We start from the raw sequence: 229800 nt of genomic DNA, 5'->3' as shown, positions 1-229800 counted from the left end.
TCCGGAGGAGTCAGCAGGAACGACGTCTGGTTCAGGTCCAACCGCGCGGCAGGTGCCAGCACCGCGTCCCGCGGCTCCTCCGCGCGGCCGTACTCCTCCTCGTACCGGCGGATCACCTCACCCACCGGCAGCGCGGGCCACAGCGTCGCCTCCCCGCTGTCCCGGGCGATGACCAGCCGCTGGCCGCCCGCGTCCGAACGCGGACCCTCCGCCCGGTCCTCGCCCCACACCACGAACCCCAGCTCGAACTCCCGCACCCGCACCTCACGGTGCTGGTACGCGGGCACGTCGCCGTTGATCCACTCCTCGGCGCGCTCCTGCGCCTGCGCGTACGTCACCATCGCTCGCAGCTCACTCCCCCACCGGGCCGGAAGACGCCGAGCCGGAAGACACCGGGACGACACGGGCGAAACCGCCGTCCACCATCAGACGGGCCACCGTCTCCAACTCCGGCGGACTACCGGCCAGCCGGGACAGGAACACGTCGAAGTCGTCGCCGCACGGCAGCAGCAGACGCTCCACCCGCTCCGCCGGCGACCACGACGGATCCACGTCCCGCACATCGTCGTACGCGCAGAACCACACCGAACCGACCCGCTCGCCCTTCACCTTCACCGCGAGCAACCCGCCCTGCACGAAGGTCACCCCGAGGTAGTCCTTCGTCAGATGGTCACGCAGGCACTTGTTCACGTACACCAGGTCATTGACCGCTGCCTCGTCCCGCACCGTGAAGAACGGCTGGTCCAGCAGCAGCCCCAACTCGGCGTCCAGCGCCGTGCCGACCGGCGCGCAACCGCCCGCCGCCTTCAGGAACGAGCGGTAGGCACCCGGCAACCGGTAGCCGAGATCCTCCTCGACGCCCTGCACCTGCGCCTCCGTCACCGCCACACCCGACTTCGGCAGCCCGAAGTGCGCCGGCCGCGACTCCTGCAACGGCCGCGTACCGCGCTTGCCATGGTCCACCGGCGCCGTCGCCACCCCGCCGTGATGCCGCAGCAGTGCCTTCACCTCGACCGGCACCAGCTCCAGCCGCCGCGTACCCGCCACGTGGTGCCACGTCCAGCCGTGCGGCGTCGCCACGTCCGGCACCGTGTCCCACAACTCATGCCCCGCCGCCGCCAACGCCGCGTTCGCCGACACGTAGTCCGTCAGCCGCAGTTCATCGACCCCGAAACCCTCCGGCGGCTCGGCGATCTCCACCGCCACGCGCGCGTACGGCGAGAAATCCGGGTAACCCCGCTCATCGACCCGTACCCCTCTCGGGTGACGTGCCGCCCGGACCGGATCCGGAAAGTGCACGACCTGCCCGGCGTAGGCCGCGTTCGGCGGCGCGGCTGGTCCACCGGCCTGGCCGCTGGGCGGTGCACCCAGCCCGAGCCGACCTGTCGTCATGGCGGTTGCCCCCTGCGGCGTTCTCTCTGGCCTGAACGGCGGTGTCGATCGCGGACGGCGACAGCCTATGCGGTACGCCAACCCCGGTCACCGGCCCACCGCATCCCCACCCCCGCACCCGTCGGCCCCCACCGGCACCCCCGCCCCGCACCGTCGTGACCAGCCGTCACCCCACCGTCACAGCCCGCCCGGACACGGGCGTGTCGCACCGCCCCAGCTTCCACACCAGCCACGGCATTTGGCACCCTGTGTCCTTCGGGGGGATGCCCGGGGAGGGAAGAACGATCATGAATGCTCTGCAGACCGGAGGTACCGACGTGCGGGCCGGCGACCCTCGCATCGACTGGAGCAGCACCGACACACCCCCCGCCCCCACCCTCCGGCACCGCCGCGACGGCATCCTGCCCACCGTCGCCGCCGCCCTCTCCGTCCGCGGCGCCACACTCACCGGCACCGCCGCCCGCAGCGACCAGCCCCCGGCCCTGCACCCCCTCGTCCAGGACTTCCTCGACACCCTCACCAGCGACCAACGCGACCGCTTCACCGGCCGCTGCGCCGAGACCATCCTCATCTCCCGGCACATCGCCGCCGCCGACGCCGCCCGCAGCAAACGCGCCGCCCGCAGACCCATGACCAACGGCGAAGCCCGCAAAGCCCTCAAACACGCCAAACTCACCGCCCGCCGCATACGCGAGGACGGCGACCCCCTCCACGGCAGCTTCGCCGCCCCCTGCCGCGCCTGCACCGCCCTCAGCGCCCACTTCGGCGTCCGCATCGTCGACCCCACCGCCACCGACGACTGACCCCCGGCGGCCGCCGGCACCACCTGAACCACCAGCACGCACGACGATCGAAGGGCAGATGCACCCCGACCGCACCTCGACCACGCGCTTCCCCGTACCCGTCGACGCCGCCCTGCGCGCCGCCGGCTGGCAACCCGGACGCTGGGACATAAAGCAGGCCGAGATCTGGGCCGACGCCCTGCGCGAACACACCTCACCCGCCGGACACCGGCACACCGTGTTCCCCGCCGCGGTCGAAGCCTGGGCCGAATTCGGCGGCCTGAGCATCACCCCCGCCGGCCCCGGCCGCCAGATCGCCCCCGCCGGCCTCCACGTCGACCCCCTCCACGGCCTCCACCACGCCCGCACCCTCGGCGACCTCGGCCGCGCCCTCGGCACCGAACTCAGCCCCCTCGGCGAGGAGACCGACAACGCCGCCCTCCTCGCCATCGACGCCGAAGGCCGCGTCTACACCATCGACCACACCGGCGACTGGTACCTCGGCCCCGACATCGACCACGCCCTGTCCACCCTCGTCACCGGCATCCAACCGGTCCGCCTCACGGCCGGCTGACACCCCGACACCCACCACCGCCGACCGACACCCGGCACACGGCACCGCCACGTCACCGCCCCGGCACGCCGCACCACCGAGCCGACGCCCCGCGGACACGCCCCATCGCCGACCGACACCCCGGCACACCCCACCACCGACCGACACCGCCCCGGCACGCCGCACCACCGACCGACACCGCCCCGGCACGCCGCACCACCGAGCCGACGCCCCGCGGCACCCGCGTCCCTACAGCCCGCCCAGCCCCGGCGGGTCGTCGTAGCCGGGGTCCGTGGACCCCGACGAAGGCCACCTCGTCGCGTCCTCCAGACGCCCCAGCTCGTCGTACATCCAGCCACGAGCCGCCTTCCCCAGACGCACGGCCGCCTCCCCCCGAAGCCCGTCGTTCCCCTCCGGCGCCCACACCCCACTCGGCAACCGGGCCTCATGCGCGGCAAGCGCCGCCCGCCCCGCCTCCGACAGCCACCCGGACCCCACACCCTCATGACGATGAGCCCGCGCACCGGCGACCATCACCACCACCACGACCGCCAGGACGACCCACACCGGCCCGTCCTGCGCCGCCGCGACAGCCACCGCCGCCACCCCCAGCAACCCCGACACCCAGTGAGCCACCCACAACAGGAAGTCGGCCGCATCGAACGCCCGCACCCGCGACGGACTGCCGTCGACCAGCCCCCACTGCGCCAGACGGTCACCAACCGCATCGATCGCCGGACGCCTCACCAACCGGTCCATCCGCCGCCACACCCGGCGCCGCGGCCGCACACCGAGCACCCCGATCACAGCCGCCTCCACCACGTCCCGCGGCACCGGATCAGTGATCGTGACCACCCGGTCCCGCACCGACAACCGCCCGCCCAGCAGCATCGACGCCATCGCCGTCCGCGCGACGTACTCACCCCGGCCCGAGAGGAACGCCACCTCGTACAGACCCAGCTCCACACCCTCCGGCCACGCACCCACCGGCGCCTCCGCACAGCGCCGGTACGCCCGGCGGAAGAACCAGCCGGCGACCCCCGTCACCACACAGCACAGACCGAGCAGAACCCCCCACGCCACCGCTCCCCCCTCGGCCCCGGACACGGAAACCCGGCGACCCGCCCCCTGTATGCCCCCGCCACGACAAGGTCACCCACCCCTACGCCGGAATCACCGCCGACACCCGGAAACCCCCCGCGTCCGTCGGACCCGACACGAACACCCCGCCCAGCGCCACGACCCGCTCCCGCATCCCCACCAGGCCGTTCCCACCCGACGGCAACCCCGCCGCCGACGCCGACGCCGGCTCCGGCGGCGGCTCGTTCTCCACCTGCATCGCGATCTCCGACACCCGGTGCGCCAACCGCACATGCGTCTTCGCACCCGCCGCGTGCTTGTGGACGTTCGTCAACGCCTCCTGCACCACCCGGTACGCCGTCTGCTCGACCTCCGCCGCATACGACCGCACCTCCCCCTCCACCGACAGATCCACCACCATCCCCGCCGCCGCCGACTGCCCGATCAACTCGTCCAGCTCCGACAGACACGGCCCCTCCACCGCCCCCTCCGCCTCGGCCACCCGGGAAGCCGCCGCCGCGGCCGCCTCCCCCACCGCCACCAACGGCGCCGACGCCGCACGCCGGCCCGCGTCCTCCCCCGCCCGCAGCACCCCCAGCATCTCCCGCAACTCGGTCAGCGCCTGCCGCCCCATGTCCCCCACCAACGCGGCATTGCGCACCGCCTTCTCCGGGTCCTTCCGCGCCACCGCCTGCAACGCCGCCGCATGCACCACCATCAGACTCACCCGGTGCGCGACCACGTCATGCATCTCCCGGGCGATCCGCGTCCGCTCCTCGTTACGCGCCCACTCCGCCCGCTCCTCCGCCCGCTCCGCGAGCAACTGCAGCTCCCGCTCCAGACTGTCCGCCCGCTCCCGCAAGCTCTCCATCAACCGCCGCCGCGCCCCCACGTACAGCCCCAGCAACACCGGCGGAGCCGTCAGCCCCAACGCCGTCGTCACCGCCGCGAACGGCACGAACCAGTCACCCAGCGTCAGATCCCCGCGCGACATGTCCTGCCGCACCCGCACGAACGTCACCACCGCCGTCCCCAGCAGCGACATCCCCGACAACGCCCCGATCACCCGCCGCGGCAGCTCACACGCGGCCAGCGTGTACAGACCGACCACGCCCATCAGGAAACCCATCTGCGCGGGCGTGATCGCGATCGCCACCAGCACCACCGCGATCGGCCACTTCCGGCGCACCAGCAGCACCGAACCGGCGACCAGACCGAACACGATCCCCACGGACGCCGGAATCCCCGCGTCCCGCGCGAACGGAACCCCCTCCGCCGCGCACTCCACGGCGGACACCAGCGCCAGCGCCCCGTCGAGCACCGCGCTGCGCCGCCTCACCCACCACCAAGGGCCGGTCAGCGCCCTCTCGTGGTCTTCCCCCGTCATGGTCATGCGTCCAGCCTACGGGCGAGCGGTGCGGCATTTCCGGTGACTTTCGCCTACCACCACACGCCACACTCCGTAACCGAACGACCTCGAAACCACCCGCTATCCCTCGAACTGGTGAACCTCCCCCGTTCGACCCCGGAACCCCACATTCCGTCCGGACGGTATGCGTATGGCACATTCACCAGGCAAATACGCCGACTTCGAGGGACTCAGGGAACAGGCGGTGGCACTCCGCCGGGCCGGCCGCAGCCTCCGGCAGATCCGCGACGAGCTGAAGATCTACAACAACGACGTCCTCAACCAGCTGGTGAAGGGCGAGCCCCCGCCGGCCTGGACGAGGCGCCCGAGGGCGAAGGACGACCTGCGAGCGCGGGCACGAGAGCTGAGGCTCCAGGGCTGGACCTACGACCAGATCGAGGCGGAGCTGGGCTGCTCACGGAGTTCGGTGTCGCTGTGGGTACGGGATCTGCCGAAGCCGGCACCCAGGTACACACCAGAGGAGCAACGGGCTCTGATGCAGGAGGGCCTGGCAAAGCGCCGCGCTGCCGACAGGGAGAAGCTGGAGCGGACGAAAGCAGCAGCCCTCGACGAGGTCGGTGAACTCACCGATCGCGAGCTCTTCATGGAGGGAATCGCCCTTTACTGGGCAGAGGGGGCAAAGAGCAAGCCGTACGACCGCCGGGAACGTGCGATCTTCGTCAACAGCGACCCGGGCGTGATCCGAACCTACCTGGCGTGGCTGGACCTGCTCGGCGTGGATCGCGAGCGCCTGACCTTCCGGGTGCTCATCCACGAGTCAGCGGACGTCGCGGCCGCCCATCGCCACTGGGCGGACATCGCCGATGTCGACCCGGGTGTCTTCGCCAAGCCGACATTGAAGCGGCACAACCCCAAGACGGTCCGCAAGAACATCGGCGACGACTACCACGGTTGCCTTGTCGTCGGCGTAGCCAGAAGTGCCCATCTGTACAACCGCATCGAAGGATGGTGGAACGGGATCGTGGCCCAGGCCCAGGCACGTCTCGGGTAAGGTCTGAATCGCTGTCCCCCGTGGTGTAACTGGCAGCACACTGGTTTTTGGTACCAGCAGGACAAGGTTCGAATCCTTGCGGGGGAGCCACAGCACACAAGACCCAGGTTCGGGCCCTGACACCACCGTCAGGGCCCGTACTCATGTCCCCCTCAACCCACCCCGGTATCCTGCGGCTGTCACCCCCACCCACCCACAGCCGAAGGGCAACCCCGTGAGCGCCATTCGCCCGGCCGCCGTCGTCGTTCTCGCAGCGGGTGAGGGCACCCGTATGAGGTCGGCCACACCGAAGGTCCTGCACGACATCTGCGGCCGTTCCCTGGTCGGACACGTACTGGCCGCCGCACGTGAGCTGGACCCGCAGCACCTCGTCGTCGTGGTGGGCCACGCCCGTGAGCAGGTCGGCGCGCACCTCGCCGAGATCGATCCGGCCACCAGGACCGCCGTGCAGGCGGAGCAGAACGGCACGGGGCACGCCGTGCGGATGGGGCTGGAGGAGCTGGGCGGGTCCGTCGAGGGGACGGTCGTGGTCGTGTGCGGGGACACCCCGCTGCTCACGGCCGAGACGCTTCGGCGGCTGACCGAGACGCACGGCGCGGACGGCAACGCCGTGACCGTGCTGACCGCCGAGGTCCCGGACGCGACCGGTTACGGCCGGATCGTGCGGGACGGGGCGACGGGTGCCGTCACCGCGATCGTGGAGCACAAGGACGCGTCCGAGGCGCAGCGGGAGATCCGGGAGATCAACAGCGGTGTGTTCGCGTTCGACGGGCAGTTGCTGGCCGAGGCGCTGAAGAAGGTGCGGACGGACAACAGTCAGGGTGAGGAGTACCTCACGGACGTGCTGGGGATCCTGCGGGAGGCCGGGCACCGGGTGGGGGCGTCGGTGGCGGCCGACCATCGTGAGATCGCCGGGATCAACAACCGGGTGCAGCTCGCGGAGGCGCGGCGGATCCTGAACGACCGGCTGTTGGAGCGGGCGATGCTGGAGGGGGTGACGATCGTCGATCCGGCGACCACGTGGGTGGATGTGACCGTCACCTTCGAGCGGGACGCGGTGGTGCATCCGGGGACGCAGCTGACGGGGTCGACGCGGCTGGGTGAGGGTGCCGAGGTGGGGCCGAACTGCCGGCTGAAGGACACGGAGGTGGGTCCGGGGGCGCGGGTGGACAACACGGTGTCCGACGGGGCGGTCGTGGGGGCGGGGGCGTCCGTGGGGCCGTACGCGTATCTGCGGCCGGGGACCCGGCTGGGTGCGAAGGGCAAGATCGGGACGTACGTCGAGACGAAGAACGCGTCGATCGGGGAGGGCACGAAGGTGCCGCACCTGTCGTACGTGGGGGACGCGCGGATCGGTGACTACACGAACATCGGCGCGGCGAGCGTGTTCGTGAACTACGACGGTCAGGACAAGCATCACACCACGGTGGGGTCGCATTGCCGGACCGGTGCGGACAACATGTTTGTGGCTCCTGTCACGGTCGGGGACGGTGCCTACACCGCGGCGGGGTCGGTGATCACGAAGGATGTGCCGCCGGGTTCGCTGGCCGTGGCCCGTGGTCAGCAGCGGAATATCGAGGGTTGGGTGGCTCGGAAGCGTCCTGGGAGCGCGGCGGCGAAGGCGGCCGAGGCGTCGTCCCGGCCGGGTGGGAACGAGGACTGACCGGAAACGCGTGCGCCGAACACGGCGTACCGTGATAAGTGCACTTTCGCACGTGTGCACCCTGCATCCTTACCAGCTGATACGGCCTCTCACGCCCAGCCGAGAGGTCGCCGAGCAGCCGGCTGGCTGAGACAACCTCTGAGGAGACTGTGCTGTGACCGGGATCAAGACGACCGGCGAGAAGAAGATGATGTTCTTCTCCGGCCGCGCCCACCCCGAGCTTGCCGAGGAGGTCGCCCAGCAGCTGGGTGTCGGGGTCGTCCCGACGAAGGCCTTCGACTTCGCGAATGGTGAGATCTACGTCCGTTATCAGGAGTCGGCTCGTGGTGCGGACTGTTTCCTGATCCAGAGCCACACGGCTCCGATCAACAAGTGGATCATGGAGCAGTTGATCATGATCGATGCGCTGAAGCGTGCTTCAGCGCGGTCGATCACCGTGATCGTGCCGTTCTACGGTTACGCGCGGCAGGACAAGAAGCACCGGGGTCGTGAACCGATCTCGGCGCGTCTGATCGCGGATCTGATGAAGACGGCGGGTGCGGACCGCATCCTGACCGTGGATCTGCACACGGATCAGATCCAGGGTTTCTTCGACGGTCCGGTGGACCACTTGTTCGCGCTGCCGCTGCTGGCGGACTACGTGGGTGCGAAGGTGGACCGGGAGAAGCTGACGGTGGTGTCGCCGGACGCGGGCCGGGTGCGGGTGGCGGACCGGTGGTGTGACCGGCTCGGTGCGCCGCTGGCGATCGTGCACAAGCGGCGTGACAAGGACGTGGCGAACCAGGTGACCGTCCACGAGGTCGTGGGTGAGGTCAAGGGTCGTGTGTGTGTCCTGGTGGACGACATGATCGACACGGGTGGCACGATCTGTGCGGCTGCGGACGCGTTGTTCGCGCACGGTGCGGAGGATGTCATCGTGACGGCGACGCATGGTGTGCTGTCGGGTCCGGCGGCCGATCGGTTGAAGAACTCGCGGGTGAGTGAGTTCGTGTTCACGAACACGCTGCCGACGCCGGGTGAGCTGGCGGCGGATCTGGACAAGATCAAGGTGCTGTCGATCGCTCCGACGATCGCGAGTGCGGTACGTGAGGTGTTCGAGGATGGCTCGGTGACCAGCCTCTTCGACGAGCAGTGAGGTTTCTGCACTCACTTCCGCACCTCCTCGCGCATCCCCTTGCGCACCGGTAGGTGATCGTTTTGGGTACGGCCTCCCCCTCCGAGTAGACTGCTGCAGTTGCTCGGCGAGGGAGGCCGTACTCGTGTACGGCGGTCCGTTATCGACGCGCTCTTCGTAGCAGGCCGTTCGTGGCCGGGTGACCACGTCCGTTCCGAGTTCCTACGAGGAGTGATCCACATGTCCGAGGTGAAGCTCAGCGCCGAGACCCGCACCGAGTTCGGCAAGGGTGCGGCCCGCCGCATCCGCCGTGACAACAAGGTGCCGGTCGTTCTGTACGGCCACGGCTCCGACCCGCTGCACCTGACCCTGCCGGGCCACGACCTGCTGCTGGCGCTGCGTACGCCGAACGTCCTGATCTCCCTGGACATCGACGGCAAGAGCAACGAGCTGGCGATCCCGAAGGCCGTGCAGCGCGACCCGCTGAAGGGCTTCCTGGAGCACGTCGACCTGCTGCTGGTCAAGCGTGGCGAGAAGGTCACGGTCGAGATCCCGGTGCACGTCGAGGGCGAGCTGGCCCCGGGCGGCAACCTGCTGGAGCACGTCCTGGACGCGCTGCCGGTCGAGGCCGAGGCCACGCACATCCCGGAGCAGGTCACCGTCTCCGTCGAGGGTCTGGCGGCCGGTGCCTCCATCCACGCGAAGGACATCACGCTGCCGAACGGCGTGTCCCTGGCCGTGGAGGAGGACGCCGTGGTGATCCAGGTCCTCCAGGCCCAGGCCGAGGAGACCGAGGGCGAGGCCGCCGAGGGCGAGGAGGCGGCGGAGGCCTGATCCTCCCCGTCGTCATCATCTGTTCAGCCGCCGCCTCCCTCGCCGGGGGCGGCGGCTGGCGCGTATCAAGGAGACATGGACGTGACCACCGCCGCCAGTGATCCCTGGCTCATCGTCGGGCTCGGCAATCCCGGGCCGGAGTACGCCATGAACCGGCACAACATCGGGTTCATGGTGGCCGACCTGCTCGCGGAGCGGATCGGGGGGAAGTTCAAGCGGGCGGGCAAGGCGCAGGCGCAGGTGCTGGAGGGGCGGATCGGTCCGGCGGGGCCGGGGAGCCGTCGGGTGGTGCTGGCGAAGCCGATGTCGTACATGAACCTGTCCGGTGGTCCGGTGAACGCGCTGCGGGACTTCTACAAGGTTCCGGTGGGGAACGTGGTCGCGGTCCATGACGAGCTGGACATCGACTACGCGACGCTGCGGCTGAAGCTGGGTGGCGGTGACAACGGGCACAACGGTCTGAAGTCGATGACGAAGGCGATGGGTGCGGACTACCACCGGGTGCGGTGCGGGATCGGCCGGCCGCCGGGCCGGATGCAGGTGGCGGACTTCGTGCTGAAGGACTTCTCGTCGGCGGAGCGCAAGGAGCTGGACTGGTTCGTGGACCGTGCGGCGGACGCGGTGGAGTGTCTGGTGACGGAGGGGCTGGAGCGGGCGCAGAGCGCGTACAACTCCTGACTTGTCCTGGCTTGGACCTGCGGGGAGTTGACCGGCCGTAGGGGTATGGCCAATGATCCCGGCCATGCCTGCCTCAGCCAGTACCGCTCGTCAGGCGTCCGTGTCCGCGTTGCGGTTCGGGCGGGTGGCGGCGATGGGTGCGCTCGCCGCGCTGATTCTGTTCGCCGGGGTGCGGGGGTCCTGGGGGACCGCCCAGCACGTGATGCTGGCGAAGGGGCGTGAGTCCGGCACGGTGACGGTGACGCGGTGTGTCGGGGACACCTGTGCGGGGCCGTTCACGCCGGCGTCGGCGGGGGCGCGGCCACGCGCGCGCGTGGAGATCGGGAAGTCGGTGGCGGTGCGTACGGGGGCGACGTACGCCGTGGTGCTCAAGCCCGGTACCGCGGAGGCCGTGCGGTCGGGCCCGGCGGGCATCCTGTACGCGTGGGTGCCGTTGGGCGGGGCGCTGCTGCTGGCCTCGGTGGTGGTGGCGGGCGGGATGCGGCTGGTCCGTGCGGCGTGGGTGCTGGGGCTGTCCGGCGCGGTGCTGTTGACGGCGGCGTTCGCGGCGGTGCAGTGAGACGAGCGAAGAGGGTGCCCCCGGGGTCGTACGACCTCGGGGGCACCCTCTTCCGCGAGCGGGTCAGCCGGTGTTGCGCAGGCCCGCCGCCACGCCGTTGACGGTGAGGAGCAGGGCGCGGGAGAGCAGCGGGTCGGGGTCGGTGCCGGCCGCGGCGGCGTCGCGCTGCCGCTTGAGCAGGGTGACCTGGAGGTAGGAGATGGGGTCCAGGTAGGCGTCGCGGATGGCGAAGGTCTGCTTGAGGACCGGCTGGGCGTCCAGGAGTTCCTGCTCGCCGGTGACCCGCAGGACTTCGCGGACGGTCAGCTCGTGTTCGGCCTTGATGGTGTCGAAGACGTGCTTGAGCTCGTCGGGGACGAGGGTGTCGACGTAGTGCTGGGCGATCCGCAGGTCCGTCTTGGCGAGGGTCATCTCGACGTTGGAGATGAAGTTGCGGAAGAAGTGCCACTGTTCGTGCATCTCGCCGAGCACGGTGTCCAGACCGGTTTCCCGCAGCGCCTTGAGGCCGGAGCCGACGCCGAACCAGCCGGGCACGATCTGCCGGGACTGGGTCCAGCCGAACACCCACGGGATGGCGCGCAGGCCGTCGAGCGAGACGCCCGAGCCGGGGCGGCGGGAGGGCCGCGAGCCCAGGTGCAGCTCGGCGAGCTGGTCGACGGGCGTGGAGGCGAGGAAGTACGCCGGGAGGTCGGGGTCCTCGACCAGGCGGCGGTAGGCGGCGTGGGCGGCGTCGGAGACGACGTCCATGGCCGCGTCCCAGCGGGCGAGGGCCTCGTCGGACTGGCGGGGGGCGGTGTGCAGGGCGGAGGCCTGGAGGGTGGCCGCGACGGTCAGTTCCAGGTTCTCCCGGGCGAGGGAGGGGATGAGGTACTTGTCGGAGATGACCTCGCCCTGCTCGGTGACCTTGATCTCGCCCTCCAGGGTGCCCCAGGGCTGGGCGAGGATGGCGTCGTGGGAGGGGCCGCCGCCGCGGCCGACGGTGCCGCCGCGGCCGTGGAAGAGGCGCAGGCGTACGCCGTAGCGGTGGGCGACGTCGCGCAGCCGGCGCTGGGCGCGGTGGATCTCCCACTGGCTGGTGGTGATGCCGCCGAACTTGGAGGAGTCGGAGTAGCCGAGCATGACCTCCTGGACGTCGCCGCGCAGCGCGACCAGGCGCCGGTAGGACGGGTCGGAGAGCATGTCCTCCAGGATGGTGTCGGCGGCCTTCAGTTCGTCGGTGGTCTCCAGGAGGGGGACGATGCCGATCTTGGCCCAGCCGGCGTGCAGGTCCAGCAGTCCGGCCTCGCGGGCGAGGACGGCGGCGGCGAAGACGTCGTCGGCGCCCTGGCACATGGAGATGATGTAGGACTCGACGACCTCGGGGCCGAAGACCTCCAGGGCCCTCTTGACGGTCTCGAAGACGCCGAGGGTCTTCTGCCCGGCGGCGTCGACGGGGGCCGGGGTGGGGGCGAGCGGCCTTCTGGAGCGCAGTTCCTTGGCGAGGAGCCTGGCGCGGTAGTCGCGGGGCATGTCGGCGTAGCGCCAGGACTCCTCGCCGAGCCGGTCGAAGAGCTGGCCGAGGGCGTGGTGGTGGGCGTCGGCGTGTTCGCGGACGTCCATGGTGGCGAGCTGGAGGCCGAAGGCGGCGAGGGTGCGGATGGTGCGGGCGAGGCGGCCGTCGGCGAACAGGCCGCCGCGGTGCTCGCGCAGGGAGGCCTGGATGATGCGCAGGTCCTTCAGCAGTTCGCCGGTGCCGAGGTAGTCGCGGCCTTCCTCGTGCGGGGTGCCCTTGGCGAGGCGCTGCTTGGTGTTCTCCAGCTTCTGCCGGATGCAGGTGGCCTTGAGCCGGTAGGGCTCCTCGGCGTTGAGGCGCTTGTAGCGGGGGCTGATCTCGGGGAGCAGCTCCAGGTCGGTCTTGAGGGAGTCGAGGAGTTCCTCGGTGGCGCCGGTGTAGCGGATGGAGTTGGAGAGCAGTCCGCGCAGCTCGTCGATCATCTCCAGGGCGTCGTTGATGCCGTGTTCGTGCTGGAGGATGAGGACGTCCCAGGTGACCTGGGGGGTGACGTTGGGGTTGCCGTCGCGGTCGCCGCCGATCCAGGTGCCGAAGGTGAGGGGGCGGGTGTCGTCGGGGAGCTTGACGCCGACGCGTTCCAGTTCGGCGGTCAGGTCCTCCAGGACGTCTCCGACGGCGTCGGCGTGCAGCTCGTCCAGGTAGTAGATCGCGTTGCGGGCCTCGTCGGCGGGTTCGGGGCGTACGACGCGCAGTTCGTCGGTCTGCCAGACGAGGTCGATGTTCTCGGCGAGGCGGACGTCGTGGCGGCGGCGGTCGGTGTCGAGGACGGGGGTGTCCAGGAGCGCGGCGATGCGCCTCAGCTTGTTGAGGACGGACCGGCGCGCGGCCTCGGTGGGGTGCGCGGTGAAGACCGGGCGGACGTTGAGGTTCTGGACGGTCTGCTTCAGGTGCTCGGGGTCGGCGTCCTTGAGCCGGTCGGCCGTGCGGGCGAGCAGGCCGCCCTCGGCGGCACGCCGGGCGCGCAGTTCGCGGCCGCGGTGCACCTGTTCGGTGATGTTGGCGAGGTGGAAGTAGGTGGAGAAGGCGCGGACCAGCTTGGCCGCGGTGTCCAGTTCGGTGCCGCGCAGCAGCTCGGCGGCGGCGTCACCGTCTTCGCGGGTGAGGCGGCGGACCTTCTCGACCAGGTCGAGGAGCTCGGGGCCTTCCTGCCGGACGAGGGTCTCCCCCAGGAGATCACCCAGCCGGCGGATGTCGGCGCGCAGCTCGCTGCTGGTCGTGGTGGTCTGGTCGTCGGCACTGCTCACAGGTGCGGCTCCTTGCAGTGTTGAAGCTCGTCTGGGAGGGAACCCGGCCGGCTGTCACACACGGCGGGTGCCGCATACGGGCCGGAGGGTCCGGGAAGGAAACTTCAGCGGACCGCGCTGTCCGACCGAGTCCAAGGATAGGTGGCCATGTGGACGCGCAGGCTCTGGGGCTCTTGCCGCCGCGCGACACGCTGCCATACTTACGATGCCGTAGGTTACGGAACCGTAGGGAAGCGCCGTCGACTTCCGTACGGTCGCCGCGGCCCGGCATCTGCCTCGACCATCGACCCCACAGGGGACGCGCATGACCTCAAGTTCCGATGTGATCGAAGAAGCCCGTAAGGCCACCGACACACCCCCTCCCTCCGCCACGCTGGGCGGCGAGCAGAAGCGTTCGATCGAGCAGATCACGCTGCTCCTGTTCATCACCGTGCCGTTCCTGGCACTGGTGGCGGCCGTGCCGCTGGCCTGGGGATGGGGGGTGAGCTGGCTCGATCTGGGCCTGCTGGTCTTCTTCTACTTCCTGGGGTGCCACGGCATCACGATCGGTTTCCACCGGTACTTCACCCACGGTTCGTTCAAGGCGAAGCGGCCGCTGCGGATCGCGCTCGCGATCATGGGTTCGCTGGCGGTCGAGGGTCCGCTGGTGCGCTGGGTGGCCGATCACCGCAAGCATCACAAGTTCTCCGACGCGGAGGGCGACCCGCACTCCCCGTGGCGGTTCGGCGAGACGCTTCCGGCGCTGATGAAGGGCCTGTGGTGGGCGCACATCGGCTGGATGTTCGACGAGGAGCAGACCCCGCAGGAGAAGTACGCGCCGGATCTGATCAAGGACCCGGCGATGCGGGCGATCTCCCGGCAGTTCGTGCTGTGGACGGCCGTGTCCCTGGGACTGCCGCCGCTGATCGGCGGTCTGGCGACGATGTCCTGGTGGGGCGCGTTCACCGGGTTCTTCTGGGGTTCACTCGTCCGGGTGGCGCTGCTGCACCACGTGACCTGGTCGATCAACTCGATCTGCCACGCGGTCGGCAAGCGGCCGTTCAAGTCGCGGGACCGTTCGGGCAACGTGTGGTGGCTGGCGGTGCTGTCCTGCGGCGAGTCCTGGCACAACCTGCACCACGCGGACCCGACGTCGGCGCGGCACGGTGTGATGCGCGGCCAGATCGACTCCTCGGCCCGGTTCATCCGCATCTTCGAGCTGCTCGGCTGGGCGTACGACGTGCGCTGGCCGTCACGCTCGCGTATCGATTCGCGCCGTGACACCGGGGAAGGCGGCTCCCGGCGCCGGGGGGAGACGGCCGAGGCGGCATGATTGACGCCGTGGCGACCGACTCCAGCAGCACCTCAGGCAACGACAAACCCCGGCGGACCCGCCGGACCCGTATGACCGGTGCCGAGCGCCGCCAGCAGCTGCTGGAGATCGGTCGCACCCTCTTCGCCGCCAAGGGCTTCGAGGGCACGTCGGTGGAGGAGATCGCGGCGAAGGCCGGGGTGTCCAAGCCGGTGGTGTACGAGCACTTCGGCGGCAAGGAGGGGCTGTACGCGGTGGTCGTGGACCGCGAGATGCGGCGGCTGCTGGACATGGTCACCAGCTCGCTGACGGCCGGCCATCCGCGTGAGCTGTGCGAGCAGGCCGCGTTCGCCCTCCTGGACTACATCGAGGAGTACACGGACGGGTTCCGCATCCTGGTCCGCGACTCCCCGATCCCCCAGTCCACGGGCTCATTCGCGTCCCTCATCTCGGACATCGCCACCCAGGTGGAGGACATCCTGGGCCGCGAGTTCAAGTCGCGCGGCTTCGACCCCAAGCTCGCCCCTCTGTACGCCCAGGCGCTGGTCGGCATGGTCGCGCTGACCGGGCAGTGGTGGCTGGACGTGCGCCGCCCGAAGAAGTCGGAGGTGGCGGCCCATCTGGTGAACCTGGCGTGGCACGGCCTGGACGGTCTGGAGCAGAAGCCGCGCCTGATAGGGCACCGCAAGAGCTGAGCGTCCTAGGGGGCCGGTTCCAGGAACTCCAGCCGGTTGCCGACGGGGTCCTCGGAGTAGAAGCGCCGGTGGCCGGGGAGGGCGTCGTCCCAGGTGACGGGCGCGCCGAGCGCGGTGAGCCGGGCCGCGTAGGCCTCGATGTCCCGCACCCGCAGCCCGGGGTGGGCCTTCTGCGCGGGCCGGAAGTCGCGCTGGATCCCCAGATGGAGCTGGACGAAGCCGGCCTCGAACCAGCAGCCGCCGCGTGCGGCGAGCGCCGGCGGCTTGGGGATCTCGGTCATGCCGAGGACACCGGTGTAGTAGGCGCGCAGCCGGTCCTCGGATCCGACGGGGGCGGCGAGCTGGACGTGGTCGAGGGCGACGAGCACGCTCAGGACTCCTTCACGGCCACGGCGAACAGTCTCCGGAACGGCAGGACCGTGCCGTACGGCGCGCTCGGGTACGCCTCTCGCAGCAGGTCCCGGTACTCGGTGAGGAATGTGTCGCGGGCCTGGGGATCGTCGGCGAGGGCGGTCAGGGCGGGGCGCAGGCCGGTGCCCTTCACCCAGTCGAGGACGGGGTCCTCGCCCTGGAGGACGTGGAAGTACGTCGTCTCCCACACGTCGGCCGCGCAGCCGAGGCGGGTGAGGCGGTCCAGGTAGGTGGCGGGGGTGTGCACGGAGTCCGTGCGGCGCAGGACGTCGGCGAGGCGGTCGCGCCAGCGGGGCGTGCCGGCGAGGTCGCGCATCAGGGCGTGCAGCGGGGCGTCGATGTTGTCCGGGACCTGGAAGGCGAGGGTGCCGCCGGGCGCGAGGGCGGCGATCCAGTCGGCGAAGCGGTCGGCGTGGCCCGGCACCCACTGGAGGGTGGCGTTGGAGACGATCAGGTCGTACGGCTCCGTGGGCGTCCAGGTCCGCACGTCGGCGTGGGCGAAGTCGAGCCGGCCGCCCCCGGCCGTGGGCCCCTCGTGGTCGACGTGGGCCTTGTCGAGCATCTCGGGCGAGTTGTCGTAGCCGGTGATGCGGGCGGTGGGCCAGCGGCCGGCGAGCAGGGCGGTGACGTTGCCGGGGCCGCAGCCGAGGTCGGCGATGCGGGGCCGGTCGCCGGGGAGGGCCGGGATCCGGGCGAGGAGGTCGGCGAAGGGCCGGGCCCGGTGCCCGGCGTGGCGGAGGTACTGGGCGGGGTCCCAGCTCGGCGTCGTCATGCCCCCACTGTTCCCGTCAGTTTCTCTCGATGTCAAGAGACTCGACTTCAAGAGACTTCACATCGACACAACCACTACACTGATCTCCATGGAGGACGAGGTCGATCGGCTGGTCGCAGCGTGGCGCCGGGAGCGTCCGGACCTCGACGTGGAGCCGCTGGAAGTGCTCAGCCGGGTGAGCCGACTCGCCCGGCACCTCGACCGCGCCCGCCGGCTGGCCTTCGCCGAGCACCAGCTGGAGCCCTGGGAGTTCGACGTGCTGACCGCGCTGCGGCGCGCGGGCACGCCGTACCAGCTCTCCCCCGGTCAGCTGCTCACACAGACGCTGGTCACCTCGGGCACGATGACCAACCGCATCGACCGGCTGGCGAAGAAGGGCCTGGTCGAGCGGCTGCCCGACCCCAGCGACCGGCGGGGCGTGCTGGTCCGGCTGACCGACGAGGGCCGCGACCGCGCGGACCAGGCGCTGGCGGGCCTGCTGGAGCAGGAGCGGGCGATCCTCGCCGAGCTGTCCCGCGCCCAGCGCGCCGAGCTGGCCGGCCTGCTACGCCAGCTGACCGCCCCGTTCGACAACATTCCCGGTTAGGTCCACCGGGCCCACCCCGGCCCGCCGGGCCAGCGCGACGGCGGCCAGCGTGGAGTGGACGCCCAGCTTGCCGAGGACGTTCTGCATATGGGTGCGGACGGTGTGCGGGGACAGGAACAGCCGCTCGGCGACGGCCTTGCGGCCGAGTCCCGCGACCATGCAGCGCAGCACCTCCCGCTCGCGCGGGGTGAGGGACTCCACCAACCGCTCGCTCTCGGTGCGGTGCTTGCGCGCCGCCGTCAGCTCCTTCAGCACGCCGGTGAGCAGCGCGGGCGGCAGATGCGTCTCCTCACGCAGCACCCCCCGGATCACCGTCAGCAGCCGGGACAGCGAGCAGTCCTTGGCGACCCAGCCGGACGCCCCCGCCTGGAGCGCGAGGGCCGCGCGGCGCGGGTCGTCCTTCTCGGCGAGGACGACGATCCGTACGGCCGGGTGGGCTGCCCGGACCCCGGTGACGAGCGAGATCCCGTCGACCAGGCCCTCCTCGTCGCCCTCCTGCACCGGCACGGCCGGGCGGACGCCGGGCAGCCGGCCGCCCAGGTCGGCGTCGACCAGCAGGACGTCGTAGCGCCGGCCCTCGCCGGCCGCGCGCTCCAGGCAGCGCAGCGCGGCCGGGCCGCTGCCGGCGGCGGAGACGTCGACGTCCGGCTCGGCGGCCAGGGCGGCGGCGAGCGACTCGGCGAAGATGCGGTGGTCGTCCACGACCAGGACTCGGATGCGAACCACGTAACCCCCTTCCCCAGGCTCCGCGTGGAGCAGGGGATACCCAAGGTCCGGAAAGCTCCGGAATTGGTTGGTCCGGAAAAGCCCGGAAAGGATCCGGAGAACGACGACCGGCGCGGGTACGACACCCGCGGACTGGGGACGCGCACCGCACGGCCGCCGCCGTTGCGGACACTGCTACCCCCACCGCGGGCGCCGTACCCGCCTGTCTCGCCCCCTGAGCGGCACCGGCCCCCACCGGTGCTGCTCCACAGAGTACGGATGGGAGCACGCAACGGAAGGCGAATTGCAGAACTGGCCGTCCGACGCGTTTATGGTGTGCCGCATGTTTCGTATTGAGGCGGAAGTCGACAAAGAGCGACGTGAACTGCTCCGCGCACGGCTGTGGGACACCAACACGGCGGCGTCCCCGGTCCTGGCCGCGCTGCGCGGCACGCCCGGCGAACGCGAGGTGCCCCTCCACCTCTGGGCACTGGACACCGCCGGCGACCTGGCGGGCGGCCTGGTCGGCCACACCTGGACGACCTGGCTGCACGTCACCTACCTGTGGGTGGACGCAGCACACCGCGGCGCGGGCCTGGGCACCCGCCTGCTGGCGGAGGCGGAACGCATCGCCACGACCGACCGCGGCTGCACGGGCTCCCGCCTGGAGACCTGGAACTTCCAGGCCCCGGAGTTCTACCGGAAACAGGGCTACGAGGTGGTGTCCGTGATCCCCGACTACCCGCCGGGGATCACGGAGTACACACTCACGAAGCGACTGGGCTGACGGAGGATCAGACGAGTCGCCGGGCTCCCGCCGAAGGGACCGCCTCGAAGACTCGTGGGGCTTTGAAGTCCGCCGCGGCGAAGGCCTCTTCGATCGCCTTGGTGAGGGTGTCGACGTCGGTCGCCTCCGCCAGGACGATCGCCGAGCCGCCGAAGCCGCCGCCGGTCATGCGGGCGCCCAGGGCGCCGGCGGCGAGGGCCGTGTCGACGACCAGGTCGAGCTCCGGGCAGGAGATGCGGAAGTCGTCGCGCAGGGAGGCGTGGCCCTCGGTGAGGACGGGGCCGATGGCGCGGGTGTCGCCGGCGCGCAGCAGGGCGACGGTGCGTTCGACGCGTTCGTCCTCCGTGACCACGTGGCGGACCAGGCGGATGACCTCCTCCTCGTCGCCGAGGCGGGCGAGGGCCGCGTCCAGGCCGTCGTAGGGGATGTCCCGCAGGGCGTCGACGCCGAGCAGGGCCGCGCCCTTCTCGCAGCCGGCCCGGCGCTTGCCGTACTCGCCGCCGCTGTGGGCGTGCTTGACCTGGGTGTCGACCACCAGCAGGCGCAGGCCCCCGGCCACGAGGTCGAAGGGGATCTGCTGCTGGGACAGGTCACGGGTGTCCAGGAACAGCGCGTGGCCCTGCTCGCAGCAGGCCGACGCCGTCTGGTCCATGATCCCGGTCGGCGCGCCGACGTAGACGTTCTCGGCGCGCTGGCACAGGCGGGCCAGCCGCCAGCGCTGCAGACCGAGGTCGTACAGGTCGTTCAGCGCCAGGGCGATCACGACCTCCAGCGCGGCCGACGAGGACAGGCCCGCGCCCGTCGGGACCGTGGAGGACAGGTGGATGTCGGCGCCGGTCACCTCGTGACCCGCCTCGCGCAGCGCCCAGACCACGCCCGCCGGGTACGCCGTCCACTCCCGGTCGGTCCCCGGGGCGAGGGCGTCCAGCCGCAGCTCCACGACCCCGCCCTCGACGTCCTGCGAGTGCAGGCGCAGGAGGCCGTCGTCGCGGCGGGAGACCCCGGCGACCGCCTGGTGCGGGAGCGCGAACGGCATGACGAAGCCGTCGTTGTAGTCGGTGTGCTCACCGATCAGGTTGACCCGGCCGGGCGCCGCCCACACACCCTCCGGCTCGGCCCCGTACAACTCGGCGAAGCGCTGCGCGACCTGCTGTGCACCCACTAGTGCTCCCTTGTGATGCTCTGCGCGAACTCCCACGCGTCCGCGACGATGCCCGCGAGATCCGCGCGGGTCGGGTTCCAGCCCAGTTTCTCGCGGGCGGTGTCCGCGGAGGCGACCAGGACCGCCGGATCGCCGCCCCGGCGCGGGGCCACCACCTCGGGGATCGGGTGACCGGTGACCTCGCGGACGGTCTCGATGACCTGGCGGACGGAGAAGCCGTTGCCGTTGCCGAGGTTGCAGATCAGGTGCTGGCCCGGGGTGGCGGCCCGGACGGCCAGGAGGTGGGCCTCGGCCAGGTCGGCGACGTGGATGTAGTCGCGGACGCAGGTGCCGTCGGCGGTCGGGTAGTCGTCGCCGAAGACCGAGATCGCCTCGCGGCGGCCCTGGGCGACCTGGAGGACCAGCGGGATCAGGTGTGACTCGGGGTCGTGCCGCTCGCCGTACGCGCCGTACGCACCCGCCACGTTGAAGTAGCGCAGGGAGACCGCCGCCAGGCCGTGCGCGTGCGCCTCGCCGGTGATCATGTGGTCGACGGCGAGCTTGGAGGCGCCGTAGGGGCTGGTGGGCCGCGTCGGGGCGCTCTCCGGGATCGGGGTCTGCTCCGGCTCGCCGTAGGTGGCGGCGGTGGAGGAGAAGACCAGCTTGCGGACGCCGGCCTCGCGCATCGCGGCGAGCAGGGCCATGCTGCCGCCGACGTTGTTGTCCCAGTACTTCTCCGGCTTCACCACCGACTCGCCGACCTGCGAGAACGCGGCGAAGTGCAGCACGCCGTCGAAGGAGGGGTCGAGCCACTTGGCGGCGTCGCGGATGTCGCCCTCGACGAAGGCCGCGCCGGCCGGGACGCCCGCGCGGAAGCCGGTGGAGAGGTTGTCGAGGACGGTGACCTCGTGGCCGGCCTCCAGCAGGTGCTGGGCCACGACACTGCCGACGTATCCCGCGCCACCCGTCACCAGGTACTTCATGAACTCGCTACCTCTCGCAGTCGCTCGGCCGCGCGCTCCGGCGGCACGTCGTTGATGAACACGCTCATGCCGGACTCGGAACCCGCGAGGAACTTCAGCTTGCCGGAAGTACGGCGGATGGTGAAAAGCTCAAGGTGGAGCGCGAAGTCGTCGCGCGTGACACCGTCGAACTCCTCCAGCGCGCCGAACGGGGCCTGGTGCCAGGCGGAGATGTACGGCGTCGGCGGCTCACCCTCGCCGAAGATCCGGTCGAAGCGCCTCAAGAGTTCCAGATAGACCTGGGGGAACTCTGTGCGTGCCGCCTCGTCCAGGGCGAGCAGGTCGGGCACGCGGCGCTTCGGGTACAGGTGGACCTCGTACGGCCAGTGCGCCGCGTACGGCACGAAGGCCGCCCAGTGTTCACCCTCAAGGACGACCCGTTCCCCGGCGAGTTCCTCTTCCAGGACCGTGTCGAACAGGTTCGCCCCGCCGGTGGCCTCCTTGTGGGCGGCGAGCGAGCGGAGCATCAGCGCGGTGCGCGGGGTGGTGAAGGGGTAGGCGTAGATCTGTCCGTGCGGGTGACCGAGGGTCACACCGATCTCGGCACCGCGGTTCTCGAAACAGAACACCTGCTCGACGGAGGGCAGATGCGACAGCTCCGACGTGCGGTCCGTCCACGCGTCCAGCACCAGCCGCGCCTGCTCGGCGCTCAGGTCCGCGAAGGAGGCGTCGTGGTCGGAGGTGAAGCAGACGACCTCGCAGCGCCCGGAGTCGCCGGCGAGGGAGGGGAACCGGTTCTCGAAGACGACGACGTCGTACGAAGAGTCCGGGATCTCGCTGAGCCGGTCGCCGCGGGTGGGGCACAGGGGGCACTCGTCGGCCGGCGGGTGGTAGGTGCGGCCCTGGCGGTGCGAGGCGACGGCGACGCAGTCGCCGAGCAGCGGGTCGCGGCGGATCTCGGACGTGGTGACCGTACGGTCCAGCGGGCGCCGGTCGACCGCGTCGCGCACGGTGTCGTCCCGCAGGTCGTAGTAGATCAGCTCACGACCGTCGGCCAGCCGGGTCGAGGTCTTCTTCACGCCGGACTCCTTGTTCGGGCCCTACGGGTGTGTCCGCACCCAATCACTCAACACAAACAAACATAACAGACCACAAGTCCACAACACCTCGGTCGATCACAATCAAACAAAGAACACCAGCTGGAGTGTTCAAATATCGAACACGGCGGCGTAGGTTCCGCTCTGGATCAGTTCGCGCAACGAAGCGAGTTCTCATGCAAACCCCCACATACGCCCCCACCTATCTGGCGGCGGAGCTACGACTCCCCACCAACTGGCTGGACTACACGATCCTGGCGATCTACTTCGTCGTCGTCCTGGGCATCGGCTTCGCGGCCCGGCGCTCGGTCAAGACGAGCCTCGACTTCTTCCTCTCCGGACGCTCGCTGCCCGCCTGGATCACCGGCCTCGCCTTCATCTCGGCGAACCTGGCGGCCACCGAGATCCTCGGCATGGCCGCGAACAGCGCCCAGTACGGCGCCTACACCGTCCACTGGTACTGGATCGGCGCCATCCCCGCCATGGTCTTCCTCGGCCTGGTGATGATGCCCTTCTACTACGGCAGCAAGGTCCGCTCGGTCCCCGAGTTCCTGCTGCTGCGCTTCGACCGGGCCGCCCACCTGCTCAGCTCGATCCTGTTCGCGTTCGCCGCCATCCTGATCGCGGGCGTCAACCTCTACGCCCTCGCGATCGTCGTCGAGGCCCTGCTCGGCTGGCCGCAGTGGGTCGCCATCGTCGTCGCCGGCGCGTTCGTCCTCGCGTACATCACCCTGGGCGGCCTGTCCTCGGCGATCTACAACGAGGTCCTCCAGTTCTTCGTGATCCTGGCCGCGCTCATCCCGATCACGATTCTCGGCCTGAAGAAGGTCGGCGGCTGGGGCGGCCTGACCGACAAGCTGACCGCAACCCACGGGGCCGACTTCACCACCGCGTGGGGCGGCACCGGCATCGGGCACGCCAACCCGCTCGGCGCCAACTGGCTGACCATCGTCCTCGGCCTCGGTTTCGTGCTCTCCTTCGGCTACTGGACCACCAACTTCGCCGAGGTGCAGCGCGCCCTGTCCGCGAAGAACCTCTCGGCGGGTCAGCGCACGCCGCTCATCGCGGCCTACCCCAAGATCTTCATCGTCTTCCTGGTGATGATCCCGGGCCTGGTCGCCGCCGCGATCGTGCCGAAGTTCGGCACCTCCGGCTCCGGCTACCAGTACAACGACGCCATCCCCTTCCTGATGCAGGAGCTGCTGCCCAACGGCGTGCTCGGCATCGCCGTCACCGGTCTGCTGGCCGCCTTCATGGCGGGCATGGCGGCGAACGTGTCGTCCTTCAACACCGTGTTCACCAACGACATCTGGGCCAAGTACGTGGTGCGGGGGCGTGAGGACGGCTACTACGTCCGCTTCGGCCGGCTGATCACCGCGATCGGCGTCTGCGCCTCCGTCGGCACGGCGTTCCTGGCGTCCTCGTTCTCGAACATCATGAGCTACCTCCAGACGCTGTTCTCCTTCTTCAACGTGCCGATGTTCGTCGTCTTCATCGTCGGCATGTTCTGGAAGCGGGCGTCCGCGAAATCCGGGTTCTGGGGCCTGCTCGCCGGCACCGTCACCGCGATGGTCAACTACTTCGTCCTCTACAAGAAGGACATCATCTCCATCCCGACCGACCAGGGCGCCAACTTCGTCTCCGCCATCGCGGGCTTCGTCGCCGGCGCGGTGGTGATGGTCGCGGTGTCGCTGTTCACCAAGCCGAAGCCGGCGGAGCAGTTGCAGGGCCTGGTGTACGGCACCCGCTCCCCCGGCATGTCCGAAGCGCCCGCCGAGGGCGACGACGCGTGGTACCGCAAGCCGGCCCTGCTGGGCTGGGGCGCGGTCGTGCTGGCCGCCGTCTGCTACATCCCGTTCTCGTTCTGACGCGGGAGGATCGAGGAACCATGACTGAGCATCCTGACCACTCCGAGCAGCCTCGTCGTCCGCTGCACTACACCGAGCAGGACGTCCTGCGGGAGGTCTCCGAGCTGGAGACCAAGTCGGCGACCGCGGCACGCATCTTCGACCTGCGGCGCATCATCGGCGGACTCTTCGTGGTCTACGGCGTCATCGTCACGATCACCGGGATCACCGACTCGCAGGCCGCGATCGACAAGGCCGAGGGCGTGAACATCAATCTCTGGACCGGGATCGGCATGCTGCTCCTGGGCATCTTCTTCCTGGCCTGGCTGAAGCTGCGGCCCACTCCCCCGCCGCTTCCTCCGGAGGGTCTGCCGGAAGAGAAGGAGTAAGTCCGGGGCCGACAGGCCGTGTCCCGACTGCGGGCGCGCGGGGGCTGGTCGCGCAGTTCCCCGCGCCCCTCCGGGGCGCTGCCCCAGCGCGGGGCGCCTAGTCGGCGGGCGCGTCCCGCAGGGGGCCCGCGCGGTCCAGGAGGCCCGTTCGGGCTGCCAGGGCCGCCGCCTCCAGGCGTGAGCCCACGCCCAGTTTCATCAGTACCCGCTGGACGTGCGTACGCGCCGTGCTCGGTGCGATGCCCATGCCCGCCGCGATCCGGCGCGTGTCCTCCCCGTCGGCCACCCGCACCAGCACCTCGACCTCCCGCGGCGTCAGCATCTCCAGGAGCCGCTGGGCCTCGTCATCGGGCTGTGCGGCGGGATTCAGCAGTTCGCTGAAGGCCCCCTGGAGCAGTTGCGGCGCCACCGCCGCCTCCCCGGCCCGGGCCTTCATGATGGCCCGCTCGACGCCCTCGATCCGCTCGTCGTGCCGCACGTACCCCGACGCCCCCGCGGCGAAGGCCGCCGCGATCCCGCGCGGTGACGGCACGGGGCCCAGCACCAGCACCGCCACCTGCGGACGTTCCCGCTTGATCTTGACCACCGGGTCGAAGATCCCCGCCTCGGCCGGTGCCGCCGTGCCCAGCAGGCACACCTCCGGCGCCCGCGCGATCACGAGGTCCGCCGCGCCCGCGGCCGGCGCCGCCGCGGCGAGCACCCGGTGCCCGCGCAGCTTGAGCGCGGACGCCAGCGCCTCCGCGAGCAGCCGATGGTCGTCCACGACCATGAGCCGCACTCCCATAGAGCAACCCCCCAGTCCCCCGGGCACCCCCGCCCTTCATGCCCCCGGAAGCTACACGCTTGTTCGACGTCGCGCTGCCCCTCTTCATGAGAAGTGCCCCGGATCGATGAAATCCGGGGCACTTCTCGGCAAGTCACTCATTCGGGTGAGGCCGCGGATCAGCCGTCCGTGCCGAACGCCATCACGAGGTACTCCTTGCTGTACGACGACATGTCCCGCTCCTTGGCGAACACGGCGGACATGTACAGCCGGCCCTTGCCGAAGCGGAGCTCCGCGTACTCCGGCAGCAGGTTGACCTCGGAGTCCCGCACGCTCTTCGTGGACGGGTTCTCCAGCAGCCTGGTCACCTTGAACGAGCCGCTGTCGATGCTGACGACCTGTCCGCCCTTGTTGTACGGCGGCGCGTCGTAGGCGATCAGGTTGCCGCCGTCCATGCGCAGCGGGGAGAGCGTGTAACCGTCGCCGGCCTCGGCGCGCTGGCCGGTCGGCTTGCCGGTCTTCAGGTCGAAGGCGACGATCTCGTTGGTCCGGGTGTACTCGCCCTTGCCGTCGTGCGCCTCGGTCATCAGGTAGAGCCTGCCGTTGCCCGCCACGACCTGCCGGCAGTCCTCGATGCGGTTGGTGCCGTCGCAGCGGCCCCCGTAGGTGTCGCCGGGCGCGGGGATGCGGGCGAGCAGCCTGCCGGTCTTGTCGTCGATGGAGAAGTAGTCCGAGACACCGCTGCCGTCGCCCGCGCTCTGGCCGACGTCGGCGGCGGCCACCAGCGGGTCGGTGGAGACGATGGACGCGTACAGGACGCCGTCCGGCATCCTGTACTCGGAGATCACCTTGCCGCTGACCGGGTCGATGGTCTGGATGTTGAGCTGCGGGTCGTCGTACTCGCCGCACTTGCGCACCGCGACCAGCCTGGCGCCGCCGCCGTACCCCTCGTCGTAGCAGGTGTCGTCGGGCTTCGGCTGCCACAGCGTCTTGCCGGACTCGATGTCGAACGCGGCGCCGCCGTCGGAGCCGCCGACCGCGACGGTGTGCTGGGCGACCGTCACATTGGCGAACATGACGGGGTAGTCACCGGACTTGACCGACTTCGTCCACAGCTTCTTCCCCGCGGTGAGGTCGATCGCAGCCACCTGGCTGCACCCCGCGGAGGAGCCCTTCTCCGGCATCTTCGGCTGGAAGGCGATCGCCGTCCGGCCGTCGTCGTCCACGTGCTCGCTGGCCGCGCACACCGGGCCGGGCAGCTTGATCGTCCACAGCTCGGTGCCCTTGACCGGGTCGTAGCCGACGACCTTCGCGATGCCGCTCTTGGCGTACACCGTGTCCGTCAGCCACGAGCCCTCCACGCTGACCGTGTCGTCCGCCTTGGGCAGCGGCACCCCGAAGAGCAGCCGGGAGGACGGGTCGGCGGGCGCCTTCTCCTTGCCGCCGCCTCCGGTCGTGCCCCCGGAGCCCTTGTCGTCCGAGCCGCCGGTGCCGCCACCGGAGGACGCGGTGTCGTGCCGCTTGCCGTCGTCCCCGGAGGACTTGGCGTACCAGATGCCGCCGCCGATGATCAGCGCGATGGCGACGACCGCCGCGACGACGATGAGCAGCACGGTGTTGTTCCGTCCGCCGCCGCCCGCCCCCGGCCGGGGCGCCATCGGCACGGTCGGCGGCTGACCCTGGCCCGGATGGCCCGGATAGCCGTAACCCGGCTGCATGCCTTGCATGGGCTGCGTGGGCTGGGCGTAGGGGTTGTGCGGCTGGGCGCCGTAGCCGGGAGACTGCGGGGCGGTGGGGGCGGGGGGCTGCTGGGCGTACGGGTTGTGCTGCGCGCCCGGGTAGCCGTAACCGGGCTGCGGGGGCGGACCGGCGGATAGCCGTAGCCCGGCTGCGGCGGCTGCGGCTGCGGCTGCGGCTGCGGCTGCGGACCCTGGGCCGGCGGCTGCGGAGGCTGCGTCGGCTGGGGAGGCTGGGCCGGGGGCTGCGGGGGCTGCGCCGGCGGCTGGTTCGGGGGTGGCGGGGGCGGCTGGGTCATGGCGCGGACACCTCGGTGACGCTCGGAAGGCCGTACGGCTGACGGGACTCGGGAAGGACGGGCCGCGACCGGCACGGGGGCCGGCCGCGGCGGTGCGCCCGGCTCAGTTGCCGAACGCCATCATGAGCTTCTCCTTCGAGTCGTCGTCGCCGGACAGCCGGCCCGAGGAGATGAAGAACCGCCCGTCGGCCCAGTCGACGACCCCGTCGTAGAAGGTGTCCTCGACCTCGGCGGCGCCCTGCGGGTTCTGCAGGAGCCTGGTCGTCCTGTGGGAGGAGCCGGTGACCGGCACCGACACCACCTGGCCGCCCGCGTCGTACGACGGCTGCACATACGCGATGAGCTTGCCGCCCTCGACCTTCACCGGCGCCATCGGCTGGTCCACCGGGGACTTGACCCGCCACTTCGCCTTGCCGTCGGAGAGGCTGATCGCGACGATCTCGTTGGCGCTGACCGTGGAGTCGGTGGGCAGGTAGAGCATGTCGGCGTCGACCGCCACGCCCTGGCAGCCCTGCAACTCGCGTTCCAGGACCGCCCAGCCGCAGCGGGGGGCGAACTTCTCGTTCACCTTCACCTCGGAGCGGAACTTGCCGTCCTTGGTGAACGTGGAGATGTTCCAGGCCTTCTTGTCCCGGTTGGTCAGGTAGACCACGAGCGGGTCGACCGAGTAGGTCCGGGTCACCTCCCAGCCCTTCTTGACCGTCTGGGTCCAGCGCACCTTGCCGGTGGCCGGGTCGAGTTCCTGGATCTCCTCGTGCTCCTTGGCGGTGCCGGCGCCGCAGGAGGCCACCTGGACCAGCCGGCCGGTGCCGCCCGCGAAGGCGGCCGGGAAGCAGGCCGCGCCGTACTTCTTCTTGTCGTACAGCTTCTTGCCGCTGTCGATGTCGTACGCCGTGCCCGACTGCGAACGGCCCACCATCAACGTCTTGCCGCTGACGGTCAGTTCGACGGTGAGCGCGCTGTCGAACAGCCCGCCGTCGGCGACCTCGGTGCTCCAGCCCTTCTCGCCGGTGCGCAGGTCGAGCTGCTGGAGCTGGTTGCACTTGGCGCGGTCGCCGCCGCCGCTCATGTACGCCACGACGATCTTGTCGTCGGCGGATTTCTGCGGGGTGACCGCGCAGATCTTCTGCGGGAGGGCGAGCGGCCCCCAGGCGGTGCCGCCGTCCCCGGTACGGAACGCGAAGACCTGCTTGTAGGCCGCCTTCACCGCCGTGTCGCCCGTGATCCACATGCCGGGCGCGTCGGCGCCGGAGGCCGGGGCGTCCGGCGCCGGCTTGTACCAGAGCACCTTCGCCTCGCCGGGCTGACGGCCGTCGTTGAGGTTCTCCGGGTCCTCACCGCCGCCGGACGTGGTCGGCGAGGCGGTGGCGGAGTTCTTGGGGTCGTCGCTCTGCTGGGCGACCGGCTTCTTCTCGCCGCCGCCGCTGCCGTCGCCGGTGAGCGCGAACACCGTGCCGCCGATGACGAGCAGCGCGGCCACCGCGGCCCCGATGATCAGCGCGGTCTTCTTCCGGGAGGCCGGCCTGCCGTCGGAGGGCCCGCCGGGCGCGGCGCCGGGCATGCCCGGGTACGGCGGCTGCTGCGGAGGGCCGTAGCCGGGCTGCGGGGTGCCGTACGGGCCGGGCTGCTGCGGGGGTTGCTGCGGATAGCCGTAGGGACCGGGGGCGGAGCCGTACGGGCCCGGCTGCTGGGGCTGCTGCGGATAGCCGTAACCCGGCGGGGGCTGCGGGGGCTGCTGCGGAGGACCGGCGGGCGGCTGGGGCGCGCCGAAACCGCCCTGGGCCGGTGGCGTCTGGGGAGCGGGACCGAAACCGCCCTGGGCCGGTGGCGCCTGGGGAGCGGGACCGAAACCGCCCTGCGCCGGCGGGTTCTGCGGGGCCGGGCCGAAACCGCCGGGCTGCACAGGCAGGTCCTGCGGAGGCTGGGCCCCCGGCGGCTGGGCCCCCGGCGGCTGGTCCTGCGACGGCTGGTCCTGCGACGGCTGGTCCTGCGGCGGTCCGAATCCGCCCTGCGGCGGCTGGTTGGGCGGCTGAGTCATCAGCGCTCTTCCCCCTCGTTCACTGATTTTTAGCCACGCCCTGAGGTTCGTGACGGACTCAAGGTCGTTCTCAGACAGTTCTCAGACGGCTCTTTCTATCACCCGGTGCAGACAGCACACGGGGCCGCGTCGTCCCCTGTTCCCAAGGGACGACCGGCCCGTGATGCCGCCGTTACGCGCCTTCACGCCCCCTTCACGCGGCGCTCGCGCCCCCTCCGTGAGCGGGCGTGAAGAATCAGGCGTCCTCCGCCAGTTCCAGCCAGCGCAGCTCCAGTTCCTCGCGCTCCCCGGCGAGATCCCGCAACTGGGCGTCGAGTTCGGCGACCTTCGCGAAGTCGGTGGCGTTGTCGGCGATCTGGGCGTGCAGCTTGGACTCCTTCTCGGAGATCTTGTCCAACTGACGCTCGATCTTCTGGAGTTCCTTCTTCGCCGCGCGCTGGTCGGCCGCGCTCTTCTCCTGTGTGACCGGCTTGGGCACCGCGGCGGCGGCCTGCGCGGCGACCGCCTCCTCCATCCGCTGCCGCCGCTCCAGGTACTCGTCGATCCCGCGCGGCAGCATCCGCAGCGTGCCGTCGCCGAGCAGGGCGAACACTCGGTCCGTCGTCCGCTCCACGAAGAACCGGTCGTGGGAGATGACGATCATCGAGCCGGGCCAGCCGTCGAGGAGGTCCTCCAGCTGGGTGAGCGTCTCGATGTCGAGGTCGTTGGTCGGCTCGTCCAGGAAGAGGACGTTGGGCTCGTCCATGAGGAGCCGCAGCAGCTGGAGCCGCCGCCGCTCACCACCGGAGAGGTCCCCGACCGGCGTCCACTGCTTCTCCTTGCTGAAGCCGAACGTCTCGCAGAGCTGCCCGGCCGTCATCTCACGGCCCTTGCCGAGGTCGACGCGCTCCCGGACCCGCTGCACGGCCTCCAGCACCCGCCACGTCGGGTCGAGTTCGGCGACCTCCTGGGAGAGGTAGGCCAGCCTGACGGTCTTCCCGACGGCGATGCGGCCACCGGCGGGCTGCTCCTCGCCCTCGGTCCGCGCGGCCTCGGCCATGGCCCGCAGCAGCGAGGTCTTCCCGGCGCCGTTGACCCCGACGAGGCCGATCCGGTCGCCCGGGCCGAGCTGCCAGGTGAGGTGCTTGAGCAGCACCTTGGGCCCGGCCTGCACGGTGACGTCCTCCAGGTCGAAGACCGTCCTGCCGAGCCGCGAGGAGGCGAACTTCATCAGCTCGCTGCTGTCCCGGGGCGGGGGCACGTCCGCGATCAGCTCGTTGGCGGCCTCCACCCGGAAGCGCGGCTTGGAGGTGCGGGCGGGGGCGCCCCGCCGCAGCCAGGCCAGCTCCTTGCGGATCAGGTTCTGCCGCTTCGCCTCCTCGGTCGCGGCGATCCGCTCGCGCTCGGCACGGGCGAAGACGTAGTCGGAGTAGCCGCCCTCGTACTCGTACACGTCACCGCGCTGCACGTCCCACATGCGCGTGCACACCTGGTCCAGGAACCACCGGTCGTGGGTCACGCACACCAGCGCCGAGCGCCGGTTCTGGAGGTGCTTCGCGAGCCAGGCGATGCCCTCGACGTCGAGGTGGTTGGTGGGCTCGTCCAGGACCAGCAGGTCCTGCTCCTCGATGAGCAGCTTGGCGAGCGCGATCCGGCGCCGCTCGCCACCGGACAGCGGGCCGATGACGGTGTCCAGCCCCTTCGGGAAGCCCGGCAGGTCCAGCCCGCCGAACAGCCCGGTCAGCACGTCCCTGACCTTCGCGTTCCCGGCCCACTCGTGGTCGGCCATGTCACCGATGACCTCGTGACGGACGGTGGCGTCGGGGTCGAGGGAGTCGTGCTGGGTGAGCACGCCGATCCGCAGCCCGCCGGAGTGCGTGACCCGTCCGGTGTCCGCCTCCTCCAGCTTGGCGAGCATCCGGATGAGGGTGGTCTTGCCGTCGCCGTTGCGTCCGACGACTCCGATCCGGTCCCCTTCCTGCACACCGAGCGAGACACCGTCCAGCAGGGCACGGGTGCCGTACACCTTGCTGACGTTCTCGACATTGACCAGGTTGACGGCCATTTCACTCCTGTGCGCGGGGCTGTTTCGACGCGCGGCTCCGCCGCGGGGGTCAGCCTTCTAGCGTAGGGCCTGCGGGGGTGAGGGCGGGGCGCGAGGGGGTTGTCGGCTCGCGAACGCGGCGAGGCCAGCGGTACCTACGCGTTGACAGGCACCTATCACGACCACGTCAAGGTGAGCGTCCCCACCTACGACATCCTCATCGACCTGACCACCTTCAACCAGTACTGAACCTGCTCAGAGCACCGTCGCCCCCGCCACCGGCCCCCCCGCGGTCCGCACCGCCCGGCACGTCCCCGACCCCCGCAGGGCCACGGCCACCTTCTCCGCCGACTCGGCGTCCCGCGTGAGGAACGCCGTCGTAGGACCGGAACCGGAGACCAGCGCGGCGAGCGCACCGGCCCCGCGCCCCGCCTCCAGCGTGTCCGCGAGCTCCGGGAAGAGGGACAGGGCCGCAGGCTGAAGGTCGTTGGAGACGGCCGCCGCCAGCCCCTCCACGTCCCCCTTCGCCAGTGCCTCCAGCAGCTCCGCCGACGCCACCGGCTCCGGGATCTCCCGTCCCTCGGCCAGCCGGTCGAACTCCCGGAAGACGGCGGGCGTCGACAGCCCCCGCCCGGCCATCGCGAAGACCCAGTGGAAGGTGCCGCCGGTCTCCAGCGAGGTCAGCCGCTCCCCGCGCCCCACTCCCAGCGCCGCCCCGCCGACCAGGCTGAACGGCACGTCACTGCCCAGCTCGGCGCAGATCGCGAGCAGCTCGGCGCGTGACGCCCCCGTACCCCACAGCCGGTCGCAGGCGAGCAGCGCGCCCGCGCCGTCCGCGCTGCCGCCCGCCATGCCACCGGCGACCGGGATGTCCTTGGCGATGTGGATGTGGACGTGGGGCTCGATGCCCCGGCGCCCGGCGAGGGCGATGGCGGCCCGCGCGGCGAGGTTGCTGCGGTCCAGCGGGACCTGGCCGGCGTCCGGGCCCTCGCAGGTGATCCGGAGTTCGTCGGCAGGGGTCACCGTCACCTCGTCGTACAGGCCGACGGCGAGGAAGACGTTGGCCAGGTCGTGGAAGCCGTCGGCGCGGGCCGCGCCCACCGCGAGCTGGACGTTGACCTTGGCGGGGACCCGGACCGTGACGCTCACTCGCCGCTCTCCTCGTTCGGTCGTGCGGGGGTCGCCCCCCGCGCTGACGCGGCCTCCGCGATCCGCGCGAACTCCTCGACGGTCAGCGACTCGCCGCGCGCCTGCGGCGAGACCCCGGCCGCGACCAGGGCCGCCTCGGCCGCCGCCGCGGACCCGGCCCAGCCGGCGAGCGCGGCCCGCAGGGTCTTGCGGCGCTGGGCGAAGGCCGCGTCGACGACGGCGAAGACCTCGGCCTTGGAGGCGGTGGTCCTGATCGGCTCGGCCCGCCGCACCAGAGACACCAGCCCGCTGTCGACGTTCGGCGCGGGCCAGAAGACGTTGCGCCCGATGGCTCCGGCCCGCTTCACGTCGGCGTACCAGTTGGCCTTCACGGACGGCACTCCGTACACCTTGTTGCCGGGCGCGGCGGCGAGCCGGTCGGCCACCTCGGACTGCACCATCACCAGCGTCCGCTCGATGCTCGGGAAGGTGTCGAGCATGTGCAGCAGCACGGGGACGGCGACGTTGTACGGCAGGTTCGCCACCAGGGCCGTCGGCGCGGGTCCGGGCAGCTCGGTGACGTGCATCGCGTCGGAGTGGACCAGCGCGAAGCGGTCGGCGCGGTCCGGCATGCGCGCGGCGATGGTGGCGGGGAGGGCGGCGGCGAGTACGTCGTCGATCTCCACGGCGGTGACGCGGTCGGCGGTCTCCAGCAGCGCGAGGGTGAGCGAGCCGAGCCCCGGGCCGACCTCGACGACCACGTCGTCGGGGCGGACCTCGGCGGTACGGACGATACGGCGGACCGTGTTGGCGTCGATCACGAAGTTCTGGCCGCGCTGCTTGGTGGGACGGACACCGAGCGCCGCCGCGAGCTCGCGGATGTCGGCGGGGCCGAGGAGGGAATCGGGGGAGGGGCTGCTCACGGGACAAGGGTACGGGGCCGTACCGGGCCGGATCGCCAGGTGCCCCGCGCCCCGGAGGGACGCGGGGAACTGCGCGAGCGACCACGACGGGCCCGCGGCCGGGTGACGGCCTGTGCCGCACGGGGCATCCGCACGGGGCATCCACACGGCGCGCCCGCTCGGCCCCGCTGCCCCCTACCCCCGCAGTCTCGTCCCGCAGTGCGGCCAAGGGCTCGCCCCCCGCCGGATGTACAGCTTCTTCGCCCGGGACGTCTGCTCCTCCGCCGAGGCGTCCTGGGGCCGGCCCTTGCCGCCGAGGCTCTGCCAGGTGCGGGTGTCGAACTGGTACAGCCCGCCGTACGTCCCGGATGGGTCGACCGCGTCGGGCCGGCCGCCGGACTCGCAGGCGGCGAGCGCGCGCCAGTTCAGGCGGTCGGCGTCCCGCACGGAGGGCGGCCGGGGCTTGGTGCCCACCTTGATCACCTGTGCGCGCGGCTCGCGCACCACCTCCGACCGCTCGGGGCGCGGCTTCTGCCGTACCCCGTTGACGGTGCGCACGTAGTAGGTGGTCCGGCGCAGTCCCGGCTGACCGGGCCGCGCGACGACCTCGGTGCCCTGGAAGACCGTGGGGTCCGAGGTCCGCTCGACCGCGAACGGGATCTGTTCCTCGTGGATCTCCCGGGTGCTGCTCACCCGCAGCACGGTCACCGTCTGCCCGTCGCGCGGGAAGCTGTCCGGCGGGACGGAGGTGGTGTCCTGGCCGCGCAGCGTGATCCCGGCCTCCTCGACGGCTTCCCGGACGGTGGCCGCGTTGGTGCGGATGGTGCGGGTCCGGCCGTCCGCCAGGACGGTGACCGCGCGTTCGGTGCGCACGTCGAGCGCGAGCCCGGCGCGTCCGATGGGCCGGGAGCGCGAGGTCGACAGATACGCGCCCTCGGCGCGCACCCCCAGCTCGTCCAGCGCGCCCTCCACCGTGCGCGCCGTCGTCCACACCTCGCGCCGGCGGCCGTCCAGGGTGAGCCGTACCGGGCGCCCGTACCGCACGGCGACGGCGTCGCCGCTGGCGAGCGCCGTGCCGCGGGCGGGCGCGATCATGTCGTGGGTCCCCACGCGCACGCCCTCCTCGGCGAGCAGTTCGCTCACGTCGTCGGCGAACGTGTGCAGGCTGCGCTGTCTGCCGTCGACGCTCAGCTCGACCGCCTTGTCGTTGGCGACGAAGGCGGTGGTGCCGCCGGCCAGGAAGGCCACGACCAGCGCCTGCGGCAGCAGGCGGCGCACGGTGGAGTCCGGGCGCTCGCCGTAGCGGGCCTTGCGCCGGCGCGGAGCGGGCCCACCGCTCTCCTCGGACGCCTCGGGAGCCGGCGTCTCGTGGGCCACCGTCCCGGGTGCGCTCGCCGTCCGCCGGGGCAGCGGCGGCGCCGGTTCGGTGACGAAGTACGCCTCTGCCTCGTAGGCGGGCCGGTAGGTGTCCTCATGGATGCCGTAGGGCAGCGTCTCCGCGGTATGGACGGAGGCGTCAGGTCCGTAGGGGTCGTACGTCTCGTACGGCGACGTGCTCACGCCGACACGCTCCAGGGGCCAGAGGGGTCCGGATCGGGCCCCCAGAACCTAGCGGAGCGTCGGTCACTCTCCAAAGCGACTCGACTACGCACCGTCGCGACACGGACGGTCGGTCAGCAGCGCGGGACGCACGGTCGCCCCTCTGACGGACGGTCAGTAGCCGAAGGCTCGCGCCGTGTTGGCGGCGAGGGCCGTCGCCAGCGCGTCCTCGTCGATCCCGCGCACGGCGGCCATCGCGCGGACCGTGACCGGAATGAGATACGGGGCGTTGGGCCGTCCGCGGTACGGCGCGGGGGTGAGGAAGGGTGCGTCGGTCTCCACGAGGACCAGCTCCAGCGGGGCGACCGCGACGGCGTCCCGCAGGTTCTGGGCGTTCTTGAAGGTGACGTTGCCGGCGAAGGACATGAAGTAGCCCTCGCGGGCGCAGATCCGGGCCATCTCGGCGTCGCCGGAGTAGCAGTGGAAGACGGTGCGCTCGGGGGCGCCCTCCTCCTTCAGGATCCTGAGGACGTCGGCGTGGGCGTCGCGGTCGTGGATGACGAGCGCCTTGCCGTGCCGCTTCGCGATCTCGATGTGGGCGCGGAAGGACCGTTCCTGGGCGGCCTTGCCCTCGGGGCCGGTGCGGAAGTGGTCCAGGCCCGTCTCACCGACGCCCTTCACCTGCGGTAGCCCGGCCAGCCGGTCGATCTCGGCGAGGGCCTCGTCCAGCGCCGCGTCGCCGCCGGGCTCCCGGGCGCCCTGCCTCGACCACCCGTCCGGGTCGCCGTGGACGATGCGCGGGGCCTCGTTGGGGTGGAGGGCGACGGTGGCGTGGACGTTCTCGTGTGCCGCCGCGGTCTCGGCGGCCCACTGCGAGCCCTTGAGGTCGCAGCCGACCTGGACGACCGTCGTGACGCCCACCGAGGCGGCCTTCGCCAGGCCCTCCTCCACCGTGCCGGACTGCATGTCGAGGTGGGTGTGGGAGTCGGCGACGGGCACCGCCAAGGGCTGGGGCAGCGGCGGTGCCGCGTTCTTGTCGGCGTCCTTGCTGCTCTGACCGGCGTTCGAAGGCATGCTCCGATCCTACGGAAGGTGCACGCCTCCGACGGCCGGCGATCCGCTCAGCCCGCCTTGCGGTGGAACGGGTGCAGCAGGTCGGACAGGTGCCAGTGGTGCGGCGCCCTGGCCTGTGCGGCCTGCGTGGGCACCTGCGGCGTCTCGACCGGGCCCGCCTGCGGCACGCGGTGGTGGTGCCGCCCGGCCGGGCCGCGCACCGCGGAGACCTGGCCCGCGCGCATGATCCGCACCACATGGCCGTCGCAGTTCTGGCAGGACGGCCGGCTCAGCGGCGACGGGACGACCTGGTCGTCGGCCACGTACAGCACGAACTCCTCCCCCTGCGCGTTCGTGTGGTGCTCTATCTCGTACGACTGCTCCCAGCCGTGCCCGCAGCGCATGCAGGCGAACGAGTACGACTCGTGAACGACGGCTGTGGCTGTGGCACGGAGGCCGGTCCGCCCTGCTATGTCACTCATGCCAGCTCCCTGTCGGACGGGTGCGTCCCTCTGGACGGGTGCGTCCCTTCGACCAGTGGACGCCTCCACCGGAGCGAATGCAGCAGGTCTGTCGAGTGTTGGAGGCGATTTGGACATCGCTTGCCAAACGGTCGCGAATGAGACGGCTGTGCTTTGCCATCGACGCCAGCCTTTTGCACCCCCATGGGGCGCACGGAGGCGCTCCCAGGGGGCGCGGAGGCCTACGTGACGACCCGCCTCACCCGGCGGAGCGCTTGGCCGCCACCACCGCGTCGAACACGACCCTCTTCGGCAGTCCCGCCTCCGCCGCCACCGCCGCGATGGCCTCCTTGCGGCGCTCGCCGGCCTCCTCCCGGACCCGGACCCGGCGCACCAGCTCCTCGGCGTCGAGTTCCTCGGGCCCGGTCTCGGGCGCGCCCTCGACCACCACGGTGATCTCACCGCGTACGCCCTCCGCGGCCCACCGCGCCAGCTCGGCCAGCGGACCGCGCCGCACCTCCTCGTACGTCTTGGTCAGCTCCCGGCAGACGGCGGCCCGCCGGTCGGCGCCGAAGACCTCGGCCATGGCGGCGAGGGTGTCGTCCAGCCGGTGCGGGGCCTCGAAGTAGACGAGGGTGCGCCGCTCGCCGGCGACCTCGCGCAGCCGGGACAGCCGTTCGCCGGCCTTGCGGGGCAGGAAGCCCTCGAAGCAGAAGCGGTCGACGGGCAGCCCGGACAGGGCGAGCGCGGTGAGCACGGCGGACGGCCCCGGCACGGCGGTGACCCGGACGTCCTGCTCGACGGCGGCGGCGACCAGCCGGTAGCCGGGGTCGGAGACGGAGGGCATGCCGGCGTCGGTCACCAGCAGCACGCGCGCGCCGCCGAGCAGCTCCTGCACCAGCTCCGGGGTGCGGGCGGACTCGTTGCCCTCGAAGTACGACACCACGCGGCCCTTGGGCGTGACGCCCAGCGCCTGGGTGAGCCGGCGCAGCCGCCGGGTGTCCTCGGCGGCGACCACGTCGGCGCCGGCCAGCTCCTCGGCGAGCCGGGGCGGCGCGTCCGCGATGTCGCCGATGGGGGTACCTGCCAGGACAAGGGTTCCAGTCACACCCCCATCCTCCCAGGAGATCCCGGGCCGCTTCCCCGGGATCCGGGGCCGGCTGCGGGGCGGCCGTGAGCGGGACGGAACCGACCGTGTCCGGACCGGTACCGCGCATGCACGGGACTCGCACAGGACGTTTCCCTACGATGGCGCGGTGACCAGTACCGCGTCCTCCATGGACCTCCGGCAGGACCAGGCACCGCACGACCGCCGGCCGCCGTGGCAGCGTCGGCTGCGCCGATTCGGGTACGCGCCGGCCACGGACGCGCCCTCGGGTGACGTACGCGACCGGCTGGTGCCGCCGTACGCCGAGCCGAGCCCCCGGCTGTGGCGGGGGCTCGGCGTGCCGCCGCTGCTCGCCGAGCGGCTCACGCGCTGGTCGGGCTGGGGCGGGCCGCTGCTGGTGACGCTGATGGCGGGCGTCATGCGGTTCTGGAACCTGGGCAGCCCGCGCGCGGTGATATTCGACGAGACGTACTACGCGAAGGACGCGTGGGCGCTCGTCCACCGCGGCTTCGAGGTGAGCTGGGACCGGTACGGCAAGACCGCCAACGACATGGTGCTCCAGCAGCACGGGAATCTGGCGATCCCCACGGACCCGGCGTACGTGGTGCACCCGCCGGTCGGCAAGTACGTCATCGGCCTGGGCGAACTGGTCTTCGGTTTCGACCCGTTCGGCTGGCGGTTCATGACGGCGCTGCTGGGCACGCTCTCCGTCCTGCTGCTGTGCCGGATCGGCCGCCGGATGTTCCGCTCGACGTTCCTCGGCTGTCTGGCGGGCGCGCTGATGGCCGTGGACGGCCTGCACTTCGTGATGAGCCGGACCTCGCTGCTCGACGGCGTGCTCATGTTCTTCGTGGTGGCCGCGTTCGGCTGTCTGGTCGTGGACCGGGACCGGGCCAGGGAGAGAGTGGCCGCCGCGCTGCCGGCCGGACCGGACGGGCGGGTACGGCCCGACGAGCGGGTCGCCGACGCCTTCCGCTTCGGGTGGCGCCCGTGGCGCTGGGGCGCCGGTGTCATGCTGGGCCTGGCCGTGGGCACCAAGTGGAACGGGCTGTACGTCCTGGCCGCGTTCTGCGTGATGACGGTCCTGTGGGACGTCGGCACCCGCAAGGTGGCGGGCGCGCGCCACCCGTACCTCGCCGTCCTCAAGTACGACACCGGTGCCGCCTTCGTGGCGACGGTCCCGGTGGCGCTGGTGGTCTACCTGGCCTCCTGGACGGGCTGGATCCTCTCGCCGGCCGACGGCACGGGCGGCTACTACCGCAACTGGGCGGCCACCGACGGCAAGGGCGGCACCTGGTCCTTCCTGCCGGACTGGCTGCGCAGCCTGTGGCACTACGAGCACGAGGTGTACAACTTCCACGTCCACCTGGACCAGCCGCACACCTACCAGTCCAACCCGTGGAGCTGGATCGTGCTGGGCCGCCCGGTGTCCTACTTCTACGAGTCCCCCTCCCCCGGCTCCGACGGCTGCCCGGTGGACGCGGGCCAGAAGTGCGCCCGGGAGGTGCTGGCGATCGGCACGCCGCTGCTGTGGTGGGCGGCCTGCTTCGCGATCCTCTACGTGCTGTGGCGCTGGGCGTTCCGCCGCGACTGGCGGGCCGGTGCCATCGCCTGTGGCATCGCGGCGGGATACCTGCCCTGGTTCCACTACCAGGAGCGGACGATCTTCCTCTTCTACGCGGTCGTCTTCCTGCCGTTCCTGTGTCTGGCGGTGGCGATGATGATCGGCGCGATCGTCGGCCCACGGGGTTCCACGGACACCCGCCGAGTGATCGGCGCCTCGGCGGCGGGCGTTCTGGTCCTGCTGATCGCCTGGAACTTCATCTACTTCTGGCCCCTGTACACCGGCCAGGCCATCCCGATCGACTCGTGGCGGTCGCGGATGTGGCTGGACACCTGGGTCTGAGTCACGGTTTCGACAACTCCGGTCACAGGGGCGGCGCAACCGCTTACAGTGCTCCCACGACCTGTTTTGAACATGTTCAACAGGCTGAACGGGAGGGGAAGCGCGCCATGCGCAACGGGGTCAAGGCGGCCGTCATAGGCGGCGTGTGCGTCACGCTGCTGGGCGGTGCCGGGTACGGGCTGTACAACGTCGCGTCCGCGCTGAACGGCGACGACGGTCCGGGGGGCTCGGCCGCCGTGCGGACCGGTCCGCCCAGCGGCTCCGAGGTGAAGGAGACGACCGGCGCGTTCTTCACCGCCTGGGAGAAGGGTGACGCGACCGCCGCGGCGTCGTACACGAACTTCCCGGAGGCGGCTCAGGAGTTGCTGTCGGCCTACGGCGGCACCGCGCACATCGGCAGGATACGGATCACTCCCGGCCGGGCCACCGGCGACACGGTGCCGTTCACGGTGCGGGCGACGGTGTCGTACGCCGGCGCCTCCCGGCCGCTCTCCTACCGCAGCGAGCTGACCGTCGTGCGCGGCGAGACCTCGCACCGCGCGCTGGTCGACTGGCAGCCCTCCGTCGTCCACCCGCGCCTGCGCAAGGGCGACACGCTCACCACCGGCGACTCGGCCGCCCCGGAGATCGAGGCCGTGGACCGCGACGGCAAGGTGCTCACCCGGGTGACGTACCCGTCCCTCGGTCCGATCCTGGACGAGCTGCGCCGGCGCTACGGCGACAAGACCGGTGGCCGGCCGGGCGTGGAGCTCGTGATCCGCCACCAGGCGGCGGCGGACGGCAGCCAGGCGGCGGACACCCCGCTGCTCACCCTGGCCAAGGGCAAGCCCGGCAGGCTCCCCACGACGCTCAGCGCGAGCGCCCAGGCGGCGGCCGAGAAGGCCGTGCTGAAGTACCCGAATTCCTCCGTCGTGGCCGTCAGGCCGAGCACCGGCGAGATACTCGCCGTCGCCAACAACCGCGACGACGGCTTCGACGCGGCCCTCCTCGGCGAACGCGCCCCGGGCTCCACCATGAAGATCATCAGCGCGGCGACGCTCATCGACAACGGCCTCACCACGGCGAACGGACCAGCGCCCTGCCCGCCGTCGGCCGTCTGGCAGAGCCAGACCTTCCAGAACCTCAAGGGCCTGGTGCCGGACGAGCACGCCACCCTCGCCGACAGCTTCGCCCGCTCCTGCAACACGGCGTTCGTGAAGTTCGCGGACGAGGTGAAGGTCGACTCCCTCACCCGGGAGGCCGAGGACCGTTTCGGGCTCGGGCGGAACAACTGGCAGGTCGGCGTGCCCACGTTCGACGGCCGGGTGCCGGCCTCCGGCGGCCCGGACACCGCGGCCAACCTGATCGGCCAGGGCCAGGTCCAGATGAGCCCGCTGAACATGGCCTCCGTGACGGCCACCGCGAAGACCGGCACCTTCCACCAGCCCCTGATCGTGCCGCTGAAGCTGGACGGCCGCGAACCGGCCCGCGCGCGCGGGCTGTCGCCGTCCACGGCCCAGCAGCTGCGCACCATGATGAACCGCACCGCGCGCAGCGGCACCGCGGCCGGTGTGATGGCCGGGATGGGCGGGGACGTCGGCGCGAAGACCGGTTCCGCCGAGGTCGACGGGGAGGCGAAGTCGGACAGCTGGTTCACCGGTTACCGCGACGACGTCGCCGCGGCGGCCATGGTCCAGGACGGCGGGCACGGCATCGACGCGGCCGGACCGATTGTCGCAAGCGTGCTACGGAACGCGGGCTGACGTCACCCGGGAAGACCGGGACTTTAAGGTGATTGCCGTCGTTGGGGAATGTGAGGGCTGCGGGGACCCTGGGAAAGGTGCGGAGGAACTGAGGCTGTGGGCAAGAGAAGGCGCGTCGCCGAGCGACGGAAGACCCGACCCGCCGTACTCGGCGGGATGATCGCCGTGGTGGTCGGCGGTGCCGGGTTCGGCGTCTACGCGCTGTACGACGGCGGTGCCGCGGCCGACGAGCGGTCCGCCGCCACGGCCGGCCACCGGACCGTCAGGACCGGCCCGCTCACCGCCACCGAGGTCCGCACCGCCTCCACCCGCTTCCTGACCGCCTGGCAGCAGGGCAGGACCGACCGGGCGGCGGACGCCACCGACGACCCCGCCGCCGCCGGGAAGGCCCTCACCGGCTACACCAAGGACGCCCACCTGAAGGACGTCACGCTCACGCCGGGAACGGCGAAGGGCGCCGAGGTGCCGTTCTCCGTGAAGGCGACGGTGGCCTACCGGGGCCTCAGCAAGCCGCTCGCCTACAGCAGTTCGCTCACCGTCGTGCGCCGGGCGAGCGACGGCGAGCCGCTGGTCGACTGGCACTCCGCCGTGGTCCACCCGGAGCTGCGGGACGGCGACACGCTCGTGACCGGCGCGTCCGGCACCCCGCCGGTCAAGGCGCTGGACCGCGACGGCGGCGAGATCGCGACCGCCAAGTATCCGTCCCTCGGCACGGTGCTGGACGGGCTGCGGGAGAAGTACGGCAAGAAGGCGGGCGGCACGGCGGGCGTCGAACTGCGCGTCGTGCGCGGCAAGGCGGCCAAGGACGCCAAGCTCTCCGACAAGACGCTGGTCGAGCTGAGCAAGGGCACCCCGGGCACCGTGAAGACGACACTCAGCCCCACCCTCCAGGCCGCCGCCGAGCAGCAGGTCGCGGGGCGCGCGCGTGCCTCGGTGGTCGCGCTGCGGCCCTCGACCGGTGAGATCCTCGCGGTCGCCAACAGCGGCCACGGCTTCAACACCGCCTTGCAGGGCTCGCTGGCGCCCGGCTCCACGATGAAGGTGATCACGTCGTCGCTGCTGATCGACAAGGGCCTGGCGTCGGTGGACAAGCCGCACCCCTGCCCCAAGACGTTCACCTACGGCGGCTGGAAGTTCCACAACGACGACGACTTCGAGATCAAGGGCGGCACGTTCAAGGCGAGCTTCGCCCGGTCCTGCAACACGGCCTTCATCAGCCAGGCGAAGAAGCTGAAGAACGACGACCTGACCAAGCAGGCCCAGCAGGTCTTCGGGCTGTCCATGAACAACTGGGCGATCGGCGTGCCCACCTTCGACGGCTCAGTGCCGGTGCAGTCGGCGGCGCAGATGGCGGCCTCGCTGATCGGGCAGGGCGGGGTGCGCATGAACCCGCTGAACATGGCGTCCGTGGCGGCGACCGTGAAGTCGGGCACCTTCCACCAGCCGTACCTGGTCTCGCCGTCCGTGGACCACCGCACGCTGGCCACCGCCTCACGCACCCTGTCGCCGAAGACGCTGTCCCAGCTCCGCGAGCTGATGCGGTACACGGCCGCGTACGGCACGGCCGCCGAGGCGATGTCGGGGCTCGGCCCGGACTACGGCGCGAAGACCGGCTCGGCGGAGGTCGACGGGCAGAAGAAGCCGAACGGCTGGTTCACCGCCTACCGGGGCGACCTCGCCGCCGCCGGCGTGGTCCAGGCGGGCGGGCACGGCGGTGACACGGCCGGCCCGATCGTGGCGAAGCTGCTGAAGCTCGGGAGCTGACCGGCCCCGCCCGGCCCCGATCAGCTCCGTACGGGCTCGACGGTGTAGGTGCGGCGCAGGAACCGCACCAGGGTCTTCGACTCGAACTGCACCACTTCGACCCCGTCGTCGGTGTGGAACTCGACCACCGCCTGGACGCGCCCGCAGGGCCACACGCGGACGTCGCCGCTCTCGGCGGGCGCCCGCAGTCCCCGTTCGAGGAGCGCGCGGGAGAAGGTCCACTCGTGCGGTCCGGGAAGCCCGACCCGGACGGAGCGGGGATCGGTGTCCGGGTCGTACCGCAGCACGACGGGTACGGCCCCCGGGTCCTCCTCGTCCGTGACGATATGAGCGCGCGCGTACTGTTCGACCACAGACATCGGACCGCCCTCTCACGCACCGTGACGTATGCGAAAGCCGTGCATCCGCTTTCCCTCAAGAGTCGCACATTTTCCGGATTGCGCCTCGGTGAGAGACGAGACTCGGTCTCTCTTGCAAAAGGTTCGCAACAAGGGCCTAAAATCGTACGGTGCATGTACCTGACGGATTCATCGACGCCCCGACCTCCGCGGTCACCGGAGTGGTCGCCGCGGGCGCCCTCGCGGTGAGCCTGCGCGGCGCCCGCCGCGAACTCGAAGAGCGGACCGCCCCGCTGGCGGGTCTGGTGGCGGCGTTCATCTTCGCCGTGCAGATGCTCAACTTCCCGGTCGCCGCGGGGACCAGCGGCCACCTCCTCGGCGGAGCGCTGGCCGCGATACTCGTCGGGCCCTACACGGCGGTCCTGTGCGTGTCGGTCGTGCTGCTGATGCAGGGCGTGCTGTTCGCCGACGGCGGGCTGACCGCGCTCGGCGTGAACATCACCGACATGGCGATCGTCACCACGGTCGTCTCCTACGCCGTCTTCCGCGGCCTGCTCGCCGTGCTGCCCCGCAAGCGGCGCTCGGTGACCGTGGCCTCCTTCGTCGCCGCGCTGGTCTCCGTGCCGGCCGCCGCGGTCGCCTTCACCCTGATCTACGCGGTGGGTGGCACCACCGACGTCTCCATCGGCAAGGTCGCCACCGCGATGATCGGCGTCCATGTGCTGATCGGCATCGGCGAGGCGGTCATCACCGCGCTGACGGTCGGCGCGGTCATCGCCGTGCGCCCGGACCTGGTGTACGGCGCGCGCGGCCTGCGGCAGCGGCTCCAGTTGCGAGTGAACGGCGCGCTGGTGGACGCGCCCGCCCCCACGGCGCCCGTGGCGGCGCGCACCTCGCGGCGCACGCTGTGGGTGACCGGTCTCGTCACCTCCCTCGTCCTCGCCGGCTTCGTCAGCTTCTACGCCTCCGCGAACCCCGACGGCCTGGAGAAGGTCGCGCACGACAAGGGGATCGACAAGAAGGCGAAGGAGCACGCCACGGCCGACTCCCCGCTCGCCGACTACGGCGTCAAGGACATCTCCGACGCCCGGCTGTCCGGCGGCCTCGCGGGCGTGATCGGCGTCGGCGTCACGGTCGTCGCCGGCAGCGCGGTGTTCTGGGGGCTGCGCAGGCGGCGCGCCGACGACGTGTCCCCCGCGAGCACCGGCGTCTGACGTGGGAGCGGGACACACACATCGGCTCTACCGGCACGGGCACTCGCCCGTGCACGGTCTGCCGCCGCACACCAAACTGGCCGCCGCGTTCCTGTTCGTGGTGGTCGTCGTGTCGACCCCGCGCGAGGCGATGTGGGCGTTCGCGGTGTACGCCGTGCTGCTCGCGGTCGTCGCGTACCAGGCGCGCGTGCCCGCCCGTTTCCTGCTCGGACGGCTGCTGATCGAGGTGCCGTTCGTCGCGTTCGCCGTGCTCATGCCGTTCGTGGCGGAGGGCGAGCGGGTGCACGTGCTCGGGCTCTCGCTCAGCGTGAACGGGCTGTGGGGCGCCTGGAACGTGCTTGCCAAGGGCACCCTCGGTGTCGCCGCCTCCGTGCTGCTGGCGGCCACCACCGAGCTGCGCGAACTCCTGCTCGGGCTGCAACGGCTGAAGCTGCCGCCGCTGCTCGTCCAGATCGCCTCCTTCATGATCCGCTACGGCGACGTCATCACCGACGAGATGCGCCGGATGCGGATCGCCCGTGAGTCGCGCGGCTTCGAGGCGAAGGGCGTCCGGCACTGGGGGGTGCTCGCCAAGTCCGCCGGCTCGCTGTTCATCCGTTCCTACGAGCGCGGGGAGCGCGTGCACCTCGCCATGGTGAGCCGGGGGTACGCCGGTTCCATGCCGGTCATCGACGAGGTGACCGCGTCCGGCGCGCAGTGGCGGCACGCCCTGGCACTGCCCTGCGCCGCCCTCGTCGTCTGCCTGCTGGGATGGATGCTGTGATGGTTCCTGTGACTGCTTCTCTGGAGGTCTCCGGCCTCGCCTTCGCCTACCCGGACGGACACCAGGCCCTGTTCGGGGTGGACTTCTCGATCGCGCGCGGCGAGCGGGTCGCCCTCCTCGGCCCGAACGGCGCAGGCAAGACGACCCTGGTACTGCACCTCAACGGCATCCTGGGGGGCGGCACCGGCACGGTGACCGTGGCCGGGCTTCCGGTGTCCAAGCAGCACATGGCCGCGATCCGGCAGAAGGTCGGCATCGTCTTCCAGGACCCGGACGACCAGCTGTTCATGCCGACCGTGCGGGAGGACGTGGCGTTCGGTCCGGCCGCCGCCGGGATCAAGGGGGCCGCGCTGGAGGAACGGGTGCACACCGCGCTGGAGCGGGTCGGGATGCGGGAGTTCGCCGACCGGCCACCGCACCACCTCTCCTTCGGGCAGCGCCGCCGGGTCGCGGTGGCCACCGTGCTCGCCATGGAGCCGGAGATCCTGGTCCTGGACGAGCCCTCCTCCAACCTGGACCCGGCCTCGCGCCGCGAACTCGCCGACATCCTGCGCTCCCTGGACGTCACGGTCCTCATGGTCACGCACGACCTGCCGTACGCCCTGGAGCTGTGCCCGCGCTCCCTCATCCTCAGCGACGGCGTGATCGCTGCGGACGGCCCGACCGGCGCGCTGCTGTCCGACGAGGAGCTGATGCGGGCGCACCGGCTGGAGCTGCCGTTCGGCTTCGATCCGAAGTCCGTGACAATGGGCGCGTGACGAACGAGGACCCGGCCGTCGACGGCTCGCTGCTGCTCGACGACCAGTTGTGCTTCGCGCTGTACGCCGCCCAGCGGGCCGTGACCGCCGCGTACCGCCCGCTGCTGGACGACCTCGGGCTCACCTATCCGCAGTATCTGGTGCTGCTGGTGCTGTGGGAGCGTGGCGAGACCAGCGTGAAGGAGCTGGCGCACGCCCTCCGGCTGGACTACGGCACCGTCTCGCCGTTGCTGAAGCGGCTGGAGGGGGCGGGCCTGGTGCGCAGGGAGCGCGCGGCGGAGGACGAGCGCTCGGTGCTGGTCGCGTGCACCGGGCGCGGCGAGGAACTCCGGGAGCGCGCGGCGCGCGTACCCGGTGCGCTGCTCACGACCACCGGGCTCGGCCCCCAGGAGATCGCGCGGTTGCGCGAGGAGTTGTGGAGACTGACCGAGCGCGCCGACGCGGCGGCGGACCGGTACTGATTCCGCGGCGGACCGGTACTGATCCCGCGACGGGCCGGCACTGGTCCGGCACCGAGCGGCGTTACCCGCGGTTGCGCACCCCTGCCGGACCTCCCTGACCTACCGGGATGTACTTGCGCGCCACTTGTTCCGGGGGAGGCCGGCCATGACCGAGGGCACCGCTGTCGACACGCGTCCGACGAAGATCATGTACGTCGCCGAGGCCACCGCCCACGGCGGCCGGGAGGGCTATGTCACCAGCCAGGACGGGCAGATCGAGCTGAGGGTCGCGATGCCTCCGGCGCTGGGCGGCGACGGCAACGGCACCAACCCGGAGCAGCTGTTCGCGGCCGGATACAGCTCCTGCTTCCACAACGCGCTGATCATGGTGGGCAACCGCGAGGGCTACGACCTGACCGGCTCCACCGTGGCGGCGAAGGTCGGCATCGGCCCGAACAAGCACCGCGGCTACGGCCTCGCGGTCGCCCTCAGCGTCTCCCTGCCGGTGCTGGACGCCCAGGTGGCGACCCGGCTGGTGGACGCCGCGCACGAGGTGTGCCCCTACTCGAACGCGACGCGCGGCAACATCGACGTAACGATTCTGTTGGGCTGATCCCACCGAGGAATCGCAGGCGTCCACCCCGTGTTCCACCCACTGTCGCAGGAGACGGACGAGCGGAAGGGGCGGCGGGCGTGGACGTGAACGGCACTGTGGCCGAGGGCTTCGAGCCGGTCAGGGAGGCGTTCGCAGCGAACTTCACGCTGCTCGGCGAGCGCGGGGCGGCCGTCGCCGTCTACCGGGACGGACACCGGGTGGTGAACCTGTGGGCCGGCACCCGGGACGTGGACGGGACGGCTCCCTGGCAGCCCGGGACCGCGCAGATCGTGCGCTCCGCCACCAAGGGCGTCGCCGCGGCCGCGCTGCTGCTTCTGCACCAGCGCGGCGAACTGGACCTGGACGCCCCGGTCGGCACGTACTGGCCGGAGTACAAGGCCGCCGGCAAGGAGCACACGCGTGTGCGGGACCTGCTCGCGCACCGCGCGGGCGTGCCCGTGCTGGACCGGCCGCTGACCCCCGCCGAGGCCACCGACCCCGACCTGGGCGCCGCCGCCGTCGCCGCGCAGGCGCCGGTGTGGGAGCCGGGCACGGACCACGGCTACCACGCCCAGACCTACAGCTGGCTCACCGGCGAACTGCTCCGCCGGGTCACCGGCCGCCCGGCCGGCGACTGGATCGCGGACGAGATCGCCCGGCCGGTCGGCGCGGACCTCTGGCTCGGCCTGCCGGAATCGGAGCACGCGCGCGTGGGCCGCGTCGGCCCGGTGGACGCGCCCGAGACCGCGGGTGGCCTGAAGACCCGCCCCAAGCGGGCGGTGGCCGAGGCCTACGCCGACCCGGACTCGCTGACCCGCCGCGCGTTCGCCGCGATCACCCCGCTCCCCGACGAGAACGACCCCGGCTACCGCGCCGCCGCCCTGCCCGCCTCCAACGGCATCGCCACGGCCGACGGACTGGCCCGCTTCTACGCCTCGCTCATCGGCGAGGTCGACGGCGGGACCCGGCTGTTCACCCCGCAGACCACGGAACTGGCCCGCACGGAGCAGTCCGCCGGACCGGACCGGGTCCTGGTGGTGGGCACCCGTTTCGGCCTTGGCCACATGCTGCACGGCGCCGCGTCCCCGCTGCTCACCCCGGGCTCCTTCGGCCATCCCGGACGCGGCGGCGCGCTCGGTTTCGCCGACCCGGACACCGGCATCGCCTTCGGCTACGTCACCAACGGTTTCCGGCAGAGCGTGACGGCGGACCCGAGGGCGCAGGCGCTGGTACGAGCGGTCCGCACGGCACTCGCCTGAGCCGCGCGCCCTCGGCGCACGCCGGCGCGCGTCACACGTGGATCGGGTGCGAGGTCCGTCCGGACGCCTGGTCGATCTCCTCGTGAGCCTTGGTCAGCAGTTGCATGGCGAGTTCGTTGAGGGCGCGGGCACCGGCGATCTCCTCGCCGACCCGGGGCTGGTTCGCGTCGACGTTGTGCCGGCTGGCACGGCCGTGGGCCCGCACCTCGGAACCGTCGGGCAAGCGCACCAGCGCCGCCGCGCGCGTGTGCTGATCGTCCTCCATGAACTCCATCTCGATGTGCCATCCCACAGCGGTGTGCATCATGACGACCACCTCCGAAAACCGCTGCTTCCAGGGTGCGCCACGGCACCCCGGCCCGTCATGTCGGCGCCGTGCGCCACGCTAACCGGCCCGCAGCATCAGCCCGATCCCCACGACCACCAGGCCCGCCGCCGCGATCCGGGGCGCCCCGAAGCGCTCCTTGAAGAACAGCGCACCGATGGCCGCGCCGACGATGATGGACGACTCGCGCAGGGCGGCGACAGGGGCGAGCGCGGCCCGGGTCTGGGCCCACAGCACCAGGCCGTACGCGGCGACGGACAGGGCGGCGCCGAGGAACCCCAGGGCGGCGTACGGCCGGAGCAGCCGGACCGTGCCGGCACGCGCGCGTGCGTACAGGAAGGCGGGCAGTACCGCCCCCTGGACGGCCATGAGCCAGGCGATGTAGCCGAGGGACGTGCCCGAGGCCCGTACGCCCATGCCGTCGATGACGGTGTACGCGGCGATGGTCAGGCCGGTCGCGAGGGCCGCGCCGATCGCCGCCCAGTCGGGCCGCTTCCCGCGCAGCCCCCACAGCCCGACCCCGCTGAGCCCCAGGCAGGACACGGCGATGCCGGCGCTCGCCCAGGCGCCGGGCACCTCGTGCGCGAAGACGGCGGCGAGCACGGTGACCACGAGCGGGGCGCTGCCGCGCGCGATGGGGTACGCCTGCCCGAAGTCGCCCAGCCGGAACGAGGTCATCAGCAGCGCGTAGTAGGCGATGTGCACGGCGGCCGAGGCGAACAGGTACGGCCAGGCGGGGCCCGCCGGGAACGCCGTGAACGGTGTCGCCGCGAGCCCGATCAGCAACCCGCCGCCGGAGATCAGGGCGAAGCCGACGAGCTTGTCGGCGATGCGGTGCGCGATGGCGTTCCAGCTGGCGTGCGTGACGGCGGCGAGCAGCACGGCCGTCGCGACCAGTGGCGTCACGCGCGCTGCTCGCGCACGTCCACCAGGGTGGCGCCCGCGTGGGCGACGAGTTCCTTCGGCTCGATCGGGAAGACTGTGTACGGCGTGCCGGCCGCCGCCCAGACCACATCGTGCGCGAGCAGGGAACGGTCGGCGAGGACACGCGTGCGCGTGCGGTGTCCGAAGGGCGGCACCCCGCCGATGGCGTACCCGGTGGTCTCGCGCACAAGCCCGGCGTCGGCCCGGGTGACCTTCCCGGCCCCCAGCTCCTGCCGCACCCGCTCGACGTCCACCCGCGAGGCCCCGTCCATGAGCACCAGCACAGGCACCCCGTCGGCGGCGAAGACCAGCGACTTGCAGATCTGGCTCAGCTCGCACCCGATGGCGGCGGCGGCCTCGGCGGCGGTCCGGGTCGCCTCGGGGAAGCTCCGGACCCGGGGCAGCAACTCCCCCAGTCCCGACTCCTCCACGGCGGCGGCGAAACGAGGATGAGCGGTCGTCGTCATACGCGCACGCTAGCGGCTCTCCGCGTGACGGACGAAACGCATTCCGGCCGGGCGGGCGCCGGGCGGTGACAGCAGAAAGCCGGTGAGGGTGCAGCCCCGTCCCCACGGGCACCCTCACCGGCGGCTCTGTGTCAGGAGCGGTGCGTCAGGCGCGTACCAGCTCCTTCTCCTCCTCGGGGTCGGCGTGGGCGCGCAGGCCCTCGCCCTCCACGTCCACGTTGGGCAGCGCGCGGTCCAGCCACTTCGGCAGCCACCAGGCCCGCTTGCCGAGCAGGGCGAGGACCGCCGGGACGATGGCCATGCGGACGAGGAACGCGTCGAAGAAGACGGCGATGGCGAGGCCGAAACCGATCATCTTGACCATCGACTCGCTGGAGCCGATGAAGCCGGAGAAGACGGCCATCATGATGACGGCGGCGGCGGTCACGACCCGTGCGCCGTGCTTGAAGCCCGTCACCACCGCCTGGCTGGGCTTCTCTCCGTGGACGTACGCCTCCCGCATGCGGGTCACGAGGAACACCTCGTAGTCCATCGCGAGGCCGAAGACGACGCCCACCATGAAGATCGGCATCATCGACATGACCGGGCCGGTCTCCTCGACGTTCATCAGGCCCGACAGCCAGCCCCACTGGAAGACCGCGACCACGGCGCCGAGGGCCGCCATCACGCTGAGCAGGAAGCCGAGCGCCGCCTTCAGCGGGACCAGAATCGAGCGGAAGACCACGATCAGCAGGAGGAAGGCCAGGCCGACCACCAGGGCCAGGTAGGGCAGGAGCGCGTCGTTCAGCTTCTGCGAGACGTCGATGTTCATCGCCGTCGAGCCGGTGACCAGGACCTTGGAGTCGGTCTCCCGGGCGATGTCCGCGCCCTTGTCGCGGATGGCGTGCACCAGGTCCTCGGTGGTGGTCGAGGACGGCTTGGAGTCGGGGACGACCGTGATCGTCGCGGTGTCGCCGGCCTTGTTGGGCGTGGCCGGGGTGACGGTGACGACGTCCTTCAGGCCCTTGATCTCGTCGCCGACCTCGGCGAACGCGGCCTTGCGGTCGGCGCTGTCCTTGGCGTCGACGACGATCATCAGCGGACCGTTGAAGCCGGGCCCGAAGCCCTCGGAGAGCAGGTCGTAGGCGCGGCGCTGGGTGGTGGAGGTCGGCTGGGAGCCGTCGTCGGGCAGGCCCAGTTCCAGGGAGGCGGCCGGGATCGCCGCCGCGCCGAGGCCGAGCACACCGAGCAGCAGGACGGCGACCGGACGGCGGACGACGAAGCTCGCCCAGCGGGTGCCCATGTTGGGGCGGCCCGGCCTCTTCGGCGTACGTCCGCCGCCGAGCAGCTTGCTCTTCTGGCCGGCCGGCTTGATCCTGCGGCCGGCGTAGCCGAGCAGTGCCGGGATCATGGTCAGCGCGATGAGGACGGCGATGGCGACCGTGCCCGCCGCGGCGATGCCCATCTTCGTCAGCATCGGGATGTTGACGACGGACAGGCCGACCAGGGCGATGACGACGGTGAGGCCGGCGAAGACGACCGCCGAGCCCGCCGTGCCGACGGCGCGTCCGGCCGCGTCCTCGCGCTCGCGGCCCTCGGCGAGTTCGGCGCGGTAGCGGGAGACGATGAAGAGGGCGTAGTCGATGCCGACTGCGAGGCCGATCATCGAGGCGAGGGTGGAGGTGGTGGAGCCCAGGTCCAGGGCGCTGGCGAGCGCGGTGATCGCACTGACGCCGATGCCGACCCCGATGATGGCGGTGAGCAGCGGGAACCCGGCCGCGAGCAGCGAGCCGAAGGTGATGACCAGGACGACCGCGGCGACCGCGATGCCGATGATCTCGCTGGAGCCGGTCTCGGGGGTCGCGCTCAGCGCGTCACCGCCGATCTCGACGGTGAGGCCGGCGTCCCGCGCGTCCTGAGCCGCGTCCTTCAGGGCGTCCTTGGAGGAGTCCTCCAGCTCCATGCCAGAGACCTCGTACTTCACCGAGGCGTAGGCGATGGTGCCGTTCTTGCTGACGGCGTGCCCGGTGTAGGGGTCGGCGACGGAGGCGACCTCGGAGCCGCTGCGCAGCTCCTTGACGGTCTTCTCGACGGTCGCCTTGTTGACGGCGTCCGTCATCTTCTCGCCCTTGGGGGCCTTGAAGACGACCCGGGCGGTGGCGCCGTCGGCGCTCATCCCGGGGAAGCGCTGTTCCAGCAGGTCGAAGGCCTTCTGGGCCTCGGTACCGGGGATGGAGAAGGACGTGTTGCCGGCGGCCGGCGCGGAGGCGGCGCCCACCCCGGCGAGGGTGAGCAGCGCGACCCATATGAGGGCGACGAAGTGCCGTCGCCGGAAGGCGAGGCGGCCGAGTTTGTAGAGGAACGTGGCCACGGAGGCGTACTCCCGGTCAGGTCGTTGGGTTCAGCTGGGCAGGGGTGATCAGCCCGACGACGTGAGCGGTGACGTCAGGTGGTGGGCTTGCTGGGGAGGAGCGTCAGTGCGCGGTGACGCCGAAGGCGGGGAGGACCACGGCGTCGATGTACGAGAGGAGGAAGTCCTGCGTCGGCGGCTGCTCGTCGATCATGGTGCGGGCGGCGAACGCGCCGATCATCATGTGCATCGCGAATCTGATCGCGGGGTTGTCCGCACGGATCTCGCCCCGGTCGACCGCCCGCTGCAGCACGCGGCGGAACTCCGCCATCTCCGGCTCGATGAGGTGCTCCCGGAACGCCTTGAGCAGGTCCGGGTTGCCGTGCACCGCCATGGCCAGGCCCCGCATCAGCGCGGAGCTCTGTTCCATCTCGCAGTCGTCCGCGCGCAGGGTGAGCGCGTGCAGATCGCCCTTGAGGGAGCCGGTGTCGATGTCGCCGGCCCGGCCCGGCTTGTTGTGCCGCACGGCCTTGGCCACCAGTTCGGCCTTGCCGCCCCACTGGCGGTAGAGCGTGGCCTTGCTGGACCGGGTGCGGGCGGCCACGGCGTCCATGGTGAGGGCGTCGTAGCCGACCTCGCGGAGCAGGTCGAGCACGGCCTCGTACAGCTCGGCCTCTCGCTCGGGCGTGATCCGGCTACGACGTGTCGCCGCTACAGCTTCGGTCATGCCCGTCACCTTCCCGCTCCGGAGCTTCTTCTTCGTACATCCATGAAGATACCCCGTGCATCAGCGAAACGAAACCGTTTCGTACGTGCGTTGGGTCACGAAGGTGAAGGGCCTGTAAGGAGCGGGGCGGCGCGGACCCCATAAGTTGCTGGCGCCGTGTGACCGGAAAAGCATGGGGAGGTGAGCTATCTGCGCCTTCCCCACCTCAGCGGTGACCTGCTGTGCTTCGTCGCGGAGGACGACCTCTGGCTGGCCCCCCTCGACGCCCCGGGCCGCGCCTGGCGGCTCACCGCGGACCGCACCAAGACCGGCCACCCGCGCTTCTCTCCCGACGGCCGCCGGATCGCCTACACGACCTGGCACAGCCTCGTCCCCGAGATCCACCTCGTCGACGTCGACGGCGGCCCCGGACGCCAGCTGACGTACTGGGGCAGCGCCGACACCCAGGTGTGCGGCTGGACCCCGGACGGCGACATCCTGGCCGTGGCCTCCCACGGCCAGCCCTTCTCCCACTTCACCTGGGCCTACAAGGTCCCCCCCGACGGCGACCCGGGCGGGCGGCTGCCCTGGGGCCCGGTCGCCGACATCCAGTGCGCCGACCTCGCCGGCGAGCACAAGACCCTGCTGCTCACCGGCACCCCGCCGCACGAACCGGCCTCCTGGAAGCGGTACCGCGGCGGCGCCATGGGCCGCCTGTGGCTGCACGGGCAGCGCCTGCTGCCGGACCTCGAAGGCCATCTGGCCTGCCCCATGTTCGTCGCCGGCCGGATCGCCTTCCTCTCCGACCACGAGGGCGTCGGCAACCTCTACTCCTGCGCCTACGACGGCACCGACCTGCGCCGGCACACCGACCACGACGCCTTCTACGCCCGGCACGCCGCCGGCGACGGCGACCGGGTGGTCTACCAGTGCGCGGGCGACCTGTGGCTGGTGGACGACTTCTCGCCGGGCGGCGTGCCGCGCAAGCTCGACATCCGGCTCGCCGGACCGCGCACCGGCCGCCGCCGCTACCAGGTGCCGGCCGCACAGAACATCGACGGCATCTCCGTGGACGAGACCGGCCGCGCCAGCGCGGTCGTCGTCCGCGGCAGCCTGTACTGGCTCACCCACCGCGACGGCCCCGCCCGTACGATCACCGACACGCCCGGCGTCCGGGTACGGCTGCCGGAGATGCTGGGCTCCACCGGGCAGGTCGCGTACGTCACCGACGCCGAGGGCGAGGACGCCGTCGAGATCGCCCGCCTGCCCCGCGCCACCGGCGACCGCGCGCCCCGGCGGCTGGCCTCCGGCGCGCTGGGCCGGGTCCTGGAGATGGCCTGCGACCCCCAGGGCGAACGCCTGGCCGTGGCGTCGCACGACGGGCGGCTGCTGCTGATCGACGTCCCGGAGGAGGGGGCGGCAGAGCCGGAGGAAGGGGCGGCGGAGCCGGAGGAAGGGCACACCGGGGCGGGCACCGGGATCACCGAGCTGATCCGGTCCGTCAACGGCCCCGTCCGCGATCTCGCCTTCTCCCCCGACGGCTCCTGGCTCACCTGGTCGCACCCCGGCGTCGGCCGCTCCCTGCGCAAGATCAAGCTGGGCCGCATCAAGGACCGGCTGATCGTGGACGTGACCAACGGCCGCTTCGAGGACGAGAACCCGGTCTTCACCCGCGACGGCCGCTACCTCGCCTTCCTGTCCTGGCGCGGCTTCGACCCGGTCTACGACGTGCACACCGGCGACCTGTCCTTCCCGCTCGGCTGCCGCCCGTACCTGGTCCCGCTCTCCTCGGCGACCCCCTCCCCGTTCGCCCTGAACCCCGAGGGCCGCCCGGCCGCCGGCGGGCTCGACCCGCTGGAGGACGAGGAGACCGGCGAGGCCGGCACGGTGACGGTCGAGGTGGAGGGGCTGGCGGACCGGGTCACCCCGTTCCCGGTGATCGCCTCCAAGTACTCCGGGCTGTACCCGGTCGCGGGCGGCGGCCTCGTCTGGCTGCGCTGGCCGATCTCCGGCGCGCTCGGCGAGACCTTCGTCAATCCCGCCGACATCAGCGGACGCCCGACGCTGGAGTACTTCAACATCGCCAAGGCGAAGAAGTCCGAACTGGTCGACCACCTCGACTGGTTCACGGTGAGCGGCGACGGCACCCGGCTGGTCGTCGTGGACGAGGGCGACCTGCGGGCGGTGCCGTCGACGGAGGTCGGCGACGCGGACTCGACCGTCTGGATCGACGTACGCCGCATCCTGCACCAGGCCGACCCGCCCGCCGAGTGGCGCCAGGCCTACGACGAGGCGGGCCGTCTGATCCGCGCCTACTTCTGGGAGCCGGGCATGTGCGGCATCGACTGGGGCGCGGTGCTCGACCAGTACCGTCCCCTGGTCGAACGGGTGGCGTCCCCGGACGAGTTCGCCGACCTGCTCCGCGAGGTCCTCGGCGAGCTGGGCACCTCGCACGCCTACGTCACCGCCGCCCGCCGCAACGAGGGCCCGCCGCACTACCAGCGCTGGCAGGGCCTCCTCGGCGCCAACTTCGTCCGCCGGGACGGCCGCTGGGTGGTCAAACGCATCCTGTCCGGCGACTCCTCCGACTCCAAGGCCCGCTCACCGCTGGCCGGCACGGGCATCCGCGAGGGCGCCGTGCTCACCCATGTCGACGGCCGCCCGGTCCACCCGGTGACGGGCCCCTATCCGCTGCTGGCCGGCTCGGGCGGTACGACGGTGGAGCTGACGTTCACCCCGTCCGACGACGAGACCGGGCACGCCCGCCGGGTCGCGGTCGTCCCGCTCGTCGACGAGCGGCCGCTGCGCTACCAGGACTGGGTGGCCAAACGCCGCGAGGTCGTCCGCGAGTTGAGCGGCGGCAAGTGCGGCTACCTGCACATCCCCGACATGGGCGGCTCCGGCTGGGCCCAGTTCAACCGCGACCTGCGCATGGAGGTGTCGCGGCCCGCGCTGATCGTGGACGTGCGCGGCAACGCGGGCGGGCACATCAGCGAACTCGTCATCGAGAAGCTGACCCGGACGATCCTGGGCTGGGACCTGACCCGGGACGCGCAACCGGTGTCGTACACCTCGAACGCCCCGCGCGGGCCCGTGGTCGCCCTGGCCGACGAGGCGACGTCCTCCGACGGCGACATGATCACCGCCGCCTTCAAGCTGCTGAAGCTCGGCCCGGTCGTCGGCCAACGCACCTGGGGCGGAGTGGTCGGCATGACCGGCCGGCACCGCCTCGGCGACGGCACGGTCATCACCGTGCCGATGAACGCGGCCTGGTTCGACGCCTACGGCTGGTCCGTGGAGAACCACGGCGTCGCCCCCGACCTGGAGATCCTGCGCACCCCCCTGGACTGGGCGGAGGGCCGCCACGCCCAGCTCGCCGACGCGGTCGAACTCGCCCTGGAACTCCTGGAGTCCAACCCGGCGGCGATCCCCCCGACCTACAGCGACGTCCCGAACAGATCCCGCCCGAAACTGCCTCCGAGGGCGACCTGACGCCAAGGAATGCGCTTCTCGGGGCGCGGGGAACTGCGTGACAAGCCGCAACGCACCGGCAGCCGACGCAACCACCGAACCACCCCGGAACCGGCGCAGGGTGCCCTCCCGGAAGGAAGGGCACCCCACGTCAACCGGCCGAGGCCGAGCGCAGGTCAGGCGTCGTAGTCCCGGTCGAACCGGTCCTCCATCTGCTGCTCCGTGTCCTCGATGTCACGGTGGTTCTGGCCGCCCCGCTCCGGCGGCTGCTGGCCCTGACGGCCCTGCTGCTGGCCCTGGCGGCCCTGCTGCGGACCGCGCTGGCCGGCCTTCTCGCGGCCCTGGTCCATCTTCTCCTTGGCCTGGCGCGACTTCTCCTGGAACTGGTCCTTCATACCCATGTGGGTTCACTCCCGTGATGAGTGGGGGTCCGGCCCCGTCGGTGGGGCCTCGACCAGATTCACACGGGCGAACACGCCCTGCATGTCGATCAGTTACGGTGCGTAGCGCGGGCCGCCTCATCGGCCGCCCCACCTGCGCCGACGAGCCCGGAACGCATGCCCTTCAGGCGGGGCGCGAACCGCCTCATCTCGCGCTGCCCGACCGTCCCGATGAGCCCCGGCAGATATCCGCGCACGCCCTGCATGCCGCGCAGCCACCACTGCCCGTACACGTGCGCCGAGCGCCGCTCGATGCCTTCCACGAGCCGGTCCACGGCGGGACCCAGCGGGTAGGTCTTGTTGGACGGCCACGGCAGCCGCTGCCGCAGCTCCCGCATGACGTCGTCCTGGTCGGCGCCGCGCACCATGTCGGTGTCGGTCCAGGACAGATACCCGACGCCGACACGGACGCCCTGGTAGCCGACCTCGGCGCGCAGACTGTGCGCGTACGCCTCCACGCCCGACTTGGACGCGCAGTACGCCGTCATCATCGGCGCGGGTGTGATCGCCGCCAGCGAGGCGATCTGGAGCAGATAGCCGCGGCTCTCCACCAGCACCGGCAGGAACGCCCGCGCGGTCACCGCCGAACCGATGAGGTTCACCTCGATCACCCGCCGCCACGCCTGCGGATCGGAGTCGGCGAACGGACCGCCCGTCGCCACACCGGCGTTGGCGACCACGATGTCGACCTTCCCGAACCGCGCCTTCACCTCCTCGGCGACCCGGCTCATCGTCTCGTGGTCGGTGACGTCGGCGTACCAGTGGGCGCTGTCGCTGTGCAGCCGCCCGGAGACCTCCTTCAGCGCCTCCTCCTCCAGCCCGACCAGCGCCACCTTCGCGCCGCGCGCGGACAGTTTGCGCGCCAGCAGCTCACCGACGCCGCGCGCCGCTCCCGTGACGACCGCGACCTGCCCTTCGAGGCTGACCCTGCTCATGCGCCCTCCTTGATCTGCGCGGGGGTGGAACCGTGCTCGGGGACAGCCCCCGTGACATACGTGCCGACGAGTTCCCGGATGCGCGCCGTCACCGGCTCCGGGGCCTCGACCGGGGTCATGTGGCCGACGCCGGGCAGCTCGGTGAGACCGACGCAGTGCGGCAGCGCGGCGACCAGCGACCGGGCGTGCACCGGAGGCGTGAGCCGGTCGGACGCGCCGTGCAGCACCGCGGTGGGCGCGCTCAACCGCCGTACGCCGTGGTCGAGATCGAGCGCGGCGAGGACGGCCGACCACGCGTGGCGCGCGGCGCGCGGGCAGGCGTGCACGATCCGCGCACACGCCTCCACCATGTGCGGGGACGAACCGGCGCCCATCGTGGCGTACTTGAGGATGCTCCGCGCGACCGGCGTGACCGGCCCGAGGGGCGCGCGGGAACCGAGCACGCGCCCGGTGATCCAGGTGCGCACGCGCCCGGCGCGCAACGGCACCACGCGCGCTTCAGCGACCAGCCGCGAACTCCCCGTGCTGCACAGCAGGACGGCGGCGGCGTGTTCCCGGAAGCGGGGGCGCTCGGCCGCGGCCATGACCGTCATCCCGCCCATGGAGTGACCGACGACGAGCGCCTTCTCCCCGGGCTTCAGCGTCTGTGCGAGCACCGCTTCGAGATCGTCCGCCAGCGCCTCGGTGGTACAGGCGGGGTTCGCGGGACTGCGCCCGTGCCCCCTCTGGTCGTAGGCGATCACCCGGTGGTCGGCGGCCAGGTCCCGTATCTGGGCCGCCCAGAACGCCGTCGAGCAGGTCCAGCCGTGGGCGAGGACGACCGGTGGCGCGTCCTCGGGGCCGTGCACCTCGACGTGCAGCCGTGCGCCGTCGGCGGAGACGGCGGTGAGGGTACGGGCCGGGGCGGGCGGGGCGTAGGGGCCGGAGGTGACGTGGGCGCTCCGGCTCATGCGGCGGCCCCGCTCTTCCGGCCGGCCGGCCCGGCGCCGGGGCCGGTCACCGCCGCGGGCCTGCGCAGGACGTCGTACTCCGCGAGGTCCACCCGCCGGGTGGCGCGCCGGAACTCGGTCGTCGTACCGGGCCAGATGGTGGTGTTGCGGCCGCTCGCGTCCAGGTACCAGCTGGTGCAGCCGCCGGTGTTCCACACGGTCCGCTTCATGCGCTCCTGCACCCTGTCGTTCCAGGCGTCGACGGCGGCGGGCCGGGCGTCGAGGGCGGTACGGCCGCCCAGGACGTCGAGCTGGCGCAGATAGTCCGCCATGTAGTTGAGCTGGGACTCGATCATGAGGATCATGGAGGAGTTCCCGAGGCCGGTGTTGGGGCCGATGATCGTCATCCAGTTCGGGAACCCGGCCGCCGAGGCGCCGCGCAGCGCCCGCATCCCGTTCTTCCAGGACTCCGCGAGCGTGATGCCCTCCGCGCCGACCACGCGCTCGGCGATGGGCATGTCCGTGACGTGGAAGCCGGTACTGAAGACGATCGCGTCGACCTCGGCCTCGGTGCCGTCGGCCGCGACGAGCGTGGACCCGCGGATCTCGCTCAGCCCGCCGGCGACGACGTCCACGTTCGGCCTGGCCAGCGCCGGGTAGTACGCGCTGGACAGCAGGATCCGCTTGCAGCCGATGCGGTAGTCCGGGGTGAGCTTGGCGCGCAGGGCCGGGTCCTTGATCGCGCGGGCCATGTTCCGCTTGGCGAGCTGTTCGACCAGGCCGAGCTCGTCCGGGCGCTTGGTGAACGCCTGCACCTGCAGCTCCCGGATGCCCCACAGCAGCCCGCGCCGGACCTGGGCGGTGACGGGCAGCCGGCGGTGCAGCCAGCGCTCGGCGCCGCTGATGGCGCGGTCGACGCGGGGCAGCACCCAGGGCGGGGTGCGCTGGAAGAGGGTGAGGCGGCCGACCTGCGGCTGGATGGCGGGGACGATCTGGATGGCGGAGGCACCGGTGCCGACCACGGCGACCCGCTTGCCGCGCAGGTCGTAGTCGTGGTCCCAGCGGGCGGAGTGGAACACCTTGCCCGGGAAGGATTCGAGGCCGGGGACGTCGGGGATCTTCGGGTCGGACAGCGGACCGGTGGCGGAGACGACGACGTCGGCGGTCAGCGTGCCGCGCGTGGTCTCGATGGTCCACCGCAGGTGCTCGTCGTCCCAGGTCATCAGCTTGACCTCGGAGTCGAGACGGAGGTGCGGGCGCAGCCCGAAGAGGTCGGTGACGTGCTCCAGATAGGCGCGGATGTGCCGCTGCCCGGAGAAGGTGCGCGGCCAGTCCGGGTGGGGCGCGAAGGAGAAGGAGTAGAGGTGCGAGGGCACGTCACAGGCGCACCCCGGGTAACTGTTGTCCCGCCAGGCACCGCCGACGCTGTCGGCCCGCTCCAGGACGACGAAGTCGGTGATTCCCTCGCGGCGCAGCCGCACGGCGGCCCCCAGCCCGCCGAACCCGGACCCGATCACCGCCACCCGTACATGCTCGTGCTCGGCCATCCCGAAGCCTCCACGCATCACCTAGGAACTCTGCCAGTGAACACTGGCGCAATGGGACTGTAGAGCAGCCGCCTACTGAGCGGTAGGGGGCGGGCGAAGGAAAGTTACCGTCGGTACGCCATAGGCTGCGGTCGTGGCAGAGGACGCGGAACACCCCACGGTCAGGCGCGAGTACCGCATGGAGGAGCTGGCCCGGCAGGCGGGCATCACCGTGCGCACCCTGCGCTTCTACCGCGAACGCAAGCTCATAGGGCCGCCCCGCCGCGAGGGCCGTATCGCCTGGTACGACGACCACCACCTGGCCCGGCTGCGCACCATCGCGGCACTCCTGGAGCGCGGCCACACCCTGAACGGCATCGCGGAACTCGCGGACGCCCTCGACCAGGGCCGCGATGTCGCCGACCTGCTCGGCGTCGGCACCCCCACCGAGGAGGAGCCGGTCCGCCTCACGCCCGAGGAACTCGCCGCCCGCTTCGAGGGCGAGGTCACCCCCGAGAACCTGGCCGCCGCCCTGGAGCTGGGCTACCTCGGCACCGACGGCGACGAGATCGTCCACATCAGCCGGCGCCTGCTGGACGTCTCCTCCGCGCTGGTCCGCGAGGGCATCCCGCTCGCCGAGGTCCTGACGGCCGGCGCCCGCGTCCGCGAGCACGCCGACGCACTGGCCGAGCTCTTCGCCGACCTGATCCTGCGCCACGGCCCCGAGGAGAACCTCCGCCGCCTGCGCCCGCTGGCCCGCAGCGTGGTGGAGGCGGAACTCTCCCTGGCGCTGGACCGCCGGCTCAACAAGCGGGACTGACCGGACGAGCGGCGCCGACCGGACGAGCGGGCCTACAGGTCGTAGACGACCGTGACCGGCGCGTGGTCCGACCAGCGCTCGGCGTGCGTGGCCGCGCGCTCGACGAAGCCCTTGACCGCCTTGCCGGCGAGGCCGGGCGTGGCGGCGTGGTAGTCGATGCGCCAACCAGAATCGTTGTCGAAAGCCCGCCCCCGGTACGACCACCAGGTGTACGGACCCTCCGCGTCCGGGTGCAGGGCGCGGACGACGTCGACGTAGCCGCCGTCCTGGGGGGCGAAGACACGGTCGAGCCAGTCCCGTTCCTCGGGCAGGAAGCCGGAGTTCTTGGTGTTGCCGCGCCAGTTCCTGAGGTCGGCCTGGCGGTGGGCGATGTTCCAGTCGCCGCAGACCAGGACCTCGCGCCCGTCGGCGGCGGCCCGTTCGCGCAGTTCCTTCAGATGGGCCAGGAACTCGCCCATGAAGCGGACCTTCTCGTCCTGCCGCTCGGTGCCGACCTCGCCGGAGGGCAGGTAGAGGGAGGCGACGGTGACACCGGGCAGCTCGGCCTCGACGTACCGCCCGCTGCCGTCGAACTCGGCGGAGCCGAAGCCGATCCGCACCCGGTCCGGCTCGCGCCGGGTGTAGAGGGAGACGCCCGCACGGCCCTTGGCGGCGGCCGGGGCGTGCACGACGTGCCAGCCGTCGGGCCGGCCTGCCTCCTCGGGCAACTGGTGCGGCTCGGCGCGCACCTCCTGGAGGCAGACGACATCCGCGTCCGTCCCGGCGAGCCATTCCACGAAGCCCTTCTTCGCGGCGGCTCGCAGCCCGTTCACGTTCACCGAGGTCACAGTCAGCACCCGGGCACGATACCGGCACACTGGTCCGGGTCCGCAAAATCCGGGGGACCTCCGCCGACTGCATAGAAGTACGATGCCCAGCATGAATATCCGCCGCGTTCGTTTCGATCACCCCGACGCCGTCAAGCTCAATGACGAGGTCCAGGAGGAGTACCACCAGCGCTACGGCGACGGGGGCGATGCCACGGTCCTGGACGCCGCCGACTTCGATCCGCCCCGGGGCGTGTACCTGATCGCGTACGACGAGCGGGACCGGCCCGTGGCGACCGGCGGCTGGCGCAGCCAGGACCGCAACGAGGAGGGCAACGAGGACGGCGACGCGGAACTGAAGCGGATGTTCGTCGTCGCGGAGATGCGCGGCCGGGGCCTGGCCCGCCGCATGCTCGCGGCCCTGGAGGAGGACGCCCGCATGGCCGGCCGGGTCCGCATGGTCCTGGAGACGGGCACCAAGCAGCCGGAGGCCATCGCCCTGTACACCTCCAGCGGCTACGAGCCGTGCGCGAAGTTCGGCTACTACCGGCACCACGAGGAGAGCCTCTGCTACGCCAAGCGGCTCTGACTCCGGGCCGGTGAAGTCGCTGCCCCACGCCGCTGAGTCGGCTGTTCACGTCACTTGAGCGGCTACCTTGTCGCCGGTGAGCAGCGAGCGCGTACACGCCGACCGCTTCCTGGGCGACTTCCGGGAGCTGGACCACGGCCGCCCGGGTGGGCCTTCCTTGCACGCCTCGCTGCGGAGTGAAGGTGATCCGCACGAGGAGGACCTCGTGGGCTGCCTACGTGCCGGCTCGCTGCTCGCCGCGAGCGGAGCAGCCGTCCACGACGTTCTCAGCCCGACGGACGAGCTGACAGGCGGCCTTCACCTGCTCACGGATGGCGAGTGCTTCTGGCACACGGACCTCGCCCATCGGAGCCTGGCGTCAGAGAGTGAGAGCAGGGGGACCAGGATCACTCGCGCCGGAGCGGCTCCCGCCTGCCGTGCCGAAGCAGCTCCCGCTTCTCGGGCGGGAGCGGAGCGACGACGGGTGCAGCTGCTGTACTTCGGTGCCGCCCGACACGTCAAAGCCCCGGCGGGATATCCCGACCGGGGCTTTGAGCTGCGTGGACCTGAGGGGATTTGAACCCCTGGCCCCCTCGATGCGAACGAGGTGCGCTACCGGACTGCGCCACAGGCCCTTGCAACGAGTGAAACTTTAGCATCCCGATCGGGGTGCTTGGAAATCCGCTCCCTGACTGGTCAGGACGGGGGTTTCCGGGGTGACCCGGGTCACTCGTTGGCCGCGCGCGGGCGGTCGCCTTCCTCGTACTGGTCGAAGAGCGGCGTGCGTCCGCGTTCCCGTGCCCGGCGGGCGGCGGCCGCGGCGGAGGCCCCGCCGCGCGAGCGGGTCCGGGCGTGGGGGCGGCCGTCCGCGGCCTTGTCCCCCTTCTTCTCCCCGGCCGCCGCCTCCGGATCGCGCGCCCCGCTCTCCGGCGCGCGACCCGCCTCCTGCTCCGGCACGACCGCGCTGGACCGCGCCGAGCTCCAGGTGTCGGGCGCGCCGAGATCCACGTCGGAGGTGGCGCGCGGGGCGACGGGCGCGGTCACGTACGTCGGCAGCGGGACCGGCACCGGGTCCCAACTGTCCCCGTGGCCGGGCCGCCGCTGCCGCTCGCGCTGCTGGTCGACCCACTCGGCGTGGTCGGTCTGCTCGACGAGGGCGCGCCGGTCGGCGGCGAGCGCGGACAGGCCGGTGTCGGTCTCGGTGGCCTGGCCCTGCTCCGGTTCCTCGGCGCCCGGTTCGGTGTCGAGGGACGCGCGCCGGCGTGGCTGGCGCTCGCGCAGGCGCTGGGCGGCGGCCTCGGCGCGGCGCCGGTCCATCTGGTAGGCGAACCGGCGGCGCTCCTGCGCCCGCAGATAGGCGATGTACGCGCTGAGCAGCACGGCGGGCGCGCCGGGCACCCAGAGGAAGGCGAGGCCGCCGACGGCGGCGACGATCGCGCCGAGTGTGAAGGCGAGGAAGAGCACCACGGTGGTGCGCCGGCGGCGCGCGAGCACCTTCGTGCGCCGGGCGCGTGCCGCGGCGGACTGCGCCGAGGGCACGCTCCGTGCTGCCGGTTCACGCTGCTGGGCCGGTGGGGTGCCGGACGCGGGCACGGGCTCGGGGGCGGGCCGGGACGCCGGAACGGAGACGTGGTCGCTCGCCGCTTCGGTGCCGCCGGGTGCCTCGGGCTCGTCCTCCGCGGCCACCTGACGGCGGGTCGGAGGCACGGCGAAGGCCCGGACGTCCACCGAGTCGGTGACGGCGTCCGGATCGACGGCGTCCGGCTCCCCCTCCTGGGCGGAGCGCGCCCGCAGGTCCCTGGCGTACCGGCGCTCCATACCCGCCCGTCCGGACAGCAGCCGGATGGCGGTGCTGAAGCGTTCCGTCGGACGGGCCTCGTTCAGCTCGTCCTGCCTACGGAGCCACATCGGCACCAAGTAGGCGGCCCAGGCCCCGACAATGACTGCGTAGATGAGGCCGCTGCTGCTCACGCTCACACCGTAGAGGGGTTTGCGTGAGGCCATCCGCCAATTGGGCCGGTGTGTCGCACGATCTGGCTCATATTTCCAGCATTTTTTGCGACCCTTGCGATCAGAGGACCACCGCAGCCGGGAATTCGGCGCCCCGAGACGGTCAACAGCCGATCATTTTCGAACACATATTCAATTCACTGGCTCTCGGTGCGCTGGCTCCCGCGAGAGCGCGCCCGTTTCCACCGCGTGAGCAACCCGTCGGGCACCTCTTCCGCGGTGAGCGCGAAGACGAGATGGTCGCGCCAGGCGCCGTCGATGTGCAGATAACGCGGCCGGAGCCCCTCCTCGCGGAATCCGAGTTTCTCCACGACCCGCCGGCTCGGCCGGTTCTCGGGGCGAATGCAGACCTCGACGCGGTGCAGGCCGACGGTGCGGAAACAGTGGTCCACCACGAGCGCGACGGCCGTCGGCATCACCCCGCGCCCGGCCACCGCCTCGTCCACCCAGTAGCCGACGTGCCCCGAGCACATCGAGCCCCAGGTGATCCCGGCGACCGTCAACTGCCCGACGAGCTGCCCCTGGTACTCGATGACGAACGGCAGCATCCTGCCCGCGTTCGCCTCGGAGCGCAGATGCCGGACCATCTGGCGGTAGGTCGGCCGGTGCGCTATCGGTCCGCTCGGCGTGGGCGGCGGGATGGTCGCCTCCCACGGGCGCAGCCAGTCGCGGTTGCGCCGGTTCACCTCGCGCCAGACCCGCTGGTCGCGCAGCTTTATCGGCCGGAGGACGACATCGCCGTCCGCCAGTACGACGGGCCAGGAAGGGCTGTTCAGCTCGCACCCCCCGTACCGCCGGGTCTCGGGTGGTCACCGCCGCGGATCTGGTCGACGGCATGGATCAGCAGGGGCTCCAGCACGGCGAGGCCGTCACGCACCCCGCCGGTCGACCCGGGCAGGTTGACGATCAGCGTGTGCCCGGCCACTCCGGCCAGACCCCGGGACAGCGCGGCGGTCGGCACCTTCTCCCGGCCGTACGCGCGGACGGCCTCCGCGATGCCCGGCACCTCGTGGTCGATCACCGCGCGGGTCGCCTCGGGGGTGCGGTCGGTGGGCGACAGGCCGGTGCCGCCGGTGGTGACGACGACGTCGTACCCGGAGGCGACGCCCGCGCGCAGGGCCGCTTCCACGGGGTCGCCGTCGGGGACGACCCGCGGGCCGTCGACGTCGAACCCGAGGCTTCTGAGGCCGTCGGCGACCAGCGGGCCGCCCTTGTCCGCGTAGACGCCCGCGGCGGCCCGGTTGGAAGCGGTGATCACCAGAGCTCGGTAGGTCATGCCCTGCTCCAGTCGCCCGACTTGCCGCCCGTCTTCTCCTCCACCCGTACGTCCGTGATGACCGCCCCCTTGTCGACCGCCTTGACCATGTCGATCACGGTGAGCGCGGCGACCGTCACGGCGGTGAGGGCCTCCATCTCGACACCCGTGCGGTCCGTGGTCTTCACGGTGGCCCGGATCTCCACGGCGTCGTCCGCGACCGACAGGTCCAGTGTCACACCGGACACCGACAACGGGTGGCACAGGGGGATCAGATCCGGGGTGCGCTTGGCGCCCATGATCCCGGCGATCCGCGCGGTGGCCAGGGCGTCCCCCTTGGGCACGCCCTCGCCGCGCAGCAGCTCGACCACGCGTGGTGCGACGAGGACCCGGCCGCTGGCGCGGGCGGTGCGCGCGGTCACGTCCTTCCCGGACACGTCGACCATGCGGGCCGCGCCCGCCTCGTCGATGTGCGTCAGTCGGTCCTGCACAGGGGCTCCGGGGGTCTCCCCCCGGGAAGGCTGGGTCATGGCTGTGGCGCTCCCGGTCCGGGCCCGGCGCGGTGCGGCGCGCGGGCCTGCTGTGCGCGACACGGTACCGCCAACCAGCGGGACTCAGCCGAGCAGGACCACCTCGACCTCGCTGCCGGGCTCGACGGACTCCGTGTCCTCGGGCACGACGATCAGCGCGTCGGCCTGCGCCAGCGCGGCGATCAGGTGGGACCCGGCACCGCCCACGGGGACCACCTCGCCGTCGGCGTACGTGCCGCGCAGGAACTGGCGGCGGCCCTTCGGCGAGCGCAGCGCCCCGTCGGCCTTGAGGACGGCCCGCGCGCGGGGCCGGTGGAGGTCCGTGACGCCCATCAGCGCGCGGATGGCGGGCCGGACGAACAGCTCGAAGGAGACGTACGACGACACGGGGTTGCCGGGCAGTGCCAGCAGCGGAGTGTGGTCGGGGCCGATGGAACCGAAGCCCTGGGGCTTGCCGGGCTGCATGGCGAGCTTGCGGAACTCCACGCCGCTGCCCGCCTCGTCCGCGTCCCCGGCGTACGACAGCGCCTCCTTGACGACGTCGTACGCCCCGACGCTCACCCCGCCCGTGGTCACCAGCAGGTCGGCGCGGATGAGCTGGTCCTCGATGGTGGAGCGGAGGGTCTCGGCGTCGTCGGCGACGGCGCCCACCCGGTAGGCGATGGCGCCCGCGTCCCGCGCGGCGGCGGTGAGGGCGAAGCTGTTGGAGTCGTAGATCTGCCCGCCGGCCAGTTGCTCGCCGGGCTGGACGAGTTCGCTGCCGGTGGAGACCACGACCACGCGCGGGCGGGGGCGCACGCGTACCGTGCCGCGGCCGATCGCGGCGAGCAGTGCGATCTGCGGCGGGCCGAGGACCGTCCCGGCCTCCAGGGCGAGGTCCCCGGCCTTCACGTCGCTGCCCTTGGCCCGCACGTGCGCGCGTGCCTCGGCGGGGCGGTACACGTGCACATGGCCCTCGGCGCCCTCGGGGGCCAGGCTGCGCGCCCGCATGCCGCTGACCGGGCCCTCGCCGAGCCCGCCGTCGGTCCACTCGACGGGGACGACGGCCTCGGCGCCGGGCGGCAGCGGCGCGCCGGTCATGATGCGCGCGGCCTGTCCGGGGCCGACCCGCACCGGGTCGGCCGCGCCGGCCGCGACGTCCCCGACGACCTCCAGGACGGCCGGGAACTCCTCCCCGGCGCCCGCCACGTCCGCGACCCGCACCGCGTACCCGTCCATGGAGCTGTTGTCGAACGGCGGCAGGGACAGTGGCACCGTGACGTCCTCCACCAGGACGCAGCCCTGGGCGTCGAGCAGCTGCAGCTCGATGGGTTCGAGGGGGCGGACGGTCGAGAGGATGTCCTCCAGATGCTCGTCCACCGACCACAGGTCGTCCGGGCCGGCGGGGCGGGTCGCGGCGCTGCTCAAGATTGCTGCATCTCCTCGGCTACGTAACTGCGAAGCCAGGTCCGGAAGTCCGGGCCCAGGTCTTCACGTTCGCACGCGAGTCTGACAATGGCACGCAGGTAGTCGCCACGGTCACCGGTGTCATAGCGGCGGCCCTTGAAGACGACGCCGTGCACCGGGCCGCCGACCTTCTCGTCCTGCGCGAGCTGCTGGAGGGCGTCGGTGAGCTGGATCTCGCCGCCGCGGCCCGGCTCGGTCTTGCGCAGTATGTCGAAGACGTGCGGGTCGAGGACGTAGCGGCCGATGATCGCGTAGTTCGAGGGCGCGTCCGCCGGGTCCGGCTTCTCGACCAGTCCGGTCACCTTGACCACGTCAGCGTCGGCGGTGGCCTCCACGGCCGCGCAGCCGTAGAGGTGGATCTGCTCGGGCGCGACCTCCATCAGGGCGACGACGCTGCCGCCGTGCTGCTCCTGGATCTCGATCATGCGCGCGAGCAGCGGGTCCCGCGGGTCGATCAGGTCGTCACCGAGGAGGACGGCGAAGGGCTCGTGGCCGACGTGCGGGGCGGCGCACAGCACGGCGTGCCCGAGGCCCCTGGGGTCGCCCTGGCGCACGTAGTGCATGGTGGCCAGGTCGCTGGACTCCTGCACCTTCGCGAGCCGTTCGGCGTCGCCCTTCTTCTCCAGCGCCGATTCCAGCTCGTAGTTGCGGTCGAAGTGGTCCTCAAGGGGACGCTTGTTGCGCCCAGTGATCATCAGGACGTCGTCGAGCCCCGCCGACACGGCCTCCTCGACCACGTACTGGATCGCCGGCTTGTCTACGACCGGCAGCATCTCCTTGGGAGTGGCTTTGGTGGCCGGCAGGAACCGGGTGCCGAGGCCGGCTGCGGGAATGACAGCCTTGCTGATCCTGGGGTGGGACTGAGTCATGCCCGCAACCATATCCGGTGCCTTTGTGGGCAATCTGTGGCTCAGGTTGCTTGACCCTTATATGGCCTGCATCGAGAAGGGCGCGAGGACGACCAGTGGCACACGACGGACGTACGGGCGAGCCTGACAAGCGCGCCTTTCGGCGAGAGTTCCTCGGAGTGAGGAACAGGTTGACGGCGGATGACGTCCGCGTGGCGGGCCTCGCGCTGGCGGAGCGCGCCGTGGAGCTGCCCGAGCTGGCGCGTGGCCGCACGGTGGCGGCGTACGTCTCGGTGGGCGGCGAACCCGGCACGCTCGCCCTGATGGACGCACTCCGCGCGCGGGGCGTGCGCGTCCTGCTCCCCGCGCTGCTGCCCGACAACGACCTGGACTGGGGCGAGTACGCCGGCCCGGACTCCCTCACCCGGGTGCAACACGGCGGCAGGATGGCTCTTTTCGAACCCTCCGGTCCGCGTCTCGGCCCGGACGCCGTGACGGACGCGGACGTGGTCCTGCTGCCCGGGCTCGCGGTGGACGCGCGCGGGATGCGTCTGGGGCGCGGCGGCGGGTCGTACGACCGGGTGCTGGCCCGGCTGGAGCGGGCGGGTGCGCGTCCCCTGCTCGTGGTGCTGCTGTACGACACTGAGGTCGTCGCGCGCGTCCCGGCGGAGGCGCACGACAAGCCGGTGCACGCGGTGGTGACGCCGTCGGGAGTGCGCCGCTTCCCACTCGGCTGACCTCCTCCCTGACGCGGAACGGCCCTCCACGCGCGCGTGGAGGGCCGTTCCGTGCTCTGTGCCGGTGGTCAGGGCTTGAGGACCAGGGTGTCGCTCGTGCTCTTGTCGACCGCCTTGCCGGAGAACGACCAGGGCAGCAGCTCGCCCTTGGCCCACTTGCTCGTCTGGTCCGTGTAGTGCGCGCTGAAAGCGTGCCCGGAGGCTCCGGTCAGGTTGATCCACTTGGACTTGTCGAGGTCGGCGAGGTTGACGACCATCCGCATGGACGGCACCCAGACCACGTTGTAGCCGCCGGCGGCGTTCCAGCCGGACGCGTTCACCGTCGCCTCGCCGCCGCCGATCTTCCAGGGGCCGCGGTTGAGGAGGTACTGCAGGGCCTTGGGGCCCTCGGTGCCGAGCGTCTGGTTCTTCAGGAACAGCCGGTGCAGACGGCCCCAGCTCCAGGTGTCGATGTCCTTGCCGAGCTTGGCGGTCAGCTCCCAGCGGGCGTCGATCATGGCGCGGGCGAAGAGCTGGTCACGGTTCTCGGCGGCGGGGCGGGTGCCCGACTTGGGCGTCTTCCACCAGTCGCTGTCCGGCTTGTCCATCAGGGTGCGCACGACCTCGAACCAGCGGTCGCCGCCGTCCGGCTGCGCCTGGTCGGCGTCGCGCTGGCCGCACTCGCGCACCTTCGTGTCGTCGTCCACCGGGCCGGTGCTGTCGATCTTGTCGACCCACAGGCACTGCCCCTTGACGCGCAGCTCCTTGGGGAGCTTGTTGCCGAAGGCGAGCTTGAGGATGTTGCGCCAGACGGCGTTGAAGTACGCGGCCGCCGCGGAGTCGGCGTCCTGGGTGTAGTCCCAGCCCTCCAGCAGCTTCTGCGCCTGGCGGACCTCGGGGTCGTCCAGGTTGATCTTCAGCAGCTTGGGCACCAGGAGCTTGGCGATCTCGCTGCTGTTGTCCAGCTGCATCTGCCGCATGTCGTCGGTGGAGATCTTGCCGCCGTCCTTGATCTTGGACTCGATCAGGTCGGTGATGCGCTGGCTGCGGGTGCCGTAGCCCCAGTCGGTGGTGAGGGTGTAGGGGTACGTGTCCGGGTCGACCACGGCCTGGTTGGCGGTGACGATGTAGCCGCGCTCCGGGTCGTACTCGTAGGGCAGTTCGTCCTGCTTGATGAAGCCCTTCCAGCGGTACTTCGAGTCCCAGCCCGGCACCGGGACGGCGCCGGAGTCCTTGGCGGTGCGGGTGGGGATCCTGCCCGGCAGCGTGTAGCCGATGTGGTTGTCCGTGCTGGCGTAGATCAGGTTCTGCGAGGGCACGTCGAACAGGGCCGCAGCCGCGCGGAAGTCGCTCCAGTCCCCGGCCTTGTCGAGGGCGAACACGGCGTCCATGGTCGTGCCCGGGTCGAGCGCGGTCCACCGTAGGGCGATGCCGTAGCCGTCGCCGCGGTCGGGCGCGGCGGTGTTCACGGTGGCCTTCTTGCCGACCTGGACGAGTTCGTCGTCACGGTCGGACAGCAGCGGCATCCCGTCCTGGGTCTGCCGGACGACGATCGTCTTGGCCGCGCCCCCGGCGACCTTGATGGTCTCCTCGCGGGTCTTGAACGGCCGGATCTTGCCGTCGTACAGGTAACCGTTCGCGCTCACCTTCTCCAGGTAGAGGTCGGTGACGTCGACGCCGGAGTTGGTCAGGCCCCAGGCGATCTTCCCGTTGTGGCCGATGATCACACCGGGCATGCCGGCGAACGTGTAGCCGCTGACGTCGTACTGGCACTTGCTGGAGACGGTGCGGCAGTGCAGGCCCATCTGGTACCAGACGGACGGCAGGGACGCCGACAGGTGCGGGTCGTTGGCGAGCAGCGGCTTGCCGGTGATGGTGTACTTCCCGGCCACCACCCAGGAGTTGGAGCCGATGCCCTGGCCGTTCACGCCGACGGCCGTGGGCAGGTCGTCCAGGGCGCTGTAGAGGCCGTCCAGCTGGCTCGTGAGCCCCGAACCGGTACCGGCCGAGGTGGAGGAGCCGGTCGTGCCGGTCGTGCCCTGAGAAGAGCCGGTGGCGCCGCCGGTCGTGCCGGCCGTGCCCTGGGTGCCGGTCGTGCCGGTCGTGCCCGTCGCGCCGGTCGTGCCCTGGGTGCCGCCGGTCGTCCCCTGGGCGGAGCCCGTGGCGCCGCTCTGCTGGAAGGCCTGGGTCACCGCGTCGTACTGGCCCTCCTGGACGATCGGCTTGTTGCGGCCGTAGGGGTACGCCGGGTACAGGTCCTGGATCTGCTGCGGGCCGAGGCGGCTCGTCATGAGGGCGCGGTCGATCTCGTCCTGCATGTTGCCGCGCAGGTCCCAGGCCATCGCCTTCAGCCACGAGACGGAGTCGACCGGGGTCCACTTCTCCGGCTTGTAGTCGTTGGTGAAGCCCAGGGCCGCGTACTCCAGGGAGATGTCCTTGCCGTCCTTGCCCTGGAGGTAGGCGTTGACGCCCTTGGCGTAGGCCTGGAGGTACTTCTTGGTGGACGCCGACAGCTTGGTGTCGTACTCCTGCCGGGCGATCCGGTCCCAGCCGAGGGTGCGCAGGAACTCGTCGTTCTTGACCTGGCTCTTGCCGAACATCTCCGACAGGCGCCCGGAGGTCATGTGCCGGCGCACGTCCATCTCGTAGAACCGGTCCTGCGCCTGGACGTAGCCCTGCGCCATGAACAGGTCCTCGTCCGAGGACGCGTAGATCTGCGGAATGCCGTAGCCGTCCCGCTTGACGTCGACCGGCCCGGACAGGCCGTCGAGCTTGATCGAACCGGTGGTCTGCGGGAAGGAGGCGCGCACGGTGCTGATCGACCAGTACGCCCCGTAGGCGATGCCTCCGATGATGGCCAGGACCAGCACCAGCACGATGAGTCGGGCTTTGCGCCCCTTCTTCCTGCCGGACTTGACGGACGTGGCACCCGCGGTGGCGGTGTCACCCGTGGTGGCGGTGGTGTTGGGGGGCATCGCTGTCCTTGCTGTCCTAACGCGAGCGGCAGGTCGGGCTGTGACTTTGAATGAGCGCTGGAGCAACCATAGGCGCAGGGCCCTGTCCCGCTTGACGCGGAGTCGGGAACCAGCGCGTACGAGCGTTCGATCTTGCCTCGCGAACGTCAAGAAATCGTCAAGAGTTAGGTAAGGTAACGAAGTAACCGGAGATCCGTGGGCCAGATCTCGGAGGAGGAACGCCCCCTGACTGTTCACCACCTCAACCAGCTCCTGCTCGTCTGCTCCGTCGTCCTGCTCGTCGCCGTCGCGGCCGTCCGGATCTCCTCCCGCAGCGGGCTCCCCAGCCTGCTCGTGTACCTGGGGATCGGCGTCGTCATGGGCCAGGACGGCATCGCGCACATCCGGTTCGACAGCGCCGCGATGACCCAGGTCATGGGGTACGCCGCCCTGGTCGTGATCCTCGCCGAGGGCGGTCTGGGCACGAAGTGGAAGGAGATCCGGCCGGTCCTGCCGTCCGCCTCCGTGCTGGCGACGGTGGGAGTCGCGGTCAGCGTGGGCGTCACCGCGGCGGGCGCGCACTACCTGGTCGGGCTGGAGTGGCGGCAGGCGCTCATCATCGGGGCGGTGGTGTCGTCGACGGACGCGGCGGCGGTCTTCTCGGTCCTGCGGAGAATCCCCCTCCCCGCGCGCGTGACGGGCACGCTGGAGGCCGAGTCCGGATTCAACGACGCCCCGGTGGTCATCCTGGTCGTCGCCTTCTCCACGGCCGGCCCGGTCGAGCACTGGTACCTGCTGTTCGGCGAGATAGTCCTGGAGCTGGCCATCGGCGCGGCCGTGGGCCTCGCGGTGGGCTGGTTCGGCTCCTGGGGGCTGCGGCACGTGGCGCTGCCCGCCTCCGGTCTCTACCCGATCGCCGTGATGGCCATCGCCGTCACGGCGTACGCCGCCGGTGCCCTGGCGCACGGCAGCGGCTTCCTCGCCGTCTACCTGGCCTCCATGATCCTCGGCAACGCCAGGCTCCCCCACTGGCCCGCCACCCGCGGCTTCGCCGAGGGGCTCGGCTGGATCGCCCAGATCGGCATGTTCGTCGTGCTCGGCCTGCTGGTCACCCCGCACGAGCTGGGCGACGACATCGTACCGGCGCTGGTCATCGGGCTGGTGCTGACCATGGTGGCCCGCCCGCTGAGCGTGGTGGTCAGCCTGGCGCCGTTCCGGGTGCCGCGGCCGGAGCAGATCCTGATGTCGTGGGCCGGGCTGCGCGGCGCCGTGCCCGTCATCCTGGCGACCATCCCCATGGTGAACGGCGTCGCCGGCAGCCGCCGCATCTTCAACATCGTCTTCGTCCTGGTCGTCGTCTACACCCTGGTCCAGGGGCCGACCCTGCCCTGGCTGGCCCGCACGCTGCGGCTGGGCGAGAAGGGCGAGGCCGCCGACCTCGGCATCGAGTCGGCGCCCCTGGAGCGGCTTCAGGGCCACCTGCTGTCCGTCACCGTCCCCGAGGGCTCCCGGATGCACGGCGTGGAGGTCAGCGAGCTGCGGCTGCCGCCCGGCGCGGCCGTCACCCTCGTCGTGCGCGAGGAGAAGTCGTTCGTGCCGCTGCCCTCGACCGTGCTGCGGCACGGCGACGAACTGCTGGTCGTCGCCACCGATCCGGTCCGTGACGCGGCGGAACGGCGACTGCGCGCGGTCGCCCACGGCGGCAAGCTGGCGGGCTGGCTGGGCACGGACGGCGACCGCGGCTGAGCCCTGCGGCAATCACAGGCGCCCGCCGCGACGGTGCTCGGTTTCACAGGGGCACAGGCCATGATCCCTGTAGTATGAAGGCACCCTGATCGAACCAACTCTGCCTGATGCAGAGCTGGCGCGACCGTATGGCGGCCGGAACATCCTCCGCGGAGGCACCGGTATCTACCGCAGTTCCGCGCAAGAGGACAGCTCTCGGCGCCCCCCGCACGGGCGCGCTACCAGGCGGAAGAAAGGCACGGGCCGTGGAGTCCACGGTCACCACCGAGCCGGCGGAGAACCCGTCGACGTCGTCCCGCCCCGGATACGGACAGCTGCTGCGCACCCGCGGCGCCTGGACGTTCCTGCTCCCCGGCTTCGCCGCACGCCAGCCGTTCGCGATGCTCACCCTCTCGATCGTGCTGCTCGTCCAGCACACCACCGGCTCGTACGGCGCCGCGGGCGCCGCCGCCGCGGCCACCGGCGTCTCCATGGCGCTGTTCGCGCCGTACAGCGGCCGCCTCGCCGACCGCTACGGCCAGCGGGCCGTACTGATCCCCGGCGTCCTGGTGCACGCGGTCTCCGGCCTGTCCCTGACGGCGCTCGCGCTTGCGCACGCGCCCCTGTGGGCGCTGTTCCTGGCCGCCGTCCCGACCGGCGCCTCCGTACCGCAGGTCGGCCCCATGGTGCGGGCGCGCTGGGGTGTGAAGCTCCAGGGCTCGCCCCTGATGACCACGGCGGCGGCGTTCGAGTCGGTCACGGACGAGCTGACCTTCGTCGTCGGCCCCCTGCTGGCGACCGCGCTGTGCACGGCCGTCACACCGGCCGCGGGCCTGGTCGCGGAGGCCGGGCTGACCCTCGTCGGCGGTCTGCTGTTCGCCGCGCGGAAGAGCACGCAGCCGCCCGTGTCCCGGGAGAGCGGGCACGCGCGCGTGCGGCACGCCTCCGCCCTGCGGGTCCCGGGCGTGCGCGTGCTGGCCGTCACCTTCCTCGGCATCGGCTCGGTCTTCGGCGGTATGCAGGTGTCGCTCGCGGCCTTCACCGAGTCGATCGGCGAGCCCGGCCTGAACGGCGTCCTGTACGGCGTCTTCGCCGCCGGGAACATGCTGTCCGGCATCGTCTGCGGCGCGGTCGCCTGGAAGACGGCTCCGCAGAAGCGTCTCGTGATCGGTTACACGGCGCTCGCGGTGGCGGCGTCCGCCCTGTGGACGGCGCACTCGGTGGTGCTGCTCGCCGCGCTCGGCCTGCTGGTCGGCATGTGTATCGCCCCGGCGCTGATCACCGGCTACACGCTGGTCGAGGGCCTGGTCCCGGCCGGCGCCCGGACCGAGGCCTTCACCTGGCTGACCGGCGCCGTCGCGCTCGGCCAGGCCGCCGCCGTCACGGTCGCGGGACAACTGGAGGACCGGCTGTGGGACGGCGCCGGGTTCCTGGTCCCGATGGGCGGCACCGTGCTCGCGCTGGTGACCCTGGTGACGCTGCGGTCCCGGCTGGCCCCACGGCACGGGAACCGCACGGTCGCGCGTGGCGTCGGTCACCGCGTGCCGGTCACGGTGGACTGATCCCCGGGAATGCGTCACTATGGACCGTCGTTAGCACTCATCGAGTGAGAGTGCCAGGAGGAAGACAGTGCCGACCTACCAGTACCAGTGCACCGAGTGCGGCGAGGGCCTTGAGGCGGTGCAGAAGTTCACCGACGACGCCCTGACCGTGTGCCCCAACTGCAACGGCCGCCTGAAGAAGGTGTTCTCCGCGGTCGGCATCGTCTTCAAGGGCTCGGGCTTCTACCGCAACGACTCCCGCGGCTCCACGTCGAGCAGCACCCCGGCGTCGAAGCCGGCCGGCTCGTCGTCCGACGCGAAGGCGTCCTCCTCGACGTCCTCGTCCTCTTCGAGCTCCGGCTCCGCCAGCAGCTCCGCCGCCTGACACCTCTCGTCCGGACCCTGCCGTCGCACGACGGCTGGGTCTTCGGCCTTCCCCGGCACCGGCTCCCCCGCGTCGTCACGGCCCGCTAGTGTGCTGGTCATGGCCAAAGCAGAGATCGGCGTAATCGGCGGTTCGGGTTTCTACTCCTTCCTGGACGACGTGACCGAGGTCCAGGTGGACACCCCCTACGGGGCGCCCAGCGACTCGCTCTTCCTCGGGGAGATCGCCGGCCGGAAGGTCGCCTTCCTGCCCCGGCACGGCCGTGGCCACCATCTGCCCCCGCACCGCATCAACTTCCGCGCCAACCTGTGGGCCCTGCGCTCGGTCGGAGTACGGCAGGTGCTCGGTCCGTGCGCGGTGGGCGGCCTGCGTCCGGAGTACGGGCCAGGCACCCTGCTCGTGCCCGACCAGTTCGTGGACCGTACGAAGTCCCGGGCACAGACCTACTTCGACGGGCTGCCGCTGCCCGACGGCACCGTGCCGAACGTCGTGCACGTGTCCATGGCCGACCCCTACTGCCCCACCGGGCGCGCCGCCGCGCTGAAGGCCGCCCGCGGCCGGGACTGGGAGCCGGTGGACGGCGGCACGCTGGTCGTGGTCGAGGGCCCGCGCTTCTCGACGCGCGCGGAATCGCTGTGGCACCAGGCCCAGGGCTGGTCGGTGGTGGGCATGACCGGCCATCCCGAGGCGGCGCTCGCCCGGGAGCTGGAGCTGTGCTACACCTCGCTGACCCTGGTCACCGACCTCGACGCGGGCGCCGAGACCGGTGAGGGCGTCTCGCACGAGGAGGTGCTGCGAGTGTTCGCGGCCAACGTGGACCGGCTGCGCGGCGTGCTCTTCGACGCGGTGGCGGCCCTGCCGGAGACCGGGCAGCGGGACTGCCTGTGCGTGAACGCGCTGGGCGGGATGGACCCGGGGTTCGCGTTGCCGTAGCGCGGGGCGCTTGGGGGGAGGCGTGGCGGAGCAGCCTGGCGGGGGAGGCCGGGCGGGGGAGGTCGGGCTGGGAGGCTGGGTGACGCGGGGGTGACGCGCGGCTCAGCGGGGGCGCGGCCCAGCGAGGGACGCGGCTCAGCGGCGGGACGCGGCTTAGCGGGGGACGCGGCTCAACGGGGGACGCGGCTTAGCGGGGGACGCGGCTTAGCGGGGGACGCGGCTCAACGGGGGACGCGGCTCAACGGGGGACGCGGCTCGGCTCAGCGGCGGGACGCGGCGGCGCGGAACCGCTCCTTCGGGTGGGTGAGTTATCCACAATCCGTCCGTGATCCACCGGCCCCGGCGGGATCCGGCGCGAGGCGTCATCGTGGCATCGCAAGCCGAACTCCTCGTCGCAGGCGGTGACCCCCATGCCCTCCTCATCCCTCCCGCTCCCACCCTCGCCCTCCCCCTCACTCCCGCGCTCGCCCTCGTTCTCCGCCGCCCCACCGCCCTCGTTCTCCGCCGCTCGCCCCTCGTTCCCGCCCCCGCTGCGACCTCCGCGTCCGCTGGGCACGGAGGCCCCGCCGACCCGTGAGGTGCCCCCGTTCGATCCGGTCCGGGTGCGCGGCGGGCGGTACCGGCTGCAGCGGTTCCTACGGCATCGTGGGCGGGCGGTCGCGGCCGGGCTCGCGGTGACGGCGGTGGCACTCGTGGCCGCGGGACCCCGGACCGGGGCGGAACCGCACGGCACGGAGCGGGCCCACAGCCATCGGGGGGCGGCGCCCGTACGACCCCGCCCGGTGGTCGAGGTGGTGACCGCGCCGGTCCGGATCGCCGACGCCGACACGGTGCGCCTGCTGCGCTCCGGTGACCGTGTCGACGTGATCGCCGCGGAGGACCCGTCGGCCGGGGCCGGCGTCCGGGTGCTGGCGCGCGGTGCACGGGTGAGGGAGGTGCCGGAACCGCCGGCCGGCGCGGCCGAGAGCGGTGCGCTGGTGGTGCTGTCGGTGCCGCGGCCCACGGCGGCCCGGCTGGTGGGCGCGAGCGCCACCGCGCGCCTGGCGGTGACGCTGTGCTGAACCGGCTCGTACGCGCGCTCCGTGCCGTGGCCGACGTCTGGGCGAGGGCCTCGATCCGGTTACGGCAGTGGACACGACATCCGCACCGTGCCGTAGGTTGCGGAGCGTTTCGTTCCACACCCTGTGCACGCGAGGAGAGTCCCCCAAGTGAGCGTGAAGAAGGATCCGGGCGTCTGGCAGGGCTTCAAAGCCTTCCTGATGCGCGGCAACGTCGTCGATCTGGCGGTCGCGGTGGTCATCGGCGCGGCCTTCACGAACATCGTCAACTCGATCGTGAAGGGGATCATCAACCCGCTGGTCGGGGCGATCGGCACCCAGAGCCTCGACAACTACAGCTCCTGCCTGAAGGACCCGTGCCAGGTGGCCGCGGACGGCACGGTCAAGAGCGGCGTGCCGATCATGTGGGGCTCCGTCCTCGGGTCCACGCTCAGCTTCCTGATCACCGCGGCGGTGGTGTACTTCCTGATGGTCCTGCCGATGTCGAAGTACCTGGCCCGGCAGGCGGCCCGGAAGGCGGCCCGGGAGGGCACGAAGGAAGTGGTCGAGGTGACCGAACTGGAGGTGCTCAAGGAGATCCGCGACGCGCTGGTGGCGCGGCGCGGGGCCGGGCACGACGAGCGCTAGCGGCGCCTCCCGCGGACCGCTCAGAGGTGGTGGGGCGGCTTCTCGTCCAGGAAGCGCTTCAGGTCGGCAGCACTGTCGCCGTCCGGGCGCTCGCCCCACCCGCGGTCGGTGTCGTCCGAGGACTGCTGGTCCAGCGGGTCGTCGAAGACGAGCGCGGGCTTCGGGTCGCGCGGCTCGGGTTCACGGGCGGTGCTCATGCGTCCAGGGTACGGCGCCCGCCGGAACCCTCCGGCCTGGGATCGCACGGGGCCGGAGGCCGCTCCTCCACCTGCGAAGGCCCGCACAGGATTTCAGGCCGGTTTTCTGCTGTGCTGGGAACCATGACGTCGAGTTCCCCTCCCACGCCCGCCCCCTCGGGCGCCCCGAAGCCCTCCGGCCCCCTGCGGCGGCTCACCGCCCGCGGACGCGACGAGGCGCACCGGGTCGCCTCCTCGCTGGAGCTCTTCTTCGACCTGTGCTTCGTCGTGGCGGTCGCGCAGGCGGGTGTGCAGCTGGTGCACGCCGTGGCGGCGGGCCACGCGAGCGACGGGATCCTCACCTACGCGATGCTGTTCTTCGCCATCTGGTGGGCGTGGATGAACTTCAGCTGGTTCGCCTCGGCGTACGACAACGACGACGCCCTCTACCGGGTGGTCACCCTGGTGCAGATCGCCGGCGTCCTGGTGCTGGCCGCCGGGATCTCCCGCGCCGCCACGCAGCACGACTTCTTCCTGGTCTGGCTCGGCTATGTGATCATGCGGCTGGCCATGGTCTGGCAGTGGCTGAGAGCCGCGAGATCGGCGCCGGGCGCGGAACGGACCATGGCGTTCCGGTACGCGGGTGGCGTGCTGCTGTGCCAGATCGGCTGGATCGGGCTGGTGGTGCTGCCGGAGCCGGCCAGGCCCTGGGTCTTCCTGGTGATGGTGCTTGCGGAACTGTGCGTGCCGCTCTACGCCGAGAGGGCCCAGAACACCTCCTGGCACCCGCATCACATCGCCGAGCGGTACGGACTGTTCACGATCATCGTGCTCGGCGAGACGATCGCCGCGGCCACGGTGGCGGTGAAGTCGGCCGCGGACGAGCAGAACGCGCTGGGCGAGCTGCTGCCCATCGCGGCGGGCGGACTGCTGGTCGTCTTCTCCGCGTGGTGGATCTACTTCGTGGTGCCCATCCACGGCCACCTGCGCTCCAGCCGGCGGGCGTTCGTCTGGGGCTACGGCCACTACCTGGTCTTCGCCTCGGCGGCGGCGATCGGCGCGGGCCTGGAGGTCGCCGTGGAACAGGCGGTCGGCAAGGCGCACATCTCCACCCTGTCCGCCTCTGCCGCCGTCACCCTGCCGACGGCGCTGTACCTGCTGACCGTGTGGGCGCTGCATGCCCGGCACTTCAAGGCGGGCCTCGCCCAGCAGCTGGTGCTGCCGGTCACGGCTCTGCTGGTTATCTGCTGCACCTTCCTGGGCGACTGGGCGGTGCTCGCGGCGGGACTGGTGTCCGCGGCCTCGGTGGCGGCCGGAGTGATCCTGACGGCGCGCACGGCCGGCCGGGAGCGTGCGGCGAGCACCACCGCCACGGCCGGCTGACCTCCCGGGCAGCGCGCCGGACTGGGCCAGACTGGCGTCCATGACAGCTGACGCATTGACGGACGTCGCCGGGCTGCGCGTGGGGCACGCCACCCGGACCGGCGACGGGTGGCTCACCGGCACGACGGTCGTCCTCGCCCCCGTGGGCGGCGCGGTGGCGGCCGTGGACGTGCGCGGCGGTGGCCCCGGCACCAAGGAAACCGACGCGCTCGACCCGCGCAACGTGGTGCGGACGGTCGACGCCGTCGTGCTGACCGGAGGCAGCGCGTACGGGCTCGACGCGGCCTCCGGGGTGATGGCCTGGCTGGAGGAGCGGGAGCGGGGCGTGCGGGTGGGGACGGATCCCGCGCATGTCGTGCCGGTGGTGCCCGCCGCGTGCGTCTTCGACCTGGGGCGCGGCGGGGACTTCCGGGCCCGTCCGGACGCGGGGACGGGACGCGCGGCGGTGGAGGCCGCGGCGGCCGCTTCGCCGGGAGCCCGGGTGGCGCAGGGGTGTGTCGGCGCGGGCACGGGCGCCGTCACCGGACGGCTCAAGGGCGGGGTGGGCACCGCGAGCACGGTGCTCGCATCGGGGATCACGGTGGCGGCACTGGTGGTGGCGAACGCCGCGGGCTCGGTGCTGGATCCGGAAACGGGGGCGCTGTACGGGGAGTTGTTCCAGGGACGGGTCGAGTATCCGGAGGCGCGGGTGCACGAGGCCGCGTGTCGGCGCCTGGACGAGGCCGCCGCCGGGAACGGCCCGGCGCCGCTCAACACGACGCTGGCTGTGGTCGCGACGGACGCGGACCTCTCCAAGGCGCAGGCGCAGAAGCTGGCAGGCACCGCGCACGACGGCATCGCGCGCGCCGTACGGCCGGTGCACCTCCTGAACGACGGGGACACGGTGTTCGCGCTGGCGACCGGCACCCGCGCGCTGGACACGCACCCCTTGGCGCTCAACGACATCCTCGCCGCCGGCGCGGACGTGGTGACGCGCGCCATCGTCCGGGCCGTGCGCGCGGCCGAGTCGGTCGAAGGGCCGGGCGGAGTGTGGCCGTCCTACGGGGAGTTGTACGGGAACGGGTAACGGTACGGCCCCGGGGACGGGGTGGATTGTCGCGGTTCTGTCACGTGAGGGCGTTCAAGGGACCGGGAGGGAACCTTCCCCGGCGTCGGCGCCCTCTTTCTTCACGCACTGGAACGGATCACGCACATCACACGAACTGGGAGCAGCCCGTGACAACGCCGGACATTGCAGCGCGGCGCGCACTCGGGGCCTGTGCCGCCCTGATGGTCGGCGCCCTCACCCTGACCGCCTGCGGCGGCAGCGCCAAGGCGAGCGACGACAGCAAGGGGGGCAAGGACTCCCCGAAGACGTCGACGGCGAAGATAGCGATCTCGGCCAAGGACGGTTCGACGGGGGCGTCCATCAACGCGACCGGGGTGAAGGTCAGCGACGGCAGGCTGACCGATGTGAAGATGACAGTGGCGGGGTCGGGGCAGACCGTGCCGGGGGCGATATCTGCGGACGGCCACGCCTGGAAGCCGAAGGAGCAACTGGAGCGCGGGACGAAGTACCGGATATCCGCGACCGCGAAGGACGCCGAGGGGCGCACGGCGGCGGCCAACTCCATCTTCACCACCGTCACCTCGGCGAACAGCTTCATCGGCACCTACACGCCGGACGACGGCACGACGGTCGGGGTCGGCATGCCGGTGTCGTTCACCTTCGACAAGTCGATCACCGACAAGAAGGCCGTGCAGTCGCACATCACGGTGAACACCACCAGCGGCCAGCAGGTCGTCGGGCACTGGTTCGGTGACCGGCGGCTCGACTTCCGGCCGCAGGAGTACTGGAAGGCCGGTTCCAAGGTCACGATGAACATCGACCTGGACGGGGTCCAGGGCGCCCAGGGCGTCTACGGGGTGCAGAAGAAGACCGTCTCCTTCACGGCCGGCCGGTCGCAGGTCTCCACGGTCGACGTCCACACGCAGACCATGACGGTCGTACGGGACGGCCGGACCGTCAAGACGGTGCCGATCTCGGCGGGCAGCCCGCAGCACACCACGTACAACGGGCAGATGGTGATCTCCGAGAAGTTCGTGCAGACCCGCATGAACGGCTCGACGGTCGGCTTCGGCGGGGAGTACGACATACCGGACGTGCCGCACGCGATGCGGCTGACGTCGTCGGGGACGTTCATCCACGGCAACTACTGGTACAACAGGGGCAACCCGCCGTTCGGGCGGGAGGGCACCAGCCACGGCTGCGTCGGCCTCGCGGACGTGCAGGGGGCGCAGGGCGCCACGTCGGCCAAGTGGTTCTACGACAACTCGCTCGTCGGCGACGTGGTGATCGTGAAGAACTCCCCCGACACGACGGTCGCCCCGGACAACGGCCTCAACGGCTGGAACATGCCGTGGAGCGCCTGGACCGCGGGAAGTGCCGTCTGAGCGGCGGGTTTTGACAGGACGGCGGGCCGCGCGGGAACTTTTCGCGCGGCCCGCGCGTTTTCCCGCCGTACGTTTTCTCGGTTCCCGGACATGATGTCCGACCGAGGGGCTACGGTATGCACCCACAAGGTGACATGCAGCAACGCCGGGAGAAGCCTTGAGCGTTCCGTACGAGACGGCAGCGTACGAACCAGCCGAGTCGCCCGAGTCTCCTGAGGAGCATCTCGCGCGGCTCCTCGGCCGTGCCCTGAACTCCTTCGAGCTGCCCGACGAGGTGATGAGGCGACTCGACTGCGCGCTGGCGCACGACAGTTCGCTGCACTCCGCGTACCACAGCGCGGGGCTGCACCGGGAGACGTACCGGCACACCTGGCTGCTCGCCGACGGCTCGGCGGTCACGCTGTGGGAGCTGGTGCACAACCCCACGCCGGGCAGCGAGCCGGAGCACGAGGTGTACGTCGACGAGGAGGAGGTGCAGACCGCCACGGCACGGCTCGGTCTGCCCCCGGAGACGCGGGACTTCGAGCTGCCCGGGCTGATGCGGCTGTGGGCGATTCCCGAGCCCCGGCACATGTTCGCCGCCGACGACTCGGCGGACCACGCGCGCCGGCTGCTGCGCCGCGCGGAGAACCCGGACCGGCCCGACGAGCGGACGGCGGCGCTGCTGGCGACGGCGACCGCGCACGAGATCACCCAGGCCTTCGGCCGGCCCGGGCGGGCCGGACGGACCGGGCTGAGCTACGCGCTGTACGAGCACGCCTTCCTGCTGCCGGACGGCACCGAGATCTCCCTGTGGGAGGTCGAGCACACGGCGACGCCCGACGGACGGCACATGTGCGAGGTCTACCTGTCGGAGGACGCCGCCCGGGACGCGATGGAGCGGCGCGCGACCCGGCAGGGCTGAGGGTCAGCCGTTGGCGAGGTGCCGTACCAGGCCCGCGAACGCGTCCTGTTCGGCGGGGGTCAGCTCGACGGACTCCCGGGAGGGGCCGATCCGCGTCTGACTCGGCAGGGCCGGGAGCGGCGCGGTGGAGCGCCGGACGACCGTCCGGCGGCCGGCGCGGCGCAGCAGACGCATCAGAACGACGGCCCAGACGACGGCCGCCACGGCGAGGACGGCCACGCCGATCAGCTGGAGGGTCGGGGCGTGTTCAGGCATGCCTCCCAGTACACACCACGGTCCGGGACTTTGGTCCCGGACCGTGACGTATCTCGCAGGTGCCGTGAACAACTCACAGCGAACCAAAGGGACAAGGGGCAGCAGGGGTGGGGCGCCGCGCCGTGGGCGGGGTGCGGCGGTCAGGCCGCTATCGGCTGCTTGGCCTCCTTCGGCGCGGTGGCCGCCGGCGCGGCGGGATCGGTGGCCGTGGCCCCGGGAACCGGCTTGCGCAGCCCCTTCAGGAGGACCACCAGGGCAGTGGTGACACAGACACCGGCCGCGATGGCCACCAGGTACAGGAACGGGTTGCCGATCAGCGGGACCACGAAGATGCCGCCGTGCGGGGCGCGCAGGGTGGCGCCGAAGGCCATCGACAGGGCGCCGGTGAGCGCACCGCCCACCATCGAGGACGGGATGACCCGCAGCGGGTCGGCCGCCGCGAACGGGATCGCGCCCTCGGAGATGAAGGACGCGCCCAGCACCCAGGCGGCCTTGCCGTTCTCCCGCTCGGTCTGCGTGAACAGCCTGCCGCGCACGGTGGTGGCCAGGGCCATCGCCAGCGGCGGGACCATACCGGCCGCCATCACCGCGGCCATGATCTTCATGGCGGAGTCGCTGGGGTCGGAGACGGCGATGCCGGCGGTGGCGAAGGTGTAGGCGACCTTGTTGACCGGGCCGCCGAGGTCGAAGCACATCATCAGGCCGAGCAGGGCGCCCAGCAGGATGGCGTTGGTGCCGGTGAGGCCGTTCAGCCAGTCGGTCAGGCCCTTCTGCGCGGAGGCGATGGGCTTGCCGATCACGACGAACATCAGGAACCCGACGATCGCCGAGGAGATCAGCGGGATCACCACCACCGGCATGATGCCGCGCAACGCCGCCGGGATGTTCAGCTTCTGGATCGCCATCACCACGCCACCGGCGATCAGACCGGCCGCCAGACCGCCGAGGAAGCCGGCGTTGATGGTGAGGGAGATCGCTCCGCCGACGAAGCCGGGGACCAGGCCGGGCCGGTCCGCCATGCCGTAGGCGATGTAGCCGGCCAGGACCGGGACCAGGAAGCCGAAGGCCACGCCGCCGATCTGGAACAGCAGGGCGCCCCAGCTGTCGGCCTGGGTCCACACGAAGTGGTCCATCACCGACGGCGCCTTGTTGATCTTGTAGCCGCCGATCGCGAAGCCCAGGGCGATGAGGAGACCGCCGGCGGCGACGAACGGGACCATGTAGCTGACGCCGGACATCAGCCACTTGCGGAGCTTGGTGCCGTAGCCCTCGGTGGAGTCGCCCGCGCGGTCGACCGGCGTACCGGCCGAGGCGTGCGCCGGGGCGCTCGCCTCGCCGCGCGCCGCCTTCTCGCGGACCTCCGCGAGGAGTTCGGCGGGGCGGTTGATGCCCGCCTTCACACCGACGTCCACGGTCGGCTTGCCCGCGAAGCGGTCCTTGTCGCGCACCGGCACGTCGTGCGCGAAGATCACGCCGTCCGCCGCCGCGATCACCGCCGGGTCCAGCCGGGCGAAGCCGGCCGAGCCCTGCGTCTCGACGACCACCTCGACGCCTGCCTCGCGGCCGGCGTTCTCCAGGGACTCGGCCGCCATGTAGGTGTGGGCGATACCGGTCGGGCAGGAGGTGACGGCGACGACCCGGAAGGGACGCTCGCCGGAGTCGGCGGGCTCCGCGGTGGGCGGTGCGGTGTCCGCCGCGGGGGCGCTCTCCGGGGTCGCGCCCCCGGTGCCCGCGTCCCCGGTGCCCGCGTCCGGGGTGTGCGCCGTCCTGCCCGCTGCGGCGCCGGTGGAGGCCGCCACCGGGGCCGCAGCGGTGTCTTCGGAGGTGTCCTCGGCGGTCTTCGCCGACGGTGCCTCGTCGCCGCGGATCAGCGCGGCCGCCGTCTCCGGGTCGCCCACCGCCCGCAGCGCGGAGGTGAACTCGGCGTTCATCAGCTGGCGGGCGAGGGAGGAGAGGATCGTGAGGTGGGCGTCGTCGGCGCCGGCGGGCGCCGCGATCAGGAAGATCAGGTCGGCCGGGCCGTCCGCTGCGCCGAAGTCGATGCCGGCGGCGCTGCGGCCGAACGCGAGGGTGGGTTCGGTGACATGGGCGCTACGGCAGTGCGGGATGCCGATACCGCCGTCCAGGCCGGTCGGCATCTGGGCCTCCCGGGCGGCCACGTCGGCGAGGAAGCCCTCCAGGTCGGTCACCCGGCCCTGGGCCACCATGCGCTCGGCGAGGGCACGGGCCGCCGCTTCCTTGGTGTCGGCGGACAGGTCGAGATCGACCAGGTCCGCGGTGATCATGTCGCTCATCGCGGGCTCCTATGCACGCGTATCGCCCGGGGAGAGGGGTGGGCGGAGGTGGGGACGGGGGTCTTGTGGGGGGCGGTGGGGCGGACGGGGACCGACGGAACACCGCGACGGGGGAATCGGTGCGGGGCGGCCGTATCGGGGGCGGGGGGCAGGTGGGGAGCGGTGGAGCGGCAAGGGGCCGGTGGGACACGCCTCCCACGACGGCCGGCAGGGACGGTGGCGGACCGGGCGGCGGACGCGGCGACCCGCGGGGCAGCCGGCCGGGGGCGGCCGAACGGACCGGAGGTACCCGCCGGAACAGAGGCACCAGCCGGACCGGAGGTACCCGCCGGAACGGACGCACCCGCGGGAACGGACGCGCCGCGAGTGGTCGGCTCGTGCCGCGCAGCGTTCACACCGCGCGCCACCTGAGCGGCCGAGGCGCGTGCCCGCGCTTCACGGGTGGCCGGAGCGAGTGTCACGCTGGCCGGAACGGTCGTGACCCGCGTGGCGGTCATGACGCCGGCTCCCTCAGTTCGCGGTCCACGGGGATGTCGGTGGTGACGGTCACCGCCGCCGGGTCCAGGTCGGCCGGGGTCGGCATCACGCTGCCGGGGAGCTGGACGGCGGCGGCGCCGTGGGCGACGGCGGAGGCGAGGGCGTCCGGCCCGGTGCCGCCGGCGATGAGGAAGCCGGCCAGGGAGGCGTCACCGGCGCCGACGTTGCTGCGGACCGCGGACACCCGGGCGCTGCCGAACCAGGCACCCGCGTCCGACACCAGCAGCTGGCCGTCGGCGCCCAGGCTCGCCAGCACGACGCGGGCGCCCATCGCGCGCACCTCCTCCGCCGCCTTGAGCGCGTCACCCACGGTCGTCAGGGGGCGCGCGACGGCTTGCGCCAGCTCCTCGGCGTTCGGCTTGACCACGTCGGGCCGCGCACGCAGCGCCTCCAGGAGCGCACGCCCAGAGGTGTCCAGCGCGATCCGGGCGCCCCCGGCGTGCGCCCGCGTGACGACATCGGCGTACCAGGAGGGCGCGAGCCCCCGGGGCAGGCTGCCGCAGCAGGCGATCCAGTCGGCGTCGCGGGACTGCGACCGTACGGTGTCCAGGAGGAGTTCCTGCTCGGACCCCGACAGCTCGGGACCCGGCGCGTTGATCTTGGTGAGGACGCCGTCGGCCTCCGCGAGCGCGATGTTGGAGCGGGTGGCTCCGACGACCGGGACCGGCGCGACCTCGATGCCCTGCGCGTGGAGCAGTTCGGCGACGAGCGCCCCCGGCGCACCGCCCAGGGGCAGCACCGCGACCGTGCGCCGACCGGCGGCGGCGACCGCGCGCGAGACGTTCACGCCCTTGCCGCCGGGGTCCATGCGCTCGGTCTCGGCGCGGATGACCTCGCCGCGCTTGAGGGCCTGGACCTCGTAGGTGCGGTCGAGGGACGGGTTGGGGGTGACGGTGAGGATCATGCGCGCACTACTTCCGTGCCGCCGCGCTCGATGACGGCGGTGTCTTCGGGGCTCAGCCCGCTGTCGGTGATCAGCAGGTCCACGTCGCTCAGGTCGCCGAAGCGGGCGAAGTGCTCCTGGCCGTGCTTGGAGGAGTCGGCCAGCAGCACCACGCGCCGGGCGGCGGCGACGGCGGCCCGCTTGACCGCGGCCTCGGCGAGGTCGGGGGTGGTCAGACCGTGCTCGGCGGAGAAGCCGTTGGCGGCGACGAACAGCACGTCGGCGCGGATCTCGCCGTAGGCACGCAGCGCCCATGCGTCCACGGCGGCACGCGTACGGTGCCGTACGCGCCCCCCGATCAGATGGAGCTGGATGCCCGGGTGGTCGGCGAGCCGGGCGGCGATCGGCAGGGAGTGGGTGACGACGGTGAGCCGCGCCTCCAGCGGGATGGCGGCGGCGACGCGGGCCACCGTCGTACCGGCGTCGAGGATCATCGTGCCCTCGGTTGGCAGTTCCGACAGGGCGGCCTTGGCGATGCGGTCCTTCTCGTCGGCGGCGGTGGTCTCGCGCTCGGCGAGGTCCGGCTCGAAGTCGAGGCGGCCGGCCGGGATGGCACCGCCGTGCACCCGGCGGAGCAGACCGGCCCGGTCGAGGGCCTTCAGATCACGGCGGATCGTCTCCGCGGTGACCTGGAACTCCTCGGCCAGCGACAGCACGTCCACCCGGCCGCCGTCACGGGCGAGCCGGAGGATCTCCTGCTGCCGTTCCGGTGCGTACATGTCCGTTCGCCTCCGCCTCAGTGTCCGACCGACGTCCGATGCCGATGCCCGACACCGACCGATACCGATACCGATACTCGACCGATGTCCGGTCGTTTCCGGGTCATGCCCGAACGTGTGGTTTCAGCGGCAGGCTACGCCCGGATTTCCGGAAAGTAAACAGATTCGGGCCCAGCATGGGCATGAACGGACTTCCGGGCGGCTCCGGGCGGGCGTCCGGCGGACCCCCCGCGCGGTCCGGGCAGCGGAAGGGCCCGGTACCGAACCGGTACCGGGCTCCTCGTCCTGCCTGGTCAGCGCGCCAGCGCGGGCTCCTTCCCCACCACCGGCGCCTCCTCGGCCCCGCCCTCCACGTGCTGGGCCGGACGCTTCGGCAGGGCGGACATCAGCAGGAAGATCGCGGCCATGATCCCGGCGACCCACCACAGCGCGTGCTGGAAGGCGTGCACGAAGGCCGGACCCACCTGGGCCGGGGTCAGCCGGTCCCCGATCTCCCCGAAGAAGACCACCGACACCAGCCCCAGCCCGAGCGCGTTGCCCATCTGCTGAACGGTGTTGATCAGCCCGGACGCGGAACCGGCGTGCTCGCGCGGCACCTCCGAGAGCACCGCGTCGGTCAGCGGGGCGACGATCAGGCCCATGCCGAGACCCATCACCACCAGCGGCAGGGCCATCTGCCAGGAGGCGATGGCGAGGCCGTAGTGGCGGGCCTCCCCCAGGTACAGCAGCACGCCCGCGCCCATCACCAGCGCGCCCGCCTGGAGCACCTTCCGCCCGAACCGCGGGACCAGCTGCTGCACCGACAGCCCGGCCGCCGTGGACACGGCGATCGAGAACGGAACGCCGGTCAGCCCGGCGCGCAGCGGGCTCCAGCCCAGGCCGATCTGCATGTACAGCGTCCAGACCAGGAAGAAGATGCCGAGCGCGACCCCGAAGACGGTCTGTACGGCGATGCCCGCGGCGAAGCTCTTCACCCGGAAGAGGGACAGTTCGATGAGCGGGGAACCGTCCCTGGCAGCCTTCCGTTTCTCGTACGACACCAGCGCCGCGAAGACGGCGAGCGCGCCGGCCATGCAGAGGTACCCCCACAGCGGCCAGCCCAGCTCGCGCCCGCGGGTGAGCGGATAGAGCAGCATCAGCAGGCCCAGCGTGACCAGGGCGACGCCGACGAGATCCAGCTTCAGCGCCTTGGGCGCCTTGGACTCGGTGATGAAACGGCGGCCCAGCAGCCAGGCCAGGACGCCGACGGGGAGGTTGATGAGGAAGATGGGCCGCCATTCCAGGCCGAACAGGTTCCACTCCGTCAGGAGTGCGCCGAGCAGCGGGCCGGAGACCGCGCCGAGGCCGACGATCGCGCCGAACAGACCGAAGACCTTGCCGCGTTCGTGGGCCGGGAAGGTGGCGTGCACGATCGACAGCACCTGCGGCACCATCAGCGCCGCCATACCGCCCTGGAGGATGCGGGAGGCGACCAGCATCTCCGGGTTCACGGCGAAGCCGCACAGGGCTGAGGCGAGCGTGAAGCCGCCGATACCGACGAGGAACAGCCGCTTGCGGCCGTGGATGTCGCCGAGTCGCCCGCCGGTGATCAGCCCCGCGGCGAAGGCGAGGGCGTAGCCGGCCGTTATCCACTGGATCTGGCTGACCGAAGCGCCCGCGCTGCGCTGGATGGACGGGATGGCGATGTTGACGATCGTCACGTCCACCAGGTCCATGAAGGCCGCGGTCATGACGATGGCCAGGGCGAGCCAGCGGGAGCGGTCGGCGGCCGGTGCGCGCAGTTCTCCGCGCCCCTGTGCGGTAGTGCTGTCGTGTGCGGTGGTGCTGTCGTTCGGGGTCATGGAGCGACCGTAGGACCGCATTAGGTCAGATCGTGTCCTAGTTCTGCGGCATGCTCGGACGCATGACGACCGACACTCCGGCCCGGCTGCTTCAGCTCCTCTCGCTCCTCCAGACACCCCGTGAGTGGCCCGGCGGTGAGCTGGCCGAGCGGCTCGGGGTGTCGCGGCGGACCGTGCGGCGGGACGTCGACCGGCTGCGGGAGCTGGGTTATCCGGTGCAGGCGACGAAGGGCGCGGACGGCGGGTACCGGCTGGTGGCGGGCAAGGCGATGCCGCCGCTGGTGCTGGACGACGAGGAGGCGGTCGCCATCGCGGTGGGACTGCGGGCCGGCGCCGGGCACGCCGTGGAAGGGGTGGACGAGGCGTCCGTACGGGCCCTGGCGAAGCTGGAGCAGGTGCTGCCCTCCCGGCTGCGCCACCGGGTGTCCACGCTCCAGGCCGCGACCACGCCGCTGACCAGCGGGGACGGGCCGAGCATCGCCCCGGAGACGCTGACCGTGATGGCGTCGACGGTGGCCGGGCGGGAGCGGCTGCGGTTCGCCTACCGCGACAAGGACGGCAGCGCGTCCCGGCGGCTGACCGAGCCGCACCGGCTGGTGTCGACGGGCAGGCGCTGGTACCTGGTCGCGTACGACCTCGACCGGGCGGGCTGGCGCACCTTCCGGGTCGACCGGGTGAGCGAGCCGTTCGCGACCGGAGTCCGGTTCACGCCCCGGGAGTTGCCGACGGGGAGCGCCGCCGAGTTCCTGCGGCAGTCGCTCCACGGGCGGCAGGAGACGTACGCGTTCGAGGTGCGGTTCGCCGCCCCGGCGGACCGGGTGTCCGGGCGCCTGCCACGGTGGCTCGGAGTGCCCGAGGACGACGGCGCCGGCGGCTGCGTCCTGCGGGGCACCACCGGCGATCCCGTGGAGTGGCTCGCGGTGCGGCTCGTGATGGCCGGCTGCGAGTTCGCGGTGCGCGGGCCGGGGGAACTGGTGGAGTGCGTGCGGGAGTTGGGCGGCCGACTGAGCCGAGCGGCCGACGCCGACTGCGAGGCCGACGCCGGCTCCGGCTCCGGCTCCGGCTCCGGCTCCGGCTCCGGCTCCGGCTCCGACGGGAGGGTGTAGGGCCGGCTCACCGGGATCGGGGGCACCTCACCGTTCCGGCGCCTCACCGTTCCCAGCGCGCTCCACCGCGCCCGGTGCGCCCACCGCGATCCGGGGCACCCCACCGCCCCCGGCCCGCTTCACCGCGCCCGGCACGCCCACCGCCTCCGGGACGCCTCCCCGTTCGCAGCGCGCTCCACCGCGCCCGGCACGCCCACCGCGATCCGGGGCACCCCACCGTCCCCGGCCCGCTTCACCGCGCCCGGCACGCCCACCGCCTCCGGGACGCCTCCCCGTTCGCAGCGCGCTCCACCGCGCCCGGCACGCCCACCGCGATCCGGGGCACCCCACCGTCCCCGGCCCGCTTCACCGCGCCCGGCACGCCTCGCCGCTACCCGGACCGCCCGGACCCTCGCCGCCCCCGCCCGGGCCCTCACCACCCCCGCCCGGGCTGCCCCTCTCGCCCCACTCGAAGGTCCGCAGGGCGCGCAGGTTCCGCAGGGCCAGGGCTGCCGGGCCGTCCGGGCCGGTCGGCGGGGTCGTCGTGGCGGCCCAGGACTCCACGGCCACGCGCACGGCGGCACCGGCCACGGCCGCGGCGAAGCGGAGGTGCGGGGTGAGCGAGGCCGCTCTTCCCGCCGCCTCGGCCCGCCTCACCAGGATCTCCGCCAGCGCCCCCTCCGACGTCTGGCACACCTCCGCCCATACCTTGCGCAGGGCCGGACTGGTGTCGGCGAGGCGGACCAGGGTGCGGAGCCATTCCCAGGACGCGGCCGAGACGCCGAGGCCGGGGGTGAGGGTGTGGTGGACGGCGTGCTCCAGGGCCTGCGGGAGGGTCAGATGGGCCGGGGCCGTACGGACCGCCTCGGTCCAGCGCTGGGCGCCGGCCGCGTAGAGGGGGGCCACCGCCTCTTCCTTGGTGGCGAAATAGCGGTAGAAGGTGCGCGGTGCGATGCCCGCGGCCTGGGCGATGTCCTCGGCGCGGGTGGCCCGCAGGCCCTGCTGGACGAAGAGGGCCGCCGCCGCCCGGGCGATCTCCATCCGGGTCTCGGCCTTCCTGCGTTCGGTGAGGGACACCGGTGCGGGGGCGGAAAACGGCTGGTGGGCGGTGCTGGGGGTGGTGCTCATCCCGGCAGGCTATGCCCGTGTGGCAGAATCTGCCATCCGGCGGTCCACCCCGGGGTTCAGGTACGGGGTGGGCCGCCTTTCCAGCAGGTCAGGGCCGGACTCGGCCTCAGTGGCCCCTCGCCTCCCCGCGCGCCCCCGCCCCCGTGAGGCCCGCACGAGAAGAAGCCGGACTCCGGCGCCCGGGGGGGATGGGCGCCGGAGTCCGGCTCGGGAAGGTCCCGGCGCCGGGGGGATTGCGACGGGACGTGGTTCACGTGGGCCGGCCGAGTGGGGTCGGCCGGGGCTGTGCGGTGGGGTGGGGTGGGGAGTGCGGTTCCCGGGGCCCGCTCCTGGGCCCGGAAGGGTTGTTCCCTCGGGCCCAGCGGTTGAAGCGATGGCACGACGGCATGTTTGCGCCGTCTTTCGCCACCGGGCGTGCGCCCCGTGCACCCCCTGCGTCACGCCGCCGCGTCGAAACCGGTCTGGCGGGCCAGCTTCTTCAGCTCCAGCAGTGCGTGCTTCTCGATCTGCCGGATCCGCTCACGGGTGAGTCCGTGCTCCTTGCCGACCTCGGTCAGCGTGCGCTCGCGGCCGTCCTCGATGCCGTACCGCATCTTGATGATGGAGGCCGTGCGCTGGTCGAGGCGGCCGATCAGGTCGTCCAGTTCCTCGCTGCGCAGCAGGGTCAGGACGGACTGCTCGGGAGAGACCGCCGAGGTGTCCTCCAGCAGGTCGCCGAACTGGGTCTCGCCCTCGTCGTCCACCGACATGTTCAGCGAGACCGGGTCGCGGGACCAGTCCAGGACGTCCGTGACGCGCTCCGGCGTCGAACCGAGCTCCGCGGCGATCTCGGCCGGCTCCGGCTCGCGGCCGTGCTCGCGGTTGAACTCGCGCTGCACGCGGCGGATGCGGCCCAGCTCCTCCACCAGGTGGACGGGGAGCCGGATCGTGCGGGACTGGTCGGCGATCGAGCGGGTGATGGCCTGCCGGATCCACCAGGTGGCGTACGTCGAGAACTTGAAGCCCTTGCGGTAGTCGAACTTCTCGACGGCGCGCACCAGGCCGGCGTTGCCCTCCTGGATCAGGTCGAGCAGCGGCAGACCGCTGCGCGGGTAGCGCCGGGCGACCGCGACGACCAGGCGGAGGTTGGAGCGGATGAAGACGTCCTTGGCCCGCTCACCGGCGGCCACCAGAGCCTCCAGTTCCTCGCGGGTGGCGTCCGTCTTGGACTCCTCCTCGCCGTCGAGGACCTGCCTCGCGAACACACCCGCCTCGATGGTCTGGGACAGCTCGACCTCCTTGGCGGCGTCGAGCAGCGGCGTACGCGCGATCTCGTCGAGGTACATGCCGACCAGGTCGCGGTCTGCGATCTCGCCGCCATGAGCGCGAACACTGCTTGCCGAGTCGGCCGTCTCGCCGGTGGCGGACTGACGACGGGCGACGGCACGGGTTGCCATGCGTGCTCCCTTGCGATGGTGGGCTGGCGGGTGGTCCTGGCGAACGCTCGGCACTGAGGGGGGAGTCTCCGGGACTCGCTCACTCGCTCTCGCTCCGAGACTCTCTCCGAGTGCCCTGCATCCGTGGGAAACAACGACTGGAATCCGGACAGAATTCCCAACCCGCCCCCCAATTTTTCTGATCATGCAGTACCCTGTCCGCCACTCTGGGAGGCGAGATGCCGTCGGAACGTACTGAGGCGCAGGTCAGGCCGGGAATCGAGACGGACCTCGACGCCCTCACGGCGATCTACAACCACTATGTGCGTGAGACGGCCATCACATTCGATACCGCGATCTTCACTCCGGAAGAGCGCCGCCCTTGGCTGCTCTCCCACCCGGAAGACGGCCCGCACCGGCTGATGGTTGCCACGGACGCGGACTCACAGCAGATCCTGGGGTACGCCACATCCAGCCCTTACCGGCCGAAGCCGGCGTACGCGACGTCCGTGGAGACCTCGGTGTACGTCGCCCCTGACGCCGGCCGCCGTGGGATCGGCACGCTGCTCTACGGCGCCCTGTTCGGCGCCTTGGCCGGGGAGGACGTGCACCGCGCCTACGCGGGCATCGCCCAGCTGAACGAGGCCTCCACCCGGCTCCACGAGCGCTTCGGCTTCGCTTACATCGGCACGTACCGCGAGGTGGGGCGCAAGTTCGGCCGCTACTGGGACGTGGCCTGGCACGAGAAGCCCCTCTAGCCCGACCGGAGCCCCTCTGACCCAACCGGAGCCCCCCTGGTCCAACCGGACCGTCGCGGCCCCGGCCGCACCCTCGTGGCTCAGCGGGACCGTCCTGGCCCGGCCGGGTTCCCAACCGGGCCCCTCACCTCATCCGAACTGCACCGACCGCTTCGCCATTCCCATCCAGAAGCCGTCGATGACGGACTTCTGCGCGTCCAGTTCGCCGCCCGCCTCCGCCGCGCCCATCGTCACGAAGAGCGGGGCGAAGTGCTCGGTGCGCGGATGGGCGTAGCGGCCGGCCGGGGCCTTGTTCAGGAAGTCGAGCAGCGCGTCCCAGTCGCGGGCCTCCAGGGCCCGCCGCCCCCAGTCGTCGAACTCGGACGACCAACTCGGCACGCCCCGGCCGGCATACCGCAGGGCGGCCAGATTGTGGGTGAAGAAGCCGGAGCCGACGATCAGCACGCCCTCGTCACGCAGGGGGGCGAGCTTGCGGCCGATGTCCATCAGGCGCACCGGGTCGAGGGTGGGCAGGGAGATCTGCAGGACGGGGATGTCGGCGTCCGGGAACATTTCGACGAGGGGGACGTACGCGCCGTGGTCGAGGCCCCGGTCGGGGATGTCCTGGACGGGGATGCCGGGGGCGCGCAGCAGCTTGCGGACGGACTCGGCGAGCGCGGGGGCGCCGGGGGCGGCGTAGCGGACCCGGTAGTAGTGCTCGGGGAAGCCCCAGAAGTCGTAGACGAGCGGGACGGTCTCGACCGCGCCGAGGGCGAGCGGGGCCTCCTCCCAGTGCGCGGAGACCATGAGGATCGCCTTCGGCCGGGGCAGGCCGGCGGACCAGGCGGCGAGCTCGCCGGGCCAGACGGGATCGTCGGCGAGCGGCGGGGCGCCGTGGCTGAGGTACAGGGCGGGCATGCGCTCCTGGGCGGTGGCGGACATCGCGGCGGCTCCCGGTGATCCAGACGCTTTGACTCTCAGATGCTTTAACTCTCAAGCTCTCATGGAAACTCTACGCGCGACTTGTTCAAGTTTCAAGGAGCTGGCTCGTACAGTGGGACGTATGAACACGGCACCGGACCCCGCCGCGCGGCACCGCTGGCTCACCGACGAGGAACAGCGCATCTGGCGCGCCTATCTGCACGCCACCACCCTGCTGGAGGACCACCTCGACCGGCAGCTCCAGCGCGACGCGGGCATGCCGCACATCTACTACGGCCTCCTCGTCACCCTGGCCGAGGCACCGCGCCGCCGGCTCCGGATGACCGAGCTGGCCATGAAGGCCAAGATCACTCGCTCCCGGCTCTCGCACGCCATCGCCCGGCTGGAGAAGAACGGCTGGGTACGCCGAGAGGACTGCCCCTCCGACAAGCGCGGCCAGTTCGCCGTCCTCACCGACGCGGGCCACGAGGTGCTGCGGCGTACCGCGCCCGGCCATGTCACCGCCGTGCGGCAGGCGCTGTTCGACCGCCTGAGCCCGGAACAGCAGAAGGCCCTCGGCGAGATCATGGAGATCGTCGCCGAGGGCCTCCAGCCCGACGAAGCGGGTGCGGACCTGCCCTGGCTCCGCTAGTTCAGCGCGGGGCCGGTCGGACCGTACGGCCGGTCAGTGGGCCACCACCGGCACCGGGACCTCGTCCTCCACGCCCTCGCCCGAGGCCATCGGGGTGGCACCGGGACGGCCGGCGTTGACGAAGGTGAACGCGATCAGGGCGGCGACGGCCAGGATGCCGACGGCGAACCAGATCGCGGTGCTGTACCCGTGCACCTGGCCCTGCAGCGTCACCAGCTGCTGCTGCGGCCTGGAGGCGGCACCGGCGATGTGGTCCTTGATGTACGAGGTGGTCGCCGAGGCGGCGATGGTGTTCAGCAGGGCGGTGCCGATCGCGCCGCCCACCTGCTGCGAGGTGTTGACCATCGCGGAGGCGACACCGGCGTCCCGGGGCTCGACGCCCTGGGTGGCCAGGGACATCGCCGGCATGAACGCCGTACCCATGCCGAGGCCGAGCAGCACCATCGCGGGCAGCAGCAGGGCGCCGTAGGAGGAGTCGATCTCCAGCTGGGTCAGCAGCAGCATGCCGATCGCGGCGACCAGGAAGCCGGGGCCCATCAGCAGGCGGGCCGGGACGCGGGTCATCAGCCGGGTGCCGATCTGGGTCGAGCCGGTGATCATGCCGGCCACCATCGGCAGGAAGGCGAAGCCGGTCTTGACCGGCGAGTAGCCCTTCACGACCTGGAGGTAGTAGGTCAGGAAGAGGAACAGGCCGAACATGCCGATGATCGCGAGGCCGAGGGAGAGGTAGATACCGCCGCGGTTGCGGTCGGTCACCACGCGCAGCGGCAGCAGCGGGGCCTTGACCTTGGACTCCACGATCGCGAACGCGACCAGCAGCACCACGGAGGCGACGAACATCGACACGGTCACCGCGTCGCCCCAGCCGTCGGACTCGGCGCGGGTGAAGCCGTAGACGAGCGCGACCAGGCCGAGGGTGGACAGCAGGACGCCCGGGATGTCGAGCGGGTTGCGGTTGCGCCCGCCCTCCGGCTCACGGATGACGAAGTAGGCGCCGGCCGCGGCGACCACGGCGAACGGGACGTTCACGAAGAAGGTCCAGCGCCAGTCCAGGTACTCGGTGAGGAAACCGCCGAGGATCAGGCCGACGGCACCGCCGCCGCCCGCGATGGCGCCGTAGATGCCGAACGCCTTGGCCCGCTCCTTGGCGTCGGTGAACATCACCGCGAGCAGGGACAGCGCGGCCGGGGCGAGCAGCGCGCCGAAGACGCCCTGGAGGGCGCGGGCACCGAACATCATCGTGCCGGTGGTGGCGGCACCGCCGAGCGCGGAGGCGGCGGCGAAGCCGGCGAGGCCGAGCACGAAGGCGCGCTTGCGGCCCCACAGGTCGGCGATCCGGCCGCCGAAGAGCAGCAGGCCACCGAAGGCGAGGGCGTAGGCCGTGACGACCCACTGCCGGTTGCCGTCGGATATGCCGAGGTCGGTCTGGGCGGAGGGAAGGGCGATGTTCACGATGGTGGCGTCGAGGACGACCATCAGCTGGGCGAGCGCGATGAACACGAGCGCCTTCCAGCGGTTGGCGTCACCGCTCGCAGCGGCGGCGCCGGGAGCCTTGAGGGCTGCTTCGGACATGGAGATACCCACTTCGGGACTTCGTGACGGAGAAGCTCGGGACTTCGTGGATGGTGAAGTTCGGGACTACGTGAAGGACACGGTGAGGAAAGGAGACGGTGACGAAAGGCGTGACGGAAAAATGACGAGAAAACGGAGTACGGCGGAAAGGTGAAGGAGCCGTGCTACGGAGGGTGGACCGGGTACGGGAGCTGAACTGATCGGTCGGTCGTCGGTCAGCAGTCGCGCAGCTCCCTGATGTTCACGGCCCGGCCCGGCAGGGTGGAGCGGCCGGGGGCCCGCAGACCGTCGAGGAACAGTTGCAGATGGCGGTGGACGAAGCGGTCGCCGCGCATGCAGTCCGTGCCGGCCGGGGGCCGGCTCAGCTGGGCCACGACGATCATCAGATCGCCGACCCCGACGTCCGGCCGGAGCTGTCCGGCCGCCTTGGCCCGGCCCATGACCTCCTCGACCAGCTGCTCGACGCGCTCGCGGGAGGCCTCCAAATCGGGGTGGTGCTGGTCGAAGGTGCTGGACACCATGGGGCACAGCGCACTGATCCGCTCGTCGGCGGCGGTGTGCACGAAGCGCTCCAGGGCGGCGAAGGCGTCCCCGGTCTCCGCGAGGGCCAGCTCGGCCGCCTCGGCCGTACGGTCCATGACGGAGCAGACGACCTCGCGGACGAGGGCGTCACGGTCGGGGAAGTTGCGGTACACCGTGGCGTTGCCGACGCCGGCCCGGCGGGCGATCTCGTCCAGCGGCACGTCCGGTCCGTGCTCGACGAACATCTCCCGGGCGGCGGTGACGATCCGCTCCCGGTTGCGCAGCGCGTCGGCGCGCGGCCGGGGCGCCTTGCGCACGGAGGGGGCGGTCGTGGCGGACACGGTGACTCCTTGGGTCGGTCGGGGTGCTGCGGGTGGTGCGCCGTGGTGCGGTGGTGCGCCGTGGCGCATCCGGTGACTCGGCGACTCGGTCTCTCAGTCACCCAGTCACCCAGTCACCCAGTGACTTAGTGACTCAGTGACTCAGTGACTCGGCGACGAGCACTCGACGGTGAGCGTTCGCGCGCCGGGCGGGATCCGGGGAACCGGTCCCCGTTTCCGTCGGACACAGGGCTAAACGGGGAAACCATCCCCGGTTATTTCCCGCTCACCGAAAGAACCTGTGTGACCTGAGACACACTCACCACCCGCTGGGATTCACCCCGCTGCGGCCCCGCTTTCCCACGATCGGTCTCCTCCAGCGCGCGCCCGCCGCCCCGCCGACACAGGGTGAGCCCAAGGGTGCAGCCGGAGACCGGCGGCTGCCGTGGCGCGAAAGGTCCCTGCATGCAGCCGCAGCCGCAGCCCCGCCCCCGCCGCCGCATACGCTCGCGCCGGGTTGCCGCCCTGTCGATGGTGACCGCACTGACCCTCGCGGTCAGCACCTCGGCCGGGACCGGGAACCTCACGGCGCCCACCTCAGCCGCCGGCCCCGACAACCTGGCCCGCAACTCCGCGCTCATACCCTGCATGATCCGTGGCGGCCTGGACGTGCAGATGACCGAGGGCGTGCCCACCCCGTCCGGCTACTCCCGCTCCACCGGCACCGTCCGCGCCCTGACCCTGATGGTGGACTTCCCCGACGCGCCCGGACCGGGCAGCGCGATGGACCGCTTCCACGAGTTCTTCCCGCAGACCCAGGAGTGGTTCCGCACCGCGTCGTACGGCCGTCTCGACTACCGCCCCGAGACCCCCGTCACCACCTGGCTGCGCATGCCGAAGGCCTTCCAGGCGTACGGCATAGAGCGCGGCGCGCCCTTCGACCCCGGCTACCGGAACCTGGTCCAGGACATCGTGGCCACCGCCGACCCGGCGGTGGACTTCCGCGAATACGACCTGCTGAACGTGCTCATCACCCCGAACGCCGGCCCCTCCGCCCTGGACACCGTGCTGTCCGTGACCTTCGCCGGGAACGACGACGCCCCGGTCGCCGACGGCGTCCGCATCTCCAACGCCTCCTTCGTCTACTCCCGCCAGGACGACGGCTCCGGCTCCTACTCCCGCACCGGCTACCGGGTGCTGCCGCACGAGAACGGCCACACCTTCGGCCTGCCCGACCTGTACACCCAGGAGGGCGGGGGCGCGGTCGGGCACTGGGACATCATGAGCGAGGACTGGGGCGCCAACAACGACCTGCTCGGCTGGCACAAGTGGAAGCTGGGCTGGCTGGACGGCGACCAGGTCGGCTGCGCGGCGGCGCGGGGCAGCACCGATTACACCCTGTCCCCGCTGTACAGGCCGGGCGGCGGAAAGCTCGTCCTGGTGCCGGTCACCGCGCGCAGCACCTACGCGCTGGAAGTCCGCGCACAGGGCGGCAACGACGAGGCGGTGTGCCGCCCGGGACTGCTCATCTACAAGGTCGACGGCACCGTCGACACCGGCCGCGGCCCGGTCACCGTCTACGACAGCCACCGCCAGAGCGGCGGCTGCACCCGCAGCCCCAACGTCCACGCCGAACTCTCCGACGCGCCCTTCGCCCCCGGCGAGACCTTCAAGGACCCCCACCACGGCATCACGGTCCAGGTCCTGAGCACGGACGAGGAGGGCAACTACCGGATACGGATCACAAGGGGGCGGGGCGGGGGTGGGGGCGTGACGGTGGGGCCGGGCTTTGGTCATCGATGGTTCCCGGGCAGGCCGCGAGCCGGCTGACGCGGGCCGAGCACGGGACCGGCTCACGACTGACCGGGCGGGGTTTACCGTAGGCGTGCCCCGATGGGACGCCGTACCGGAGAGACGATGCCCGCCATGACCGCAGTGGATGCCGATGCCCGCGCCGGGGCCGGGACGCCGGTGGAGGCGGTCGGACCGTTGGTGCGTGGTGTCGCGGTGCTACGGCGGCTCACCGAGGCGGGCGGCACGCTGAGCCCGAGCGCGCTGGAACGGGCCACCGGCCTCGCCCGCTCCACGGTGGACCGGATCACCGGCACCCTCGGCCGCATGGGCTACGTACGCCTCGACGGCCGGGACGTCGTCCTCACCCCCCGCGTGATGGAGCTGGGCAACGCCTACCTGGCCGCCCTGCGCCTGCCCGCGCTGCTCGACGCGCGAGCCGACGCCCTCGCCGACGAACTGGACGAGTCGGTGTCGCTCGCGGTCGCCGACCTCGACGGCATCCGCTTCATCCACCAGGCCACCCGCCGCCGCGCGCTGTCCGTCAGCTTCCGCATCGGCGACCTGCTGCCGGCCGAACGGACCGCGCCGGGCGCGCTGTTCGCGACCGAGTGGGCGGAACCGGACTGGACCCGCTGGCGGGAACGCCGGGCCGCGGACGTACAGGACGCGACCTTCCCCGCGGTACCCCCCAGAGCGGAACCCACAGGCGACCCCTCCTCCACGACATCCTCCACGGCCTCGTCCTCCGGCTCCTCCTCGGACTCCTTCACGGACCGGGTGGAGCGGGCGCGCCGGGACGGCTGGGCCGTGGACGACCAGCTGATCGAGCCGGGCCTGGTCGCGGTGTCCGTACCGGTACGGGACCCCGGCACCGGCCGCGTGGCCTGCGTGGCGAGCGTGGTCAGCCACACCAGCCGGCACTCCGCGGCGGACCTGCGCACCAGCCTGCTGCCGCGACTGCGTACGGCGGTGGAGGCGATGGAGGCGGACCTGCGCACCGCACCCGCACCCGAACCCGGTCCGGCGCCCGCCGGCCTGGCGACCTGGACCACGGCGTCCAAGCACGAACTCGGCCGGGACTTCGTGGAGTCGCTGGCCCGGGGTCTGACGGTGCTGACGGCGTTCGGCGAGGGCCGCTCGGCCCTGTCCCTGACGGAGGTGGCCCGCGCGACCGGCCTGTCCCGGGCCACCGCACGCCGGGCGCTGCTCACCCACGAGCACCTGGGCCTGGTGGCGGCACACCCCGACCGCACCTTCACCCTCACCCCGCGCGTCCTGGACCTCGGCTTCCCGCCCCTGTCCCGGACGACACTCCCCCGCCTGGCCGAACCACACCTGCGGGCCCTGGCGGACGCGGTACGGGAACCGACGGCACTGGCCGTGCTGACGAGCGACGGCAAGGAGATCCAGTACACGGCCGGGGCGGGCACGAGCCGGGTCCTCACCGTACGGATCACCGTGGGCACACGACTGCCGGCCCCCGCGACGTCCCTGGGCCGCGTCCTCCTGGCGGACACCGCCGCCCCCCTGTCCCCCACGCTCACCGAAGTCCGCTCCCAGGGCTACGCCCTGGTCGACGAGGAACTGGAATCGGGCCTGCGGTCCATCGCCGTACCGGTACGCGACCGCGAGGGCCGCACGGTGGCCGCCCTGAACGTCTCCACCCACGCGGCCCGCCGCACCCTGCGGGACTGCGTCCAGAACCTCCTCCCCGCCCTCCACGCGACGGCGGACCACATCCAACAGGACCTCCACACCGCGTCCCGCTTCGCCCACGTCCCCCCTTCCTGATCCGGTACCCTGTCCACCAAGCGCCCACCAGGACGCCCACCCACGCCTTCGTAGCTCAGGGGATAGAGCACCGCTCTCCTAAAGCGGGTGTCGCAGGTTCGAATCCTGCCGGGGGCACAGAGAGAAGGGCCAGCTCAGGAGGGATCCCCTCCCAGGCTGGCCCTTCGGCGTTTCAGGGGTCGTGCCACAGGCGTGCCACTACGGGCCCGCAGGGTCCTTCTCGGAGGGCTCGGAGGCCGCTCCCCCACCGCCCCGGATCATGGCCCCGAGCCGGTCTGCGATGGCCCGGTCACGGTCGCTGGTCATGTGCTGATAGATCAGCGCGGCGCGCGAGCTGCTGTGGCCCATGCGGGTCATCAGCTCCCGGGTGCTGGCGCCGGCCGTGGAGGCCAGCGTGTTGCCCGTGTGCCGCAGATTATGGAAGTGCAGCTCGGCCGATACGCCCGCAGCCTTCCGAGCCTTCACCCAGTCGTCCTGGAAGTTGCTCCGCCGCAGTTGCCCTCCCTGGGGGCCGACGAAGACGTGTCCGTCGCGGCCCGGGGCAGCGAAGTCCTCCAGGTGGCGCGTCAGGTCGCCGAGCAGTTCGGCCGGGAAGGAAACGGTGCGAAGCCCGGCCGCGGACTTCGGCGCCTTGTCGAAGAGCCGGCCGTCCTGCAGCTCGGCCTGAGCGCGGCGCACAGTGACAGTCAGCGCCTCCGGGTCGATGTCCCGGCGCCGCAAGGCCGCCAGCTCCCCGAACCGTAGCGTGGTGAAGGCCGCGAGTAGGACGAGCAGCCGGTAGCGCGGCGCGATGGAGTCGGCCACGGCGAAGACCTCCGCCACCGTGAGGACTGGCCGTTCGGGTACGTCGTAACGGTCGGCGCCCTTGATGCGGCACGGGTTGCGCCGGATCAGCTCGTCGTCCACGGCCGTGTTCATCAGGGCACGCAGCAGTTGGTATGCCTTGACGACGGACGGCTCACCGACGCCGGCCGCCAGGAGCTTGCCGCGCCAACTCCGTACGCGAGCGGTCGTCACGTCGGCCACCGTTCCGGCCCCGAAGCTGGGCAGGATGTGCAGCCGCATCACCGACTCGTTCCGTTCGCGAGTGCGGTCGGCCAGCTTGCGGTCCCGCAGCCATGCGGTGGCGTACTCGGCGAAGTTCACCTGCCCCGGCGTCCGGGTCCGACCACTGCCCGCGCGCAATGTCCGACTCGATGTGCGTCAGGGCGACCTGAGCGTCGGTCTTGGTGGCATACGTCTTCTCAGCGGGAAGCAGTTGCCCCGTCTCCGGGTCTCGGTAGCGGACCTGCCAACGGCCGGACGGAAGCTGTCGGACCGAACCGAAGTCCCGGCGCCTCCCATTCTTGTTGGCCATCAGGCCGCCCTCCGCAAGGAGCCGCGCCGATGACCGATCGCCTGCACCGTGTTGTCGTCGATGAAGGCGATCAGCGCACTCTCCGGAATGCGGACGTGACGGCCAACCTTGACGAACACGATGCGTCGCTCGGCGATCCGGCGACGCGGGAAGCGTTCCGTAGTGCCAGGGAGTTCGGCTGCAACAACCGCCGCACCACCCGCTGCCCGCGTCACGTGTCGCCGTCTCGGCGCAGGTGGTGGCGGTGTCGGTCACGGACGACGGCGGCACGGCAACGGCCCCGAAGGTCGAGCACCAGGACCAGGACGCCGAGCACGGCCGGGGACTGGGAATGGTCAGCGCCATCGCCCGCCGGGTCGTCGTGCACGACAGCGACCAGGGCCACACGGTCACCGCGGAGCTGTACGCGGACACTCGGCTGGGAGGCCACCCGTGCTGACGAAGGAGTTCCGCCGTGGCTACTGGTGTGAGTGCTGGACCGAGGATCTGACCGAGCAGCGGGGGCCGGCTCTGCTGGCATCGTTCGGCGCCTACTCAGCACCCCAGGCGGACCGTTGGGTAGCGATCGCGCTCCGCACGATCTCACCGGACCTGGACGCGGACGCCTCCGACGAGGCGTGGGGGTGGCTGTACGAGGGCCGCATCGAGACCCGACGAGCCTTGCTGCGCGCCGAGCCGTGCACCGTGCCAGTGACCCACGCCAAGACCCGCATCACGTGGACGATCCGACTGGTGCTCTTCCTGCCATTCGTGCACCGTCAGGCGATGGAACTCCCGGCGTGTGCATACGCTTCAAGTCTCGCCAGACAGAGTGAGTTACAACTTTCTCTACGGGTTCAAGGCGGCTCGCTCCGCTCCCCGCGCGCGGCGCCGACCCCCGGCCGGGCCTGCGCTCCTGTCTCCGCCCCGCTCCAGCCCGGCCGGCGCCCGTGCCGGGCTACGAGCGACCTGCCCGTTGAGGCCGGATGGCCCGTGTGGCTGTCGCTGGTTAGCCTGCGGCTCTACGACCACTGGCGAGCACGTGAGGCTTGCAACTTGTCTCAGTCTGGCCACAGCTGACGGGACATCTCCTACAATCTCCACATGGAGAGGCGGACCATCCCTGCGTCAGACGCTCTGGCACTTATCGAGCGCGAGGAATCGCATTTTTGGGATCACAAAAGCGCACAAAGCAAGGGAACCGTAATCCAGAAGATTGCGGCGGGCCTCGCCAACTCGGACGGTGGGGAATTCATCGTCGGGATCGAAGATAAGGGAAAGCAAGCCGTCGGCTTGGATAGGTGGCAGGGATACGGCAGTATTGAAGATGCAACAATAGTACTTGAAGCGCTTGCCCGTGATATCGAACCGCCCGTTCCTTACTCAATCTAGTATCTAAGCATCGAGGGGCGTGAGGATCAAGGGCTGGCATGTCTGGTCGGCATCCGAAAAAGCGAGAGCGTTCATTTTACTGCAGACAAAAAGGTCTATGTTCGACGTGGGGCGGCTACCCTCTCAATCACGGGCCAGGCAGTCACAGACCTGAGTCTGGCTAAAGGCGCCCGCACGTACGAGGATCAGCTACTTGCCGACTACGACAAGGAAGACCTAATCGTCGAAGACGAACTGGCTTACTTTCTAACGTCGTACAGTCCATCTACACCACCTGACATCTTCGTCCGGAAGCAGCGCCTCATTGACAGGGACTCGGGCGCCGCGAAGGTGTCCGCGGGGATCCTCTACGCAGAATCACCGCCTGCCGTTGTCCCTAAGCGCTGCGCGGTTAAAATCGCGCGATACAACACTAAGAACAGAGAGCCGCGCCGGGAACACCTGGCAACCACTCCTCTCACGATCGAGGGGCCGGCTCGGGTGGTAATCGAAGAGACAATCTCTGCGGTTACCAGCCTAATCGAGTCAGTTTCGGTACTTCAGCCCAGCGGGGAAATGACGCCTGTGAAGTACCCGCCGGAAGTATTGAAAGAGATTATCGTGAATGCGGTAATCCACCGCGACTACAACATCTCTGACGACATCCTCGTATATGTATTCGACAATCGCGTCGAGGTTCGCAGCCCTGGGTCTCTACCGGGAAGCATGACGCTGGACAACCTGCTTCAAGATCGATTTTCCAGGAATCCAACGATTGTTCGCTTGCTTAATAAGTACCCGGATCCGCCGAACAAGGACATCGGCGAGGGGTTGCGTACAGTCGTCGCAAAGATGGCTGAGGCCAAGCTCCAGTCTCCGGTTTTTTCGATCGAGGGAAACTACTTCGTAGTAGAACTCGGACACACGCCTCTTGCCCGCCCTCATGAGATTGTCATGGAGTACCTGGACAGCCATGAGGAGATCACTAACTCCACAGGGCGGAGTCTCACGGGTATCAGTTCCGAAAACAGCATGAAGGACGTTTTCTACGCGTTGCGTAAAGCCGGAAAAATCGAAATGGTTCCCGGAAAGCGAGGCAATAAGTCCGCTTGGCGTAAAGTGTCATCCACCGACATTGACACCAGTGAAGCCGACATTTCTCTAGTGCAGGAGGACGCGGCGACCCCGCCGGAAGACGGTACAGGACAGGAAACTCAGCCTGCGAGTGGCACCCTGAAATCTACCAAAAAGTTGAAGGCTCGCAGGGCCGTCGTTGGGCCCGCCCGAAATAGGCCATGCTCTTGCGGCAGTGGACTGAAGTACAAAAGATGTTGCGGCCAAAGCTCTGCTTAATTTCGAAATCCGGATTTCCTGCAGAATCAAGGGTTCGTATTGCCTTCCCGGCGCTGCGTCGTGTCCTGCTCTAGTTGACAACATCGACAGCGTGGCTAATGCCCGTGGGGGTGAGGCGAGACACACGCGCGCCTGGTCGGTCGACGCACCCGCCGTCGTGGCTGGCTGTCGTCGGCTGAGGCCCGTGCCACAGCCGTGCCAGTTGCAGGGGTCAGCCACGGTCAACGCCGGTGCCCCGCGGTCGAGTAGCCCCCCCCCCGCTTCCTCGGGCGGCGAAGCCGCAGCTCAGCCCGTAGACCACCCAGCCTCTCTCCTAAAGCGGGTGTCACAGCTTCGAATCCTCACTGCGGCCGGGGCACCGCCCCGGCCGCAGTGAGGAGGCCGGCCGTGTCCTGCCCCCAGCCCTGTTTCCTACAACTTCCTACACCGCCATATCGAGGCGACCGCTCCCCCGTGCGAGTTGCCGGCTGATAACTTGCACCCTGCCGCATGTGCGGCACGGGGAGGGGGCGTGGGCGGGGAGACTGTGCGTGTCGGTGGTCGGCGCGTGGCGCTGGGCCAGGCGACGCAGTGGATATGGCAGTACTTCGACGCTGAGGCGAACCGCGCGGCTGCGGTCGCCGCGAAGGGCAGACCGTATGCGTTCCCGGTCTACGACCGGATGGACACCGGAAGCGGGCCGGACGAACTCAACGACGGGGACCTGCTGGCACCGGCGCTGCTGAACGTCGTGCCGAAGCTGCATGCCATCCTGAACCTCCAAGCCGTGCGCCCGGACCTGGAGGCAGTGCTCGCGGCGATCCCGCCAAGGCTCACGCTGCAGGATGCGGTCGTCTCCGGCTCGCACGCGGAGCCATTGCGCCGTATCGGCAGGCTGCTCGACGGTCCGGCACCGCTCCGCGGGGTGGGCGGGACGATTCTGATGAAGATCATGCACCGCAAGCGTCCACTGTTCCTGCCGCTCTACGACACCCGGGTCTACGCCTGCTACTGCGGGCCCGGTGCTCAGTATCCGATCAAGAAGTCGCCCCAGCGCACCTGGGCGGAGTTTCTCCACCTTCTCGGCGCCGCCGTGGCGCGCGACCTGGACGAGCAGCCGGATACGTGGAAGACGCTGATGGGATGCGCCCCGGACAACGTGAGCGTGCTGCGCGTCCTGGACGTCGTCGCGTGGAACCTGGGCGGCGGGCTCGGGCCCGATACCCCTGAGCCGGCCGACTTGAGCGACGGCCAGAGCAGTGAGACGTGACCGACCGCCCTGTCGCGGCGACGGGAGAGCCGGCCCCGGTCAGTGACCGGCAGATCCGCGATGCCCTCCGGCAGGCGCTGCTCACTGTGTGGACACGGGAGTCGGACCTGGTGAGCGAGGGTGCGCTGGCAGCGGTCAGCCCACCCCGTCCAGCATCTCCATGAGCTCGTCGCAGTACAGCTGGAACGTGCGCTGTTCCACCGGCGTCACCACCGACATGCGGTTGTGGACCATGGGGTTGCGGACCTTCGCCAGGAGGGAGAAGCGTTCGTTCCAGTGGTTCTTGTCCTTCTTCAGGAGGGGGCCGAAGAGGTCCCAGTGGGAGGCCATCAGGTCGTACAGGTCCCGTGGGTAGGTGAAGTCCAGGATGCGGGTGGAGCCCTGTGCGCCGAAGGACCTCAGCTCCCGGGCTCGCAGCTCCTCGCAGTGGTCGAGCATGGGGACCAGCTTGGGGCGGACCCTGCGCAGCTCGGCCGGCCAGTCGGTGCCGTACCTGCCTTCGAAGGCCGACTCGACCAGGTCGCGGACGCGCCGCTCGACGGCCATCCAGTTGTCCCAGTGGCCCAGCTTGCGTCCGATGAGCATGAGGTACTGCTGGAAGTGGTCGGAGAAGGCCCGGTACGACCCCTCGCGCACCCTGACCAGCCCTTGCTGGAGCAGGACCTGGGCGTCGTCCGGGGTCACGACGAGCTGTGGGCCGAGGACGACCTCCAGCAGCGCGCGGAGCCGGCCGTCCGCGCGCAGCAGTTCTTCCAGGTCACGGTAGTAGTACTGGAACTCCGCCGGCAGGGCGTGCGCCAGCGCCTCGATCTCGTCCAGGAGGCGGACGGGGCCGCCCCGGACCGCGCTGCACACCCGGTCCAGCAGCACGCTCGCCAGGTACGGGTGGCCACCGGTCAGCTCGGCCAGTCGGGCGACGGCCGCGTCCGGGTCCTCGTCCGGTGCGCGGCCCGGCACCCGGGCGGCGAGCGCGCCGAGTTCGCCTGTGTCGAAGCAGGTCAGGAAGAGGGAGCGGAAGATTCCGGCGAAGGTGGACTCGTCGGGGTCGGCCATGTCCACGATCTCCCTCAGTTCCCTCCGGGAGGTGGTGACCAGGCCGATGTTCCAGTCCAGGTTGTAGGCGATCTCCCGCAGCGCCTGGAAGGTGCCCGGCTGGGACTTGAACACGTCGCGGGCGGCGTCGAACTCGTCCAGGATCAGCACGACCCGCCATCCGCGCCGCCGTACCAGCCGGAGGAACTCCTGGGTCTCGCTCTGCGCCTGGGCCCAGGGCAGACCGGGCTCCACGGCCCTCTCGTACGCCTGTGTGGTGCGCCGGTCGATCTCGTCCGACCGCTCGGTGAGCAGTTCCCAGACGTCGTCGGAGAGCCTGCGGAACACCTGCTGGATGCCCGCCTGGGTCCGTACGTTCATCCAGACGGGCAGGAGCCGGGGGTACGTCTGACGGGCCTCGGGGCGCATGAAGACGTGGTAGGCCAGGCTGGACTTGCCGATGCGCGGCGGGCCGATGATGGCGGTGGCGCCGGCGGTGGACTGGGAGAGGACCCGCTCCCGCAGGATCTCCATGGGGCCGGTCCGTCCGACGTGGCTGTCGCCGTGGACGGGGTGGCCGACGGTGGCGAAGGGGTTGCCCGGAGCACCGGCAGCGGGGGTGCCGGTCGTGAGGGTGGCGGGGTCACCGGGTGCCGCGGGGACGGCTTCGCCGGCCGTCGCGGTGGAGGGGTCGCCGGGGGTCCCGGCCGTCGGGTCTGTCATGGGCCCTACGCCTTCCTCTGCCAGAGCCATTCCGCGAACAGCCCCACCTTGATCCGGTAGCGGTCCTCGGACTCGCGGACGATCACGTCGCGGCGCAGCAGGTCCTCGATGACCCGCGGGCCCTCCGGCAGTTCGCGGGCCTTGCGGCCGTCCAGGTGGAGGTCGCGGCGGTGCCCCGACAGGCTGCCCTTGAGCACTCCCAGCACGGTCTCGTCCGACAGGTCGCTGACGTCCGCGTCACCGGGGGTGAGCAGGTTGTCGAACTGCTCCTGGAGCAGCGCCCGGTCCCCGCTGACCAGCGCCGCCGCGACGTTGTCCACGTCGGCGGGGCCGATCAGCGGCTGGCGTTCGGCATTCATGTGGTGGACGAGCCGGTTGCAGAACAGCTGGATGTAGTAGGGGCTGCGGGCGGTGAGTTCGATGACGCGCTGCACCGAGTCGCCGCGATACCGGCTTTCCCCGTTCTCCAGGGCGATCGGTTCGGTGATCAGCGCTTTCGCGGGCCCTTCGTCCAGGTAGGACACCGGCTCCTGCCGCGCCACCTGGAACTCGTTGGGGAACGCCTTGAGGAAGCGCGGCATCAGGTCGTTGCCGACGACCACGCTGCTGAACAGCTTGCTCTCCAGCATGGCCTTCCACGACTTCATGAACTCCCGTGGGAGGTCACCGCGTTCGATGGCGCCGTAGAGCACGGTGAACTCGTCCAGCAGCAGCACCATCCGCCAGTTGCGGTAAGCGTCGCTCCGCTGCATCCGCCGCAGGATGTCCCGCACGTAGTCGTCGAAGTGGATCTCCGGTGAGCCGCTGTCGATGAACTCCCGCAGCATCGGCCGGGAGAGGTTCAGGCCCGGCAGCCCTTCGTCCTCCAGCTGTTCCAGACGGCGGAAGAACGCGTTCGCGATCTTGTACAGCAGGTTGGCATGGGTCAGGTTGGTGGCGAGTTCGCCCATGCTGAACTTGGCGGCGAGCACCGGTGGTTTGAGTGCCTGGTGCAGATGGTGCAGGACCGACGACTTGCCGACGCGCTTCTGGCCGTAGATCACCACACACTTGGCGTCGGTCCGCTCCAGGGAGTCCACGAGTATCTGGATCAGCGGCCCGCGGCCGTAGAACATCTCCTCGTCGTAGACGGGAGCGCCCTCGGCGTAGGGGTTGCGGATCGGCTTCCAGTCCTGCGAGTCGTTCAGCCGCAGCGGCAGCGTACGCGCCTCGGTGACGATGCGCCGGTCGGAGCGCACCATGAACTCCAGGCTGTAGTGCAGTGTGAGCACCTGTTCGGCTATGGCGCGCGGTGTCACCACCAGCGGGAGCGTGCAGGTCTCGGTCTGCTCGTCGCGCAGGCTGTGGGCGACCGGTATCGGCTCGGCCACCGGCTGGTAGTCGTCCGCGTTGTCCAGCACGCGCAGCATCACGTCGACGGCCGGGCTGCGCCGGGGCAGGTTCTTGACGCTGAGCTGCACATGGATGGTGGACGCGGCGCTGGGGGCGTAGCTGGACAGCACCTTGGTCACTTCGAGGTCCGTCGGCTCGGCGGCCCGCTGGACGTCCCGGAAGTGACCGGCGAGCGCCCGGTCCAGCTTGGTCAGCAGCGGTACCAGGTACTCCAGGCTCAGGCGGGTCGGGTACGTCTCGATGGTGGCGACCAGCTCGCGCACGGCGGTGCGGATCTTGGACTCCAGCCGCTCCTGCTCCAGGTACGAGGGCTGGTCCAGGTAGCCGTGGATGTCCGCCAGGGTGGTGGCCACCTTCTTGAGGCGGTCGATGTCGAGCGGCGTGGTGGGCGCGAGGTCCCTCGCGCGCTCCAGCAGCTGCTGGTCCTCGGCGAGGGCCCCCAGGGGTTCGCTGCGGTTCAGGGGCAGCTGGAGCGACTGGCGCTGCGCGTCCAGCTCCTGGCGCAGTTTGCGCAGGGCCTGCTGCCACCGCTCGGCGTAGACGTCGTGGACGCTGGACGAGTTGGCCTCGCCCAGGTAGTCGCAGAGCTGTCCGAGCAGGATGTCCCTGATGTGTGTCACGCGGAAGGTGCGCGAGACGATCTCCCTCCGCACCCGGTCCGAGCCACTGGCCATCAGGCTGAGCAGGCCGAACGTCAGGGGCCGGTGCAGGCTCTCGTCCTCCAGCACCCATTGCAGGCACTTCTCGAACGTCGGGCGGGACTCCGGCTGCGGCGAGTCCGGGTCGAGGTACGACAGGACGTACTGCTTGACCTTCAGCTCGCCCATGTCGTCCCACCCGCCCAGCGCGACCGCTTCGGCGTAGTAGGTGCGCGTGACGTCCCCGGGCCGGCGCTCGGCCGTGCACAGATCGCCCATGGCCGCCCCGAAGCTGCGCAGCGACTTGCGGAAGCGGTCGTCCTCGGACTGGTTGAGGTCCCGCAGGATGCGGGCGGCCGACAGGTTGTAGGCGGCGCGGTCCGCGGACCGCCGCGATCCCAGCGTGCGGATGAGGTCGTCCAGCTCCTGGACGTCCCGCTCGCTGAGGGTGCCTTCCTGCACGCGGGCCGGGTTGACCCCGGCGTGTTCGCAGCGGTCCAGGTGCAGCAGGAGGATGGGGCTGATGGAGCCGGGCTGCTCCGGCTTCCAGTCGCTCTTGGCGAGCAGCTGGTCGATCTTGTCCCAGATGCCTGACCGTTCGGCCTTCTCGACCTCTTCCCAGAGGCTGCGGAACTCCGGGTTGCGGGGACCGTGGTTGAGCAGGCGCTGCGCCGCGCCCTTCGCCCGCTCGGCGTCCCGGAGCCTGCGGTACAGCACGATCAGGCGCTTGAGCAGACCGGTCCGGGTCTGCTTGGAGTGCTCCCGCTTCAGCAGGTCCTCCAGCAGGCGGGCGGCCTCGTCCCAGTTGCCCGTGTCGCTCAGAATCGTGATGATCATGTTCTGGTGCGGCAGGGTGTCCTGGACGACGACGCCCGGATCGCGCAGCAGCTCCAGCGCCTCGACGCTGCGCTTGTAGCGGTGCAGCCCCCAGGCGAGACTGCGCCGGGCCCGCTCGTTGTTCGGGTCCTCCGTCAGGGCCTGACGGTAGAGCTGCTCGGCCTTGGGCCAGTCCTTCTCCTGGGTGTCGGCGTGCTGTGCCCGTGCGTAGGCGGAGCGATGGCCCCGGACCAGCTGCGCCTGGGCCGTGCGCCTGGACGCCGGGCCGGCCGGTGTCCGCGCGGCCTTCTCCCGCTGGGCGGTCTCGGTGATCTCCAGCAGTTCGACGTGGCCGGGATGGCTGGCCAGGGCGTTCTGCGCGATCTTCAACGCGGCGTCCAGGTTCCCCTGGTTGAGCTGGTTGCGGGCGGCCGCGACATGGAGCTGGGGCTCTTTGGGGCCGGGTGCGGACCGGCCGGCCGGTGGCCGGCGCCCGGGGGCGTGGGGTACGGCCGCGGCCTGAGCGGGTGCCGGCCCGCCGGGGGCCGGGTGCACCGGGTGCGTCTGAGGGGCGCCGGTCGCGGCGGAGGACGGCGGCGTCCGCGGTGGGGTGGGGGGCCTGCCGTCCGCGCCCGGTTCGAGGGCCGCCAGGACCTGGCGGAGGTCATCGGGGGTGGGGGCCGGCGCGGACAGCAGCGGTTCCAACGGCGCGGCCCGTTCCGGGGACACCCGGGACAGGAGGTACAGGCCGGCACGGGTGGCCACCCACCGCTGCCCCGGGCTCTCCTGCTCCGCGGCGCCGAGCACCGGGGCCGCCGCGCCGACGTCGCCCTCCTGGAGGACCAGGGCGAGGAACAGCCGGAGCAGCAGATCGTCGCTGTGGTCGGCCGGGCTGTGCCGCAGCCCCTCACCGAGCGCCGTGATCGCTTCCCGGACGTGGCCGTTGCGTATCCGCAGCACCGCCAGGTCCCACACGTACCGGTTGCCGCAGTACAGGGCCTCCGCCATCCACGCCTCGGCCTGGCGCCGGGCCGCGTCCGTGCCGACCCGTTCCAGGAGCAGCAGTGCGGCGAGGTGGAACGCCGGTGGGTAGTCGCACGCGTCGGCGGCGGCCGCCAGATCGCGTAACGCCCCCGGCACGCGCGACGGTTCGCCCAACTTCCGGGCGGAATCCAGGCGGTTCTTGGCCCGGTTGATGTGCCCCTCGATCTGCTTGGCCTCGGTGTACCCCAGCTCGAAGTCGGGGTCGAGGCCGAACACCGGGGTGGTCAGCCGGGCTTGGCCGACGTCCGTCGCGAACTCGGCCGCCAGCGCGTCCCAGGCGGCGGACAGCACCACGGGAGCGGGAGGCGGTGGCGGGTCCGGCGGTGCCGGTGGATCCGGCGCGACGGCCCTGGCGCCCGGCACGACGGGGCTCATGGCCTCCACCTGCTCGATCGCGGTGGCCTGCAACAGGGTGGGTCCCGTTTCGGTGACGAGCACCAGGCTGTCGGGACCGACGGCCTCCAGACGCCCCCGAGCGGACCGTCCCCCGGAAAGATAGACCACGACATGCGTACCCACGGGGTACCACTGCTGGATCATCCCCAAGTCCACATGAGCACCATAGCCCAGCTCACACGTGGAGGAACCAGGAAAAACAGCGGAGAATCCGCGCGTGCACGGGATGCCCTCCCGGCGGCCCGCGACCTGCCGAACCACCCTCATGCAGACGGACGATCACGCCGTACGTCGGTGGGCGGACCCCGGCTCGCATCACCCCGGTTCCCGCACCGGCTCGGCGCGGGAGCGGGCCGGGACCCCGCGCGTCTCACCCCGGTTCCCGCACCGGCTCGGGACGGGAGCGGGCCGGAACCCGGCCGGCGGCCGTTGCCAGCGCCAGCGTCACGCACAGCGAACCCGTCGCCATCACGGTCATCGCCGTGGCCGGCGAGGTGAACTGGGCCACCGCACCGGCCAGTGCAGCGCTCACGCCCTGGAAGGTGAGCATGCCGGCCGAGTGCAGTCCCAGCGCCTGGCCGGCCTGGTCGCCGGGGGTCAGGCTCATCAGCCGCTCCTGCTGGACCAGGCCCGCGCCGAAACCGGCGGAGGCCACGGTCACGCAGACCACCGCCACCGGCACCGGCGGGTGCGCGAAGAACAACAGGTACGGCGTCGCGAGCAGCAGCAGGAGCGGGGTGGCCAGCCGGCGCCGGACCGCGGGCCGCAGCAGCCGGCCCACCGTCACGTCCCCGGCGAACATGCCGAGCGCGGCACACGCGAACAGGGTGCCGGCCGCGTGCGGGGCGTACGACACGTAGAGGGACTCGCAGCCGACGACCATGCCGTTGGGCAGCCACAGGCCCAGGTAGGTGAGGCGGCGCGGGCGGGACGACCACAGCTCGGCGTTGGCGCGCCAGGTCGCCGACGGGGAGAGGCGGCCGGTGGCCCGCGGCGGACGAGCGGTCAGGCCGAGGCGCAGGACGAGCGCGGCCGTCAGGTACAGGGCCACGGCCAGCAGGAGACAGGCCCGCGGGGAGAAGATGGCGAGCAGGGCGCCGCCGGTGGCGAACCCGGCGATCTGCATGAGCCCGCTCATCATGTTGAACAGCGAACGTCCGGGCAGATAACCGTCCTTGGCGAGGATCTCGTTCAGCAGGCCCCAGCGGACCCCGCCCCCGAGGGAGGCGACCAGACCCAGGACCAGGACCACTGTGAACAGCGCGCCGAGCGGCAGGCCGGGCAGCGCCTGCACCGCCGTGCCGGCGGCGAAGGCCAGCGAGATCGCGGCGAGGGTCGTGCGCGGGGGCAGCCGGTCGGCGCCGGAGAGCAGGAAGGTCGCGCCGAGCACCTGGGCGAGGGACGGGCCGAACATGCTCAGCGCCGACAGGAGCGGGGAGCCGGTCGCCCGGTGGACGAGCGTGCCGAGGGCGAGGCCGCCGACGGTGCCGGCGGCGGTCTGGGCGGCGGCGCCGAGGAAGAGCGGGGTGAACTCGGGGGTGCGGAACAGGGGGCGGTAGCCGGTCATGTTCCGGAGTCTCGGACGGCCCGCAGCGGGCTCGTTATTGTTTCGCCGTCGTGCGAAAGGTCCGTACGCGAAATGCCCGTACGCGAAGGGCCCGTAGGCGAAGGTTCCGTACGCGGCGTACGAGGAGGCGCTCGTGGGGTGGTGGCAGCTCAACGCGGACACCCTGGCCCGGAGCCGGTTCGTCATCTCGCCGCTCGCCGAGACCTTCGCCGGGCTCAAGCTGCTGCACGCCGGGCAGGGGACGCATCCAGGTGAGCACTCCTGGCTGGGCACGCACCTGCCCGCCTACCGGGACAGGCTCGCGGCCGACCCGGTGACGGCCCGGCTGGTGCGGGCGGGGCTGGGGCGGGAGTGGATCGCCGACTTCCTCACGCCCACGCCCCGCGACTCCGAGACCTTCCGGGACGGGATCGCCCGTGTCCGCGCCACCCGGCCGGCGGACGCCCGCGCGCACCTGCGGCTCTCCCTGGCCGGACCGCTGCCCGCCGAGCTGGACCGGGACGACCTGCCCGAGCGGGCCGCCGTACTGCTGGAGTGGGTGTGGGAGGAGGCCGTACGACCGTACTGGGCGCGGCGCCGGCGGGTGCTGGAGGCGGACGTGGTGGCGCGGACCGCGCAGGCGAGCCGGGGCGGCTGGGCGAGCGTGCTGGACTCGCTGCGGCCGGGCGGCACGCGGTGGCTCGGGGACAACCGGTTCCAGATCAACCTGCACGAGTATCCGCCGCGCGAGATCTCCGGCGCCGAGCTGGTGTTCGTGCCGGTGACCGCGCAGCACATGGGCTGGGTCGCCTGGGAGGGCGATGAGCGGTACGCCGTGGTCTACCCCTGTGCCGGTGTCCTGGCCGGGGACGGCGACCGGGCGGTGCCCGCCGGGCTGAGCGCGCTGCTCGGGCCGGGCCGGGCCGCGGTGCTGGTCCTCCTCGGCTCCCCCCTGAGCACCACCCAGCTGACCGCCGTGACCGGGCAGGGGCTGGGCTCGGTGGGCCGGCACCTGAAGGTGCTCCGGGAGGCGGGTCTGGTGACGCGACGACGGGCCGGGCGGTCGGTGCTGTACGCACGGACGACGGCCGGCGACGTTCTGGTCGAGGCGGGACGAGGGGGCCTGTGACGTGACGTACGGGGGCCGGTGACGTTTGCGCCCGGGAGCCGGTGACGCGCTGGGCAAGCCGGACAAGGGAGCCGGGGACGCGCTGGGCGGAGTCAGGCAGAGGAGCCGGGACGCGCTCGGTGAAGCCGGACAAGGGAGCCGGGGACGCGCTGGGTGAGGTCGGGCGGGGGCGTGGGGGGCGGCGGGGCTAGCATCCGGGCATGACGACTACTGAGCACAGCGGCTCCCCGCTGGACGTCGAGATCGAGGCCCTCCAGGGCGGCTCCGCGGATCTGTCGCGGTTCGCGGGCAAGGCCGTCCTCATCGTGAACGTGGCCTCCAAGTGCGGGCTGACCCCGCAGTACACCGGGCTGGAGAAGCTGCAGGAGCGGTACGCCGAGCAGGGCTTCACCGTGCTGGGCGTGCCCTGCAACCAGTTCCTCGGGCAGGAGCCCGGCACCGCCGAGGAGATCGCGGAGTTCTGCTCGGCGACCTACGGCGTGACCTTCCCGCTGACGGAGAAGGTGGAGGTGAACGGGCCGGGCCGGCATCCGCTGTACGAGCGGCTCGTGGGCTTCGCCGACGCCGAGGGGCACAGCGGGGACATCCGCTGGAACTTCGAGAAGTTCTTGATCGGCCGGGACGGTCAGGTCGTCGCGCGGTTCTCGCCGCAGACCGAGCCGGAGTCGGCCGAGGTCGTCTCCGCGATCGAGGCCCAGCTCGGCTGAGCACGGCTCGGGCCTCCCGGTGGCCCGGTAGAAGGCGGTGAGCCCTCTCGGCAAGGACGGCGACTGGTCGAGAGGGCTCTCCTGGTGGTGCGTGTGCAGTTGTTGTCCGGACCAGGGTCAGGGAGAACCCCTCACGCCTTGACCGAGGACACGAAGGCGTTCCATGCGTCGGCGGGGAAGGCCAGGATCGGACCCTCGGGCGTCTTGGAGTCGCGAACGGCGAGTTCGGCGGCGGTGGGCGACTTGACCTCGACGCAGGCGCCGTTGCCCGCGGAATAGGAAGACTTCATCCACGTCTCCGAAGCGCCCTGAATCAGTGCCATGTCCACTCCTGTTGCGAGTTGCGGTAGTGCGGTTCACGCCAACCATGTCGTCTGACTGGCGTGATCGACGCTACCGGGCAACTGCGCGCCACGGAGGAGTCGTTCACTCAACCGGATGGCATATTCCAGGTGAGCCTTCCATTGGAGTGGACCGGCGGTGTACGATCCCGCGCCCTGCGTGACAGCGCATCAGTCCGCGTACAGTTTCGCCACGTCCGCGATGAACTTCCGGGACGCCTCCACGTTGAGGGACTGCGCCCGCAGATGCTCGTACATCACGGCGTACTTCTGCACGTCCTGCGCCTTCTCCAGGTACAGGTCACTGGTCACGCCCTCCAGGTACACCACGCTGGAGTCGGCCGCGTCGGCGAACTCCAGGATCGCGTACTGGCCGTTGAGCCCCGGATGCGCGCCCACGTCGAAGGGCAGCACCTGCACGGTGACGTGCGGAAGCTGCGACATCTCGATCAGGTGCTCCAGCTGTTCCCGCATCACCAGCCGGCTGCCCACGACCCGCTTCAGCGCGGCCTCGTCGAGCACCACCCACAGCCGGAGCGGGTTGGCCTGGGCGGTGATACGTTCCTGTCGGCGCATCCGCACCTGGACACGCTTCTCGATCTCCGCGGTCGACGTCTCCGGCAACGCGCCCTGCACCAGCGCCTCGGCGTAGGCCCGCGTCTGCAACAGCCCGGTCACCAACTGGGGTTCGTACACCCGCAGCGACTCGGCGTCCGTCTCCAGACCGATGTACACGCTGTACGGGATGTCGCCGAAGGTGTGCCACCAGCCCTGCTGTCTGGAATCCCGGGCCATCTCCATCAGCGAGTCGACGATCCGCTGGTCCTCGACCTCGTACACCCCGCACAGATCGCGCACGTCGCGCTGGCTGATGCTCCTCCGGCCGTTCTCCAGCCGGCTGATCTTCGACTGCGACACCAGCAGCCGCTCCGCCACCTCTTCGGCCGTCATGCCCTTGAGCTCACGGAGCCTGCGCAGCTCCTGGCCGAGCCGGCGCCGCCTGACGGTGGGATTGACATTGGACGCCACGGGACGCGCACCTCCGGCTGCCTGCCTGTTGCTTAACACTTTGCGTATCTGCTGTTGAGCAGACTGCCACCAAGGTGCTTTCTACCGCTGGGAAACCGTGGATATGCAGCCGGGGACGCGGCCGAGCGGGGCGGCGAGACCACAAGGATCTCACCGCCCCGCTCGGACCTGCGGCTCCCGAACCGGGTCTGTGGGGACCGGGGTTACGGCTCAGTGGGCCACGGCACGCGCCATGGACCCGCGACGCGGCTGTGTCGGAATCCCGCGCGCGGGTTCCGGCGCGGACCTGACGCCGGGCGCGGCCTGCCGGCCGGCCGGGGCCGGGCCACGACGCGGCTGGGCTGCCGCCGCGCCGTTCTGCACGTCCATGACGGCGTGGGCGACGAGCCCGCCCATGGGGTCGTGCCGGATCAGATCCCGCAACCGGGACCGGGACGACCGGCCCTCGTTCCCGGGATACAGGTGCTTGCCGAGCCCGACGGCGTGCGCCAGGGCGGCGAGCGCCGCGGTCCGCGGATCCGGCGGCACGCCGGTGCGGATCGCGGAATCCAGCCGGGAGCGGATCTCCCGGCTGATGGCGGTGTCCGTCGCCTGGTAACGCGTCGTCGGCAGCACCCCGCACATCTGGCCGGGTACGGCGGCGACCATGCCGCACCGCTCCAGATGCGAGAGGTAGGTCTGCCTGAGCCCCAGCCGGGGCCCGCCGATCCAGTGGACGGCACGCACGGGAGCGCCACGCCTTCGCAGCAACTCCAACGCGCAGTCCAGAGTCGGATCTCCTGTCGGCCGTGGCACCACCACGGCGATACGATCCCCGTCTGGGGCTATCCGTCCGGCCAGCGCCAGCTCCACTAGCTGTGCACCGGCCAGACCGAGGTCGAGCGACTGCGGCTGCGCAGTGGTACCCGTGGCCGGGTCCAGTGCGAGCAACAGAAGCTCCTCCGGAAGTGTTCTGCGGCTCCTGCCCATCCATGCCTCCCCGCGTGGATGAATGACAGGGTGACCCCTCTCACATTGGTCTGTCGAGGGTGCGTGACCGGTTCGTGAGGGAACCGGTAGGTATGTCGTTCTCGTCTACCGCAGGGGCCAAGCCCTCACACAGGACACTGGTACATGGTTCGGACAGGGCGCGCGCGTAGGCGTGCGGCGCATGGAGGAGGCATCGGTGGCGGGCGAGTCCCCCGACAGGTCGAAGCAGCGCGAGTCGTCGGCGGAACCGGCGTCGGGGAGCGCGGGTTCGGTTCCCGAGGCGCGCGATCCGCGTCTCGCGGTGTCCCGCGAACGGAAGTCCTCGGGCGGCGACACGGCGACGAAGGTCCTGACGGTACGACCCGAGACCCCGACCGCGCGGGAGCAGTCCGCCGACCCCGAGGACACCGAACTCCAGGCGGCGGTGTCGACCTGGGTACGCGAACCGAGCCGGGACACACCCGCGAAGGCCGACGACAGCGACGACACGGACGACACCGGCGAGAAGAGCACGAAGGCTGACGCTCCGTCCGAGGGGGAGTCGGCCGACGCCGACGCCGGGAACGAGGCGGAGGCTTCGTCCGGCCCGGAGGGCGAGACCGAGGGACCGTCTGACGCGGGCGCGGACGCGGCCGGGGAGACCGAGACGGAGGACCCTGCCGACGCGAAGGCCAGGACTGACGCCCCGTCTGCCACGGACCGGGAGGACGAGGCGGACGCGGAGAGCGCTGCAGACGCCAAGACGGCCGTCGAGGACGAGGCGGCTGAGGGCGAGGACGGCCCGGAGGTCGCCGATGGCGGGGACGCCCCACAGGGGCCACCCGCAGACGACGAGAGCCGCACGGGTGGTGAGGGTGGGAACACGGACGCCGAAGGCGAAGCCGAGGCGGACCCGCGGCCGACGCCGCCGCAGGCACCCCGTGCGGGTGGGAACACGGACGCCGAAGGCGAAGCCGAGGCGGCGGACGGCGACGAGCCCCGCACGGAGCCCTCCGTTGAGGACCCCGCCACCAAGGACACCGGCGTGGACCAGCCCACCACTGTCTTCAAGGCCGTCCGCCCCAAGACACCCCCCGTCGACCAGCCGACGACCATGCTCAAGGTCGGCGGCAAGCCGGAAGGCAAGCCGAAGACCCCGGAGTCCGACTCCGGACAGTCCGACGCCGAACGCACCAGCAAGTTCGTCGCGCTCAAGGACGACCTGCGCAAGCCGGCCGCCGAGGCCAAGGCCCCGGACGCCACCACCCCCGTCCCCCAGGTCGGCCCCGAGCGCACCACCCAGCAGCCGCTCCCGCCCAAGCCCCCGCTGGACCTGCTGGCGGAGCTGACGAACACGCCCCCGCCCCCGGAGACCCCGGTCCGCACGCTCGTGCGGCGGATCAAGATCTGGACCCCGCTGGTCCTGCTGCTCGCGATCATCTTTGCGGTCGTACAGGCCGTGCGCCCCCTGCCGACGTCCACCCTCGCGCTCACCGGCAAGGACAGCTACACCTTCGCCGGCGACCGCACCCAGCTGCCCTGGCCCGGCGAGGGCCAGGGCTGGATGGACGTGGACGGCGTGGGCACGATGGGGCATTTCGGCAAGCAGACCCCCGTGGCCATCGGCTCGGTCGCCAAGACCATGACGGCGTACATCATCCTCAAGGACCACCCGCTGAAGCCGGGCCAGGAGGGCCCGAAGATCAAGGTCGACGCGACGGCGGAGAAGGAGGGCGGCTACAACAAGGCCGGCGAGTCGACGCTCGACACCGTCAAGGCCGGTGACACCCTCACCGAGAAGCAGGCCCTGTCGGCCGTCCTGATCCCCTCCGCCAACAACATCGCGCGGCTGCTCGCGCGCTGGGACGCGGGCTCGGAGGCGGCGTTCGTCAAGAAGATGAACGCCACCGCCAAGGAACTGGGGATGACCGGCACGACGTACACCGACCCCTCGGGGCTGAAGGAGACCACCGTCTCCACGGCCGAGGACCAGGTGAAGCTGGGCCGCGCCTTCGTGAAGGTCCCGGCCCTGGTCGCGATCAGCAGCGCGGCGAGCTGGACGGACCCCTCCGGCAAGTTCTGGCCGAACTACAACGAGCTGCCGTACCGCATCGGCGCGATCGGCATCAAGACCGGCAGCACCACGGCGGCCGGCGGCAACCTGCTCTTCGCCTCCCGCAAGCAGGTCGGCGGGCAGACGGTGACGATCGTCGGCGCGATCCTCGGCCAGCACAAGCGGGAGATCCTGCAGACGGTCAACGCGGTCAGCAAGACGGCGCTGCTCGCCGCCCAGGACGCGCTGACGTCGGCGAAGATCGTGAAGAAGGGGGACGTCGTCGGGTACGTGGACGACCGGCTCGGCGGCCGTACCCCGGTCGTGGTGACGAAGGACGTCACGGCGGCCGGCTGGGCCGGGATGAAGGTGGAGCTGTCCTTCGCGTCCGGGACCGTGCCGCACAGCGCGAAGGCCGGCACCCGGGTCGGGACGCTCACCGTGGGTGACGGTTCGGCCGGTGCGGTGAAGGTCCCGGTGGCCCTCCAGAAGGACCTGACCGAGCCCGGCATCGGCGCCAGGCTGACCCGGCTGGGCTGACCGGCCGGGGCCGGCCGTGCGCCCCCGCCCACCCCGGCCGTACGCCCCCGCCCGCCCGTCCCCGTCCCCCGCGCACCCCGTCATGGAGCCCCCACCCGGGAGCCCTGTGGCGGGGTGCGTGCTAGCGTCACGAATCGGGGCAGGTCGCCGGTCCCGGGACAGGGCCGCGAACTGGACGGAACGCGGCCGGGTACTCCGAGGGAAGCGGCCGAGAACAGAAGACGGGACACGGGGAGTGCCTTCAGGTGGCCACAGCGGAGCCGACACACGCCGACGACGCGGATCCGGGCCCGGGATCCGGCCCGCGAATACGTCTGTCCACGACTGACCCGGCCCGGCGCGTCGCCGGGCCCGACGCCGGGGTGCGCCCCGGCGGACGCGCCCGGCTGCTCGCCGCCCTGGAACCGCTCCGGCAGCGGCTGCTCCGGCACCCCGCGCTGTCGATGACGGCGCTCTCGGGCGTGCTGCACATCATCTGGTTCTTCACGTTCGCGAACAGCGGTGGCGATCTCGCCGCGCAGGACGCGTGGGCGGAGTTCGTCGGCCGGCACCCGGACTCGGCGTACAACCTCGCCTGGTACGGCGGCATGCACCCGGTGTCGTACAGCGTGGTGTCGCCGTATCTGATGTCGGTCCTCGGGGTGCGGACGACGATGATGATCGCCGGGACGGTCTCGGCCGGCCTGCTGACGATGGTGCTGATCCGCAGCCGGGCGGTGAGGAACCCGCTGTGGGCCTCGCTCGCCGGCGTCTTCGCGTTCCTGTGCAACGCGATCTCCGGCCGGGTGACCTTCGGGCTCGGCACGATGTTCGCGCTCGGCGCGGTCGCGGCGGTGTTCTGCTGGCCGTACCGGTGGCGGTTCAAACGCTGGGCGAAGGCCCTGGTCGCCGCCCCGCTGGCGGCGCTCGCCACGATGGCCTCGCCGGTCGCGGGACTGTTCGTGGGTCTGGTCGCGGTCGCCCTGTTCCTGCAGAAGCGGCGGCCGGGCGCGTGGGCGCTGGGGCTGGCGCCGGCGGCGGTGGTCGCGGTGTCGGCCTGGCTGTTCCCGTTCTCCGGCACCCAGCCGATGGGGTTCGGCTCGGTGATCATGCCGCTGTTGTACGGCCTGCTGTGCCTGTTCCTGGTGCCGAAGGAGTGGGTGACGGTCCGGCTGACCGCCGCCGTCTACAGCGTCGCCGTGGTCCTGGTGTGGCTGATCAGCTCGCAGATCGGGTCCAACATCTCGCGGCTGCCGATGATGTTCGCGGGCGCGGCCCTGATCGCGGCCCTGCCGTACACCGTCCCGAAGTCCCGCAAGTGGTACGTGACCGTGCTGGCCTTCCTCGGCTTCGCCGGCTGGATCGGCTTCAAATCGGTGGACGACATCATCCACACCACCCCGGCCGCCTCCTGGGCGCGGGAGCTCGCCCCGCTGGTCAACGAGCTGCAGAAGGTCGGCGCGGAGAAGGGCCGGGTCGAGGTGGTCCCGGCCCGCTCGCACCGCGAGGCCTCCGCGCTCGCGCCGTACGTCAACCTGGCCCGCGGCTGGAACCGGCAGGCCGACATGGAGCGCAACCCGCTCTTCTACGACGACACGCTCAACTCGGCGAACTACCACGAGTGGCTCCAGCGGTGGGCCGTGCACTACGTGGTGCTGCCCAAGGACAACCCGGACGGTGACGGCGGCGAGCGCGAGCGGCAGCTGCTGCGGCGCGGGATGCCGTATCTGAAGCAGATCTGGGGCGACGCGAACTGGCAGCTCTTCAAGGTGACCGATCCGGCGCCGCTCGCCGAGCCGAACGCGGTGGTGGACCGGGCCGAGCAGGGCGAGATGACGCTGCGGGTGAGCAAGGCCGGGCGGATCCTGATCCGGATCCCGTACTCGCCCTGGCTGAGCATCGTCGACGAGCACGGCAAGAGCCAGTCCTACGACAAGGTCAAGGCGTGCCTGATGGCGACGCCGGAGGACGTCGACGGGGACAAGTGGACCACGCTGCTCGCGCCGAGGCCGGGCACGTACCGGCTGGCCGCGCCGTACCAGTTGCCGCGCGGCACGCCGTGCCCCGACGAGCTGAAGAGGCCCTGACGGTCGGCGGAGCCGATCGGCGTACGTGTCCGTGCCCGGCGCCGCCGGGATGAACGGCGCCACCAGCTCCACCCGGCCCAGTCCCGCCGTGGCCATGAAGACGTGCCTCATGCGGCCTTCGTAGCGGCCGGCGCTGAAGGCGGGCGATCACGGAGCAGTCGTTGCTGGTCAACGCGCGAGAGCTGATGCGCTGACCCAACTCTCCCCGCGCGTCGGGCGGTTCACACTGATGAACACAGATCAGCAAGCCGAACAATTTTACTCTGACTTGACCTTACGCTTGCTTGTCGTGTTCACGTGGGCGGACCCACGATCGGGCACATGAACAGTCTCGACTGGGCCGTGCTCATCGGCTACTTCGGTGTGATGGTCGCGATCGGCGTCTGGTCGCACAAGCGCGTGGACAACGTTTCCGACTTCTTCACGGCCGGCGGCAAGATGCCCTGGTGGCTCTCCGGCATCTCGCACCACATGTCGGGCTACAGCGCCGTGATGTTCACCGGGTACGCGGGCATCGCCTACACCTACGGCGTCACCTCCTTCATCACCTGGTCCTTCCCCATCGCGCTCGGCATCGCCATCGGGTCGAAGCTGTTCGCGCCCCGCATCAACCGACTGCGTTCCCGGCTCCATGTGGCCTCCCCGCTGGAGTACCTGAAGAACCGTTACAACCTGCCCACGCAGCAGGCGCTCGCCTGGTCCGGCATGCTGCTGAAGATCGTGGACGTGGGCGCCAAGTGGGCGGCCATCGCCACCCTGCTGTCCGTCTTCACCGGTATCTCGCTGAACCAGGGCATCCTCATCACCGGCGCGATCACCGCGGTCTACTGCACGATCGGCGGCCTGTGGGCGGACGCGCTGACCGAACTCGGCCAGTTCGTCATCCAGTTGCTCGCCGGCATCGCGATGTTCGTGGCCGTCGTGCTGAAGCTGAACGACAAGAACATCGGCTTCTTCGGCGCCTGGGACGAGCCGGCCCTGCACGGGCACGGCAAGCCGCTGGTCGGACCCTACGGCACGGTGTTCCTCCTCGCGTTCCTCTTCATCAAGCTCTTCGAGTACAACGGCGGCATGCTCAACCAGGCCCAGCGCTACATGGCCACCGGCAGCGCCTACGAGGCCGAGCGCTCGGCCCGGCTGTCGGCGGTGCTGTGGCTGGTCTGGCCGGTGGTGCTGTTCTTCCCGATGTGGATGTCCCCGCTGCTGGTCCACGCGCAGAAGCCGGACGGCTCCGACTCCTACGCCCTGATGACCGAACAGCTCCTGCCGCACGGCCTGCTGGGCCTCGTCATCGTCGGGTTCTTCTCCCACACCATGGCGATGTGCTCCTCCGACGCCAACGCGATCGCCGCCGTGTTCACCCGGGACGTGGCGCCGGTGCTGTCGGCCAGGGCACGGGGCTGGAACGAGCGGTCGGGACTGATCGCGGCCCGCGTCACGACGGTCGTCTTCCTCGGCCTGTCCATGGCGGTCGCGACCCAGGTCAACTCCCCCACTTTCAAGGACATCATCACCGTCGTCATCAAGTGGGTCGCCGGTCTGATGGGCCCGATCGCGATCCCGATGATGCTCGGCCTGCTCCGCCCGTTCCGCCGCTCCGGCCCGACGGCGGCGCTCACCAGCTGGGCGGCGGGTCTGCTGGCCTTCTGGCTGGTCAACTACCCCATCAACTGGAACGTCGACGGTGGCGTCCCGCTCCAGTACCAGGTCTCGATCCCGCTCGCGGTCTCCCTGATCCTGTACATCCTCATCGGCTACCTCAAGCCGGAGGACACCCCGGCCCGCCTGGCCGTCATCGAGAAGGTCAACACGGACGGGGACGCCGGCGCCGCGGCGGCCGTGCCGGTCCCCGCGGGTGCGGGGGACGACGTGGTCGGAGCGCCGTAGGGGTTGCCGCGGGGATTCGGCGCGGGTCCCTCGGGTCGCTCGCGCCCACGCGGCGGAGCCGCATGTCCGACACGGCCCCGCGCCCCCTCCCGGCGCTCACGCCCGCGGATACCGGGCCAGCCACCCCGGTGACGAACCGGCCGGCCCGTGGAGAGCGGGGCCCTGGGTCATCTCCATCGCGAAGTCGTCGGCCAGTTCCAGGATCGTGGGACGGCCCTCCAGTTCGGCCAGCCAGGCCGGCGGGAGGGCCGTTTCGCCGTGCAGGGCGCCGAGGAGGCCGCCGGTGAGGGCGCCCGCCGCGGCGGAGGGGCCGCTCTGGTTCACCGCCAGGGACAGCCCGTGCCGTACGTCCTCCCCCACCAGCGCGCAGTACACGGAGGCGGCCAGCAGCCCGTCCGCCGTACCGTCGCCGGCCAGCTCCTCCACCCGGGCCGGGGTCGGCATCCCCTGCCGTACCGCGCCGAGGGCGTGCTGGAGGGCGTCGGAGACCGGCTGGTGGCCGGGGCGGACGGCGAGCAGGGCGAGGGCCCGCTGCACGGCGCCGTCCAGGCTGTCGCCGCGGGCCAGCGCGTGCACGATCACGGCGTACGCGCCCGCCGACAGGTAGGCGATGGGGTGGCCGTGGGTCTGGGCCGCGCACTCCACGGCCAGCTGGACGACCAGTTGGGGTTCCCAGCCGACGAGGAGGCCGAAGGGTGCCGAGCGGGCGACCGCCTCGGGCCCCAGCTCCCCCGGGTTCTTCGGGGACTCCAGCGTGCCCATGGTGTCGTCGCCGAACCCGATGAGCAGCGCGCGGGTGGGCTCCCGGCGGGCATACAGCCACTCCTCGCGGGCCAGCCAGCCGTCGTCCTTGCGGCGCTCGTCGGGACCCCAGTCCCGCTGGGTGGCCGCCCAGCGCAGATAGGCCCGGTGCAGATCGGTCGGCGGGTGCCAGGCGCCGGTGTCGCGGCGCACCTGGGCGCGTATCAGCCCGTCCACGGTGAACAGGGTCAGCTGGGTGTGATGGGTGACCGTGCCGCGCCGCCCGTGCCCGAAGGCCAGGTCCAGCAGCCCCTCACCGCCGTACGCGGCCCGGATCTCCGCGAGGGACAGGGGATCGGCGGGCCCGCCCAGCGCGTCGCCCACCGCGGCCCCGAGCAGCGTGCCCCGCACCCGGCTCCGGAAGTCCTGCTGTTCGGCACGCCCCCAGACGGCACCGGCTGTCGCCCCCACCAGACCTCCCCTGGCACCGTCCGCCTGTACGACGCCCAGCACTGTAATCGACCGGGAACGGTCCGTTCAGCGCCGCGCGGCCGGATTCTGGCGCAATGCGTACGGCGGACCGGGGCGGCCACCGGGAAGAATCCAGCCATGACCACCACCCCCACCCATCACACCGGCCTCAGACTCGCCGCCGGTGTGCTCACCGGCATACTCGCCCTCTACATCGCCCTCGTCGCGCTCGGGAACATCACGGACTTCGGGACCAACCAGCAGTTCGTACGGCACGTACTGGCGATGGACACGACGTTCAAGGACGACGACCTGATGTGGCGGGCCGTCACCAGTACGGCACTTGAGGACACCGCGTACGTCCTCATCATCGTGTGGGAGAGCGTGGCGGCCCTGCTGCTGATCCGGGGGACGTATCTGTGGGCGCGGCGGAGGGACGACCTCGCCCGGCGCTGGTCCACCTACGGTCTGCTGATGCTCCTGCTGCTCTTCGGCGCCGGGTTCATCGCGATCGGCGGCGAGTGGTTCGCGATGTGGCAGTCGAAGACGTGGAACGGCCTGGACGCGGCGACCCGCGTGTTCCTGCTCAGCGGCGTCGCGTTGATCGTCAACCTGCTGCCGGGACCGGTCCGGCGGGCCGACTCCGCATGACGCGGGGCACACCCCGGGCGGGGGCGCGGGGCGGACAGCTGCGGCGGATCGCCGAGCGCCGGGCGCGGGCCGGCCGGGCGGCCGGGCAGCGGCCCCGGGCTCCGCTGGGCGCGCGTCGCCCCGGGTACCGCCCCAGGGCCCCGGAGCGGACCGGCGGAACGGCGGGGGCGGGGACCGGTCCGGCGGCCGGCCCGGAGGGCTGGGGTCAGCGGGCGGGGCTCCTCGCGACGCTGCTCCCCGGGCTGACAGCGGTCGCCACCCTGGTCTTCACCTGGGTGTCCGTCACGCAGGTGTCCGAGGAGCTGACCATCTCGGAGCAGGGGCAGATCGCGGACCGGTACGACAAGGCGATCGAGCGGCTGGACGACGACTCCGTCAACATCCGCAGGGGGGCGATCTTCTCCTTGCAGGGCATCATGGAGGACTCGCCGCGGAAGCAGCCGGCGGTGATCGACGACCTGTCCCAGTACATCCGCACCCACGCGGCCAAGAAGGTGACCTCGGCGCAGAAGGCACCGGACATCCAGGCGGCGCTCTCCGTGCTCGGCCAGCGCGATGCCGCGCACGACGGGGACCGGGCCATCGATCTGCGGGGCGTCCAGCTCGCCGACGTCGATCTCAAAGGCGCCGATCTGAGCGGTGCGCTGCTCGCCGACGCGGTGTTCTCGCGCGGTGACCTGGGAGGCACGAAGCTGTCCGGCGCGGACCTGCGGGGTGCCGCGCTGAGGCGGACGAACCTCCGCGGTGCCGACCTGTCCCGGGCGAACCTCTACAAGACGGACCTGCGGGAGGCGGACCTGACGGAGGCGGACCTGAGGGGAGCGGATGTGACCGGAGCGGAACTCGCCGGGGCCGGCCTGGCGGACGTACGGGTCGACGGCGCCACGGAGTGGACCGGTGCGCACCGGCCGGAAGAGGATCTGCCGACGGCGACCGCGACCCCGGTTCCGCCGGACCGCACCACGTCGACCCCCGCTTCCGAGTGGTCCCGCGGGGACGCTACTTGACCACCGTGACCCGGGTGCCCTGGTCGCCGAAGGCCCACAGGGCGGCTCCGTCCTCCTTGTGGAGGCGGATGCCGCCCAGTTTCTGGCCGTTCGCGGGCGGGGGCGAGGAGCCGTCCAGGGCGTTGGAGAAGGCTATGTTCACATCGGACACCTTGGTGAAGTACATGATGTGCTCGATCTGCACGCCGTCCGAGCCCTTGAGGGACTGGGTGCGCAGGGTGATCGAGTAGCGGCCGGGCTGCGGGCTCACCGTGCCCGGCCACACCGTGAACGTGCGGGCCGCCTTGCCGGTCGCGTCGACCAGCCAGACCCGCTTCTCGCCGAGCGAGTAGACGATCCGGCGGCCCTCGCCGGACTCGTCCGGCAGGGCGGGGGCGGACGGCGTCCTCGGTGTCAGGGACGCGTGGGGGCTCGCGGACGCCGACGCGGTGGGCCTGGTCACGGCGGCCGTGGGATGCGGCCCGTGGTTCGCCTGCACGGCGAGGGCGACGACGGCAGCGGTCGCCCCCGCCGTCAGACCGGTGACCCAGGCCCACGAGGGCAGTCGGGCAGCCACGGGACGCATCTCCTCCGCTACGGGTCCCCCTTCTCAGCACAGGGGTCGGATCATCGTACTCAGTCCGCGGAGGGGGATCGGTCCGGGAGGCCGCTCAGTCCAGGACCGGGAGCAGGTCCGGCAGGTGGCCGTCGGACGCCTCGGCCGCCCGCTGCCGTTCCTCCGGTACCTCGCCGTAGAGGGTGGTGCGCGGCTTCGCGGGGCGGCCGGCCGCCTCCGCCACCGCGACCAGGTCGCGGACCGACTTGTAGGAGCCGTACGAGGAGCCCGCCATGCGGGAGATCGTCTCCTCCATGAGTGTCCCGCCGAGGTCGTTCGCGCCGGAGCGGAGCATCTCCGCCGCACCCTCGGTGCCCAGTTTGACCCAGCTTGTCTGGATGTTGGGGATCCAGGGGTGCAGCAGGAGGCGGGCCATCGCCGTCACCGCCCGGTTGTCCCGCAGCGTCGGGCCGGGCCGGGCGATGCCGGCCAGGTACACCGGCGCGTTGGTGTGGATGAACGGGAGCGTCACGAACTCGGTGAAGCCGCCCGTCTCGCGCTGGATCCCGGCCAGCGTGCGCAGATGGCCGAGCCAGTGCCGGGGCTGGTCCACATGCCCGTACATCATCGTGGACGACGAGCGGATGCCCAGCTCGTGCGCGGTGCGGATCACCTCGATCCAGGTGGCCGTGGGCAGCTTGCCCTTGGTCAGCACCCAGCGGACCTCGTCGTCCAGGATCTCCGCCGCCGTGCCGGGGACGGAGTCCAGGCCCGCCTCCTTGGCGGCCGTGAGCCACTCGCGGATCGAAAGGCCGGTCCGGGTCGCGCCGTTGACCACCTCCATCGGGGAGAAGGCGTGCACGTGCATGCCCGGGACGCGCTCCTTCACCGCCTTCGCGATGTCGAAGTACGCGGTGCCCGGCAGGTCCGGGTGGATGCCGCCCTGCATGCACACCTCGACCGCGCCGACCTCCCACGCCTGCTGGGCGCGGTCGGCGACCTGCTCCAGCGAGAGTGTGTAGGCGTCCGCGTCCGTGCGGCGTTGCGCGAAGGCGCAGAACCGGCAGCCGGTGTAGCAGACGTTGGTGAAGTTGATGTTGCGGGTGACGATGTAGGTGACGTCGTCGCCGACCGCGGACCTGCGGACGTCGTCGGCCACCCGGCACAGCGCGTCCAGCGCCGGACCGTCCGCGTGCAGCAGGGCGAGGGCCTCGGCGTCGGTCAGCCGGGTGGGGTCGTCGGCCGCCGTGCGCAGCGCCTCGCGCACGTCGGCGTCGATGCGTTCCGGCGCCATGCCGGGGGCCGCCGCCTCCCGCAGGGCCTCCCAGTCGCCGTACACCTCGTCGAAGTCGGCGCGCCGGTCACCGGTGCGTCCCTCGGTGTCGATGGACGCGTGCAGGTCCGTGCGGCCGGTGGCGGTGAACACCTCCTCCGGCTCCTGCCAGGGCCGGCCCGTGACCGGCGCGTCCGGCAGGGCGAGGCCCGTCTCCGGGTCGGCGAGGGCGGACACGTGCGGGCGCAGCCGCGGGTCCAGCCAGGGCTCGCCGCGGCGGACGAACTCCGGGTAGACGCAGAGGCGTTCACGCAGTTCGAAGCCGGCTGCCCGGGAGCGCTCGGTGAGTTCGTCGATCTGCGGCCAGGGGCGTTCGGGGTTGACGTGGTCGATGGTCAGCGGGGAGACCCCGCCCCAGTCGTCGATGCCGGCGCCGATCAGCCGCTCGTACTCGGCGTCGAGCAGGTTCGGCGGGGCCTGGAGGCAGGCCGACGGGCCCATGATGTGCCGGGCGACGGCCACCGTGGCGACGAGGTCGTCCAGTTCGGCGTCCGGCATGCCGCGCATCGCCGTGTCCGGCTTGGCGCGGAAGTTCTGGATGATCAGCTCCTGGATGCCGTGGTAGGCCCGGGAGACCTTCCGGAGCGCGAACAGGGACTCCGCGCGCTCCTCGTAGGTCTCGCCGATGCCGATGAGCAGGCCGGAGGTGAAGGGGACGGAGGAGCGGCCGGCGTCCTCCAGGACGCGCAGCCGGACGGCCGGTTCCTTGTCCGGGGAGCCGTGGTGCGGGCCGCCCGGCTCGGACCACAGACGGGTCGCGGTCGTCTCCAGCATCATGCCCATGCTGGGCGCGACGGGCTTCAGCCGCTGGAAGTCGGTCCACGTCAGCACGCCCGGGTTGAGGTGGGGAAGGAGTCCCGTCTCCTCCAGGATGCGGATGGAGATGGCGCGGACGTAGGCGATGGTGTCGTCGTAGCCGTGCGCGTCGAGCCACTCGCGCGCCTCGGGCCAGCGGTCCTCCGGCTTGTCGCCGAGGGTGATCAGGGCTTCCTTGCAGCCGAGGGCGGCGCCCTTGCGGGCGATGTCCAGCACCTCATCGGGGGACATGAACATGCCGTGCCCGGCGCGGCGCAGCTTGCCGGGCACGGTGACGAACGTGCAGTAGTGGCACTTGTCCCGGCACAGCCGGGTGAGGGGGATGAAGACGCTCTTCGAGTACGTGATGACGCCGGGCCTGCCCGCCGCCTCCAGGCCCGCGTCCCGCACCCGGGCGGCGGAGGCGGCGAGGTCGGTGAGGTCCTCACCCCGCGCCTGGAGCAGTACCGCCGCCTCGGCGACGTCGAGGGCGACGCCGTCCCGGGCGCGTTTGAGGGCGCGACGCATGGAGTTCTCGGTGGGGCCGGTTCCGGAGGTCGCGGAAGTCGTCATCCCTTGAGCATACGTTCGCTTTGATCACGGTTGCGGGGCACTGTCCGGGAGGAGCGGGCCGTAGGCGTCGAGCGCCCGCAGCACCTCCGCCTCCCGGACCGGCGGCAACTGCACCACGACCTCCTCGATGCCCAGTTCGGCGTAGTGGGCGAGCTTGCCGGGGGTGGGCCGGACGGCGTACGGGACGACCTGGAGGGCGGCCGGGTCGCGGCCCGCGTCCGCCCACACCGAGCGCAGCACGGGCAGCGCTTCGGAGAGTCCGCGCCCGCCGATCGGCAGCCAGCCGTCGGCGTACTCGGCGATGTGCGCGAACAGCTTGGGCCCGGCGGCCCCGCCGACGAGCGTGCGGGGGCCGACGACCGGGCCGCGCGGCTTCTGCACGGGCTTGGGGTGGGCGAAGCTGGCCCGTACGGCGCCGAACTCCCCCTCGTACGCGGTCGGCTCCTCGCTCCACAGCGCGCGCATCAGCGCCATCCGGTCCCGGACCAGTTCCCGGCGGGTCCGCCAGGTGACGCCGTGGTCGGCGGCCTCCTCCACGTTCCAGCCGTAGCCGAGGCCGAGGGTGAAGCGGCCGCCGGACAGGTGGTCGAGCGAGGCGATCTGCTTGGCGAGGTCGATGGGGTCGTGCTGGGCGACGAGGGTGATGCCGGTACCGAGCGCCAGCCGCTCGGTCACGGCCGCTGCCTGGGCCAGGGCCACGAAGGGGTCGAGGGTACGGCCGTACTCGCGGGGGAGGTCGCCGCCGGCGGGGTAGGGGGTGGTGCGGTCGACGGGGATGTGGGTGTGTTCCGGGAGGTAGAGGCCGGAGAACCCGCGCTGTTCCAGTTCGCGGGCGAGGTGGGTGGGGGTGATGGTCTCGTCGGTGAGGAAGATCGTGACGGAGATGCGCATGAGGCATCGTACCGACTGGTCGGTTGCTCGTCAGGGGTGCGCGCGGGTTCGGTGTGGCTGGTCGCGCCCACGCGGCAAAGTCGCCTCTTGATACTGTCCCGCGCCCCTTCAGGCGCCTACCGTGGCCCTTGTGACGACCTTGCGCGGCACCTTGGCACCGGGTTCGCCGGACTACGTGTACCTCCCTTTCGAAGTACCGCCTGGGACCGGCGAGTTGAAGGTCTCCTACAGCTACGACAAGCCCCCCGTGCCACCCGGCACCCCCGGCAACGCCCTCGACATCGGGTTGTTCGACACGCGCGGCACCGAGCTGGGCGGGCGGGGGTTCCGGGGGTGGTCGGGCGGGGCGCGCAGCGAGTTCTTCGTACGGGCGGACGAGGCCACGCCCGGATATCTCCCCGGGCCGCTGTCCCCCGGCACCTGGTACATCGCGCTCGGGCCGTACACCGTGGCACCGCAGGGGCTGCCGTACGAGGTGACCGTCACGCTGACGGAAGGGGCGGCCGGGGAGACGCCACGGACGGTGTACCCGCCGGACCGGGCCCGGGGGCGGGGCCGGGACTGGTACCGGGGCGACTGCCACCTGCACTCCTGGCACTCCGACGGGCGCCGCACCCCGGCCGGGATCGCGGACCTGGCCCGCGCGGCCGGGCTCGACTTCCTCAACAGCTCCGACCACAACACGCACGCCTCGCACGCCCACTGGGCCGACGCGGCCGGCGACGACCTGCTGGTGCTGCTCGGCGAGGAGGTCACCACCAGGAACGGGCACGTCCTGGCCCTCGGCACCGAGCCGGGCACCTTCGTCGACTGGCGCTACCGGGCCCGGGACGGCCGCTGGGCGCACTTCGCGCGGGAGATCCGGCGGGCCGGCGGTCTCGTCGTCCCGGCCCATCCGTACGCCGACTGCGTGGGCTGCGCCTGGAAGTTCGGGTTCGCGCACGCGGACGCCGTGGAGGTGTGGAACGGACCCTGGACACCCGACGACGAACTGGCGCTGGCGGCCTGGGACGCGGGGCTGGTGGCGTCGGCGCGGGGCGGGCGGGCGTGGCTGCCGGCGATGGGCAACAGCGACGCCCACCGCGCCCCGGACGTCGTCGGGCTGCCCCAGACGGTGGTCCTCGCCGACGGCCTGACCCGGGAGGCGATCCAGGAGGGGCTGCGGGCGGGGCGGTCGTACGTGGCCGAGTCGCGGCACGTCTCGCTGGCGTTCTCCGTGACGGCCGGGGGAGGTGAACGGGCCGGGATCGGGGAGCGGCTGGCGGTCGCGCACGACACCCCGGTGACCGTGCGGCTGGAGGTGTCCGGCGCGCCGCGCTGCTCGGTGCGGTTCGTCACCGACCAGGGCGTGCTGTGCACCGGCGATCCGCTGCCGGTGTCCGGCACGGGCACCCTGGAGTGGCGCACGACCCCGGACCGCGCGGCCTATGTGCGTGCCGAACTGCGCCACGAGACGGCGCTGGGACCGCTGCCGGGGGCGATGGCCGCGTTCACCAACCCGGTGTTCCTGGGGAACTGAGGTGTGCCGGCCCGCGCCCCCGTTGCGATCCGGCGCACCCCGGTGGAGGCTGGCATCCTCGCGCCGGGAGAGAGCAGGGGAGCCGGAGTCATGTCAGGTCGCGCAGACCGCAAGCAGCGCGTCGTCACCCGCCTCCAGCGGTACGTCGCCAACCCGCTCAACCGGCGCCTGCCGTTCCAGACCCTGCTGGAGACCACCGGCCGGACGTCCGGCCTGCCCCGGCGGACACCGGTCGGCGGGCGCCGCGTCGGCAGCTCCTTCTGGCTGGTCTCCGAGTTCGGCCTGAAGTCGCAGTACGTGCGCAACATCCAGGCCGACCCCACGGTCCGCGTCCGCATCGCCGGCCGCTGGCACCACGGCACCGCCCACCTGCTTCCCGACGACGACCCCGTGGCCCGGCTGCGCACCCTGCCCCGTCTCAACAGCACGGCCGTACGGGCGTTCGGCACGGACCTGCTGACCGTACGGGTGGATTTGGCCGACTGACCGTCCGTTGACTTCCGGTGCCGGGCCGTCGGCGTGCGGAGAGGTTGTGAGGGCTCTGTGCACCCAGGTGCGGCCCGCTGTGATCGGCGTCTCCCACGGCTGACGCAACCGCCCGGAACAAGGCAAACTGACGGGGTTGTTCGTGATGCCGAGGGGGACGAACGCATGGACGGTGGGCCGCGAGTACCCGAGCAGCGGCGTGCCGGCTCCGCGCCCGTCGCGGAGCCCGGCCCGCTGCGCTTCGGCGTGCTCGGTCCGGTGCGGGCCTGGCACGGCGAGGAAGCGCTCAGCACGGGCTCCCCCCAGCAGCGCGCCCTGCTGGCCGCCCTGCTGCTGCGCGAGGGCCGTACGGCCACGGCGGCGGAGCTCATCGACGCCCTGTGGGGAGCCGAGCCGCCGTCCCAGGCACTGGCGGCGGTCCGCACGTACGCCTCCCGGCTGCGGAAGGTGCTCACCCCCGGCGTCCTGATCAGCGAGTCCGGCGGGTACGCGATCCGGGGCCTGCGCGAGGGCGCCCTGGACCTCGCGGTCGCGCAGGACCTGGCTGCGGAGGCGGAGAAGGCGCGGGGTGCGGGTGACCTGAGCCGAGCCCGAGCGGTCCTGAACCAGGCCCTCGACCTGTGGGACGGCGAACCCCTGGCCGGCGTACCCGGCCCCTACGCCGAGGCCCAGCGGGCCCGCCTGGAGGAGTGGCGGCTCGGCCTGCTGGAGACCCGTCTGGACCTGGACCTCGAACAGGGCTGCCACGCGGAGGCGGTATCGGAACTGACGGCCCTGACGGCCGCGCACCCGCTCCGGGAGCGCCTGCGCGAGCTGCTGATGCTGGCGCTGTACCGGAGCGGCCGCCAGGCGGAGGCCCTCGCGGTGTACGCCGACACCCGCCGCCTGCTCTCCGAGGAGCTCGGCGTCGACCCCCGCCCGGGCCTCAGCGAACTCCAGCAGCGCATCCTCCAGGCGGACCCGGCCCTCGCGGAGCCGTCCGCCCCCGTGACCGAGCCGACGGCGGCCCCGGTCCGCCCGGCCCAGCTGCCCGCCTCCGTCCCCGACTTCACCGGCCGCTCCTCCTTCGTGTCGGAACTGACGGACGTCCTGTCCTCCGCATCGGAGGCGGAGGGCCGGGTGATGGCGGTCTCGGCCCTGGCCGGCATCGGCGGCGTGGGCAAGACGACCCTCGCGGTCCACGTGGCCCACCGGGCCCGCCCGGCCTTCCCCGACGGCCAGCTGTACGTGGACCTCCAGGGCGCGGGCCCCCGCCCGGCGGAACCGGAGACGGTCCTCGGCTCCTTCCTGCGGGCGCTGGGCACGGCGGACGCATCGATCCCGGATTCGCTGGAGGAGCGAGCGGCGTTGTACCGCTCGGTGTTGGACGGCCGCCGAGTCCTTGTACTGCTGGACAACGCGAAGGACGCGGCGCAGGTGAGGCCCCTGCTGCCGGGGACCGAGGGCTGCGCCGCCCTGGTCACCTCCCGCGTCCGCATGCTCGACCTCGCCGGCGCCCACCTGGTCGACCTGGACGTCATGTCCCCCGACGAGGCGCTGGCCCTCTTCACGAAGATCGTGGGCGAGGAACGGGTGGCGGCGGAACGCGAGGCCGCCCTCGACGTGGTCGCGGCCTGCGGCTTCCTCCCCCTGGCGATCCGCATCGCGGCCTCCCGCCTGGCGGCCCGCCGCACCTGGACGGTCTCGGTCCTGGCGGCGAAGCTGGCGGACGAGCGGCGCCGCCTGGACGAGCTGCAGGCCGGCGACCTGGCGGTGAAGGCCACGTTCGAACTGGGCTACGGGCAGTTGGAACCGGCCCAGGCTCGCGCCTTCAGGTTGCTGGGCCTGGCCGACGGCCCGGACATCTCGCTGGCTGCTGCGGCCGCGGTCCTGGACCTCCCTGTGGAGGAGACCGAGGACCTGCTGGAGTCCCTGGTGGACACGTCCCTGCTGGAGTCGGCGGCGCCTGGGCGGTACCGGTTCCACGACCTGGTGCGGCTGTACGCGCGGGCTTGTGCGGAGAGGGACGAGTGGCCGCCTGGTGAGCGGGAGGCGGCTATGTCTCGGGTGCTGGATTTTTATCTGGCGACGACTGCTGGTGTGTACGCGATGGAGCGCCCCGGCGACCGCTTGGTGGACGATCTGGAGCCGACGGAGTACCCAGGGCTGCGGTTCACGGAAGCGGCGGCGGCGCTCGACTGGCTGTACACCGAGGCGGCCCCACTGCTGGCCTGTGCACGACAATCGACAGGTTCGGATCGGTTGCGACGCGGTGTCGATCTGCTCTGGGCGGCCAAAGACCTGACCGAGTCCGGGGCCAACTCGCACCAGTACGAGACGACGGCCCGGGCGATGTGCGAGGCCACCCGGAGAGCGGGGGACCCCCGGGCGGAGGGCAGAGCCCGCACCGTGCTGACCGATGTGCTCCTGGTGTCCGGGCGTATCCAGCAAGCGGAGACGGAAGCCCGTGTAGCGATGGAACTGGCCGAGAAGGTGGGCGACTCCACCGCTGTGAGCTGGGTGGCCAACAATCGGGGGCTCATGTGCCTTCATCAGGGAAGGCATGCGGAGGGCAAGGCCTTCTTCGAAAGGGCCATCGAGGGACTGCGCGCAGCGGGCAACAGGCCATTCGAAGCGACCAGCCTGGGCAATCTGTCTCGCGCGTACCTGGGGATGGGCGACATCACGCGAGCAGTTGAGATCGCGCAGCGTGGAGTAGCCGCGCACAGCGAGATCGGCCGGACGGTACGGCTCGCCAACAGCCACTACGCGCTGGGCGTCGCCATGATCCAGGCCGGCCGCCACAGCGAAGCGCTCAGCCAGTTTTCCGACGCATTGCGCATCTTCGGCGACCACCGACAGCGGCTCTGGGAAGGTACCGCCAACTTCCGCATCGCCGAGGTCCAGTTGGCCGCCCAGCACCCGTCGCAGGCCGCCCAGCACGCCGAGCAGGCGCTCGCACTGGGCTGCATCGGTGGTGACCGCATGCGTGCGAACGTACTGACCCTCCTCGGACACGCATTGACTAAACTGGGACAATTGGATCGCGCAAAGGCGTGTTGGCGCGAGGCGCTCAACCTGTACGAGCAGAGCTGCGCCCCGGAAGCCAGCAGCGTCCGCGCATTGATCAGACCGGCGTCAACCGCCTGAGACTCGGGATACGCACGCGCTCCCGTGCCGTTCAGCATTCGTTTATCGGCAACAGGCACTCTCTTACGTACCGGACCGTCGCGTCGGGGGGCAGGCGGTCTGACAGGAGCCCGACCCATTAGAGTGCGGCTCCGAACGCCCGTCCAGTGGCCCTCGGGGGAGCCCCTGGACGGGCGTTCCTCACTCGTCACAACAGCAGAGGAACACAGATCATGAGCGACCAGATCAAGGACGCCGCAGCGACTCCGCAGGACAACGCGATGCCCACACCGCCTGCCGAAGACGAGACCGTCACGACGCTCGACAATGCGATGCCGACGGGGCCCCTCAAGGACACCATCAAGACGATGGACAACGCCATGCCCGCCCCGCCGGCCCTGAACCTGGACGGCAACAAGTAAGCCACCACCCCGACGGGGATCGGCCGCGGCGGCGCGGAGGGGGAGCCGCCGCGGCCGAGGCGTGTCCGGGCAAGATCCAGCCGTTCCTCGGCGGGAACTGTTCGAGTCCATCGAACAACTCCCGCCCCTAGGGAGCTAACGGCGAGCCCGCCGATGCCGGTTCAACAACGGGAGGACGAAACGGCCAGACCACGGTCGTCATCCCGCAGGACAGCCACATGCCGTGACACGGCAGCACACCTCCGAGGGGCCGGGCGGAAGCTCGGCCCCTCGCCGTGTGGCCCCGCCGAGGTGACCGGTCACTCTCCCTCCGCCAGCTCACACCACACGGTCTTCTCCACCCCCTGCTCCACACCCCACCGAACGGTCACCGCGTCGATCAGGGCGAGGCCGCGGCCCGCCTCATCGTCGTCGCCGGCAGGCAGGAGCACCGGTACGGCTTTCGCGTCCGGGTCGGTGACCTCGACGCGAATGCGCCCGCCGTCCGTCCGGGCCACCCGTACACGGACACAAACCCCCTCCCCCACATGCCGGATGACGTTGCCGACGAGTTCGGTGACGCAGAGCTGGACGTCGGCGCAGGGTGCGTCCAGGTAGCGGCTGACGGTACGGCGCAGCCCCTGGAGTGCCTTCGGTACGGCGACGACCTCGACGTCCAATGGCGGCCGGCTCGGTGCACGTTCCCCACCCCGCAGCGCCCTCGCCAGCTTGCGCGCCGTCGCCGTGTTGCAGTTGCCGAGCGCGACGAGGCCCGCCGGCGGCTGGTACTTGCCCGCGAAGCTCGGCAGGTCCACCCGGAGGGAGGGCAGGGTGATGCCGTGGGTGGACAGCGCGTCGCGCAGGTCGTCCACGCAGAGGGTGGTGTCGTAGGCGGAGTTGCCGCGCTGGGCGGAGGGGAGATTCGAGGACGACACGGTTGCGTACGCCTTCCTTTGCTGCGTTCTGTGACGAAACGGCTACAGAGTGATGCCCGCACCGGTACCGTTTGAAGAGGTTTCGGCTGCGCAAGCGCAAGTGGCAAACGGCGGTGAAGAGTTATGCCCCCACGCAAAGACCCGGACGCCTCGGCGAACGTCCCCTCCTTCTACGGCGCCGAGTTGCGCTACCAGCGCGAGCTGGCCGGACTGACCTTGGAACAGCTGGCGGAGGGAAGCTTCCGGGGCGTGCCGTTCCTGAGCCAGATCGAGCGGGGCGAGCGGCGGATGCCGGTGGATCTGGCCCGGCACGTCGACAAGGTGCTGGGGACGGACGGGTTCTTCGAGCGGCGTTGTGAAGATGCGCGCCGGGCACGGCAGTCGGGGCATGCGGAGTACTTCGCGGATGTGGCGGAGATGGAGCAGCATGCGGAGACCATCGAAGAATGGGCTCCGATGCTCGTACCGGGCCTGCTGCAAACGCAGGCCTACGCGGAGGCCGTCGTCCACACGTCGCTGCCCTGGCTGCCGCCCGCGACCGTCGACAAGCAGGTCCGGGCCCGGCTGGAGCGCGCGAAGATCTGGGACCGGGAGGAGCGGCCGTCGTTCTGGGCGGTGCTGCACGAGTCCCTCGTCCGCAAGCCCCTGCTGCCCCCGGCGGAGATGGCTGAGCAGTTGGAGCACATCGCTCAGGTGATCCGCTCCACTCAGGGCGTTCTGCAGATCCTCCCGGAAACGGCGCACGCCCACCCGTTCATGATGGGCATGATGAAGGTGATGACCTTTCCGGACGCCCCGCCGGTGGCCTACACCGAAGGGCTCCACAACGGCCAACTCATCGACTATCCGGCGCTCGTGAAGGACTACCGCAGGTCGTACGATCTGCTCAGGGCCGCGGCACTACCACCAGAGGCGTCCCTGGCCATGGTCGAACGAGCGGCGGAGGACTATCGAGATGGCAAGCACCGGGACTGACCTGAGCATCGCCGTGTGGCGCAAGAGCAGCTACAGCAACGGCAGCGGCGGCGATTGCGTCGAAGTGGCCGACGCACACCCCGGCCTCGTGCCCGTCCGCGACTCCAAGAGGCCCGAGGACGGACCCGTGCTCCTCTTCCGTCCCCCCGCTTGGAGTGCCTTCCTCGGCTCCCTGAAGGGCTGACCCCGGTCAGGACGCGAGGGGCGCCGTGTCGTCCACTTCGCAGTGGTCGAGCAGGTCCAGGTGGGCGTTCTGCCCGAACGGGAGCCGGACCGTCCTGGTGCCGCGGGCGGGTACGGAGACCTCCGTACGGGCCGAGTCGATGGCGGGCGGGCTCTCCGGCAGGAAGAGCACCTCGACCGTGAAGGTCGCCTTGCGGCGGTTGGGGTTGGTGACCTCGACCGTGGCGTACGGCTTCCCCGTGCTCGCGCAGGCGACCAGCCTGGCCGTCCCGTCCTTCAGCGGGGTGCTGCTGCCGTTGCCGGACGGTGTGGAGGTGGGGCGGTGGGTACGCCGGTAGGAGCCGCCGCCCGTGCCGCCGTAGCCGTCGTCGTCACGGTAGGAGGAGCCGCCCGAGGTGGACGACGAACCGTCGTGGTCCTGGTGCGAGCTGCTGCACCCGCCCCCGCCGCCTCCGTGCCCCCGGCTGCCGTGGTGCCGACCGGAGGAGAAACCGGTCAGGCTGAGCACCACCAGGGTCAGTACGGCCGTGAACCTGAGTACGCGCGTCCCTGAAGGCATGAACATGCCAGCAGACTAGCCGCCGGCGCACCGCATGGCGGCCGCCGGGCGCCGGAGGTAGCGTCGGCGTGGACGGCCGCCGTCCGGAGCCCTTCCGTGCAGAGCCGGTACGACGGCCGTCGCGCGGCTCACGCGGTCCGCGCGGTGCCCGTGCCCTTCTCCGCGTCCAGCGCGTACACGCACCGGTCCTTGCTGCACGCGTACACCACGCCGTCCTTGACCACCGGGGAGCCGGTGATCTCGCCGCCGGTCGCCAGCTTCCAGCGCAGGCGTCCGTCGTCGGCCTTCAGGGTGTAGAGGAGGTGGTCGGTGGAGCCGAAGTGGATGCGGCCCGCCGCCACCGCGGGCGCGCCCACGACGTCGCCGCCCGCCTGGAAGCGCCACTTTGGGGTGCCGGTGACCGCGTCCAGGGTGTACAGGCCCTTGCCGCTGCCGACGTGCACGTGCCCGGCGGCCACCAGGACCGGTTCGACGGAGGAGCGGGCCTCGGTGGCGATGCGCCAGCGGTCGCGGCCGTCGGCGGCGTCGAGGGCGTAGACCGTGCCGAGGTAGTCGGCGAGGTAGATGCCGCCGCCGGTGACGGCCGGGCCCGGGGCGAAGGCCGGCGGGCTCAGGAAGACCGCCGGGGCCTCGAAGTGCCAGCGGACCCGGCCGCTCACCGCCTCGACGGCGAGGACGCGGGTGCCCGCCGAGACGTAGACGCAGCCGTCGGGGGCCGGGGCCAGCCGGACCGGGACACCGCCGCAGGAGGCCGCGTCACCGATGGGGTACGACCAGCGTTCCTCGCCGGTGCGGGCCTCCAGGGCGCGCAGCCGGGCGTCCTGCCAGACGTAGACCGTGCCGTCGTGCACGACCGCGCCCGCCTCGGGGGACTCGAAGTCGGTCTGGCAGCCGGTGATCTCCCACAGCTTCCGCCCGCTCGTCGCCTCCCACGCCTGGACGCCGCCGCCACGGGTGCCGGTGACGACCGTGCCGCGGTCTGCCTTGAGGGAGTACACCCAGGCGTCCGTGGACAGCCGCCACAGGTCGGTGCCCTCGCGGGCGTCCAGGGCGAACAGGGTGGGGCCGTCGGAGGCGTGGATACGGCCGTCCGCGACCGCCATGGACCAGGCGACGTCCCGGGTCTTGAAGCGGCGGCGGCCGGTGGCCACGTCCAGGGCGTGCACCTCGAAGGAGGTGACGTAGACGAGGTCCCCGTCGACGGAGGGGGTGCCCCACACGTCGTTGGACATGCGGAACCGCCAGGGGCGCCAGCCCGCCGCCGTCTCCGGGGGCTGCGGCGGCACGGGCGGTACGGCGGGGTCGGCGCCGGCCACGCCGGGGCGGGGCCGGGACCAGCTGGCCACCAGGCCGGCCTCGGGCGGGGGCGCCTTGACGGCGGCGGCGCGGGCGTCGGCGACCCGGGGGCCGGGGCCGATGGGCACCGGAGCGCCGGCCAGCCGGACCGGGCCGGTGTCGGGCGCGCCGGCCGGGACGGACACCGCGGCACTCGCGGGCGCCGGGACCGGTGGGTCGTACGGCGGGGGCGGGGGCACGGCCTGCCGGCCGCCGCTGCGCGGGCCGCCGGCCGGGGCCGGGGCGGGCTTGGCGGCGGGGCGTCCGCCGCGGCGGGACTCGATGAGGGCGACCGCCTTCTCCGGCAGCCAGGCGGAGGCGGTGCCGCTGTCGTCGGAGCCGGAGCCGAACAGGTGCGGGGCGAGCTGGGCCTGGAGGTCGGCCGGGGTGGGGCGGCCGGTGGCCTCCATCTGCATGCAGGCCTCGATCAGCGGGCGCAGCTCGTCCGGCAGGCCGGTGAGGTCCGGGCCCTCGCGCAGCAGCATGAAGACGGTCTCGACCGGGTTGGCGCCGTGGAAGGGCGGGTGGCCGGTGGCCGCGAAGACGAGGGTGGAGCCGAGGGAGAAGACGTCGCTGGCGCCGGTGACGCTGCGGGAGTCCTTGGCCTGCTCCGGGGACATGTAGGCGGGGGTGCCGACGGCGACGTTCGTCATCGTCAGACGGGTGTTCGAGACCCCGGAGGCGATACCGAAGTCGATCACCCGGGGGCCGTCCTCGACCACGAGCACGTTGGAGGGCTTGAGGTCGCGGTGGACCAGCCCGGCGCCGTGGATGGACTGCAGGGCCTCCGCCACGCCGGCCGCGAGCCAGCGCACGGCCTGGGCCGGGAGCGGCCCGCACTCGTTCACTATCTCTTCGAGCGAGGGCGCGGGGACGTAGGCGGTGGCCAGCCAGGGCACGGCGGCGCGCGGGTCGGCGTCGACCACGGCCGCGGTGTAGAAGCCGGAGACCGCGCGGGCCGCCTCCACCTCGCGGGTGAAGCGGACGCGGAAGAGCTGGTCCTCGGCCAGCTCGGTGCGCACCGTCTTGATCGCCACGCGCCGGCCGGACGCCGAGCGCGCGAGATAGACCAGCCCCATGCCGCCGGCGCCCAGCCGGCCCAGCACCTCGAACGGCCCGATCCGCCGCGGATCGTGCTGCGTCAGCTGATCCACCACTGCCTGCCACCTCCCCGTACGAGCCGCGCCACTCTCCATATGTACGCGACCGAAGTGCAGCGTCTCACCACCGCACCGCCATGGCGGCACGCACCCTGATTCTTCCTGGCCGGGCGGCTGGTTGCGAACCCGGTGACAATCGGGGTGTCTCACACTGAAGCATCCCAAAGGGGGCGCATCAGCGCTGGAGCAGTGCGAACGACGCCCCCTGATTGTCGGTGACGACGGCCACCACTCCGTACGACGTCCCGAAGGGTGACGCCTGCACCCGCCCGCCGAGCCGGTGGACGGCCCCGAGGGAGTCCGCCAGGTCCGCGACCCGGAAGTGGACGAGGAAGTGCGGGGGCATCTCGGCCGGGAAGACGTCGGTGACCTCCGCGCGGCCGAAGTCGGGCTCGGCGCCGGTGCCGAACAGGGCGTCGTGGAAGAGACCGCCGTAGAACGTGTTGGCCGCGGCGGTGTCCCGGGTGTACAGCTCGGCCCAGACGAAGGTGTTCGGCTCGCGCCGCCGTCCGAAGCCGCGATGGGTGCCGGCCTGCCACAGGCCGAAGACGGCGCCCTCGGGGTCGGCGGCCAGGGCGGCGACGCCCAGCTCGCCCACCGGGAACGGGGCCATGACCACCTGCCCGCCGGCCGCCGTGATCCGCCGGCCGAGGGCCCCGGCGTCCGAGGTCGCGAAGGAGACGGTCCAGACCGTGGGCATCCGGCCGTCCGTCTTGGGGGCCAGCGAGGCGACGGGGTCGCCGTCCAGCAGGGCCCACACGGAGGAGCCGTACGACTCCTCGAAGGTCCACCCGAAAAGATCACCGTAGAACCGCTTGCCCGCCTCGACGTCGGGCAGCTGGGCGTCCACCCAGCACGGGACGCCCTCCCCGTAGGTCTCCTCGTTCGCGGATGCCCTGTTTTCGGCCATGTCGTCAAAGTAACCGGGCCGCGCGCACCGCGCAGACCAGGCACACCACCCCCGTTTCCCCCGTGCACCCCATTTGCAGTCGGCCGAATCGCGCTCAGATCACCCCTCGGTAAGCTGACGACATGACAGGACAAGTGCGTACCGTCGACGGCCGCGTGGCCGGCCGGCGTGGGCAGGCGACCCGGCAGAAGCTGCTCGACTGCCTCAGCGAGATGCTCAGCTCCTCCCCGTACCGGGACGTCAAGGTCATCGATGTCGCCCGGAAGGCGGGCACTTCGCCCGCGACCTTCTACCAGTACTTCCCGGACGTCGAAGGTGCCGTCCTGGAGATCGCCGAGCAGATGGCGGCCGAGGGCGCGGGACTGACCGAACTGCTCGAAGGGCGCACCTGGACCGGCAAGTCGGGCTGGCAGACGGCGCAGGAACTCGTCGACGGGTTCCTGGAGTTCTGGCGCAGGCACGACGCGATCCTGCGGGTGGTCGACCTCGGTGCGGCCGAGGGGGACAAACGGTTCTACAAGATCCGCATGAAGATCCTGAACTCGGTCAACAACTCCCTGGCGGACTCCATCGCGGAACTCCAGTCCAAGGGCCGGATCGACAAGGACGTGAACCCGGCCGCGGTGGCCGGTTCGCTGGTCGCGATGCTCGCGGCGGTGGCGTCCCACCAGAAGGGCTTCTCGGCCTGGGGTGTGAAGCCCGCCGAACTGAAGCCGAATCTCGCACTCTTGGTGCACCTGGGCGTGACGGGCAGGAAGCCTTCCAAGTAAGCGCGCGCCCGTTGCCAGGGTCCACGTCCTGGTCCAAGTCCTGTCTGGCAGGCGGTGGTTCACACGGTGAGCCACCGCCTTCCGTCTACGCCGGCAACGGCCGGTCCCGCACCACGTGCTTCATCACGAGCGTCGACGTCAGCCGCTGCACCCCCGGCAGCGTCGCCAGCCGCTCGTCGTAGAGCCGCTGGAAGGCGGCCAGGTCGGCGGTGGCCACCCGGAGCAGGTAGTCCGGCTCGCCGAACAGCCGCTGGGCGTCCAGCACATGCTCCAGCTCACTGACCGCCCGCTCGAACTCGGCGACCGTGTCCCGGTCCTCCTGGCGCATGGACACGAAGACCAGCGCCTCGAAGTTCAGGCCGAGCGAGGCCGGGTCCACCATCGCGCGGTAGCCCTGGATGGCGCCGGACCGCTCCAGCTCGCGCAGCCGCCGGTGGCAGGGCGAGACGCTGAGCCGCACCCGGGCGGCCAGCTCGGTCACGGTCAGCCGCCCGTCCTGCTGCAGTTCGGCAAGGATTTTCCGGTCCACGTCGTCCATGAAGAAGATATTTGCGCAGAGTGCGCGATCATGAGCAAACTTCGGGAACACTTTCGGGACTTTCGCGCCTAATGTCCCCGGTATGGAATCCGGGCTGCTCTTCTCCTTCCTCGTCGTGGACGTGCTGCTGGTGTGCGTACCGGGCGCCGACTGGGCGTACGTCATCGCGACCGCCCTGCGCGGCGGCTCGGTCCCGCGCGCGGTGGCGGGCCTGGTCTGCGGCTACGCCCTGCACACCGCCCTGGCGACGGCGGGCCTGGCGGTGCTGGTGGCGGGCTCGCCCCGGCTGCTGACGGCCCTGACGGTGGCAGGCGCGGGCTACCTGCTGTGGCTGGGCTGGGGCGTCCTGCGCCACCCGGCGGTCCCGGACGCCGGCACCGCGGCGACACCCGACGGCCGCCTGTTCCGGCGCGGCGCGACGATCAGCGGCCTGAACCCCAAGGGCCTGCTGCTCTACCTCTCCGTGCTCCCCCAGTTCCTCACCCTCAGGGGCGCCCACCTCCCCGTACCCGTGCAGACGGCGGCCCTCGGCCTCCTCCACATGGCCTGCTGCGCGGCCGTCTACCTCACCGTGGGCACGCTCGCCCGCGCCCTTCTCAGGGCCCGCCCGGCAGCGGCCCGGGCGGTGACCCGCACCTCGGGCGCGGCCATGCTGGGAATCGGCGCACTGCTGCTGGTGGAACGGCTGGCGACGCTCTGATCCGGGTCCCGGCCGAGCCGGGGAAGGCCGGCAGCGCCCCGGCTGGGTGTGGCGTGGCCTCCGGGACCGTGGGGTGGTTCTGCTCCTCGGGGACCGTGGCGCCGGGAAGGGACTGAGGTACGGCCCTGCGCCGCGCGGGGACGCGCGTCGGCAAGGGTGATACTCGCCCCATGGCACAGCACGATCTACACGAGCTGCTCCGGTCGCTGCGGGTCTGGGACGCCCAGGTGACCGAGCTGCGGCCCTTCGACCCGGACACCGCCCCGCCCACCCCGCTGACCCTGTTCACGAACTGGTTCGCGGAAGCCGTCGCGGCGGGGCAGCCGGAGCCGCACACCATGTCACTGGCGACCGTGGACGAGGAGGGCAGGCCGGACGTGCGGACCGTGATGCTGCACGGCGCCGACGCGGACGGCTGGTCCTTCGCCACGCACGCCACGAGCCGCAAGGGCCGCGCGCTGACCGCCCGGCCGTATGCCGCCCTCTCCTTCTACTGGCCGGCGCTCGGCCGCCAGGTGCGGGTGCGCGGGCCGGTGACGTCGGCGCCGGCCGAGGAGAGCCAGGCCGATCTGCACGCGCGGTCCACGGGTGCGCTGGCTGCCGCGCTGACCGGCCGGCAGAGCGAGGAACTGCCCTCCGTGGAGGAGCTGCGGCGGGCCTCGGAGGCGGCCTGGGAGCGGGCCCGGCAGAACCCCGGCGAGCCGTCGCCGACCTGGACCCTGTACCGGCTGCACCCGGAGACGGTGGAGTTCTTCCAGGGGAACGCGGAACGGCGGCACGTGCGCCTGGAGTACCGCAGCACCGGGTTCGGCTGGAGCAGGGTGTTGTTGTGGCCGTGAGGAAATAGGCGACCACGTACGCCATCGGCGTCGGACGGGGTCCGACCGCTGTGGCGAAGCCCGCCCAAACCGGGGTCCAGCGGTGCTTCGCCGCCACCTCCGCCGCCCAGGCGATGCCGCTGCCCCGCTCCCCTCGGCTCCTGTGAGTAAGCCCAACCGACCCCGGCGACTTCATCGCCTGGATCGCCCGGATCACGGGTCACCGCGCCGGGAAGCGGTAGCGGCGGCAGCGGGCACAGAAGCGGTGCCGGGCGCCTTCTTCACGGCCGGGACACCCTTCCCGTACACCCGTGATCAATCCGCAACCAATTCCGGTCTTGACCGAGACCCATCAACCGGGTGTGTGGTTACGCTCCCGCTCATGGCCGTCTCCCGTCCCTCCCCCGCTCCCCTGCCGCCGACCCCCGCCGACCGCCCGGTCTATGTGATCGGAGCCGGCCCCGGGGGTCTCGCCGCCGCGTACGCGTTGCGGGCGCGGGGGGTACGGGCCGTGGTCCTGGAGAAGTCCGACCAGGTGGGCGCCTCCTGGCGTCGGCACTACGACCGGTTGCACCTGCACACCACCCGACGGCTGTCCTCGCTGCCCGGGCTCGCCATGCCGCGGAAGTTCGGCCGCTGGGTCTCCCGGGACGACGTGGTCCGCTACCTGGAGAAGTACGCCGAGCACCACGAACTGGAGATCGTCACCGGTGTGGAGGTCCACCGCGTCGAGCGGAGCGGGGACGGCACCGGTTGGCTGCTGCACGCCTCCGGCGGCCGGGAGCTGACCGGCAGCGCGGTGATCGTCGCCACCGGCTTCAACCACACCCCGCGCATCCCCGACTGGCCGGGCCGGGAGTCGTACGGCGGCGAGTTCCTGCACGCGGCCGAGTACCGCGACGCCGGACCGTACCGGGGCCGTGACGTGCTCGTCGTCGGCATCGGCAACACGGGCGCGGAGATCGCGGTGGACCTGGTGGAGGGCGGGGCCGCGCGGGTGCGGCTGGCGGTGCGCACGGCGCCGCACATCCTGCGCCGGTCGACGCTCGGCTGGGCCTCCCAGTACTCGGGCGTGCTGGTCCGGCGGCTGCCGGTGTGGCTCGTGGACCGGCTCGCCGGGCCGGTGGGGCGGCTGAGCACGCCGGACCTGACCGCGCACGGGCTGCCGCGTCCGGACACCGGCCTGTACAGCAGGGTGAAGCAGGGCGCGATCCCGGTCCAGGACGTCGGTCTGATCGACGCCGTGCGCACGGGCAAGGTGGAGATCGTGGCGGCCGTGGAGGCGTTCGAGGACGGCAAGGTGGTCCTCGCCGACGGCAGCCGGGTCTCTCCCGACGCGGTGATCGCGGCGACCGGGTACGTGCGGGCGCTGGAGGGGCTGGTCGGGCACCTCGGGGTGCTGGACGGGCGCGGCAGACCGGTGGTGCACGGCGGCCGCACACCCGCGCAGGCGCCCGGCCTGTACTTCACCGGGTTCACCAACCCCCTCAGCGGGATGCTCAGGGAGCTGTCGATCGACGCGGGGCGGATCGCGAAGGCGGTGGCGAAGAAGCTGACCTAGCCGCGTGGCAACTGCGCCCGCCGCTGTCTCACAGGAGGCGGGCGGAACGTTGCTCGGATCGACCGGTGTGCGTTCGGTGGTGCCGTCAGGATACGGCGAGCGTGCGGGCGGCCGATGGGGTGCGCCGGATGACCAGCGCCATCAGGGCCGCCGCGGCGCACAGGGTGCCGGAGGCGTACCAGACGACGTCGTAGGAGCCGAAGACGTCCCGGGCGACTCCGCCGAGGTAGGCGACGACGGCCGCGCCGACCTGGTGGGAGGCGAGCACCCAGCCGAAGACGATGGCGCTGTCCTCGCCGAACTGCTCGCGGCACAGGGCCAGGGTGGGCGGGACGGTGGCGACCCAGTCGAGGCCGTAGAAGACGATGAAGAAGAGCATCGGCGGGTGGACGGCGGGGCCCAGCAGCATCGGCAGGAACAGCAGGGACAGGCCGCGCAGGGCGTAGTAGACGGCGAGCAGGCGGCGCGGTTCGAAGCGGTCGGTGAACCAGCCGGAGGCGATCGTGCCGACGACGTCGAACACGCCGATCACCGCGAGCAGGGAGGCCGCCGTCGTCACGGGCATGCCGTGGTCGTGCTCGGCGGGCACGAAGTGCGTCTGTATCAGCCCGTTGGTGGAGGCACCGCAGATCGCGAAGGTGCCGGCGAGCAGCCAGAAGGTGCCCGTGCGGGCGGCGGAGGACAGGACCCCGAGCGTGCGGCGGGCGGCGCCGGTGACGGGCGGCGGCTTGGGCACGAACTCCCGCGCCCCGTACGGCGCCACGCCCACGTCGGCCGGGTGGTCGCGCAGCAGGAGCCAGACGAAGGGGACGACGGCGAACGCGGCCAGGGCGACGGTGACCGCGGCGGGCCGCCAGTCGTGGCGCTCGACGATCCAGGACAGCAGCGGCAGGAAGACCAGCTGGCCGGAGGCCGAGGCGGCGGTGAGGATGCCGGTGACCAGACCGCGCCGCTCGGTGAACCAGCGGTTGGTCACCGTCGCCGCGAAGGCCAGCGCCATGGAGCCGGTGCCGAGCCCCACCAGCAGGCCCCAGCACAGCAGCAGTTGCCAGGCCGCCGTCATCCACACGGTCAGTCCGGAGCCGAGCGCGATCACGGTCAGCGCCGCGGCCACCACCCGGCGGATGCCGAAACGGTCCATCAGCGCGGCGGCGAAGGGCGCGGTGAGGCCGTAGAGCGCGAGGTTGACGGAGACGGCGGCGCCGATGGTGCCGCGCGACCAGCCGAACTCCTGGTGCAGCGGGTCGATGAGCAGGCCGGGCAGGGATCGGAAGGCCGCCGCGCCGGTGATCGTGACGAAGGTGACGGCGGCGACGAACCAGGCACGGTGCACGCGGCCGCGCCGGGCGGGCGGGGCCTGGACGGGAGCGGCGGCTGGAGTTGTCTGAGTCACGTCACCCACCCTCCCGTGCGTATGCTCGTGCATCGAGTGGCCCGGTGGACATCCTTCGCTAGGATCGGGCCATGACGAGCGCAGTCACAGGGGAATTCCGGCCGCACCGGGTCGCCGTCCTCGCCCTGGACGGCCTGCTGCCGTTCGAGCTGGGCATCCCGCACCGGATCTTCGGCCGCCCCCGGGACGCCCAGGGCCGGCACCTGTACGAGGTCGTGACCTGCTCGGCCCGGCCGCCCGGCACGATCGAGACGGACGCCGACTTCGCCGTGCAGGTCGCACACGGCCCGGAGACACTGGCGACGGCGGACACGGTGATCGTCCCGGCGTCCTACGAACTCGGCCCGCTCTACGACGAGGGCCGGCTCACCGACGAACTGGCCGCCGCCCTCGCCCGCATCCGCCCCGGCACCCGGCTGGCCTCCATCTGCACCGGCGCCTACGTCCTCGCCGCCGCCGGCCACCTCGACGGACGCCCGGCCACCACGCACTGGGCCGACGCCGAGCGCTTCCAGCGGATGTTCCCGAAGGTCAAGGTGGACGCGGACGTGCTGTTCATCGACGACGGGGACGTGCTGACCTCGGCCGGGGTCGCCGCCGGGATCGACCTGTGCCTGCACATGGTCCGCCGCGACTTCGGCACGGCCGTCGCCAACGACGTGGCCCGCCGCACCGTCGTTCCGCCCCACCGCGACGGCGGCCAGGCCCAGTACATCCACCGCCCGGTCCCCGACCCCCAGGTCGCCACGACGACCGCCGCCCGCGCCTGGGCGCTGGGCCGGCTGCACGAGCCGATCCAGCTGCGGGACCTGGCCGAGCAGGAGGCCATGTCGGTACGCACCTTCACCCGCCGCTTCCGCGAGGAGGTCGGCATCAGCCCCGGCCAGTGGCTCACCCAGCAGCGCGTGGAGCGCGCCCGGCACCTGCTGGAGTCCACGGACCTGTCGATGGACCAGGTGGCGCGGGAGTCGGGCTTCAACACGGCCCAGTCGATGCGCCAGCACCTACAGGCCGCCCTCGGGGTCACGCCCACCGCCTACCGGCGCGCCTTCCGCACCGGCGGCGGCGCCGAGCGGCAGCACGGCGTCGGCACCCGGCGCTGACCGGCCGGCCCGTCTCTCGCCCCACCAGCCGACCGCCGTCAGCAGCAGGGTGAGGGCCACCCCGGCCAGGATCGCCGTGGACGGCGCGGTGCGCGGCAGCAGGGCGCCCGCGAGGGAGCCCGTCGCCGCGTAACCGGCGCCCACGGCGGCGTACATGACCGAGTAGCCGGCGGCCAGGACGTCCGGCGGGAGCACCTCGCGCAGGGACAGGTTCCGGGTGAGCATCGCGCCGGACTGGAACAGCCCGGCCACGGCCAGTGCCGCCGCGATGCCCGGGGCGCCGGGTATCAGGGCGACCGCGGCCACCGCGGCCGACATGCCGGTCATCAGGACCGCGCTGCGGGTGCGGAGCAGCCCCGGCCAGGACCGTGAGCCGTACAGGAAGGCGCCGACGGCGGAGGCCACCGCCATCACCGTGAGCAGCGGGCCCGCCCAGCCCACGCCGGTGCCGCGCTGTTCGAGCAGGGCGGGCAGGACGAGTTCGGCGAGGGCCAGCAGGGACAGGCTGGCCGCGCCCGTGACGTACACCGGCCAGGCCCGGGCCAGCAGACGCCGCTTCGACACGCCCTCGCTGTCCCGGTCGCCCCGCTCGGCGGGACCGCCGGGGCCGTCCGCCGCCCAGCCGGCCGGGAGCGACCACAGGCCCGCGGCGGACGACGCCATCAGGGCGGCGGCGAGCAGCGGCGGCAGGCGGGGGTCGGCGCCGAGGGCGAGCCCCGTGACGGTGGCCGGGGAGACGGCCCACACACCGAACGTGAGCACCGACTCGGCGGACAGCGCCTGGGCCGCCGCGTGCGCCGGGACCAGGGAGGTGAGCAGGGTGCGCAGCCCGCCGGGCGCCGCGGCGGGCCCGGCCCCGGCGAGGAAGGCGAAGGCGGTGAGTATCGCGGCGGGCGCGCCGGGGAACGCGCCGAGGCCGGCGAATCCGACGGCACCCGCGACGAGCCCGGCGGCCAGGTGCGGGCGGGCCCGCCGGGGGTCCAGGCGCATGCCGAGCACGGGAGCGCCGATGATCTCGCCGATGACGTAGGCGGCGGCGAGGGCCGCGCCCAGCGAGTAGCCGCCGGGGCGCTCACGGACCAGGAAGACCAGGGCCAGCGGGGCCATGGCCACCGGCATGCGGGCGCCGACGGCCACCAGGGCCCAGGTCAGGACCGGCCGGGAGACGACATCGCGGTAGCTCATGCCTCGACGGTAGGGGCCGCCACCGACAACCGCCGTCCCCTTTTCCCGAGCCTGTGGACAACTTCGGCCGACGATGCCTGACGGGGGCTCACCCGGCGCCGGAACGTCAGAATCGCCCGCATGGCGCGCAACTCGGCCCGTCGGCGGGCCAACCGCCGGCGCGGCACCGGGTCGCGTACGGCCCCGGTCTCCACGGCGGCCGAGACGACTCCCGCCGGCTCCTGGGCGAAGCCGATCTGCCGGCCCTGTCCCTCTCCCCCGACGACGTGCGCCACACACGCGCGTGCCCCGCCGAAGAAGACCCCGCCGCTCGCCGAAGAATCCCGAAGAGTTGTCCACAGCCTGTGGAGAAACGGGCCGGCGCATGCTCCTGCTGTCGCCGATGCCCGAGCCGTTCGCGGGCGCGACGGGGTCACCGGTGGCACCGGTGGCATGGCGATCCTTTGAGCGACGGCGGCACTTCGGCCGTACAACGCGGCACGCGGCGGCACGACGGCCGTACGGCGGCAGCGCGGCCGCGGTCGGCGGCGCGTGGCTCCCCCACCGTCACGCGCACGCGCCGCCGTCCGACGCGATCCGCACTCGGCGAGGACCGCCGTCATCCCGGGCCCTCGCCGTCCCCTCGCGGCGGATCGACGCACCCCAGCCTGATCAGGCACCCAGGGAACGTCAACGCCGGTACGGGCCTGTGTTGCGGCAGCCCGCTCACGGCACCCGCGCACGGGCGCACCCCCCGGCGCACCACCGCTCCGGGCCGCTACACCACTTCGAAGGCGAGATCCTCGTACGCGGACAGTCCGCCCCCGTACGCCACCGCGGCGCTCTGCCGGGGCGGTGTACAGCGGTCCAGTTCGCACCAGATGCTCTTGCCGGCGTCGTCGGGGCTCCAGCCCCAGCGGTCGGCGAGACAGTCCACGAGGGCCAGACCCCGGCCACCGGTGGCGTCGTCGTCGGCGCAGCGGGGCACGGGCGCGCGCGAGCTGCGGTCGGTCACCTCGACCCGCACCGTGGCCGACGCGCACTTCTCGGCCGCCGGACCCGGCAGACAGAGCCGCAGCACGGCCGGCCGGCCCGTGTGCACCACGGCATTGGTCACCAGCTCGGACACGAGCAGGATCAGAGTCTCGGCCAGCGGCTCGTCGGCCGTTATCCCCGATCCCGCGAGCCGCGAGCGGGCCCACCTCCTCGCCCGCCCCACCTCCGCGGGGTCGGGCCGGATCTCCAGCTGCACTTGAAGCACCTGCACCGCTCACACCATCCGAACCGGCGGATCCATGACCCCACGCCAACCGCGCTCCGCGGTCTCAGCCGCGGCGGCGATCACGAGGGCCACGATCCTAGCCATTTTCTGCATGGCCAGAACAACGGCCAGAGCAAGGGTCACGGACCGTGACTCCCTTGCGAGACAGCATGGTTGACGTACAGTCACCCCAACAAGCGCTTCGGGCATATTCCCGCGCGAAGGAGTACGCGTAGGGCATACTGTGCGACGCTCGTGCCGGGGAGTCGAACAGACGGGGACAACGGGCCTGACCACCCCGCGAGCTGCGGCGCGCACCGCACGACCCGGCACCGCCCCAGGGGCACCGCCGACCCGGCTCGTACGCGCAGCCACTCGCATCTCACACAAGGTACCCGAGCGGACACCCGACTCCGGGCCGTGACGAGTCCGGCGAAGGACACAACCCGGTATCAACGCTCCGTGACCCCGGCAGGCCACGATCCGCTACATCGTGGGCCATGACTTCCCGGGCGCGGCGGGCCGGAACGCCACCGGCGGCTCAGCCGCACATCTCCGCCCAGGAGACCGAGGACCTGCCGGCCGCGCATCCGGCGGTGGGCGACGCGGCCGTGATCGGCCTGCCGGACGCCGAGCGCGGCGAACTGGTCCGTGGACGGCGGTGGTTTCCGCCGTCGGGGACCGCGGAGTCCCCGTTATTCGGGGACCGTGAAGTAGCGCGCGAACGCCGGTACGACCTCCGCCTCGCCGATCCTGCCGTCACCGTCGGTGTCGAGGGCGGCGGCGGCCTGGCGGGCGGCCTCCTCCGGGACGCGGAACACGCGCAGCACGCGCGCGGTGTCGGCGCTGCCGATCCGGCCGTCGGCGTCCGTGTCGGCCACCGCCAGGGCCGCGTGCAGGAAGGGCCGGGCGATCTCGGCGAAGCGGCCGGGGTTGTCGCGCAGCCGTTTGACCGCGCCGGTGACGAACTCCTCGCGGGTGATGCGCTGGTCGCCGTCCCGGTCGGCGATGCCGGCCATGCCCTGCCAGAACGCCTCCGCGCCGGCGTACAGCGCCTGCCCCTTGTCGGAGCGGGCGGGCACGCCGAACTCGGCGAGCAGTGCCTTGGCCGCCGCGTTGAAGTCCTCCCGGTCGATGTAGCCGTTGCCGTCCTGGTCGAAGGTGGCGAACCGGGCGGCGATCCTGCGCTCGTACTCGGTGCTGACCATGTCTGTTCGGGCCGCCTTACATGAGGGTCGTACGGGTGGTCCTGCCCGTGGGTGGGGGTGACCTGGCAGGGAGCGTACGACGCGGATGACCGGCAGACGGCGGGAAACCGGCGGTTGTGCCAAGACCGGGGGAATTCTGCGACACCAGTGTGGCCGTGTCGCGATGCCGTGACGGCCGCTCAGGCGGAGAGGGGCCCGGCCTCGTCCGTGGTCGCGGAGTCCAGGTCGGGGTGGACGTCGAAGAGACGGCGCACACCGAGCGCGCCGAGCACGCGGTTGACGTGCGAGCCGTCCTCGGCTCCCCGGTCCGGCAGGATCAGCCGCAGCCGGCCCTGGCAGGAGCGGATCAGCCGGCGGGCGGCGATGAGGACGCCGACCCCGCTGGAGTCGCAGAAGAACACGTCGGAGAGGTCCACCACGAGGCTGTGGTGCCCCTCGGCGACGCTGTCGTGCACCCGTTGGCGCAGCACCGGCGAGGTCATCAGGTCCAGTTCCCCGGACACCCGGAGGACGGCCCACTCGCCCTGCTCGACGCCGGTCACGCTGAATGCCACGGCCCTGCCCTCCGCTCGCCGGATGTCCCGGAACCGCCCGGAAACGGAAGCAGTTCCTACGTTTCTTGTCGCGCGGCTGCCCAGCGGCCGTTCCCCGAAACGTGACGCAACAAACGACAGTCGATCGACTAAGGGCTTGTTTCGGTCACTATCGGTCCTGTTCGATCAGAGGTGCACGCATCTTGTGTGAAGGATGTGTGAAGGGGGCACTATCACCTGCGGCCCTTGCGGGGGCGCACATTGACACAAAGGGGCGTGCACCGTCTGACGTGCCGACTACATTCGAGAGGGCAGGACCGACAGGCTGGACGGGCCGGACAGGGCGAGGGGAGGGGACCGCATGGCCAGGAGGGACGTACCGCCCCGCTGGGACCGCAAGATGCAGCAGCGGCTCGCGCGCGGTGAGGCGGCCGCCCTCGGCGAGCTCTACGACCGTTTCGCCTCCCTCGTGCACAGCCTCGCCCACCGCGTCCTCGCCGACGAGCAGGACGCCGACGCCGCCACCCGCGAGGTCTTCGCCCACGTCTGGGAACACCCGGAGACCTACGACCCCCAGCAGGGCCCCCTGCGCTCCTGGATCGCCGCCGTCACCCACCGGGTCGCCGTACAGCGGCTGCGCGACCGGGAGGAGCTGGAGCAGCCGCGGCGCGAGGAGCTGGAGAGCAAGGTGCGCCGCGCCTCGGTCGCCGCCCGCGCCGACTACATCGTGCACTCCATGCCGGCCCCGCTGCGCGCCGCCCTCGACCTGGCCTACTTCCAGCGCCGCGACTACCGCCAGACCGCGGCCGACCTCGGTGTCACCGAGGACGAGGCCCGCCGTCGGCTCCGACTCGGCCTCCAGCTCCTCTCCACCGCCCATGACACCGGCACACCGCCGGGATACCGGGGTGCGGTGTGAAGGGGACGGGCGGCTCCGGGGCGCACGACGAGTACGGCGAGTTCGGCGAGTTCGGCGGGTTCGGCGGGTTCGGCGAACACGCCGGCCACGGGGGAGACGAGGGCCACGGCGGTGACGCGCGCGGGGAACGGCCACGGGGGGACGCCGACTTCGGCGGGCGCGGCTCCGGGCACGACCGGCGTGGTTCCGGAGGATCCGCTGCCGGGAGTTCCGGTGCCGGGGGTTCCGGCGGGCGCGGCGGCAGTTCGGGGGACGTGCCGCCCGCTGCCGGTGGGTCCGGACCCGCCCCGGCGCCGCGGATACCCACGCCCCGCGCGTCCGTGGAGGACAGCGGGCTCCCGTTGCCCGACCTCGCCGATCCGGGAGACCTCACACCCGTGCCGCTCGACCTGTCGCACGACGTCCTGAAGTCGCTGCTCGGCGCCTGGGCGCTGGCCGCCTGTTCGGCGGCGGAGACGGCGGCCGTCGAGGAGCACCTGGGCGACTGCGGCTCCTGCGCCGACGAGGCCCGCCGGCTGCGCGAGGCGGTCGGCCTGCTGCACCAGCCGGAGACCCTGGACCTCAACCCGGCGCTGCGCACCCGCGTCCTGGCCTCCTGCCTGAAGCGCCGGCCGCCGCGCATCCCGGTGCCCGACTGGGCGGCGCCGTACGACGCCGAGACCGCGCGGCTGGACGCGCTGCTCCAGGACTTCGGGGACGCGGAGTGGCACGCGCCGGTGCGGCTGCGCTGGTTCGAGGCCGACGCGCCGACGAGCCGTCGTACGACCGTCGCCGGGGTGATCGCGCACCTGCTGTCGGTGGACGGGCTGATCGCGACGGCGCTCGGTCTGGAGGACCCGCTGGCCGAGGTCGCCGACGCCGACAAGGAGGCCGTGGGTCCGGCGGGCCGCACGGAGGCGTTCTGGCGGGCCTCGCACTTCCCGCCGACGCGCTCGGTGCGGGGGCCGTGGCGGGAGCAGAGCCACAGCCTGGTGCGGACCGTGTCCTTCACCGGCGGCCACGCGGGCGGTCTCACCGTGCCGTACGGCGACTTCGCGCTGCCGCTGCACGACGCGATGCTGGACCGCGCCTTCGAGTGCTGGGTGCACGCCGAGGACATCGCCGAGGCGGTGGACTATCCGTACGAGCCGCCGGCGCCGCGGCACCTCAACAAGATGATCGACCTCGCGGCCCGTCTGCTGCCGACGGCGCTCGCCGCGCGCCGCCGGGCGGGACTGTCCGCGCCGGGCCGCCGGACCCCGCACCTGGTCCCGGCCGGCGCGCCCGGCCGCAGCCTGCGCCTGGAGATCGAGGGCGCGGCCGGCGGCGAGTGGCTGATCCCCCTCGACTCACCGGCGGCGGTGGGTTCCACCGACTTCGAGGTGGCCCACGTGGCCCTGGACGGCGTGGAGTTCTGCAAGCTGGCGGCGGGGCATGTGCCTCCGGAGGAAGCCGCGGCGGGTCAGGTCGGTGACCGCGAAGCGATCAGGGACGTGCTGTTCGCGGTTGCGTCACTGAGCCGGATGTAGGGGCGGGGCCGGACGCGTCGGGGCTGCGGGTGACCTGGGGTTGCTCGCGCGGTTCCCCGCGCCCCCGGAGGGGCGCCCAGCCGCCCCGCGACGGAAAGCGCCCGAGCGGCTAGGCGAACACCACCGTGCGGCGCCCGTTGAGCAGGATCCTCCGCTCCGCATGCCACTTCACGGCCCGCGCCAGCGCCTGGCACTCCACGTCCCGGCCGATGGCCACGAGCTGGTCCGGCGTCACGTCGTGCCCGACCCGCTCGACCTCCTGCTCGATGATCGGGCCCTCGTCCAGGTCCGCGGTGACGTAGTGCGCCGTCGCGCCGATCAGCTTCACCCCCCGCGCGTGCGCCTGGTGGTACGGCTTCGCGCCCTTGAAGCTCGGCAGGAAGGAGTGGTGGATGTTGATGATCCGGCCGCTGAGCTGCTTGCACAGGTCGTCGGAGAGGACCTGCATGTAGCGGGCGAGGACGACCAGCTCGACCTTCTCCTCGCGGACGATCTCCAGCAGCCTCGCCTCGGCCTCCGACTTGGTGTCCTTCGTCACCGGGATGTGGTGGAAGGGAATGTTGTAGGAGCCCACCAGCTCCTCGAAGTCGGTGTGATTGGACACCACACCCACGATCTCCACCGGCAGCGCGCCGATCCGGGCCCGGAACAGCAGGTCGTTCAGGCAGTGCCCGAACTTGCTGACCATCAGCAGGATGCGCATCTTCTCGTCGGCCCGGTGGATCTGCCAGTCCATGTGGAAGGAGTCACCGATCGCGGCGAAGCTCGCCCGCAGTTTGTCCACCGTCACCGGCGCCTCGGCCGAGAAGTGGACGCGCATGAAGAACAGTCCCGTGTCGTGGTCGCCGAACTGCTGGCTGTCCTCGATGTTGCAGCCGGTCATGAACAGATAGCTGGACACGGCGTGCACGATGCCCTTTTTGTCCGGGCAGGAGAGCGTGAGGATGTACTGGTCGGCCGGTGCGGCGGCGGAGGCGGACTGATCGGTCATGCACCACAGGGTCCCACACCGGCCACCCGCCATGGGGCGGCCGTCCGCCACGCGGACCCCGCCAGGACCCGTCAGGACCTCGTCAGGATCCGCAGCACGTCCAGGCTCTTCGGCGGCACGTCCGGGTCCTCCCCGTCGCTCACCGACATCCGCACGTGCGCGTCCCGGGCCGCCCGCACCGCGTCCGGCCAGCCGGAGTGGTCCAGGTAGGCGGCGACGGGCGCGTCCGGGCCGACCTGGTGCATGATCCGCAGCACCCGCAGCACGGCGGTGTCGACGAGCGCCGCCTCCTGCGAGTCCCGGAATATGGTGCCGACGTACTTCTCGGCCGACCAGCTGTCCAGCCAGGTGTCCTCCACCAGCCGGTACACCGCGTCCGTGACGTCACCGTAGCCGTCCACGCCGGCCAGCCAGACGTCCCGCTGGAACACCGGGTCGGAGAGCATGTGCAGCGCCGAGCGCACATTGCTGCGCCACCGCCACCACGGCATGTCGTTCAAGGGCATGCCGCCCATGGTGGAGGAGCGACGGCCGCGACGGGAAGAGTTCTCCGAACCTTGCACGGTCATCGATCGTACGTTCCCCGTCCCCTGTATCTCACCGGCCCCCGTAATTCACCTCCGTGTCACCCTTCGTTGACCAAGAGTCACTCCGGGGTTGGTCCTGTGAGGGAATCGTGCGTGTGCATGACCGGCAGGCGACGCACGCGCAGTACTCCTCTCCCCGTCCTTCCCCGCCCCGTCAGAGCCACCGTCCTCGCGGCGGGCGCGGTGGCCCTCTGTGCGTCCCTCACCGCCGCGTGCGGGGTCATCCCCGGTGCCACGGGGGGCTCCGGGGATGACCCCGTCAAGGTGATGACCTGGGCCCCGCAGGACACCGACGCGACCAACAAGCCCGGCATGCCCGCGATGGCCCGCGCCTACGCCAAGTGGATCAACTCCCACGGGGGCATCAACGGCCGCAAGCTTCAGGTGCTGACCTGCAACGACCACAACGACGGCGTGGGCGCCGCGCGGTGCGCCCGGCGCGCGGCGACCGAGAACGTGGTCGCGGTCGTCGGCTCCTACAGCCAGTTCGGCGACTCCTACCTCGCCCCGCTGGAGGGTGCAGGCATCCCCTACATCGGCGGCTACGGCGTCACCAACGACGAGTTCACCGGCGCCATGTCCTACCCGGTCAACGGCGGCCAGCCCGCGCTCCTGGCCGGCCTCGGCAGGGCCCTCGCGGAGAGCTGCGGCAACGTCGCCCTGGTCCGCCCGGACAGCATCGCCGGCGACCAGCTGCCCGCCATGCTCGACGCCGGTCTCAAGGCGGGCGGCCACGCGGACGCCGGCGACCAGCTCGCCGCGGAGGACGCCACCGAGTACGGCGGTCAGGCCGAACAGGCGCTGCGCCACGCGACCGAGGACGTGACCAGGAAGGGCTGTGTGGTGCCCGCCCTCGGGGACCGCACGGACACCTTCATGGACTCCTTCCGGCGGGCCCGCGAGAACTTCCCGGCCGTACGCACGGCGACCGTGCTCGGCAGCGTGGACCAGACCGTGATCAACGCGACCGGCGGGGCGTCGGGGCCGTACGAGGGGGCGTACATCACCGGCTGGTACCCGGTCGCCTCCGACCACCGCTGGGACCCGATGAAGAAGGTGATCAACGAGGAGGCCTTCGGCGACAACCGCATCGACCCCGCGGACGCCGGTGTGCAGACCACGTGGATCGCCTACACCGTCCTCAAGGCCGTCCTGGAGAAGATCGGCGAGGGCGAGGTGAGCGCCGACACCGTGCGGCGCACCCTCAACGACGGCCTGCGGGTGTCCACCGGCGGCCTCACCCCGACCCTGCACTGGCCCTACGAGAGCAAGCTGGCCGCGGTCGGCTTCCCGCGGCTGGTCAACGCCGACGTCACCCTCCAGGTGGTCCGGGACGGCAAGCTGGTCGCGGCCCGCAAGGACATCGGCGGCACCAACGGGATCGCCGACATGACCTCGACCCTGGAGAACGCCGACGTGCCGTGACGGTCGTCCGTCACAGTTGGGTCGGCTGGCGCTGGGTCAGGCCGTACTGCTTGGCGATCGCGTTCCACAGCGCCGCCGCCTTCGTCTTCTGCGCGCTGGCGGTGCCGCTCTCCCGGTTGCCGGCCTGCGTCTCGCCGGTGGTGCGGGCGTGCCCCTTGCGGCAGACCTTGTGCCCCTTGGCCTGGTCGGCCCAGGCCGCGTAGTGGTTGTCGGCCGCGGCGGACGCCTGCCATGCCTTGGTCAGCGCGGCCGTCAGATCGGCGTTGCCGGGCAGCTTGTCCACGGACAGCTTGCCGAGCCGCGTGACCAGTTGGCCGCGCTGCCGGGCCGCGTCCCGCAGGTTGGAGGCGGCCTGGTCGAGGTTGTCGCACTGCTTGACGTCCGCCACCGCCTGGATCACCGAGGCCCGGCTGCTGCCGCTGTCCGCGAGCAGCTTGTCCAGCTCGACGGCCTGCTGCCGGACGGGGTCGGCGGCGGGCGAGGCGGAGTCCTGGGTGGCCGGGGAGGTGGCCGCGACCGTCTTGTCGTCCGTGCCCCGGTCCTTGTCGCCCCCGCCGCTGAGCAGCGCGCCGGCGCCGACGCCGAGCACGACGATGCCGACGCCGATCGCGGCGATCAGCGGCACCCGTGACCGGCCCCGGCGCCGCCCGCCGTCGTCGTCCGGACCCGCGTCGTACGACGGCTGCGCCGGGCGGTACGACGCCTGCGCGGGGCCGGGGTAGGCGTCCTGCTGCACCCGCGGCAGCTGCTGGGTTGACCCGGCCGGGCTGTCGCCGCCCCCGGGGCCGCCGCGGAAGAGGTTGTCGAACTCGGCGGGCGGCTGCCGGTCCGCCCCCTGCGCCTGCGCCTGGGCGGCGTACGGCGGGATGTACTGCGTGGCCTCCGCGTCCGAGGCCGCGGGCGCCGCCTGCCGGGGCGTCTGGCCGAGGTAGCGCGTCTCCTCGCCGGCCGACTCCGGCGGCAACGCGCCGGGCGAGACCGGCGGCATGTACTGGGTGGCCGCCTCGTGGACGCCGCCCCCGGCGGGGACCGGCGGTATGTACTGGGTGGCGCCGTCGGCCTGCACGGGCGGTATGTACTGGGTGGCGCCCTCGTCGCCGGGCGCGGCCGGGCCGGCGGGCACCGGCGGGAGGTACTGGGTCGCGCCGTCCGCGCTCGGGGGCAGCGGGGCGCCCGCGGCCGGGTACGCGGACGGATGCGGCGCGGCGGAGGGCTGACCCGGAACGGGCTGCGCCGGGTACGGCTGCTGCTGCGCGTGCTGCTGGTAGGGATCGGGCGCGCCGTACGCGGGCTGCTCGGCCGCGCCGTAGGCGCCGGGACCGTCCTGACCGCCGTAGTGCGCCTCCTGGCCGCCGTAGGAAGCCGTCGGCCCGCCGTAGGCAGGGGCCTGGCCGCCGTACGACGGGGCCGGGGCGCCCTCCGGGGGCAGCGGTCCGGGGTTCGCCGCGGAGGGGGGCCGCTGGTCGGGGCCGCCGGGGGCGTCCCACTGCGGGGCCGCCGCCGGGGGCCAGCCCTGGCCCGGCTGGGGCGCCTGCTGCTCGGGGCCCCACGAACCGCCCCAGGCCTGCCCGCCGGCCGGGTGGGCGGGGGCGGGCGTCCCTGTCATGCCCGGCAGCAGGGGCTCTCCTCCGTCGGAGGGCAGCACGATGCCTTCGCGCGCGGTCCGCGCCGAGGGCTCATCGCCCTGTCCACTCTGCGTCACCGGGACTCCTACTAATGGGGGACCTTGTGAATCGTCGGCTCACGCTACCGGCTCCCCCGAGCCCCGTGCCACGCAGTGCGGTTCGCGACCTCCTCCCTGTGACAGCGGTAACACCAGCGCCCCGCGAAAGCGCTGTGCGCGGCACCCGGCGCACACCCGGGTGCCGTTTCCCGTTCGTTCACGCTCCGACCGGGCTGGTGTTCACGCGGCCTGCTGGAGATCGAGCCGCGCCCCGAACTCCCGTACCACCGCTTCCTCCCGGAAGGGCTCCAGCCGCTGCTGGAGGTCGTCCAGGTACTCGGCGCCCCGGTTGGAGCGGAGTGTCTCCAGCAGCTCCACCGCCTTCATGCCCGTGGTGCAGGCCTGCTCGATCTCGCGCTGCTGCACCTGGGCCGTGGCGAGCAGCACATAGCCGATGGCGCGCCGGCGGGCCCGGGACTCCGGGTGCCCGGCCAGCGACTGCTCGGCGTACCGCGCGGCCTGGTCGGCCTGCCCGAGGTCGCGGTGGCAGTGGGCCAACTCGTCGGCCAGGTAGGCCTCGTCGAAGTGCGCGATCCACACCGGGTCGTCCCCGGCGGAGTCGTCCGCCCCCTCCATCGCCGTGATCGCCCGGCCGCCGGCCTCCTGCGCCGCGCGCGCGTCACCGAGCAGGGCGTGCCCGCGCGCCTCGGCGGCGTGGAACATCGCCTCCACGCGCGGGGTCACCTGCCCGCGCGCCCCCTCCTGCGCCGCCCGCGCCAACTGGGCGATCTCGCGCGGGTTCCCGAGCTGCGCGGCGAGGTGGCTCATGGACGCGGCGAGCACGTAACCGCCGTACCCGCGGTCCCCGGCGGCCTGCGCGAGCCGCAGCGACTGGATGTAGTACCGCTGGGCGAGGCCCGGTTGCCCGGTGTCGACGGCCATGTACCCCGCCAGCTCCGTCAACCGGGCGACGGCGGCGAAGAGTTCCCGGCCGACCGCCTCCCGGTAGGAGCCCGCGAGCAGACCGGAGACGACGCTGTTGAGGTAGTGCACGACGACCGGGCGCACATGCCCGCTGCCGTACTGGTGGTCGAGGTCCACCAACGCCCGGGTCATGGACCGTACGGCCGCCACGTCGGACTGGCCGACGCGCGGGCCCGCCTGCCGGGCCACCTGGGGGTCCGGCGCCGAGATCAGCCAGTCGCGGCTCGGCTCGACCAGCGCGGAGGCGGCGACGGAGGAGCCGGACAGGAAGTCCCGGCGCCCCACGTCGCTGCGCCACAGCTCGCAGACCTGCTCGATGGCGCCCAGTACCGTCGGCGAGAACTGGAGACCGACCCCCGAGGCGAGGTTCTTGCCGTTGGCCATGCCGATCTCGTCGATCGTGACCGTACGGCCGAGCTTGCGCCCGAGCGCCTCGGCGATGATCGCCGGGGCCCGGCCCCGCGGCTGCTGGCCGCGCAGCCAGCGCGCCACGGACGTCTTGTCGTAGCGCAGGTCGAGGCCGTGCTCGGCGCCGCACATGTTGACCCGCCGGGCCAGCCCGGCGTTCGAGCACCCCGCTTCCTGGATGAGTGCCTGCAGCCGTTCGTTGGGCTGCCTCGCCACGAGAGGCCTTGCGGCCATGTGCTACCCCCTGCGTTGCGATCCCCTGGAGCGTGTTGCGATCCTCCGGAGCACAAAGATCCGGCCGGAAGATCACTGCCCAGCTGACATAACGTCAATGCGTGACATATGCGGATTGCCGGGGTAAAGGCGGTTCCCCCCATCCCTGACTACCCATCTCACGCCCCGCCCCCTCCCGCGCGCCCCCGGCCATGCACCCATGCGCCCCGACTGCCGAATCGATGCTCCTCCCCCGCGCGCGTTACGGCCGTAACTCCAGGTGGGTGCGGGAGTTGAGTGGGACGTGGAAGAGACGATCGCGGGCGCCCAGGACACTCAGACGGCAGGTCACATCCCGCAGCAGCGCGGGGAGTCGCTGCTGGAGACCGCCGTACGCTACGCCGAGGAACGGCACTGGGACGTGTTCCCGGGCACCTGGCTGGAAGCCGTCGACGGCAGGCAGCGCTGCTCGTGCGGCGACGCCTCCTGCCCTGCGCCGGGTGCGCACCCCGCGCGCCCCGACTGGGCGACCCAGGCGACCGGCAGTGCGACCGTCGCGCGCCGGATGTGGCAGAAGCAGCCGACGGCGGCGATCCTGCTGCCGACGGGCCGGACGTTCGACGCGCTGTCCGTCCCGGAGAGCGCCGGGTTCCTGGCGCTCGCCCGGATGGAGCGGATGCAGCTGACACTCGGACCGGTCACGCTGACCCCGGACCGGCGCATGCAGTTCTTCGTCCTGCCCGGTGCGACCGCGAAGGTGCCGGAGCTGGTACGGAAGCTCGGCTGGTCGCCGGCGTCACTGGACCTCATGACCCTGGGCGAGGGCGCGTACGTGGCGGCGCCTCCCACGCGGTTCGGGTCCCGGGGGGCCGCGCAGTGGGCCCGCCGGCCGACGCCGGCGAACCGGTGGCTGCCGGACGCGGAGGAGTTGATCTCGCCGTTGGCCTATGCGTGCGGGAGGGATCGGTAGCCGGCGCCCACTCGTCTGCCGGGTGCCGGTGACGTGGCGGCCACCGGTCGTCGTGGCTGGTCGCACCACCGGCCCGCGCCCGCCGACGAGAGGACGACCCGGCAGACGCGTAGGCACTCACCCCACGGGCAAGCCGTCGAGGAACGGTGTGACGGCGGCCCGCCAAGCCGCCGGCAGGTCGTAGTGGGCCAGGTGCCCCGCATCCGGGACCTCCGCGTACTCCCCGCGCGGCAGCACCCGCACCATCTCCTGGGCCTCCGCCCGCCCCAGCTCGCCGTCCACGCCGCGCACCACCAGCGTCGGGCACCGGACCTGGGCCAGCTCCTCCCAGTGGGCGTCGTAGACCCATGTATCGCGGGAGCTGAGCATCTGTTCGGGGTCGAAGACGGGCCGCCAGCCGTCCTCGCACTCGTGCATCACCTCGGCGTAGAAGGCCCCGCGCGCGGGACTCGGGCGCTCCACCCAGGGGTCGTCCTCGCCGAACCACTTGCGGACGTCGGCCAGGCTGGCGAAGGGGACGGGCCAGGACCGGAACCAGTCGGCCCACTCGCGCTGCGAGGCCGCGCCGAGGGCGGAGGCCCGCATGTCGCAGATGATCAGGCCGCGCACCAGGTCGGGGCGCTTGGCGGCGAGCTGCCAGGCGGTCAGCGCGCCCATGGCGTGGCCGATGAGGAGGACGGGGGCGAGGCCGAGCTGTTCCACGGCGGCCTCCGCGTCCTCGACGTAGGCCTCGCGGGTGTACGCGGCGCGCGGGGGCTTCTCGCTCTGGCCGTGGCCGCGCTGGTCGAGCGCCACGGCGCGGTGGCGGCCGGCGAGCCAGCGGGCGGTGGGCGCCCAGTGGGAGGCGCGGCCCATCAGACCATGGAGTAAGAGCACGCCCGGAGCGCCGGACTCCGCCTCCCCCTCGGTGTCCGGATCCGCCTCCGGTTTCGGAGGGTCGGCGAACTCCCAGGCGGCCAGGCGCACCCCGCCCGCTCCCGTCACATCGATACGCCGTGCCATCTGACCTGGCCCCCCAGCTCCGCCGTCCTCGTCGTCCAGCCACTTCAGGCTATCGAATGCCTATTCGAAAATTGCGTCTCCGCGTTCAACACCCCTCATTTGAGTGACACCCCTCAGGGAATGATCGTCTCAGCCGAGGGGATGTTTCTGGCGGGAGGCGGACCGCTCGGGGAAAAGCCGGTCCGAGGGGGTGACCCTGAGAGCTCGGGGCTCCGGGTCAGCACAGGGGAGGACAGGCCCCGGCGCGCAAGCGCCGGGGCCCTCTCCGTCTCAGCGCTTGGCGACGAACACATGGGAGGCGGTGTCCGCCTCCAGCTCGGCAGCCTCGCCGCCGCTGCCCACCAGCACGCCGCCGGGCGACTCGGTCACGCTCACCACCGAACCGGGCTGCACACCCGCGCGCCGCAGCGTGTACATCAGCTGCGCGTCCGTCTGGATCGGCTCGCCGATACGGCGGACGACGACCGTCTTGCCGTCCGAGCCCGGGTCCAGGTCGGCCAGCGACACCATGCTCTCGTCGAGGAACGGGTCCGCGCCGTCCTTCTCACCCAGCTCCTCCAGGCCGGGGATGGGGTTGCCGTACGGCGACTCGGTGGGGTGCCGCAGCAGCTCCAGCACGCGGCGCTCCACGGCCTCGCTCATCACGTGCTCCCAGCGGCACGCCTCGGCGTGCACCTGCTCCCACTCCAGCCCGATCACGTCGACCAGCAGACACTCGGCCAGACGGTGCTTGCGCATCACGCGCGTCGCCAGCCGACGGCCCTCGTCCGTCAGCTCCAGGTGGCGGTCGCTGGCCACGGAGACCAGGCCGTCGCGCTCCATCCGCGCCACCGTCTGGCTCACCGTCGGCCCGCTCTGGTCCAGCCGCTCCGCGATGCGGGCGCGCATGGGGACGACGCCTTCCTCTTCGAGTTCGAGGATGGTGCGGAGATACATCTCCGTGGTGTCGATCAGTCCGGACATACGTGCCCCTCGATTACCTCTGCCGGCAGCCGGCCGCGTGCGCCGGCCCTGGCATCAATTCTGCCGGATACCACTGACAAGCGGGCCGCACCGGCGAAACGGGGGCCGGCTCGGGGTGCCGGCCGGTCCCCCTGCGGGGCGCTGCCGCCCGGCCGTATTGACACCGCACTGGTCCAGACCGCACGGTGATCCGCGACACAGACGCTGCGAAGGGGCACCGCATGAGCGACGGCACGCCTGCCGACCTGTTCTTCGACGCCGCCATCGGCCTGCTGCAACGGGTCCGCGACGAGGAGGCCGGGGCGATCACCGCGGCCGGCACCCTGCTCGCCGACACCGTCACGGCCGGCGGCCGCCTGTTCGCCTTCGGCGCCGGGCACTCGTCCCTGGCCGCCCAGGACGTCGTCTACCGCGCGGGCGGACTGGCCCTGATGAACCTGCTCGCCGTCCCCGGCGTCGTCGGCGTCGACGTCATCCCGGCCACCCTCGGCTCCGCCCTCGAACGTGTCGACGGCCTCGCGAGCGCCGTGCTGGAGACGTCGCCGCTGCGCGCCGGTGACGCCCTCGTGATCATCTCCCTGTCCGGCCGCAACGCGCTGCCCGTGGAGATGGCCCTCACCGCACGCTCCCTCGGTGTGAAGGTCATCGGCGTCACCTCGGTGGCGTACGCCTCGGAGACGACGTCCCGGCACGCCTCCGGCACCTTCCTCAAGGACCACTGCGACGTCGTCCTCGACTCGAAGATCGCCGTCGGGGACGCGGAACTCACCCTCGACACCATCCCGGCGCCCTTCGCCCCCGCGTCCACGGTCGTCACCAGCGCCCTGATGCAGGCCGTCATGGCGACCGCCGCCGCCACCCTCGCCGACCGCGGCATCGAACCCCCGCTGCTGCGCTCCGGCAACGTCGACGGCGGACACGAGTGGAACGGCCGGGTGATGACGGAGTACGGCGACCGGATCTTCTACCGGCACTGACAACGCCCCGCGCTCGTCAGGGTGTCTGCTCCTCCGGCCGCTCGCGCAGTGTCTCCGCGAGGTCCAGTGCCGTCGCGATCCGTACGGCCACGTCCTCCGCGTACGCCGTGTCGGACCGTTCGAAGCGGCTTCGGCCGGAACCGCGCAGGAACGTCACGACGCCCAGCGTCCGGCCCCGGCTGCGCAGCACCGCGCACAGTGCGTGCACCGCGTCGTCGGGCCACTGGCGCTCCCGTGCCCATTCCCGCGCCCGCTGGGCGGAGACCGGTCCGGCGTCCGCGCGCACGGTGCCGCCCCGCTCCACGCACTGGATCGCCGGGTGGCCCTCGGGGTAGCGCACGGGGAGCCCGGCCGCGCCCGTGAGCAGGCTCGGGCCCGGCGCCCCGGCGGGCGTGGCCGCGAGCCGTACCAGCCGGACCGGACCCGGGCCGTCCGCGTCGTGCGCGCGCGAGCGGTCCGCCACCCGGTCGACGAGGGCGTGGTCGGCGAAGCCGGCGAGGGCGAAGTCCAGGTGGACGGTGGCCGCCTCCGCCGGGTCCTCGCACTCGGCCGCGGCCCGTGCCGCCCGGTGCAACTGGTTCGTCCGGAACCGCAGCAGGGCCGCCTCCTGCTCCGCCTGCTTGGCCCCGGTGACGTCCTCGAACAGCCACCCCACCCCGAGCGGCACCGGCTCCTCGGCGAGCGGTGAGGACAGCCGCAGGAACCCGCTGCGCCAGCAGCGCCGCTTCTCGCCCTCCGGGGCGCGGACGGTCACCCACATCTCGGCGGGGGCCGGCGGCGCGCCCTCGGCCAGGACGTGGGTCAGCGCGGCCTCCAGCTCCTCCACGCCCTGCGCGAGCAGTTCGCCCAGCGGACGCCCCAGCACGGACGTGCGCCCCACTCCCAGCGCCCGTGCCGCGTGCGCGTTCACCACGGCGGGCCGCAGGTCGGCGTCGACCAGGACGACTCCCCAGGACGCGTCCTCGAACAGCGCCTCGCTCAGCGCGATCGACCGCTCCAGGTCGATCTGCGCGTGCACCTCGCTGAACGCGCAGTACACCCCCGCGGGCTTCCCGTCGGGTCCGCGCACGGCGGCCGACTGGGTCCGCACGAGCACCCGCCCACCGTCCTTGGTGACCAGCGCGAACTCGTGCACCTGCCGGCCCGGCGCCCGCATCGCCGACAGCAGCCGGGCCTGCACCTCCTCGGCGTCGGCGCTGCGTACCGCCCAGCCGGCGAACCCGTGCCGTCCGACGGCCTCGGCGGCCGTCCAGCCGAGGATCCGCTCGGCCTCCCGGTTCCAGTGGGTCACGACCCCGTCGGCGTCGAAGGCGCACAGCGCCGCGTCCATGCCGTCGAGCAGCGCTGCGAGCAGATCGGAGCCGCCGGACTCACCGGGCTCGTCCGGCCCCAGTTCATCAGTGGTCCCACTCCGCCGCGAAGCACTCACCTGGACCCCCTGGAGACTGCGTCCGCGCACGCACGGCGCTCGGTTCGCTCACTGCCCATCATTCAACTCGAACGTGACACACCCCACACCCTGTTCCCGCAAGATTGCGGGGATCAATGCACCGGGGTGCCCGGGGAGAGCCGCAGGTCCACCCACTCGTCGCGCTCCCCGTCCAGCACATACCGGTCGATCTCGGCATACCCGTGCCGCGCGGCGAACCGCAGCCCGTCCTCGTTGGCGGCCAGCACACACGTCTCGACGGCTTCGGCGCCCAGCACGCGCGCGTGGGCCAGCGCGTCCTCGTGGATCGCCGTGCCGAAGCCCCGCCGCCGGAACTCCGGCAACACGCGCGCGATGACGGTCGCCACTCTCCCCTCCCCCGCCGGCGGGCGCACGGTCGAACAGCCGACGAGCACCTCGCCGAGGTACGCGTTCGCCAGCCGGTACCGGTCCTGCCGCTCCCGTGCCTCCTCGGCGGACATCGCGGCGGGCGGGACGACCACGTTGTGGACGTGCCGCCACTGTTCGAGCATCCCGTCGCCGTCGACGCCCACTGTTCGAAGATCCGTCACACGAGCACCTATACCAGTCACCGCGCCGGTGAAAAAACAGTTGAGCCCGTCGCGACGGCTTCTTAGGGTGTCGGTTACACGAGAAGGGAGGTGGTTCGGCAGATGTATGAGAACCGGACGCGTGAGGTGGCTGCGGGCTAGCGGCCCGTCACCACACCATGTGCGGTGCCGGACCAGCACGCGAACGGTGCGTGCAGCCGGCCCAATCCCAAGCAGTCACCCGACCCGCGGGCTGCCGGTACGTCCGGCCGGCTCCTCCTTGAGGAACCCAGCCCGCGGGTCGTCTGCGTTCCCGCCCGCCTCCTCCGGGTCCCGGTCAGGGGCTGAGGCGTTCGACCTTCCAGGTGCCGTCCGGCCGGGCGGCGTAACGCAGGCGGTCGTGGAGGCGGTTCTCGCGGCCCTGCCAGAACTCGACCGTCTCCGGGGTGACGCGGAAGCCGCCCCAGTGCGGGGGGACCGGGACCTGTTCGTCCTCCGGGTAGCGGGCTTCTAGCGCGGCGTAGGCCGTGTCCAGCTCCGTGCGGGAGGCGATCACCGTGGACTGGGCGCTGGCCCAGGCGCCCAGCTGGGAGCCGTGCGGGCGGGTGCGGAAGTAGGCGGCGGTCTCGTCGCGGCCGGTGCGCCGGGCGGTGCCGGTGACGATGACCTGGCGGGCCAGCGGGTGCCAGGGGAAGAGCAGCGAGACGTGCGGGTTCTGCGTCAGGTCGCGGCCCTTGCGGGAGTCGTAGTTGGTGAAGAAGACGAAGCCGTCGGTGTCGAACTGCTTCATCAGCACCGTGCGTGAGCTGGGACGGCCCTCGGCGTCCGCCGTGGAGACGACCATCGCGTTGGGCTCGTAGAGCGTGCCGTGCAGGGCCGCGCGGGCGGCGTCCTCGAACCACCGGGTGAACTGGTCCATCGGATGGGTGGCGAGATCCTGTTCGGCGAGGCCGTCGGCCCGGTACTGCTTGCGCATGGCGGCGGGATCGAGGACGGGATCCAGGAGCGGGTCACGGTCGGTCACGCGGTCATCTTGCCGTATCGAACGGGTATGGCACTGAGTGTCGCGTGGTATCCCCAACTGTGGCACCGGGGGTTATCGTGCTGCTCCCTTTGCGGTTGGGTTGACCACGGGTGACCACCGACGGATCGGGGCATCACCGGGGTGACCGCCGCCCACACATCACGAGGAGCCGCCTGATGTCCGATTTCGTACCCGGGCTCGAAGGGGTCATCGCGTTCGAGACGGAGATCGCCGAACCGGACAAGGAGGGCGGCGCCCTGCGCTACCGGGGCGTCGACATCGAGGACCTGGTCGGCCACGTCTCCTTCGGGAACGTGTGGGGACTGCTGGTCGACGGCGCCTTCAACCCCGGCCTGCCGCCCGCCGAGCCGTTCCCGATCCCCGTCCACTCCGGTGACATCCGCGTGGACGTCCAGTCGGCGCTCGCCATGCTCGCCCCCGTGTGGGGGCTGCGGCCCCTGCTCGACATCGACGAGGCGCAGGCCCGGGAGGACCTGGCGCGGGCCGCGGTCATGGCCCTGTCGTACGTCGCCCAGTCCGCGCGCGGCCAGGGGCTGCCGATGGTGCCACAGCGCGAGATCGACAAGGCGAACTCGGTGGTGGAACGGTTCATGATCCGGTGGCGGGGCGAGCCGGACCCCAAGCACGTGGCGGCCGTGGACGCCTACTGGACCTCCGCCGCCGAGCACGGCATGAACGCGTCCACCTTCACCGCCCGGGTCATCGCCTCCACCGGCGCGGATGTCGCCGCCGCGCTGTCCGGCGCGGTGGGTGCGATGTCCGGGCCGCTGCACGGCGGTGCGCCCTCGCGCGTGCTCGGGATGATCGAGGAGATCGAGCGCACGGGGGACGCGGAGGCGTACGTCAAGCGGGCGCTCGACCGGGGCGAGCGGCTGATGGGGTTCGGGCACCGGGTGTACCGGGCCGAGGATCCCCGGGCCCGGGTGCTGCGGCGTACGGCACGTGAGCTGGGGGCGCCGCGGTTCGAGGTCGCCGAGGCGCTGGAGAAGGCCGCGCTGGAGGAGCTGCACAACCGGCGGCCGGACCGGGTGCTCGCCACCAACGTGGAGTTCTGGGCCGCGATCATGCTGGACTTCGCCGAGGTGCCGGCGCACATGTTCACGTCGATGTTCACGTGCGCCCGTACGGCCGGGTGGTCGGCGCACATCCTTGAGCAGAAGCGGACGGGGCGGCTGGTGCGGCCTTCCGCCCGGTATGTGGGGCCGGGGCCGCGTCGGCCCCAGGACATCGCCGGGTACGCGGATATCGGCCACTGAGGGGGTGCCTGGGGCGCGGGGGCGACTGCGGGCCGGTTGTGGCTCGTCGCGCCCGCGTGGCGGGGCCGCGCATCGATACGGCCCCGCGCCCCAGGGAGTTGATCAGGCCGGGGTCAACAAGTTCCCGTGGTGCCGCTGTGCCACCAGCGGGTGGGCCCTGAGCTTGCCCTTCAGCTCGTTGTAGCCGTACTCGGCGTAGAGGGGGTTCGTCGGGTCCGTCGTGATGCCGGGGGCCTGCGACGCGTGCGGGAACGGGAGCGGCTCGACCCTCGCGTCCAGGCGGGGGTTGTAGAAGAACGGCACCGAGAAGCGCTCGGTGGCGCCGGGCGGGCTGACGACCCGGTGGTTGGTGGCCAGGAGGTAGCCGTTGGTGGCCACCTCCAGCAGTTCGCCGAGGTTGACGACGAACGCGCCCTCGATGGGCGGGACGTCGTGGAAGCGGCCGTCCTCGCGCTGGACCTGGAGGCCGCCGACCGTGTCCTGGAGCAGCAGGGTCAGGAAGCCGTAGTCCTTGTGGGCGCCGACGCCCTGGTCGGTGCCGTCGTCCGCGCTGCCGGGGTAGCGGACGAGCTTGAGGTGCGGGTGGGCGCGGTCGCCGAAGACCGGGTCGTAGAAGTCGGCCGGGGCGCCGATGGCGGTCAGCAGTTCCCGAAGGAGCCGGTGGGCGACCCCGCTCAGCCTGTCGATCCAGGCGAGGGCGGCCGTGCGCAGTTCGGGCAGGGCGGCCGGCCACTGGTTGGGGCCCTGGAGCCACCAGTACGGCGGCTCGCCGGGGCCGGGGACGCGGGCGGGGCGTTCGGCACCGATGTCGAGCTGGTCGCGCCAGTCACGGGCGCCGCCGGTGCGTTCGTCGCCGGTGCGGGTGTAGCCCCGGAAGTGCGGGGAGCCGACGTTGTCCAGGGCGAGCCGGTCGGCCTCGGGGAGGGCGAAGAAGGCGCGCATGGCGGTGAGCAGCGCGTCGGTCTCGGCCCGGGTCACGCCGTGGCCGACGAGCTGGAAGAAGCCGACGTCGTGTGCGGCGCTGTGCAACTGGGCGTGGAGCAGGGCGCGGGCCCGCGGGTCGCCGTCGGCGGCCGACAGGTCGATGATCGGGAGCTGGTCGTACGACGTCACTGTGTGCGTGGTCATGATGCGTCCGCGGGGTGTACGGGGCAGGGGTGACCGCCGAGGGGTGGTGGCGGCCCCCGGGTGCCGGGAAAAGGAGAAGGAGAGAAGAGGGGGCTGGTCAGGCGGAGAGGCGCCGACAGCCCATGCTCGTGACGCGCACGTAGTCCACGTGGCGTCGGCGAACGAGCATCGGAAGCATGGGCCCAAGGGTAACGCGCCCGCACGGTGGCTCCCCCGGCACGCTCCCGGAGCCGGCACGGCCGGGCCCGGCCTCAGCCCAGCCCCTCCTCCAGCAGCGCCGCCCACTGGGCGACGACCCGTTCGCGGCGGGCGGTGTCGTCGGTGAGGAGGTTGGCGAGGCCCAGGCCCCGGGCCATGTCGAGCAGGCCCTGGACGGTTTCGCGGACGCCGGGGCGGGACTCGTCGGCGCCCAGGAGGTCGACGGCGATGCGGTGGGTCTCGCGGCCGACGCGGGCCTCCAGCTCGGTCACGCGCGGGCGCAGCTGTTCCTCGTCACAGGCGGCGACCCACAGGTGCAGGGCAGCCCGGAACAGGGGGCCGGTGTAGAGGTCGACCAGGGCCGACACGACGGCCCGGCGGTCGGCGGCGCCGTCCGGGAACAGGGCCCGCAGTGCGAGGGAGCGTTCCTCGGAGACGTACTCGACGGCGGCGGTGAAGAGGTCTTCCCGGGTCGGGAAGTGGTGCTGGGCCGCGCCCCGGGAGACGCCGGCCCGCTCGGCCACGACGGCGACCGTGGAGCCCGCCCAGCCGCGCTCGGCGAGGCAGGCCACGGCGGCTTTCAGGAGCCGCTGCCGGGTGGCCCGGCTGCGGTCCTGCTTGGGAACGCGCTCCCGTTCCGTCGTACTCACACCACCCATGCCGCATCACGTCTTTCCAGGAAGGCCGTCATCCCCTCCCGGGCCTGGGGGGAGGAGAACAGCCGGGCCGAGAGCGCGGTCAGCTCGGCCGCGTCCCGGTCGAATGTCTCCAGCACCCTAGCCGTGAGCAGCCGCTTCGTCTCGGCCAGGGCCTGCGGGGAGGAGCGGCGCAGGCCGTCCAGGACGGGGGCCAGGGCGTCGTCGACGTCGTCCGCCGTCAGCGTCAGCAGGCCGAGGCGCGCGGCCTCGGCCGGGCCGAAGCGCTCGCCGGTGAGGTAGTAGCGGGCCAGGGCGCGGGGGTCGGCGCGGGGGATCACCGGCAGGGAGATCACGGCGGGGGCCACGCCGATGCGCACCTCGGTGAAGGCGAAGGTGGCGTCGGTGGAGGCGGCGGTGATGTCGCAGGCGGCGAGCAGGCCGAGGCCGCCGGCGCGGACATGGCCGGTGATCCGGGCGACGACGGGCTTGGGCAGCTCCACGATCTGCCGGAGCAGGGCCACCAGGGCGTCGGGGTCGGGCGGGTCGCGCAGGTCGGCGCCGGCGCAGAACGTCGTACCGGTGTGGGTGAGGACCACGGCCCGTACGTCCGGGTCCTTGCCGCAGTCGGTCAGGACCTCGGCGAGGTCCGTGACGAGTGCGGCGGAGAGGGCGTTGCGGGTGCCGGTGGAGTCCAGGCTGAGGGTGTCGACGGCACGCGCGCGTGTGCGGCCGATCCGTGCGGTCGGGTGGTGCGTCACGTGTGCTCCCTGAGCTGTCGGCGCAGGATCTTGCCGGAGGTGGCGCGGGGGACGGTGTCGATGAAGGTGATCCGGCGGACGCGCTTGTACGGGGCGACGCGTTCGGCGACGTACAGCAGGACGTCGTTCTCGCTCAGGCCGTCGGCGGTGGGGGCGCGGACGACGAAGGCGTGCGGGATCTCGTTGCCGTCCTCGTCGTACGCGCCGATGACGGCCGCGTCGGCGATGTCCGGGTGGGTGAGCAGGAGCGCCTCCAGTTCGGCGGGGGCCACCTGGAAGCCCTTGTACTTGATGAGTTCCTTCACCCGGTCGACCACGAACAGCCAGCCGTCGGCGTCGACGTACCCGATGTCCCCGGTGTGCAGCCAGCCGTCGGTGTCGATCATCGCGGCGGTGGCGTCGGGGCGGCCGAGGTAGCCCTTCATCACCTGGGGGCCCCGGATCAGGATCTCGCCGGACTCGCCGGTGCGCAGGTCCGTGCCGGGGTCGTCCAGGGAGACGATCCGCATCTCGGTGCCGGCGATGAGCCTGCCGACCGTGCCGGCGGGAGCCTCGCGCAGCCGGTCCAGGGGGACGACATGGGTGCCGGGGGACAGTTCGGTCATGCCGTACGCCTGGCCGATCGGGGGCAGGCCCAGGCGTTCGGCGCAGGCGACGGCGAGCCGGGCGTCCAGCGGGGCGGCGGCGCTGATCACGTACTTCAGCGAGGAGAGGTCGTAGCGGCTGACCGCCGGGTGCTTGGCGAGGGCGAGGACGATCGGCGGGGCCACGTACAGGCCGGTGATGCGGTGCTTCTCGATCGCGGCGAGGAACGTCTCCAGTTCGAAGCGCGGCAGGACGACGACCGTGGCGCCCTTGCGCAGGGGCGCGTTCATCAGGGCGGTGAGGCCGTAGATGTGGAAGAACGGCAGGACGGCGAGGATGCGGTCGCCGGGTCCGGCCGGGACGGCGGGTTCGAGCTGGGCGAGGTTGGTGGCGATCTGCCGGTGGGTGAGCATGACGCCCTTGGGGGTGCCGGTGGTGCCGGAGGAGTACGGCAGCGCGGCGATGTCCCCGGCCGGGTCGATGCCGGTCTCCGGCTCGGGGGCGGTGGTGGCGAGCAGGTCGCTCAGCGAGCGGTGCCCGGGCGCGCTGTCGCACACGAGGATCTCCCGTACGCCGCCCGCGAGTTCGGCGGCCCGGCGGGCCGTCTCCAGCAGCGGGGAGACGGTGACGATCCAGCGGGCCGCACTGTCGCCGAGCTGCTTGGCGAACTCCTCGGCGGTGGCCAGCGGGTGCACGGTGGTGACGGCGGCACCCGCGCGCGTGGCCGCGTAGAACGCCATCGGGAACGCGATCGTGTTGGGGCTGTGCAGGGCGAGGACATCGCCCTTGCGGACGCCCGTCTCGGCGAGGGCGGCGGCTAGGCGCCGGTGGAACCGGTCCGCCTGCTCGTACGTGAGGGTGGTGCCGTCCGTGCCGTCGATGAGGGCCGGCTGGTCGCCGAAGTCGGCGGCCCGGCCCAGGACGGCCTCGTGGATGGGGAGTTCTACGGGCGGGACGTCTGCGTACTCGCTGCGGAACACGGTTCCTCCTCGCACAGGGCGCCTAGTACGACTTGGGCAGGCCCAGGGTCTGGTGGGAGACGTAGTTGAGAATCATCTCCCGGCTCACCGGGGCGATACGAGACACGCGCGCGGCCGTTATCAGCGAGGCGAGCCCGAACTCGCGCGTGAGCCCGTTGCCGCCGAGGGTGTGCACGGCCTGGTCCACGGCCTTCACGCAGGCCTCGCCCGCCGCGTACTTGGCCATGTTCGCGGCTTCGCCCGCGCCGGTGTCGTCGCCGGCGTCGTAGAGACGGGCCGCCTTCTGCATCATCAGCCGGGCCAGCTCCAGGTCTATGTGCGCCTGCGCCAGGGGGTGTGCGATGGCCTGGTGGGCGCCGATGGGTGCCTTCCACACCGTGCGGTCGCGGGCGTACTCGACGGCCTTGGCGAGCGCGTACCGGCCCATGCCGATGGCGAACGCGGCGGTCATGATCCGCTCGGGGTTGAGCCCCGCGAAGAGCTGGAGGAGCCCCGCGTCCTCTCCCCCACTGCCGAAAGCGTGGGAGGGGCCCCCACCGACCAGCGCGTCGGCGGGCAGCCGTACGTCGTCCAGAGTCAGCTCGAACTGCCTCTCGGCCGCGTTGAGTTCCATGTCGATCGGTCGCTTCTGGAAGCCCTGCGCGTCCGTCGGGACGATGAACAGGCAGGGCTTGAGGCGTCCGGTGCGGGCGTCCTCGGTACGGCCGACGATCAGCACGGCGTCGGCCATGTCCACCCCGGAGATGAACACCTTGCGGCCGGTGAGCAGCCAGTCGGCGCCGTCCCTGCGGGCCGTGGTGGTGATCCGGTGGCTGTTGGAGCCGGCGTCGGGCTCGGTGATGCCGAAGGCCATGAGGCGGCTTCCCCCGGCGAGTCCGGGAAGCCAGTCCCGCTTCTGCTCCTCCGTGCCGAAGCGGGATATCACCGTGCCGCAGATCGCCGGTGAGACGACGAGCATCAGCAGGGGGGAGCCCGCGGCACCCAGCTCCTCCAGGACGATGGACAGTTCGGCGATGCCACCGCCTCCTCCTCCGTACTGCTCGGGGAGGTTGACGCCGAGGTAGCCGAGTTTTCCCGCCTCGCTCCAGAGTTCGGTGGGGGGCTTGCCCTCGGCGACGGTGCGGGTCAGGTAGTCGCGGCCGTAGCGCTTGCCGAGGGCGGCCACCGCCGACCGCAGGGCCTTGTGTTCTTCGGGCTCGATGAGGGTGGTCATGCGATTCCTCCGCGTGCGGGTCGTGGGTGGCTGGTCGCGCGGTTCCCCGCGCCCCTCAGGTCGGCTGCACCACCGCCAGCACCGTGCCGGGCTCCACCTGCTGCCCGGGCTCGGCGTTCAGCGTGCTGAGCGTTCCCGCCGCCGGGGCCGAGATCTGGTGCTGCATCTTCATCGCCTCCAACCAGATGAGGCCCTGGCCCGCCTGAACCGTTGCCCCTTCGGTCAGACCGTCGGCGATCCTGACCACCGTGCCCGGCATCGGGGCCACCAGGGACCCCGGCGCGAGCTGGGCCGTCGGGTCGGGGAAGCGGGGCAGGGCGGTGAGGCGGGTGGCGTTGACGTGGACCTGGTCGCCGTACCGGGACACCTCGAACTTCCGCCGTACGCCGTCCACTTCGAGGACCACCAGGCCCGCGTCGGCGTGCACGACCCGGACCCCGTCGGCGGCGAGGCCCTCCCTCGTGTGCCGGTACCGGACCTCGTGCTCCTCCCCGTCCATCTCGTACCGCTTCACCTGCGGCTGGGAGGGGACGTTGCGCCAGCCGCCGAAGCGCGAGCGGCCGTGGGCGTCGGCGAGGGCCGCGGCCAAGGGGGCGTGGGGGTCGGGAGTGGGTTCGGTCAGGGCGGCGAGGTGGCGGTCGTAGAAGCCGGTGTCCATGCGTCCGCTCGTGAACTCCGGGTGGCGCAGGGAGCGTACGAGCAGGTCGCGGTTGGTGACCGGGCCGTGGACCGTGGCGCACTCCAGCGCGCCCGCGAGCCGGCGGACCGCCTCCGCGCGCGTGGGGGCGTGGGCGACGACCTTGGCGAGCATCGGGTCGTAGTGGACGCCGATGGTGTCGCCGTCGGTGTAGCCGGTGTCCAGGCGGACGCCGTCCGGTACGGCGAGGCGGTGCAGGGTGCCGGTCTGGGGGGCCCAGTCGCGGGCGGGGTCCTCGGCGTAGAGGCGGGCCTCGACGGCGTGGCCACGCGCGCGCGGGGGCTCGCCCGCGAGGGCGTGGCCCTCGGCGATCCGGATCTGCTCCGCGACCAGGTCCAGCCCGAAGACCGCCTCGGTGACGGGGTGTTCCACCTGGAGGCGGGTGTTCATCTCCAGGAAGTGGGCGCGGCCGTCGGCGACCAGGAACTCGACGGTGCCCGCGCCGACGTAGGAGACGGCGCGCGCGGCGCGTACGGCCAGCGTGCGCAGCTCCTCCGTGAGCGCCGGGGTGAGTCCGGGCGCCGGGGCCTCCTCGACGACCTTCTGGTGGCGGCGCTGGAGGGAGCAGTCGCGGGTGCCGAGCGGCCAGACCGTGCCGTGGGTGTCGGCGAGGACCTGCACCTCCACATGGCGGCCGTGTTCGAGGTACGGCTCCACGAAGACCTCACCGTCACCGAAGGCGCTCGCGGCCTCGGCGCGCGCGCCCTCCAGCGCGGCCTCCAGCTCGTCCAGGCGGCGCACGATCCGCATCCCGCGCCCCCCGCCGCCCGCGGCGGCCTTCACCAGGACGGGCAGGTCGGCGTCGGTGACGGCGGCCGGGTCGAGCGGGGCGAGGCCCATGAGCCGCTTGGCACGGGTCTTGGACGCCATGGCCTCGATGGCTTCCGGGGGCGGGCCGATCCAGACCAGGCCGGCGTCGAGGACGGCGCGGGCGAAGCCGGGGTTCTCGGAGAGGAAGCCGTAGCCGGGGTGCACGGCGTCGGCGCCGGACGCCAGGGCCGCCTTCACGATCAGGTCGCCGCGCAGGTACGTCTCGGCGGGCGCCGCGCCCGGCAGCCGTACCGCCGTGTCGGCCACGCGCGTGTGGAGCGCGTTCTCGTCGGCGTCGGAGTGCACCGCGACCGTGCGGATTCCCGACGCGCGGCAGGTGCGGAAGACACGGCAGGCGATCTCGCCCCGGTTGGCGACGAGCACACTGGAAATCACGGGATCCCTCACATCCGGAAGACGCCGAAGCCGCCGCGCGCGCCCTCGTAGGGCGCGGTGTGCAGGGCGGAGAGGCACAGGCCGAGGACGGTGCGGGTGTCGCGCGGGTCGATGACGCCGTCGTCGTACAGCCGACCGGACAGGAACATGGGCAGCGACTCCGACTCGATCTGCTGCTCCACCATGGCGCGCAGGGCCGCGTCCGCGTCCTCGTCGTACGGCTGTCCCTTGGCCGCCGCCGACTGCCGGGCGACGATCGACAGCACGCCGGCGAGCTGCTGTGGGCCCATGACGGCGGACTTGGCACTGGGCCAGGCGAACAGGAAGCGGGGGTCGTAGGCCCGGCCGCACATGCCGTAGTGCCCGGCGCCGTACGACGCGCCCATGAGGACCGACAGGTGCGGGACCCTGCTGTTGCTGACCGCGTTGATCATCATCGCGCCGTGCTTGATGATCCCGCCCTGCTCGTACTCCTTGCCGACCATGTAGCCGGTGGTGTTGTGCAGGAACAGCAGCGGGATGTCGCGCTGGTTGGCGAGCTGGATGAACTGGGCGGCCTTCTGCGACTCGGCGCTGAAGAGGACGCCCCGGGCGTTGGCCAGGATGCCGACGGGGTAGCCGTGCAGGGCCGCCCAGCCGGTGACCAGGCTGGTGCCGTACAGCGGCTTGAACTCGTCGAAGTCGGAGCCGTCCACGATCCGGGCGATGACCTCGCGCGGGTCGAACGGGATCTTCAGGTCGCCGGGGACGATGCCGAGCAGCTCCTCCGGGTCGTATCTGGGCGGCTCGGCCGGGCCGGGGTCCGGGTGGGCCTTGCGGTGGTTGAGGCGGGCCACGACCCGGCGGGCCTGGCGCAGCGCGTCCGGCTCGTCCAGGGCGAAGTGGTCGGCGAGGCCGGACACGCGCGCGTGCATCTCGGCGCCGCCCAGCGACTCGTCGTCGCTCTCCTCGCCGGTCGCCATCTTCACCAGCGGCGGCCCGCCGAGGAACACCTTCGCGCGCTCCTTGACCATGATCACGTGGTCGGACATGCCGGGGATGTAGGCGCCACCTGCGGTGGAGTTGCCGAAGACGACGGCGATGGTCGGGATGCCGGCGGCGGAGAGCCGGGTGAGGTCGCGGAAGATGGCGCCGCCGGGGATGAAGATCTCCTTCTGCGAGGGCAGATCGGCACCTCCCGACTCCACCAGGCTGATGCAGGGCAGCCGGTTGGCGAGCGCGATGTCGTTCGCGCGGAGGGCCTTCTTCAGGCTCCACGGGTTGCTGGCGCCGCCGCGCACGGTCGGGTCGTTGGCGGTGATCAGGCACTCCACGCCCTCGACCACGCCGATGCCGGTGACGAGGGAGGCGCCGACGGGGTAGTCGCTGCCCCAGGCGGCCAGCGGGGACAGTTCCAGGAACGGGGTGTCGGGGTCCAGCAGCAGCTCGATGCGCTCGCGGGGCAGCAGCTTGCCGCGCTTGCGATGCCGCTGCACGTACTTCTCGCCGCCGCCCGCGAGCGCCTTGGCGTGCTCGGCCTCCAGCTCGGCGAGCTTGGCGAGCATGGCCTCGCGGTGGGCCTGGTGGTCGGGGGCGGTGGGGTCGAGAGCGGTCCGCAGAACCGTCACAGCAGAGTCTCCGGGATGTCCAGGTGGCGGGAGCGCAGCCATTCGCCGAGGGCCTTGGCCTGCGGGTCGAAGCGGGCCTGCGCGGCGACGCCGGCGCCGAGGACGCCCTCGACGACGAAGTTGAGCGCGCGCAGGTTCGGGAGCACGTGCCGGGTGACGGGCAGGTCGCGGGTCTCGGGCAGCAGGTGCCGGAAGGCGTCGGTGGTCAGTGTGTGGGCGAGCCACCGCCAGGCCTCGTCCGACCGCGCCCACACCCCCACGTTGGCGTTCCCGCCCTTGTCCCCGCTGCGCGCCCCCGCGACCAGCCCGAGGGGCGCTCGACGGGTCGGCCCGGGCGGGAGGGGTTCCGGGAGGTGCGGGGGCGGTACGGCCTCCAGGGGCCGTGTGTCCTGGGCCGGCGGCACGGGGACACGGCGTCCGTCGTGGAGGACGGCCATATGGTCCACGTCCCCATGGGGCACGTACACATCGTCGAAGACCCCGTAGGGGGCGCCATTGCCGGGTGGCGACAGCACATGGAAGCCCGGGTAGCTGGCGAGGGCCAGCTCCACGGCGGCCCCGCTCAGCGCCCGCCCCACGACCCGCTGGTCCGGGTCCCGTACGACGAGCCGCAGCAGCGCGCTGGCCGTCTCCTCGGTGTCCGCGTCGGCCCGGTCGGTCCGCACCAGTTCCCAGCGCACCTGCTGCGGCGGAGACTTGGCGAGCGCGTCGGCGAGCTGCTCGCGCACCAGGGCCGCCTTGGCCTCGATGTCGAGTCCGGTGAGGACGAAGACGACCTCGTTGCGGAAGCCGCCGAGCCGGTTGACTCCGACCTTGAGCGTGGGCGGCGGCGCCTCCCCGCGCACCCCCTCGATCCGTACCCGGTCCGGCCCGTCCTGGCTCAGCCGTACGGTGTCCAGCCGGGCGGTGACATCGGGCCCGGCGTACCGGGCGCCGCCGGTCTCGTACAGCAGTTGCGCGGTGACCGTGCCCACGTCCACGAAGCCGCCGGTGCCCGGGTGTTTGGTGATCACGCTGGTGCCGTCGGCGTGGATCTCGGCGAGCGGGAAGCCGGGACGCCGTACGTCCCCCTCGCCGAAGAACGCGTAGTTCCCGCCCGTGGCCTGGGTCCCGCACTCCAGCACGTGCCCGGCGACGACGGCACCGGCGAGGGGGTCGTGGTCGGCCGGTCCCCAGCCGAAGTGCGCGGCGGCGGGGCCGGTGACGAGTGCCGCGTCGGTCACCCGGCCGGTGACCACCACGTCGGCGCCGGCCCGCAGGCACGCGGCGATGCCGAAGCCGCCGAGATAGGCGTGCGCGGCGAGGGCGCCCGGGTGGGCGGCGGTCAGGTCGTCGCCGGCGACGTGCGCGACCCGCGCCGGGATGCCGAGCCGGTCCGCCAACCGCCGTATCCCGTCGGCGAGTCCGGCCGGGTTGAGGCCGCCCGCGTTGGTGACGATCCGCACGCCGCGTTCGCGGGCGAGGCCCAGGCAGTCCTCCAACTGGCGCAGGAAGGTGCGGGCGTACCCGGCGGCCGGGTCCTTCAGCCGGTCGCGGCCGAGGATGAGCATGGTGAGTTCGGCCAGGTAGTCACCGGTGAGGACGTCGACCTCGCCGCCGGTGAGCATCTCGCGCAGGGCGTCCGCGCGGTCGCCGTAGAAGCCGGAGAAGTTGCCGATGCGCAGCGGGTTCACCGGCCGGTCCCCTTCGGCGGGCGGCCGGTGCCGGGCGGGCCCGCGAAGGCCTGGGCGATGTCGAGCCAGCGGTCGGCGTCCGGGCCGGTGGCCGTCAGCGCGAGGTCGCCCCGGTGGGCGCGCTGGGTGACCAGGAGGCAGAAGTCGAGGGCGGGGCCGGTGACGCGCTGGGCGGCGCGCTCGTCGCCGTACGCCCACACCTGGCCGGAGGGCGCGGTCAGCTCCACCCGGAACTCCTCGGCCGGCGGGGTCAGTCCGTGCACTCCGAAGGCGAAGTCACGGGTCCGCACCCCGAGCCGGGCAACATGCCGGAGCCGGTCGGTGGGTGGGCGCACCACACCGAGGGCGTCGGCGATGTCCAGCCCGTGGGCCCAGGTCTCCATAAGGCGGGCCGTGGCCATGGAGGCGGCGGACATGGGCGGGCCGTACCAGGGGAAACGGGTACCGGCCGGTGCGTCGCGCAGGGCCCGGTCCAGGGCGCCGCGCCCGCCGCGCCAGGCCGCCAGCAGTTCGGCGGGCGGAAGTACGGCGCCCTCCTCCGCTCCCTCGTCCACGAACGACCCGGGTGCGGCGAGCGCCTTCTCCACCAGCGCCCGGAAGGCGTCGGCGTCGGTGACGGCCAGCAGGGCCGAGCGGTCGGTCCAGGCGAGGTGCGCGATCTGGTGGGCGACGGTCCAGCCGGGTGCCGGGGTGGGCAGGGCCCACCGGGCCGGGCTCAACCCGGCCACGAGCTGGTCGAGTTCATCGCTTTCGGCACGCAGGTCGTCGATGACGGGCGTCGGGTCGGCCATGGGGGGAGCATGGCAGCGGACACAGAAACAATCAAGCGTGCTTGCATGAATTGACGAGGCGACAGGAGGCCGGTGCGCGGAGGAGGACGGCCCGGCCGGACCGGCTCGCCCCGCCCGGACCGGAGGTCACACCGCTGCCTCGCTCCGCCCGGACCGGAGGTCACACCGCTGCCTCGCTCCGCCCGGACCGGAGGTCACACCGCTGCCTCGCTCCGCCCGGACCGGAGGTCACACCGCTGCCTCGCTCCGCCGGGACCGGAGGTCACACCGCTGCCTCGCTCCGCCCGGACCGGAGGTCACACGGCCACGCGCTCCAGCCCGCCCGGACCGGAGGTCACACCGCAGCCCGCCCCACCCGACCGCAGGCCACAGGACCACACGCTCCGCCCCGACCGCAGGCCACAGCACCGCGTGCCTCGCCGGGACCGGGGGTCACACCGCAGCCCGCTCCACCCGACCGTCGGTCACACCACCACGCTCTCCCCCGCCCGGACCGGAGGTCACACCGCAACCCGCTCCACCCCGACCATCGGTCACACCACCACGCTCTCCCCCGCCCGGACCGGAGGTCACACCGCAACCCGCTCCACCCCAACCGTCGGTCACACCACCGCGCGCTCTCCCCCACCCCGACCGTCGGTCACACCGCTGGGCTCTCCCGCCCCGACCGGAGGTCACACCGCTTCCACCGGCGGGTAGACCGGCTCCCACCGGGCCGCCCGTACCGCCTCCTCGACGTCGTCCAGGCCGGCCCGGGCGACGCCCTCCTCCACCGCCGCTCGGGCCACGGCCACGGCGACCGCCTCCGAGGTGGCGCGCAGGTCGCGGATCGGCGGCAGGACCGGCACGTCGGCGCGGGCGACCTCGGTGTCACCGGTCCGGCGGGCCACCGCGTCGGCCGCCGCGCGGAGCATGCGGTCGGTGATGCGGGAGGCGCGGGCGACGATCACACCGAGGCCGAGGCCGGGGAAGACCAGCGCGTTGTTGGCCTGGCCGATCTCGTACGTCGTACCGTCCCGCTCGACCGGGGCGAAGGGGCTGCCGGTGGCCACCAGGGCCTTGCCGTCGGTCCAGTCGAGCAGGTCGGCGGGGGTGGCCTCGGCGAGGTCGGTCGGATTGGACATGGGCAGGATGATCGGGCGCTCGGTGTGCCGGGCCATCTCGCGGACGAGTTCCCGTGTGAAGGAGCCGCCCTGGCCGGAGGTGCCGATCAGGATGGTCGGGCGGACCCGGCGGACCACCTCGTCCAGCGGGATGCCGGGCAGGCTCTCGTCCCGGCGCCATCCGTCGACCTCGTCGGCGGGGCGGGCGTACGGCTTCTGGACGTCCCGGAGCTGGTCGCCCTGGTCGGTGGTGAGCAGGCCGTACCGGTCCACGCACCAGAAGCGGGCGGTGGCCTGCTCGGCGGACAGGCCCTCGGCGATCAGGGCGTCGCGCAACTGGTCGGCGACGCCGATGCCGGCGGTCCCGGCGCCGAAGACGATGATCCGGTGCTCGGGCAGGGGGGTGCCGGTGGCCCGGACGCCGGACAGGACGGCGGCGAGGTTGACGGCGCCGGTGCCCTGGATGTCGTCGTTGAAGGTGCAGACCCGGTCGCGGTAGCGGTCGAGGATGCGGCGGGCGTTGGCGGTGCCGAAGTCCTCCCAGTGCAGCAGGGCGTGCGGGAAGAGCCGGGTCGCGGTGGTGACGTAGGCGTCGATGAAGGCGTCGTAGGTGTCGCGGTCGGCTCGCGGGTGGCGGTTGCCGAGGTAGAGGGGGTTGTCGAGGAGTTCCTGGCGGTTGGTGCCGACGTCGAGCATGACGGGCAGGGTGCGACGCGGGTCGATGCCGGCGGCGGCCGTGTAGACGGCGAGCTTGCCGACGGCGATGTCGATGCCGCCGACGCCCCAGTCGCCGATGCCGAGGATGCCCTCGCCGTCGGTGGCCACGATCAGGTCCACGTCGTCGGCGCCGAGGCCGTGCGCGCGCAGGGAGCGTTCGATGTCGCCGGGGGCGTCCACGGAGAGGTAGACGCCGCGCGGGCGTCGGTACTCCGTGCTGTAGCGGCGGATCGCCGTGCCCACGGTGGGGGTGTAGACGATGGGCAGCATCTCTTCGAGGTGGTCGCCGACGAGCCGGTAGAACAGCACCTCGTTGCGGTCGTGCAGCGCGGTCAGATAGACGCTCCTGGCCAGGTCGCCCGCCTGGTCCCGGAACTGGCCGTAGGCGCGTTCGGCCTGCTCGTCCTGGGTGAGCACGCGGGGTGGGACCAGACCGACGAGGTCGAGGGCGCGGCGCTCCTCCTCGGTGAAGGCGGTACCGCGGTTGATCCGGGGATCGCCGAGGACGGCCCGCCCCCGGGCGGTGACCCTCAGCGGGCCGGGCTGGCTGTCACGAGCGTCGGTCACGAGGTCCGCCTTCCGTCCGTCTTCGCCCCTTCAGGCCACACTCAGGAGTGTGCGGGAGAGGGGCGGGATGCGCAGGGTGAGCGGGGGGCGGAAGCGGGGAGCGGGTCCCGTGGCGCCGGGCGTCAGGCCTCCGGTGCCCGGAGGGCGGGCTTCGTCCGGGCTGTCTGGGTGCGTACCGCGCCGATCGTCGCCGCTATGACCAGGGTGATCGCGGCGGCCTCGGTGGGGGTGAGGGACTGGCCGAGGATCAGGAAGCCGGCCGTGGCCGCGATGGCCGGTTCCAGGCTCATGAGGATGGCGAAGGTGGGCGCCGGCAGCCGGCGCAGAGCCAGCAGTTCGAGGGTGTAGGGCAGGACCGAGGAGAGCAGGGCCACCGCCGAGCCGAGGGCGACGGTGGTGGGGTTCAGGAGCCGGCTGCCGGCCCCGGCGATGCCCAGCGGAAGGAAGAGGAGGGCCGCGACCGCCATGGCCAGCGCCAGGCCGTCCGCCTGCGGGAAGCGGCGGCCCGTACGGGCGCTGAAGACAATGTAGGCCGCCCACATGGTGCCCGCGCCCAGGGCGAAGCCGACACCTGTGGGGTCCAGATTGCCGAAGCCTCCGCCGCCGAGCAGGAAGACACCGGCGAGGGCCAGGCCGGCCCAGAGGGCGTTGATCGCGCGGCGGGAGGCCACGACGGACAGGGCCAGGGGGCCGAGGACTTCGAGGGTGACCGCCGGGCCCAGCGGGATGCGGGCGACCGCTTCGTAGAAGAGGCCGTTCATCGCGCCCATGGTGACACCGAAGACGATCACCGTGCCCCAGTCGGCCCGGGAGTGCCCGCGCAGCCGGGGCCGGCAGACCAGCAGGAGGACGACGGCCGCCGCGAGCAGGCGCAGGGCGACGACGCCCAGGGCGCCGGCCCTCGGCATCAGCGTGACCGCCAGCGCGCCGCCGAACTGCACCGAGACGCCACCGGCCAGCACCAGCCCGACGGGTCCGAGTGAGCCGAGTGAGCGGAGCGGGCCGCGCGGGGCGGAGGGGCGCCTGCCGTCACCCGAGGTCGTCGGGGTCGGCGTGGTGGTGCTGAGTGGGGCGGTCACGAGCGGTCCTGGGCTTGATCGGGTTCGTGCATCTCGGTGTACTACCAGGTCCAGGGTAATGGACTACGACAGGTGCGTGAACCCTTGACGGAACTGTCCCGGATGCTGGGATCAGCCACCCGGCCACGCCTCCTCGTCACGGAACCACGGTCGGCCGTCCGGGGAAGCCGGGGCGTACGCCTCACGCCCGTACGCGTACCCGTTCCCGTGCCCGTACGTGGACCCGTTCCCATTGCCCTGTCCGTACTCGTACGCGTGCCCGTTCCCGTTGCCCTGTCCGTACTCGTGCGTGTACACCGGCGCCGGTGTCCGCCGCTCCTCCCACAGCGGCATGCGCAGCTCTCCCGTGTCCAGCACCGCGTTGTTCTGCGAGCGGTGCAGCCGGGCGTAGGCGCCGCCCCGGGCGAGGAGTTCGTCGTGGCGGCCGGTCTCCACGATGCGGCCCCGGTCCACCACGAGGACGCGGTCGGCGTCGGGGGCGAGGTTCAGGTCGTGCGTGATCATGATCGTCGTCCGGCCGGCCATCAGGCGCCGGAGGGGTTTGACGACGCGGCGGGCGGCCAACGCGTCCAGGCCGGTGGTCGGTTCGTCCAGGACCAGGACGGGCGCGTCGCGCAGGATGGCGCGGGCGATGGCCAGGCGCTGGAGCTGGCCGCCGGAGAGCCGGGCCGAGTGGGGGTCGACCCGGGTGTCGTAGCCGTCGGGCAGCCCCAGGATGAAGTCGTGGGCGTCGGCCGCCTTCGCCGCCTCCTCGATCGCCTGGTCGCTGGCGCCGGGCCGGCCGCAGGCGATGTTCGCGCGCACCGTGTCGTGCAGCACCAGGGTCTCCTGCGGAAGCAGGGTGACGTACTCACGCAGCCGGGCCAGCGGGAAATCCCGCACGGGTAGGCCGTCCAGGAGGACGTCCCCGCGGTCCGGGTCGTAGAAGCGCAGCAGCAGCTTGGACACCGTGGACTTGCCCGCGCCGCTCGGACCGGTGATGATCACCAGCTCGCCGGGGCTGACGGCGAAGGAGAGCCCTTCGAGGGCGGTCCGGTCGGCGCCGGGGTAGCGGAAGGAGACGTCCCGCACCTCGACCGTGCCGTCCGGGCGGCCCGCCTCCGCGCCCCGCCGGGGGTCCGCGACCGAGGGGCGCACGTCGAGGATCTCGATGAGGCGTTCGGCGCCGGCGGTGGCCGCGGTGACCGTCAGGCCGAGCTGGGCGAGGCCGCGGACGGGCGGGTAGAGGTAACCGAGGAAGGCGGCGAAGGCCAGCAGTTGGCCGAGGGTCATCCGGCCGGTGGATATCTCCCAGGCGCCGATGCCGATCACGGCGAGCACACAGACCGTCTCGATGACCTGGACCAGCTGCTCGTACGCCTCGTTGAGGCGGGTGGAGCGGACGGAGGCGCGGAACCAGGCGTTCGCCTCCTCGCGCAGCCGCCGCCGCTCGGCGTCCCGGCGGTCGTACGCCTGGGTGAGCACGATGTTGCCGAGGGACTCCTCCACCACGGAGGTGATCGCGCCGTCGGCGACCCGGCCCGCGCGGGAGACGTCCTTGATGGAACCGGAGAAACGGCGGGCGGCCAGCCAGAACAGGGGGGCGAGGACGAAGGTGGCGGCGGCCAGGTCCCAGCGCAGCCAGAACGCGGCGACGGCGTAGAAGAGGGCGGAGAAGGCCGCCGAGGCGGCGCCGACCAGGCCGGACACGACCATCGTCTCGATCGCCTCGACGTCGCTGGTCAGCCGGGAGAGCAGATCGCCCTGGCGGTGCCGCTGGAAGAAGTGCGGGGGCAGCTGCTGGACGTGGTCGAAGACGTGCTCGCGCAGCCGCATCACGAAGCGCTCGGTGGCCCACGCGGCCAGCGAGTTGCCCGCGTACGCGACGAGCGCGCCGGCCACCGCGACCCCCAGCCACTTCACGGCCGGGCTCCAGAACGCGGCGAGCGAGCCCTGCTGGAGGGCGTGGTCGGTGAGATCACCGAACAGCAGGATGGCCTCGGTCTCCGCGAGCGCGGCGAGCACGGTGCACAGCCAGACGGCCAGCAGCCATTTCCTGAGCCCCTTTGTCAGCGGCCAGAAACGGCGGAACGCGGCACGGGCGGGAATCGTGGGTGTTTCGCACTCGAATTCTTCACCCTCGTCAGCCATCAGGAATCCTTTCCGAATCACCTTCCCGACAGGAAGAGGAAAAGGGGCCGACGGTGCACCGTCGACCCCTTCCGGTTCAGCGCCCGATCACTGGTCCCGGCCGGCCAGCGGCTTGGGCAACGGCTTGTGCGCGTGCTTCTTGGGCTTCGGCTGCGGCGGCGGGAGCTGCTTCGTCTTGGGCTTGGGGGGCAGCGGGGCAAGCTTCTTGAAGCTCATTCCGACTCCTAATGTCGCACTGTTCTTGTGGTTCTGAATTCCGCGTCCGGAACCCGACATCGAAGAAGTTACACGCTTCTCCGGCCACCGAACGGCAAAAATGGCAAAGGGGCGCTGTGAATCCCCTGGGTAAAGCTGGGAGTTCGGCGGAGAACCTGAGAGCGACCTCAGCGGCGGGCCATGTAGATGTGAAACGCCTTGTGCAGCAGCCGGTTCAGCGGGAAGTCCCACTCCCCCACGTACTCCACGGCCTCACCGCCCGCGCCCACCTTGAAGCGGAGCAGCCCGAGCAGGTGGTCCGACTCCTCCAGGGTGTCGGTGATGCCCCGGAAGTCGTAGACGTGCGCTCCGAGTTCATGGGCGTCGCACATCATCCGCCACTGCATGGCGTTGTTGGGCTGCACCTCGCGCTTGCGGCTGGTGGAGGCGCCGTAGGAGTACCAGACGTGGCGGCCGACGATCAGCATGGTGGCCGCGGCGAGGACGTCCCCGTCGTGGTGGGCGAGGTAGAGCCGCATCCGGTCGGGGTGCTCCGCGGTGAGCGCGGTCCACATGCGCTGGAAGTACGACAGCGGGCGCGGGATGAAACGGTCCCGTTCGGCGGTCTCGCTGTAGAGGCCGTGGAAGACCGGCAGGTCCTCCGGGCCGCCCCGGACGATCTTCACCCCCGCCTTCTCGGCCTTCTTGATGTTGCGCCGCCACTGCTGGTTGAGCCCGCGGTGGATGTCCTCCAGGGACCGGTCCGCGAACGGGACCTGGCACACGTACCGGGGTTGTCCGGCGGCGAACCCCTCCTCCCCGCCGGGCTCGGTCCGCTGCCAGCCCATGCGGCGCAGCCGCTCGGCGAGGTCGAGGCCAGGCCCGCAGGATGTCGCCGGTGCGTCGCGCAGCCGGTGCGTGCCGGGGTCGGCGATCGCGGCCTTGACCGCCTCCGGGCTCCACCGCCGGGCCACCACGGGCGGCCCCATCTTCACCGAGAAGGCGCCGCGGGCCTTGAGGTGGGCCAGCATCGGCTCCAGCCAGCGCTCCAGGCCGGGCGCGTCCCAGTCGATGACGGGGCCCTCGGGGAGGTAGGCCAGACACCGCTTCACCTTGGGCAACGGCCGCAGCAGCACCAGCCCGGCCCCCACGAGCCGCCCGTCCGCCTCGAACCATCCCAGGCTCTCGGCCCGCCAGTCGGATTTCACGTCCCCCCACGACGGCACCTGCATATGACTGACTGAGGGCCGCTCGGCCACGAAGGCGAGGTGCTCGGCACGGGTGAGGGGACGGAGGGTGAGCGACATGGGCGGGGCTCCTTCGGGGACGGGGCCGGTCCCTGTGGCGAGGCCGGTGCTGGGGCGGTGAGAACGCCGGCGTCCGGGACGGTGCCGCTGTCTCGGTGACGGTGCCGCTGTGTCCGTGACGATGTGTCCGGGACGGTGCCGCCGTGTCCGTGGCGATGCCGTCGGCGTCCGTGGAGATCGCGGGTGTCCTCACCCTACGAAGCGTTCCGCCCGTCCTTCGGCCCCCACGCCTCCAGCACGTCCGTGTCCGTCGCCCGGGCGTACAGGAAGTAGTCGGCCCACGCGGCGATGTCCGGGTAGGCGCACTCCCGGGTGAGCCGGGCCACCGCCGCCGGTATGTCGTACGGCGTCACGCGCAGGTCGGTGCCGGGGCCGAGGAGGCACCAGTGGGCGCCGGGGCGGCCGTAGGGCATGCCGACGCTGCCGGGGTTGACCACCAGTCGGCCGTGGGCCAGCCGGACGTAGGGCATGTGGGTGTGGCCGCAGACGACCGTGCCGATGCCGGGCGGCAGCCCGGTGAAGACCTCCGTCCAGCGGGCCGGGCGCGAGTCGACCAGCACCAGTTCCTCGTCGTCGCGCGGGGTGGCGTGACAGAAGAGGACCGGGCCGAGACCGCGCACCCGCAGGGTGCGGGTGCGCGGAAGGGCGGCCAGGAAGTCGACCTGGTCCGGGCGCAGCGCCCGGGCGGCGTACGGGCCGATGGGGTCCGGGATCTCCGTGCGCTCACCCCGCCGGTACTCCACCAGTTCCCGGTCCGCGTTGCCGCCGATCCACAGCACCCGGTCGCCCTGTTCGCGCAGCAGGTCCAGTACCTCGGCCGGCTGCGGGCCCGCCGTGATGTCCCCGGTGAGGACGATCCGGTCGGCGGCGGCCACCTCGGGCTCCGCCAGGACCGCCTCCAGGGCGGGCAGCACGCCGTGGATGTCGGAGAGGACCGCCAGGCGGGTGTACTCCTCGCCCTCGTTCATCCGGCACCCCCCGCCGGGGAATCCAGCGCGTCCGCCAGTACCTCCGCCAGGTGCCGGCCCCGGACTCCGGCGAGCTGCTCCAGCTGGGTGCGGCAGGAGAAGCCGTCCGCCAGGATCACCGTGTCCGGCGCGGCCTGCCGTACCGAGGGCAGGAGCTGTTCCTCCGCGCAGGCCCGGGAGACCTCGAAGTGACCCTTCTCGAAGCCGAAGTTGCCCGCCAGGCCGCAGCAGCCTCCGCTCAGCTCGCCGGTGAGGCCGGCGGCGGCGCGCAGCCGGCGGTCCGGGGTGTCGCCGAGCACCGCGTGCTGGTGGCAGTGGGTCTGGCCGGCGACCGGGCGGCCGACGGCGGGCGGGGTCCAGTGCGGGGCGTGCCGTTCCAGGGTCTCCGCGAAGGTGCGGACGGCGGCGGACAGCCGGGCGGCGCGCGGGTCGTCGGGCAGCAGCTCCGGGAGGTCGGTGCGGAGGGCGGCGGCGCAGCTCGGTTCCAGCACGACGACCGGGGCCCCGGCCCGCAGCACCGGTTCCATCAGGTCCAGCGTGCGGCGCAGGACCGTGCGGGCGCGGTCCAGCTGGCCGGTGGAGACGTAGGTCAGTCCGCAGCAGACCCGGGCCCGTCGGGCCGCGAGCAGCGCGGTCGCCGCCCTGGTTCTGCCGTCGGCGATCGCTCCCCGGCGCAGCAGCAGCGTCGGCGGCAGGGCCACGCGCAGCCCGGCGGCCTCCAGCACCCGCACGGCGGCCCGGCCGACGGACGGCGACAGGTACTCGGTGAAGGTGTCCGGCCAGAGAACGACCAGCTTGCCGGCGCCCGGCTCGGGCAGATCACCGGCACCGGATGCGGGCTGGTTCCCCGCGCCCGGTGCGGGCAAGTCGCCGGCACCGGGGGCTGGCAGGTGCCCTGCGCCCGGGTCGTGCAGATCCTCGGCGCCCGGCGCAGGCGCATCCTCGGCGTCCGGTGCGGGCGGATCTGCAGCACCCGGCGCAGGCAGGTCCCGCGCGCCCGGCCCGCGCAGATCACCGACACCGGAGGCGGGCAGACCTTCAGCGCCCGGCGCAGCCAAGCCCCCCTCACCCCCGCCCGGCACCCCTCCGGCAGCTCCCGCAGGGGCCCGGTTGCGCCACCACCCCGTGAACGTCTGTGTCGCCAGTCGCGGGATCTGCCGTTCCGGGGTGATCCCGGCCAGCCGTTTGCCGAGGGCGGCCAACGGGCCCACCCGGGTCAGGGCGTTGACCAGCGGAGCCACCGGTGTCCGGGCGGTCCAGCGGAGCCATTCCGGGAGCCGGCCCATGGTGTGGTGGGCGGCGGGGCGGCGGCGGCCGGCGTAGTGGTGGTGCAGGAACTCCGCTTTGTAGGTGGCCATGTCGACGCCGACCGGGCAGTCCGAGCGGCAGCCCTTGCAGGACAGGCACAGGTCGAGGGCGTCCCGGACCTCCGGGGACCGCCAGCCGTCGGTGATCAGCTCGCCCGCGAGCATCTCGTGCAGCAGCCGGGCCCGGCCGCGGGTGGAATGCTCCTCCTCGCCGGTGGCCCGGAAGGAGGGGCACATCACGGCGGGGCCGGCCGCCGTGGCCGTACGGCACTTGGCGACGCCGACGCAGCGGCGGACGGCCGCGGCGAAGTCGCCCCCGTCCGCCGGGTAGCCGAAGGCGACGTCGACCGGGCGGCTCGGCAGGACGGAGAAGCGCAGGTTGGCGTCCAGCGGGGCCGGGCGGACCAGCATGCCGGGGTTGAGCAGGTCGTCGGGGTCCCAGACCGCCTTGGCCCGCTCGAACAGCCGGACCGTCTCCTCGCCGTACATGCGGGGCAGCAGTTCCGCGCGGGCCTGTCCGTCGCCGTGCTCCCCGGACAGGGAGCCGCCGTGGGCCACCACCAGGTCGGCCAGTTCCTCGGAGAAGCGGCGGAAGCGGCCGACGCCGGCCTCGGTGAGCAGGTCGAAGTCGACGCGGACGTGGATGCAGCCGTCGCCGAAGTGGCCGTACGGCGTGCCCCGCAGGCCGTGGGCGGCGAGCAGCGCGCGGAAGTCGCGCAGGTAGGCGCCGAGCCGGGCGGGTGGCACCGCGCAGTCCTCCCAGCCGGGCCAGGCCTCCGTGCCGTCCGGCATCCGGGTGGCCGTGCCGGACGCGTCCTCGCGGATGCGCCACAGGGTCCGCTGGTCCGCCCGGTCGGTGACGACCACCGCGGACACGACGTCGGCGGCACGGACGATCTCCTCCGCCCGCGCGCGTGCCTCCGCCGCCGTCCGCCCGCCGGTCTCCACGAACAGCCAGGCGCCTCCCGCCGGCAGCCCCGCGCCGGCCGGCACCAGGTCGGCGGCCATGCCCTCCACCGTGAGCGGCCGCAGCGGCAGCAGGCCGGCGGCGGCCTCGGCGGCGGCGCTGTCGTCGGCGTACGCCAGCACGGCCAGGGCACGCGCGCGCGGGGCCTCGACCAGGCCGACCACGGCCTCGGTGAGGATGCCCAGGGTGCCCTCCGAGCCGCAGAAGGAGCGGGCGACGTCCGCGCCCCTCTCCGGCAGCAGCGCGTCCAGCGCGTACCCGGAGATGCGGCGGGGCAGGTCAGGGAAGCCCGTGCGCAGCCGGGCCAGTTCGCCCTCGGCCAGCTCCCGCAGCCCGTCCGGGGCGCCCGCCCAGCCCGGTCCGAGCCGCAGCCGCTGCCCGCGCGCGGTGAGCACGGACAGCTCCCGCACGTTGTCGGCGGTCGTGCCCCAGGCGACCGAGTGGGAACCGCACGCGTTGTTGCCGATCATCCCGCCGAGCGTGCACCTGCTGTGTGTGGACGGGTCGGGGCCGAACCGCAGCCCGTGCGGTGCGGCGGCCTCCTGGAGCCGGTCGAGCACGAGCCCCGGCTGCACCACGGCCGTGCGGCTGCCCGGGTCCAGTTCGAGCAGGGCGGTCATGTGCCGGGTGAAGTCCAGCACCACGCCGGTGCCGGTCGCCTGCCCGGCGATCGACGTGCCCCCGCCCCGCGCCACCACCGGGACCCCACGCGCCCGGCACACCTCCAGGACGGCGGCCACGTCGTCCGCGTCCCTGGGGGCCACGACCGCGAGGGGGACGCGCCGGTAGTTGGACGCGTCCATGGTGACCAGCGCCCGGGCGGTGGCGTCGAAACCGACCTCGCCCCGCACGGCCCCGCGCATCTCACGGGCCAGCTCGGCGGCACCGGCGCCATCGGGCCCGCCACCCCATCCGCCCCCGGCCCCAGCCCCGGCTCCCCCGGCCGGCCCCGCACCACCCACTCGATCCGTCATGCGTCCAGGATGCATCCGCTCACGCACAGTCACCCCACGTTTTCCACAGGCCCGCACGTATCGTCGTACAACCTCACAAGTCCGCGTCCCGGTGATCTCGTCTCATCGAACGGACACGTCTCCACCTCGCTCTCCGCCACGGGCTAACCTCGTCCCGTGGCCGACATCCAGATTCCCGCAGACATCAAGCCCGCCGACGGACGTTTCGGCGCCGGCCCCTCCAAGGTGCGCACCGAGGCGCTGGACGCCCTCGCCGCCACCGGTACCTCCCTGCTGGGCACCTCCCACCGGCAGGCGCCGGTGAAGAACCTGGTCGGCAAGGTCCGCGAGGGCATCTCCGAGCTGTTCTCCCTCCCCGAGGGCTACGAGGTCGTCCTCGGCAACGGCGGCTCCACCGCCTTCTGGGACATCGCCACGCACGGCCTGATCGAGAACAAGTCGCAGCACCTGAACTTCGGCGAGTTCTCCTCGAAGTTCGCCAAGGCTGCGAAGCTCGCGCCCTGGCTGGCCGAGCCCACCGTCATCGCCTCCGACCCCGGCACCCACCCGGAGCCGCGGGCCGAGGCGGGCGTGGACGCCTACGCCTTCACGCACAACGAGACCTCGACCGGTGTCGCCATGCCGATCAAGCGCGTGGCCGGCGCCGACGAGGGCGCGCTCGTCCTCGTGGACGCCACCTCCGGCGCGGGCGGCCTCCCGGTCGACATCGCCGAGACCGACGTCTACTACTTCGCCCCGCAGAAGTCCTTCGCCTCCGACGGCGGCCTGTGGATCGGCGTCTTCTCCCCGGCCGCGATCGAGCGCGCCGAGCGGATCCACGCGTCCGGGCGCCACGTCCCGGAGTTCTTCAGCCTGCCGACCGCGATCGACAACTCCCGCAAGAACCAGACGTACAACACCCCGGCGCTCGCCACGCTCTTCCTGCTCAACGAGCAGCTTGAGTGGCTGAACGGCCAGGGCGGCCTCGCCTGGTCCACGGCCCGTACGAAGGACTCCTCGACCCGGCTGTACACCTGGGCGGAGGAGGCGAAGTACGCCACCCCGTTCGTCTCGGACCCGGCCAAGCGCTCGCAGGTCATCGGCACGATCGACTTCTCCGACGAGATCGACGCCGCCGCCGTCGCCAAGGTGCTGCGCGCGAACGGCATCGTGGACACCGAGCCGTACCGCAAGCTCGGCCGCAACCAACTGCGCATCGCGATGTTCCCGGCGATCGACCCGGCGGATGTCGAGGCGCTGACGAAGTGCGTCGACTACGTGATCGAAAAGCTCTGACCGTCCCCGGACACGGTGGACCGAAGGGGCGCCCGGCACCACCGGGCGCCCCTTCGCCGCTGCCGGGGCGGTGCCCGACGGGGGCTGGTGTACCGGGTCTGGCGGGTCTGCCGGGTCCGGGGGCCGATCCCGCCCCGGTCAGCCGCGCCGCAGCCGCCGCAGGCCTAGCAGGGCCGCCGCGCCGACCGCGACGATCACGGCGCCGATCTTGAGGCTCCCGCCGGCGCTCTTGTCCGCCGAAGCGCCTGGATCGCCCTTCGACGAGGGTGACTCGGCGTCGGGTCGGTCGGGCGCGTCGACGGCTTGTACGGCGCTGTCGGCGCCCTCGCTGCCGTACATCAGCTTGGTGCCGTCGGCGGAGTACGACACGGACTCCCCCTGACCCTGCAACGGGACGTCCAGGCGACCCTCGCGCTTGATGCGGCCGCCGTTCCAGCGGTAGTGGATGCCGCCGAAGTAGCCGCGTACGGCGAGGTCCCGGCCGTCCGGGGAGAAGGCGGCGTCGGTGGCCCAGAGGTCGACGGCGGCGATGGGCTTGAAGACGTTCGCGCCCGAGGTGGAGAGGGTGGCCGGGCCCTCGTACAGGTGCCCGCCGTCCTCCTTCTTGTCGATGATGTAGACGCGCCCGGTCTTGGGGTGGACGAGCAGCGACTCGGCGTCGCGTGGCCCGTCGGAGTACTTCACGACGTACTGCGTGGCCGTGACCGTCTGGTCCGTGAGCTTCTTCGGCTCGGGCAGCCGGTAGATCCACACGTAAGGCCACCTGCCGCCGAAGTTGTCGCCGATGTCACCGACGTAGATCTCGTTGTGCGGCCCGATGGAGATGGCCTCGACGTCACGCGGGGAGCCGATGCCGCGCAGGGTGATCCGGGCGACGGTCTTCCCGGTCGCGCTGTCCACGGCGTAGAGGTACGGGCCGTCGTCGCTGTCGTTGTGCGTCCAGTAGACGCCGGGGTGCAGCCGGGAGGCGGCGAGCCCGCTGGACTCGGTGATCCGCGGGTCCTTGAGGGTGAACCCCTGGTCGCCCGCCCCGTCGGCGGTTCCCTCGGCGGCGGAGGCGGGCAGCACGCAGGTGCCGGCGAGCAGCACCCCGGCGAGGACGGCGAACGATCGACGCATGCCCCAAGCCTGCCATTCCCGCCGGGGGTTCAGGGCACACGGCCGCCGGGGACCGGGTGACGTGGTCCGCCTCACAGCCATCACCGGCCCCATGGGTCACGGAGATCGTCCATCATGACCGGATGCTTAGGTTCATGCCCGTGGGCGACTCCATGACGATCGGGAGCGCGGGCGAACACACATGGCGTCACCGGTTGTGGCAGCACCTGTCCGTGGCGTACGGCGGCCCGTTCACCTTCGTCGGGCCGCGCGAGACGCTGTACGACAAGCAGGCCGACGCACCGACGTCCCTCGCCTACGCCGACCCCGCCTTCCCGCGCGCCCACCTCGCGGGCTGGGGCGAGGGCTGGCTGCACATGGCCCCGCTGATCGGCGACGCGGTGCGCGCCCACCGCCCCGACGTCCTCCTGGTCTCCCTGGGCCTGATCGACCTCGGCTTCTACACGAACGCCGAGCAGACGGCGGAGAACGTACGGGCCTTCGTGGCGGGCGCCCGGGAGGCGGACCCGCGCATCCGGATGGTGCTGCTGCCGGTCATCCCGAACATCCGGGCGGCGGCCGACGCGTCCTTCGCCGAGCAGGTCGACCGGTTCAACGTGCTGCTCGCCAAGGCGGTGGCCGACCTGGACGAGCCGCGCTCGCCGCTCCTGCTGGCCTCGCCGCCGGAGGAGTACGACATCCACACCGACACCTACGACGGCACGCATCCCAACGCGCGCGGGGAGCGCCTGATAGCCGAGGCGTTCGCGGGGGCGATGCGGGAGGCGTGGGGGGTCGGCGGGGCGTACGTGGCCTGATCGGTCCGACCGGATCCCGGCGCCTTCCGGCCGGGGTACTCACGACAACCCCGCTCCGCCTCAGCCTCAGAACCGACGACTTCCCCCGCGACTAACCCCGCTCCCACACGTACAACGCCTCCCCCGAGTCGGCCGGCGTCACCCACCTGCCGTCGCCGAGCGCGGCCATGGGCGGCCGGATGCCGACCGGTACCGGGTAGGCGACCTCCACCGGTGTGCGCGCGCCCGCCGTGTCCAGGAGCCAGTGCCGGCCCTGGCCCCACTCCTCGTCGGCCTCGACGGTCGAGCAGATCAGGGTCGTCTCGTCCAGGAAGCCGCCGGCCCAGTCCCAGTAGGGAAGCGCCTCGTCGTTGTCCGGCTCGGCCTCCGGATGCCGGGGGACGGCCGTCCCGGCGTCCCACTCCGGGCCCTCCGGCACCGAGCCGCCGGTGCCACGGACCGCCAGGGTGTCCTGGTCGTGGGTCACCGTCATCAGCCGCTCGCCCGAAGGGCTCACGCCCATCAGGGTCAGATCGCCCGCGACGTGACGGACGGACAGCTCCGTTCCGTCCCAGCGGCCCCAGCGCAGCGGCGACCCGTCCTGGCCCTCCCCGATGCTCAGCCCCATCTGTCCGGGATCCACCGGGTGCGGCAGATGGAAGCTGCCCGCCGCCGCGGCCTCGGCGTCGGCCCGCGCGAGCACCCGTCCGTCCCGCGCGTCCAGCAGCAGCCACTCGTCGACGACGTCCGGGCCCAGCTCGCCCGCCGCCAGCGGTCCGCGTACGTGCGCCCACACGTACGCCCCGTCCACGGAGAACCCGGCCGAGCCGCGCTCCGGGTGACGGTGGTCGGCGCGGTCGCCGTACTCCTCGTACGACGTGTGCAGGTCGCGGCAGGCGCCGTACCAGCAGCCGTGCCGGACCTCCCAGCGCGTCGCCCCCGACGGCTCCACCGCCCGCACCGCGTGCACGCCCGCGAACACCGCCAGGCTCGCGTCCGGGGCCACCGCCCACGTCCCGCGCCGGCGCGGCCAGGGAGCGGGCAGCCGCACCCGGTCCCCGGCGGGCGCGAAGGCGTCGTCCAGCGGCTGGACCCAGAGCGCGTCGTCGCCACGCTGGGCCAGCAGGCGGCGGCCCGGCGGGCCGAGCAGTTCGGGGACGTCCGCCTCCGCGGACGGCAGGAGCGCGGGGACGACGGCACAGAGCCGGGCACGGACGGACACGGGACTCTCCAGGGGCGATGTGACTGCGCGCACCCTACGGCACCCCTCTGACACCACGTCGGCCCCGGGCGTGGGCGCCGCGGGTCACATGGGCGCCGTTGCCACGGCGGCGGCCGGCCGGCATCCCGTGGTCGGCAGGAGAGACCTGGGCCGGCGTGCGCAAGCACGACGACGAGGAGCGGACCACGGCGCCGGTCCACCCGGTCGCCATGATCAACGCGGCCGGCCGGCTGGGCGTGATCGTGCACCATCAGAGCGGCTCCCTGCCTCAGCAGGCCTTGCATAGAGCGCACTCGAAGCCGTTGGCTGGTGGACCATGAAGTACACGCAGCTCGGACGCACGGGACTCAAGGTCAGCCGGCTCGTCCTCGGGACGATGAACTTCGGTCCGCAGACCGACGAAGCCGACAGCCACGCGATCATGGACGCGGCGCTGGACGCGGGCATCAACTTCTTCGACACGGCCAATGTGTACGGCTGGGGCGAGAACAAGGGCCGGACCGAGTCCATCATCGGCAACTGGTTCGCCAAGGGCGGCGGCCGGCGCGACAAGACGGTCATCGCCACCAAGGTGTACGGCAACATGGCCGCCGACGGCGATGTCTGGCCCAACCACGACAAGCTCTCCGCGCTGAACATCCGGCGCGCGGTGGACGCCAGCCTCCAGCGGCTGAAGACGGACCACATCGACCTCTACCAGTTCCACCACATCGACCGCAGCACCCCGTTCGAGGAGATCTGGCAGGCGATCGACGTCCTCGTCCAGCAGGGCAAGATCCTCTACGCCGGGTCCAGCAACTTCCCCGGCTACAAGATCGCCCAGGCCAACGAGGTCGCCGCCCGCCGCGGCGGCACCATCGGCCTGGTCAGCGAGCAGTGCCTGTACAACCTGGCCGAGCGCCGCGCCGAGATGGAGGTCATCCCGGCCGCGCAGGACTACGGCCTCGGGGTCATCCCCTGGTCGCCGCTGCACGGCGGTCTGCTGGGCGGGGTCATCAAGAAGGAGGTCCAGGGCGGGCGCCGCGCCTCCGGCCGGGCCGCGGACACCCTCAAGGACCCGGCGGCCCGCGCGCAGATCCAGTCCTACGAGGACCTGCTCGACAAGCACGGCCTGGAGCCCGGCGAGGTGGCCCTGGCCTGGCTGCTGACCCGCCCGGGCGTGACGGGCCCGATCGTCGGCCCGCGCACCGCCGACCAGCTTCAGTCGGCCCTCAGGGCGGTCGAGCTGGAGCTCGGCGAGGACCTGCTGGCCGGCCTGGACGAGATCTTCCCGGGCCCGGGCCCGTCCCCGGAGGCGTTCGCCTGGTAGACCCGGGGAACGCCCAAGGGGCGGCGGGGCCGCATTCGCCATGCGGCTCCGCCGCGCGGGCGCGACCGGCCGAAGGCGGCCCGCAGCCGCCGCCGCGGCTCGGTCCCCGCCCCCTGGACGCCTGGACGCCTGGACGCCTGGACGCCTGGACGAACCGCTACCTGACGGCCGACGCCAAGGCCACCACCACGAACATCAACACAAGCACACCGGCCATGATCCGGTTCCGGGTTTTCGGGTCCACGTATTCGAGACTAACCGGCCCCGCCCAGCGCCCAGCGCTCGACCACCTCGTACCGCGGCTGCTCGCCCGGCACCCCGGACGCCGGCAGCCGGCTGCGCACCAGCGCCAGGTCGGCCACGGTCCAGGTGCCGCCGGCGAACTCCGCGAGGGCCGCCACGTACGGCCGTACGTCCACCGCGTCCCGGCTGCGGGCCAGCGTCAGATGGGCCTTGTAGCGCCGGTGTTCCCCCATCGGCACCCCGGCCTTCCGGGCCGCGGCCTCCGCCCGGTCGGCCAGCAGCCGCAGCGCCTCCACGTCCCCCCGGGCGCCCGTCCACAGTGCCCGGCCCCGGCCGAACTGGCCGCCGCCCGCGAGCGCGAGCGGGAAGGGGGCCGTACGGTGGGCCGCGCGGGCCAGGCGGTCCGACAGGGCGGGTACGACGTCGTCGGCGACCTCGCCGTAGAACGCGAGGGTGAAGTGCCAGCCGGGGCGGGCGGTCCAGCGCAGCCGGCCGGCCCCCGGAAGCCGCCTCAACCGGGCCACCTCCGCGGCGAGTTCCTCCACGACGTCCCCGGGAGGCAGTACGGCGGCGAAGAGTCTCATGCACCTCACGATCGCAGACCCCGGCGGGCATGATGGCCCCATGGCGATCACCATCCGAGAAGGCGTCCCCGAGGACCTGCCCGCGATACTGGGCATGCTCGACAGCAGCGTGGAGTGGCTCGTCTCACAGGGGCGGACCCGCCAGTGGGGCACCGAGCCGCTGTCGGAGCACGCCAGGACCGTCGGGGCGGTCGTGCGCGCCATGGACGAGGGCACCACGTACATCGCCGAGGTGGACGGCGTACCGGCCGCCACGCTCACTCTCACCGACGGGCCCGGCGCCTACCTGTCCCACCTCCCGCCGCCCGGCGAGCCCGAGCGGTACATCCACTGGCTCGCCTCCGACCGCCGCTTCAAGGGGCGGGGCGTGGGCAGCGCGCTGCTCGCGCACGCCGCCGAGACGACCCGGCGGGCCGGCGTGGGCCTGCTCCGGGTGGACTGCTACGCGGGCGACGACCGCGGGCTCGTCGCCTACTACGAGGCCAACGGCTTCACCCCGACGCACACCTACACCCACGGCCCGGACGACTGGCCGGGACAGGTGCTGGCCCGGAGGGTCGACCAGGACCCTCCGGGCGGACGCTGACGGGGGGCGGCCAGGAGGCTCACGCGGCGGTGGCGAGCTGCTCCCGTTCGCGCGGCACGAAGCGGACCCGCGGATGGCCGTGGTGCCAGCCCACGGACAGGCGCAGGCCGCCGATGCGGGCGAGGACCAGGCCGATCGCCCCGGCCGCCGCCGCCGACACCACACCGCCGGCCGCGAAGCCGACCCGGGCGCCGTAGGTGTCGGTGATCCAGCCGACCACCGGCGCGCCCAGCGGCGTACCGCCCATGAACACCATCATGAACAGGGCCATCACCCGGCCGCGCATGGCCGGGTCGGTGCCCATCTGCACGGCGGTGTTCGCGGTGACGTTCACCGTCAGGCCGAAGATCCCGATCGGGACCATGAGCAGCGCGAACAGCCAGTACGACGGCGCCACCGCGGCCACGGTCTCCAGCGTGCCGAAGGCCAGCGCGGCGGCGATCAGCACGCGCAGCCGGGCCGTGCCGCGCCGGGCGGCCAGCAGGGCGCCGACCAGGGAGCCGACGGCCATCAGGGTGTTGAAGAGGCTGTAGGCGCCGGCGCCGGCGTCGAAGACGTGGTCCGCGTAGGCGGACAGCCACACCGGGAAGTTGAAGCCGAAGGTGCCGATGAAGCCGACCAGGACGATCGGCCAGATCAGCTCCGGCCGCTTCGCCACGTACCGCAGGCCCTCGCGGAGCTGGCCCTTGCCGCGCGGCGCGCGCTCGACCACGTGCAGTTCGCGGGCGCGCATCAGCAGCAGCCCGGCGATCGGCGCGGCGAAGGACAGGCCGTTGGCGAGGAACGCCCAGCCGGTGCCGACTCCGGTGATCATCAGGCCGGCGACGGCGGGGCCGACCAGCCGGGCGGACTGGAAGTTCGCCGAGTTCAGGCTGACCGCGTTCTGCAACTGCTCGGGGCCGACCATCTCCGAGACGAAGGACTGCCGGGCGGGGTTGTCGACCACCGTGGCGAGGCCGACGGCGAAGGCGGCGACGTAGACGTGCCAGACGTGGACGTGCCCGGAGAGGGTCAGTGCGGCGAGCACGAGACCGGTGAGGGCCATCGCGGTCTGGGTGACCAGCAGGGCGGGGCGCTTGGGCAGGCGGTCCACGAGGACGCCGCCGTACAGCCCGAACAGCAGCATCGGCAGGAACTGGAGGGCCGTCGTGATGCCGACGGCCGCGGAGGAGCCGGTGAGGCTGAGGACCAGCCAGTCCTGGGCGATGCGCTGCATCCAGGTGCCGGTGTTGGAGACGACCTGGCCGATGAAGAAGAGGCGGTAGTTCCGGATCCTCAGCGAGCTGAACATCGAGGACTTACGGGAAACAGGGGTGGTGGTAGGGGTGGCCGGTGCGGGGGCGGAAGGTGTTCCGGATCCCGTACTCAAAGGGTTCGCCTCCTCGGATGGCGCGCTTACAGGTGTGCGAGTTTCTCCAGCACGGGGGCGGCGGCGCGCAGGGTCGCCCATTCGTCCTCGTCGAGGCCGTCGGCCAGGCCGGCCAGGAAGGCGTTGCGCTTGCGGCGGCTCTCTTCGAGCATGGCCTCGGCCTGCTCGGTCTGGGTGACGACCTTCTGGCGCCGGTCCTCGGGGTGCGGTTCCAGCCTGACCAGCCCCTTGGCTTCGAGCAGCGCGACGATGCGGGTCATCGACGGCGGCTGGACGTGCTCCTTGCGGGCCAGTTCGCCCGGGGTGGCGGAGCCGCATCGGGCGAGGGTGCCGAGCACCGACATCTCGGTGGGGCTCAGCGACTCGTCGACCCGCTGGTGCTTGAGTCGACGGGACAGCCGCATCACTGCGGAGCGGAGTGCGTTCACGGCGGCCGCGTCGTCGCCATGGGTAAGGTCCGGCATGTTCTTTAGCGTAACTCATTACTCTCGCTAAAGACCAGTCGGGCGCGCCCAGGATGCCCGTGACGCCCGCCACTGAACCCTCTGTTCACCCGTACGGGTGAGCCGGGTCGGGAAATCGACGCATCGGGCGGCCGGCTGTGGCGACCCTCGTACGCATGGGGACCAGTGTGCTCAGCCTGCGGATGGACGGGGAGCTGCTCGAACGGCTCCGGCACCACGCGGCGAGAAGAGGAATGAGCGTCCAGGACTATGTCGTCCGGACGCTCATTCGGGATGACTTCGACGAGCGGTTCCAGGCCGCCGTCGAGGAGACGGAGAAGTTCTACGGCGTCACCTGACGCCCGCCGGTCAGGTCAGGCCCAGGGCCGGCATCAGGTAGTAGAAGGCGAAGACCGCCGAGACGACGTACATCGCCGCCGGGATCTCCCGGGCCCGCCCGGCGACCAGGCGCAGCACCGTGAAGGTGATGAAGCCCATGCCGATGCCGTTCGTGATCGAGTAGGTGAACGGCATCATCAGCATCGTCACGAACGCCGGGATCGCGATGGTGTAGTCCGCCCAGTCGATCTCCTTGATGGAGTTCGACAGGATCAGGAAGCCGACCGCGACCAGCGCCGGGGTGGCCGCCTGCGAGGGGACCATCGTGGCGATCGGGGTGAGGAACAGCGCGACGGCGAACAGGCCGCCCGTGACGACGTTCGCGAAGCCGGTACGGGCGCCCTCGCCGACGCCGGCCGTGGACTCCACGAAGGCGGTGGTGGCCGAGGAGGAGCTGGCACCGCCCGCCGCGACCGCGAGGCCGTCCACGAAGAGGACCTTGTTGATGCCCGGCATGTAGCCCTCGGCGTCGGTCAGCTTGGCCTCGTCGCTGATGCCCATGATCGTGCCCATCGCGTCGAAGAAGCACGACAGCAGGACCGTGAAGACGAAGAGGATGCCGGTCAGCACGCCGACCTTGGAGAAGCCGCCGAACAGGCTGACCTGGCCGACCAGGCCGAAGTCGGGGGTGGCGACCGGGTTGCCCGGCCACTTCGGGACCGTCAGGCCCCAGGACGGGATCGTGGCGACCGCGTTGATGATCACCGCGAGGACGGTCATGCCGACGATGGAGATGAGGATCGCGCCCGGCACCTTGCGGACGATCAGCGCGAAGGTGAGCAGCGCGCCCAGAATGAAGATCAGCACCGGCCAGCCGGTGAGGTGACCGCCGGTGCCGAGCTGGACCGGGACGGTGGTCTGGGCGGCGTCCGGCATACGGGTGACGAAACCGGAGTCGACCAGGCCGATCAGCATGATGAACAGGCCGATACCGATGGAGATCGCCTTGCGCAGACCGAACGGCACGGCGTTCATCACGCGCTCGCGCAGCCCGGTGGCGACCAGCAGCATGACCACGAAACCGGCGAGGACGACCATGCCCATGGCGTCCGGCCAGGACATGCGCGGCGCGAGCTGGAGGGCGACGACCGAGTTCACGCCGAGGCCGGCGGCGAGCGCGATCGGCACGTTGCCGATGACGCCCATCAGCAGCGTGGAGAACGCGGCCGTCAGCGCGGTCGCCGTCACCAGCTGGCCGTTGTCCAGGTGGTGGCCGTACATGTCCTTCGCGCTGCTGAGGATGATCGGGTTCAGCACGATGATGTACGCCATCGCGAAGAAGGTGGCGAAACCGCCACGGACCTCACGGGCGAGGTTGCTGCCGCGCTCGGAGATCTTGAAGTAGCGGTCGAGGGCGCCGTAGGCGGGCGCGCCACCCGGCTTCTCGGGGGTGGGGACCTTGGCGGGTGCCGAGGTGGACATGCGGGACCTCATCACCAGCGGGGTTCCCCCGAGCCCCGTTGGAGTTTCCTACGATCAGAAGCGGTCAAAGACAAACGGTTTCAGTATGAACGTATGAGTGGCAGATCGCTATCTCCGCGCGTAGACCCCGACGGCGCTTAAGCTGTGCGCATGGCTAAGTGGACCCCCAAGCACGAGGCGCCGGAGCCCCTGGAGGGGCCCGTGGTCGCCACGATCACCGGCGGCACCCTCGTGTGGTTCGTCCTCTTCCTGGTCCAGCTCCCCTTCTACGGCTGGTTCGAGGACCACGGGCACCTGTGGTGGCTGTGGACGTGCCTGGCCGGGGGCGGGCTGGGGCTGATCGGCGTCTGGTACGTACGCAAGCGGGACGCCGCGCTGAGGCGGGCGGCGGCTTCGAGGGCGACGTCGGCCGAATAGCCCGGCAGGCTCCGGCCGGCCACCGGGGGCGCCGCCCCCAGACCCCCCTCTCCCAGCCGCCCACCCCACCCGACTCGGCCGGCCGGAACAGCCCGTCCACGAACGCTCGATCTCCGGCCCGGCGGGTCCGGTGGGCGGCTGGGCGGCATCGCACGTACCGTCGACTGCATGAGCCATATAGACGCGGGCGCCGACATCGACCCCGTGCGTCCCGTGGCCCTGCCGGGGCGCCCCGCGACCGGGCTGACCGGTGCCGAGGTCGCGGACCGCGTCGGCCGGGGCCTCGTGAACGACATACCGGTGCGCAGCAGCCGGTCGCTCGGGGAGATCGTCCGGGCCAACGTCTTCACCCGGTTCAACGCGATCATCGGCGTCCTGTGGCTGATCACGCTGTTCGTGGCGCCGATCCAGGACAGCCTCTTCGGCTTCGTGATCCTCGCCAACACCGGCATCGGCATCGTCCAGGAGTGGCGGGCCAAACAGACCCTGGACTCGCTCGCGGTGATCGGGGAGGCCCGGCCGACGGTACGGCGGGACGGGGTCGCGACCGAGGTGGCCACCCATGAGATCGTCCTGGACGACCTCATCGAGATCGGCCCGGGCGACAAGATAGTGGTCGACGGGGTGTGCGCGGAGGCGGACGGGCTGGAGATCGACGAGTCGCTGCTCACCGGCGAGGCCGATCCCGTCGTCAAACGCCCCGGTGACCCGGTGCTGTCCGGAAGCTTCGTGGTCGCGGGCGGCGGCGCCTTCACCGCCACCAGGGTCGGCCGCGAGGCCTACGCCGCCCAGCTCGCCGAGGAGGCGTCCCGGTTCACGCTCGTCCACTCCGAGCTGCGCTCCGGCATCTCCACGATCCTGAAGTACGTCACCTGGATGATGGTCCCGGCGGCCGTCGGACTCGTCATCACCCAGCTCGTGGTCAAGAACGACGACCTGAAGGACGCCGTGGCCCGCACGGTCGGCGGGATCGTGCCGATGGTCCCCGAGGGGCTGGTGCTGCTCACCTCCGTGGCCTTCGCGATCGGCGTCATCCGGCTCGGCCGCAAGCAGTGCCTCGTGCAGGAGCTGCCGGCCATCGAGGGGCTGGCCCGCGTCGACACCGTCTGCCTGGACAAGACCGGCACGCTCACCGAGGGCGGCATGGACGTCACCGAGCTGCGGACGCTGGACGGGGCGGACGAGACGTACGTACGCAAGGTGCTCGGCGCGCTCGGCGAGTCCGACCCGCGCCCCAACGCCTCCCTCCAGGCGATCATCGACGCCTACCCGGACAGCGACGACTGGCGCTGCGTCGAGTCGCTGCCCTTCTCCTCCGCCCGCAGGTACAGCGGAGCCGCCTTCAGCGAGGGCGACGGCGAGACCAGCACCTGGCTGCTGGGCGCACCGGACGTGCTCCTCGGCGCCGACGACCCGGCACTGGCCGAGACCGAGCGCCTGAACGAGCAGGGCCTGCGCGTGCTGCTGCTGGCCCGCGCGCACCGCGACCTGGACGACGTCGAGCCGGCCCGGGGCGCCCGCCCCACCGCCCTGGTCGTGCTGGAACAGCGGCTGCGGCCCGACGCCTCCGACACCCTGCGCTACTTCGCCGAGCAGGACGTCCGCGCCAAGGTCATCTCGGGTGACAACGCCGTCTCGGTCGGCGCGGTCGCCGCCAAGCTGGGCCTGGAGGGTACGGCGGTGGACGCGCGGCGGCTGCCCGCCGAGCGGCCGGCGATGGCGAAGGCCCTGGACGCGGGCACCGTCTTCGGGCGGGTGACCCCGCAGCAGAAGCGGGACATGGTGGGCGCGCTCCAGTCGCGCGGGCACACGGTCGCGATGACCGGGGACGGCGTGAACGACGTGCTGGCCCTGAAGGACGCGGACATCGGGGTCGCGATGGGCTCCGGTTCGGAGGCCACGCGGGCGGTGGCCCAGATCGTGCTGCTGGACAACAGCTTCGCGACCCTGCCCTCGGTGGTCGCCGAGGGCCGCCGGGTGATCGGCAACATCACGCGCGTGGCGACGCTGTTCCTGGTGAAGACGGTCTACTCGGTGCTGCTGGCGGTGCTGGTGGTGTGCTGGCAGGTGGAGTACCCGTTCCTGCCCCGGCACCTGACCCTGCTGTCCACGCTCACCATCGGCGTCCCGGCCTTCTTCCTGGCCCTCGCCCCGAACACGGAGCGGGCGAGGCCGCACTTCGTGCGCCGGGTGATGCGGTACGCGATCCCCGGCGGGGTGCTGGCCGGCGTCGCGACCTTCGCCACGTACCTGCTGGCGCGGCACCACTACACCGGTCCCGGCGCCCTGGCCGCGGAGACGAGCGCGGCCACCCTGACCCTGTTCCTGATCTCGATGTGGGTCCTGGCGATCATCGCCCGCCCCTACACCTGGTGGCGGGTGGCGCTGGTGGCCGCGATGGCCGTGGCCTTCCTGCTGGTCCTCGCCGTTCCCGCGCTACAGGGCTTCTTCGCGCTGAAGCTGGTCGGGATGACCTTGCCGTGGACGGCGGTCGGCGTGGCCGCGGTGGCGGCGGCCGCCCTGGAGTACCTGTGGAGGTGGGTCGGCCGCCGCTTCCCGGACTGAGTCCGGTCGGGTGCCGCTACTGCACGTCGACGTAGTCGGACGCGGCGTTGACCGCCGGGGTGGTCGAGGTGCCCGCGAAGCTGTAGCGCCAGTAGCCGTCGTAGTTCGCGGTGGTGGTGGTCTTCAGGTTGCCGGACGAGTCCGTGTACACCGTCTTGACGGTGGTCCAGGTGGACGTGCCCGCCTTCTCGAACTGGAGCTTGACCGGCTGGCTGGTGTAGCCGTGGTACAGGTGGTCGTCCCAGCTCGCCCGGCTCAGCTTGCCCGTCACCGTGAGGGTCTTGCCCTTGCCGACGGGCTCGGGGCCCGCGTTGACGGTGAGCTTGGAGTAGCGCTGCACCAGGGTGCTGCCGAGGCCGCTCTTGTCCTTGTAGCCGACCTTGCTCAGGTCGGGGTTGTTCTGGTCCTGGCCGTTGAAGGCGACGGCCTCGGCGGCCACGCCCCAGGAACCGGCCCAGGCGCTCTTCAGGTCGCCGTCGGCCGGGTAGATGTCGACGGTGCCCTTGCAGGTGGCCGTCGTCGCTGTGACGGGGGTGCAGGTCGCGGGGTCGTCGCCGTACAGCTCGGCCGTCGCGGTGTCGTACGAGCCCTTGTACAGGAAGGCGTCGGTGTAGAAGTCCTTCGCCGCGATGTTCACCTCGGAACCGTGCGTCAGCGTGTACGAGTAGGTGGCACTGACCTCGTTGGTGGTGCCGACCTTGATCGCCTTGGCGATGGTGACGTTCGAGAAGCTGACGTTCAGCGTGTACGGCGTGCCGGAGTCACCGGTGGCGTGTGCGGCCGGGACGGCGAAGGCGGAGAGGGCCAGGGCGCCGGAGACGGCGGCCACGGTGGCACGTATGCGCATGTGCGTTTCCCTGAAGGGAGAAGTGATCGTGGAGTCGGTCGACTCAGGCGATCAGATCCGCGAGGCAGGGCTCCGGTTGTACGGCAAGACCTCGTTCCGGCCAGATTTGGGCCTCGGATTACCAGCACATGACACAACTGAGAGGGAACGTTCCGCCCCGGGAGCGACGGCAGGCACTCCCGGGGCGGGAACCGCGCCGCTCACCGCACGTCGACGAAGTCACCGGTGGCGTTGACCTTGGTGCAGGTGGGCTTCGCCGTGTCCGCGTACCCGTTGTCGGCGCCGTAGAGGGTGAACTCCGCGGCGCCCTTGATGCCCGAGTCGTCCGCGGCCTGGGCGGCACCGGCCGGGGTCAGTCGAACCAGCGGTCCCGCGCCAGCTCCTCCGTCCGTGACGGGTCCTCCAGCAGCGCGGCCACCTCGAACCGCCGGGGCCACTGCGCCGCCGCCCAGGCCAGCCCCGCCGCGACCCCCTCCAGGGTGGCCGCGTGCAGCACACCGTCGTCGGTGAGCCGCCAGTCGATCTCCACGCCGTCCACGACGAGTTCGTCGTGCTCGACGTAGGTGGCCGGGGTACGCGGCCCGAGCAGCACCCGTACCGCGTCCGGCACGTCGTGCTCGGTCCCCTCGGAGTGCACCTCGCCGGTGACGGACTCGCTCAGCCGCCGCACCTGGAACAGCTCGGCCAGCTCGGCGGCCCGCGCCGGCCGGACCGGCAGCAACGGCACACCCGAGGTGAACGGCAGCAGGTCCGGTGAGTCGACCACGACGGCCGACCCGGCGTCCACGACCTCCACGCGCCCGTCGACCACGGCCCGCAGCTCGTCCGGCAGGGTCACCTGCTCGGGATCCAGCTCCGCCAGCGCGCTGTAGAGGCCGTGCAGTTGGGCGGGGGTGACGGGCCGCTCCGGGTCGGCGAGGCGGTCCAGCAGCTCGGCGGCGCCGCCGGGCTCGTCCAGCAGCGCGCCGACGGAGGTGCGCACGCCGAGCGCCCGCAGCACCTGCTCGTCCTCGAACCCGGTGGCGTCGGCCTCGTCGTAGAGCCCGCGCAGCAGTGGGTCCCCGCCGGCGGCGAGCAGCCCGGCCGGGCGCCGGCCGTCGAGCACCGGGTGCCCGCGCAGCCACCACGCGGTGTACGGCCGTACGGCCTCGTGGGTGCCGTCGGGCAGCAGGATGCGCACGGGCTCGATGAGGGCGTCCCGCAGCGGCGGCCGGGCCAGCAGGGCGAGCGCCTCGGGCCAGTGGTCGTCGTCCACCAGGTCCAGGTCGCGGACGGCGACGAGTTCGGTGGCGACCGGCGGCACCGGGCTGTCCGGGAACCGGTCGAGGATGTCCTCGCACCACACGTCCACGGCGTCCAGCAGACCGGCGTCGTCGGGCTCGGCGTAGTCGCCCTCCCGGGGCTCCAGCTCGTCCGGGTCGAGGACGACGTCGGTGGCCCGGACGAGCGCGAAGTCGGCGAGCACCCCGCACGCGGCGAGCGGCTGCTCCCCCCACTTCTCCGCCAGGTCGGCGTCCACGGCGGCCAGTTCACCCTCCCGGATGACCCGGGCGAAGGGGCTGCCGGGGAACACCAGCTCACCGGCGGGCGCGAGCTCCCCGTCCTCGTCGGGCAGCGCGAGGGCGCCCAGCCAGGGCTCGTCCCCCGGTTCGAGCCCCGCGTCCCGCACCAGTGCGAGCACCGTGTCGGCCAGCTCCTCGGCGTCCGGCGCGTCCTCCTCCCAGCCGAGGGCGCCGTCCTCCTCCAGCGAGCCCGCGACGGCGGCCCGCACCTGCGGGGTGGTCAGCACCGCGCGCGGGGTCGCGGGCAGCGCGCCGAGCTTCTCCAGCAGCGGGTGCGCGGCGTCCGCGTGGGCCACCTTCAGCCCGAGCCGGCCCAGTACGTCCACATCGATGCGGGCGGCGTCCGGGGCGGGCAGCAGCACCTGCCGGGGCCCGATCGTCGTCCTGCCGTCGGCCAGCGGCACCGGCAGGCCCGACAGCCGCTCGGGGTCGACCCCGGCGAGGCTGTCGTACAGCCGCCACCACCACTCCGGCTCCTTCTCCAGCCCGGCGAGCCGGTCGACGGCGTCGGCCAGCGGCAGCCGGGCGACCCCGAGGGTGCGCAGCTCGACGCGCCGCTCCAGCCCCGCCGGGAGCAGGGTGGGCAGCACCTCGGCGAGCACCCGCACGGTGTCGGCGCCGGCGCCCTCCACGATCTCGGCGTCGCGGGGCCGCAGCGCCTGAGGCAGCTCGTCGTCGCCCTTCGCCTCGACGGCCGGGGGCAGGAAGGCGGTGCGCGGCAGCCGGTCCAGCACGGCCTGCCGCAGCGCCCCGTCCAGCGCGCCCTTGCCGAGCGGTCCCGGCACGAGGTCGATGATCCCGTCCAGCACCGGCCGCCAGGCGGCGAGCAGTTCGGCGTAGGCGTCGGCGGCGCGCTCCACCAGGAAGTCGGTGAGCGGGCCGGGCGCCGCGTGCCGGCGGGTGGTGTCGAGGGGGAAGGAGGCGATGAGCAGGGCGGGCACACCGAGGGGCTCGTCGCTCGGCGTCGGCGCGTGCACGACCGGACTGGTACGGGGCCGCACCGGGGCGCCGTAGGCGTCGACGGGCACGGCCCAGGTCACCGACCAGTGCGGGCGCAGCCGCTCCTCGACCGGCCGGTCGGCGAGGAGGTCGGGCGTGAGCGCCCCGTTCGCCGTGGCCGTACGCCAGTTGGTGACGCCGTCGCGGGAGTCCTCCACGATGGTGAAGGGACCGTCGGTACGCCGGCTGAGCGTCCGGGGCGCCTCGCCGTCGACCTCGACGACGACCTCCGCCAGCCCGGGCAGGGCGAGGAGCAGGGCGTCGTCGATGCCGTCGAGCAGCCGCTCGGCGAGATCGGCGGCGGCGGCGTCCCGCAGCGGCAGGATGACGGCGGTGTCGTACGGCTCCGGAGCGGTGCCCTCGGCGGCGAAGGGCAGCCGCAGCAGGGGCACGTGTCCGTCCCGCCGCCGCACCTCGTCCCCCAGCCCGGGACTGTGCCGGGCGGTGTCGGCGGCGAGCTCCCTGGCCTCGGCGAGGGACCACCGCACGCCCCCGTGCCGCCCCACGATCGCCGGTTCGTCGGTGACGGAGAGCACGGCGGCGAAGCCGACCCCGAACCGGCCGACGGCACCGGACGTCGCCTCGGCGTCCCGCTTCGCGGAGGCCCGCAGCGTGGACAGCGACTCGACACCGGCCGCGTCCAGCGGGGCCCCGGTGTTGGCGGCCACGAGCACGCCGTCGCGGAGGGTGAGCCGCAACCGCCCCGGCACGTGCGCCCGCGCGGCGGCGTCGGCGGCGTTCTGGGCCAGCTCGACGACGAGCCGGTCCCGGTACCCCCCGAGGACCAGGTCCTCCTCGGCGTTGGCGTCCTCCCGGAACCGGGCGGGGCTGGTCGCCCAGGCGTCGAGGACACCGCGACGCAGACGGGCGGTGCCGAAGGGGTCGGCGCCCTCGGCCGCAGGCCGGACGAACTTGCTCACGTTGACTCTCCTCTACGACGTGAGGACGAAGGTACAGCGCGGAGCGGGGAGGCCATCAACACGGACGGTGAGGGTAGGCGGTAGGGACCCATCCGTTGGCACGGTAGTGCCGTACGTACGAAAGTGGTGTCCGTCCCATGGCCGAGACCCGGGATGTCGTCGAGCTGATCCTCCAGGACCACCGGCGCATGGAGGAGCTGTTCCGCCTCATGCGCAGTGTGGAGGCCGACCGCGCGGCCGCGCTGGAGGAGTTCGCGGACCTGTTGATCGCGCACGCGCTGGCCGAGGAGGCCAAGGTCTATCCCGCCCTGAAGCGGTACAAGAACATCGACGACGAAGAGGTCGAGCACGGCGAGCACGAGCACGACGAGGGCAACCAGGCCCTGCTGGCCCTGCTGGAGGTCGACGAGGTCGGCTCCGAGGAGTGGGACGAGAAGCTGGAGGAGCTGGTGGAGGCCGTCACCCACCACGCCGACGAGGAGGAGCGCACCATCCTCAACGGGGCGCGCGAGAACGTGGCGATGGAGCGGCGGGAGGAGCTGGGCGCGGCGTTCCTGGAGGAGCGCGAGCACCAGCTGAAGGCCGGGTGCGGCTCGGTCGACAACGTGCGCCGGATCGTCGGGTCCTGACGGACGCACCGGTGCCTCAGGGGCCCGGGCCGGGGTCCGGTTCCACGGCCCGGCCCAGGCCGGCGCGGGCCGCTTCCAGCTGCGCGGCGAACGCGATGCCCAGGAACAGGGCGATCCCGGTCAGGTTGGCCCACAGCAGCAGGGCCACGAAGGCGGTGAGCGGCCCGTACACGGCGCCGAAGGAGCCGCTGCGGGAGACGTAGAGGGTCAGCAGCCAGGTCGCGGTGACCCACAGCACCAGGTGGACGGCGGAACCGAACGCCAGCCAGGTGTACCCGGGCTGGTCCCGGCGCGGCGACCAGCGGAAGATGACGGCGGAGGCGATCCAGGCGAGGACCGTTCCCACGGGCACCTCCAGGGCGCCCCACCACGAGGGCGGCCGGGAGGTGCCCAGCGCCTCGGTCGTCGCGGCGCTCACGGCCCCGCCGGCGACCAGCACCAGGAACCCCAGGACCATGGGCACGCCGGCGGCGAAGGCGAGCAGCACGGCCCTGCCGTACTTCCGCGGGAAGGGCCGGTCCCGTTCGATGCCGTAGATCCGGTTGGCGCCCCGCTCCACCTGGCCCATGGCGGAGGCGAGGTTGAGGACGGAGAAGGCCAGCCCGAGGCACAGCGCGACGGTGCTCCACGCGTCGGAGCCGGCGGTGCGGCGGGTACCGCGCAGCGCCTCGCGGACCACGTCGGCGCTGGCGCCCGGCACGATCCTGCCCAGGGTCAGCTCGATGATCCGCCCCACGCTCTCGGTGTGCGCGGCCGTGGCGAGGCCGACGAGCGCGATGGTGAACGGCACCATGCCCAGCACGATCTGGAAGCCGAGGGCGCGGGCGTTGGTGAACCCGTCGGCGTAGCGGAACCGGGAGAAGGCGTCGAGCAGCAGTCGCGCGCCGCCGTAGCGCCGCAGCGCGGTGAAGGCCTCGTCGCCGGAGAGCTCGTCCCCGATCATGTCCCGGGTCTGCGGGACGTGCACCACCGTTCCCATGGTCCGGGTCCCTCCTCACCTGTGGCCGCGGCCGGCGGTCACCGCGGGGTCCGGGTGGTTCCCGGGCCCGCCGCCCGGCCCGGCCAGCGGGGTCGGCGACAGGGCCGTGGGTTCCTCACCCGGTTCGAGCAGGGTGTCCGCCGCACCGACGATCAGCGGGTCGGGGGTACCGACCGCCGCGTGGTCCTTGGCCGGGTAGTCGAAGCGGTCCAGGAGGCTGCGCATCGCCTCCAGCCGGCCCCGCCGCTTGTCGTTGTTCTTCACGACCGTCCAGGGCGCGTGCGCGGTGTCGGTCGCCCGGAACATGTCGACCTTGGCCGTGGTGTAGTCGTCCCAGCGGTCGAGCGAGGCCAGGTCGGTCGGGGAGAGCTTCCAGCGGCGCACCGGGTCGACCTGCCGGATCGCGAACCGGGTCCGCTGCTCGGCTCGGGACACCGAGAACCAGAACTTCACCAGCAGGATGCCGTCGTCGGTGAGCAGCCGCTCGAACAGCGGGGCCTGCCGCAGGAACTGCTGGTGTTCGGCTTCCGTGCAGAATCCCATGACCCGCTCGACGCCGGCCCGGTTGTACCAGGACCGGTCGAAGAAGACCATCTCCCCGCGGGCCGGCAGGTGCGTGACGTACCGCTGGAAGTACCACTGCCCCGCCTCCCGTTCGGTCGGCTTGTCCAGCGCCACCACGCGGGCGCCCCGGGGGTTCAGCCGCTCGGTGAACCGCTTGATGGTGCCGCCCTTGCCGGCCGCGTCCCGTCCCTCGCACACCACGACGATCCGCTGCCCCGTGTCCTTCACCCAGCGCTGGAGCTTGAGCAGTTCGATCTGGAGGATCCGCTTGGTCCGCTCGTACTCGCGCCGGCCGATCCGATGGTCGTAGGGGTGGTTCTCCCGCCAGGTCTCGACCGGCCGGCCGCCGGCGTCCAGCAGTACCGGCCGCTCCGGCTGCCGGTCGTCCACCGCGAACCCCCGCAGCAGGTCGTCCTCGCGCACCGCGCCGTGGGTCTCCCCCGGCTCCGTCGCCTGCTCGTGCTCGGCCACGACACCTCCGCCTCACCTCTCGCCGGGGCCGCCCCGCCCGGTTCTCCTCACACGTGCCCGCGCAGACGGGTCCCAGACGCCCGCACCGCCGCTGTACCGTCGCTGGGGTCGTTCGATTCCGTACGGATGAGACAGGAAGGCGATCACGTGGCCGAACTGCGCCTGGGACCGCTGCTGCGGTACACCGACGGCTCCTGCGCGACCGTGTGGGTCGAGGCGAGCGAGCCCTGCACCGCGCGGGTGCGCTGTTCCGACGGCGCGGGCGGCACGGCCGCCACCTTCCAGGTGGCCGGGCACCACTACGCGCTGGTTACGGTGACCGGGCTCGAACCGGGCAGCGCTCCCTCCTACGAGGTGTTCCTCGACGACGCCCCGGTGTGGCCGCTGCCCGACTCCCGCTTCCCGCCCTCCGTCATCCGCACGCCCGGCGCCGGCGACGCCGTCCGCGTCACCTTCGGGTCGTGCCGCTGGGCCGCGCCCCCGGCGGACGGCAAGGACCCGGTCGGCCCCGACGCCCTCGACACCCTGGCCCGCCGGCTGTCGGCCGATCCCGACGCCGAGCGCCCCGACGTCCTGCTGCTCCTGGGCGACCAGATTTACGCGGACGAGACCTCCGAGGAGACCCGGCGCTGGCTGGCCGGCCGCCGGAACCTCGACGAGCCGCCCGGCGGCCAGGTCGCCGACTACGAGGAGTACTGCCACCTCTACTACGAGTCCTGGCTCGACCCGGAGGTCCGCTGGCTGCTGTCCACCGTGCCCAGCTTCATGATCTTCGACGACCACGACATCGTGGACGACTGGAACACCTCCGCCTCCTGGCTCGCCGACATGCGCGCCACCGGCTGGTGGCAGGAACGGCTCATGAGCGGCCTGATGTCGTACTGGGTCCACCAGCACCTCGGCAACCTCTCTCCCGCGGAACTGGCCGACGACCCCACCTGGGCCACCGTCCGAGCCACCCCGGACGGCACGAAGGCGCTGCGCGCCCTGGCCGAACAGGCCGACGCCGACTCCGCCTCGGTCCGCTTCAGCTACCGGCGCGACTTCGGCCGGGTCCGGGTGGTGATGGTCGACTCCCGGGCCGCACGCGTCCTGGACGAGGACCACCGCGCCATGCTCGACCCGGGCGAGGCCGACTGGCTGCGCGAGCAGGTCCTGGCCGACGAGGGTGCCTACGACCACCTCCTGATCGGCACCTCCCTGCCCTGGCTGCTGCCGCACCTCGTGCACGACGCCGAGGGCTGGGACGCGGCCCTGTGCGCCGGAGAACGCGGCGCCCGCTGGGCCCGCTTCGGCGAGTGGCTGCGCCGCGGGGCCGACCTGGAGCACTGGGCGGCCTTCCCCCGCTCCTTCGCCGACCTCGCCGGCCTCATAGCCGAGGCCGCGGCGGCACCGGGCGCCCCCGCGAGCGTGTGCGTGCTCTCCGGGGACGTGCACCACGGTTACGTCGCCGAGGCGACCTGGCGGTCCGGCGACCTCGGCATCCCCGTCGTCCAGCTCACCTGCTCACCCGTGCACAACTCCGTACCGGCGGCGATGCGGGTCGGCTTCCGCGTCGGCTGGAGCGCGCCGGCCCGCGCGCTGGGCCGCCTCCTCGCCCGGCACGGCCGCACCCCCAAGCCGCCGGTGCGGTGGCGCAAGCGGGGCGGGCCGTGGTTCGGCAACCAGCTCATGACGCTGACGCTGCACGGCCGTTCGGCCCACCTGCGCCTGGAACGCACCGGCAAGGAGGCGAGCCTCGACACGGTCCACGAGGCGAGCCTCACCGGCTAGTTCGGCGCGTTCAGCCCCGGGCGGCGTAGGAGACGAACTCCGTCCAGGTGGAGGGGGCGACGGTGAGGAGGGGGCCGTTGTCCTGCTTGGAGTCGCGGATGTGGATGGTGGCGGGGGTGGGGGCGGCGACCCAGTCCAGGCCGACTTCGACGCAGGAGTCGCCGTCGGGGCCGTCGCTGTAACTGCTCTTGAACCAGCGGATCATGTCTCTCCCAGCAGGTGCTCGATGAGGGCCAGCGACTCCCCGGGGGGAAGAGCCTGCGCCCGGATGGTGCCGTACCGCAGCTCAAGGACGCGCAGCTCCCGCAGGTTCGAGACGGTGCGGCCGTTGAAGGCGCCGTCGGAACGGCCGACAGCCGTGCCGTCCTCGAACTTGAGCAACTCGATCCTTCCACTCATGCCGGGATGCGGCGGGCTGTCCAACGGCATGACCTGGAGCGTGACGTTGCTCAACCGCCCAATCTCCAGCAGGCGTTCGAACTGCTGTTGCCGCACCATTGTGCCCCCAACCTTGCGGCGCAGAGTTGCCTCTTCCAGGACGAAGCTCAGGGAGGGAGCGGGCGTCCGCTCGAAGATGGATTGCCGAGCCATACGGGCAGCCACCCGCCGCTCCAGATCCTTCGGCGCATAGGCGGGCTGCCAGGACTGCAGCAGGGCCCGTGCGTGCTCCGGTGTCTGCAACAGGCCATGGATGCTGCTGCAGACGTAGACCCCTAACTCAACCGCCTTCGCCTCCACCTCCGCCAAAGCCCGAACCTTCTTCGGATACCGGACCTTCTCCACGTCCTCCTTCATCGCCGCGAGCAACCCACCCGCGTCGAGAACCTTGTCCGCCTTGTCCAGGTACTCCGGTCTCGGAATCCGCTTGCCCGACTCGACCTTGTAGACCATGTCCTCGCTGTAGCCCACGGCCCTGGCGAAGTCGGCGGCGCGCAGGGCCACCGCTTCCCGGCGCAGCCTCAGTTGGCGGCCCACGGTGGCGATGACGGCGACGCCCCACTCGTCGTCCGGCTCGACCTCCCAGCCCGGCTCCTCTTCCTCGCTCACCGCAGCACCCCCTTCTCGACATGCCCGGACACCACCGGACACGCGCTGGACAGTGACACTACGCAACCGCTTCGTCACTGTTCAGGGGTAGCAGCTGCCGCCACTCTGAGTGATGTGAACCAGGAAATCTCCACCCACATCTCCACCCCCATCCCGAACTTCACGGTGCGGCTGTCCCCCACGCCACGCGGCGCTCGTCTCGCCCGGCTGCTCGCCAGGGAGCAACTGCGGTCCTGGGGGCTGCCGTTGGACCCCGCGGAGCTGATCGTGGCCGAGCTGGCCGCCAACGCGGCCGGCCACGGCCGGGTGGCCGGACGGGACTTCCGGCTGACGTTGTACGCCGTCGGGGACACGCTCCGTATCGAGGTGACCGACACGCGCGGTGACCGGCTGCCCGAGCTCATGCACCCCGGGCCGGACGCCGACGGCGGGCGGGGGCTGCTGCTGGTGGAGGCGCTGGCGGAGCGCTGGGGTACGGCGCCCGGGCCCTCGCCGCGCAAGACGGTGTGGGCCGAGGTGCGCGTGAAGGGTCAGGAGTGGCCGAGCTCCGCCGTCTCGTCGTCGCCGGTCTCCGGGACCGAGCCGGAGTCGCGGGCCGGGCGCAGCGGGAAGGGGTCGACCCGGGTCTCGTCGACGACCGGCGAGGCCGGCTGCGGGGGCTTCGGCATGACCGCCGCCTCCGAGTGGCCGCCGCAGCCGTAGGCGAGGGAGACGACGCGGCCGTCCGCCGGGGAGAACTCGTTGGCGCAGACGCCGAAGGCCTGGCCGAGGGAGCCGCCGATGGGGGTGAGGAAGCCGCAGCTCATGCAGGTGGCGGGGGCCGCCTGGGCCATGGCCGTCTTGGGGCCGAAGGACTCTTCCCAGCGGTCGGCGGCGCTGTGCAGGCCGTAGCGGGACAGGACGCGGGCGCGGCGCATGCCGAGTTCCTCGGCGACGGACGCGATGGAGCCACGGGACGGGGCCGTCGGCTGGGCGGCGGGCGTGCCGGGGGTGACGTCGGCGTCCTCGGCCTCCGCCAGTTCCCGCATCTCCTCGGAGACCACCGAGTTCGGCGGCGGCTCCTCCTCGCCCGTGTAGCCGGGCTCCAGGCGCAGGTCGTCCTGGTCGGTGGGGAGCAGGTCGCCGGGGCCGAGGTCGCCGGGGCGCAGGCGTTCGCTCCACGGGACCCACTCGGGGGCGAGGAGGGCGTCGGGGCCGGGGAGGAGGACGACCTCGTCGAGCGTGACGACCTTGGCGCGGGAGGCGCGGGCCACCGTCACCGCCCAGCGCCAGCCGCGGTAGCCCAGCTCCTTGCACGCGAAGAAGTGCGTGACAACGCGGTCGCCCTCCGACACAAGGCCGGCGTGCTCGCCGACCACGCCGGGCGCGGCGGCCTCCTCGGCGGCGGCGCGGGCGAGGTCGACGGCCTCGGCGCACAGGCGGTCGGGGGTGCGGCTTCGCGTTGTCGCTGCGCTCACAGGTATCGCTTCTCTCCTACGCCGTCTCGTCGAGTGCGGCTGCCTCCGGCGGTTTCGCCGACGGAGCGGACCTGGGGACCGCATCGACGTCTGCATCCGCGCGCCTGGGCGCACCTCTGCCATCCATTCTGCGTTATGGCTGAGATAGGCACGCTACACCGGACGGGATTCGTGCATATTCCCACCCGCCCCTCTGCCTGCGCCGACCGGGGCCGTGTGCCGCCACACCCGAACGATCCGCACTATCCGGCCGTATCTCGGGGCACTATGAACGTCGTGGCAGCCGCGGACAGGGCGAATGGTCGGGGCGGCGGTTCGGGCCGGGTGGGCACGGCCGTCCGCTCGGTCGGCCGTGCCCTGCACTTTCCCGTGACCGGTGCGGCCCGGGGCATCCGCAGGGCCACGCACGCGCACGGCGCGGGCGAATCGGGTCTGGGCAAGCTGATCGAACTGCACGCGGTGAACGGCGCGGGGGACGTGATGGTCACCGTGGCGCTCGCGTCCACGGTGTTCTTCTCGGTGCCGACCGACGAGGCGCGCGGCCGGGTCGCCCTCTACCTCGCCATCACCATGGCGCCCTTCACGGTCCTCGCGCCCGTGATCGGCCCTCTCCTGGACCGGCTGCCGCACGGGCGGCGGGCCGCGATGGCCGGGGCGATGCTGGCGCGGGCGCTGCTCTCGCTGATCATCTCGGGGGCGGTGGCGAGCGGCAGCCTGGAGCTGTATCCGGCCGCGCTGGGCGTGCTGGTGGCGTCCAAGGCGTACGGAGTGGTCCGCAGTGCCGTCGTACCGCGGCTGCTGCCGCCGCGGTTCTCGCTCGTGAAGGCCAACTCCCGGGTGACCCTCGCCGGGCTGCTGGCCACCGGTGCCGCCGCGCCGGTCGCGGCGGGGCTGCACGCCCTCGGCGATCCGTGGCCGCTCTACGGCGCCTTCGTGATCTTCGTCGCCGGTACGTTCCTGTCCTTCTCCCTGCCGCCCAAGGTGGACTCGGCCAAGGGCGAGGACGTGGCGCTGCTCGCGGCCGACGAGCAGCATCTGCACGGGCCGCACCGGGGGCAGGTGAAGCGGCCGGGGCTGCGGACGGTCGGTCCGGCCGTCACGCACGCGCTCGGCGCCAACGCCGCCCTGCGCTGTCTGTCCGGCTTCCTGATCTTCTTCCTCGCCTTCCTGCTGCGCGAGCACCCGCTGACCGGGGAGAGCGCGGCGGTGTCGCTGGGGATAGTGGGCGTCGCGGCCGGCGCGGGCAACGCCCTCGGCACGGCCGTGGGGGCCTGGCTCCGCTCCCGGGCGCCGGAGATCATCATCGTGACGGTGGTCGCGGTGGTGCTCGGTACGGCGGTCGTCGCCGCCGTCTTCTTCGGGGCGTTCCTGGTGGCCTGTCTGGCCGCGGTCGCCGGGTTCGCGCAGGCGCTGGCCAAGCTGGCGCTGGACGCGCTGATCCAGCGGGACGTGCCCGAGCTGGTGCGCACCTCGGCGTTCGCGCGCTCGGAGACGCTGCTCCAGATGGCGTGGGTGTTCGGTGGCGCGGTCGGCATCGTGATGCCGCTCAACGGCACGGTCGGGCTGCTGGTGGGCGCCGCGTTCGTGGCCACCGGCTGGCTGAGCACGCTCAAGGGGCTGCTCGCCTCGGCCCGGCACGGCGGCCGGGCCCGTACCCGGGTGGCGTGAGGCCGTGGGGGGCGCGGGCACGCGTGGCGTAACGAACCGGGCACGCCGTACCCCACGTGGGCGGACGGCTCGGGGCGCCCGATAGCCTTCGGCCATGACCACGCTGCCCCGCGGCGAAGCCGCTGATGTACACCGCGTTGCGCGACGCCGCCGCGTCGTCGCCGCCGCCGGCGCCGTTTCCGCCGGACTGCTCGTCCTGTCGGCCTGCGACAAGCCGACGCCCGTCGCGACGATCACCGTCGGCGGGCACTCGGTCAACTCCGAGGCCGTCTGCTACAACGACGGCAAGGCGCTGGACGAGACGTCGCTGAAGGAGTGCGTCAAGAACGCCGACGACATCAAGTCGATCAAGGTCGGTCAGGACGAGACCGTCCGCATCGGCGTCGACCCGAAGATCGCCGACGCCGGCTGGATCGTGCTGGTCAACGGCCGCCAGTTCAGCGACTCCAGCAAGGAGACGTACCGCACGATCCCGAGCAGCGCGTTCTTCAACGTCCAGTACGGCACCCAGGGCAACACCAACACCCTGTCGATCCGGATGGGCGAGAACACGAACAAGGGCATGTGGTCCTTCAAGCTGAAGAAGGCCTGATCACGACGTCTCTTCCGGTCCCGGTCCTCGTCGCCACCGCGGTCCCCGCCGAGCGGGACGCGGTGGCCCGGGCGTTGCCCGCTTCGGCCCGAGAGGTACGGCTGCCGGGCGCGTCCCTGGTCCGTACGGCCACGGGCTGGGACCTGCTCGCCGCCGGCGTCGGCCCGGCGCTCGCCGCCGCCACGACCGCCGGCGCCCTCACCGCCGCCGCGCTGGCCGGCCGCCCCTACGGCCTGGTCGTCTCGGCCGGGATCGGCGGCGGCTTCCCGCCCGGGGCGCCCCTCGGCTCGCTCGTCGTCGCGGACGCGATCACCGTCGCCGACCTGGGCGCCGAGACCGCCGACGGATTCCTCCCGGTGACCGAACTCGGATTCGGGACCGTCACCCACCGTCCGCCGGAATCACTCGTACGAGTCGTGTCCGAGGCCACCGGTGCACGGACCGGCACGATCCTGACCGTCTCCACGGTGACCGGCACGGCCGCCCGCGCCGCCGCCCTGCGCGCCCGGCACCCCGGCGCGCTCGCCGAGGGCATGGAGGGGTTCGGGGTGGCGGAGGCCGCCGCCGCGCACGGTGTGCCCGCGCTGGAGATCCGCGCGGTCTCCAACCCGGTGGGGCCCCGCGACCGCGCCGCCTGGCGCATCGGTGACGCCCTCGCCGCCCTCACCGAGGGCTTCGGGAAACTCGCGCCCGCATTGGAGAGTTGGAACGCACATGACCGGTGAACCGCTGCAGATCGCGTACTCCCCCTGCCCGAACGACACCTTCGTCTTCGACGCCCTCGCCCACGGCCGCGTCCCCGGCGCCCCCGCGCTGGACGTGACCTTCGCCGACATCGACATCACCAACGGCATGGCCGAGCGCGGCGAGTTGGACGTGCTGAAGGTGTCGTACGCCGTCCTGCCGTACGTCCTCGGCGAGTACGCGCTGCTGCCGTGCGGCGGTGCGCTGGGCCGGGGCTGCGGACCGCTGGTGCTCACCCGGGAGGCCGGGGCCGACCTGACGGGCCGCACGGTCGCCGTGCCCAGCGAGAGGTCGACCGCCTACCTGCTGTTCCGGCTGTGGGCCGCGGACACGCTGCCGGGCGGGGTCGGCGAGATCGTGGTCATGCCGTTCCACGAGATCATGCCGGCGGTGCGGGACGGCAAGGTGGACGCCGGCCTGGTCATCCACGAGGCCCGGTTCACCTACCAGAACTACGGGCTGCACAAGCTCGCCGACATGGGCGAGCACTGGGAGCACACCACCGGGCTGCCGATCCCGCTGGGCGCGATCATCGCCAAGCGGTCGCTGGGCGCCGAGCGGCTCGGCCGGCTCGCCGACGCCGTCCGGGCCTCCGTACGGGCCGCCTGGGACGACCCCGAGGTCTCCCGGCCGTACGTCATGGAGCACGCGCAGGAGATGGACCCGGCCGTCGCCGACCAGCACATCGGGCTGTACGTCAACGAGTTCACCGCCGACCTCGGCGAGGACGGCTACGCGGCGGTCCGGGGACTGCTCACACGCGCGGCGGCCGAGGGACTGGTTCCGCCCCTCGGCCCCGATGCGCTCGCTTTCCCGTAATGCGGGCCGGGCCTCCGGATACGGCTCAGACGTCCAGCTGATCGGCGACCGCGCGGAGCAGACCGGCGATCTTCTTGCCGGAGGCCTTGTCCGGGTAACGGCCCTTCTCCAGCATCGGCGTGATGTTCTCAAGAAGGGTCGTCAAATCCTGCACGATCGACGCGAGCTCGTCCGGCTTCTTGCGCTGGGCGGCGGCGACGGACGGCGTCGGGTCGAGCACGATCACCGAGAGCGCCTGGTCACCGCGCTGACCGGCGACGACACCGAACTCCACGCGCTGTCCCGGCTTGAGCGCATCGACTCCGGCGGGGAGAACCGAGGAATGGACGAAGACGTCACCGCCGTCGTCGCGGGAGAGAAAGCCGAAGCCCTTCTCGCTGTTGAACCACTTGACCTTGCCGGTAGGCACGTCTGTCCTCGTCCTCGTACTCGTCGGGAAAACTACTTCGGAAACGGCTCTTGATAGCACTGGGGCGGGTCGACCATGACCCGCCGGTACCAAGGCTAATGGTCTTGGGGCGGGTGACAAGACGTCCCCCGGTTGTTCTCTCGCGCAGGGAACTACCCTGGTCCGGTGCGTGACAAAACCCAAACGAATTCCGCCGCGCCCGGCGACCGACTGATCCGCGCCGGTGCCGTCGTGTTCTTCCTCGGGGCCGTGGCCACCCTCGTCACGGTGGCCCCGCTGTTCCTCGGAGCGAAGCCTTTTCCGACCTACATGTTCGGTCTGAGCATGCTCATGGCCGTCGGATTCCTCGTGGCCGGCGCGGGTGTCCTGCGCTCCGTCGCCGCCGGACGGCGTCAGGCGAGAGGTGCGGCGCCGGGCGCCTCGCGGTAGCCGCCGAGCCACCCGGGGAACGCGGACAGGTCCGCCAGGACGACGTCCGCGCCGGCCGCGCGCAGCTCGTCCGCCGGGCACGGGCCGGTCGCCACGGCGACCGAGAACGCACCCGCCGCACGGGCGCCGCGGACGTCCCCGACGTGATCGCCGACGTACACGCCCGCGCCGTACTCGCGCAGCGCCGCCGCCTTCTGCTCGGCCCACAGGTCGCCGACGACCACGTCCGGCTCGATGCCGAGGTGGGCCAGGTGCAGCTTGGCGTTCGGCTCGTACTTCGCCGTCACCACCATCGTCCGCCCGCCGGCCGCCCGCACCGCGTCGATCGCCTCCCGGGCGCCGGCCATGGCGGGCGTCGCGGCGATGGCTATGGAGGGGTACATCTCCCGGTACAGGTCGGCCACCGCCGGCACCTCTTCGGCCGGGAACCAGTGGATCAGCTCCTCCGCGAGCGGCGGGCCCAGCCGGGTCACCGCCAGGTCGGCGTCGATGAACGTACCCGTCCGCTCCGCCAGGGCCAGGTAGCAGGCACGGATGCCCGGGCGGGAGTCGATGAGGGTCATGTCGAGGTCGAAACCGACGGTCAGCGAGGAGGCCATGCGGGCCATTGTGCCGGGTGCCTCCGGCGGTTCGGCCGGGTGGGGCTGGGGGACGAGGGTGCTTTGTCGGGTGCGGGATGTGCGGGGCCGGTGGGGGCGCGCGGTGGGAGCCCCGGGTCGTCTGCCGGGTGCGGGTGCATCGTGGTTGCTCGCGCAGTTCCCCGCGCCCCTGACTTGGCTGCCGCTCGCCCACCCGAAGGGTGCGGGGTCGGTGGGGGCGCGCCGTGGGGGCCCCGGGTCGTCTGCCCGGTGCGGGTGCGTCGTAGCCGCTCGCGCAGTTCCCCGCGCCCCTTGGGTGGGTCAGCCGCAGCTTGGTCAAGGGGCGCGGGGAACTACCCCTTCCTCTGGGAGCGCCAGACCAGGTATGCCGCCGAGGCGACCGCCGCTCCTCTGACCACCCACGGCCAGGTGTCGCTCATGGCGTCGTTCATGTGGCCCTGGGCGATCGGAGCACCCCAGCGGCCCTCGTTGCGGCCCCACAGCCACACCAGGCCGGCCGCGACCGCCGTGCCCGGCAGGACCATCACCGCCCACTTGGTCTCCGCGGGGGTCAGCCGCCGGGAGCCGTAGGCGATGGCCCAGCCGAGGAGCAGCGCGAACCAGTTGCCGAGGACGGCACCGGCGACGAGTGCGGCGGCGGCCAGCAGCAGGAGGGGGTTGGACCAGCCGGCGGACGGGACGGGGAGGAGGCGGCGGCGCTTGGCGGGTGCCGTTTCCGGCGCGGTCTCGGCGGGCTCCGCCACCGGCGCCACCGGCTCGGCCTTCTCGGCGGGAGCCTCCCGCGGGGGCCGTTTGAGCAGTTCCGGGATCTCCACGCCGCCGACGAACCCCGGCACCGGGTCGGTGTCCCCGAGGGGGCCCGCGGTGCCGAGGCGCCACCAGTCGGGCGGCGCCGTGGCGTCCCCCAGTTCGTGCGCGGGGGCGAGGTGCGGCGGGGCCGGCGTGTCGCGCGCGGCGGGCCGCTCCGGCTCGGCGGGGCGCGGGCGCGGCACGACCCGGCGCAGCCCCTTCGGCCGCTCCCGCCCCGCCGGCTCCGGCGCCCGCTCCCGGGAGGAGGGCTGCGCCGGTACGGCGGTGGGCGGGGCCTGCGGGAGGCCGCCGGTGCCGCCCGCCGCCGCGACCACCTCGTCCGGCGTGCCCAGGCGGTCCAGGATGCGGCGGACGGCGGCGGGCGAGTCCACCGTCGCCTGTGCCCGGTGCCGGTCGATCTCGTTCCGCAGCTCCGACACGAGCCGCATCCGCGTCGCCGACGGCAGCTGGCGCTGCTGGGCGATGTCTCCGACGCGGCTCAGATACTCGTAGACGACCTGGTCGCTCTCGATCCCCACGGAACCCCTCCGGGGTGACGCCGACTGATACCCCGTGAGGACCGTACCGCTTCTCGCGGATGCCCTCGGCATATGGAAGTCCGCTACCGTTGGCCGGATGAGCCCCGAGGCCCACTCAGCCCCTCGGTCCCTCGCGGAGGCGCTCCGCGCGCGGGACGACGCCTCCCTGGCCGCGCTGCTGCGCAGCCGCCCGGACCTCATCACCCCCGTCCCCACCGACCTCACCCAGCTCGCCACCCGCGCCGGCACCCGCGCCTCGGTGCTGCGCGCCCTGGAGCGGCTGGACCGGTTCGCGCTCCAGACGGCGGAGGCGCTGGCCGTGGCCCCGGACCCGGCGTCGTACGACACGCTGCTCGGTCTGATGGCCGGGGACGCCGGCGACGAGACGGTCGCCCGCGCGCTGCCCCGGGCCCTCACCACCCTGCGCGAGCAGGCGCTGGTGTGGGGCGACGACGACCGGCTGCGGCTGGTGCGGACCGCCCGTGAGCTGCTCGCGCCGTCCCCGCAGCACCCGTCCCCGACCGGGCTGGGACCGACCGTGCAGGAGGCCACCTCGGGCATGTCGCCGGGGCGGATCCAGGAGATCGTGACGACGGCCGGGCTGCCGTCCACCCATGACTCGGTGTCCGCCGTGGCCGCGCTGACCGGGCTGTTCACCCACCGCAGGAAGATGGCGAAGCTGCTCGCCGGGGCCCCGGAGGCCGCCCGCGAGGTGCTGTCCCGGCTGGTGTGGGGGCCGCCCTACGGGCAGGTCACCGCCGATCCGGCGGCGCACCTGCGCTGGCTGCTGGACCGCGGTCTGCTGCTGCCGACGGCGCCCGGCACGGTCGTCCTGCCCCGCGAGGTCGCCCTGCACCTGCGCGGGGGCCGCGCCCACCGCGCGCCCGAGCCGCTGCCGCCCGCCGTGGCGCCGGCCGCGACCCACGGCCCGCAGGTGGTGGACGCGACGGCGGCCGGGCAGGCGTACACCGCGCTGGCCACCGTGGAGGAGCTGCTGAAGGACTGGGACGAGGGCGGGCCCGCGGTGCTGCGGGCGGGCGGGCTGAGCGTCCGCGACCTGAAGCGAACCGCAGTGGCGCTGGACGTGTCGGAGCCGGTCGCCGCGTTCTGGGCCGAGCTGGCCTACGCGGCCGGTCTGATCGCCTCCGACGGCGAGGCCGACGAGCGGTACGCGGCCACCCCGGCCTACGACGAGTGGCTGGAGCTGCCCCCGGCCGAGCGCTGGGCCCGGCTCGCCCAGTCCTGGCTGACGGCCACCCGTACGCCGGGGCTGGTCGGCGGGCGGGACGCCAAGGACCGGACGCTGTCGGCGCTCGGTCCGGGCCTCGACCGCTCCGCCGCGCCCGAGGTACGGCACCGGGTGCTGTCCCTGCTGGCCGCGCTGCCGCAGGGCGCGGCGCCGGACGCGGAGTCGGTGCTGGCCCGGCTGCGCTGGGAGCGGCCCCTGCGGGGTGCCCAGCGCGACGGCGCCCGGGACGACGACCTGCGTTCCCGGCTCGCCCGCTGGACCCTGTCGGAGGCGGAACTGCTGGGGGTGACGGGCCGGGGCGCGCTGTCGTCCCAGGGGCGCGCGCTGCTGGGGGCACCGGCTGCCGGCGGCGCCCCCGCCACCCCGGGCGCCGGTTCCGCCGAGCCCACCGGCCCCGGTGACAAGCTCCCGGTGCACCACCACCGGGCCCCCGAGCGGCCCGCGCCCCTCTCCCCCGCCGAGCAGGGCGTCGCGGCCGCCGCCGCTGCCCGGCTGCTCGCGCCGCTGCTGCCCGAGCCACTGGACCACGTGCTGCTCCAGGCCGACCTGACGGCGGTGGCGCCCGGCCCGCTGCGGCGCCCGCTCGCGGACATGCTGGGGGTGCTCGCGGACGTGGAGTCCAAGGGCGGCGCGACCGTGTACCGGTTCACACCCGCGTCCGTCCGCCGTGCCCTGGACGCCGGCCGGACCGCCGCCGACCTGCACGCCTTCCTCGCCGAGCACTCCCGCACGCCGGTCCCGCAGCCGCTCGCCTACCTGATCGACGACGTGGCCCGCAGACACGGCCACCTGCGGGTCGGCGCGGCCTCGGCGTACGTCCGCTGCGACGACGACACCCTGCTGAACGAGATCCTCGCCGACAAGCGCGCCGCCGCCCTGCGCCTGCGCCGCCTCGCGCCGACCGTGCTGGCCGCCCCGACCGACCCGGCTGCACTGCTGGAGGGGCTGCGCGCGATGGGGTACGCGCCCGCCGCCGAGTCCGCCGAGGGCGATGTCCTGATCACCCGCGCGCACGCCCACCGCACTCCGCCGCGCACCGCGCCCGAGCCGGTGCCGGACGGGCCGCCGCCGCCCGACGCGACGCTGCTCGCGGCGGCGATCCGCGCGATCCGGGCCGGTGACCTGGCCGCCACCACCCCGCGCAAACCCGTCGGCGAGCCCCTGTCGGGCGGCGAGCTGCCCCGCACCTCCGCCGCCGAGACCCTGGCCACCATGCAGGCCGCCGTCCTGACCGGCGACGCGGTGTGGATCGGCTACGTCAACGCCGAGGGCGCCGCCAGCCAGCGGGTCATCGCCCCGATCCGGGTCGAGGGCGGCTTCGTGACGGCGTACGACCACACGGCGGACGAGGTCCGGACGTTCCCGCTGCACCGGATCACCGGGGTCGCGGAGCTGGCGGACGACTGAGACCGGCCAGATGCCGGGCCCGTCGCGGGGCCTAGCAGTCCCCGACCGGCGCGTCCGCGGGAAGGCCGAAGTGGGCGCGGGCGGCGCGCTCCAGGGCGTCGGACGGGATCGTGTCGTCCAGGGCGGCCCGGGCGAAGAAACCGAAGTGGGCCTCGGTCCACTCCTCGTTCCCGGCGCCGTCCGGCGGTGCCTCGCGCGAGAGGACCCGGTAACCGCCGCGCGGGTTCCGCTCCAGCCGCACCACCTGCGGGCCCCGCCCGCCGCCGCACTCCACCAGGCCGCCGTCGCGCACCCCGTACTCCAGGCACAGCGCGTCGACGCCCGCGCGCACCTCGCCGCCGCGCTCCGCCACGTCGAGCGCCTCGGCCCGGCAGAACCAGCGCGCGTGCAGCGCGGGCACGTCCTCGCCGTAGCCGGTGCCGTGGCCGTCCGCCGCGAGCCGGGCCTCGATGACCGGCCGTACCTCGTCCCACAGCCGCGTGTCGACGCTCCCCGGCCGCATCGCCCAGGTGCCGGTGGCCACCAGCACCACCACGGCTCCGCTGCCGACGGCCCATCTGCGTGCCGACATCCCTGAACTCCTCACCCGGCCGCGCGCCCGCGCCGCC

The 229800-nt window shown here is 72.2% G+C and carries 197 protein-coding genes, 3 tRNA genes and 8 pseudogenes (1 of these 208 running past the window's edge); 92 read left to right on the top strand and 116 right to left on the bottom strand.

Annotated elements, in window-relative coordinates; translation table 11 throughout:
- Positions 1–341 (bottom strand): annotated as a pseudogene (locus tag C3492_RS46775) (SUKH-4 family immunity protein) (it extends 2876 nt beyond the left edge of the window).
- A gap of 10 nt (positions 342–351) precedes the next feature.
- Positions 352–1392, bottom strand: coding sequence for an SMI1/KNR4 family protein (locus tag C3492_RS01920; RefSeq protein ID WP_103809926.1), 1041 nt, complete (start codon positions 1390–1392; stop codon positions 352–354).
- Positions 1393–1679: 287 nt separating this feature from the next.
- On the opposite strand from C3492_RS01920, the gene C3492_RS01915 reads away from it, so the two are divergent.
- The gene (locus tag C3492_RS01915) at positions 1680–2195 is read left to right on the top strand and encodes a YwqJ-related putative deaminase (protein ID WP_103809925.1); all 516 of its coding nucleotides are present in this window, start codon (positions 1680–1682) and stop codon (positions 2193–2195) included.
- Positions 2196–2253: 58 nt separating this feature from the next.
- Positions 2254–2748, top strand: a complete 495-nt coding sequence (locus tag C3492_RS01910; protein ID WP_103809924.1) for an SUKH-3 domain-containing protein — start codon at positions 2254–2256, stop codon at positions 2746–2748.
- A 228-nt stretch (positions 2749–2976) separates the two neighbouring features.
- Here the strand turns inward: C3492_RS01910 and C3492_RS01905 are convergent, their stop codons facing one another.
- Positions 2977–3810, bottom strand: coding sequence for a TIGR04222 domain-containing membrane protein (locus C3492_RS01905; protein WP_181140142.1), 834 nt, complete (start codon positions 3808–3810; stop codon positions 2977–2979).
- A gap of 79 nt (positions 3811–3889) precedes the next feature.
- On the bottom strand, positions 3890–5200 hold the full coding sequence (locus tag C3492_RS01900; protein WP_103809922.1) for a sensor histidine kinase: 1311 nt from the start codon (positions 5198–5200) through the stop codon (positions 3890–3892).
- A gap of 166 nt (positions 5201–5366) precedes the next feature.
- On the opposite strand from C3492_RS01900, the gene C3492_RS01895 reads away from it, so the two are divergent.
- The 7 genes from C3492_RS01895 (at position 5367) to C3492_RS01865 (ending at position 11075) form a co-directional block, all read left to right on the top strand.
- On the top strand, positions 5367–6227 hold the full coding sequence (locus C3492_RS01895) for a helix-turn-helix domain-containing protein (RefSeq protein WP_103809921.1): 861 nt from the start codon (positions 5367–5369) through the stop codon (positions 6225–6227).
- Positions 6228–6241: 14 nt separating this feature from the next.
- Positions 6242–6317: transfer RNA gene (locus C3492_RS01890), tRNA-Gln, on the top strand.
- A 124-nt stretch (positions 6318–6441) separates the two neighbouring features.
- Complete coding sequence (glmU, locus tag C3492_RS01885; protein WP_103809920.1) at positions 6442–7890, top strand: bifunctional UDP-N-acetylglucosamine diphosphorylase/glucosamine-1-phosphate N-acetyltransferase GlmU; 1449 nt, start codon at positions 6442–6444, stop codon at positions 7888–7890.
- Positions 7891–8044: 154 nt separating this feature from the next.
- Positions 8045–9025, top strand: coding sequence for a ribose-phosphate diphosphokinase (locus tag C3492_RS01880; RefSeq protein WP_103809919.1), 981 nt, complete (start codon positions 8045–8047; stop codon positions 9023–9025).
- A gap of 219 nt (positions 9026–9244) precedes the next feature.
- Positions 9245–9838, top strand: a complete 594-nt coding sequence (locus C3492_RS01875; RefSeq protein ID WP_103809918.1) for a 50S ribosomal protein L25/general stress protein Ctc — start codon at positions 9245–9247, stop codon at positions 9836–9838.
- A 75-nt stretch (positions 9839–9913) separates the two neighbouring features.
- Positions 9914–10516 carry an aminoacyl-tRNA hydrolase gene (gene pth / locus C3492_RS01870; RefSeq protein ID WP_103809917.1) on the top strand — a complete coding sequence of 201 codons (603 nt, stop codon included), beginning with the start codon at positions 9914–9916 and terminating at the stop codon, positions 10514–10516.
- 52 nt (positions 10517–10568) lie between these two features.
- Positions 10569–11075, top strand: coding sequence for a hypothetical protein (locus C3492_RS01865; protein WP_181140141.1), 507 nt, complete (start codon positions 10569–10571; stop codon positions 11073–11075).
- 63 nt (positions 11076–11138) lie between these two features.
- On the opposite strand, the gene ppc is transcribed toward C3492_RS01865, so the two are convergent.
- Positions 11139–13871 (bottom strand): phosphoenolpyruvate carboxylase, encoded by a 2733-nt coding sequence (ppc, locus tag C3492_RS01860; RefSeq protein WP_103809916.1) that lies wholly within the window; start codon positions 13869–13871, stop codon positions 11139–11141.
- A 304-nt stretch (positions 13872–14175) separates the two neighbouring features.
- On the opposite strand from ppc, the gene C3492_RS01855 reads away from it, so the two are divergent.
- Positions 14176–15183: a fatty acid desaturase gene (locus tag C3492_RS01855; RefSeq protein ID WP_103809915.1), complete on the top strand. Its 1008-nt coding sequence runs from the start codon at positions 14176–14178 to the stop codon at positions 15181–15183.
- Complete coding sequence (locus C3492_RS01850; RefSeq protein WP_103809914.1) at positions 15180–15857, top strand: TetR/AcrR family transcriptional regulator; 678 nt, start codon at positions 15180–15182, stop codon at positions 15855–15857. Before C3492_RS01855 ends, C3492_RS01850 begins: the two co-directional genes overlap by 4 nt.
- A 5-nt stretch (positions 15858–15862) precedes the next feature.
- Here the strand turns inward: C3492_RS01850 and C3492_RS01845 are convergent, their stop codons facing one another.
- Together C3492_RS01845 and C3492_RS01840 are read right to left on the bottom strand one after the other, a co-directional pair.
- Positions 15863–16225, bottom strand: a complete 363-nt coding sequence (locus C3492_RS01845) for a VOC family protein (RefSeq protein WP_103809913.1) — start codon at positions 16223–16225, stop codon at positions 15863–15865.
- A gap of 2 nt (positions 16226–16227) precedes the next feature.
- Positions 16228–17040 carry a trans-aconitate 2-methyltransferase gene (locus tag C3492_RS01840; protein ID WP_103809912.1) on the bottom strand — a complete coding sequence of 271 codons (813 nt, stop codon included), beginning with the start codon at positions 17038–17040 and terminating at the stop codon, positions 16228–16230.
- 88 nt (positions 17041–17128) lie between these two features.
- Here C3492_RS01840 and tamR point away from each other — a divergent pair, with 88 nt between their 5' ends.
- On the top strand, positions 17129–17626 hold the full coding sequence (tamR, locus tag C3492_RS01835) for a MarR family transcriptional regulator TamR (protein WP_014673201.1): 498 nt from the start codon (positions 17129–17131) through the stop codon (positions 17624–17626).
- Here the strand turns inward: tamR and C3492_RS01830 are convergent.
- On the bottom strand, positions 17585–18352 hold the full coding sequence (locus tag C3492_RS01830) for a response regulator transcription factor (protein ID WP_103809911.1): 768 nt from the start codon (positions 18350–18352) through the stop codon (positions 17585–17587). The two genes, tamR and C3492_RS01830, sit on opposite strands and share 42 nt — an antisense overlap.
- Before the next feature lie 310 nt (positions 18353–18662).
- Here C3492_RS01830 and C3492_RS01825 point away from each other — a divergent pair, with 310 nt between their 5' ends.
- Entirely contained in the window at positions 18663–19118 is a 456-nt protein-coding gene (locus C3492_RS01825; RefSeq protein ID WP_181140155.1) for an N-acetyltransferase, read from the top strand.
- A gap of 7 nt (positions 19119–19125) precedes the next feature.
- Here C3492_RS01825 and galK read toward each other — a convergent pair whose 3' ends face one another.
- From galK to galT, 3 genes are read right to left on the bottom strand one after another with little or no spacing between them, the layout of a single operon-like run.
- Complete coding sequence (gene galK / locus C3492_RS01820) at positions 19126–20280, bottom strand: galactokinase (protein ID WP_103809910.1); 1155 nt, start codon at positions 20278–20280, stop codon at positions 19126–19128.
- Positions 20280–21242 (bottom strand): UDP-glucose 4-epimerase GalE, encoded by a 963-nt coding sequence (galE, locus tag C3492_RS01815; RefSeq protein ID WP_103809909.1) that lies wholly within the window; start codon positions 21240–21242, stop codon positions 20280–20282. The genes galK and galE overlap by 1 nt, the downstream gene beginning before the upstream one ends.
- On the bottom strand, positions 21239–22300 hold the full coding sequence (galT, locus tag C3492_RS01810) for a galactose-1-phosphate uridylyltransferase (RefSeq protein ID WP_103809908.1): 1062 nt from the start codon (positions 22298–22300) through the stop codon (positions 21239–21241). Before galT ends, galE begins: the two co-directional genes overlap by 4 nt.
- Positions 22301–22494: 194 nt before the next feature.
- On the opposite strand from galT, the gene C3492_RS01805 reads away from it, so the two are divergent.
- Together C3492_RS01805 and C3492_RS01800 are read left to right on the top strand one after the other, a co-directional pair.
- Complete coding sequence (locus C3492_RS01805) at positions 22495–24186, top strand: sodium:solute symporter family protein (protein ID WP_103809907.1); 1692 nt, start codon at positions 22495–22497, stop codon at positions 24184–24186.
- 20 nt (positions 24187–24206) lie between these two features.
- Positions 24207–24554, top strand: coding sequence for a hypothetical protein (locus C3492_RS01800; protein ID WP_103809906.1), 348 nt, complete (start codon positions 24207–24209; stop codon positions 24552–24554).
- A gap of 97 nt (positions 24555–24651) precedes the next feature.
- Here the strand turns inward: C3492_RS01800 and C3492_RS01795 are convergent, their stop codons facing one another.
- The 4 genes and pseudogenes from C3492_RS01795 to C3492_RS01780 all read right to left on the bottom strand — a co-directional run bounded on the left by C3492_RS01795 (position 24652) and on the right by C3492_RS01780 (position 31434).
- Entirely contained in the window at positions 24652–25338 is a 687-nt protein-coding gene (locus C3492_RS01795; RefSeq protein ID WP_103809905.1) for a response regulator transcription factor, read from the bottom strand.
- Between the two features lie 158 nt (positions 25339–25496).
- A pseudogene (locus C3492_RS01790) lies at positions 25497–27352 on the bottom strand (PQQ-binding-like beta-propeller repeat protein).
- Between the two features lie 103 nt (positions 27353–27455).
- Positions 27456–29390 (bottom strand): PQQ-binding-like beta-propeller repeat protein, encoded by a 1935-nt coding sequence (locus C3492_RS01785; RefSeq protein WP_103809904.1) that lies wholly within the window; start codon positions 29388–29390, stop codon positions 27456–27458.
- A 235-nt stretch (positions 29391–29625) separates the two neighbouring features.
- On the bottom strand, positions 29626–31434 hold the full coding sequence (locus C3492_RS01780) for an ABC-F family ATP-binding cassette domain-containing protein (RefSeq protein WP_103809903.1): 1809 nt from the start codon (positions 31432–31434) through the stop codon (positions 29626–29628).
- Positions 31435–31533: 99 nt separating this feature from the next.
- Here C3492_RS01780 and C3492_RS44070 point away from each other — a divergent pair, with 99 nt between their 5' ends.
- The gene (locus C3492_RS44070; RefSeq protein ID WP_258055431.1) at positions 31534–31662 is read left to right on the top strand and encodes a hypothetical protein; all 129 of its coding nucleotides are present in this window, start codon (positions 31534–31536) and stop codon (positions 31660–31662) included.
- 6 nt (positions 31663–31668) lie between these two features.
- Here the strand turns inward: C3492_RS44070 and C3492_RS01775 are convergent, their stop codons facing one another.
- The 6 genes from C3492_RS01775 to rsmI all read right to left on the bottom strand — a co-directional run bounded on the left by C3492_RS01775 (position 31669) and on the right by rsmI (position 37604).
- Positions 31669–32562: a 4-(cytidine 5'-diphospho)-2-C-methyl-D-erythritol kinase gene (locus C3492_RS01775; protein WP_103809902.1), complete on the bottom strand. Its 894-nt coding sequence runs from the start codon at positions 32560–32562 to the stop codon at positions 31669–31671.
- Positions 32559–33464: a 16S rRNA (adenine(1518)-N(6)/adenine(1519)-N(6))-dimethyltransferase RsmA gene (gene rsmA / locus C3492_RS01770; RefSeq protein WP_103809901.1), complete on the bottom strand. Its 906-nt coding sequence runs from the start codon at positions 33462–33464 to the stop codon at positions 32559–32561. Before rsmA ends, C3492_RS01775 begins: the two co-directional genes overlap by 4 nt.
- A 174-nt stretch (positions 33465–33638) precedes the next feature.
- Positions 33639–35003 (bottom strand): resuscitation-promoting factor, encoded by a 1365-nt coding sequence (locus tag C3492_RS01765; protein WP_103809900.1) that lies wholly within the window; start codon positions 35001–35003, stop codon positions 33639–33641.
- 153 nt (positions 35004–35156) lie between these two features.
- Entirely contained in the window at positions 35157–36056 is a 900-nt protein-coding gene (locus C3492_RS01760; RefSeq protein ID WP_103809899.1) for a TatD family hydrolase, read from the bottom strand.
- A gap of 47 nt (positions 36057–36103) precedes the next feature.
- Positions 36104–36517 carry a hypothetical protein gene (locus C3492_RS01755; protein ID WP_103809898.1) on the bottom strand — a complete coding sequence of 138 codons (414 nt, stop codon included), beginning with the start codon at positions 36515–36517 and terminating at the stop codon, positions 36104–36106.
- Between the two features lie 238 nt (positions 36518–36755).
- On the bottom strand, positions 36756–37604 hold the full coding sequence (gene rsmI / locus C3492_RS01750; protein WP_030650478.1) for a 16S rRNA (cytidine(1402)-2'-O)-methyltransferase: 849 nt from the start codon (positions 37602–37604) through the stop codon (positions 36756–36758).
- 148 nt (positions 37605–37752) lie between these two features.
- Between rsmI and C3492_RS01745 the strand changes: the two genes are divergently transcribed.
- From C3492_RS01745 to C3492_RS01735, 3 genes are all read left to right on the top strand, one after another.
- Complete coding sequence (locus C3492_RS01745; protein ID WP_181140140.1) at positions 37753–39510, top strand: dolichyl-phosphate-mannose--protein mannosyltransferase; 1758 nt, start codon at positions 37753–37755, stop codon at positions 39508–39510.
- A gap of 107 nt (positions 39511–39617) precedes the next feature.
- Complete coding sequence (locus tag C3492_RS01740) at positions 39618–41252, top strand: penicillin-binding transpeptidase domain-containing protein (protein WP_103809897.1); 1635 nt, start codon at positions 39618–39620, stop codon at positions 41250–41252.
- Between the two features lie 96 nt (positions 41253–41348).
- A complete protein-coding gene (locus C3492_RS01735) occupies positions 41349–43016 on the top strand; it encodes a penicillin-binding transpeptidase domain-containing protein (RefSeq protein WP_103809896.1) in 1668 nt (555 codons plus the stop codon).
- 20 nt (positions 43017–43036) lie between these two features.
- Here the strand turns inward: C3492_RS01735 and C3492_RS01730 are convergent, their stop codons facing one another.
- On the bottom strand, positions 43037–43375 hold the full coding sequence (locus C3492_RS01730; protein WP_103809895.1) for an SsgA family sporulation/cell division regulator: 339 nt from the start codon (positions 43373–43375) through the stop codon (positions 43037–43039).
- A gap of 149 nt (positions 43376–43524) precedes the next feature.
- Between C3492_RS01730 and C3492_RS01725 the strand changes: the two genes are divergently transcribed.
- From C3492_RS01725 to C3492_RS01700, 6 genes are all read left to right on the top strand, one after another.
- Positions 43525–44568, top strand: a complete 1044-nt coding sequence (locus C3492_RS01725; protein WP_103809894.1) for an energy-coupling factor ABC transporter permease — start codon at positions 43525–43527, stop codon at positions 44566–44568.
- Position 44569: 1 nt separating this feature from the next.
- Entirely contained in the window at positions 44570–45331 is a 762-nt protein-coding gene (gene cbiQ / locus C3492_RS01720) for a cobalt ECF transporter T component CbiQ (protein ID WP_103809893.1), read from the top strand.
- Positions 45331–46089: an energy-coupling factor ABC transporter ATP-binding protein gene (locus C3492_RS01715; protein WP_103809892.1), complete on the top strand. Its 759-nt coding sequence runs from the start codon at positions 45331–45333 to the stop codon at positions 46087–46089. Before cbiQ ends, C3492_RS01715 begins: the two co-directional genes overlap by 1 nt.
- On the top strand, positions 46086–46550 hold the full coding sequence (locus C3492_RS01710) for a MarR family winged helix-turn-helix transcriptional regulator (RefSeq protein WP_103809891.1): 465 nt from the start codon (positions 46086–46088) through the stop codon (positions 46548–46550). The genes C3492_RS01715 and C3492_RS01710 overlap by 4 nt, the downstream gene beginning before the upstream one ends.
- Positions 46551–46695: 145 nt before the next feature.
- Positions 46696–47142 (top strand): organic hydroperoxide resistance protein, encoded by a 447-nt coding sequence (locus tag C3492_RS01705; RefSeq protein WP_103809890.1) that lies wholly within the window; start codon positions 46696–46698, stop codon positions 47140–47142.
- Positions 47143–47222: 80 nt separating this feature from the next.
- Entirely contained in the window at positions 47223–48383 is a 1161-nt protein-coding gene (locus tag C3492_RS01700) for a serine hydrolase domain-containing protein (protein ID WP_103809889.1), read from the top strand.
- A gap of 31 nt (positions 48384–48414) precedes the next feature.
- Here C3492_RS01700 and C3492_RS01695 read toward each other — a convergent pair whose 3' ends face one another.
- The 5 genes from C3492_RS01695 to C3492_RS01675 all read right to left on the bottom strand — a co-directional run bounded on the left by C3492_RS01695 (position 48415) and on the right by C3492_RS01675 (position 53155).
- Positions 48415–48690, bottom strand: a complete 276-nt coding sequence (locus C3492_RS01695) for a DUF1876 domain-containing protein (RefSeq protein ID WP_014673231.1) — start codon at positions 48688–48690, stop codon at positions 48415–48417.
- Between the two features lie 78 nt (positions 48691–48768).
- Positions 48769–49614 carry a DMT family transporter gene (locus C3492_RS01690; RefSeq protein ID WP_103809888.1) on the bottom strand — a complete coding sequence of 282 codons (846 nt, stop codon included), beginning with the start codon at positions 49612–49614 and terminating at the stop codon, positions 48769–48771.
- Positions 49611–50099: a YbaK/EbsC family protein gene (locus C3492_RS01685; RefSeq protein WP_030982888.1), complete on the bottom strand. Its 489-nt coding sequence runs from the start codon at positions 50097–50099 to the stop codon at positions 49611–49613. Before C3492_RS01685 ends, C3492_RS01690 begins: the two co-directional genes overlap by 4 nt.
- Positions 50100–50244: 145 nt before the next feature.
- The gene (locus C3492_RS01680) at positions 50245–52449 is read right to left on the bottom strand and encodes an MMPL family transporter (protein WP_103809887.1); all 2205 of its coding nucleotides are present in this window, start codon (positions 52447–52449) and stop codon (positions 50245–50247) included.
- A gap of 103 nt (positions 52450–52552) precedes the next feature.
- Positions 52553–53155: a TetR/AcrR family transcriptional regulator gene (locus tag C3492_RS01675; protein ID WP_103809886.1), complete on the bottom strand. Its 603-nt coding sequence runs from the start codon at positions 53153–53155 to the stop codon at positions 52553–52555.
- Positions 53156–53335: 180 nt separating this feature from the next.
- On the opposite strand from C3492_RS01675, the gene C3492_RS01670 reads away from it, so the two are divergent.
- Positions 53336–56626 (top strand): S41 family peptidase, encoded by a 3291-nt coding sequence (locus tag C3492_RS01670; RefSeq protein WP_103809885.1) that lies wholly within the window; start codon positions 53336–53338, stop codon positions 56624–56626.
- 155 nt (positions 56627–56781) lie between these two features.
- Here C3492_RS01670 and C3492_RS01665 read toward each other — a convergent pair whose 3' ends face one another.
- The 4 genes from C3492_RS01665 to C3492_RS01650 form a co-directional block, all read right to left on the bottom strand.
- Positions 56782–57006, bottom strand: a complete 225-nt coding sequence (locus tag C3492_RS01665; protein ID WP_103809884.1) for a hypothetical protein — start codon at positions 57004–57006, stop codon at positions 56782–56784.
- Positions 57007–57095: 89 nt separating this feature from the next.
- The gene (locus tag C3492_RS01660; RefSeq protein ID WP_103809883.1) at positions 57096–57980 is read right to left on the bottom strand and encodes an SDR family oxidoreductase; all 885 of its coding nucleotides are present in this window, start codon (positions 57978–57980) and stop codon (positions 57096–57098) included.
- Positions 57977–58930: an alpha/beta fold hydrolase gene (locus tag C3492_RS01655; protein WP_103809882.1), complete on the bottom strand. Its 954-nt coding sequence runs from the start codon at positions 58928–58930 to the stop codon at positions 57977–57979. The genes C3492_RS01660 and C3492_RS01655 overlap by 4 nt, the downstream gene beginning before the upstream one ends.
- Positions 58927–60456 carry an NAD(P)/FAD-dependent oxidoreductase gene (locus C3492_RS01650; protein WP_103809881.1) on the bottom strand — a complete coding sequence of 510 codons (1530 nt, stop codon included), beginning with the start codon at positions 60454–60456 and terminating at the stop codon, positions 58927–58929. Before C3492_RS01650 ends, C3492_RS01655 begins: the two co-directional genes overlap by 4 nt.
- A gap of 178 nt (positions 60457–60634) precedes the next feature.
- Between C3492_RS01650 and C3492_RS01645 the strand changes: the two genes are divergently transcribed.
- The gene (locus C3492_RS01645; RefSeq protein WP_103810039.1) at positions 60635–61255 is read left to right on the top strand and encodes a MerR family transcriptional regulator; all 621 of its coding nucleotides are present in this window, start codon (positions 60635–60637) and stop codon (positions 61253–61255) included.
- Between the two features lie 32 nt (positions 61256–61287).
- Here the strand turns inward: C3492_RS01645 and C3492_RS01640 are convergent, their stop codons facing one another.
- Positions 61288–62091 (bottom strand): exodeoxyribonuclease III, encoded by an 804-nt coding sequence (locus C3492_RS01640; RefSeq protein WP_181140139.1) that lies wholly within the window; start codon positions 62089–62091, stop codon positions 61288–61290.
- An 82-nt stretch (positions 62092–62173) separates the two neighbouring features.
- On the opposite strand from C3492_RS01640, the gene C3492_RS01635 reads away from it, so the two are divergent.
- The gene (locus C3492_RS01635; RefSeq protein WP_103809879.1) at positions 62174–62650 is read left to right on the top strand and encodes a GNAT family N-acetyltransferase; all 477 of its coding nucleotides are present in this window, start codon (positions 62174–62176) and stop codon (positions 62648–62650) included.
- Between the two features lie 540 nt (positions 62651–63190).
- On the opposite strand, the gene C3492_RS01630 is transcribed toward C3492_RS01635, so the two are convergent.
- The 7 genes from C3492_RS01630 to galU all read right to left on the bottom strand — a co-directional run bounded on the left by C3492_RS01630 (position 63191) and on the right by galU (position 68739).
- A tRNA-Ala gene (locus tag C3492_RS01630) sits at positions 63191–63264 on the bottom strand.
- A 91-nt stretch (positions 63265–63355) separates the two neighbouring features.
- Complete coding sequence (gene glpR, locus C3492_RS01625) at positions 63356–64600, bottom strand: gephyrin-like molybdotransferase receptor GlpR (protein WP_181140138.1); 1245 nt, start codon at positions 64598–64600, stop codon at positions 63356–63358.
- Between the two features lie 176 nt (positions 64601–64776).
- Positions 64777–65415: a GNAT family N-acetyltransferase gene (locus C3492_RS01620; protein WP_103809878.1), complete on the bottom strand. Its 639-nt coding sequence runs from the start codon at positions 65413–65415 to the stop codon at positions 64777–64779.
- The gene (locus C3492_RS01615) at positions 65412–65915 is read right to left on the bottom strand and encodes a molybdenum cofactor biosynthesis protein B (protein WP_103809877.1); all 504 of its coding nucleotides are present in this window, start codon (positions 65913–65915) and stop codon (positions 65412–65414) included. The genes C3492_RS01620 and C3492_RS01615 overlap by 4 nt, the downstream gene beginning before the upstream one ends.
- The gene (moaC, locus tag C3492_RS01610; protein WP_103809876.1) at positions 65912–66424 is read right to left on the bottom strand and encodes a cyclic pyranopterin monophosphate synthase MoaC; all 513 of its coding nucleotides are present in this window, start codon (positions 66422–66424) and stop codon (positions 65912–65914) included. The genes C3492_RS01615 and moaC overlap by 4 nt, the downstream gene beginning before the upstream one ends.
- A gap of 84 nt (positions 66425–66508) precedes the next feature.
- Positions 66509–67831, bottom strand: coding sequence for a gephyrin-like molybdotransferase Glp (gene glp, locus C3492_RS01605; protein WP_103809875.1), 1323 nt, complete (start codon positions 67829–67831; stop codon positions 66509–66511).
- Positions 67828–68739 (bottom strand): UTP--glucose-1-phosphate uridylyltransferase GalU, encoded by a 912-nt coding sequence (gene galU, locus C3492_RS01600; RefSeq protein WP_103809874.1) that lies wholly within the window; start codon positions 68737–68739, stop codon positions 67828–67830. The genes glp and galU overlap by 4 nt, the downstream gene beginning before the upstream one ends.
- Before the next feature lie 95 nt (positions 68740–68834).
- Between galU and C3492_RS01595 the strand changes: the two genes are divergently transcribed.
- Positions 68835–69455 carry a 5-formyltetrahydrofolate cyclo-ligase gene (locus C3492_RS01595; protein ID WP_103809873.1) on the top strand — a complete coding sequence of 207 codons (621 nt, stop codon included), beginning with the start codon at positions 68835–68837 and terminating at the stop codon, positions 69453–69455.
- Between the two features lie 68 nt (positions 69456–69523).
- Here C3492_RS01595 and C3492_RS01590 read toward each other — a convergent pair whose 3' ends face one another.
- On the bottom strand, positions 69524–72409 hold the full coding sequence (locus tag C3492_RS01590; protein WP_103809872.1) for a penicillin acylase family protein: 2886 nt from the start codon (positions 72407–72409) through the stop codon (positions 69524–69526).
- Positions 72410–72604: 195 nt separating this feature from the next.
- Here C3492_RS01590 and C3492_RS01585 point away from each other — a divergent pair, with 195 nt between their 5' ends.
- From C3492_RS01585 to mscL, 6 genes are all read left to right on the top strand, one after another.
- Positions 72605–74134 carry a potassium/proton antiporter gene (locus C3492_RS01585; RefSeq protein ID WP_103809871.1) on the top strand — a complete coding sequence of 510 codons (1530 nt, stop codon included), beginning with the start codon at positions 72605–72607 and terminating at the stop codon, positions 74132–74134.
- A gap of 245 nt (positions 74135–74379) precedes the next feature.
- Positions 74380–75675, top strand: coding sequence for an MFS transporter (locus C3492_RS01575; protein ID WP_103809870.1), 1296 nt, complete (start codon positions 74380–74382; stop codon positions 75673–75675).
- A gap of 67 nt (positions 75676–75742) precedes the next feature.
- Positions 75743–76039 carry an FmdB family zinc ribbon protein gene (locus tag C3492_RS01570; RefSeq protein ID WP_103809869.1) on the top strand — a complete coding sequence of 99 codons (297 nt, stop codon included), beginning with the start codon at positions 75743–75745 and terminating at the stop codon, positions 76037–76039.
- 99 nt (positions 76040–76138) lie between these two features.
- Positions 76139–76972 (top strand): S-methyl-5'-thioadenosine phosphorylase, encoded by an 834-nt coding sequence (locus tag C3492_RS01565; RefSeq protein ID WP_103809868.1) that lies wholly within the window; start codon positions 76139–76141, stop codon positions 76970–76972.
- Positions 76973–77382: 410 nt separating this feature from the next.
- On the top strand, positions 77383–78033 hold the full coding sequence (locus C3492_RS45340) for a hypothetical protein (protein ID WP_258055429.1): 651 nt from the start codon (positions 77383–77385) through the stop codon (positions 78031–78033).
- 147 nt (positions 78034–78180) lie between these two features.
- A complete protein-coding gene (gene mscL, locus C3492_RS01555) occupies positions 78181–78657 on the top strand; it encodes a large conductance mechanosensitive channel protein MscL (RefSeq protein WP_103809867.1) in 477 nt (158 codons plus the stop codon).
- A gap of 20 nt (positions 78658–78677) precedes the next feature.
- Here the strand turns inward: mscL and C3492_RS01550 are convergent, their stop codons facing one another.
- Positions 78678–78854, bottom strand: coding sequence for a hypothetical protein (locus tag C3492_RS01550; RefSeq protein WP_014673258.1), 177 nt, complete (start codon positions 78852–78854; stop codon positions 78678–78680).
- Between the two features lie 123 nt (positions 78855–78977).
- Between C3492_RS01550 and C3492_RS01545 the strand changes: the two genes are divergently transcribed.
- From C3492_RS01545 to C3492_RS01530, 4 genes are all read left to right on the top strand, one after another.
- Positions 78978–80216, top strand: coding sequence for a low temperature requirement protein A (locus C3492_RS01545; protein ID WP_103809866.1), 1239 nt, complete (start codon positions 78978–78980; stop codon positions 80214–80216).
- Between the two features lie 40 nt (positions 80217–80256).
- On the top strand, positions 80257–81282 hold the full coding sequence (locus C3492_RS01540; RefSeq protein ID WP_181140137.1) for a P1 family peptidase: 1026 nt from the start codon (positions 80257–80259) through the stop codon (positions 81280–81282).
- 149 nt (positions 81283–81431) lie between these two features.
- Positions 81432–82649, top strand: coding sequence for an Ig-like domain-containing protein (locus tag C3492_RS01535; protein ID WP_181140136.1), 1218 nt, complete (start codon positions 81432–81434; stop codon positions 82647–82649).
- 157 nt (positions 82650–82806) lie between these two features.
- The gene (locus C3492_RS01530) at positions 82807–83553 is read left to right on the top strand and encodes a DUF6227 family protein (protein WP_103809863.1); all 747 of its coding nucleotides are present in this window, start codon (positions 82807–82809) and stop codon (positions 83551–83553) included.
- 3 nt (positions 83554–83556) lie between these two features.
- Here the strand turns inward: C3492_RS01530 and C3492_RS01525 are convergent, their stop codons facing one another.
- The 5 genes from C3492_RS01525 to C3492_RS01500 form a co-directional block, all read right to left on the bottom strand.
- Entirely contained in the window at positions 83557–83808 is a 252-nt protein-coding gene (locus C3492_RS01525) for a hypothetical protein (RefSeq protein WP_103809862.1), read from the bottom strand.
- Between the two features lie 140 nt (positions 83809–83948).
- Entirely contained in the window at positions 83949–86102 is a 2154-nt protein-coding gene (locus C3492_RS01520; protein ID WP_103809861.1) for a fructose-specific PTS transporter subunit EIIC, read from the bottom strand.
- 493 nt (positions 86103–86595) lie between these two features.
- Positions 86596–87543, bottom strand: a complete 948-nt coding sequence (gene pfkB / locus C3492_RS01510) for a 1-phosphofructokinase (RefSeq protein WP_103809859.1) — start codon at positions 87541–87543, stop codon at positions 86596–86598.
- Entirely contained in the window at positions 87540–88301 is a 762-nt protein-coding gene (locus C3492_RS01505; protein WP_103809858.1) for a DeoR/GlpR family DNA-binding transcription regulator, read from the bottom strand. The genes pfkB and C3492_RS01505 overlap by 4 nt, the downstream gene beginning before the upstream one ends.
- 293 nt (positions 88302–88594) lie before the next feature.
- Entirely contained in the window at positions 88595–90031 is a 1437-nt protein-coding gene (locus C3492_RS01500; protein WP_258055447.1) for an MFS transporter, read from the bottom strand.
- Between the two features lie 173 nt (positions 90032–90204).
- On the opposite strand from C3492_RS01500, the gene C3492_RS01495 reads away from it, so the two are divergent.
- Complete coding sequence (locus tag C3492_RS01495) at positions 90205–91248, top strand: YafY family protein (protein WP_103810035.1); 1044 nt, start codon at positions 90205–90207, stop codon at positions 91246–91248.
- A 345-nt stretch (positions 91249–91593) separates the two neighbouring features.
- Here C3492_RS01495 and C3492_RS01490 read toward each other — a convergent pair whose 3' ends face one another.
- Positions 91594–92268: a TetR/AcrR family transcriptional regulator gene (locus C3492_RS01490; RefSeq protein ID WP_258055446.1), complete on the bottom strand. Its 675-nt coding sequence runs from the start codon at positions 92266–92268 to the stop codon at positions 91594–91596.
- A 524-nt stretch (positions 92269–92792) separates the two neighbouring features.
- Positions 92793–93791, bottom strand: coding sequence for an RNA polymerase sigma factor RpoD/SigA (locus C3492_RS01485; protein ID WP_103809857.1), 999 nt, complete (start codon positions 93789–93791; stop codon positions 92793–92795).
- 218 nt (positions 93792–94009) lie between these two features.
- On the opposite strand from C3492_RS01485, the gene C3492_RS01480 reads away from it, so the two are divergent.
- Positions 94010–94528 carry a GNAT family N-acetyltransferase gene (locus C3492_RS01480; protein ID WP_103809856.1) on the top strand — a complete coding sequence of 173 codons (519 nt, stop codon included), beginning with the start codon at positions 94010–94012 and terminating at the stop codon, positions 94526–94528.
- Between the two features lie 129 nt (positions 94529–94657).
- Here C3492_RS01480 and C3492_RS01475 read toward each other — a convergent pair whose 3' ends face one another.
- The gene (locus tag C3492_RS01475) at positions 94658–95449 is read right to left on the bottom strand and encodes a dioxygenase (protein WP_103809855.1); all 792 of its coding nucleotides are present in this window, start codon (positions 95447–95449) and stop codon (positions 94658–94660) included.
- Positions 95450–95570: 121 nt separating this feature from the next.
- Here C3492_RS01475 and C3492_RS01470 point away from each other — a divergent pair, with 121 nt between their 5' ends.
- Entirely contained in the window at positions 95571–96080 is a 510-nt protein-coding gene (locus tag C3492_RS01470) for a MarR family winged helix-turn-helix transcriptional regulator (RefSeq protein ID WP_103809854.1), read from the top strand.
- Between the two features lie 33 nt (positions 96081–96113).
- Here the strand turns inward: C3492_RS01470 and C3492_RS01465 are convergent, their stop codons facing one another.
- Together C3492_RS01465 and C3492_RS01460 are read right to left on the bottom strand one after the other, a co-directional pair.
- Positions 96114–97652 carry an MFS transporter gene (locus C3492_RS01465; protein WP_103810034.1) on the bottom strand — a complete coding sequence of 513 codons (1539 nt, stop codon included), beginning with the start codon at positions 97650–97652 and terminating at the stop codon, positions 96114–96116.
- 215 nt (positions 97653–97867) lie between these two features.
- Positions 97868–98515, bottom strand: a complete 648-nt coding sequence (locus tag C3492_RS01460) for a TetR/AcrR family transcriptional regulator (RefSeq protein ID WP_103809853.1) — start codon at positions 98513–98515, stop codon at positions 97868–97870.
- A 444-nt stretch (positions 98516–98959) separates the two neighbouring features.
- Here C3492_RS01460 and C3492_RS01455 point away from each other — a divergent pair, with 444 nt between their 5' ends.
- From C3492_RS01455 to C3492_RS01445, 3 genes are all read left to right on the top strand, one after another.
- Positions 98960–100324, top strand: coding sequence for a M6 family metalloprotease domain-containing protein (locus C3492_RS01455; RefSeq protein WP_258055428.1), 1365 nt, complete (start codon positions 98960–98962; stop codon positions 100322–100324).
- 87 nt (positions 100325–100411) lie between these two features.
- Entirely contained in the window at positions 100412–102079 is a 1668-nt protein-coding gene (locus tag C3492_RS01450) for an IclR family transcriptional regulator C-terminal domain-containing protein (RefSeq protein WP_103809852.1), read from the top strand.
- Between the two features lie 44 nt (positions 102080–102123).
- Positions 102124–102196 (top strand) — tRNA-Arg (locus C3492_RS01445).
- Between the two features lie 81 nt (positions 102197–102277).
- On the opposite strand, the pseudogene C3492_RS01440 reads toward C3492_RS01445, so the two are convergent.
- Both C3492_RS01440 and C3492_RS01435 read right to left on the bottom strand, forming a co-directional pair.
- Positions 102278–103436: pseudogene (locus C3492_RS01440) on the bottom strand (tyrosine-type recombinase/integrase).
- Positions 103436–103651, bottom strand: a complete 216-nt coding sequence (locus C3492_RS01435; protein ID WP_103809851.1) for an excisionase family DNA-binding protein — start codon at positions 103649–103651, stop codon at positions 103436–103438. The pseudogene C3492_RS01440 and the gene C3492_RS01435 overlap by 1 nt, the downstream one beginning before the upstream one ends.
- A gap of 2 nt (positions 103652–103653) precedes the next feature.
- On the opposite strand from C3492_RS01435, the pseudogene C3492_RS01430 reads away from it, so the two are divergent.
- The 5 genes and pseudogenes from C3492_RS01430 to C3492_RS01410 form a co-directional block, all read left to right on the top strand.
- Positions 103654–103875 (top strand): annotated as a pseudogene (locus tag C3492_RS01430) (ATP-binding protein); the annotation flags it as partial.
- Positions 103869–104225 (top strand): annotated as a pseudogene (locus C3492_RS45335) (hypothetical protein); the annotation flags it as partial. The pseudogenes C3492_RS01430 and C3492_RS45335, both read left to right, overlap by 7 nt.
- Positions 104226–104519: 294 nt before the next feature.
- Positions 104520–104807 (top strand): helix-turn-helix domain-containing protein, encoded by a 288-nt coding sequence (locus C3492_RS01420; protein ID WP_103809850.1) that lies wholly within the window; start codon positions 104520–104522, stop codon positions 104805–104807.
- A gap of 564 nt (positions 104808–105371) precedes the next feature.
- The gene (locus C3492_RS01415) at positions 105372–106139 is read left to right on the top strand and encodes an ATP-binding protein (RefSeq protein WP_181140135.1); all 768 of its coding nucleotides are present in this window, start codon (positions 105372–105374) and stop codon (positions 106137–106139) included.
- Between the two features lie 547 nt (positions 106140–106686).
- On the top strand, positions 106687–107388 hold the full coding sequence (locus C3492_RS01410; RefSeq protein WP_258055426.1) for a DUF6308 family protein: 702 nt from the start codon (positions 106687–106689) through the stop codon (positions 107386–107388).
- 135 nt (positions 107389–107523) lie between these two features.
- Here C3492_RS01410 and C3492_RS01405 read toward each other — a convergent pair whose 3' ends face one another.
- From C3492_RS01405 to C3492_RS01395, 3 genes are all read right to left on the bottom strand, one after another.
- The gene (locus C3492_RS01405; RefSeq protein WP_107500660.1) at positions 107524–109143 is read right to left on the bottom strand and encodes an ATP-binding protein; all 1620 of its coding nucleotides are present in this window, start codon (positions 109141–109143) and stop codon (positions 107524–107526) included.
- A gap of 5 nt (positions 109144–109148) precedes the next feature.
- Positions 109149–113585 (bottom strand): AAA family ATPase, encoded by a 4437-nt coding sequence (locus tag C3492_RS01400; RefSeq protein ID WP_258055425.1) that lies wholly within the window; start codon positions 113583–113585, stop codon positions 109149–109151.
- A 214-nt stretch (positions 113586–113799) separates the two neighbouring features.
- Positions 113800–114996 carry an MFS transporter gene (locus C3492_RS01395; protein WP_103809848.1) on the bottom strand — a complete coding sequence of 399 codons (1197 nt, stop codon included), beginning with the start codon at positions 114994–114996 and terminating at the stop codon, positions 113800–113802.
- Positions 114997–115129: 133 nt separating this feature from the next.
- Between C3492_RS01395 and C3492_RS01390 the strand changes: the two genes are divergently transcribed.
- Positions 115130–116104: a helix-turn-helix transcriptional regulator gene (locus C3492_RS01390; RefSeq protein WP_103809847.1), complete on the top strand. Its 975-nt coding sequence runs from the start codon at positions 115130–115132 to the stop codon at positions 116102–116104.
- A gap of 200 nt (positions 116105–116304) precedes the next feature.
- The gene (locus C3492_RS01385) at positions 116305–116811 is read left to right on the top strand and encodes a glutathione peroxidase (protein WP_103809846.1); all 507 of its coding nucleotides are present in this window, start codon (positions 116305–116307) and stop codon (positions 116809–116811) included.
- A gap of 131 nt (positions 116812–116942) precedes the next feature.
- Here the strand turns inward: C3492_RS01385 and C3492_RS01380 are convergent, their stop codons facing one another.
- The 3 genes from C3492_RS01380 to C3492_RS01370 all read right to left on the bottom strand — a co-directional run bounded on the left by C3492_RS01380 (position 116943) and on the right by C3492_RS01370 (position 119150).
- On the bottom strand, positions 116943–117134 hold the full coding sequence (locus tag C3492_RS01380; RefSeq protein ID WP_030642837.1) for a DUF397 domain-containing protein: 192 nt from the start codon (positions 117132–117134) through the stop codon (positions 116943–116945).
- 189 nt (positions 117135–117323) lie between these two features.
- Positions 117324–118181 (bottom strand): helix-turn-helix transcriptional regulator, encoded by an 858-nt coding sequence (locus C3492_RS01375; protein WP_015493273.1) that lies wholly within the window; start codon positions 118179–118181, stop codon positions 117324–117326.
- Positions 118182–118391: 210 nt separating this feature from the next.
- On the bottom strand, positions 118392–119150 hold the full coding sequence (locus C3492_RS01370; RefSeq protein WP_103809845.1) for a GPP34 family phosphoprotein: 759 nt from the start codon (positions 119148–119150) through the stop codon (positions 118392–118394).
- Positions 119151–119331: 181 nt separating this feature from the next.
- Here C3492_RS01370 and C3492_RS01365 point away from each other — a divergent pair, with 181 nt between their 5' ends.
- From C3492_RS01365 to C3492_RS01355, 3 genes are all read left to right on the top strand, one after another.
- Complete coding sequence (locus C3492_RS01365) at positions 119332–121722, top strand: D-alanyl-D-alanine carboxypeptidase (RefSeq protein ID WP_103809844.1); 2391 nt, start codon at positions 119332–119334, stop codon at positions 121720–121722.
- Between the two features lie 245 nt (positions 121723–121967).
- Positions 121968–123788, top strand: coding sequence for an MFS transporter (locus C3492_RS01360; protein WP_181140134.1), 1821 nt, complete (start codon positions 121968–121970; stop codon positions 123786–123788).
- 321 nt (positions 123789–124109) lie between these two features.
- Positions 124110–125675: a sodium:solute symporter family protein gene (locus tag C3492_RS01355; protein WP_103809843.1), complete on the top strand. Its 1566-nt coding sequence runs from the start codon at positions 124110–124112 to the stop codon at positions 125673–125675.
- Positions 125676–125771: 96 nt separating this feature from the next.
- On the opposite strand, the gene C3492_RS01350 is transcribed toward C3492_RS01355, so the two are convergent.
- Positions 125772–126887, bottom strand: a complete 1116-nt coding sequence (locus tag C3492_RS01350; protein WP_103809842.1) for an ADP-ribosylglycohydrolase family protein — start codon at positions 126885–126887, stop codon at positions 125772–125774.
- A gap of 138 nt (positions 126888–127025) precedes the next feature.
- Here C3492_RS01350 and C3492_RS01345 point away from each other — a divergent pair, with 138 nt between their 5' ends.
- Both C3492_RS01345 and C3492_RS45330 read left to right on the top strand, forming a co-directional pair.
- A complete protein-coding gene (locus C3492_RS01345) occupies positions 127026–127538 on the top strand; it encodes a DUF2165 domain-containing protein (RefSeq protein ID WP_103809841.1) in 513 nt (170 codons plus the stop codon).
- On the top strand, positions 127535–128545 hold the full coding sequence (locus C3492_RS45330; protein ID WP_258055423.1) for a pentapeptide repeat-containing protein: 1011 nt from the start codon (positions 127535–127537) through the stop codon (positions 128543–128545). Before C3492_RS01345 ends, C3492_RS45330 begins: the two co-directional genes overlap by 4 nt.
- Here the strand turns inward: C3492_RS45330 and C3492_RS01330 are convergent.
- From C3492_RS01330 to C3492_RS01320, 3 genes are all read right to left on the bottom strand, one after another.
- Entirely contained in the window at positions 128538–129110 is a 573-nt protein-coding gene (locus C3492_RS01330) for a hypothetical protein (protein WP_181140133.1), read from the bottom strand. The two genes, C3492_RS45330 and C3492_RS01330, sit on opposite strands and share 8 nt — an antisense overlap.
- An 85-nt stretch (positions 129111–129195) precedes the next feature.
- Positions 129196–131781 carry a bifunctional FO biosynthesis protein CofGH gene (locus C3492_RS01325; protein WP_103809839.1) on the bottom strand — a complete coding sequence of 862 codons (2586 nt, stop codon included), beginning with the start codon at positions 131779–131781 and terminating at the stop codon, positions 129196–129198.
- Between the two features lie 24 nt (positions 131782–131805).
- Positions 131806–132672, bottom strand: a complete 867-nt coding sequence (locus C3492_RS01320) for an LLM class F420-dependent oxidoreductase (protein ID WP_103809838.1) — start codon at positions 132670–132672, stop codon at positions 131806–131808.
- A gap of 130 nt (positions 132673–132802) precedes the next feature.
- On the opposite strand from C3492_RS01320, the gene C3492_RS01315 reads away from it, so the two are divergent.
- The 4 genes from C3492_RS01315 (at position 132803) to C3492_RS01295 (ending at position 138207) form a co-directional block, all read left to right on the top strand.
- Positions 132803–134191, top strand: a complete 1389-nt coding sequence (locus C3492_RS01315; protein ID WP_103809837.1) for a CehA/McbA family metallohydrolase — start codon at positions 132803–132805, stop codon at positions 134189–134191.
- Between the two features lie 90 nt (positions 134192–134281).
- On the top strand, positions 134282–134677 hold the full coding sequence (locus C3492_RS01310) for a nitroreductase/quinone reductase family protein (protein ID WP_103809836.1): 396 nt from the start codon (positions 134282–134284) through the stop codon (positions 134675–134677).
- Positions 134678–134842: 165 nt separating this feature from the next.
- The gene (locus tag C3492_RS01300; RefSeq protein ID WP_103809835.1) at positions 134843–137806 is read left to right on the top strand and encodes a BTAD domain-containing putative transcriptional regulator; all 2964 of its coding nucleotides are present in this window, start codon (positions 134843–134845) and stop codon (positions 137804–137806) included.
- A 212-nt stretch (positions 137807–138018) separates the two neighbouring features.
- Positions 138019–138207, top strand: coding sequence for a hypothetical protein (locus C3492_RS01295; protein WP_103809834.1), 189 nt, complete (start codon positions 138019–138021; stop codon positions 138205–138207).
- 299 nt (positions 138208–138506) lie between these two features.
- Here the strand turns inward: C3492_RS01295 and C3492_RS01290 are convergent, their stop codons facing one another.
- Positions 138507–139121 (bottom strand): ATP-binding protein, encoded by a 615-nt coding sequence (locus tag C3492_RS01290; protein WP_103809833.1) that lies wholly within the window; start codon positions 139119–139121, stop codon positions 138507–138509.
- 123 nt (positions 139122–139244) lie between these two features.
- Here C3492_RS01290 and C3492_RS01285 point away from each other — a divergent pair, with 123 nt between their 5' ends.
- Positions 139245–140096, top strand: coding sequence for a helix-turn-helix transcriptional regulator (locus C3492_RS01285; RefSeq protein WP_103809832.1), 852 nt, complete (start codon positions 139245–139247; stop codon positions 140094–140096).
- On the top strand, positions 140077–140280 hold the full coding sequence (locus tag C3492_RS01280; RefSeq protein WP_103809831.1) for a DUF397 domain-containing protein: 204 nt from the start codon (positions 140077–140079) through the stop codon (positions 140278–140280). The genes C3492_RS01285 and C3492_RS01280 overlap by 20 nt, the downstream gene beginning before the upstream one ends.
- 6 nt (positions 140281–140286) lie before the next feature.
- Here the strand turns inward: C3492_RS01280 and C3492_RS01275 are convergent, their stop codons facing one another.
- The 3 genes from C3492_RS01275 to C3492_RS01260 all read right to left on the bottom strand — a co-directional run bounded on the left by C3492_RS01275 (position 140287) and on the right by C3492_RS01260 (position 144243).
- The gene (locus C3492_RS01275) at positions 140287–140844 is read right to left on the bottom strand and encodes a hypothetical protein (protein ID WP_308461118.1); all 558 of its coding nucleotides are present in this window, start codon (positions 140842–140844) and stop codon (positions 140287–140289) included.
- Between the two features lie 122 nt (positions 140845–140966).
- Positions 140967–143330, bottom strand: a complete 2364-nt coding sequence (locus C3492_RS01270) for a PQQ-binding-like beta-propeller repeat protein (RefSeq protein ID WP_103809830.1) — start codon at positions 143328–143330, stop codon at positions 140967–140969.
- A gap of 178 nt (positions 143331–143508) precedes the next feature.
- Complete coding sequence (locus C3492_RS01260) at positions 143509–144243, bottom strand: VOC family protein (protein WP_181140132.1); 735 nt, start codon at positions 144241–144243, stop codon at positions 143509–143511.
- 134 nt (positions 144244–144377) lie between these two features.
- On the opposite strand from C3492_RS01260, the gene C3492_RS01255 reads away from it, so the two are divergent.
- Positions 144378–145013, top strand: coding sequence for a TetR family transcriptional regulator (locus C3492_RS01255; RefSeq protein WP_103809829.1), 636 nt, complete (start codon positions 144378–144380; stop codon positions 145011–145013).
- An 85-nt stretch (positions 145014–145098) separates the two neighbouring features.
- Here the strand turns inward: C3492_RS01255 and C3492_RS01250 are convergent, their stop codons facing one another.
- Positions 145099–145551, bottom strand: a complete 453-nt coding sequence (locus C3492_RS01250; protein WP_103809828.1) for an Lrp/AsnC family transcriptional regulator — start codon at positions 145549–145551, stop codon at positions 145099–145101.
- Positions 145552–145633: 82 nt separating this feature from the next.
- On the opposite strand from C3492_RS01250, the gene C3492_RS01245 reads away from it, so the two are divergent.
- The gene (locus C3492_RS01245) at positions 145634–146251 is read left to right on the top strand and encodes a LysE family translocator (protein ID WP_103809827.1); all 618 of its coding nucleotides are present in this window, start codon (positions 145634–145636) and stop codon (positions 146249–146251) included.
- A 170-nt stretch (positions 146252–146421) separates the two neighbouring features.
- Positions 146422–147090, top strand: a complete 669-nt coding sequence (locus C3492_RS01240) for a pyridoxal 5'-phosphate synthase (RefSeq protein WP_103809826.1) — start codon at positions 146422–146424, stop codon at positions 147088–147090.
- Between the two features lie 4 nt (positions 147091–147094).
- Here C3492_RS01240 and C3492_RS45325 read toward each other — a convergent pair.
- Positions 147095–147220 (bottom strand): annotated as a pseudogene (locus C3492_RS45325) (DoxX family protein); the annotation flags it as partial.
- Between the two features lie 231 nt (positions 147221–147451).
- Between C3492_RS45325 and C3492_RS01230 the strand changes: the two are divergent.
- Positions 147452–148630, top strand: coding sequence for an NAD(P)/FAD-dependent oxidoreductase (locus C3492_RS01230; RefSeq protein WP_103809825.1), 1179 nt, complete (start codon positions 147452–147454; stop codon positions 148628–148630).
- Positions 148631–148715: 85 nt separating this feature from the next.
- On the opposite strand, the gene C3492_RS01225 is transcribed toward C3492_RS01230, so the two are convergent.
- Entirely contained in the window at positions 148716–150023 is a 1308-nt protein-coding gene (locus C3492_RS01225) for an MFS transporter (protein WP_181140131.1), read from the bottom strand.
- 71 nt (positions 150024–150094) lie between these two features.
- Here C3492_RS01225 and C3492_RS46585 point away from each other — a divergent pair, with 71 nt between their 5' ends.
- Positions 150095–151126: a GlxA family transcriptional regulator gene (locus C3492_RS46585; RefSeq protein WP_103809823.1), complete on the top strand. Its 1032-nt coding sequence runs from the start codon at positions 150095–150097 to the stop codon at positions 151124–151126.
- Here the strand turns inward: C3492_RS46585 and C3492_RS01215 are convergent.
- Complete coding sequence (locus tag C3492_RS01215; protein ID WP_103809822.1) at positions 151028–152311, bottom strand: MFS transporter; 1284 nt, start codon at positions 152309–152311, stop codon at positions 151028–151030. The genes C3492_RS46585 and C3492_RS01215 overlap by 99 nt on opposite strands.
- A 319-nt stretch (positions 152312–152630) precedes the next feature.
- On the opposite strand from C3492_RS01215, the pseudogene C3492_RS45300 reads away from it, so the two are divergent.
- A pseudogene (locus tag C3492_RS45300) lies at positions 152631–152744 on the top strand (cyclase family protein); the annotation flags it as partial.
- A 324-nt stretch (positions 152745–153068) separates the two neighbouring features.
- On the opposite strand, the gene C3492_RS01205 reads toward C3492_RS45300, so the two are convergent.
- The 3 genes from C3492_RS01205 to C3492_RS01190 form a co-directional block, all read right to left on the bottom strand.
- Positions 153069–153542, bottom strand: a complete 474-nt coding sequence (locus C3492_RS01205) for an ATP-binding protein (RefSeq protein ID WP_103809821.1) — start codon at positions 153540–153542, stop codon at positions 153069–153071.
- A gap of 704 nt (positions 153543–154246) precedes the next feature.
- Positions 154247–154759, bottom strand: coding sequence for an EF-hand domain-containing protein (locus C3492_RS01195; RefSeq protein ID WP_103809819.1), 513 nt, complete (start codon positions 154757–154759; stop codon positions 154247–154249).
- Positions 154760–154938: 179 nt separating this feature from the next.
- Positions 154939–155313, bottom strand: a complete 375-nt coding sequence (locus tag C3492_RS01190; RefSeq protein ID WP_014673334.1) for an STAS domain-containing protein — start codon at positions 155311–155313, stop codon at positions 154939–154941.
- A 340-nt stretch (positions 155314–155653) separates the two neighbouring features.
- Between C3492_RS01190 and C3492_RS01185 the strand changes: the two genes are divergently transcribed.
- Positions 155654–156211: a sigma-70 family RNA polymerase sigma factor gene (locus tag C3492_RS01185; protein ID WP_103809818.1), complete on the top strand. Its 558-nt coding sequence runs from the start codon at positions 155654–155656 to the stop codon at positions 156209–156211.
- A gap of 254 nt (positions 156212–156465) precedes the next feature.
- Positions 156466–157719: a maleylpyruvate isomerase N-terminal domain-containing protein gene (locus C3492_RS01180; protein ID WP_258055444.1), complete on the top strand. Its 1254-nt coding sequence runs from the start codon at positions 156466–156468 to the stop codon at positions 157717–157719.
- A 109-nt stretch (positions 157720–157828) separates the two neighbouring features.
- On the opposite strand, the gene purU is transcribed toward C3492_RS01180, so the two are convergent.
- Both purU and C3492_RS01170 read right to left on the bottom strand, forming a co-directional pair.
- The gene (gene purU / locus C3492_RS01175; RefSeq protein ID WP_103809817.1) at positions 157829–158710 is read right to left on the bottom strand and encodes a formyltetrahydrofolate deformylase; all 882 of its coding nucleotides are present in this window, start codon (positions 158708–158710) and stop codon (positions 157829–157831) included.
- Between the two features lie 71 nt (positions 158711–158781).
- Positions 158782–159279 carry a hypothetical protein gene (locus C3492_RS01170; protein WP_103809816.1) on the bottom strand — a complete coding sequence of 166 codons (498 nt, stop codon included), beginning with the start codon at positions 159277–159279 and terminating at the stop codon, positions 158782–158784.
- Between the two features lie 117 nt (positions 159280–159396).
- Between C3492_RS01170 and C3492_RS01165 the strand changes: the two genes are divergently transcribed.
- Entirely contained in the window at positions 159397–160722 is a 1326-nt protein-coding gene (locus C3492_RS01165; RefSeq protein WP_181140130.1) for an ABC transporter substrate-binding protein, read from the top strand.
- A 10-nt stretch (positions 160723–160732) separates the two neighbouring features.
- On the opposite strand, the gene C3492_RS01160 is transcribed toward C3492_RS01165, so the two are convergent.
- Both C3492_RS01160 and C3492_RS01155 read right to left on the bottom strand, forming a co-directional pair.
- Entirely contained in the window at positions 160733–162424 is a 1692-nt protein-coding gene (locus C3492_RS01160) for a hypothetical protein (protein ID WP_103809814.1), read from the bottom strand.
- 201 nt (positions 162425–162625) lie between these two features.
- Positions 162626–164011: a transcriptional regulator gene (locus C3492_RS01155; protein ID WP_103809813.1), complete on the bottom strand. Its 1386-nt coding sequence runs from the start codon at positions 164009–164011 to the stop codon at positions 162626–162628.
- 283 nt (positions 164012–164294) lie between these two features.
- Here C3492_RS01155 and C3492_RS01150 point away from each other — a divergent pair, with 283 nt between their 5' ends.
- Positions 164295–164960, top strand: coding sequence for a bifunctional DNA primase/polymerase (locus C3492_RS01150; RefSeq protein WP_103809812.1), 666 nt, complete (start codon positions 164295–164297; stop codon positions 164958–164960).
- Positions 164961–165077: 117 nt separating this feature from the next.
- Here C3492_RS01150 and C3492_RS01145 read toward each other — a convergent pair whose 3' ends face one another.
- Together C3492_RS01145 and C3492_RS01140 are read right to left on the bottom strand one after the other, a co-directional pair.
- On the bottom strand, positions 165078–165962 hold the full coding sequence (locus tag C3492_RS01145) for an alpha/beta fold hydrolase (RefSeq protein ID WP_103809811.1): 885 nt from the start codon (positions 165960–165962) through the stop codon (positions 165078–165080).
- A 270-nt stretch (positions 165963–166232) separates the two neighbouring features.
- A complete protein-coding gene (locus C3492_RS01140) occupies positions 166233–166925 on the bottom strand; it encodes a metal-dependent transcriptional regulator (protein ID WP_014673345.1) in 693 nt (230 codons plus the stop codon).
- A 221-nt stretch (positions 166926–167146) separates the two neighbouring features.
- Here C3492_RS01140 and C3492_RS01135 point away from each other — a divergent pair, with 221 nt between their 5' ends.
- Positions 167147–167902 (top strand): SIS domain-containing protein, encoded by a 756-nt coding sequence (locus C3492_RS01135; RefSeq protein ID WP_103809810.1) that lies wholly within the window; start codon positions 167147–167149, stop codon positions 167900–167902.
- A gap of 16 nt (positions 167903–167918) precedes the next feature.
- Here the strand turns inward: C3492_RS01135 and C3492_RS01130 are convergent, their stop codons facing one another.
- The 3 genes from C3492_RS01130 to pdxH form a co-directional block, all read right to left on the bottom strand.
- Positions 167919–169331 carry a PAS domain-containing protein gene (locus tag C3492_RS01130; RefSeq protein WP_103809809.1) on the bottom strand — a complete coding sequence of 471 codons (1413 nt, stop codon included), beginning with the start codon at positions 169329–169331 and terminating at the stop codon, positions 167919–167921.
- 113 nt (positions 169332–169444) lie between these two features.
- Positions 169445–169864 carry a GNAT family N-acetyltransferase gene (locus C3492_RS01125; protein WP_103810027.1) on the bottom strand — a complete coding sequence of 140 codons (420 nt, stop codon included), beginning with the start codon at positions 169862–169864 and terminating at the stop codon, positions 169445–169447.
- Positions 169865–170219: 355 nt separating this feature from the next.
- On the bottom strand, positions 170220–170906 hold the full coding sequence (pdxH, locus tag C3492_RS01120) for a pyridoxamine 5'-phosphate oxidase (protein ID WP_103809808.1): 687 nt from the start codon (positions 170904–170906) through the stop codon (positions 170220–170222).
- 176 nt (positions 170907–171082) lie between these two features.
- Here pdxH and C3492_RS01115 point away from each other — a divergent pair, with 176 nt between their 5' ends.
- Positions 171083–172183: a citrate synthase 2 gene (locus C3492_RS01115; RefSeq protein WP_181140129.1), complete on the top strand. Its 1101-nt coding sequence runs from the start codon at positions 171083–171085 to the stop codon at positions 172181–172183.
- A 102-nt stretch (positions 172184–172285) separates the two neighbouring features.
- Here the strand turns inward: C3492_RS01115 and C3492_RS01110 are convergent, their stop codons facing one another.
- The 16 genes from C3492_RS01110 to C3492_RS01040 form a co-directional block, all read right to left on the bottom strand.
- On the bottom strand, positions 172286–173311 hold the full coding sequence (locus C3492_RS01110; protein ID WP_103809807.1) for an isopenicillin N synthase family oxygenase: 1026 nt from the start codon (positions 173309–173311) through the stop codon (positions 172286–172288).
- Between the two features lie 251 nt (positions 173312–173562).
- Positions 173563–174168 (bottom strand): TetR/AcrR family transcriptional regulator, encoded by a 606-nt coding sequence (locus C3492_RS01105; RefSeq protein WP_103809806.1) that lies wholly within the window; start codon positions 174166–174168, stop codon positions 173563–173565.
- Complete coding sequence (locus tag C3492_RS01100) at positions 174156–174905, bottom strand: enoyl-CoA hydratase family protein (RefSeq protein ID WP_103809805.1); 750 nt, start codon at positions 174903–174905, stop codon at positions 174156–174158. The genes C3492_RS01105 and C3492_RS01100 overlap by 13 nt, the downstream gene beginning before the upstream one ends.
- Positions 174902–176470 carry a 4-coumarate--CoA ligase family protein gene (locus tag C3492_RS01095; RefSeq protein ID WP_103809804.1) on the bottom strand — a complete coding sequence of 523 codons (1569 nt, stop codon included), beginning with the start codon at positions 176468–176470 and terminating at the stop codon, positions 174902–174904. Before C3492_RS01095 ends, C3492_RS01100 begins: the two co-directional genes overlap by 4 nt.
- Before the next feature lie 22 nt (positions 176471–176492).
- Positions 176493–177683 (bottom strand): acyl-CoA dehydrogenase family protein, encoded by a 1191-nt coding sequence (locus C3492_RS01090; protein WP_103809803.1) that lies wholly within the window; start codon positions 177681–177683, stop codon positions 176493–176495.
- A 55-nt stretch (positions 177684–177738) separates the two neighbouring features.
- Positions 177739–179586, bottom strand: a complete 1848-nt coding sequence (locus tag C3492_RS01085; protein WP_103809802.1) for a biotin carboxylase N-terminal domain-containing protein — start codon at positions 179584–179586, stop codon at positions 177739–177741.
- A gap of 8 nt (positions 179587–179594) precedes the next feature.
- Complete coding sequence (locus C3492_RS01080) at positions 179595–181193, bottom strand: acyl-CoA carboxylase subunit beta (RefSeq protein ID WP_103809801.1); 1599 nt, start codon at positions 181191–181193, stop codon at positions 179595–179597.
- Positions 181190–182866, bottom strand: a complete 1677-nt coding sequence (locus C3492_RS01075) for an acyclic terpene utilization AtuA family protein (protein ID WP_103809800.1) — start codon at positions 182864–182866, stop codon at positions 181190–181192. The genes C3492_RS01080 and C3492_RS01075 overlap by 4 nt, the downstream gene beginning before the upstream one ends.
- A complete protein-coding gene (locus tag C3492_RS01070) occupies positions 182863–183657 on the bottom strand; it encodes a TIGR03084 family metal-binding protein (protein ID WP_103809799.1) in 795 nt (264 codons plus the stop codon). The genes C3492_RS01075 and C3492_RS01070 overlap by 4 nt, the downstream gene beginning before the upstream one ends.
- 674 nt (positions 183658–184331) lie before the next feature.
- Positions 184332–186044, bottom strand: coding sequence for an NAD-dependent malic enzyme (locus C3492_RS01065; protein ID WP_103809798.1), 1713 nt, complete (start codon positions 186042–186044; stop codon positions 184332–184334).
- 122 nt (positions 186045–186166) lie between these two features.
- On the bottom strand, positions 186167–187123 hold the full coding sequence (locus tag C3492_RS01060; protein ID WP_103809797.1) for a DMT family transporter: 957 nt from the start codon (positions 187121–187123) through the stop codon (positions 186167–186169).
- Between the two features lie 111 nt (positions 187124–187234).
- A complete protein-coding gene (locus tag C3492_RS01055) occupies positions 187235–189253 on the bottom strand; it encodes an ABC transporter ATP-binding protein (protein WP_103809796.1) in 2019 nt (672 codons plus the stop codon).
- Between the two features lie 87 nt (positions 189254–189340).
- A complete protein-coding gene (locus C3492_RS45295) occupies positions 189341–189469 on the bottom strand; it encodes a hypothetical protein (RefSeq protein WP_258055420.1) in 129 nt (42 codons plus the stop codon).
- A gap of 167 nt (positions 189470–189636) precedes the next feature.
- A complete protein-coding gene (locus tag C3492_RS01050) occupies positions 189637–190755 on the bottom strand; it encodes a peptidoglycan bridge formation glycyltransferase FemA/FemB family protein (RefSeq protein ID WP_103809795.1) in 1119 nt (372 codons plus the stop codon).
- A gap of 194 nt (positions 190756–190949) precedes the next feature.
- Positions 190950–191723 (bottom strand): metallophosphoesterase, encoded by a 774-nt coding sequence (locus C3492_RS01045; protein ID WP_103809794.1) that lies wholly within the window; start codon positions 191721–191723, stop codon positions 190950–190952.
- Entirely contained in the window at positions 191720–194860 is a 3141-nt protein-coding gene (locus tag C3492_RS01040; RefSeq protein WP_103809793.1) for an FAD-binding and (Fe-S)-binding domain-containing protein, read from the bottom strand. The genes C3492_RS01045 and C3492_RS01040 overlap by 4 nt, the downstream gene beginning before the upstream one ends.
- A 267-nt stretch (positions 194861–195127) precedes the next feature.
- Here C3492_RS01040 and serC point away from each other — a divergent pair, with 267 nt between their 5' ends.
- A complete protein-coding gene (serC, locus tag C3492_RS01035) occupies positions 195128–196246 on the top strand; it encodes a phosphoserine transaminase (RefSeq protein WP_103809792.1) in 1119 nt (372 codons plus the stop codon).
- A 138-nt stretch (positions 196247–196384) separates the two neighbouring features.
- Here the strand turns inward: serC and C3492_RS01030 are convergent, their stop codons facing one another.
- A complete protein-coding gene (locus tag C3492_RS01030; protein WP_103809791.1) occupies positions 196385–197365 on the bottom strand; it encodes a hypothetical protein in 981 nt (326 codons plus the stop codon).
- Positions 197366–197487: 122 nt separating this feature from the next.
- Between C3492_RS01030 and C3492_RS01025 the strand changes: the two genes are divergently transcribed.
- Complete coding sequence (locus C3492_RS01025; RefSeq protein ID WP_103809790.1) at positions 197488–198162, top strand: GDSL-type esterase/lipase family protein; 675 nt, start codon at positions 197488–197490, stop codon at positions 198160–198162.
- Positions 198163–198253: 91 nt separating this feature from the next.
- Here the strand turns inward: C3492_RS01025 and C3492_RS01020 are convergent, their stop codons facing one another.
- Positions 198254–199363, bottom strand: a complete 1110-nt coding sequence (locus C3492_RS01020; protein ID WP_103809789.1) for a hypothetical protein — start codon at positions 199361–199363, stop codon at positions 198254–198256.
- 155 nt (positions 199364–199518) lie between these two features.
- Here C3492_RS01020 and C3492_RS01015 point away from each other — a divergent pair, with 155 nt between their 5' ends.
- Together C3492_RS01015 and C3492_RS01010 are read left to right on the top strand one after the other, a co-directional pair.
- The gene (locus tag C3492_RS01015) at positions 199519–199683 is read left to right on the top strand and encodes a hypothetical protein (RefSeq protein ID WP_181140128.1); all 165 of its coding nucleotides are present in this window, start codon (positions 199519–199521) and stop codon (positions 199681–199683) included.
- Entirely contained in the window at positions 199680–200672 is a 993-nt protein-coding gene (locus C3492_RS01010) for an aldo/keto reductase (RefSeq protein WP_103809788.1), read from the top strand. Before C3492_RS01015 ends, C3492_RS01010 begins: the two co-directional genes overlap by 4 nt.
- Before the next feature lie 254 nt (positions 200673–200926).
- Here the strand turns inward: C3492_RS01010 and thpR are convergent, their stop codons facing one another.
- Complete coding sequence (gene thpR / locus C3492_RS01005) at positions 200927–201499, bottom strand: RNA 2',3'-cyclic phosphodiesterase (protein WP_103809787.1); 573 nt, start codon at positions 201497–201499, stop codon at positions 200927–200929.
- Between the two features lie 40 nt (positions 201500–201539).
- Here thpR and C3492_RS01000 point away from each other — a divergent pair, with 40 nt between their 5' ends.
- Positions 201540–202085: a GNAT family N-acetyltransferase gene (locus tag C3492_RS01000; RefSeq protein ID WP_103809786.1), complete on the top strand. Its 546-nt coding sequence runs from the start codon at positions 201540–201542 to the stop codon at positions 202083–202085.
- 19 nt (positions 202086–202104) lie between these two features.
- Here the strand turns inward: C3492_RS01000 and C3492_RS00995 are convergent, their stop codons facing one another.
- Both C3492_RS00995 and C3492_RS00990 read right to left on the bottom strand, forming a co-directional pair.
- Entirely contained in the window at positions 202105–203376 is a 1272-nt protein-coding gene (locus C3492_RS00995; protein ID WP_103809785.1) for an MFS transporter, read from the bottom strand.
- 104 nt (positions 203377–203480) lie between these two features.
- Positions 203481–203918 carry a MarR family winged helix-turn-helix transcriptional regulator gene (locus C3492_RS00990; RefSeq protein ID WP_103809784.1) on the bottom strand — a complete coding sequence of 146 codons (438 nt, stop codon included), beginning with the start codon at positions 203916–203918 and terminating at the stop codon, positions 203481–203483.
- Between the two features lie 155 nt (positions 203919–204073).
- On the opposite strand from C3492_RS00990, the gene C3492_RS00985 reads away from it, so the two are divergent.
- Complete coding sequence (locus tag C3492_RS00985) at positions 204074–204256, top strand: ribbon-helix-helix protein, CopG family (RefSeq protein ID WP_103810025.1); 183 nt, start codon at positions 204074–204076, stop codon at positions 204254–204256.
- Between the two features lie 10 nt (positions 204257–204266).
- Here the strand turns inward: C3492_RS00985 and C3492_RS00980 are convergent, their stop codons facing one another.
- Positions 204267–205718 (bottom strand): NCS2 family permease, encoded by a 1452-nt coding sequence (locus C3492_RS00980; RefSeq protein ID WP_103809783.1) that lies wholly within the window; start codon positions 205716–205718, stop codon positions 204267–204269.
- Positions 205719–205868: 150 nt separating this feature from the next.
- Here C3492_RS00980 and C3492_RS00975 point away from each other — a divergent pair, with 150 nt between their 5' ends.
- Both C3492_RS00975 and C3492_RS00970 read left to right on the top strand, forming a co-directional pair.
- Positions 205869–206135, top strand: coding sequence for a DUF2530 domain-containing protein (locus tag C3492_RS00975; RefSeq protein ID WP_103809782.1), 267 nt, complete (start codon positions 205869–205871; stop codon positions 206133–206135).
- A gap of 168 nt (positions 206136–206303) precedes the next feature.
- Entirely contained in the window at positions 206304–208700 is a 2397-nt protein-coding gene (locus tag C3492_RS00970; RefSeq protein WP_103809781.1) for an HAD-IC family P-type ATPase, read from the top strand.
- A 16-nt stretch (positions 208701–208716) separates the two neighbouring features.
- Here C3492_RS00970 and C3492_RS00965 read toward each other — a convergent pair whose 3' ends face one another.
- Both C3492_RS00965 and C3492_RS00960 read right to left on the bottom strand, forming a co-directional pair.
- On the bottom strand, positions 208717–209547 hold the full coding sequence (locus C3492_RS00965; RefSeq protein ID WP_103809780.1) for a hypothetical protein: 831 nt from the start codon (positions 209545–209547) through the stop codon (positions 208717–208719).
- Between the two features lie 352 nt (positions 209548–209899).
- The gene (locus C3492_RS00960) at positions 209900–213028 is read right to left on the bottom strand and encodes a sacsin N-terminal ATP-binding-like domain-containing protein (RefSeq protein WP_103809779.1); all 3129 of its coding nucleotides are present in this window, start codon (positions 213026–213028) and stop codon (positions 209900–209902) included.
- A 137-nt stretch (positions 213029–213165) separates the two neighbouring features.
- Between C3492_RS00960 and C3492_RS00955 the strand changes: the two genes are divergently transcribed.
- Complete coding sequence (locus C3492_RS00955; protein WP_103809778.1) at positions 213166–213657, top strand: hemerythrin domain-containing protein; 492 nt, start codon at positions 213166–213168, stop codon at positions 213655–213657.
- Positions 213658–213673: 16 nt separating this feature from the next.
- On the opposite strand, the gene C3492_RS00950 is transcribed toward C3492_RS00955, so the two are convergent.
- Positions 213674–214636 (bottom strand): YihY/virulence factor BrkB family protein, encoded by a 963-nt coding sequence (locus C3492_RS00950; RefSeq protein ID WP_103809777.1) that lies wholly within the window; start codon positions 214634–214636, stop codon positions 213674–213676.
- 15 nt (positions 214637–214651) lie between these two features.
- Entirely contained in the window at positions 214652–215671 is a 1020-nt protein-coding gene (gene ppk2, locus C3492_RS00945) for a polyphosphate kinase 2 (RefSeq protein WP_103809776.1), read from the bottom strand.
- A 147-nt stretch (positions 215672–215818) separates the two neighbouring features.
- Between ppk2 and C3492_RS00940 the strand changes: the two genes are divergently transcribed.
- The gene (locus C3492_RS00940; RefSeq protein ID WP_103809775.1) at positions 215819–217444 is read left to right on the top strand and encodes an alkaline phosphatase D family protein; all 1626 of its coding nucleotides are present in this window, start codon (positions 215819–215821) and stop codon (positions 217442–217444) included.
- 10 nt (positions 217445–217454) lie between these two features.
- On the opposite strand, the gene C3492_RS00935 is transcribed toward C3492_RS00940, so the two are convergent.
- Both C3492_RS00935 and C3492_RS00930 read right to left on the bottom strand, forming a co-directional pair.
- Entirely contained in the window at positions 217455–217649 is a 195-nt protein-coding gene (locus tag C3492_RS00935; RefSeq protein WP_103809774.1) for a DUF397 domain-containing protein, read from the bottom strand.
- Positions 217646–218491: a helix-turn-helix transcriptional regulator gene (locus C3492_RS00930; protein WP_103809773.1), complete on the bottom strand. Its 846-nt coding sequence runs from the start codon at positions 218489–218491 to the stop codon at positions 217646–217648. The genes C3492_RS00935 and C3492_RS00930 overlap by 4 nt, the downstream gene beginning before the upstream one ends.
- A 114-nt stretch (positions 218492–218605) precedes the next feature.
- On the opposite strand from C3492_RS00930, the pseudogene C3492_RS46770 reads away from it, so the two are divergent.
- Positions 218606–219013: pseudogene (locus C3492_RS46770) on the top strand (ATP-binding protein); the annotation flags it as partial.
- Positions 219014–219021: 8 nt separating this feature from the next.
- On the opposite strand, the gene C3492_RS00920 reads toward C3492_RS46770, so the two are convergent.
- Entirely contained in the window at positions 219022–219948 is a 927-nt protein-coding gene (locus tag C3492_RS00920; protein ID WP_103809772.1) for a DUF3027 domain-containing protein, read from the bottom strand.
- 267 nt (positions 219949–220215) lie between these two features.
- Here C3492_RS00920 and C3492_RS00915 point away from each other — a divergent pair, with 267 nt between their 5' ends.
- From C3492_RS00915 to C3492_RS00900, 4 genes are all read left to right on the top strand, one after another.
- Positions 220216–221616: an MFS transporter gene (locus tag C3492_RS00915; protein WP_258055417.1), complete on the top strand. Its 1401-nt coding sequence runs from the start codon at positions 220216–220218 to the stop codon at positions 221614–221616.
- A 94-nt stretch (positions 221617–221710) separates the two neighbouring features.
- Positions 221711–222208 carry a DUF2771 family protein gene (locus C3492_RS00910; RefSeq protein WP_014673393.1) on the top strand — a complete coding sequence of 166 codons (498 nt, stop codon included), beginning with the start codon at positions 221711–221713 and terminating at the stop codon, positions 222206–222208.
- A complete protein-coding gene (locus C3492_RS00905) occupies positions 222181–222933 on the top strand; it encodes a futalosine hydrolase (RefSeq protein ID WP_181140127.1) in 753 nt (250 codons plus the stop codon). The genes C3492_RS00910 and C3492_RS00905 overlap by 28 nt, the downstream gene beginning before the upstream one ends.
- Positions 222923–223771 (top strand): 1,4-dihydroxy-6-naphthoate synthase, encoded by an 849-nt coding sequence (locus tag C3492_RS00900; protein WP_103809770.1) that lies wholly within the window; start codon positions 222923–222925, stop codon positions 223769–223771. The genes C3492_RS00905 and C3492_RS00900 overlap by 11 nt, the downstream gene beginning before the upstream one ends.
- A 25-nt stretch (positions 223772–223796) precedes the next feature.
- Here C3492_RS00900 and C3492_RS46580 read toward each other — a convergent pair whose 3' ends face one another.
- A complete protein-coding gene (locus C3492_RS46580) occupies positions 223797–224180 on the bottom strand; it encodes a cold-shock protein (RefSeq protein WP_014673396.1) in 384 nt (127 codons plus the stop codon).
- A 165-nt stretch (positions 224181–224345) separates the two neighbouring features.
- Between C3492_RS46580 and C3492_RS00890 the strand changes: the two genes are divergently transcribed.
- Entirely contained in the window at positions 224346–224609 is a 264-nt protein-coding gene (locus C3492_RS00890; protein WP_030989395.1) for a hypothetical protein, read from the top strand.
- Here the strand turns inward: C3492_RS00890 and C3492_RS00885 are convergent.
- Both C3492_RS00885 and C3492_RS00880 read right to left on the bottom strand, forming a co-directional pair.
- Positions 224573–225217 (bottom strand): HAD family hydrolase, encoded by a 645-nt coding sequence (locus C3492_RS00885; RefSeq protein ID WP_103809769.1) that lies wholly within the window; start codon positions 225215–225217, stop codon positions 224573–224575. The two genes, C3492_RS00890 and C3492_RS00885, sit on opposite strands and share 37 nt — an antisense overlap.
- A 323-nt stretch (positions 225218–225540) precedes the next feature.
- A complete protein-coding gene (locus C3492_RS00880; RefSeq protein WP_103809768.1) occupies positions 225541–226536 on the bottom strand; it encodes a hypothetical protein in 996 nt (331 codons plus the stop codon).
- A gap of 97 nt (positions 226537–226633) precedes the next feature.
- Between C3492_RS00880 and C3492_RS00875 the strand changes: the two genes are divergently transcribed.
- Positions 226634–229192, top strand: coding sequence for a helicase C-terminal domain-containing protein (locus tag C3492_RS00875; RefSeq protein ID WP_103809767.1), 2559 nt, complete (start codon positions 226634–226636; stop codon positions 229190–229192).
- Between the two features lie 31 nt (positions 229193–229223).
- On the opposite strand, the gene C3492_RS00870 is transcribed toward C3492_RS00875, so the two are convergent.
- Entirely contained in the window at positions 229224–229763 is a 540-nt protein-coding gene (locus tag C3492_RS00870) for a hypothetical protein (RefSeq protein WP_103809766.1), read from the bottom strand.
- Positions 229764–229800 lie beyond the last annotated feature (37 nt).

The sequence above is a fragment of the Streptomyces sp. Ru62 genome, assembly GCF_002920615.1.
Classification (GTDB): domain Bacteria; phylum Actinomycetota; class Actinomycetes; order Streptomycetales; family Streptomycetaceae; genus Streptomyces.
The sequence above is the reverse complement of the archived record's forward strand: the minus strand, read 5'-3'. Positions and strand labels throughout refer to the sequence as shown.

Excerpts from the sequence above, each read along its gene's own strand:
- C3492_RS01465 (WP_103810034.1), bottom strand. The coding sequence starts at position 97,652 with ATGTCCGAAGCAGCCCTCAAGGCTCCCGGCGCCGCCGCTGCGAGCGGT.
- C3492_RS01420 (WP_103809850.1), top strand. The coding sequence starts at position 104,520 with ATGGAGAGGCGGACCATCCCTGCGTCAGACGCTCTGGCACTTATCGAG.
- C3492_RS01895 (WP_103809921.1), top strand. The coding sequence starts at position 5,367 with ATGGCACATTCACCAGGCAAATACGCCGACTTCGAGGGACTCAGGGAA.
- C3492_RS01320 (WP_103809838.1), bottom strand. The coding sequence starts at position 132,672 with ATGCGCATCTCCGTCACGATCTTCCTCACCGACGAGACCATCACCCCC.
- C3492_RS01730 (WP_103809895.1), bottom strand. The coding sequence starts at position 43,375 with ATGTCTGTGGTCGAACAGTACGCGCGCGCTCATATCGTCACGGACGAG.
- C3492_RS01280 (WP_103809831.1), top strand. The coding sequence starts at position 140,077 with ATGGCAAGCACCGGGACTGACCTGAGCATCGCCGTGTGGCGCAAGAGC.
- C3492_RS01475 (WP_103809855.1), bottom strand. The coding sequence starts at position 95,449 with ATGTCCGCCACCGCCCAGGAGCGCATGCCCGCCCTGTACCTCAGCCAC.
- C3492_RS01345 (WP_103809841.1), top strand. The coding sequence starts at position 127,026 with ATGACCACCACCCCCACCCATCACACCGGCCTCAGACTCGCCGCCGGT.
- C3492_RS01090 (WP_103809803.1), bottom strand. The coding sequence starts at position 177,683 with ATGACCACCCTCATCGAGCCCGAAGAACACAAGGCCCTGCGGTCGGCG.
- C3492_RS01645 (WP_103810039.1), top strand. The coding sequence starts at position 60,635 with ATGGAGGAGCTGGCCCGGCAGGCGGGCATCACCGTGCGCACCCTGCGC.
- C3492_RS00990 (WP_103809784.1), bottom strand. The coding sequence starts at position 203,918 with ATGCCGGACCTTACCCATGGCGACGACGCGGCCGCCGTGAACGCACTC.
- C3492_RS01505 (WP_103809858.1), bottom strand. The coding sequence starts at position 88,301 with ATGTACGCACCGGAACGGCAGCAGGAGATCCTCCGGCTCGCCCGTGAC.
- C3492_RS01795 (WP_103809905.1), bottom strand. The coding sequence starts at position 25,338 with ATGGGAGTGCGGCTCATGGTCGTGGACGACCATCGGCTGCTCGCGGAG.
- C3492_RS01920 (WP_103809926.1), bottom strand. The coding sequence starts at position 1,392 with ATGACGACAGGTCGGCTCGGGCTGGGTGCACCGCCCAGCGGCCAGGCC.
- C3492_RS01165 (WP_181140130.1), top strand. The coding sequence starts at position 159,397 with ATGACCGGCAGGCGACGCACGCGCAGTACTCCTCTCCCCGTCCTTCCC.
- C3492_RS01855 (WP_103809915.1), top strand. The coding sequence starts at position 14,176 with ATGACCTCAAGTTCCGATGTGATCGAAGAAGCCCGTAAGGCCACCGAC.
- C3492_RS01545 (WP_103809866.1), top strand. The coding sequence starts at position 78,978 with ATGACGTCGAGTTCCCCTCCCACGCCCGCCCCCTCGGGCGCCCCGAAG.
- C3492_RS01565 (WP_103809868.1), top strand. The coding sequence starts at position 76,139 with ATGGCCAAAGCAGAGATCGGCGTAATCGGCGGTTCGGGTTTCTACTCC.
- C3492_RS01195 (WP_103809819.1), bottom strand. The coding sequence starts at position 154,759 with ATGGTCAGCACCGAGTACGAGCGCAGGATCGCCGCCCGGTTCGCCACC.
- C3492_RS01050 (WP_103809795.1), bottom strand. The coding sequence starts at position 190,755 with ATGTCGCTCACCCTCCGTCCCCTCACCCGTGCCGAGCACCTCGCCTTC.
- C3492_RS46585 (WP_103809823.1), top strand. The coding sequence starts at position 150,095 with ATGACGAGCGCAGTCACAGGGGAATTCCGGCCGCACCGGGTCGCCGTC.
- C3492_RS01185 (WP_103809818.1), top strand. The coding sequence starts at position 155,654 with ATGGCCAGGAGGGACGTACCGCCCCGCTGGGACCGCAAGATGCAGCAG.
- C3492_RS00985 (WP_103810025.1), top strand. The coding sequence starts at position 204,074 with ATGGGGACCAGTGTGCTCAGCCTGCGGATGGACGGGGAGCTGCTCGAA.
- C3492_RS01455 (WP_258055428.1), top strand. The coding sequence starts at position 98,960 with ATGCAGCCGCAGCCGCAGCCCCGCCCCCGCCGCCGCATACGCTCGCGC.
- C3492_RS01660 (WP_103809883.1), bottom strand. The coding sequence starts at position 57,980 with ATGAGCAGGGTCAGCCTCGAAGGGCAGGTCGCGGTCGTCACGGGAGCG.
- C3492_RS01865 (WP_181140141.1), top strand. The coding sequence starts at position 10,569 with ATGATCCCGGCCATGCCTGCCTCAGCCAGTACCGCTCGTCAGGCGTCC.
- C3492_RS01325 (WP_103809839.1), bottom strand. The coding sequence starts at position 131,781 with ATGACGACTTCCGCGACCTCCGGAACCGGCCCCACCGAGAACTCCATG.
- C3492_RS01910 (WP_103809924.1), top strand. The coding sequence starts at position 2,254 with ATGCACCCCGACCGCACCTCGACCACGCGCTTCCCCGTACCCGTCGAC.
- pfkB (WP_103809859.1), bottom strand. The coding sequence starts at position 87,543 with ATGATCCTCACCGTCACCCCCAACCCGTCCCTCGACCGCACCTACGAG.
- C3492_RS01055 (WP_103809796.1), bottom strand. The coding sequence starts at position 189,253 with ATGGCTGACGAGGGTGAAGAATTCGAGTGCGAAACACCCACGATTCCC.
- C3492_RS01405 (WP_107500660.1), bottom strand. The coding sequence starts at position 109,143 with ATGACAGACCCGACGGCCGGGACCCCCGGCGACCCCTCCACCGCGACG.
- C3492_RS01070 (WP_103809799.1), bottom strand. The coding sequence starts at position 183,657 with ATGGCCGACCCGACGCCCGTCATCGACGACCTGCGTGCCGAAAGCGAT.
- galU (WP_103809874.1), bottom strand. The coding sequence starts at position 68,739 with ATGACTCAGTCCCACCCCAGGATCAGCAAGGCTGTCATTCCCGCAGCC.
- C3492_RS01170 (WP_103809816.1), bottom strand. The coding sequence starts at position 159,279 with ATGACCGTGCAAGGTTCGGAGAACTCTTCCCGTCGCGGCCGTCGCTCC.
- C3492_RS01695 (WP_014673231.1), bottom strand. The coding sequence starts at position 48,690 with ATGATGCACACCGCTGTGGGATGGCACATCGAGATGGAGTTCATGGAG.
- C3492_RS01250 (WP_103809828.1), bottom strand. The coding sequence starts at position 145,551 with ATGGACGACGTGGACCGGAAAATCCTTGCCGAACTGCAGCAGGACGGG.
- C3492_RS01495 (WP_103810035.1), top strand. The coding sequence starts at position 90,205 with ATGACGACCGACACTCCGGCCCGGCTGCTTCAGCTCCTCTCGCTCCTC.
- C3492_RS00955 (WP_103809778.1), top strand. The coding sequence starts at position 213,166 with ATGGCCGAGACCCGGGATGTCGTCGAGCTGATCCTCCAGGACCACCGG.
- C3492_RS01330 (WP_181140133.1), bottom strand. The coding sequence starts at position 129,110 with ATGCGTCCCGTGGCTGCCCGACTGCCCTCGTGGGCCTGGGTCACCGGT.
- C3492_RS01590 (WP_103809872.1), bottom strand. The coding sequence starts at position 72,409 with ATGCCCCCCAACACCACCGCCACCACGGGTGACACCGCCACCGCGGGT.
- C3492_RS01010 (WP_103809788.1), top strand. The coding sequence starts at position 199,680 with ATGAAGTACACGCAGCTCGGACGCACGGGACTCAAGGTCAGCCGGCTC.
- pth (WP_103809917.1), top strand. The coding sequence starts at position 9,914 with ATGGACGTGACCACCGCCGCCAGTGATCCCTGGCTCATCGTCGGGCTC.
- C3492_RS01915 (WP_103809925.1), top strand. The coding sequence starts at position 1,680 with ATGAATGCTCTGCAGACCGGAGGTACCGACGTGCGGGCCGGCGACCCT.
- C3492_RS01230 (WP_103809825.1), top strand. The coding sequence starts at position 147,452 with ATGGCCGTCTCCCGTCCCTCCCCCGCTCCCCTGCCGCCGACCCCCGCC.
- C3492_RS01380 (WP_030642837.1), bottom strand. The coding sequence starts at position 117,134 with ATGGCACTGATTCAGGGCGCTTCGGAGACGTGGATGAAGTCTTCCTAT.
- C3492_RS01040 (WP_103809793.1), bottom strand. The coding sequence starts at position 194,860 with ATGCGCGGGGCCGTGCGGGGCGAGGTCGGTTTCGACGCCACCGCCCGG.
- C3492_RS01395 (WP_103809848.1), bottom strand. The coding sequence starts at position 114,996 with ATGACCGGCTACCGCCCCCTGTTCCGCACCCCCGAGTTCACCCCGCTC.
- C3492_RS01385 (WP_103809846.1), top strand. The coding sequence starts at position 116,305 with ATGACGACTACTGAGCACAGCGGCTCCCCGCTGGACGTCGAGATCGAG.
- moaC (WP_103809876.1), bottom strand. The coding sequence starts at position 66,424 with ATGACCCAGCCTTCCCGGGGGGAGACCCCCGGAGCCCCTGTGCAGGAC.
- C3492_RS01655 (WP_103809882.1), bottom strand. The coding sequence starts at position 58,930 with ATGAGCCGGAGCGCCCACGTCACCTCCGGCCCCTACGCCCCGCCCGCC.
- C3492_RS01275 (WP_308461118.1), bottom strand. The coding sequence starts at position 140,844 with ATGTTCATGCCTTCAGGGACGCGCGTACTCAGGTTCACGGCCGTACTG.
- C3492_RS00915 (WP_258055417.1), top strand. The coding sequence starts at position 220,216 with ATGAACGTCGTGGCAGCCGCGGACAGGGCGAATGGTCGGGGCGGCGGT.
- C3492_RS00885 (WP_103809769.1), bottom strand. The coding sequence starts at position 225,217 with ATGGCCCGCATGGCCTCCTCGCTGACCGTCGGTTTCGACCTCGACATG.
- C3492_RS00870 (WP_103809766.1), bottom strand. The coding sequence starts at position 229,763 with ATGTCGGCACGCAGATGGGCCGTCGGCAGCGGAGCCGTGGTGGTGCTG.
- C3492_RS01245 (WP_103809827.1), top strand. The coding sequence starts at position 145,634 with ATGGAATCCGGGCTGCTCTTCTCCTTCCTCGTCGTGGACGTGCTGCTG.
- C3492_RS01310 (WP_103809836.1), top strand. The coding sequence starts at position 134,282 with ATGTCAGGTCGCGCAGACCGCAAGCAGCGCGTCGTCACCCGCCTCCAG.
- C3492_RS01550 (WP_014673258.1), bottom strand. The coding sequence starts at position 78,854 with ATGAGCACCGCCCGTGAACCCGAGCCGCGCGACCCGAAGCCCGCGCTC.
- C3492_RS01760 (WP_103809899.1), bottom strand. The coding sequence starts at position 36,056 with ATGCCTTCGAACGCCGGTCAGAGCAGCAAGGACGCCGACAAGAACGCG.
- C3492_RS01365 (WP_103809844.1), top strand. The coding sequence starts at position 119,332 with ATGGAGGAGGCATCGGTGGCGGGCGAGTCCCCCGACAGGTCGAAGCAG.
- purU (WP_103809817.1), bottom strand. The coding sequence starts at position 158,710 with ATGACCGATCAGTCCGCCTCCGCCGCCGCACCGGCCGACCAGTACATC.
- C3492_RS01635 (WP_103809879.1), top strand. The coding sequence starts at position 62,174 with ATGAATATCCGCCGCGTTCGTTTCGATCACCCCGACGCCGTCAAGCTC.
- C3492_RS01470 (WP_103809854.1), top strand. The coding sequence starts at position 95,571 with ATGAACACGGCACCGGACCCCGCCGCGCGGCACCGCTGGCTCACCGAC.
- C3492_RS01705 (WP_103809890.1), top strand. The coding sequence starts at position 46,696 with ATGACCGAGGGCACCGCTGTCGACACGCGTCCGACGAAGATCATGTAC.
- C3492_RS00900 (WP_103809770.1), top strand. The coding sequence starts at position 222,923 with ATGACCGGTGAACCGCTGCAGATCGCGTACTCCCCCTGCCCGAACGAC.
- C3492_RS01300 (WP_103809835.1), top strand. The coding sequence starts at position 134,843 with ATGGACGGTGGGCCGCGAGTACCCGAGCAGCGGCGTGCCGGCTCCGCG.
- C3492_RS01115 (WP_181140129.1), top strand. The coding sequence starts at position 171,083 with ATGTCCGATTTCGTACCCGGGCTCGAAGGGGTCATCGCGTTCGAGACG.
- C3492_RS01500 (WP_258055447.1), bottom strand. The coding sequence starts at position 90,031 with ATGACCGCGGCCTTCATGGACCTGGTGGACGTGACGATCGTCAACATC.
- C3492_RS01840 (WP_103809912.1), bottom strand. The coding sequence starts at position 17,040 with ATGACGACGCCGAGCTGGGACCCCGCCCAGTACCTCCGCCACGCCGGG.
- C3492_RS01850 (WP_103809914.1), top strand. The coding sequence starts at position 15,180 with ATGATTGACGCCGTGGCGACCGACTCCAGCAGCACCTCAGGCAACGAC.
- C3492_RS01780 (WP_103809903.1), bottom strand. The coding sequence starts at position 31,434 with ATGGCCGTCAACCTGGTCAATGTCGAGAACGTCAGCAAGGTGTACGGC.
- C3492_RS45340 (WP_258055429.1), top strand. The coding sequence starts at position 77,383 with ATGCCCTCCTCATCCCTCCCGCTCCCACCCTCGCCCTCCCCCTCACTC.
- C3492_RS00875 (WP_103809767.1), top strand. The coding sequence starts at position 226,634 with ATGAGCCCCGAGGCCCACTCAGCCCCTCGGTCCCTCGCGGAGGCGCTC.
- C3492_RS01540 (WP_181140137.1), top strand. The coding sequence starts at position 80,257 with ATGACAGCTGACGCATTGACGGACGTCGCCGGGCTGCGCGTGGGGCAC.
- C3492_RS01155 (WP_103809813.1), bottom strand. The coding sequence starts at position 164,011 with ATGGCCGCAAGGCCTCTCGTGGCGAGGCAGCCCAACGAACGGCTGCAG.
- C3492_RS01025 (WP_103809790.1), top strand. The coding sequence starts at position 197,488 with ATGCTTAGGTTCATGCCCGTGGGCGACTCCATGACGATCGGGAGCGCG.
- C3492_RS01875 (WP_103809918.1), top strand. The coding sequence starts at position 9,245 with ATGTCCGAGGTGAAGCTCAGCGCCGAGACCCGCACCGAGTTCGGCAAG.
- C3492_RS01215 (WP_103809822.1), bottom strand. The coding sequence starts at position 152,311 with ATGAGCTACCGCGATGTCGTCTCCCGGCCGGTCCTGACCTGGGCCCTG.
- C3492_RS01125 (WP_103810027.1), bottom strand. The coding sequence starts at position 169,864 with ATGCTCGAACAGTGGCGGCACGTCCACAACGTGGTCGTCCCGCCCGCC.
- C3492_RS01650 (WP_103809881.1), bottom strand. The coding sequence starts at position 60,456 with ATGGCCGAGCACGAGCATGTACGGGTGGCGGTGATCGGGTCCGGGTTC.
- C3492_RS00995 (WP_103809785.1), bottom strand. The coding sequence starts at position 203,376 with ATGTTCAGCTCGCTGAGGATCCGGAACTACCGCCTCTTCTTCATCGGC.
- C3492_RS01490 (WP_258055446.1), bottom strand. The coding sequence starts at position 92,268 with ATGGAGATCGCCCGGGCGGCGGCGGCCCTCTTCGTCCAGCAGGGCCTG.
- C3492_RS01485 (WP_103809857.1), bottom strand. The coding sequence starts at position 93,791 with ATGGCAACCCGTGCCGTCGCCCGTCGTCAGTCCGCCACCGGCGAGACG.
- C3492_RS01785 (WP_103809904.1), bottom strand. The coding sequence starts at position 29,390 with ATGACTCAGCCGCCCAACCAGCCGCCGCAGGGCGGATTCGGACCGCCG.
- C3492_RS01520 (WP_103809861.1), bottom strand. The coding sequence starts at position 86,102 with ATGAGCGACATGATCACCGCGGACCTGGTCGATCTCGACCTGTCCGCC.
- C3492_RS01030 (WP_103809791.1), bottom strand. The coding sequence starts at position 197,365 with ATGCGTCGATCGTTCGCCGTCCTCGCCGGGGTGCTGCTCGCCGGCACC.
- C3492_RS01295 (WP_103809834.1), top strand. The coding sequence starts at position 138,019 with ATGAGCGACCAGATCAAGGACGCCGCAGCGACTCCGCAGGACAACGCG.
- C3492_RS00935 (WP_103809774.1), bottom strand. The coding sequence starts at position 217,649 with ATGATCCGCTGGTTCAAGAGCAGTTACAGCGACGGCCCCGACGGCGAC.
- C3492_RS01000 (WP_103809786.1), top strand. The coding sequence starts at position 201,540 with ATGGCGATCACCATCCGAGAAGGCGTCCCCGAGGACCTGCCCGCGATA.
- C3492_RS00970 (WP_103809781.1), top strand. The coding sequence starts at position 206,304 with ATGAGCCATATAGACGCGGGCGCCGACATCGACCCCGTGCGTCCCGTG.
- C3492_RS01755 (WP_103809898.1), bottom strand. The coding sequence starts at position 36,517 with ATGAGTGACATAGCAGGGCGGACCGGCCTCCGTGCCACAGCCACAGCC.
- galE (WP_103809909.1), bottom strand. The coding sequence starts at position 21,242 with ATGAAGTACCTGGTGACGGGTGGCGCGGGATACGTCGGCAGTGTCGTG.
- C3492_RS01685 (WP_030982888.1), bottom strand. The coding sequence starts at position 50,099 with ATGACGACGACCGCTCATCCTCGTTTCGCCGCCGCCGTGGAGGAGTCG.
- C3492_RS01240 (WP_103809826.1), top strand. The coding sequence starts at position 146,422 with ATGGCACAGCACGATCTACACGAGCTGCTCCGGTCGCTGCGGGTCTGG.
- C3492_RS01615 (WP_103809877.1), bottom strand. The coding sequence starts at position 65,915 with ATGACCTACCGAGCTCTGGTGATCACCGCTTCCAACCGGGCCGCCGCG.
- C3492_RS01825 (WP_181140155.1), top strand. The coding sequence starts at position 18,663 with ATGGTGTGCCGCATGTTTCGTATTGAGGCGGAAGTCGACAAAGAGCGA.
- C3492_RS01715 (WP_103809892.1), top strand. The coding sequence starts at position 45,331 with ATGGTTCCTGTGACTGCTTCTCTGGAGGTCTCCGGCCTCGCCTTCGCC.
- C3492_RS00975 (WP_103809782.1), top strand. The coding sequence starts at position 205,869 with ATGGCTAAGTGGACCCCCAAGCACGAGGCGCCGGAGCCCCTGGAGGGG.
- C3492_RS01105 (WP_103809806.1), bottom strand. The coding sequence starts at position 174,168 with ATGGGTGGTGTGAGTACGACGGAACGGGAGCGCGTTCCCAAGCAGGAC.
- C3492_RS00950 (WP_103809777.1), bottom strand. The coding sequence starts at position 214,636 with ATGGGAACGGTGGTGCACGTCCCGCAGACCCGGGACATGATCGGGGAC.
- C3492_RS01800 (WP_103809906.1), top strand. The coding sequence starts at position 24,207 with ATGACTGAGCATCCTGACCACTCCGAGCAGCCTCGTCGTCCGCTGCAC.
- C3492_RS01140 (WP_014673345.1), bottom strand. The coding sequence starts at position 166,925 with ATGTCCGGACTGATCGACACCACGGAGATGTATCTCCGCACCATCCTC.
- C3492_RS45330 (WP_258055423.1), top strand. The coding sequence starts at position 127,535 with ATGACGCGGGGCACACCCCGGGCGGGGGCGCGGGGCGGACAGCTGCGG.
- C3492_RS01525 (WP_103809862.1), bottom strand. The coding sequence starts at position 83,808 with ATGCCTGAACACGCCCCGACCCTCCAGCTGATCGGCGTGGCCGTCCTC.
- C3492_RS01450 (WP_103809852.1), top strand. The coding sequence starts at position 100,412 with ATGCCCGCCATGACCGCAGTGGATGCCGATGCCCGCGCCGGGGCCGGG.
- C3492_RS01480 (WP_103809856.1), top strand. The coding sequence starts at position 94,010 with ATGCCGTCGGAACGTACTGAGGCGCAGGTCAGGCCGGGAATCGAGACG.
- C3492_RS00965 (WP_103809780.1), bottom strand. The coding sequence starts at position 209,547 with ATGCGCATACGTGCCACCGTGGCCGCCGTCTCCGGCGCCCTGGCCCTC.
- tamR (WP_014673201.1), top strand. The coding sequence starts at position 17,129 with ATGGAGGACGAGGTCGATCGGCTGGTCGCAGCGTGGCGCCGGGAGCGT.
- C3492_RS01665 (WP_103809884.1), bottom strand. The coding sequence starts at position 57,006 with ATGGGTATGAAGGACCAGTTCCAGGAGAAGTCGCGCCAGGCCAAGGAG.
- C3492_RS01675 (WP_103809886.1), bottom strand. The coding sequence starts at position 53,155 with ATGACCGAAGCTGTAGCGGCGACACGTCGTAGCCGGATCACGCCCGAG.
- thpR (WP_103809787.1), bottom strand. The coding sequence starts at position 201,499 with ATGAGACTCTTCGCCGCCGTACTGCCTCCCGGGGACGTCGTGGAGGAA.
- C3492_RS01370 (WP_103809845.1), bottom strand. The coding sequence starts at position 119,150 with ATGGGCAGGAGCCGCAGAACACTTCCGGAGGAGCTTCTGTTGCTCGCA.
- C3492_RS00980 (WP_103809783.1), bottom strand. The coding sequence starts at position 205,718 with ATGTCCACCTCGGCACCCGCCAAGGTCCCCACCCCCGAGAAGCCGGGT.
- C3492_RS01355 (WP_103809843.1), top strand. The coding sequence starts at position 124,110 with ATGAACAGTCTCGACTGGGCCGTGCTCATCGGCTACTTCGGTGTGATG.
- C3492_RS01805 (WP_103809907.1), top strand. The coding sequence starts at position 22,495 with ATGCAAACCCCCACATACGCCCCCACCTATCTGGCGGCGGAGCTACGA.
- C3492_RS01045 (WP_103809794.1), bottom strand. The coding sequence starts at position 191,723 with ATGAACGAGGGCGAGGAGTACACCCGCCTGGCGGTCCTCTCCGACATC.
- C3492_RS01900 (WP_103809922.1), bottom strand. The coding sequence starts at position 5,200 with ATGACCATGACGGGGGAAGACCACGAGAGGGCGCTGACCGGCCCTTGG.
- C3492_RS01135 (WP_103809810.1), top strand. The coding sequence starts at position 167,147 with ATGAGCGACGGCACGCCTGCCGACCTGTTCTTCGACGCCGCCATCGGC.
- C3492_RS01110 (WP_103809807.1), bottom strand. The coding sequence starts at position 173,311 with ATGACCACGCACACAGTGACGTCGTACGACCAGCTCCCGATCATCGAC.
- C3492_RS01145 (WP_103809811.1), bottom strand. The coding sequence starts at position 165,962 with ATGGCACGGCGTATCGATGTGACGGGAGCGGGCGGGGTGCGCCTGGCC.
- C3492_RS01285 (WP_103809832.1), top strand. The coding sequence starts at position 139,245 with ATGCCCCCACGCAAAGACCCGGACGCCTCGGCGAACGTCCCCTCCTTC.
- C3492_RS45295 (WP_258055420.1), bottom strand. The coding sequence starts at position 189,469 with ATGAGCTTCAAGAAGCTTGCCCCGCTGCCCCCCAAGCCCAAGACGAAG.
- C3492_RS01740 (WP_103809897.1), top strand. The coding sequence starts at position 39,618 with ATGCGCAACGGGGTCAAGGCGGCCGTCATAGGCGGCGTGTGCGTCACG.
- C3492_RS00910 (WP_014673393.1), top strand. The coding sequence starts at position 221,711 with ATGACCACGCTGCCCCGCGGCGAAGCCGCTGATGTACACCGCGTTGCG.
- C3492_RS01260 (WP_181140132.1), bottom strand. The coding sequence starts at position 144,243 with ATGGCCGAAAACAGGGCATCCGCGAACGAGGAGACCTACGGGGAGGGC.